Raw genomic sequence first — 226,445 nt, 5'->3', positions numbered from 1 at the left:
CGCGGCAACGTCCTCTACCGCGCCGGGCGTTACGCCGAGGCGCGGGAGCTGTACGAGCTGGCGCTCACGGAGTTCCGCGCGATGAGCGAGCCGCGCGGCGAGGCGCTGGCGCGGCTCGGGCTGGCCAAGTCGCTGGCCCGGCTGGGCCGGGACCGCACCGAGACGGCGGCCGAACTCGCCGACCTCGCGGGCCTGCTGGAGCGGGCCGGGCTGCGGCACGCCCGGGAGATGGTGGCCCGCGCCCAGGCCGAGTTCGGCGTCGTGGCGGAGGCCGTCCGATGACCGCGCCCGCACCCGTCACCGCTCCCCCGCACGTCCTCGTGCGGTGCCGGGAGCTGGTGCGGCCCGCGCTGGCCGCGGCGGTGGCACGGCTGCATCCCTGGGTCGGCGAGATGGCCGGGTACGCGTTCGGCTGGTGCGAGGTCGGCGGCGCCCCCGCCGCCGGTCCGGGCGGCAAGGGCGTCCGGCAGGCGCTGGCGGTGCTCGGCGCCGAGACGGCGGGCGCGCCCGCCGAAAACGGGGTACCGGCGGCGGTCGCGGTGGAACTGGTGCACGCCTTCTCCCTGATGCACGACGACATCATGGACGGCGACGCCACCCGGCGCCGCCGGCCGGCCGTCTGGCAGGCGTACGGCACCGGTCCTGCCGTGCTGGCCGGCGACGCCCTCTTCGCGCTCGCGGTCGAGACCCTGGCCGCCGCGCCCGGCGGCCCCGGCGCCGTGCGGCTGCTGTCCGCCGCGCTCGCCGAGCTGGTGCACGGCCAGGCCGACGACCTGCTGTTCGCGGCGCGGCCCTGGACCGGCGTGTCCGCGCGGGAGTACCGGACGACGGCCGAGCGGAAGACGGGCGCGCTGCTGGGATGCGCCGTCGCGCTGGGCGCCGCGCTCGGCGGTGCGCCGGAGGCCACGGTGGGCACGCTGGACCTGGCCGGACGCCATCTCGGTGTGGCCTTCCAGCTGGTCGACGACGTACTCGGGATCTGGGGCGACCCGGCCGTCACCGGCAAGCCCGTGCACGGCGATCTGCGGGAGCGCAAGAAGACGTACCCGGTGCTCGCCGCGCTAGGTTCGCCCGCGGCGCCCCGGCTCGCCCGGCTGCTCGACGAACCGGGCCGGGCCGCCGAGGCGGCCGCGCTGATCGACGAGGCCGGCGGGCGGGCCGCCGCGCTCGCCGAGGCCCGCCGGCACACCGCCCGCGCCGAGGCGCTGTTCGCCGGGGTGCCGACGGTCCCGGCCGAGCTGCGCGTGCTGCTGGACTTCCTGGTCCGCCGCGACCTCTGAACCGTGTTGACCTGCGCCGGGTCCTCGGGTCAGGGTGCGGGGGGCGCGGTCTCCACCCCCGCGCCGGAAGGGTGAACCGCCTTGATCGGCATCTCGGACATCGAAGCCGCGGCACAGCGCATCGCCGGGCACGTCGTACGCACGCCCACCGTCCCGAGTCCGGGGCTGACGGAACTGCTCGGCGCCCCGGTCACCGTCAAGCTCGAACTCCTGCAGCGGACGGGTTCGTTCAAGGCGCGCGGTGCCACCGCGAAACTGCTCTCGCTCACCGAGGCGGAACGGGCCGCGGGTGTGGTGGCGGTCAGCGGCGGCAACCACGGCATCGCCCTCGCGGTGATGGCCGCGGCGCTCGACGTGAAGGCCACCGTGGTGATGCCGCGCACGGCGCCCGCGCGGTCGATCGCGCTGGTGGAGGCGGCGGGGGCGTCAGTACGGCTGACCGACGGGATGGGCTCGGCGTTCGAGCTGGTGACGCGGCTGCGGGACGAGGGCCTGACCCTGGTCCACCCCTTCGACGACCCGGTGGTGATCGCCGCCCAGGGCACGGTGGGCCTGGAGTTCGCCGAGGACGCGGACGAACTCACCGACGTGCTCGTGAGCATCGGCGGCGGCGGGCTGATCGCCGGGGTCGCGGCGGCGCTGCGCGCCCGGCGTCCGCACGTCCGGGTGTGGGGGGTGGAGACGGAGGGTTCAGAGACGCTGTCCGCGGCGCTCGCCGCGGGCGGCCCGCTGCCGGTCGCGGTGTCGTCGATCGTCACGACGCTCAGCGCGCCGTCCGCGTCCCGACTGACCTACGACCATGTGGCGGCGCTGGTGGAGGACGTCCTGGTGGTCCCGGACGGGGAGGCCGTGCGCGGCAGCCTGGAACTCGCCGAGCACGCCAAGGTGTGGGCCGAGCCCGCCGCCGGCTGTCTGCTGCCCGCCGCCAGGAAGGTCGTCGAGCGGGTCGGCGACGGGGCCCGGCTCGGCCTGGTGGTGTGCGGGGGCAATGTGACCCATCGCGAGATCGCCGAGTGGAGCGAGCGCTTCGGGCTGCGCTGAACGCCGGACCGCAGCCGGGCCTCTACCGTCGGTTACCCGCAGGTCGAAGCCCGGCGATCGGTTGTCTTCCCCAAGTCGGCCGCAGGAGGCGCCGTTTGAATAAAAGGCAAGAAGGGGCTTCGAGTTGCAGATTCATTGAACACACCCGGGCGGGTCCCGCGTACCTCTGGTCAAGACGAGGCAGGGGTTCCAGCGAGGGATGACGATGGTCAAGGCGCATGTCTCCGCACAGCAGTCGGTCGCCGGCAGGTACCGGCTCCTCGAGGTCGCGGGCCGCGAGCCGAACCGCGTCAGCTGGTACGCGCAGGACGTGCGGGCCGGACGTCCGCGTCTGGTGACCCAGACCGTGCTTCCCGGCGCCCTCACCGACGACGTGGTGCGCCGGACCACCTCCCGCGTGCTGCGCACCTCCGAGGTCATGGGCGCGCTGCGGCCCGGCCGGGTCGCCATGGTGATCGACGCCTTCGAGGAGGCGGGCGCGCTCTGGACGGTCACCGAGCCGGTCGACGGCACGCCGCTCGGTGAACTGCTGCTCCGGCAGAGTCCGCTGGACTTCACCCGGGCCGCCCGGATCACCCTGGAGGTGCTCGACGTGCTGGACGGCGCGCACGGCGAGGGCTACACGCACGGCGAACTCAGCCCCGGCCAGATCTTCGTCCGCGACCGAGGACCGGTCGTGCTCACCGGGTTCGGCCTGGCCGGCGCGACGCTCGCGCCCCGGGTCACCGCGCCCTCGTACGCCTCGCCGGAGCAGGCCAGGGACGAGCGGATCGGACCGGCGGCCGATCTGTGGGCGCTCGGCGCGATCCTGTACACGATGCTGGAGGGACGGCCGCCGTTCCGGGACCGCGGCCGGGCGGACGCCACGCTGAAGGGCGTGGACCGGCTGCCGCTGCGGACGCCGCTGCGGGCCGGGCCGCTGACGCAGGTCGTCCAGGGGCTGCTGCGCAAGAACTCCCGTGAACGGCTGAGCCGTTCCGTGCTCCGGCAGGCGCTGACCCGGGTGCTGGACGACGAAGCCGACGCGTTCGGCCCGCCCGTCCCCGCGCCCCGGCCGCGCGGTGCGTTCGGGGCGGTGCGGGCCTCCGGGTGGAGCAGGACCACGATGATCGGCGGGACCGCGCTGGCCGTGGTGACCGTGTCGGTCGCGGTGCTGGCCGCCACCCAGGGACTCCCGGGCGTCGGCTCCTCGGCCGGGCCGGCCGCGCGGGCCACCTCGGCGGCGCCGGACCCGGGCGACCGCACGGACCGCAACGCGCCCACCGCGCCGCCCTCCTCGGCCTCCCCGCCCTCCGCCACGCGGTCCGTCCCGCCGTCGAGAACCGCCCCGCCCCCGGCTTCGCCGGCCCCGGGCGGCGTCCTCCCCGCCGGATTCCGCCGCTACACCGCCCCGGAGGGGTTCTCCGTGGCGCTCCCGGACGACTGGAAGCGCATCGGCACCGCCCGGGACGACGACGCCTACCGGGTCACCTTCGGACCGGGCGGCGACGACCCGCGGACGCTGGCGGTCACCTACAGCACGAAGGCGGGCCCGGACCCGGTCGCGATCTGGCGGGACGACGTGGAGCCGGGACTGGAGCGGCAGGAGGGCTACCGGCGGATCGGCTCGATCAGGGCCACCTCCTACCAGGGACACCCCGCGGCCGACATGGAGTGGCTGACCGGCGCGGGCGCCGGGCGCGTGCGGACCTTCGGCCGCGGCTTCCTGCTCGGCGGCGGCCGCAGCTTCTCGCTGCGGGTCACGGCCCTCGCGGCCGCCTGGGACGACGCCGCGAACGCCCTGGCGAGGAAGACGTTCCTCGCCACGTTTGCGCCGATATAGGCTGCCCGTCGGTATCCACGCCGTCCGGCAGCCCGAAGGAGCGTCCTCCGTGACCCTGGCGATCGACCCGACCGAGACGTCCAGTGCGTCCCCGGCCCCCCTGTCCGACCTGGTGGCGCGGGACGCCCGGGAGTTCGGGGCGTACGTGCGCACCGGCGGCTGGACGTTCGGGCTGATGGTGGCCCGCAGCGTGCGGCCGGGAGGACAGGGCGCGGACGGGACGCCGAAGGTCTCGGCGAAGGAGTTCGCCGAGCTGGCCGGCTGCTCCCCGGAGCGGGTGATGCGCTACTACAAGGCGTGGGACAGGGCCGCCGACGACGGTGTGGTCCCGCACTTCGAGGCGCTCGCCCCGGGCCAGGAGGTGGAACTCCCGGACTCCGACCTCTGGCTGGACTACTACGTCTCCCGCAACGGCGCGACGTCCGAGCGCGGCACCGCCATCAGCCAGGCCGCCGAGGCCGAGGGCATCCGGCCCACCAAGGCCCTCGAAGTCGCCGAGAACCCGACCGCGTTGCGGGCCGCGATCCTCGCCGACCCCTCCACCGCCCGCGCCGCCCGCTCGGCCCTCCTGGACCGCATCAAGGAGGACCCGGACCTGCAGACGGTGCTCGCCCGTGACGTGGTCCGCACCGCCGACCTCAAGAAGGCGGTCGCCACCGAGAGCCGTTCGGCCGACCGCATCGGGTACGTCCGCCAGATCGCCGAGTCGGGCCAGATCAGGACCCCCGCCGGGCAGACCGTCGACGCCCCCGTCCCCCTGCGCCAGGAGGCCGAGCGCCATCTGTCGCTCCTCGACGAGCTGGACGAGGACGAGGACACCGGCGAGTGGGCGACCGAGGCCTACGACACCATGAAGAACCTGGTGGTCGAGACGGTCGAGGCGGACCCGGAACTCCGCGTCCAGGAGAAGCGCACCCGGTTCTACAGCAGCCTCCAGAAGGCGACCAAGGCGTTCGAGGAGCTGACCTTCGACGACGCCCAGGACTTCTACGAGGACGACATGGTGCAGCGCCTGGAGGAACTCCAGCAGGCCATCGGTTCCTGCCTGGCCGCGCTGCGCGGCGGCAACGGCGAATCCGCGGCGGATTCCGCCGTGGATTGAGCGTTTTCCGTGCGAGAGGGGTACTAGAGGGCACCAAGCCCGATCGTTCTCGGAGGCCTCTCGCGTGAACCCCATCGTGCACAGGACCCTGGTGGTGCAGCTCCGCGCCGACGGGACGGCCCGCTGTCCCGTCCTCGCCCACCTGTCCTACGACCCCGAGGACCCGTTCGCCGTCACCGCGATGTTCACCCTGGACGGCCGGGTGCTCGCCCGGTGGCGGCTGGACCGCGAGATGCTGAACGAGTCCCTGAGAGGACCGGTCGGGGTCGGGGATGTGCGGCTGCGTCCGGTGCGGCAGGGACGCTGGAGGGAAGTGCGGATGGATTTCCTCGGCGATCCGCTGCCCGGCGGCGAACGCCACCACGCGGTGGTGTTCGCCTGGGCACCCGCGCTGGCCTCGTTCCTGAGCGACACCTACATGGCCGTGCCGCCGGGGCGCGAGGAGGTCCGGATGGACGACGTACTCGCGGAGATCCTCGCCACCGGCTGAGTAGGCGTACTCATGCCCGCCCGCGGGCACCGCGGCCACGATGGGGCTCCCACGACGAGGAGACCGCCATGACCGCAGCACACCCCGCACCGCGCCCCGTCCCGCACCGTGTGCCACGCCGGGTCCCGCCCGCTCTGCTCGCCGGTGCGGTGGTGGCCGGCACGGCCGTGTCGGCGTGGGGCGCCCGGGACCGCACGACGTGGCTCCTGGAGACCGTGTGGGTGCTGGTGGGCCTGCCGCTGGTGGTGCTGACCTGGCGGCGCTTCCCGCTGACGGGGCTGCTCGCCGGGCTGCTCACCGCGCACGCCCTGGTGCTGGCCGTCGGCGGCCACTACACCTACGCCGAGGTGCCGGCGGGCGACTGGGTGCGGGACACCTTCGGCCTGGACCGCAACCCGTACGACCGCTTCGGCCACCTCATGCAGGGTTTCGTCCCGGCGGTCCTGGTCCGTGAACTGCTCAGCCGTACCTCACCGCTGCGCGGCAGCCGCTGGCTCGCCCCGCTGACGGTGTGCGCGTGCCTCGCCTTCAGCGCCTGCTTCGAGCTGCTGGAGTGGCTGGCCGCCGAGATCGGCGGCCACGGCGCGGACGCCTTCCTGGCCACCCAGGGCGATGTCTGGGACACCCAGTGGGACATGTTCTGCGCGCTGATCGGGGCGACGGTGTCGGTGCTGCTGCTCAGCCGGCTGCACGACCGGCAGCTGCGTGCGCTGGAGGCGGCTCACGGGGCGGTGTGACGGCGCCGGGACCACAGCGGCAGGCCGTACCAGCACACCAGGTACCAGACGACGACCCCCGCGACGACCCAGGTCACCGGGCTGCCGCCGGTGGCGACGCGGAGGATCAGCACCAGCGCGGAGGCCATCGTGGCCAGCAGCAGGAACAGGCCGATCTGGGTCAGCCCGGAGGCCAGCCGGACCGCCTGCGGCTTCACCTTGCGGCCGGAGACCAGCCGGTGCAGGGAGACCGGGCCGATGAGGGCGCCGGTGGCCGCGGCGCCCAGCACGACGGTGACGACGTAGATCGTGTGGTCCGTGTCGGACAGGTCCGCGTACTTCTGCTGGAAGACCACGGTGAGCAGGAAGCCGAAGAGGATCTGCACCCCGGTCTGGGCGACGCGCACCTCCTGGATGAGGTCGCCCCACATCCGGTCGGCGCGCTCCTCGTCGCTCTCGTCGCGCCCCTGCCGCCGCGCCTGGTCGGTCATGGAGAGCGTGTAACCCCCGGGCTCGTCGTTCAAACGGCCCCGGACGGGAGCCCGCCCCCTGGCGGCGCTCCCGTCCCCGCGGGCGCTACCAGCGGTTCTCTACCTGCTCCTTGATGCGGCGGTCGTACAGGTCGCGGATGGCGGCGACCGTCTCCGCGGGCAGCTCCGGGAGCCTGGCGGCGGCCGCGTTGCCGCGGGCCTGCTCGGCGTTGCGGGCGCCCGGGATCACGGTGGTGACACCCGGCTGCTCGATGATCCAGCGCAGGGCGAGCTGGGCCGGGGTGTATCCCTCGGGGGCGAGCGCGGCGAACTCGGCGGCGGCCTCGACACCCGTCGCCCAGTCCACGCCGGAGAAGGTCTCGCCCTGGTCGAAGGCCTCGCCGTGCCGGTTGTAGGTGCGGTGGTCGTCGGCCGCGAAGACGGTGTCCTTGGTGTACTTGCCGGACAGCAGGCCGGAGGCGAGCGGCACCCGCGCGATGATGCCGACGCCGGCCTCCTGGGCGGCCGGGAGCACCTCGCGCAGCGGCTTCATCCGGAACGGGTTGAGGATGATCTGGACGCTGGCCACGCCCGGACGGGCGATGGCGGTAAGCGCCTCCGCGCAGGTCTCGACGCTGACGCCGTAGGCGGCGATGCGCTCCTCCTCGACGAGGGTGTCGAGGGCGTCGAACACCTCGCCGGAGGAGTAGACCGGGGTGGGCGGGCAGTGCAGCTGCACCAGGTCCAGGCGGTCCACGCCGAGGTTGCGGCGGGACCGGTCGTTCCACGCGCGGAAGTTGTCCAGGACGTAGTTCTCCGGGATCTGGTCAACCCGGCGGCCCATCTTGGTGGCCACCATCACGTGCAGGTCGGGCCTGCCGCTCAGGAAGGCGGCGACGGTCTGCTCGCTGCGCCCGTCGCCGTAGACGTCGGCGGTGTCGAAGAAGGTCACCCCCGACTCGGCCGCGGCCTCCAGCACGGCCAGGGCCTCCTTGTCGTCCACCTCGCCCCAGTCGGCGCCCAGCTGCCATGTGCCGAGCCCGACGACCGACGCCCACTGCTGCGACCTGCCGATTACACGTTCGTCCATGGCGTCAGTCTGTCACCCGCCGCCGACAACGGTGTCAGGGGTGTCCCCGGGCCGGGGCCGGGCGGTGCCCGGCCCCGCCGCCGCGTGGCGGCCGGGATCCGGGTCAGGGTGTCAACTGGGCCTGGACGCAGGGACCGTAGCGGTCGGCGAGGTCGTCCACGGCGGAGTCCCGCAGCCGCGGGCCGCGGGCGATGCCGTACATCACGCCCAGGCCGATGAGCTGGGCGACGGCGAGTTCGGCGCGCAGCGGGGCGTCGGGGCCGGCGAGCCGGGCGGCCACGCGGTCGACGACCTGGGCGCGGAAATTGGCGCGCAGCACGTCCCCGTGGTCGCCGTGCAGCGGGGCGAAGACGATCCGCAGCAGCGGGTCGGCACCCCGGTCGCGCTGCCCCTCCAGGACGTGCCGGACCATGTGCCGGCCGAGGTCGTCCAGGGGTGCGTCCAGCAGGGCGGCGGCGTCGGTGTCGAAGGACATCACGCGGGCGAACAGGCCGTCCTTGTTGCCGAAGTACTTCAGGATCAGCGGTGCGCTGACCCCGGCGCGTTCGGCGACGTCCTTGAGGGTGATGTCGGCGTGCGCGTGCCGGGCGAGGAGGTGGCGGGCGGCCTTCAGGATCGCCGCCCTGGTGGCCTCCGCGTCCCGGCGGGCGGGCGCGTGGGCGGCGCCGGGCTCGGCGTCGGGTCGGGTGTTCACGGCACTCATGCTCCCTCCAGCGCGTCGTCGCGGGCGCCCCGGGTGCCGCCGCGGGCCCGCGGGACGTCGTCCGTGGCCTTGTCGCCGGGTATGGACAGGGCGGCCGCGGCGGCGACGAGCGCGATGACACCGGCCATCGTGAAGGACAGCAGGTAGCCGTGGAGCGTGGGCACCTGGGCGCCGCCGACGAGGCTGGTGTGGTGGGTGAGGATGGCGGCCACGGCGGCGCTGGAGGCGGCCTGGCCGATGGTGCGCATGAGGACGTTCACGCCGTTGGCGGAGGCGGTCTGGCTCGCCGGCACGGCCCGCAGGATCAGCGTGGGCAGCGCCGAGTAGGCCAGGGTGGTGCCGGTGGCGACGACGGTGGCGCCCAGGATGATCAGCCACAGGTCCCGGCTGTCGGCGATGCGCACCACGTATCCGCAGGCGATGACCCCGGCGCCGAGGGCGAGGGTGATGCGCGGGCCGCGGGTGGCGGAGATGCGGGCGGAGAGCGGCGAGAACAGCAGCATGGTCACACCGCCCGGGAGCAGGCACAGGCCGGTGGCGACGATGGACAGGCCCAGGCCGTAGCCGGTGGCCTTCGGTGCCTGCACGAGCTGGGCGGTGACCAGGGAGTTGGCGTAGAAGGCGAAGCCGGTGAGCAGGGCGGCGACGTGGGACAGGCCGACCCGGGGCCGGGTCACCAGGTGCAGGTCGACCAGCGGCTGCTCGGTGCGCAGCTGCTGCCACCACCACAGGGCCAGGACGAGGACGGCGGCGGCGAACAGGCCGAGCACCCGCGGGCTGCCCCAGCCCCACTGGCCGCCCTGGGAGACGCCGAGCAGCAGGCAGGTCAGCCCGACGGCCAGCCCGAGCGCGCCGAGGACGTCGAACCGGCCGGGCGCGCGCACCGGTGACTCGCGGACCGCCCACCACACGCCCGCCACGCCCACCGCTCCGAGGAGGCTGGTCAGCCAGAACATGGTGTGCCAGTCGTAGTACTGCACCACCAGCGCGGCCAGCGGCAGGCCCAGCGCGGCGCCGATGCCGACGGTGGAGCTCATCAGCGCCACCGCCGATCCGCGCCGCTCGGGCGGCAGTTCGTCGCGCAGGATGCTGATCGACAGCGGTACGACGGAGGCGGCGGCGCCCTGCAGGGCGCGGGCGACGATGAGCACCGTGATGTCGGACGACAGGGCGCACATCACGGAGCCCACGGTCATCAGCGCGAGGGCCCCGGTGAGCACCCGGCGCTTGCCGTACATGTCACCGGCCCGGCCGAGCACCGGGGTCAGCACGGCCCCGGCGAGCAGGGTCGCGGTGACCATCCAGGAGACGGCTCCGGCCGAGGAGTGGGTGAGCCGGGGCAGGTCCGGGAGGAGGGGGACGACGACCGTCTGCATGACGGCCATCAGGATCCCGCCGAAGGCCAGGACCGGGATGGTCAGCCGCTGCCGCAGCGCGGGCGGTGCGGCGGGCGAGCCCGAGGGGCCGGCTGTCGGGGCGGGGTGGTCCATCGGCGCTCCTGCGTGCGGCACAGATATGAAGGTGAATACCAATTCACCCTATCGAGTGAATGACCTTTCACCAACTCGTGCCGACACAAAGGGCGCCTACGGCCGGGTGTGCAGGGCGCGCGCCGCGCGCGGCCCGAGCCACCTCTTGAGCCGGCGCAACACCTCCAGCCGCCCGGCCGCCTTGTCGATGCCGTAGTAGAGCTGCGGCGGCACGTACGGCAGCAGGGGCGAGTGGCGCTGGCCGAGCAGGGCGAACATGCGGTGCGCGGGCAGGTCGATGTAGCGGGGCAGGTTCTCGTACCACTGGGCGCTGAGACGGGCCGCGCTCTGGGCGGAGACCAGTTCGGCCCGCCGCTGCCGCTCGTAGGCGGCGAGGGCCCGCGGTACGGCGCCGTGCTCGCGCAGGGCGTCGGCGAGGCACATCGCGTCCTCCAGGGCGAGGGTGGTGCCGGCGCCGATGGAGTAGTGGGTGGTGTGGGCGGCGTCGCCGAGCAGGACGAGGTTGCCGTGGTGCCAGGTGCGGTTGGTGAGGGTGCGGAAGGTGGGCCAGGCGGTGGCCGAGGATCCGCCGATCAGCGGGCTGCCGTCCAGGATGTCGGCGAACAGCTTCTCCAGCAGGGCCAGTTGACCGGCCTCGGGCAGGGTGTCGAGGCCGAGGCCGGTGAGGGTCGCGGGGGCGCACTCGATGACGCAGGTGCTGTGCCCGTCGTCGTACGGGTAGCCGTAGCACCAGACCCAGCCGTGCTCGGTCTCGGCGAAGGCGAACGTGAAGGAGTCGAAGACCTTGGTGGTGCCGAGCCAGACGTAGTGGTTGCGGCCCTCGCTGACCTCTGCTCCGAGGTCGGCGGCGTGCCGGGTGCGCAGGGCGCTGTGGATGCCGTCGGCGGCGACCACCAGGTCGGCCTCGGGGAGGTCGTCGGGCGTGATCTCGCTCTCGAACTCCAGCCGGACGCCGAGCGACCGGGCGCGGTCGGCGAGGATGGCGAGGAGGCGGTGGCGGCCGATGCCGTGGCCCGGGTCGCCGGGCTGCCGGGTGACCTGGTCGCGGACATGGGCGACCCCCTGGTGCCAGCGCACCGAGCCTTCCTCGACGGCGCGCGCCGTCTCCGGGTCGTAGGTGTGCAGCCGGTCCATCAGGGCCCGCCAGTAGGTGACGCCCCAACCGTAGGTCGAGCCCTCCGGGTTGCGTTCGTGGACGGTGATGTCGTGGGACGGATCCTGCCGCTTGAGCAGGATCGCTAGGTACAGACCCGCGGGCCCGCCTCCGACGCAGACGACCTTCACACGCACCCCTGGATGTCACCGAAAGTGGTCGATTGGCCTCGCAGGGTAGCAGCGCGAACGGGCTCGGCCGGGTTTTCGAATCGCGCCAGATTGACGGCGTGAGCCACGCCACCCGGACGGCGGGGCCGCGCGAAAGATCGCCGGAAACACCCCCGCTCCGGCAAGGAATTCCCCGTTCCGGTACCGGCCGGCCCGTGACCACAGCAAGATCATCTTGATTCAATCTTGTATGACATGTAGTCAATTGTCCCGATCGCAGCCAACCCGATCCGGGCGATTTCTCCCGCCGGGAAACCGGCGGATAGGCATACGGAGTCATCACCCGCACCCAGCACAGGAGCATCCGTATGCCCGCACTGACCCGCCGCCGCGCACTCACCGCCGCGGCCGCCCTCGCCGCCGCGGCCGGCGCCACCACCCTCACGGCCGCCGGCGCCTCGGCCGCCGCTCACCCGCGGGAGGGAGCGCTCGAACCCTTCGACGAGGTCTACAAGGGCCGCCGGATACAGGGCCGTCCGTCGAGCACGGACGACATGGGCGGGACGGGAGGCCACGGAGGCATGGCGGGCATGGGCGGTCACCACCACGGCCACGGCACCGGATACGCGGTCTTCGTGGACGGCGTGGAGCTGCACGTCATGCGCAACGCGGACGGCAGCTGGATCAGCGTGGTCAGCCACTACCAGCCGGTGCGCACCCCGCGGGCCGCCGCCCGCGCCGCGGTGGACGAACTGCAGGGCGCCCCGCTGCTGCCGTTCCCCTCCAACTGACCGCCCCCGCACCCGATTCCGGAGCTCCGAAGATCATGACCGTACGCAAGAACCAGGCCGCCCTGTCCACCGACGAGAAGCGGCGGTTCGTCGCCGCCGTCATCGCGCTGAAGCGCAGCGGGCGTTACGACGACTTCGTGCGCACGCACAACGCCTTCATCATGTCCGACACCGACGACGCTGAGCGCACCGGCCACCGTTCGCCGTCGTTCCTGCCCTGGCACCGCAGATTCCTGCTCGACTTCGAGCGGGCGCTCCAGTCGGTGGACTCCACGGTGGCGCTCCCCTACTGGGACTGGAGCACCGACCGCACCGTCCGTGCCGCGCTGTGGGCACCGGACTTCCTCGGCGGCACCGGGCGCGCCTCCGACGGGCGGGTCATGGACGGGCCGTTCGCCGCGGCGGCCGGCAACTGGCCGCTCGACGTCCGGGTGGACGGCCGCACGTTCCTGCGCAGGTCGCTCGGGACCGGGGTGCGCGACCTGCCCACCCGGGCCGAGGTCGATTCGGTGCTCGCCATGGCGACGTACGACATGGCGCCCTGGAACAGCGCCTCGGACGGCTTCCGGAACCATCTGGAGGGCTGGCGCGGGGTCAACCTGCACAACCGGGTCCACGTGTGGGTCGGCGGTCAGATGGCCACCGGGGTCTCCCCCAACGACCCGGTGTTCTGGCTGCACCACGCCTTCATCGACAAGCTGTGGGCCGAGTGGCAGCGCCGGCATCCGCAGGCGGCCTACCTGCCGGGCGGCGGCACACCGGACGTCGTCGACCTGAACGAGACGATGAAGCCGTGGAACGACGTGCGGCCGGCCGACCTGCTCGACCACACGCGGTTCTACACGTTCGACGCCTGACGGCACTCCGGGTGGCCCCAGCTCTGTCCGTTCTTCGCGATCGGCTCGCCCGCCGCGTAGGAGCGGCCGCAGGGGCAGCGGCCGGGGAACTTGGCCTTGATGGTGCGCGACGCGCCACCGCCGGCGGCGCTCTTGCGGGGCGCCGCCTTGCGGCGCGGCGCCCCGGCGGGGGCGGCGGAGACCGGCGACGGCGGCGGCACCGGGGACCCCAGGTCGCTGCCCGCGGCCTCCTGGACCGTCGCCGCCTGACTGGCCGCGCGGTCGGCGAAGTCGTTCAGCGGGTCGCCGTCCACCTGGTGGGCGGGGACGTACCGGAAGTCGACCGAACGCCCGTCGAGGAGTTCGTCGATGCGTACGACCAGGTCCTGGTTGGCGACCGGCTTGCCCGCCGAGGTCTTCCAGCCGTTGCGCTTCCAGCCGGGCAGCCAGATGGTGACCGCCTTCATCGCGTACTGCGAGTCCATCCGCACTTCCAGCGGCACGTCCGGGTCGACGGCCGCCAGCAGCCGCTCCAGCGCGGTCAGTTCAGCCACGTTGTTGGTGGCCTTGCCGAGCGGGCCGGCCTCCCAGCGAGCCGGAGTCGCCGCGTCGTCGGACACCACCCAGGCCCAGCCGGCCGGTCCCGGGTTTCCCTTAGAAGCCCCGTCGCACGCGGCCACCACTCGTTCACGCATGGCCCCGATCATGCCACGGCCGGGCCGGACGCCCGGCCGCGGTCCGGGGTCCGCGCCGGTCAGACGTCCTTGACCGAGGGCTGCTCGCCCTCGGTGGTGGTGACGTCGATCACGGAGAAGTGGGCGCCCTGCGGGTCGGTGAGCGCCGCGAACCTGCCGAAGGGGCTGCTCATCGGGCCGAAGCGCAGCACCGCGCCCTGCCCGACGGCCTTGGCGACCGCCTGGTCGCAGTCGGCGACGGTGAAGTAGACGTTGATGTACGAGGGCACCTCGGGCGGGAAGTCGTCGGTCATCGCCATCCGGCCGAGGACCGTGTTCCCGCCCACGTCGAACATCCGGAAGTCGACGTGGTCGTCCTCGACCTGCCGGGCCGTGTAGGAGAAGAGCGCGGTGAAGAAGGCGTCGGCCTTCTCCGGCTCGCGGGTGAAGACCTCGGCCCAGCAGTAGGCGCCGGGCACCGCCGTGGCCTCGAAGCCCTCGTGGACGCCGCCCTGCCAGATGCCGAACACCGCGCCGCTGGGCTCACGCGCCAGGCACATCGTGCCGAAGTCACCGACCCGCATCGGCTCCATCAGCACCTCGCCGCCGCCGTCCCGGATCCGCTCGGCGAGGGCCGCCGCGTCCGGCGAGGCGAAGTACAGACACCACTGCGACTGGCCCTCCTGACCGGGCATGGGCGGGACGACGGCGGCCACGGCCCTGCCGTCCGCGTAGGCCTGGGTGTAGTTGCCGTACTCCGACGAGGACTCGCCGAACGTCCAGCCGAGGACCTCGCCGTAGAAGTCCTTGGCGCCCTCCAGGTCGCTGAACATCGCGTCGGCCCAGCAGGGGGTTCCTTCAGGTTGTACCGCCATGGCCGCGGCCCTTCCGATCGCACGGATTCTCCCGTTTCCTCACGCTAGCCATCCGCCCGACCGCCCGCGCGCCGAACACCGGACTCCGGCGGACACTGGGAAGGACGACCGGGCGGCTTCGGCGGACGGGACGCGACATGGCGGACGTGATGCGGGCGTGGACGGTGACGCGGCCCGGACCGGTGGAGGAGGATCCGCTCCGCCTCACCGAGCGCCCGGTGCCGGTGGCCGGAGCCGGCGAGCTGCTGGTCAGGGTGGCCGCCTGCGGGGTGTGCCGGACCGATCTGCACGTCACCGAGGGCGACCTGCCGGTGCACAGGACCGGGGTGACGCCGGGGCACGAGGTGGTCGGCGTGGTCACGGGCATGGGCGCCGGGGTGGCGGACTTCTCGGCGGGCGACCGGGTCGGGGTGGCGTGGCTGCGGCGCACCGACGGGACGTGCGCCTACTGCCGGCGCGGCGCCGAGAACCTCTGCCCCCGCTCCGAGTACACCGGCTGGGACGCGGACGGCGGCTACGCGGAGTACACGACGGTCCCGGCGGACTTCGCCTACCGGCTGCCCGGAGCCGTCGACGACGTGGCCCTGGCACCGCTGCTGTGCGCCGGGATCATCGGCTACCGCGCGCTGCGCAGGTCCGCGCCGCCGCCCGGTGCCCGCATCGGCCTGTACGGCTTCGGCGGCAGCGCGCACCTCTGCGCGCAGGTGGCGCTCGCGGAGGGCGCGACCGTGCACGTGCTGACGAGGGGTGCCGAGGCCCGGCGGCTGGCCCTGGAGCTGGGCGCGGCCTCGGCCCGGGACGTCACCGAGGCGCCGCCCGAACCGCTGGACAGCGCCGTCCTGTTCGCCCCGGTCGGCGATCTGGTGCCGGTCGCGCTGCGCGCGCTGGACCGGGGCGGCGTGCTGGCGGTGGCGGGCATCCACCTCAGCGACGTACCGCCGCTGAACTACGAGCGGGAGCTGTTCTACGAGCGGGAGCTGCGCAGTGTCACCTCCAACACCCGTGCCGACGGCCGGGAGTTCCTGGCGCTCGCGGAGCGCCACCAGGTGCGCGCGACCACGCACGTCTACCCGCTGTCCGAGGCTCCGCGAGCCGTGCGGGACCTGAAGGCCGGACGCTTCGACGGTGCCGCGGTGCTGGTCAACGATCTTTCCTGAGTCCAATCCACCCCGGACCCGGGCACCGGAGCGGATCACCGGCGCGCGATCAAGGAACGCGACCTTTTCCGCCCCGGACACCGGGTTTGCGCAACTAAGGCGCGCACCCGCCCCTTTCACGCCGTACCCCTAGATCACCACGGCTGTTTGGCTGGTCCCTGCGCAGCGCCACCTCGCACACCACCGACCCTCCGGGTCACCTCTGTTCGCCTCTCTGCTGGAGGGAATGTGTCCACACCGGACAGCGTCATCGGCTCCGCCGTCGACGAACCCGAGCCGGATCCGGCCGCCGCGGCCGAGCTCACCAGTCTGAGCACCCGCGCCGCGCGGCAGCTCACCACGACCACCAAGTCCGAACCGCAGATGCAGGCCATCACCTCGCGATGGCTGCTCAGGACACTGCCGTGGGTGGACGTCAAGGGCGGCGCCTACCGGGTCAACCGCCGTCTCCAACTGCGCACCGGGCGCGGCCGGGTGAGCTTCGAGCAGAACGGCGGGGACGACATCCGGGTCATCCCGGGGACGCTCACCGAACTGCCGGTCCTGCGCGGCTACGACGACCTGGACGCGCTCACCCAGATCGCCGAGCGGTTCCAGGCCCGCGAAGTGCGCGCCGGACAGGTGCTGTTCGAGGCCGGGCAGCCGGTCACCGAGACCTACCTGGTGGTGCACGGCCGGTTCATCCGGTTCGCGGCCGGCAAGTACGGCGAGGAGGAGGTCGTCGGAGTCGTCACCGACGGCGACCAGATGGGCGACGAGGCGGTCGGCCAGACCGACCCGCTCTGGCTCACCTCGGTCCGGGCGGAGACCGCCGGCGTGGTGCTGGCGCTGCCGTGGACGGTCGTCGAGGAGGTCATGGACCGGGTGCCGTCGCTGGGCGCGCACCTGCGGGCCTACGTGGACCGGCAGCGGCTGCCGATGAACCGCAAGGGCGAGGCCGAGGTGCCGGTACAGGCCGGCCACCGGGGCGAGCCGACCCTGCAGGGCGGCTTCGTGGACTACGACCTGGCGCCGCGCGAGTACGAGCTGTCGCTCACCCAGACCGTGCTGCGGGTGCACTCCCGGGTCGCCGACCTCTACAACGACCCGATGGACCAGACCCAGCAGCAGCTGCGCCTGACGGTCGAGGAGATCCGTGAGCGCCAGGAGTGGGAGCTGGTCAACAACCGCGACTTCGGCCTGCTGCACAACATCGACTACGGGCAGCGGATCAGCTCCTTCACCGGCCCGCCGACCCCGGACGACATGGACGAGCTGATCTCCATGCGCCGCAAGACCAAGGTGATCCTCGCCCATCCCAAGGCGATCGCGGCGTTCTTCCGGCAGTGCAACCGGCGCGGGCTGGTGCCTCCCAGCGCGAGCGTCGACGGCCACGAGATCCCGGCCTGGCGCGGGGTCCCCATCTATCCGTGCAGCAAGATCCCGATCAGTGACGACCACACCACCAGCATCATCGCGCTGCGCACCGGCGAGGCCGACCAAGGGGTCGTCGGCCTCTACCAGACCGGCATCCCGGAGGAGTTCCAGCCCGGCCTGAACGTCCGCTTCATGGGCGTCAACGAGCAGGCCATCGTCAACTACCTGGTCACCGCCTACTACTCGCTGGCCATCCTGGTCCCCGACGCGGCCGGGATCCTGGAGAACGTCCAGCTCGGCCGCACCGCCGACTGAGGGCCTGGAGCACAGTCACCATGACCACACCCACCACCTCCTACGTCCTGCCCGGACCGCCGAGCCTGGCCCGGAGCATGCGTCCGGCCAGGCGCACCGGAGCCGTCCCCGGACTGCACTACCGGCCGGCCGTGCCCGCCGATCCCGCGAAGGCCGCCGAGCTCGACCGTCGTCTGGAGGCCTGGGCCCGCGAGTTCGACCTGTTTCCCGAGGCCTGGAAGGGGGACTTCTCGGGCTTCCAGTTCGGCCGGGCCGTCGCACTCCAGCACCCGGGCGGTCTCGACCTGGACCGGCTCACCGTCGCCGGCAAGCTGCTGCTGGCCGAGAACATCGTCGACTCCTGCTACTGCGAGGAGGACGAGGGGCGCGGCGGCTCCCGGCGCGGTCTCGGCGGTCCGCTGATCATCGCCCAGTCGGCGCTCGACCCCTACCACGGCGTCCCGGAGATGGAGGAGGAGTGGCGCGAGGGCATCGGCGCCGACGGTCCGCTGCGCTCGTACCGCCTCGCCCTCGCCGACTTCGCGGAGTTCGCCACTCCCAGCCAGACCGACCGGTTCGTGCACGACGTCGCCCGGCTGCACCTCGGGTACCTGGGCGAGGCCGCCTGGATGGAGACCGGGTACATGCCGCGGGTCTGGGAGTACCTGGTGATGCGGCAGTTCAACAACTTCCGGCCGTGTCTGTCCATCGTCGACGCGGTGGACGGCTACGAACTGCCGGAGCCGCTGTACGCCCGCCCGGAGATCCAGCGGATCACGGCGCTGGCGTGCAACGCGACCACGATCGTCAACGACCTGTACTCCTTCACCAAGGAGCTGGCGAGCGACCCGGACCACCTCAACCTGCCGCAGGTGGTGGCCGCCAACGACCGGCGGGGGCTGAAGGCGGCCTATCTGAGGTCCGTCGACATCCACAACCGGATCATGGCCGCCTTCGAGGAGGAGTCGGCCGCCCTGTCCGCCGGTTCGCCGCTGGTCGCGCGCTACGCGGAGGGCCTGGCGGCCTGGGTCTCGGGCAACCACGAATGGCACGCCACCAACACCAACCGCTACCACCTGCCCGACTACTGGTAGCGGCGAGCACATCCGAACCACCGTCAGCAACACGTCGAGGAGCAACTGTTGACCACCGCCCCTGTCGCTCGGAAGACCACCACGTCAGCCCCGGTGCCGACCCAGTCCAGGTACCAGAACAGCGTCGCGGAGTACTGGAACGCCGAGGAGAACCCGGTCAACCTCGAACTCGGAAAGATCGACGACCTCTACCACCACCACTACGGCATCGGTGAGGCCGACTGGTCGGTGCTCGACGAGCCCGACCCGGCACTGCGCAAGGAGCGTGTCACCGGCGAGCTGCACCGGCTGGAGCACGCGCAGGCCGAACTGCTGGCCGGTCACCTCGGCCCGCTCACCCCGGACGACCGGGTCTTCGACGCCGGCTGCGGCCGGGGCGGCGGCAGCATCGTGGCGAACCTGCGCTACGGCTGCCACTCCGACGGCGTGACCATCTCCGCCAAGCAGGCCGACTTCGCCAACGGCATGGCCCGCAAGCGGGAGGTCGCCGACAAGGTCCGCTACCACCACCGGAACATGCTGGACACCGGGTTCGAGACCGGCGCCTACGCGGCCTCGTGGAACAACGAGTCCACGATGTACGTCGAGCTGGAGCTGCTCTTCGCCGAGCACGCCCGGCTGCTGCGCCGCGGCGGCCGCTACGTCACGATCACCGGCTGCTACAACAACACCTACGGTCAGGCCTCCCGCGAGGTGTCCCTGATCAACGCCCACTACATCTGCGACATCCACCCGAGGTCGGAGTACTTCCGGGCGATGGCGAACAACCGGCTGGTGCCGGTCCATGTGGAGGACCTCACCGAGGCGGCCATCCCGTACTGGGAGCTGCGCAAGCAGGCCGACCACCTGGTGACGGGCGTCGAGGATCCCTTCCTCACCGCGTACAAGAACGGCAGCTTCCAGTACCTGCTGATCGTGGCCGACCGGGTCTGACCCGGTAGAGCACCCGCGCGGGGCGGTGTCCGAGGACGCCGCCCCGCGCCGGCATGCCCGTCACCCGCCCGCGTGCGCCTTCTTCAGCGCGGCGATGTCCAGCTTGCCCATCGCGTACATGGCCCGCGCGGTGCGGGCCGCCCGCTCGTGGTCGGCGTCGCCGATCAGCTCGACGAGTCCCTCCGGGACCACCTGCCAGGACACGCCGTACCTGTCCTTGAGCCAGCCGCACGGGCCCGGCTCGCCGCCGTCCTCGGTGAGCCTGGCCCAGTAGTGGTCGACCTCCTCCTGGCCCTCGCACCGGACCTGGAAGGAGACCGCCTCGTTGAACGTGAACTCCGGTCCGCCGTTGACGGCGACGAACCTCTGTCCGTTGGCGGTGAACTCGACGGTGACCACCGAACCGGCCGGGCCCGGTCCCGCCTCGGTGTAGTGGGTGATCCGCCCGATGCCGGAGTTCTTGAAGACGGACACGTAGTAGTGGGCGGCCTCCTCGGCCTGGCCGTCGAACCAGAGACACGTGGTGAATCCGTCGGTGGTCATGGACACCTCCTGGAGGGTGGAACAGGGTCATCCGTACCGACCCCCGTTCGGCGGGAAACTCATCGCCGGCCGCTCATCCCGGCACCTAGCATGACCGACCATGATCTCTTCGCCGGCCGTCGAACCGTTCCGCGTCTCGGTCCCCCAGAGTGACCTGGACGACCTCCACGACCGTCTGGACCGCACCCGATGGCCGGCCGAGCTGCCTGGTGCGGGCTGGGAGTACGGCGTCCCGACGGCGTATCTGCGGGACCTCGCGCACTACTGGCGGCACCGCTACGACTGGCGGGCGGCCGAGGCGCGGCTGAACGCCTGGCCGCAGTTCACGACGGTGATCGACGGCGCCCGCGTGCACTTCGCGCACATCCGCTCGCCCGAGCCGGACGCCACCCCGCTGGTGATCACCCACGGCTGGCCCGGGTCGATCGTGGAGTTCCTGGACGTGGTCGGACCGCTCACCGACCCGGCGGCGCACGGCGGGGATCCGGCCGACGCCTTCCACGTGGTGGTGCCCAGCGTCCCCGGTTTCGGCTTCTCCGGTCCGACCACGACGCCCGGCTGGGAGGCGGGCCGGGTCGCGGACGCCTGGGCCGAGCTGATGGGCTGGCTGGGCTACGAGCGGTTCGGCGCGCAGGGCGGTGACTGGGGCGCGGCGATCTCCCGCGAGCTGGGCCGCGCCCATCCCGGGCGGGTGATCGGCGTGCACCTGAACCTGCTGCCGGGCGCGCAGCAGACCACCGAGCCCACCGCCGGGGAGCTGGCCGCGCTCGATCCCGAGGAGCGGGCGCACACCCTCGACTCGTGGCGCCGCTGGGCCGCCTGGTCCCGGGAGAGCACGGGCTACGCGGTCCTGCAGAGCAGCCGCCCGCACACCCCCGGCTACGCGCTCACGGACTCACCGGTGGGCCAGCTCGCCTGGATCGTCGAGAAGTTCCAGGAGTGGACGGACTCCGCGGAGCTGCCGGAGGAGGCGGTGGACCGCGACCGGATGCTCACCGACGTGATGCTGTACTGGCTGACCGGCACGGCCGCCTCGTCGGCCCGTATCTACTACGAACGGGCGCACGCCACCGGCTCCCGCGCCACCGCGCCCACCCGGCCGTCGACGGCGCCGACCGCGCTCGCCGTGTTCCCGGCCGAACCCCAGCGCCCGCTGCGGCACAAGGCCGACCGCACCGAGAACATCGTGCGCTGGACGGAGTTCGACCGGGGCGGGCACTTCCCGGCGATGGAGGTGCCGGACCTGCTGGTGGGCGACGTCCGGGCGTTCTTCCGGCAGCTGCGGGAGCAGGGGGTTGACTGAACCGCCGTCAGGCGGCCAGGCACAGGGCGTTGCGGGGACCGCGCGCGGTCCTGGCCGGGGCGGTGCGACGGGCGAACTCGGAGTGGACCCGGGACAGCAGGCTCCCGAGGTCGAGTCCGAGGGCGTGCGCGGCGGCCGCGAGGACCTCGGAGGAGGCCTCCTTGCGGCCGCGTTCGACCTCCGACAGGTAGGGCATGGAGATCCGGGCGCTCTCCGCGACGTCCTTGAGGGTGCGCTCCTGGTCCAGCCGTTCCCGGCGCAGGACGTCTCCGACCAGGTCGCGCCAGAGGGGTTCCCTGGTCTCCGGGACGGGCTCGCGCGGGCTCGGCGGGACGACGGGCGCGTGGTTCGGCGGTTGGCTGCTCACTCGGACAGCCTAAAAGCAGTGGCCCGCCGCGGGGGCGGATCGGCATGCTGCCGGGCGTGGATGCGATCGAGTTCATGGACACGGGGCCGGAGCTGCGGGACACCTTCGACCAGGACGCGGAACGGTACCTGCGCGCACGGCCCCGTTATCCGTCCTCCCTGATCGAGGAGATGGCCCGGGTGACGGGCGCGGGCCCCGGTGTGCGGGTGCTGGAGATCGCTCCGGGCACCGGGCAGCTCACCGTGGACCTGGCCGCCACCGGCTGTGCCGTGACGGCCGTGGAGCGGGGGCCTTCGCTGGCGGCGGTGGCACGCCGGGAGCTGGCCGCGTTCCCCGCGGTGGACGTCGTGACGGCGGACTTCGAGACGTGGGAGCCGCCGCCGGAGCCGTTCGACGCGGTGGTGTGCGCGACGGCGTTCCACTGGATCGACCCGGCGGTCCGGGTGCCCGCCGCGGCCCGTGCGCTGCGCGCCGGCGGACTGCTCGCCGTCGTCACCACCCACCACGTGGCGGGCGGCACCGAGGACTTCTTCGCCGACGTGCAGGAGTGCTACGAGCGCTGGGACCCGGCGACCCCGCCGGGGCTGCGGCAGACCCCCGAGTCGGAGATCGTCCCGGACACGGCCGAGTTCCGCGACTCCCCGTACTTCACGGACGTCACCGTGCACGGCCACGCGCAGGAGATCACGTACACCACCGACGCCTACCTGGACGTCCTGCTCACCTACTCCAACCACCGGCTGCTGCCCGAGGCCGCCCGTCACGGTCTGCTGGACTGCGTCCGCGGCCTCATCGACGCGCGGTACGGCGGTGTGGTCGTCAAGCGGTACCTGCACGAGCTGATCCGGGCCGTGCGTGTCGGAGAGTGAGGGGCCCTCGACCTGCCGTCACCGAAAAATTTCCGCCGGACGCGTAATCGGGGTGCATGCGGCGCGTCACTGCGGGTACCCGTCCCGTCAAGCACGCATGGGATGTCCGACAGCGGGTACCCGCGCCAGCGCGAACAACTGGACAAGGCCGGCACGACACAGGCCGAAGAGGCACACGCCGTACCGTGACTTTCGTGGGGAGAGGCAATGACAACCGGGATCCGGTCGGAAGCAGTGAGCACCGAGCAGGCCGCCGAGGAGCACGCGGCGGCAGGAGAGCTGCCCGGAATCAAGGACCCCAGGACCGTCGCCCCGCGGGACGCGCGGGAGCTGTCCCGCCAGTTCTTCCAGCGGATCACCGAGCTGGAGGAGGGCACCCCCGAATTCCAGTACGCCCGCAACACCCTCATTGAGATGAACATGTCGCTGGTGCGGTTCGCGGCCGGACGGTTCCGCAACCGCGGCGACGACATGGAGGACATCGTCCAGACCGGGATGATCGGCCTGATCAAGGCCATCGACCGGTTCGAGCTGTCGCGCGAGGTCGAGTTCACCTCCTTCGCGCTGCCGTACATCGTGGGCGAGATCAAGCGGTTCTTCCGTGACACCACCTGGGCCGTGCACGTGCCGCGCCGGCTGCAGGAGCTGCGCGTCGAGCTGGCCAAGGCGCGCGAGGAACTCTCCAGCCGCCTCGACCGGGACCCGACGGTCGCCGAGCTGGCCACGCTCATGAACCTGTCCGAGGCCGAGGTGGTCGAGGGTCAGCTGGCCTCCAACGGCTACAACTCCTCCTCGCTGGACGCGGCGCTCACCGGCGACGGCCCCGAGGACGGCGAGTCCGTGCTCGCCGACTTCATCGGCGTGGAGGAGGACGGGCTGCGGCTCGTCGAGGACTTCCAGTCGCTGGCCCCGCTCATGGCCGAGCTGAGCGAGCGGGACCGGGAGATCATCCACCTCCGGTTCGTGGAGGAGGCCACCCAGGCGGAGATCGGCGAGCGGCTCGGCTGCTCCCAGATGCACGTCTCCCGCCTGATCAAGCGGATCATCGCGCGCCTGCGGCAGGGGATGCTCGGCGAACTCGGCTGCGCCTGACGACGAAGACCACGGGTGCCGCCCCGCACCGGCGCGTGGGGCGGCACCCGTGGTGTTTCGTGGGGTGCGGTGTTCGTGGGGTTCAGCGGACGAGCGGCACCAGCGCGCGGACCCGCTTGCCGACCGGCACCCGCTCCGCGGTGACCTCGGCGGCCAGCGCGTGCACGATCTCCAGGCCGTGCCGGCCGACCCGCTGGGGGTCCCTCGGGAACCGGCGGGGCAGCGCGGCGCTGCTGTCGTAGACCGAGACCAGGACCGCGCTGTCGGTGCCTTCCAGTTCGAGGATGTACGGACCGTTGCTGTGCCGGTCCGCGTTGGTGATCAGCTCGCTCACCACCAGAAGCAACTCGCCGTCGGCGCCGGGGCCGACCGTGGCGCACCACTCGGTCCTGAGCTGTTCCAGGAACCGGGCCGCGAAGTCCCGTGCGTCGGCGATGCAGCCGGGCTCACCGGTGTAGTGCGCCGCGCGTCGCAGCGGCTCCACGGGTACGTCGAAGCCAGTCGGTATCACTGCCCCGCCCAGGTGTTCGATCATGCGTCTCTCCAGGAGGCCGGCGCCCGGCCCGGTCGCTGTTGCAACCATGCTCGTACCCCGAGTGTCGTCCCACAGTCCCCGGTGTGTTCGCCGGATCGGGTGGAAAAGGCGTCATGCTGGTCACATTGCCGGGGAACCGGGGCTTCCGGATTGTGGCGGCGCGGAGGGCGCCGAGCAGGGCGGGGCTGGACCCGCGGTGAGTCCGGGTCGGCCTCCTTCCGCGTCACGGCGGTTTCGTGCCGGCGCCGCGGACCAGGGCGGAGATCAGCAGACCGAGCATCGTCACGGTGAAGGAGAGCACGGCCACGGCGACGGTGAGTTCCGGCAGCGGCGGCACCGGCACTCCCCCGCCGCCGGGCGCGTTCAGGTCGACGCCGGCCAGGCCCACCTGGGTGAGCACGACCGCCTGGAGCACGGTGACGGCACCGAGGACCACGGCCTTCGACATCACGTACGCCGATCCGGGCAGGCCGACGGCTCTCTCGCGTTGATAGAAGGCGCGTTCCGTGAGGGTGTCACGCACCGCGTCGGCCGCGCCGGCCAGCACGGCGCCCACGCACAGGAGGAGCAGCGCGTCGGTCGCGGGGTCGAGGATGAGCCCGGTCCCGGCGACGGCACGGACCGCGGCGCCCATGACGAACGGGAGCCCGATCATGATCGCCAGGAAGGTCCGGTCGGCGAGAAGGGCGGCGCAGTGGCGGCGCACCAGGGTCGAGAACTGGGCTCGCCGGCGGCGCGGCCGCGGCGGCGGGAGCGCGGGGACCGGGGCGGCGCGCGGCAGGACGGGCTGCGCGCCGGCGTTCACGACGTACTTCCGGTGGTACGACGAGACGCGGAACTCCTCGGCCCGGTCCCGGCCGGTGTCCCGCTCGAACGCCTCGAAGGCCTCGGGCCACGCCTCGAAGCCGAGGAAGCCGAGGGCGTCACCGGGCGGTCCGAAGTAGGCGGTCCGGCCGCCCGGCGCCAGGACCAGCAGCCGGTCGAAGACGTCGAGGCCGGGCACGCCGTGGGAGACGACGATGACGGTGCGGCCGTCGTCGGCGAGGCCGCGCAGCATGTCCGTCACCGAGCGGTCCGTGCCGGGGCCCAGGCCCCAGGTCGGTTCGTCGAGGAACAGCAGGGAGGGCTTGGTCAGCAGTTCCAGGGCGACGCCGACCCGTCGGCGCTGCCCGCCGGAGAGGCTGTGCACGGGCTGGTCGGCGTGCTGTCCGAGGCCGAGTTCGCGGATGACCTCCTCGACCCGCTCCCGCCTCTCGGCCTTCGAGGTGTCCTCGGGGAAGCGCAGTTCGGCGGTCCAGGTCAGGACGGCGCGCGTGGTCAGCCGGACGTGCGGGAAGTCGTCCCGCGGGACCAGGCCGATGCGCAGGCGCAGCTCCGCGTGGTCGCGGTAGAGGTCGCGGCCGTCGTAGAGGACGGTGCCGTGATCGGCGGGGCGCCGGCCGGTGAGGGCGCCGAGCAGGGCGGACCTGACGGCTCCGCTCGGCCCGACGACGGCGAGCAGGCACTTCTCGCCCAGCGGGAAGGAGACGTGGTCGAGCAGGATCCGGCGCCCGGCGGCGACGGTGAGGTCCTGGACGTCGAGGGAGACCGCGCCGGTGTCGACGTACTCCTGGAGCCGTCCGCCGACCGGGCAGAAGGAGGAATGGCCGATGCCGACGAGGTCCCGGGGGCCGAGCGGTGCGCGGAAGACGGCCCGGCCGTTGAGGTAGGTGCCGTTGTGGCTGTCGAGGTCGACGACCTCGTGGCTGCCGTCGGGGTGGGCGCGCAGTTCCGCGTGGTGGCGGGAGACGGTCAGGTCGTCGAGGACGACGTCGTTGTCGGGGGCGCGGCCGATGCGGAGGGTGCGGGCGGGCAGCCGGCGTACCGCGGAGGGCTGCCGGAAGGTGCCGGTGAGGCAGGGCATCGAGACGACCGAGGGGCGGTCGGGGGCGGTCGGCGGGCGGCCCACGAGGACGGCGCTCGGGCCGTCGGCGGGGCTGCCGAAGCGGATGACCGTGCCGGGGCCCACCTCCCCTTCCCGGATGCGGCGGCCGTCGGCGTAGGTGCCGTTGGCGCTCTGCTCGTCCTCCAGGGTCCAGTGGCCTTCCTCGGGGCGCAGCACCGCGTGGTGCCAGGAGACCCGGGAGTCGTCGAGGACGATGTCGCTGTACGGGTCACGCCCTACGTGGTAGTCGCGGCCCGGGCTCATCATCGTGGATCCCGTGTCGGTCTCCAGGACGAGTTCGGGCGCCGTCGAGGTGACCGGCCGCTCCGCCATGGCCCAAATTCTACCGATGTGTCATCTTATACGCTGTACGTGTCCGGTCGTGTCGCACGGGATCCGGCGGTGTCGCGGGCGACCGCCCGGCGGCCGTCGCGGCTGTCACGTGTCACGCCACGGGGACGACCAGGGCGGGGATGGTGCGCTGCATGCGCAGGGCGTCGATGGACTCGGCGAGCAGTTCGTACTCGGTGGTGTCGTCCTGGACGGCGATCCGCACCAGCCGTCCGCCGGCCAGTTCGTCGGCGACGAGCTCCTGCCGGACCACGTCGGAACACCAGGCGCGCAGCAGGCCGGGGACGTCCGAGACGCTCTCGCCCACCGGGACGAGCGCGCCCTGCGGAAATCTGGGGTTCTCGGGTAAGGGATCCAGCCGTTCCGCGATCCACGAGGCCCGGTCCCGTAACCACCACAGCGCGAGTGCCAGGGTCGGCGCGCGGTAGGTGCCGAGCGGGACGCCGATGCGCTGCCCGCCGCAGACCCCGTATGCCGTGACATGGCACAGGAATTCGTCGTGCACGATCACTCCCCCGTAGCTCGCCGGTGTGCCGTCGCGGCCGGTTTTCCGTGCGGCTCCTGTGCGGTGAAGTGCCCCTGACATTCGAGTATGTTCACTTTCGAAACACTGTCACCACACCTTTCCGGCCAGTCTCTTGGCATATTCCGCCTACGAATTGGCCGAAATGCGCCAGCTGTACGGCCCCGCGTTCATTACCCGAGGGGTAATCGACCCGTCACCCGGATCCGGGCATGGTGGTGCAAGCGGATCGACGAGAGCCGCGATCCACCCCCTGACCAGCAACGACACCCTCAATGGAGGCTGATTCGCCATGCCCGTGAACACCGACCGTCACCAGGCCGCCGCCGCCCGCTACTTCGAGGCCTGGAACGCCACCGGGCCCGAGGCGCTGCGCAAGGCGGTCGCGGAAGCCTGGGCTCCGGAAGGCACCTACACCGACCCGCTCGCCGACGCAGCCGGACACGCCCAGATCACGGCCGTGATCACCGCCGCGCACGAGCAGTTCCCCGGTTTCGCGTTCCGTCCGCTCGGGACCGTCGACGGCCACCACGACACCGCGCGCTTCGGCTGGGAGCTGGTGAACGAGGCCGACGGGTCGGCACCGGTGGCCGGTTTTGACGTGGTCACGCTGAGCGAGGACGGCCGGATCCGGCAGGTACTGGGCTTCCTGGACCGGGTCCCGACCGGAGCTTGAGCCGACACGGCTGCGGGGGACGCCGTGGGCGTCCCCCGCAGCCGGCGTGTCAGCGGCCGGCGCCGCCGCTCACCGGTTGACGATCGCGTCGATCCGCGCCAGCTCCTCGGCGTCGAAGTCCAGGTTGCCGATCGCGCCGACGCAGTCCTCGACCTGCCGCGGGCTGCTCGCGCCGATCAGCGCGGAGGTCACCCGGCCGCCGCGCAGCACCCAGGACAGGGCCAGCTGCGCCAGCGTCTGGCCGCGCCCCTTGGCGATCTCGTCCAGGTCGCGCAGCTGCGCCACCAGGTCCTCGGTGACCGCGTCGGAGTTCAGGAACGGGCTGTCGCTCGCCGCCCGGGAGCCCTCCGGGATGCCGTCCAGGTAGCGGCCGGTCAGCAGGCCCTGCTCCAGCGGGGAGAAGACGATGGAGCCGACCTGCAGCTCGTCGAGGGCGTCCAGGACTCCCTCGGTCTCCGGGCGGCGGTCGAGCATCGAGTACCGCGGCTGGTGGATGAGCAGCGGGGTGCCCAGCTCGCCGAGGATCCGGGCGGCCTCCCGGGTCTGCTCGGCCGAGTAGTTGGAGACGCCCACGTACAGCGCCTTGCCCTGCTGCACCGCCGAGTGCAGGGCGCCCATCGTCTCCTCCAGCGGAGTCTCCGGGTCGGGGCGGTGCGAGTAGAAGATGTCGACGTAGTCGAGGCCCATCCGGGTCAGGGACTGGTCCAGCGACGACAGCAGGTACTTGCGCGAACCCCACTCGCCGTACGGTCCGGGCCACATCAGGTAGCCGGCCTTGGTGGAGATCACCAGCTCGTCGCGGTACCCGGCGAAGTCCGCCTTCAGCGCCTCGCCGAACGCCGACTCGGCGGAGCCGGGCGGCGGGCCGTAGTTGTTGGCCAGGTCGAAGTGGGTGACCCCGAGGTCGAAGGCGCGGCGCAGGATGGCCCGCTGGGCCGTGACAGGCCGGTCCGGCCCGAAGTTGTGCCACAGGCCGAGCGACAGCGCGGGCAGCTTCAGGCCGCTGCGCCCGCTGCGGCGGTAGGGCATCTCGGCGTAGCGGTCGGGGTGTGCGGTGTACAACGCGGCTCCAGAGGGGTGGGCACAGGATCTACCGGTTCCACTCTTCCCCGCCCCGCGGGCAGCGGTCCAACAGGAGAATGCGATGGAATTGTGCGGCTAGGCTTCTCAATCATGGAACTGCGCCACCTCCAGCACTTCGTCGCCGTCGCCGAGGACCAGCACTTCACCCGGGCCGCTGAACGGCTGCTGGTGTCCCAGTCGGGCCTGTCCGCCTCGATCCGGGCCCTGGAGCGGGAGCTGCGGGCGCCGCTGTTCGTGCGCACCACCCGCCGGGTCACGCTCACCGAGGCCGGCCGTGCGCTGCTCGGCGAGGCGGAGCGCATCCTCGCACAGGTGCGGGCGGCGCACGAGGCGGTGGCCGCGGTGCAGGGCGTGCTGCGCGGGACACTCGCACTGGGCACCGAGCAGTGCATCGCCGGGGTGCACGTGGCGGGACTGCTGGCGGCCTTCCGGCGCCGCCACCCGGACGTCGAGATCCGGCTGCGGCAGGCCGGTTCGGGCGCGCTGGCCGAGGAGGTGGCGGCCGGGCGGCTGGACCTGGCCTTCGCGTACCGCACCCAGGACGACACCGACCAGCTGCGTTCGGTGGCGCTCACCGGCGAGCCGATGACCGTGCTGTGCCATCCCAGCCACCGGCTCGCCACGGCCGGTCCCGCGGTGGTCCCGGCGGACCTCGGCGGGGAGGTGTTCGTCGACTTCCACCCGGACTGGGGTCCGCGCCGTACGACCGACTCGGCCTTCGCGGCGGCCGGTGTGCGGCGCACGGTCGCGCTGGAGGTCAACGACGTGCACAGCCTCCTCGACCTGGTCGACGAGAACCTCGGTATCGCCGTGGTGCCCCGGCACTTCCGGCACAAGCGGCCCTCGCTCACCGCGCTGGCGCTCAAGGACACCGACGAGGACGCCTACGAGACGGTCGCCCTGCTGCCGCCGGAGACGGCCACCAGTCCGGCGGCCAGGGCGCTGGTCACGCTCCTGGAAACAGGGGGTCTGACACCACCCGGGGAGGGTGTCCACCCCTCCTGACCCCGGCTTCCCGTCGGCGCAGACTCGTCAGCGTCCGCAACGACGAACGGGGAGCGAAGGACATGGCGGAACAGACACGGCGTACGGTGCTGCGCGGCGCGGCCGGCCTCGCGGCGGCCACCGCGCTGGCCGGAACGGCGGGAGCCACGACGGCGGGAGCCACGACGGCGTCGGCACGCCCGGCCACGGAACCGGCGGAGCGCCGGTATCCGTTCCTCGAGGGCGCGTTCGCGCCGGTCACCGAGGAACTGACGGCCTTCGACCTGCCGGTCACCGGCCGGATCCCGCGCGAGCTGAACGGCCGTTTCCTGCGCAACGGCCCCAACGTGCTGGGTCTCGAGGACCCGCGCGCCCACCACTGGATGCTCGGCGAGGGCATGGTGCACGGCGTACGGCTGCGCGAGGGCCGGGCCGAGTGGTACCGCAACCGGTGGGTGCGCTCGTCGCAGGTCGCCGCGGAACTCGGGGAGCCGTATCCGGGCCCGGTCCCGCCCGACGACTTCTCCTGCAACACCCACGTCATCCCCTACCGGGGCCGGATCCTCGCGCTCCAGGAGAGCGGCCCGCTGCCGTACGAACTGGACGGCGAACTCAACACGGTGGGCACCCACGACTTCCGGGGCACGCTGGAGGGCGCGTTCACCGCGCACACCAAGTACGACGCGCACGCGGGCGAGCTGCACGCGATCACCTACTACCCGACCTGGGACCACGTCCGGCACCTGGTCGTGGACCCGGCCGGCCGGGTCGCGCGCACCACGCGGATCCCGGTGCGGGACGCGCCGATGATGCACGACTTCGCGCTCACCGCGCGGCACGTGGTGGTCTTCGACGTCCCGGTCACCTTCGACCCGGCTGCGGCCGAGGCCGGTGCTCCGGTGCCGTACGTCTGGAACCGGCGGCACCCGGCGCGGGTCGGGGTGATGCCCCGGTCCGGCGGCACGGTCCGCTGGTTCGGCGTGGACCCCGTCTTCTACTCGCACACCCTCAACGCCTACGACGAGGGTGACTGCGTGGTGATCGACCTGACCACGTATCCGGCGCCCTTCGACGTGGCCGGGGCCGGCACGGACGGGCCGCACGCGGTGGGCACCGCGAGGCTCGAACGGTGGACGGTGGATCTGCGGCACGGCCGGGTCCGCCGGCGGACCGTGGACGACAGGCCGCAGGAGTTTCCGCGGATCAACGAGGAGTTGGTCTCCCGCCGGCACCGCTACGGCTACGCGGCGGCGGCCGCCGAGATGTCCGTGGCCTACCTGGCGGGCGACGGCGGTCCGCCGGACCGTGCCTTCTCCGACGCCCTCCTCAAGCACGACTTCGCGCGCGGCACGGCGCAGGTCCACCGGCTGCCGAGGGGCGCGGCGGCCGGTGAGGCGGTGTTCGTGCCGGGCGAACACGCGGCCCAGGAGGACGACGGGTACACCCTCGCCTACGTCCACGATCCCGACCGCGGCGCCGCCGACCTGCTGATCCTGGCGGCGCAGGACTTCACCGGTGAACCGCTGGCCCGGATCCACCTGCCAGGCCGGGTGCCGCTGGGATTCCACGGAAGCTGGATTCCGGACGCATGACGGGCCGCGATGAGCGATCGTGGTCGCATGCATGCAAGGGACATCCTCATCGACGGCTTCGGCCGCATCCAGGAAGAAGTCCACGCCGTCCTCGACGGCCTCGATCCCGGCCTGCTCAACCGGCCGCCGGCGTCCGGCGCCAACTCCGTCGCCTGGCTGCTCTGGCACCTCACCCGGGTCCAGGACGACCACGTCGCCGACGCCTTCGACCTGGACCAGGTGTGGCTGGCCCAGGGCTGGGAGAAGCGTTTCGGCCTCGGCCTGCCGCCGCGTGACCACGGGTACGGCCACACCCCGGCGAAGGTCGCGAAGGTCACGGTCGACTCCGGCGACCTGCTGAGCGGCTACTACGACGCGGTGCACGAGCAGACCCTCGGGGTGCTGCGCGACCTGCCGGCCAAGGACCTCGAACGGGTCGTGGACACCCGCTGGGATCCGCCGGTCACCCTGGGCGTCCGGCTGGTGAGCGTCCTGTCCGACGATCTCCAGCACGTCGGACAGGCCGCCTATCTGCGGGGGCTGCTTCAGAGCACGGAGGCGTAACCCGGCAGCACGACGTCCTCGATGAGGGCATTGCGCTCGTCGAACGGGATGAAGGCGCTCTTCAGGGCGTTCACCGTGACCGTGCGCAGGTCCTCGGCCGTCCAGCCGGCCTCCTCCACCAGCAGGGACATCTCCCGGGTCATCGTCGTACCGGACACCAGCCGGTTGTCGGTGTTGAGGGTGACCCGGAAGCCCAGCTCCTTGAGCGCCGTGATCGGGTGCTCGGCGATGGAGGTGGCGCACCCGGTCTGGAGGTTGGAGGTGGGGCACATCTCCAGCGCGATACGGCGGTCGCGCACCCAGCTCGCGAGGCGGCCGAGCTTGTCCCCGACGATGTCCTCGGTGATCCGCACGCCGTGCCCGATGCGCTGGGCGCCGCACACCTGGATCGCCTGGTGGATGCTGGGCAGGCCGTGCGCCTCGCCGGCGTGGATGGTGAAGGGCACGCTCTCGCGGCGCAGGTGCTCGAAGGCGGCGAGGTGGTCGGCGGGCGGGAACCCGTCCTCGGCGCCGGCGATGTCGAACCCGACGACACCGGCGTCCCGGTAGGCGACGGCCAGGTCGGCGGCCTCGCCGACCCGGTCGAACATCCGCATCCCGCACAGCAGGGTGCCGACCCGCACGGGCGTGCCCGCGGCTGCGGCCTTCGCCATGCCGGCCGCGAGACCCTCCTGCACGCTCGCCACGACCTCGTCGAGGGTGAGCCCGCCCCTGACGTTCAGCTCTGGGGCGTAGCGCACCTCGCCGTACACCACGCCGTCGGCGGCGAGGTCGAGGACGTACTCCTCGGCGACGCGGCGGAGCCCCTCCTTGGTCTGCAGCACGGCGAGCGTGTGCTCGAAGGTGGCTATGTACCGCACCAGGTCACCGGAGTCGGCGGCCTCGACGTACCAGGCGGCCAGCTCGTCGGGGTCGGTGGCGGGCAGCGGGTGACCGATCTCGGCGGCGAGTTCGACCAGGGTGGCCGGACGCAGGCCGCCGTCGAGGTGGTCGTGCAGGACGGCCTTGGGGAGGCGACGGATCACATCGGCGTCTACGCGCGTAGCATTCATGGCGGGGCTTTCCTCGGCGGGTGGTTCGTGCGGGTCGGTCAGGCGGCGGGCTGGAGCAGGTCCCAGCGGTTTCCGTACAGGTCCTGGAAGACGGCGACGCTGCCGTAGGGCTCGTGCCGGGGCTCTTCCAGGAAGGTCACGCCGGCGGCGGTCATCCGGGCGTGGTCGCGGGCGAAGTCGTCGGTGTGCAGGAAGAACCCGACCCGGCCGCCGGTCTGGTCGCCCACCCGGGCGCGCTGGTCGTCGTCCTTGGCGCGGGCGAGCAGCAGTCCGGTGCCGTGCCCCTCGGTGCCGGGTTCCACGACGACCCAGCGGGAGCCGTCCGGCCGCGGCGCGTCCTCGACGAGCCGGAACCCGAGGGCTTCGGTGTAGAAGCGGATCGCCTCGTCGTAGTCGCGGACGACGAGAGTGACCAGGGCGACGCGTCGCATGGGGGCCTTTCGGTGGAGCGGTTAGCGGGAGAGGTTATACGTAAAACGTATCGGACGCCAGTCGCTTTCTCGGCACTGCAAGGACGGCGACGAGGAGGCCGACGAGGATCATTGGGAGGCGGCCCGGCGGGCAGTCGGGACGGAGCCGCGCCGGGGGGGGACGGCGCTCGGCTAGCGCGCCGCTTCGCCCTGGGCGACCTCGACCCGGTGGTGGAAGTCGATCATTCCGGTGGCGGAGGCGGTGCACGACAGCGCCGCGCACGCCGCGAGCAGGACCGCCACCCCGGTACCGGCGCGGCGCCGGGCGGGAGGTGCCGCCAGCAGAGCCGCGACCCGCCGGGGTACCGGCCCTGTCGTGGCCCCCGGCACGAACGCCGGCCGCTCGGCCGACGCGCCCTGCCCCGCCAGCGCGGCCCGTGCGATCGCACGGGCCGTCAGCCGCCGGTCCCCCACCGCGCCGGCCGCGGCCTCGTCGGCGGCCCGTTCCGCGGCCAGCCGCACCACGTCCCGGACCCGCCGCAGCGCCGGATGGCAGTGCGCGGCGAGTTCGGCGGCGGCCAGGAAGAAGTGGTGCCCTCCGCTGTTGTGGGCCCGTTCGTGCGCGAAGAGGGCTTCGCGTTCGGCGCCGTCGAGGCTGCGCAGCATCCCGGTGGTGATGACGATCCGGTGCGGCCGTCCCGGCAGCGCGTACGCGTCCGGGCCCGGCGCGTCCACGACGCACAGGTCACCGGCGGCGGGGCCCCGTCCGGCCTCGGCGCGGGCCGCGCGGAAGGCGCGCGTCTGCCGGAGCACCCAGCGTGTGACCGTCCAGGCGCAGACCGCGAGCGCGCCCACCCCGAAGGCGGCGAGCGGCAGGGTGTAGCGGTCGGAGAGCGTGTGCAGCGGCCGGACCAGCTCGCCGAGCGCCGCGAAGTACGGCAGCTTGAACAGCCCGGTGAGGACGAACGCGCCGAGCACGGTCAGGACGCAGCCCGCGAGGGCGACGGCGGCGACGGTGACCGTCCAGAGGGCGGCGGCGGGCGCCAGCCGGTCCAGGGCCCGCCGGGCGAGCGCGGGCAGCGCGAACGGCACCAGCAGCGGCAGCACCAGCAGCGCGGTCATGACGCCCCGGACTGCTCGTCGGCGTCCAGCAGGCTGCGCAGGACCCGCTCGTCGTCGGGGCTGAGCTGGGCGACGAAGCGGGCGAGCACGGCCTCCCGGTCGGTGTCGCGGTCCAGCTCGCTGTGCATCCGCTTCGCGGTCAGGCCCTGTGCGTCCTGGACGGGGAAGTAGGCGAAGCCCCGGCCTTCCCGGTGGCGGGCGACCACGCCCTTGTCGTGCAGCCGGGTGAGGATCGTCGTCACGGTGGTGCGGGCCAGGTCGGCCCCGAGGCTCTGCTGCACCTGCCCGGGGGTCTGCGGCGCGCCCGCGGCCCAGAGCGCCGCCATGACGCTCGCCTCCAGCTCACCGGCGGGCCGGCGTTCGTCTTTCGCGTCGGCCATGGAAGGTTCCTCACTCCTTCTTCGTCACCAGTCCTGAGTCCTGCGGCCCTTCCCCGGAAGTGTAGGCGGCCGGACCGCGCCCACCGCCTGCGCGCCCGCCCCGGCCGGCACCGCGGACACCGACGGGAGGCCGCCGCCGGGGCGCGCTGGACGTGGATCCGGGAGGCGAAACCGAGGTGGTCCAGGGGCGCATCCGGGGTGATTCGGGAGGCGCGCCCGGGGCGATCCAAGAGGCGCGTCCGGGGTGCAGGACGGGCGCGGCCGGCGGTCTCGCGCCCCGGGCCCCGGGCTCCGCGCCCCGCGAAGAGCACCGATCCCGACCGCCCCGCCGAGCGGTCCCGCCCCGTGCCGTCCTTGCCGGAGCCGGGCACAGGGTGCGCCGGGGTCGGCGGAACGGGCGGAACCGCGTGCGTCCGGGTCGGCGGAGCGGGCGCGACCGGCGTCAGGCGGGCGGGTCGATGTGCGACGCGTCGAGGCGGGTCAGTTCCGCCTCGGTGAGGCGGAGCGCGCCCGCCGCCACGTTCTCGGCCAGGTGGTCGGGGTTGCCGGTGCCGGGGATGGCGAGGACGTGCCGGCCCTGGTGCAGGGTCCAGGCGAGGCGGACCTGCGCGGGGGTGGCGTCGTGCGCCCGGGCGACGGCGAGGACGGCCTCGTCGTGGTCCGAGGTGGCGCCGCCGCCCGACCCGGCCTCGCCGGCGACGGCGAAGAAGGGCACGAAGGCGATCCCGCGTTCACCGCAGAGGCGGACCAGTTCGTCGGTGTCCGCGTCCCGCCGGTCCAGTCCCCAGCGGTTCTGCACGCAGACGACGGGTGCGATGGCCAGCGCCTCGTCGAGATGGCGCGCCGTGACGTCGGAGATCCCGAGGTGCCGGATCAGCCCCGCCGTACGGAGTTCGGCGAGGGCGCCGAAGTGCTCGGCGATCGAGTCCTGCCGCATCCGGCGCAGGTTGACCACGTCGAGGTGGTCGCGGCCGAGCTGGCGCAGGTTCTCCTCGACGTGTCCGCGCAGCTGGTCGGGGCGGGCGGCGGTGGCCCACGCGCCGGAGTGGTCGCGGTGGGGACCGACCTTGGTGACGATGACCAAGTCGTCCGGGTACGGGGCGAGCGCGGTGTTGATGAGTTCGTTGGCGGAGCGCAGGGCGGAGAAGTAGAAGGCGGCCGTGTCGATGTGGTTCACGCCGAGTTCCCGCGCCCTGTGCAGGACGGCGATCGAGCGGCCGCGGTCGCTCGGCGTGCCCTGGTGGAAGGCGGCGCTGCCCGTCAGCCGCATCGCGCCGAAGCCGAGGCGGTGGACGGGCAGGTCGCCGAGGTGCCAGGTGCCGGACGCGTCCGCGGTGATCGTTTCGGAGGTCATCGGCGGAGTCTGGCACACGGACCCGAGGGATCAGCAGTACAGGTTGCCGCCCGCCGGGACCCCGAGGATCTGGGTGAACTTCTGGTAGGCGCTGACCCGGCTCTGGACCTGGGCCGGATTGCGGCCGTCGCACTCCAGGGAGCCGTTGATGGAGCGGATGGTCTGGCCGAAGCCGGCCTGGTTGACCATGGCGTTGTGGCCGGTCATGGTGCCGGGGCCGCGCTGGGTGTTCCAGTACCACAGGCCGGTCTTCCAGGCGACGGCCGCGTTGTTCTGGACTTGCCAGGGGTTGTTGAGCAGGTCGATGCCGAGTGCGTCCCCGGCCGCCTTGTAGTTGAAGTTCCAGCTGAGCTGGATGGGCCCGCGGCCGTAGTAGGCGGCCTGTCCGGCCGGGCAGCCGTAGGACTGGCTCCGGTCGCAGTACGTGGGGTAGTTGGCGGTGTTCTGCTCGACGACGTAGACCAGTCCGCCGGTCTCGTGGCTGACGTTGGCGAGGAAGGCCGCCGCCTCCTGCTTCTTGACGGTGGCGCTGCCGGTGTTGGCGAACGCCGGGTAGGCGCCGAGTGCGGCGGTGAGACCGCTGTAGGTGTAGAAGGAATTCCGGTTCGGGAACATCTGGTTGAACTGCGCCTCGCTGACGACGAAGCCGGCGGCGGAGGCCGTGGGGGCCGCCTGGAACACCAGGGCGGAGCCGCCTATGGCGAGCGAGGTCAGGAGTGCGGCGATACGGCGCCTCGACACGGATGAACTCCTTCTCGGAGCACGGCCGCACCCCGCAGAGGGGGAGCGGCCGCGGTGGGGGGTGTGAGGCACACTCAACTGCTTTGGTCTGTACCAGTCAAGGGTGTAGACCAGTCATCCGCGAGCCGGCCCCCCGGCCGACGGTGTCCGCAATTGCGCCCGGAAACGGGCGAGTCGGGCCAGGCGGGCGCACTGGTCAGGCCGGGTCAGCTCAGCGGCTTTGCGAGGACCGCCTTGCGGTGGCTGAACGTCTCGATGGAGTAGCGGCCGTGGTAACTGCCCATGCCGCTCTCCCCCACTCCCCCGAACGGCAGGTCGGAGACGGTGAGATGGGCGACCGGAAGGCCCAGTCCGAGTCCGCCGGAGGAGGTCTCGGCGGCGATCCGGTCCCGGGTGCCGGCGGACTCGCTGAAGACGTAGAGCGCGAGCGGCTTGTCGCGGTCGTTGATGAAGCCGATCGCGCCGTCCAGGTCCGGGACGGTGACGATGGGCAGGATGGGGCCGAAGATCTCCTCCCGCATCACCGGGGAGCCGGGGTCGACGTCGGCGAGCACGGTGGGCGCGATGTACTTGGCGGCCCGGTCGGTGTCGCCGCCCAGGGCCACCCGGCCGGAGCCGAGCAGCCCGCTGAGCCGGTCGAAGTGCCGTTCGTTGACGATCCGGCCGTACTCGCCGGACTCCTTGGGCTCCGTGCCGTACAGCTCCCGTACGGCCCTGACCAGTTCGGGCTCCAGGGCGGCGGCCGTCGCGGGGTCGGTCAGGACGTAGTCGGGGGCCACGCAGGTCTGTCCGGCGTTGAGGAACTTGCCGCGCGCCAGCCGGTCGGCGACCACCGCGAGGTCGACGTCCCGGTCGACGAACGCGGGCGACTTGCCGCCGAGTTCGAGGGCGACCGGGGTGAGGTGTTCGGCGGCGGCTCGCATGACGACCCGGCCGACCGTGCCGTTGCCGGTGTAGAAGATGTGGTCGAAGCGTTCGGCGAGCAGGGCCGTGGTCTCCGGGACACCGCCCTCGACCACCGCGACGGCGTCGGTGTCGAGGTACTCGGGCAGCAGCTTGGCGAGTGCCGCGGAGGTCGCCGGGGCCAGTTCGCTGGGCTTGGCGACGACCGCGTTGCCCGCGGCGAGCGCACCGGCCACCGGGGCGAGCAGCAGTTGGGCGGGGTAGTTCCACGGGGCGATGACGAGGACGACGCCGAGCGGGTCGTACTGCGTCCAGGCGCGCGCGTCGGAGCCCAGGTGCGCCGGGACGGGGGCGGACTCGGGGCGCAGCCACTCCGCCAGGTTCTGGAGGCTGTGGTCGATCTCGCGGACGGTGAAGTCGATCTCGGTGCGGTTGGCCTCGACGGCGCTCTTGCCCAGGTCGGAGTGGAGGGCGGCGGCCAGCTCGTCGCGGCGCTCCGTGAGCAGGGCGCGCAGCCGGTGCAGCTGGCCGGTGCGCCACGCGACGGGCTTGGTGCGGCCGGTGCGGAAGGTGGCGCGCAGCCGGGCGACGACGTCGGCGGGCTGCTCGGGGGTGGACTGGTTCACGGATGCCTCGCTGGTGGTGCGTACGGGCCTGACGGCCCTGCTGGGTGTCGGACGATCGGATGCATAATGCAACCTTTCAGGGGCCGAAGTAAATTCCGCCGCCCGGGGACCACCGTGCGCCGCGCCCGGCGCGGCCCGTCGAGGACACGCCGTGCGGCCCTCCCTCCGGTCCCGCCGCGAGGCGGGGACGCCTGCTCGCGCCACCCACCGGCCGGACCGCGCCGGGCAGCCGGTCCACGGGGGCTCCCCGGTCGCCGGGGCCTCCCCGGTCCACGGGGCCTCCCCGGTCGCCGGGGGGACGCACCCGCCCTCCACACGAACGGCCTGCCCCCGGGTTCGGCGCCCGGCTCGCACAGCCGGAAGAATCCCGTCCATGACCATCGCCGCACACCCGCTCGTCACCCGCGCCCGCCGGCTCGCCGACGATCTCCTCTCCCCCGCCGCGGAGCGCGTCGACCAGGAGGGGGTGCCGGTGAGCCACATCGAGGCGATCAGGGAGTCGGGGCTGCTCGGCCTGAACGCGCCGGTGGCGTACGGCGGTTCGGCGGCGCCCGCGGCCGTGGCCCGGGAGACCGCGGAGATCCTGGCCGGCGCGTGCTGCTCGACCTGGTTCGTGCAGACCCAGCACCACACGCCGGTGCTGACCCTGGCCGGTGCCGAACCGCCGGTGCGCGAAAGGCTGCTCGGCGCGCTCGCGCGGGGCGAGCTGCTGTCCGGGGTGGCGTACGCGCACCTGCGGGCCCATCCGCGCGTCCCGGTGCGGGTGCGGCGGGAGGCGGGCGGCCGGCGCTTCCACGGCACCGTTCCCTGGTACACCGGCTGGGGCCTGAACGACGTGCTGCTGCTGGCCGGGGTGACCGAGGACGACGAGGCCCTGTTCGCCTTCGCCGAGGCGCGGGAACAGCCGGGGCTGCGCGCGTCGCCGCCGATGCGGCTGGCCGCGCTCACCGCGTCCCGGACGGTGTCCCTGGACCTGGACGGCCTGTGGGTGCCGGAGGACTCCGTCGCGCTCCGGATGCCGTACGAGGACTGGGCGGCCACGGACCGCCTGCGGACCCGCAACGTCAGCCCGGCCGTCTTCGGGATCACGGAGGCGGCCCTCGCCCTGGTCGACGACGCGTACGCCGCCGAGCTGCGGGCCCGCACCGACCAGGTGCGCCGCCGGGCCTACGCGCTCGCGGACGATCCGCGGCCGCGGGAGCACCTGCGGGAGCGGCTGGCGCTGCGGGCCGAGGCCTTCACGCTGATGCGTACGGCGACCACGGCGGCCGTGGTGACCGGCGGCGGCCGGTCGATGGCCGTCACCGAGCGGGCCCAGCGGCTGGCGCGGGAGGCACTGTTCCTGCTGGTCCAGGGCCAGACCGCAGAGACTCGCACGGCCCATCTGGAGCGGCTCGCGAACCCGCCGGGCTGAGCGATCCGCCGCCGCGCCGGGGCGGCCGGGCCACGCGCGGGGACCGTCCGGCACGTGGCCTGCTCCGAAGGGAAGTTGCCGTCACCCGAGGGCGGCGTCCTCGTCCGGCGGCCTGGCCCGGGCTGCCCGAGCCGCCGCCGTTCGCCTCCGGGCCGAGAGGCGTGGCCGGGCCACGCGCGGGGACCGTCCGGCACGTGGCCTGGCCCGAAGCGGAGTTGCCGTCACCCGCGGGCGCTGACCCCGTCCGGCGGCCTGACCTGAGCTGCCCGAGCCGCCGCCGTTCGCCTCCGGGCCGGGAGGCGCGGCCGGGCCACGCGCGGGGACCGTCCGGCAAGTGGCCTGCTCCGAAGGGGAGTTGCCGTCACCGGCGGACGCTGTCCCCGTCCGGCGGCCTGGCCCGAGCTACCCGAGCCGTCGCCGTTCGCCTCCGGGCCGGGGGGGCGGTCAGGGGGTCAGTCGTCTTCCGCGCCGGGGACCACGACCAGGAACGCGTCCGACCTCAGGTCCATCACGACCGTCGCGGGCTCACCCGCGGCGCGGCACTCCGCCGCGTACTCCTCCGCCGGCCACGACCCCCGCGGAGATCCGGCAGGAAAACGTTCCAACACCTTCGCGCTCATAGCGGCAGACACCTCCAGCGTCCTGGCCTCCGGCCGAGTCCCGTCCTGGGATCCGCCTGCCCGCGATCGACGCGGACATGCCCAGAAGGCGAGCGCTCCGCCGTCCGCCGCCTCCGGTCGACCGCCGTCGCCGACGGGCGGATCATGGAACCCGCCGCATCCGCGACGACGGCACACGTGGAACTGATCTCCAGGGGGGCCGACCCGGAGGAACGCAGAGCTGATGAACGCAGACGACCACGTCCCCGGCCTGCGCTGCCTGGTCACCGGGGCGACGGGATACATCGGCGGCAGGCTGGTCCCGGAGCTGCTCACCGAGGGCCACCGGGTGCGCTGCCTGGCGCGCTCCCCCGAGAAGCTGCGCGACCACCCCTGGGCCGGTCAGGCGGACGTCGTGCGGGGCGATGTCACGGACGCGGCCGACGTCGCCGAGGCCATGCGGGACATCGACGTGGCGTACTACCTCGTGCACGCGCTGGGCAGCGGACACGACTTCGAGGAGACCGACCGTCGGGCGGCACGGATCTTCGGCGACGCGGCCCGGGCCGCGGGCGTCCGGCGGATCGTCTACCTCGGCGGGCTCACCCCGTCCGGCGTCCCCGAGTCCGAGCTGTCCCCGCATCTGCGCTCGCGCGCCGAGGTCGGCCGCATCCTGCTGGACTCCGCAGTGCCCACGACCGTGCTGCGGGCCGCGGTCGTCATCGGTTCCGGTTCCGTCTCCTTCGAGATGCTGCGCTACCTCACCGAGCGCCTGCCGGTCATGGTCACGCCGAGCTGGGTGCGGACCCGCATCCAGCCCGTCGCGGTCCGCGACGTGCTGCGGTACCTCGTCGGCAGCGCCCGGATGCCGGCCGGCGTCAGCCGCGCCTTCGACATCGGCGGGCCGGACGTGCTGACGTACCGCGACATGATGATGCGGTACGCGGCGGTGGCCGGGCTCCCGCGCCGGGTGATCTTCCCGGTGCCGGTGCTGACCCCCGGCCTGTCCAGCCACTGGGTCGGCCTTGTCACCCCGGTCCCCGCGTCGATCGCCCGGCCGCTCACCGAGTCGCTGCGCCACGAGGTCGTCTGCCACGAGCACGACATCGCGCGGTACGTGCCGGACCCGCCCGGCCACCCGTTCGGCTTCGACGAGGCGGTACGGCTGGCCCTGCAACGCATCCAGGACGCGCAGGTCACCACCCGCTGGTCATCGGCGGCGGTGCCCGGCGCGCCCAGCGACCCGCTGCCCACCGACCCGGACTGGGCCGGCGGCAGCCTGTACACGGACCGCCGGGAACTGCCCGTGAACGCCTCCCGGGAGGCCCTGTGGCGGGTGATCGAGGGGATCGGCGGCGACAACGGCTGGTACTCCTGCCCGCTGGCCTGGGCGGTACGGGGCCGCCTCGACCGGCTGGTGGGCGGGGTCGGGCTGCGCCGGGGACGGCGGGACGCGGCGCGGCTGCGGGCCGGTGACTCGCTGGACTTCTGGCGGGTGGAGGAGATCGAGCCAGGCCGGCTGCTGCGGCTGCGCGCCGAGATGCGGCTGCCGGGGCTGGCCTGGCTGGAGATGTACGCCGACACCGACCCCGGCGGCCGTACCCGCTACCGCCAGCGGGCCCTGTTCCATCCGCACGGGCTGCTCGGCCACGCCTACTGGTGGAGCGTCTCCCCCTTCCACGCGATCGTGTTCGGCGGCATGGCCCGCAACATCGCGCTGGCCGCGACCCGCGACCCGGCCGTCCCCGCGCGGGAATTCACGGCCGGTGGGTGACCGGCCGCATCCGCGGCGCCCTCCGGCGCGGAAGTGATTCGCCGGCCGCCCGCCCTTCGATCCCGGAGAAGCCCCATGAACGTCTCGGTCGTCCTGTTCACCGCGGATCTGCGGCTGCACGACCATCCGCCGCTGCGCGCCGCGAACGAGTCCCGCGAGGTGGTGCCGCTGTTCGTCCGCGACCGGGCCGTCATGGACGCCGGGTTCGCCGTGCCCAACCGGCTGGCGTTCCTCGCCGACTGCCTGCACGACCTCGACGGCGGGCTGCGCAAGCGAGGCGGGCGGCTGGTGGTGCGCAGCGGCGACGTGGTCGAGGAGGTGTGCAAGGTGGCCGCCGAGACGGACGCCGACGAGGTCCACATGGCGGGCGACGTCAGTGCCTACGCCCACCTGCGGGAGCGGCGGCTGCGCCGGGCGCTCGAGGCGGAGGGACGGCGGCTGCACGTGCACGACACCGTGACCACCGCCGTGACGCCCGGCGAGGTGACCCCGGCCTCCTCGGACCACTTCGCCGTCTTCACCCCGTACTTCCGCCAGTGGTCGGGCGTGCCGCTGCGTGACGTGCTGGCCGCGCCGCGCACCGTACGGGTCCCGGAGGGCGTCGGTTCCGAGGAACTGCCCTCGCGCACCGGCCTGTCCGGGGTATCCGAGGGCCTGGCGGCCGGCGGGGAGACGGAGGCCCGCAGCCGCATGTGCGCGTGGCTGCGCGGCGGGATCGGTGCGTACGAGGACCGCCACGACGACCTGGCGGGCGACGCCACCTCCCGTTTCTCGCCCCATCTGCACTTCGGCACGCTCTCCCCCGTCGAACTGGTGCAGCGGGCGCGCACGGTGGAGGGACCCGGCGCGGAGGCCTTCGTCCGGCAGCTCGCCTGGCGGGACTTCCACCGCCAGGTGCTCGCCGCCCGGCCCGGGGCCGCGACCGCCGACTACCGCACCAAACGCGACCGCTGGCGCTCCGAGTACGCCGCGCGGGCGGACATCGAGGCCTGGAAGACGGGCCGCACCGGATACCCGGTGGTCGACGCGGCGATGCGCCAGCTGCGCCACGAGGGCTGGATGCACAACCGGGGCCGGCTGCTGGCCGCGAGTTTCCTCGCCAAGACGCTGTACGTCGACTGGCGGGTGGGCGCCCGCCACTTCCTGGACCTCCTGGTCGACGGCGATGTCGCCAACAACCAGCTCAACTGGCAGTGGATGGCGGGCACCGGCACCGACACCCGCCCCAACCGCGTCCTCAACCCCGTGACCCAGGCCAAGCGTTACGACCCCGACGGCGAGTACGTCCGCCGCTGGGTGCCCGAACTCACCTCGCTCCAAGGCCCGGCGATCCACGAACCCTGGAAGCTGCGCGGGCTGGACCGGGCCGCCCTCGACGACTACCCGGACCCGATCGTCGAACTCTCCGAAGGCCTCGCCCGCTTCAAGCAGGCACGCGGCCGCGACTGAAGGAGCCCCGCCCATGGCCACCCCGCACTGGCTCTTCGGCGACCAGCTCGGCCCGCACTTCCTGGCCGCGGGCGAGGGCGGGCCCGAGCACGGCGCGCCGGTGGTGATGATCGAGGCCAGGTCGGTCTTTCGGCGCCGGCGCTTCCACCGGGCCAAGGCCCATCTGGTGCTGTCCGCGATGCGCCACCGCGCGGCCGAACTCGGCGACCGGGTGCGGTACGTGCAGGCCGAGACCTACCGTGAGGGCCTGCGGAAAGCCGTCGGGGACGGCCCCCTGACGGTCCATCACCCCACCTCGCGGGCCGCGCTGCGGCTGGTGTCGGCGCTGCCCGGCGTCACGGTCCTGCCCGCGCGCGGATTCCTCGTCCCGCACGGGGACTTCGGCGCCTGGGCGGACGGCCACGGCGGACAGCGGCTGCTCCAGGAGGACTTCTACCGCTGGGTGCGGCGCGGTCACGGCATCCTCATGGACGGGGACGCCCCGGCCGGCGGCCGGTGGAACCACGACCACGACAACCGCGAGCCGCCGCCGAAGGGCGCGCGGACGCTCGGTGTGCCGGCCCCGTACCGGCCGCGCGAGAGCGAGGTGGACGAGGAGGTCCGCGACGACCTCGACCGCTGGGAGCGCGAGGAGGGCATCCGGTTCGTGGGACGCGACGGGCCGCGCCGGTTCCCGGCCACCCGCCGGGAGGCGCTCGCGGCGCTGCACCGGTTCGTGGAACGGCGCCTGACCGGTTTCGGCCCGTACGAGGACGCCGTGCTCGCCGCCGACCCGGTCATGAGCCACAGCCTGCTGTCCTCGTCCCTCAACCTCGGGCTCCTGGACCCGCTGGAGTGCGTGGCGGCGGCCGAGTCGGCCTGGCGCGCCGGTGCGGCACCGGTGAACAGCGTCGAGGGGTTCGTCCGGCAGATCGCCGGCTGGCGCGAGTACGTGTGGCAGCTGTACTGGTACTTCGGCGAGGACTACCGCGGGCGCAACGCGCTCGGGCACCACGCGCCGCTGCCGGAGTGGTTCCTGGAACTGGACGCCGACGCGGTCACCGCGCACTGCCTGGCCACGACGCTGGCGCAGGTGCGGGACACCGGCTGGACCCACCACATCCCACGGCTGATGCTGCTCGGCAGCCACGCCCTGCAGCGCGGCTGGGACCCGGCCGCGGTGACGGACTGGTTCCACCGCTGCTTCGTCGACGGCTACGACTGGGTGATGCTGCCGAACGTGGTCGGCATGTCCCAGTACGCGGACGGCGGGCGCATGACGACCAAGCCGTACACCTCCGGCGGCGCCTACGTGCACCGCATGAGCGACCTGTGCGGGCCGTGCGCCTACCGCCCCACCGACCGGGTCGGCGACCGGGCCTGCCCGTTCACCGCCGGCTACTGGGCCTTCCTGCACCGCCACCGCGCCCGGCTGTCCGGCAATCCCCGCATGGCGCGGGCGGTCCAGGGCCTTGACCGCCTGAGCGACCTGGACGAGGTCCTGCGCACGGAGAGCCGCCGAGGCGACGGGCCGCCTTAGGGCGTGGCGCGCGGCCGCACGCAGGTGTGGTCCGCGGACCACGGCGGCTTGGACGGAAACGGTGGCCCGGCGGGCTGCGCGGAAGCGCCCGCCGGGGCGTCCCGGACGCGGGGGCGGCCGTCCGGACCTGCCGAGGGGCCGTCAGGACGGTTCGCCGGCCACCGGTTCGTGGTACACGGCGGCCAGGATGTCGACGGCGTTCTGCAGGCTCGACGGCCGGAACATGCCGCGCACGGGCGGCCCGGACCAGCCGGTTCCGCCCAGCACGACGAGGGGACGGCGGCGCGCGCCCTTCACGCCCCACTGGGTGTCGGCGACGTGCCGGGCCAGCGGCAGGCTCGCCGTGGAGCGGGCCTGCGCCCACAGCACCACGGCCGCCGGCCCGAGCCGCCGTACCGCGGCCGTCAGCGCCTCCGCCGGGACGGCGGCGCCGAACATGCGGGTGGGCAGACCGAGTTCGGCCAGCGCCGCGTTGAGCGCCTCGATCGGCAGGGTGTGCTGCTCACCGGGGACGCAGGCCAGGATGACGGGTCCGGCGCCCTGCCGGTCGGGCGGCGGGGTACGGCGGCGCAGGGCGCTGGAGACGTGCCAGGACAGGAGGTGCTCGACCTCGACGTAGCGGTCGCCGGACGAGAACCACTTGCGCCCCACGGCGTGCAGGGTCGGCACCATCACCTCCTGCCAGGCGACCGTGACGCCGTACTGGTCCACGGCGGCGGTGAGCAGTTCCTCGACGGCCGGCGCGTCCAGCCGTACGGCCGCGCGGGCCAGGCCGCGGCACTCCTGGCGCACGCCGGACAGGGGCAGCGCGCCGGCCGCGTGCGACGGGCCGGCGCGCTCCGGTGGCACCTCCGCCACCGTCCCGGCCGGTGCCCCGGCGGTCTGCCGGGCGGCGCGTGCGGCCTCGGCCGGCGGCACTCCCGTCGTGGTCAGCCGGCACATCTCCTCCAGCACCGCGACGTCCTGCGGGGTCCAGCGGCGGTGCCGTCCGTCGGCGCGGACCGCGGGCCCGATGCCGTAACGGCGGTCCCAGGAGCGGAGGGTGGTGGGCGACACGCCGAGCCGGCGGGCCAGTGCACCGGTCGTCAGGGGCACGTCCGCCGCCTGCGCGGACCGTCCCGGCTCGTCCGGCGCCCCGCCGTGCGAGGCGCGCGCCGTGGCGGATGCCTGACTCATGACATCCACTATACGACGCAGAAACGATGCGAGTTGATGGAGCGGTTCCGCTGCTCGGACGATGAACGGGTTCCCTGCAACGTGAGGAGCCGTCGACATGAGCCCGCAGGACAGTGCCGTGGTACCGGCGCCGACGGCGGAGTCGCGCACCGACGAGGAGCTCGCGCGCGGCCTCGTCGCGGGGGACGAGGACTGCCTGGCGGCGGCCTATCGCCGCTGGTCGTCGCTGGTGCACACGCTGGCCTGGCGATCCCTCGGCGACGCCAGGGAGGCGGAGGACGTGACCCAGCAGGTGTTCCTCGGGGTGTGGCGCGGGCGTGGGGGTTTCCGTCCGGAGCGCGGCTCGTTCGGCGGCTGGATCACGGGCATCACCCGGCGGAAGATCGCCGACGCGCTCACCGCGCGCACCCGGCGGCTCGCCGTGATCGCGTCGGCCGGTTCGTCGCTGGCCCTCGCCGATCCCGCGGCCCGGCAGCCCGAGGCGGCCCTGGACCGGGTCATCGTCCTGCACGAGCTGGCCAAGCTGCCCGCCGCCCAACAGCGCGTGCTGCGGCTGGCCTTCTACGAGGACCTGACCCACCTCCAGATCGCGGAGCGCACCGGCTGGCCGCTGGGCACGGTCAAGAGCCACGCCCGGCGCGGCCTGTGCCGCCTGCGCGGCAGTCTCCAGCCGGACATGGGCGGCTGAACGGCACACCCGTTCGCAGGCCACACCTGTTTTCGATGCGAAAACGCTGCACCCGCGGCTCGATGCGCCCTGGACTCCGCTCTACACATAAAGGCGAAATAAGAGCACAATGTCCAATAGCGGCGTATATCGCCCGCATCAGACGCGGTCAGGCTGCACAGTCAAAGGAGACGACTCATGGCCAACGTCTCGCACGGCAGAAGCGACATATCGAGCCACCCCGATGTAGGCGAGATGCGGGAGCGTTACGACCGCATGCTCGGCGGTCGTGATGTGGCCCTCGTGGACGGACCGGTGTTCCTGCTCGGTCTGTACTGCGCGGCGTCCCCGTGGATCCTCCACTACACGGCGAGCCAGCCGGCGCTGATGACCCACAACCTGATCATGGGCATAGCGATAGGCCTCCTGGCACTCGGGTTCACCCGGGCCCCTGAGCGCATGTACGGCCTGAGCTGGGCCATGTGCGCCCTCGGCATCTGGATGATCATCGCGCCTTGGGTGGTCGGCCGCAGCCCGGACACCGGCGTCATCATCAACAACGTGATCATCGGCGCACTGGCGCTCTGCCTCGGGCTGGTGTGCGCCGCCTCGGCGGCCAAGCGGACGCCCGTGCCGTAGTCGCACAGAGCTCCCCCTCAGAAGGGAGGACGCGGGACCGGTCCGGTGACGGCGGACCGGCCCCGCCGCGCTGTTCACCGGCCGGGCACCAGCCAGGGCTCCTGCGGGAGCGGCGCGCCGGTCTCGACGAGGGACTTCAGGTTGGACAGCACGGCCGGCCAGCCGGCCGAGACGGCCCGGAGCTCGTCCTCGCCGTCCAGGTCCTCGTGGGTGACGGTGAGCCGGACAATGTCGGCGTGCGGTTGGATGTCGAAGGTGACCCGCGAGTGCCGGTGCGGCTCGCCCTCCCGCTCCGGCGCGGCCCAGGTGGTCACCAGCCGGGTCGGGCGCTCGCTCTCCACGACGGTGCCGACCGCGTCGGCGATGCCGGAGCCGTCGGTGCGCACGTGTTCCCAGCGGGAGCCGGGCCGCCAGTCGGAGACGTTGGAGTGCCCCCAGTACGCTGCGGTCAGGTCGGCGTCGGTGAGGGCGTCCCAGACCTTCTCCGGAGTACTGGCGATGTAGGTGACGTAGACATAGCTGGGCTTGTCGCTCATGGCTTCCTCGGCTCGTCGCTTCAGCTCGCCGAGCGCGCGCAGCCGCGGGCGCTCGAACTTGTCGATCCACCGCTCCTGGATCTCGTGGAGCGGCACGGGGTTGAGGTAGTGCAGCTTCTCCCGCCCCCGCCGCACCGTGCTGATCAGACGCGCGCCCTCCAGGACGGCCAGGTGCTGGGTCACCGACTGCCGGGTCATCGCGATGCGTTCGCACAGCTCGCCCAGCGTCTGGCCGTTCTGCTCGTGCAGCCGGTCCAGCAGCCGCCTGCGCGTCTCGTCGGCCAGCGCCCTGAAGACCTGGTCCGTCCCGTTGTCGCCCTCTGATCGCACACTCAACGTTATGCAGGCATCTGCCTGCATGTCAAGGCCGGCGGTGTCCGTCACGCGTCCGCTCCCCTGGCGACGAACGAGATCCACACGTCGGCGGGCAGGTCCGGCCGGCCCGGCACCGGGCGGGCCTCCTCCGTCCAGGCCTCGCCCGCGACCTCGGCCGCGACCCGCCGCCAGAAGCAGACGGCACCGGGGTTCTCGTACTGGAAGGCGACCTCCCACCGGCCAGGATGCCGGGCCAGGACCGCGCGCGCGGTCCGCAGACCGAGGCCCGCGCGGCGCGCGCCGCGGACCACGAAGAAGCTGTTGAGCACCCGCACGGGCGCGTCCAGGCCCCGCACGAACGCGAAGCCGGCCGGCTGTCCGTGCGACTCGAACAGGTACGGCGCCCAGCCGGCCGAGGTGAAGGCGTCCTCGACGCGTTCGGCGCGGAACGTCCCGTCGGGGCGGGGCAGAAGCGCGTGGAACTCGGAGAGATCATGACGGAACATCAGCCACAGCCGTTCGACGACCGGGCGGTCCTCGGCGGAGGCGGGGCGGACGACGACGTCGGCGCTCGGGGCGCCGGTCCGGGGATCGGAGAGGGAAGGAGACATGAAAAAAGCCTCACCCGGCGGGAGTCGACCGCCGGATGAGGCTGACAGGTGGTGCGGAGCCTACACCGCGACCGGGTCCTCGGGGGCGAGATACTCCTCGCTGATCTCCTTGCGCCCGAACGGCCACACCTTCTCCAGGCGGGCCCAGACCAGGAACGCCACGCAGCCGAGGGCGAGCCAGGCCAGGGACCATTCGATGGGGTGGCGGCCCGGGGAGTTCTTGTCGGCGTAGCCGTAGATCACGCACCAGCCCGCGAAGGCGACGATGCTCGGCACCGGGTAGAGCCACATGCGGTACGGCCGCTTCAGCGTCGGCTGGCGGCGTCGCAGGACGGTGAGCGCGAGGATCTGCGCGAGCGCCTGCACGATCACCATCACCGTCGTGAGGAGCTGGATCAGCGTGGCCAGGTCGGTGTGGCGGCCGATCAGGAAGCCGATCGCGGTGATCACGCCCATGGTGGCCAGGCCCAGCATCGGGAAGCGGTGCCTGGGGTGGAGCTTCTCGTAGGGCCGGAAGAAGACCCGGTCGCGGGCCGCGTCGTAGGGCACCCGGGAGCCGCCGAGCAGGCCGGTGAAGACCGAGGCGAAGGCCGTGATCAGGATCAGCACGGTGACCGTGTCGGCGGCACCCTTGCCCCAGGTCTTCTCCAGGACCGCGGAGGCCACCGAGGTCGACGCGATGTCACCGGGGTTCGTCATGCGGTGCCAGTCGATGACGCCGAGCGTGCCGATCTGCAGCAGCAGGTAGATCGCCATGATGCCGACGATCGAGAAGAGGATGGAGCGCGGCAGAACACGGCCCGGGTCCTTGATCTCGGCGCCCATGTAGGCGGTGGTGTTGTAGCCGAGGTAGTCGTAGATGCCGATGGTCAGGCCCGCGGCGAAGCCCAGCCAGAAGTGGTCGCTGGTCAGGTCGAAGGCGTGCGCCGGGTAGGTGAAGGCCAGGTGCGGGCTGAAGTCGGAGGCCGCGGCGACGATCACCAGCAGCACCGAGACGATCATCACGGTCCACATCACGGCGGTGATCTTGGCGATGTGCTCGATGCCCCGCCAGAGCAGCAGCACGACCAGGGCGATGATGCCGAGTCCGACGAGGTCGCCGGAGGTCTGGCCGAGGCCGGGGGCGAGATAGCCCAGGTACTGCACGAAGCCGACCACGCCCGTGGACATGATCAGCGGGATGAAGAGCATCGCCGTCCAGACGAACAGAAACGGCATCAGGCGTCCGGTGCGGTACTGGAAGGCCTGGCGCAGGTAGACGTAACTGCCGCCGGAGCCGGGCATCGCGGCACCGAGTTCGGCCCAGACGAGGCCGTCGCAGAGCGCGAGCAGCGCGCCCGCGACGAAGCCGATCACCGCCTGCGGGCCGCCGAACGCGGAGACCATCAGCGGAATGGTCACGAACGGGCCGATGCCGCACATCTGGCTCATGTTGATGGCGGTGGCCTGGAACAGGCCGACCCGCCGGACGAAACCGCCGTCGGACGGCGGGCTACCGGGACCGAGGGGACTACCGGGACTACCGGACATGAGGGCTCCTGAGCGAGGCGCTGACGGGGAGAGCGGGACGCGGACGACGGTCGGCGGCCGAATCGGCGCGATGGCCGATAAAGTTAAGGAGCCTTACTAGATGCGTCAAGTATGTGTCAGGAATCGGTGAGAATGGTGCGATGGCCGCCAGCGACGTCGTAGAGCAGCAGGAACAGCCCTGGAGCCGGCAGCGACTGCGCAGCACCAACGAGCGGCTGCTGCTGGACCGGCTGCGCCGGCTCGGGTCCGCCTCCCGTGCCCAACTCGCCCGCGAGACCGGCCTGTCGAAGCCGACGGTGTCCAGCGCGCTGGCGGCGCTCGCATCGGCGGGCCTGGTCCGCGAGGCGGGCACCCACGCCCCGGAGCGCGGCCGCACCGCCGTGCTCTACGCACCCGACCCGGCCGCCGGGTACGCGCTCGGCGTCGACGTGGGCCGCGGCTGGCTGCGGGTGGCCGTCGCCGACCTGGACGGCACCCTGGTGGCCCGCTCCGACGTGCGCAACCGGGCCCGCGGCTCGGGCGCCATGGCGGACCTGCTGGTCACCACCGCACGCCGGGCCGTCGCCGACTCCGGGGTGGATCCGGCCGAGGTGGTGCACGGCGTGGTCGGCACGCCCGGCGTGTACGACGAGCGGCAGCGGCGGGTCCGGTACGCGATGCACCTGCCGGGCTGGGGGCGGGCCGGGCTGTTCGACCGGATGCACGAGGAGCTGGGCGTCCCGCTGGAGGTGCACAACGACGCCAACCTCGCGGCGCTCGGCGAGTACACCTACGGCGTCGGGGCGGGCAGCCGGCTGTTCGCGTACATCATGATCGGCACCGGTCTGGGCATGGGCGTGGTCAGCGAGGGACGGCTGTTCACGGGGGCGCACGGACTCGCCGGGGAGATCGGCTTCCTGCCCTGGCCAGGGCAGCAGCGCAAACCGGAGCGGCTGGAGGACGCGGTGTCGGGGGAGGCCGTGGTCGAGGCGGCGCGCCGGTTCGGGATGACCGGGCAGCTCACCGCGAAGTCCGTGTTCGACGCGGCCCGCCAAGGCGATCGGGCGGCCGTCGAGGCGGTACGCCTGGAGGGCGAGCGCATCGCGCACACGGTGGCCGCGGCCGCCGCCGTGCTCGACCCCGACCTGGTGGTCCTGGGCGGCGGGGTCGGTCACAGCGTCGACCTCCTGCTGCGTCCGGTACGGGAGCACCTGCGCACCCTCACCCCGCTGCGCCCGAAGCTCGCGCCCGGCCGGCTCGGCGAGGACGCGGTGCTGCTCGGGGCGGTGGCCACGGCCCTCGGCACCGCCCGTGACCTGGTCTTCGAGCGCAGGTCGGCCGCGCCCTGACGGCGCACGCCGAAGCCGCGTCCTGAATCCGCCGCCGCCAACTCGCGCGGCGGCCACGGTGATTGACACCGCCCTTCCGGGACCCTAGCTTGAGCCGAGTTAGTAAAGTTTCCTAACTTTACGAGCCTGGAGACCACCGTGTTCCCTCGCCGTGCCCCCGCACACCGCCTCGCCACGGCCGCCGTGGCCCTGGGCCTGCTCGGTTCACTCAACACGAGCGCCTGGGCCGCGGGCCACGACCCGGCCCACGGGCCCGCCCGGATCACCCGTGTGCCGTCCGCCGCCGGATCGCAGACCCCGCTGTCCGGCTACGCGATCCGCTCGACGGCCGACGTGGGCGACTCCGCGGAGGAGGTCTCCTCCCCCGGCTATCCGGCCCGGGGCTGGTATCCGGCGGGCCCCCGCTCGACGGTGCTGGCCGCGCTCCTCGCCGACGGCGCGTACGACGACCCGTTCGTCTCCACCAACCTGCAGAAGATCCCCAAGTCGCCCTTCCAGGTGCCCTGGTGGTACCGCAGCGACTTCACCGTGACGGACACCTCGCACCGCACCTACCTGGACTTCAGCGGCGTGATCTCGGCGGCGGACGTGTACGTCAACGGCCACCGGGTCGCGACCACCGCCGACGTCACCGGCGCCTACACGCATCACGAGTTGGACGTCACCTCGCTGGTCGGGGCCGGGACCAACACGGTCGCCTTCCGGATCCGGCCCAACGACCCGGACAAGAACCTCACCATGGGCTGGATCGACTGGCTGCAGCCGCCGCCGGACCAGAACATGGGCATCGTCCGGGACGTCCTGGTCCGGCGCGGCGGCCCGGTCGCGCTGCGCGACGCGCACGTGGTGACGAAGCTGGCGGTGCCCTCCCTCGCGGCCGCCGACCTGACGGTGAAGGCCGAGGCCCGCAACGACTCCGACCGGCCGGTCACCGCCGAGGTGTCCGGCACGGTCGCCGGAGTGGCCGTGACCAGGTCGGTCGAGCTCGCCGCCCACCAGAGCAGGACCGTCACGTTCACGCCCGCCGACGTCCCCGGCCTGCGCATCGCCGCACCGAAGGTGTGGTGGCCGGCCGGCATGGGCGGGCAGCCGCTGTACGACCTCGACCTCACCGCCTCCGTCGCCGGCAAGGCGTCGGACACCGCGCACGAGAGCTTCGGCATCCGTGACGTCCGGGCTCCGCTGAACTCCGACGGCGCCCGCCAGTACTCGGTCAACGGCCGCAGGCTGCTGATCAAGGGCGGCGGCTGGTCACCGGACGAGTTCCTGCGCTGGGACCCGGCCTATGTCGAGGACCGCCTGAAGTACGCGCTCGACCTGGGCCTGAACGCGATCCGCCTGGAAGGCCACATCGAGCCCGACGAGTTCTTCGACCTCGCCGACCGGTACGGCATCCTCACCCTGCCCGGCTGGGAGTGCTGCGACAAGTGGGAGGGCCAGGTCAACGGCGACGGTGAGCGGGGCGAGAAGTGGACCGCCGCCGACTACCCGGTCGCCCAGGCCTCGATGGCCGCCGAGGCCGCCCGGCTGCGGGACCACCCGAGTGTCGTCTCCTTCCTGATCGGCAGCGACTTCGCTTCCGACGCGAAGATCGAGAAGATCTACCTGGACGCGCTGCGCGCGGCCGACTGGTCCGTCCCCGTGGTCTCTGCCGCCTCCGACAACTCCACTCCCCAGCTGGGCAGTTCGGGCATGAAGATGACCGGGCCCTACGACTGGGTCCCGCCGAACTACTGGTACGCCAAGCGGGAGGGCGGCGCCACCGGCTTCAACTCCGAGACCAGCGCGGGCCCGGACATCCCCACCCTGGACACCCTGCGCCGCATGATGACCCCGGCGGAGCTGGACACCCTCTGGAAGAACCCGGACCTCAAGCAGTACCACCGCTCCCCCTCACCGGTCTTCGGCACGCTCAAGGTCTACGACACCGCCCTCAGCGGCCGGTACGGAGCCCCGACGAGCCTGACCGACTACGTCCGCAAGGCGCAGCTCGCGCAGTACGAGAACGTCCGCGCCCAGTACGAGGCGTACGGCCGCAACCAGACCGACGCAGACAAGCCGTCGACCGGCGTCGTCTACTGGATGTTCAACAGCGGCTGGACGTCCCTGCACTGGCAGCTGATGGACCGTTACCTCGACCAGGGTGGCGCCTACTTCGGCGCGAAGAAGGCCAACGAGCCGCTGCACGTCCAGTACTCCTACGACGACCGCACGGTGGCCGTCGTCAACAACCGGCACACCGAGGCGTCCGGCCTCACCGCGCGGGTGACGCTCTTCGACCCGGACGGCACGCAGCGGTACGACAGGACGGCCACCGGCCTCTCGGTCAGGGGCGGCGGCGCGCACACCACCGCCCTGACCGTGCCGGCCTCGGTGGGCGGGCTGCCGTCCACCTATCTGGCACGGCTGGTCCTGACCGACGCGAGCGGCCGGGAGGTGAGCCGCAACGTCTACTGGCTCTCCACCAGGCCCGACACCCTCGACTGGGCGAAGACCGACTGGTGGCACACGCCGACGACCGGTTCCGCGGACCTGACGGGACTGTCCTCGATGGCCCGGGTCCCGGTCACGGCGGCGGCGTCCACGACGGAGGCCGGCGGCACGTCCGCCACCACGGTCACGGTCCGCAACACGGGCACCGGGAAGACTCCGGCCCTGCTGACGGACGTCCACCTGGTCGACGCCGACGGGAAGCCCGTGCTGCCGGTCCGCTGGTCGGACAACGAGGTGAGCCTGTGGCCCGGCGAGTCGGCGACCCTGACCGCGACCTACCGGACCGCCGACCTGCACGGCTCTCAGCCCCGGGTGCGGGTCTCCGGCTGGAACGCGGTGGAGCGGACGGTTCCGGCAGGAGCGCCGGAACCGTCCGTCCCGCTCAGCTCACGTTGAGCGCGGTGTCGTCGAGGACGAAGGACGTCTGGAGGGTCGATCCCTCCACGCCGGTGAACTTGACGGTCGCCGTGGTGCCCGCGAGGGAGGAGACGTCGAAGCCCTTGAGGACGTATCCGGAGGCCGCGTTGAGGTTCGAGTACGTGGCCAGGGTGGTGGATCCCGCGGTCACCGTCAGCTTGTCGTAGGCGGTGCTGGTGGTGGTCTCCGCGGTGTCCACGTGCAGGTAGAAGCTGAGGGTCGCGGAGCAGCCGGACGGGATGGTCACCGACTGGGACAGGGTGTCGGTGTGGGCGGATCCGTAGCCGTCGAGCCAGGCCTTGTACGAGCCGGTGCGGGCGGCCTCGCTGCTGGAGTTGGTGATGACGCCGCTGCTGCCGGTCCAGGTCGTGTTGCCGGACTCGAAGCCCGGGTTGCCGAGCAGCTGGGCGGCGGTGCAGGTACCGCCGCCGCCACCGCCTCCGCCCCCGCTGCTGCCGCCGCCGGCGAGCCAGGCGGTGGCGTTCAGGGCGAGGGCCGCGTTGGTGGCGCCGCTGTCGTTCCAGCCGTCGTAGAGCGTGTTGCCGGACTGGCCGGTGCCGTCGTCGATCGGGGAGCTGTCGCCCCAGAAGGCGACCCGGCCGCTGCCGAAGGTGCTGGTGGCGAAGAAGGCGCCGGTGTTGCCCGAGTAGCCGCTGCGGTAGACCAGGCCCTTGACGGCGGAGTTGTCGGACGGCTTCAGGGTCGCGGTGGTGCCGTCGGCGATCAGGCTCTTGGTGACGTTGCCGAAGGAGCCGTGCAGGACCGGGTTGGTGCTGTCGCTGATCGCGGCCGGGTACCCGGAGCTGATGTCGAGGGTGTCGATCGAGAAGCCGAACGGGTCGGTCGAGTCGACGCTGTTGTTCGTCATCAGGTCGTTGAAGATCTCGACGGCGTCGTAGCCGTCGTTGTTGCGGTCCGCGCCGGTGTGGTCGGAGACCATGAACAGGCCGCCGCCGTTCTTCACGAAGGTCATGATGGCCGTCTTCTCGGCACTCGTGAACAGCGTGTTGGGCTCCGGCAGCACGAGCGCGTCGAACTTGGACAGGTCGGTCGTCGACGAACCGCCGTACGTCAGCGCGCTGGTGGCCGTCTTCAGGCTGTAGCTGCCGGTCTTCTGGAGAGCGACGCCCCAGGACGACAGGGCGCCGGTCCAGTCCGTCTCCGAGGACGGGGTGGAGTCCTGGGAGAGCGGGTCGGGCTTGCTGGTGGAGATGATCCAGTCCGCGTTGCCGGCCTCCTCGGCGTGGCCGTCGTCGAACAGGACGCGATAGGGGGTGGCCGCGTGCGCGGGCGCGGCCGCGGTGCCGACCTGGAGGGCGGCACCCGCGGTGAACAGGGCGAACCCGGCCAGGGCGGTGGTGATTCTGTGGCGGGATCTGCTGGATCCGAACATCCGGCGAACCTCCATGAGGGGGTGGGGTAAAAGCGGTGGGGCGCCAATTCTTCGCGCGTAGAACGTGGTTGAGATTTCTACACGCGTCGACTGATTGAAAGGTACATGGCATGTCTGATCGGTGAACAGAAAACCGCTGTAACAACCGGAGGGGACTGCGCGCGAATTGAGCGGGCAGATTGGAGTCAGCAGGACCCGACGAAGAGGGGCGGACATGGAGATCTCGGGCATCATCAGTGCCATCATCATCGGAATCATCATCGGTGTGCTGGGACGCCTGGTCGTCCCCGGCCGCCAGCACATCGGCATCGTGCTGACCATCGTCGTCGGCATCGTGGCGGCGCTGGTGGGCTCGGCGATCGCGGCCGGCTTCGGCGTGGCGGACACCAAGGGCCCCGACTGGATCGAGTGGTTCATCCAGATCGCGCTGGCGGCGCTGGGCATCGCGGCGCTCGACCGCAGCCGCGGCCGCCGCTGAACCGTGGGGGCCGCGCCGCCGGCCGACGGGCCGCGGCGCACACACGTAGATACCTACGCGCATACGCACGCAGAACGCTCCAGGGCGACCGCGGGGAGGCAGTCCCCGCGGTCGCCCTGCGGCCGTCCCGCGGCCAGGTTGGCGGCGAAACTGGGGCCGGACAGCCCGGCCGCGGGCCCGCCCGGTCAGCCGAGTTCGAGCGTCGTCACCCCGAAGACGCGCTCCAGGGCGTAGTCGCGGACCGGCCCGGTGTACATCCGGGCGGTCTCGAACGAGGGGGTGAATCCGGCCTCTTCGGCGAGGGCGACGCCGGCCGTGCTGGTCTCCGGCACGTCGACGGCGACCTGGGCGCCGGCCGCGTGTGCCATGAGGGCGGTGAACAGGGCTCGGGCGTCCTCGGCGGTGTCGGCGAACAGGGGGCCGACGCGCAGGCAGTCGTGGCCGGGGCGGATCACGCCGTACCCGGTGACGCGGTCGCCGTCGTGGCGGACGAAGGCCCGGTGGCCGGCGGCGGTGAGCCAGGCCGCCAGGAACCGCGGGCGGTCGGCCGGGCAGCAGAGGCCGTCGTAGGCGGTGAGCGCCGGCAGGTCGGCGGCGCGCGCGGGGCGGACGCCCGCGGGGATCCCGGCGGCCGGGGCGGCGCCCACGTACCGGGCGGTGCGGTAGGCCGGTTCGAAGCCGGACCTGCGGTAGTTGTCCTGCTGGGCGACCACCCCGTCGAGGCCGACCGTGCGGGTGCCGGCGTGCGCGAGCGCGGTCTTCCAGGTGGTGAGGCCGTGACCGTGGCCGCGCAGGTCGGGGCGGACCAGGTACCAGCCGAGGAAGGCGTAGTCGGCGTCGTAGGTGACGACGGAGATGGCCGAGACCGGTACGCCCTCGACGCGGCCGATGAAGAACCCGTCGGGGTCCTGGGCGAAGAAGGCGGGGAGGTCCGAAAGACCGGGGTTCCAGCCCTCGTCCACGGCCCAGTCGCGGACCACCGGCCAGTCCTCGGGCGTGGCCTGGGTGACGACGAGGTCCTGGGGGGCCGGGGAGGGCATCGGCGGGCTCCGTTCGACTGCGGGGGCGGGCGGGCGCTGCGGTCGGTGCGGCGCCCGCAGCATCCTTCCCGATCACCGGGCCCGGCACCACGCCGGGATCAAGCCGTCCCCGCGCCCGGCGGGGCGTGGGGACGGCCTGCCTGCCGGGGCGGTGCGCCGGGACGCGCGCACGGCGCGGGCCCCACCGGTCGGGGTCCGGTGGGGCCCGCGGGCACGGATCCCGGCGCACCGCCTCGGCGGCGCGCCGCGGGTCAGCGCGTGCGGTCCGGGCGGAAGCGCCGGTGCAGGACGGTGCCGGCGAGCAGCAGTGCCGCACTGCCCGCGGCGGCGGCACCCGTGAGACCCGCCCCGGTGTGGGCGAGCGACGCCGTCGCGGCCGGCGGCTCGACGGCCTCGACCGGCTTGGGGGCGGGGTGCGCCTTGACCGGCGGGGTGCTCGGCGGCTCCGGGGCCGGGGTCTCCGGCGTGCTCGGGTGCTCGCCGGAGGTGTTCACGGAGGTGTTGCCGATGGCCGGATTGAGTGCCCCGACCACGTTCACGCTGTTGCCGCTCACGTTCACCGGGAGGTCGACCGGCAACTGGATGCCGTTGCCGGACAGCAGCCCGGGAGAGTCCTCCTCGGCGCCCCGCGCCGACGCGCCACCGCCCGTGGTGGCCGAGCTGCCGCCGGACGTGCCGCCCGACTTGCCGCCCGACGTGCCGCCGGTTGCGGCGGTGCCGGACGCGGCCGAGGAGCCGGACTTGCCGTCACCGGTGGAGCCGCCCACGTTCGCACAGGTGTTGCCGGCCGAAGGGTTCAGCAGCCCCACCACGTTCACGGTGTTCCCGCACACGCTCACCGGGACGTGCACCGGGAGCTGAATGCCGTTGCCGGAGATCACTCCGGGCGAACCGGCCGCAGTGCCGTCCGCGCCCGAGTCGGCCCAGGACGGGACCGCCATGGCCATCGCACCGGAGGCGGCGGCGACGGCGATCACACCGTTTCGGGTAACCCGTTTCATAGGTTCCCTGCCTTCCAGACATTGTCACGGGCGCTCGCCCGCACCGGATAAACCGGCAATGCGTCGGGCGAGTTATGGCTTATCCACATTTCACCCCATCGAGTGACAGGGATATCGAACTCGGGGCAAACCCGTGTAAGGGGTCCGAAGCCGGTGGCCGTCGCGGGACACGGCGCTCCGGCCGGGTACGCCCGCCCGGAGGCGCCCCCACCGGGACCCGCTTATGGTGATCGAAAGTCCCGTTCCCGGCCCGTCACGGAGTGTCACCGGAGGCCCGATGCCGGCCATGCCCCAGACCCGGCCCGCCGTGCGTCGCTGCGCCGGCGCCGGAGCCGTCGCACTGGCCCTGATCGGCGCGGGGCTGCCCGCGGCCGCGGCGGCGGGCGCCGAGCCCCCGGACCTGACCCGGTTCTACCGGCAGAAGGCCCGCTGGACGGCGTGCCAGGACGTGGCGCTGCCCAAGGACATGCAGTGCGCCAAGGTGACCGTGCCGCTCGACTACGCGAAACCGGCCGAGGGCACCATCGACCTGGCGCTGTCCCGCTACCGGGCCACCGGGCCGTCGCGGGGCTCGGTGCTGCTGAACTTCGGCGGACCCGGCGGCTCGGGCGTCAGCGGGCTCGGGCTGTCCGGCAAGGACTTCATGGGCCTGACCAACGGCTACGACGTGGTCGGCTTCGATCCGCGCGGGGTCGGCCGCTCCTCCCCCGTCACCTGCGGCGACGATCCCGCCGACCCCTCGGGCGACACGGACACCGGCACGATTCCCGACGTCGCCCATCCGCAGGCCCTGATGAAGGTCCTCGAACAGCTGACGGCCCGCTGCACCGCGCACTCCGGGCCGGTCCTCTCCCACATAGGCACCGTGAACGCCTCCCGGGACCTGGACGTCATCCGCCAGTCGCTCGGCGACGAGAAGCTGAACTACCTGGGCTTCTCGTACGGCACCAGGCTCGGCGCGGTGTACGCGGCGCAGTTCCCGGACAAGGTGGGCCGGATGGCTCTGGACGGTGTGGACACCCTGACCGAGTCGCTGGCCGAACAGGGCGTGGCGGGCGCCCAGGGGCAGCAGGCGGCCCTGGACGACTTCCTGGACTGGTGCGTCACCGACCGGGGCTGTCCGTTCGGCCAGGACCGGCGGAAGGCCGGCGAGGCGGTGGTGGACCTGGTGCGCTCGCTGGACCGCGACCCGGTGCCGTCCGACTTCGGCGGCTCCTTCTCCGGCCAGGACCTGGTGGGCGCCATCGGCCAGGGCCTGTACGGCCGGGACCTGTGGTCGCTGCTGGAGCGGGCGCTGGCCTCCCTGATCGAGGACGGCGACACCCGGGGCGTACAGAACGTCGCGTCGGGCGGCTACTCGCTGCCCGCCGGGCCCCGGCCCGGCGGCGGGACGGTGAGCGGCGCCGACATCCCGGTGGACAACCTGTCGGCGGCCCTGATGACGATCAGCTGCGCCGACGACCCCGACCGGCCGAGCGCCCGGCGGCTCACCCAGGACGTCGAGCGGCTCGGCGAGGAGTACCAGCGGACCTCCCCGGTCTTCGGCCGGGTCCGCCTCACCCAGGTGCTGCTGTGCTACGGCCGGCCGCGCGGCACGGACTTCATCCGCGAGCAGGTGAAGGACGTGGCGACACCGCCGATGCTGCTGGTGGGCACCCGCGGCGACCCGGCGACGCCCTACCGCTGGGCGGTCGAGACGGCGAAGCGGCTCGGGCCGTCGGCCGTGGTGCTCGACAACAGGGGTGACGGCCACACCGGGTACACGTCCTCGCGGTGCGTGCACGGCAAGGTCGACGACTTCCTGCTGTACGGCACGCTGCCCGCCGACGGCAGTTCCTGCCCTGCGGACGGCGACGGGCCGGGCGCCGCCGCCGGACCACAGGGCTGATCCCCTCTCAGGACAGCGCGAGTTCGGGGGCGTAGAGGTCGAGCCAGTGGGCCAGGTCGAGGGTGCGTTCCAGGCCGCGCCGGGCGCTCTGGCTGCCGAGTCCGGTCCGGTGGGCGGCGCGGTCCGCCTTCTCGCGGTCGACGAGTTCGAAGACGCGGTGGTCGGGGCGGGCCAGCAGGTCCTTGACCTGGTCCTGGAGCGCCCGGCCGTACTCGGGGTCCTGGGTGGAGGGGTAGGGGCTCTTGACCCGGTCGTACACGGACTGCGGCAGGACGTCCCGGGTGGCCTCACGGAGCAGGGTCTTCTCGCGGCCGTCGAAGGACTTCAGGGCCCAGGGCGCGTTGTAGACGTACTCCACCAGCCGGTGGTCGCAGAACGGCACCCGGACCTCCAGGCCGACGGCCATGCTCATCCGGTCCTTGCGGTCGAGCAGCATGCGGACGAAGCGGGTCAGGTGCAGGTAGCTCATCCGCCGCATCCGGAACTCGAAGTCGCTCTCGCCGTCGAGGCGCTGGACGCCGGTGACGGCGGAGCGGTAGCCGTCGGCGATGTACGACTCCAGGTCGAGGGACTTGGTGAGGTCGGTGCGCAGGACCTCGGTGTCGTCGCCGAAGTGCCGGCCCATCGAGAACAGCCAGGGGAAGGTGTCCGCCTTGCGGGCGTCCTCGTCGAAGAACTGGAGGTAGCCGCCGAACACCTCGTCGGCGGACTCCCCGGACAGCGCGACGGTGGACTGGTCGCGGACCGCCCGGAAGAGCAGCAGGAGCGAGGCGTCCATGTCGCCGAACCCGGCGGGCATGTCGCGGGCCCGGATGACCCGTTCGCGGACGGCGGGGTCGGCGAGGCTGTTCACGTCGAGGACGATGTCCTGGTGGTCGGTGCGGGCGAGCCGGGCCACGTCGTGCACGAAGGGCGTGTCGGGGGTGCCGCGCAGTTCGTCGGCGACGAAGTTGTCGGTCTGGCCCACGAAGTCGACGGCGAAGCTGCGGACCTTCTCGCCCTGCGCGGCGAGTTGCCGGGCGGCCAGGGCGGTCATGGCGGAGGAGTCGAGGCCGCCGGAGAGCAGGGTGCAGCGGGGCACGTCGGCGACCAGCTGGCGGCGCACGATGTCGTCGAGGAGTTCACGGACGGTGGCGACGGTGGTGTCGCGGTCGTCGGTGTGCGGGCGGGTCTCCAGCCGCCAGTAGGTCCGGGTGCGGATGCCGCGGCGGTCGACGGTGACGACGGTGCCGGGTTCCACCTCGCGCATGCCCTCCCACACGGCGTGCCCGGGGGTCTTGACCATGGTGAACAGCTCGCGCAGACCGTCGAGTCCGACCCGGGGGCGGATCAGCGGGTTGGCGAGGATGGCCTTCGGCTCGGAGCCGAACAGGACGCCGTCGGGGGTCGGGTACATGTAGAACGGCTTGATGCCCATGCGGTCGCGGATCATCACGAGCTGGTCGTGGCGGCCGTCCCAGACGGCGAAGGCGTACATGCCGTTCAGCCGCTCGGCGACGGCGTCGCCCCACTCCAGGTAGCCGCGCAGCACCACCTCAGTGTCGGAGTCGGTGAGGAACTCGTGCCCGCGGTCGGCGAGTTCACGGCGCAGCTCGGTGAAGTTGTAGGCCTCGCCGGAGTAGACCATGGCGACGGTGCCGTCCGGGGTGCGGACCGTCATGGGCTGGCGGCCGCCGGGCAGGTCGATGATCGCGAGCCGGCGGTGACCGAGGGCGGCGGGGCCCTCGCTCCAGGTGCCCCGGTCGTCGGGGCCGCGGCAGGCCATGGTCTCCGTCATTGCATCCAATGCGCGGGCCTCGGTGGTGAGGTCACGGTCGAAGGAGACCCAGCCGGTGATGCCACACATGCGTTACCTCCTGCTGCCGGTCGGCCGGGCGACCCGCGCCACCTGCGGTTCCACGGCGGAGCCGATTGCCCAAGCGAACCACTTGTATTCAGCACCTATATAACGAGCGTGCGCCCGGGACCCCGGCCGGTCAACCTGGCCGTAACACGGACGGCCCCCTCGCCCCACCCTTTCGGCCGCGCTTTGCCCGTCCGAGGCCCGCGATGCCGCCCCGCACCGGGCCCCGGCCGCCCGGAACAGGCCAACTGCAAAATGTTCGCCAAACGGAACCGGCGCCCCGGTTTTTCTCCGGGGCGCCGGACACGGGACGCCGTCGTACGCTCCGGCCGGGCGGTCAGGCCGCGGTCGCGAGGAACCGGTCGAGGGCCGCCGTCAGCTGGGCCGGCCGCTCCACGGGCAGCTCGTGGCCCGCGTCGATGATCCGGACCTCGGCGTCCGGGTAGGCCTTGGCCATCCGCAGCATCTGCCCGACCGGCAGCTGGACGTCGTGGTAGCCGTGCACCATCAGCGTGGGCGCGGTGATCTCCGCCGCCCGGTCCAGGACGTCGAAGGCCCGCATGGCGCCGTACAGCGTCATCACGACCTCGCGCGGGGTGCCGGCGGACGCGCGCACGTACTCCCGGATCTCCTCGCGCGGATGACCGGGGGCGAAGGCGCGCTGGATGTTGGCCGCCACGAACAGCTTGAAGGGCACCAGGGTGGAGGCCGCCATCAGCAGGCCGCGGCCGCGGCTGTAGGTCATCCTGCCGATGGAGTTGACCAGCACCATCCGCTCGACCCGCTCCGGGTGGCCGAGCGCGAGCGTCTGGGAGATCATGCCGCCCATGGAGTGGCCGACGGGCACGAAACGGTCCACCTCCAGACGGTCGAGGAGCGCCACGACGTCCTCGGCCAGCTCGGCGATCGTCCGCACCCCGGCCCCGGTGCTCTCGCCGTGACCGCGCAGGTCGAGCCGGATCACGCGGCGGCTCTCGCCGAAGTGCGCCATCTGGTGGTCCCAGCGGTGCCGGTCGGCGGTCCAGCCGTGCAGGAACACCAGGGGCGCGGCGGCGCCGTCCCGGGGGCCCTCGTCGTCGTACGTCAGTGCCGCTCCGTCGACTTCGAGCTGCGGCATGGGGGCCTCCTGGGGCGCGATCCGGTTACTGACGGGTACGGTAGCCGTCCGCCCGGGCGGCCGTCATCGACGGGCCGGCCTCAACACGGTCACGACGTCGGCCCGGTGGCCGCCACGGCCCGTTCGGCGACGGCCCGGAACCGGGCCGCCCCGAGGGTGCCTCCCCGTGGGCCGATTACCCCAAATGCCGTACGTGCGAATCCGCCCTATGGTGCTGATATGGAGCACGCACTCAGTCCTTCGACCCTCGCCGAGCTGCGCCGCCCGCGCCCCTACCCCGCCGTCTCGGTGCTGACGCCGACGCACCGTCGCGAGCCCGACAACGCACAGGATCCCGTCCGGCTGCGCAACGTCGTCGCCGAGGCGAAGAAGCAGCTGGAGACCGATCCCGCGGTCACCCGCGAGCGCCGCAGCGACCTCTTCGACCAACTGGACCGGGCCCTCGCCGAGATCGATCTGGCGCACGCCGAGGACGGCCTGGTGATCTTCGCCGCGCCGGGCGAGCACCAGGTGTGGTCGCTGGCCCGCAGCGTGCCCGAGCGCGTGGTGCTCTCGGACACCTTCCTCACCCGCAACCTGGTCTCCGCCCAGGCCGCCGAACGGCCGTTCTGGGTGCTGTCGATCTCGGCCGACCGCGCCACGCTGTGGGACGGCGGTGTCGACCGGGTCACCGAGAGCGGGGCCGGCGGCTTCCCGATGACCCGCAGCCAGGAGAACTTCGACGCCGAACGCCTGCAGCGCATCGGCGACATGCCGAGCACCTTCCGCGACGAGGACACCAAGCGCTTCCTGCGGGACGCGGACACCGTGATGGCCGCGCTGCTGCGCGAGGAGCCGAGGCGCCTCTACGTCACCGGCGAGCAGGCCGCGCTCTCCCTGTGGGAGGAGTTCGGCAACGTCGCCCGGTACACCATCCCGGTGCAGCACGGCGGCCTCACGCACGCCGGTCCCGAGGCCGTGTGGCAGGTGATCCAGCCGCTGCTGGACGCGGACTCCCGGCGCAACACCGCCTCGGTGACGCGGGAACTGGAATCGGCGCGCGGCCGCCGGACGTTCGCGGCCGGTGTCGACGAGGTCTGGCAGAGCGCCCGCGAGGGCCGCGTCCGGCTGCTCGCCGTCGAGGAGAACTACCGCGCGACCGTCCGTGACGACGGCGACCACCTGGTCCCGGCCGCGAGCGGCGACCTCGACGCCCGCGACGACATCGTGGACGAGATCGTCGAGCAGTGCCTGGAGACCGGTGCCGACGTCCGCTTCGTCCCCGACGGCACCCTGGACGACGAGAACGGCATCGCCGGGGTGCTCCGGTACTGACCGGCCCGCCCGCCCGGCCGGCGTCTAGGCTCTCAGCGTGATCGTCGGCTGACAAGGGAGTGTGGGCGTGGCTGAGCTGCTGGGCGTCGCGGTACTGGGTGCCGGACACATGGGCGCCGACCACATACGACGGCTCGACCAGGTGGTGAGCGGCGCACGGGTGGCCGCCGTCGCCGATCCCGACCTGGACCGCGCCAAGGCGGCCGCGGCCGGCCTGGACGGGGTCACCGTCCACGCCGATCCGCTGGCCGCCCTGGACGCGCCCGGTGTCCAGGCCGTGCTGATCGCCTCGCCCGGCCCGGCGCACGAGGAGCCGCTGCTCGCGGCCTTCGCCCGAGGGCTGCCGGTGCTGTGCGAGAAGCCCATGGTGCCGGACTCCGCGGGAGCGCTCCGCGTCGTGGAGGCCGAGGCCGCGCTCGGCCGCCGGCTGGCGCAGATCGGGTTCATGCGCCGCTACGACGCCGAGTACCGGCGCCTCAAGACGCTGCTGGACGGCGGCAGCCTGGGCCGGCCGCTGATGCTGCACTGCACCCACCGCAACGTGTCCTCGCCGCCCGGCTTCACCAGCGCCATGCTGATCGACAGCTCGGTCTCGCACGAGATCGACGCGGCCCGCTGGCTGCTCGGCCAGGAGCTGACCGCGGTGACCGTGCTGCGGCCCCGGCCCTCCGCGGGCGCCCCCGAGGGGCTGCTGGACCCGCAGCTGGTGCTCTTCGAGACCGCGGGCGGCGCCCTGGTGGACGTCGAGATCTTCGTCAACTGCGGCTTCGGCTACCAGGTGCGCTGCGAGGCGGTCTGCGAGCGGGGCAGCGCCCGGATCGGCGAGGACCACTCCCTGCTGGTCACCACCGCGGGCGCGGCCCGCGAGGAGGTTCCCCAGGACTATCTGGTGCGGTTCGCCGACGCCTACGACCGCGAGGTGCAGGCCTGGGTGGACGCCACCCGCGAGGGCCGGGTCACCGGACCGAGCGCCTGGGACGGGTACGCGTCCTCCGCGGTGGCCGAGGCGGGGGTCCGGGCGCTGGAGTCCGGCGGCCGCACGGCCGTCCGACTCGCTCCGCGCCCGGACCTGTACGCCGGGGACGTCAGCCGCTGACGCTCGCGGCGCCGGTCTCCAGGTGCCCGGTGAACCGGCGCGACCAGGTCGCGTCGGAGTCCACCGTGACCGTGAAGTCGTACCAGCCGTTCTGGTAGGCCACGGCGTTGAAGTAGTCCTCGGCCGAGGCGCCGGCGGCCACCTGGTACGTCCAGGGGCCGTCGGTGCGGTAGTTGTTCGACGTGATGGTGAACTTCACCGGCGCGGAGCCCGAGTTGGTCATCTTGAACCAGACGGCGAGTTTGCCGGTACCGGGCTCCACGGTGTAACGGGTGCTCACCTCGGCCGACTTGCCGGCCTTGGTGGCGTCGCCCTGGAAGCGGCGCAGGAAGCGGTTGGGGCCGGCCATGCTCAGGTCGTACTTGCCCGCGCCGTACCCCGTGCCGATGTTGAAGGAGTCGGAGGCGGTGCCGCCCGCGGCCACGGTGTACTGCCAGGGCGTGGTGTCCCGGTAGGCGTTCGGGTGGATGGAGAGGTGCGCCGCGCGGGTGGCCGGGGCGCCCTGGTTGGCCATGGTGAACCAGGCGAGGATCTTGCCGCCGGTCCCGAACTCCAGGTGGTCCAGGTACCCGTTGGGCTGGTAGGGCAGCGCGCGGGCCGGGCGGGTGCCGGACTCCTGCGCGGGCAGGGCGTTGGTGGTGGGCACCGGGTTGGGCAGCGGACCGCAGGTGGACAGGCCGATGACGCCGGTCGCGGGCAGGGTCACGGCGCCGGGGACCGGGTGGGCGAAGTCGAAGACGCCGGTCAGGTCGCCGCTCACCGAGCGCCGCCAGTCGCTGATGTTGGGGCACTTGGCGGGCTTGCCGAGGGCCGTGGTCCAGGTCTCCAGGAAGCGCAGCACCGAGGTGTGCTCGAAGACCTCGGAGGAGACCCAGCCGCCGCGCGTCCACGGTGAGACGACGATCATCGGAACGCGGAAGCCGAACCCGTAGGGCACCCCGTTCAGGAACTCGCCGGCCGTGCCGGCGGGCGGTGCCGGGGGCGGTACATGGTCGAAGAAACCGTCGTTCTCGTCGTAGTTGAGGAACAGGACCGTCGAGTCGAAGACGTCCGGGTCGGCGGCGAGGGCCTGGTAGACGAGGCTGACGAAGTGGGCGCCGTCACCGGGCGGCGCGTAGGGGTGTTCGGAGAAGGCCTGGTTGGCGACCACCCAGGAGACCTGCGGGAGGGTGCCCGCGAGGACGTCGGCCTTGATGGCGGCGGCGATGTCGTCGGGGGTGGAACCCGTCACCTTCGGGACGGAGGCCATGCCCCGGTCGTACAGCGGGTTGCCGGCCTTGGCGCCGGCGAAGTTCTTGAAGTAGGCGCAGCCGTTGTCGCCGTAGTTGTCCTGGGCGTTCTGGTAGACCTTCCAGGTCACTCCGGCGTTCTGCAGGGCCTCGGCGTAGTTCTGCCAGGTCAGTCCGGACTCGTCGCCGCCGTCGTAGCTCGCGGAGTCGACCTTGCCGCTCCACAGGTAGGTGCGGTTGGGGCCGGTGGCGCTGAGGGTGGAGCAGAAGTAGGCGTCGCAGATGGTGTAGGCGTCGGCGAGCGCGTAGTGGAAGGGGATGTCGGAGCGGTCCAGGTAGCCGAGGGACCGTACGTTGCCGACTCCCGCGACCCAGTTGTCGAGGCGGCCCTTGTTCCACGCGGAGTGCTGGGAGGACCAGGAGTGCGGCAGGTCGCCGTTGCACTGGGCCAGGGTCTCGCCGGTCTGGCCGCCGGCGTCGGGGGTGGCGCTGAGCTTCCACGGGTACTGGCGGCCCGTGCCGCTCGGCTGGTTGAAGACCGGGTAGCCGCCGCTCAGCGTGATGCCGCTGCGGTCGGCGAAGCCGCGGACACCCTTGAGGCGCCCGAAGTAGTGGTCGAAGCTGCGGTTCTCCTGCATCAGGACGACCACGTGCCGTACGTCCGAGATCGTGCCGGTCGCCGCGCCCTGGGCCGCGGCCGCCGTCCGTGGGCCGGCGGCGCCCACCGCCATGCCCGCCGCCACGGAAGCGCCCAGCCCCACGAAGCCTCTTCGGCTGATCGGTGTCATTCGCCCCGTCCTCGTCACGGGTGTGCCCGGGCGGCACACCACGCGCCAGGGTGCACGGGGCATCCGTCAGGCTCAGGTCCGCGGCGGTGAGGCGGGAGTGAACACCATTCAAAGTGCGTGCCGTGCGCGCCCGACCGCGCTCACACGCCCCCGAACAGAGCGCTCAGGCCCCGTTCCACGACCGCGTCGACGTCCTCCTCCCCCGGCGCCACCACCTCGTGCGTGCGCTGCAGGAACCGCACGAGTGCCTGGGTGTCGAACTGGAGCAGGGCGAGCCCGTGCGGCGAGTGGAACTCGACCGCCGTACGGCCGCGCCCGCAGGGCCAGATGTGGACGTCCCCGCGCCCGGCGGGGACGTCGAGCCCCTGGTCGAGCAGCGAGCGGGCGAAGGTCCAGGTGACCTCCTCGCCCCCGAGGGTGACCTCGGCCGGGAAGTCGATGAACACGGCGAGCGGATCACCGGAGGTGTACCGGAGCGTGGCGGGCACCGGGACCTCCTGGTCCTCGGCGGTGATCAGCCGGGCGCGGGCGGGTTGCTCGAAAGTGATGTCCATGCCTGTAGGACTCCACAGGTGCCCTTCGCATGACGCGAAATCCGGACAGAGTTGCCGCGGTTGGCCGAGACCGCGACACTGGGCGCGCAGACGCGTCGAACAGCCGCCCGAGCGCGACACGAAGACTCTTGAAAATAGGTCAAGTCACGTAGTCCGCCTACGTCCTGACCCACCCGGCCGCGTACGCCTTTCAGGGCGGTCCACCTGCCCGAAAAGACTCTGGCATATGCCAGAAGCACCACCGTATCGGGTGTTGCCAAATCCCTTACGACGCGTCGCGGGCTGTGCAACAGTCGTAACCGGTCCCCCGCCCGTCCTGGCCGTACCGTCCCCGCATCGGAGTGCGTCATGCCGTCCCATGTCTCCGCGGACCGCCCCGCCGCCCAGCCGCCCGGGCGCGGCTCGGTCGAGGCGTTGATATCGCAGACACGGCGGCTCAAGGGCGACGTGGACGCCGTACGACGGGACACCCGCGGCGACGGCTCGGACCCCCGGGACCGCTGGCAGCGCGCGCTGTACGACCTGGCACTGCATCAGCTCAACGACCTCGACGAGCACCTGGCGCAGCTGCGGGACGGCCCCGCGCCGCCCGCGCCCGGCCCGGACACCGCACCGACGGGCCGGCCGGCGGCGTCCGGCATCCCGCACGGCTCACTGCTCAGCCGGGTCGGCAGCGCGGAGTGGAACCTCCTGACAGACGAGGCCAGCTGGTCCGGCGAGCTGTACCAGATCCTCGGCCGCGACCCGGCCGTGCCCGCGCTCGGCCTCGACGAACTGCCCGCCCTGGTGGTGGACGAGGACCGGCCGTCGCTGACCGCGATGGTCACCGCCTGCCTGGTCGACGCCAAGCCGATAGACGGCGAGTTCCGCGTCCAGCGGCCGGACGGCACCGTCCGCACCGTGCACATGATGGGCGAGCCCGTGCTCGGCGGCGACGGCAGCACCGCCTCGATGTGGGCCGTCCTGCGGGACGTCAGCGAACTGCGGCGCAGCCAGCGCACCGTGCGCGAGACACGTGACTCGCTGCGCCACCGGCACCGCACGGCGCCGGCCGGACAGCCGCCCGCGCCCGGACCGCGGGAGACCGCGCCGCCGCCGGGGCGGGACGCGCTGCGGCTGCCGCGCGGCGGCCCGGGCACCCTCGACGTCGCCGCCCGCCACCTGCCGTCCGGCACCGACACCCCGCTCGGCGGCGACTGGTACGACGCGCTGGACCTGCCCGACGGCGACACGCTGCTCGGCATCGGCGGCCTCACCGGACACGGGGCCGGCGTCACCTCGGGCATGACGATGCTGCTGGGCGCCGTACGCGGCATGGCGATGGCCGGCTCCCCGCCGGGACAGCTCATGGCCCTGCTGAACCAGCTGCTCGACGCGACCGTGCAGCCCGCCCTGGGCAGCGCCGTCTGCTGCCGCTACCGCCCCGCGACCCGCACCCTGGCCTGGGCGCAGGCTGGGCACCCCGCCCCGCTGCTGTTCCGCGACGGGACGGGGTGCGTACTGAACGCGCCGGACGGCGTCCTGCTCGGTGCCGCCTCGGGAGCCGGTTACGGGCAGGCCGAAGTGACCCTGGAACCGGGCGATCTGCTCCTGCTGCACACCGACGGGCTGTTGCCCGGGCACAGCGCGGCGGACTCCCTGGACCGTCTCCTCGGCCTGTCCCCGCGGTTCGGGGCGGCGTCCACCGCCCAGGACTGTGTCCGGGCCGTGATCGAGGAGTTCGGCGAGACCGAGCGTGAGGACGAGGCCTGCGTGCTCATCGCCAAGGTGAGTGAATAAGGGCGGCTGCCGCCACCCGGATCAACCGGAGTGTGGTGTCGCGCGCAGGCCTTCTACGCCTGGGCGCTGTTGTTCGACCCCCTGTTCCTGGTCTTGGGCAGCGCGAGCTTGATCTCGTCACGGAGATCCTGGATCTTCGGGTAGCTGGAGTACTCGGCGGTGAGCCGGTACATCTGGCGCAGCCGGTCCCAGGTCCGGTGGGACGAGTTCGATCCCATCGACACCAGCGCCAACCGCGCGTAGTGACCGGCCTGTTCGGGGTCGTCCGCGATGAAGCAGGCGGAGGCCATGGAGAGGAAGTCGAAGATCTTCGACCGCTCCTGCTTGCTGTCGGCCCTGAGCGTCAGCGCCTTCTCCGCGTAGTGCCGGGCGTGCGCGGCCGCGCTCGGGTCGTGGTCGGCCAGGGTGCGGTAGGCCAGGGCCTGCATGCCGTACAGATCCGCCTCGTTGAACATCTGCATCCAGCTCGGCGGCGGTACGTCGCTGCGGTCCGAGACGAACAGGGTCTCCGCCTGGCCGAGGGTGCGGCGCATGGCCTGCCCCTTGCCCATGGACGCCTGCGCCCACGCCTCGATGGTGTGGAACATCGCCTGGGTGCGCGGCAGTACCTCCTGTCCCGAGCCGGACTGGGCGAGTTTCATCAGATCGAGTGCCTCGTCGGGCCGGCCGATGTGCACCATCTGGCGAGCCGCTCTGGAGAGCGCCTCCCCGGCACGCGGCCGGTCGCCGCCCTCACGGGCCGCGTGCGCGGCGATGACGAAGTACTTCTGGGCCGTGGGCTCCAGGCCGATGTCGTGCGACATCCAGCCCGCGAGCACGGCCAGGTTGGCGGCGACGCCCCACAGGCGCCGCTGGAGGTGGTCGGGGTGGCGGTAGGCGAGCATGCCGCCCACCTCGTTGAGCTGTCCCACGACGGCCTTGCGCTGCAGCCCGCCTCCGCGGGCCGCGTCCCAGGCACGGAACACCTCGACGGAACGCTCCAGTTCCTCGATCTCCTCGGACCCGATGGGGGCGGCCTCGTAGCGGTCGAACCCGGCGGGGTCGGCGTGCAGAGGGTCGTCGAGGACGGGGGCGTCGGCCTTCAGGGTGGGGTCGGTGTGCAGCCAGTCGTACATGGCGCTGCTGAGTACGGATCCCGCGGTGAGCGCGGCACCCGCGCCCACCAAGCCGCGTCGGTTGAGCATGAGGTCCATTCCCGTGAATTCGGTGAGGACCGCGGCGGTTCGTTCGGGCGCCCACGGCATGCCGTCGGGATGTTCCGCCATCCCGTCGTCCGGCCGTTTTCCCGTACGCCCGTGCCGTACCAGACCGAGGTCCTCGATGGTCACGACACGGCCGAGACGCTCGGTGAACAGGACCGCCAGCACCCGCGGCACCGGATCGCGCGGGATCTCTCCCGTGTCGATCCACCGCCGCACCCGTGAGGTGTCGGTCGACAGCTGGGGGTGGCCCATGGCCGCCGCCTGCCGGTTGACCAGCCTCGCGAGTTCGCCCTTGGACCAGCCGGCCAGGCCGAACAGGTCCGAGAGACGGGTGTTGGATTGTCCGCTCACGTCAAGCCCCCAGGTTCTCGGCTGAGTTGACAGTAGCCCCGTGCAGGTTGCCGGGCGACTATTCGCCACGGTTCGCCAGGGTGCGCCAGATGGTGTGCCACTGGGCGACGGGTGTCAGGTAGGAAAGCGCCACCCCGACCCGGTCGCCACTCGACGGACACACTCCCCAGGGTGTGTCCGGGCGGCCGGGCCGGGTGGGCGCCGAGGACCTCTCGCAGGACTTCTCAGGCAGGCACCGCAGGTACACGAAGGGATCTGTATCGCCCATGTACGCAGCATCGTCCTCCGTGTCCGCTCCGCCCCGGACGCTGCGCCCCCGCCCGGCGGGCAGCGGACCCTATCTCGACCCCGCGCGAACCGGGGCCGCCGTACCGGTCGTGGGCCGGCCGCGGCGCGCCATGGTTCCCGGCACCCAACCGCTCAGCGGGCGACTGGACCTGTCCGGCCCGCAGGGCGCGCAACTGCGCACCGCGATCGCGTCGGTGCACCGGATCTGCCCGGAGTTCGCCCCGGTGCAGGTGCTGCGGCGCTCCGGACGGTCCGTCATCCTCGTCGGGACGACGGGGCGGAGCACGGCCGTGGCCAAGTGTCTTCTGGACCACTCCCCCGCCTGGGCGGAGCGGATCCGCCACGAAATAGCGGCATACCGTTCGTTCGTACGGCAGCGGCCTCCGATCCGGGTGCCGCGGCTGATCGCGGCGGACCCGGACAACTGCACGCTGGTGATCGAGCGGATGCCGGGCCGGGTCGCGGCGGTCCAGCGCCACCCGGCGGAGGCTCCGCCCCGGGCGGACATCCGGGCCGCCCTGGGCGCGATCTGCCGCCTGAACGCCTGGCGCCCCCCGGCCGGCACCTTCGACGCGCCCGTGGACTACGCGGCCCGCATCTCCCGCTACCACGAACTGGGCCTGCTCACCGACCGGGACATGGGTGACCTGCAGAAGCTGCTGCACGGCATCGCCGTCGCGGCGGGCCGGCAGGGGATGGGCCAGTTCTGCCACGGCGACGCGCTGCTGTCGAACATCCTGCTGTCGCCGGCCGGTCCGGTGCTGGTGGACTGGGAGCACGCGGGCTGGTACCTGCCGGGGTACGACCTGGCGACGCTCTGGTCGGTTCTCGGGGACGCCCCGGTGGCGCGCCGTCAGATCAGCCAGATCGCGCAGTCGGCGGGGCCCGCGTCCCGGGACGCCTTCCTGGTGAACCTGATGCTGGTTCTGACCCGGGAGATCCGGACCTACGAGACCGCCGTGCAGCGTTCGATGCACGACGCGACCCCGGCGGCACCGGGTACGGCCCACCCGGGTGCCGTGCCGACCGGCGAGGAACAGCGGCTGCTGCTCCGGCGGCTGCACGACGACTGCCAGATGGCCCGCCGGGCCGTCCGCGCGGCGGTCGGCACTCGCTGACGGGGACGGGAGTCCGCGGTGCGCTCAGGGCAATCGCGCGCCGCGGATTTCCCGGGCTGCCGCTCGGCGTTCAGAGGTGTACGCCACTGACGCCACGCAGGCCGGAAGCCTCCGGCGCGAAACTCCCACGATCATCGTATGACATGGGAATTCTCTGCCTTCTGGGCATGATTGACGGATCGTCGGCAAGCCGGTACCACTGAGCCACGCTCAGCCCCGCACGCCCCGCCGCGCTCGATCGCCCCAGGAGGCCGCATTGCGAGGATCCGTCACCGAGCCAGCGCCCACGCCTGGCGGCAGACACCTGCGGAGGGCGGCGGCCGCCGCCGTCGCCTCCGCGGCGCTGGTGCTGCCGCTGCTGGGTGCCGCTCCGCCGCCCGGCGAGACCACGGCGTCCGCCGCACTGCTCCAGCGCGCGTTCGTCTCCGCCGCCGCCGACTACCACGTGCCGCAGAGCGTCCTGCTGGCCGTCTCCTATCTCCAGTCCCGCTGGGACACCCACGGCGGCGCGCCCAGCGTGACCGGCGGCTACGGCCCGATGCACCTCACCGACGCACGCACCGCGCTGGCCACCACCACCGAGCACTTCGCCGACGGCACCGAGGACGCCCGCGGCGACAGCGCCCGCCCGGCCCTGCACCCCCGCGTCACGGTCCCGGCCGACTCCGCGCTCCCGGCCCGGCTCAAGACCCTCGTCCGGGCAGCCGACCTCACCGGCATCCCGGCGGCCCGGCTGCGCACCGACCCCGCCTCGAACGTGGCCGGAGGCGCCGCCCTGCTCGCCTCCGCCCAGCGGGACCTGCACCAGCCGCTCAGCGCCGACCCGGCCGACTGGTACGGCGCGATCGCCCGGTTCTCCGGCGCCGACGACGCGGCCACCGCCGCGGCCTACGCGAACGACGTGTTCGACGTCCTGCGCACCGGCGAGCAGCGGGTCACGGACGCGGGACAGAATGTCGCCCTCGCCGCCCGGCCGGGCCTCAGAGCCGACACGGCACAGCTGGAGCTGACCGGACTGCGGACCGTGCGGACCGACGACACGGAATGCCCGTCGACGGTGTCGTGCGAGTGGATCCCGGCGCCCTACGCGCAGTTCGGGGACGACGACTACGGCAACCACGACCTCGGTGACCGGCCGGCCGCACAGAGCATCAAGTACATCGTCATCCATGACACCGAAGGCGCCTGGGACGGCACCATCAACCTGGTCCAGGACCCGACCTACGTGTCCTGGAACTACACCATCCGCTCGACCGACGGTCTGATCGCCCAGCACGTCAAGGCGAAGGACGTGGCCTGGCACGCGGGCAACTGGTACATCAACGCCAAGTCGATCGGCATCGAGCACGAGGGCTTCCTCGCAGCGCCGGACGCCTGGTACACGGAGGCGATGTACCGTTCGTCGGCCCGGCTGGTGAAGTACCTGACCGCCGAATACGGCATCCCGCTGGACCGCCAGCACATCCTCGGCCACGACAACGTGCCGGGACCGACCACCTCCACGATCCCCGGGATGCACACCGACCCCGGCCCGTACTGGGACTGGCGGCACTACTTCGAACTGCTCGACCACCCCTTCAAGCGCACCGCGGGCAAGAAGGGCGGTCTGGTGACGATCCTGCCGGACTACGCCGCCAACCAGCCGGCGTACACCGGCTGCGTCACCGGCGGGCAGCCGTGCGCCGCGCACGGGTCCAGCGAGGTCAGGCTCTACTCCGACCACGACGAGAACTCGGCCCTGATCAAGGACATCGGCTTCGGCAGGACGCCGACGACCGACGTGAACGATCTCTCGTCGCGGGTCTCCACCGGCCAGCAGTACGCGGTGGCGGACACCTGGGGCGACTGGACGGCGATCTGGTACCTGGGGCAGAAGGCCTGGTTCAGGAACCCGGCGAAGGCGCCGACGGCGGTGCCCGCCACCGGCCTGGTGGTGACGCCGAAGGCCGGCCTGACCAGCATCCCGGTGTACGGCCGCGCCTATCCGGAGGCGGCGGCGTACCCCTCGGGGGTACCCGCGCAGGCGGTGTCCCCGCTGCCGTACACCATCCCGGCGGGCCAGGAGTACGTGATCGGTGACGTGCTGCGGGGTGAGTACTACTACGCGGTCACCTTCGACACCGACACGCACCGGGTGGTGGTCGGCAAGGACCTGTACTACGAGATCCAGTACGGCCACCGGGTCGAGTTCGTCCGCGCGGCCGACGTGAGCGTGGCGCCGGCCAGCCGGTGGGCGCGGCGCTAGCGGCCTGTCGTCAGCCCTGCTGGAACAGCTCCGCCGGGAGCGGCTTCAGCAGGGCGTACAGGTCGTCCGTGATCGGGCGGTCCCAGGCGGCGATGGTCACGAGGACACCGTCGCTGCGGTCGAACTGGACGCAGGAGATGCGGCTCTCCGAGAGCTTGAGGCGGCGCACGATCAGCAGGTTGTCGCCCTGGAGCACCGGCATGTCCTCGGTGCCGACGACGGTGACGTCCTCGTCGTTCTCCAGCGCGAGCAGGAGCTGGCCGACCTCGAAGGGGACCTCGTCCGCGGCGACCTCGCGGGCCGGGGAGCCTTCGGGGAGGTTGCCGATGATCATCGCGGGGCCGCGGCCGCCGAAGAGGTCGTAGCGCAGGAAGACGCCCTGGCAGGTGCCGTCGGGGGCGGGCAGCAGCCCGGCACCGAGGTTGCCGGGCCAGTCGCCCGGGTCCATGGCCAGGACGTCGAAGTCGGGGCCGGCGGGAGTGGCGCTGCGGCGACGGAGGAACGACATGCGGTCCATGGTACGGGTCGGCGGCGCCGTGCCGGGCCGAAGGCGCCGGGGCGGCCGGCGGTGCGACGAGGAGGGCGGCGCGAGGACGGCCGGCGGCGGGTGCGGCCGGTGCCGCGCCGCCGGGACGGGCCGCGCGGTCACCCGAGCGGGGAGTTCGCGTCCTCCGTCCGTTTCGTGGTCGAGGCCAGGGCCGCGCGTGCCTCGTCGGCCAGGCCGTCCGCGTGGCATCCCTCCGCTGCCTCCAGGCCCCGGCCGAGGAGTGCGGGGTCGCGCAGCTCGGTGCCCAGGGCCACCAGGGCGCGGGCCAGTTCGTAGGCGGCGGGAGAGCGTTCCAGGTGGGCGACGGCCTCCTTCAGGTGGGCCAGGCGGGCCGGGCCCGTCGTGACCTCGGCGGCGGTGCGCAGGGCCTGGCCGATCGCCGACGGGGTGCCGAACTGGCGGGCCCGGCCGACCGCTTCCAGGGCCGTGGCCGAGGCGCGGTCGGGTGCGTCGTGGCTCTCGGCGCGGGCCAGGTGGAGCTGCCACGGGCACCAGGCGGGGTTGCGGATGCCGCGCGGCTCCAGGCGGCGGCCCGCCGCCGACAGCTCGGCCGCCGCCTCCCGGACGAGGCCGCGCGCGAGCAGCAGTTCGCCGTAGACCGTCTGCGCGTCCGGGAAGACCACGGCCGCCGGGAACGGCTCGTGGAAGGAGTGCTGCTCGGCGACGCGGGTGGCCTCGTCGGTGCGGCCGCGGGCCAGCAGGGTCTGGACGAGGGTGCCGACCGCGTACCAGTAGACGGGGGTGCCGGGGCCGACGCGTTCGGCGAGCCGCAGTCCGGAGCGGACCAGATCCTCGGCCTCGGCGAGGCGGCCGCGCCGGTAGCGGACGTATCCGTGGAGGGTGTAGGCGAAGGAGAGGTGCGCGCCGCGCCAGCCCTGGCGTTCGAAGTCGGCGGTGCCGGTGGCGAAGAGCTCCTCGGTGCGGTCGGGCCGGTCGGCGTACATGAAGGCGAGGGCGACCAGGACGGGCACCTCGAAACCGCGGTCCGGCTCGGCCCAGCCGAGGCCGCCGGAGAGGGCGCGCTCGGCGTGGTGGAGCGCGACCTCGGCGGGTTCGCCGCGCTGGACCGCATCCCAGGTGCGCAGGCCGATGATGTACCGCTCGGTGAGGTCGCGGCCCTGGAGCCGGTCGGCGAGCCGGGACAGCCGGCGGGAGCGGGAGGGGTGGTCGGGTTCGTCGGCGCGGAAGGCGTCCCACATGAACTGTTCGGAGAGCATCCGCATCCGGACCCGGGCGTCGCCGGTCACCCGGATCTCCCGGGCCAGGGTCTCGGAGGCCTCGGCCAGCCGGTCGCTGTGCGCGAGGACCTGGGAGAGCCGGTAGACGATGTTCTGGCGCAGCCCGGGTTCGGCGATGGGTTCGGCGAGGGCCGCGCGCAGGTGGTTGACGGTGGTGGCGGGTTCGGTGAGCAGGGAGGCGCTGCCGAGTTCGTAGAGGACGGCGGCGCGGTCCTTGGCGGAGGGGGGTTCGCGCAGGGCGCGGGCGAGGTAGCGGCAGGCGGCGTCGGGGGCGCCGGCCCGCAGGGTCTCGCCGGCGGCGGCCCGCAGCCGCTGGACGACCCAGGGGTCGCCCTCGGGGTGGGTCTCCAGGAGGTGCCGGGCCGCGGTGGCGGCGGCCTGGCCGTCGTCGGTGACGCACCAGGCGGCCTGGCCGTGCAGGGCGACCCGGAAGCCGGGCGGGATGGCCCGGTAGACGGCGGTGGCGATCAGCGGGTGGACGAACTCCAGGGTCTCGGCGCCGGTGAGGACGCGGGCGCGGCGCAGGGCGTCGGCGGCGTCCGCGGCCTCTTCGTGGCCGAGGCCGGCGACGGCGGCGGCGAGCGCGGGGTGGATCTCGGTGCCGAGCACGGCGCAGGCCCAGGCGAACCGGACGGTGGAGGGGCCGAGGCGTTCGAGGCGGGCGATCAGCCCGCTGCCCTTGACGGCGGCGGCGAGGTCGCGCAGCAGCGGGGCGCCGGCCTCGGTGGGGTCGAGGCCGCGGTCGTGGACCTTGGCGGTCAGTTCGACGGTCTCGAAAGGGTTGCCCGCGGTGACGGCCCAGCACTCGTGGCAGAAGGCGTCGTCGGCGTGCGCGCCGAGGCTCTCGCGGACCAGGCCGGCGACGGCGTCGGCGCTGAGCGGTTCCAGGTCGTGCGGGCGGCCGCCCGCACGGCCGGGCAGGCCGCGCAACGACTGGGCGTGGTCGGGGAGTTCGTCGGGCCGGTAGGCGACGACGAAGAGCAGCGGGAGCTGTTCGGCGCGGGGCGCGAACGCGGCGAGCCAGCCGAGGGATTCGGGGTCGGCCCAGTGCGCGTCGTCGAGGACGAGGACCACCGGGGCCTGGCGCACCACGAGGTGGGTGAGCACCCAGTCGAGGCCGTCGCGCAGGCCCTGGAGGTCCGGCGGGGCGCCCTCGGTGGGCGCGCACAGGCCGAGGGCGGGGCCGACGATGTCGTACCAACTGCCGAGCGAGGCGCGGAGTTCGGCCTCCGGTGCGCCGGCGAGGCGGGGCTGCAGGAGCTGGCGGGCCACGTGGAAGGCGACGCGCTGTTCCTGTTCGCCGCCGCGGGCGGAGAGCACGGTGCAGCCCTGGGCGGCGGCGCGGCGGCGGACCTCGGTCAGCAGCGTGGTCTTGCCGATGCCGGCGCGGCCGGCGAAGGCGAGCAGCGCGCCGAGCGACCGGTCGGCCGGTGCGGCGCCGTCCGTGCTCAGGCCGGTGAGTTCCGCCAACGCCTCGTCGACCACGGCGAGTTCGCTCTCACGTTCGAAGAGCGTGCGCCGGTTGCGAAGGACCCGCTGTCCCATGACCACCCCCCGCCACGGTGATGCGCGAGCGCGGGGAGCGGGCGCGGACCGTGGCTTGCAGGCAGCTCAGCGTACGCCTGATGAGCGTGATCCGCTCCCTACTGACGGTTACTCACCCGAAGGGCTTGACAGGACACTTCATGACTCTTCGGGCGGCGGCGGAATGACCGCGACCGGGCTCGCCGCGTGCAGGAGGACGGCCTGGGTGACCGAGCCCATCATGCGGGCCGGGGCCGACAGGCGCCTGCGATGCCGTCCCACGACGACCAGTTCGGCGTCCTGGGAAGCGGAGACGAGGGCGCCGGCCGCGTCGCCGGGCAGCGCGAGGGCCCCGGCGCTCACGTGCGGCTGCTCCTTGACGTACGGGGCGAGGAAGCCCTCGGCCAGCGTGCGGGTCTCCTGCTCGACCTCGCCCTGGTCGACGGTCTGCGGGGCGAGTTCCCCGGCGGTGGCCCAGAACCGGACCGGCCACGGATAGGCGGCGACCGCCTGCAGCCGGGCGCCGCGCCGGGCGGCCTCGGCGAAGGCGAACGCGAGGGCGGCCTCGTCGGGGCTGTCCACGTCGACGCCGACCACGACCCGGGGGCCGGGGGGCACGGACAACGCCTCGGGCACCTCGCGGCCGGGCCTGGGCACGACGACCACCGGGCACCGGGCGTCCCGTGCCGCGGCCACTCCGTTGGAGCCGAGGATGAGGCTGGCGAAGCCGCCGCGGCCCCGGGAGCCGAGCACCAGCAGCTGTGCGTCGGCGCCCAGTTCGGGCAGCAGCGCGGACGGGGCGCCTTCCATGGCGACGTACTCGACGGTCACGTCCGCGGTGTCGGCGGCCAGCCGGTCGCGGACCTCGTCGAGCACCGGGTCGCCGGCCTCCTCATGGTCTCCCGCGACCATGACGTCCGGCTGTCCCCAGGCGGCGTACTGGCGCACGTGCACCACCCGCAGCGGCGCGTCCCGCCGCCGGGCCGCGTCCAGGGCCCAGTCCAGGGCGCGCAGACTGTCGTCCGAACCGTCCACCGCGGCGATGACCGGCGCTGTGCTCATCGTTGCTCACCTCCGGAATACGACCTTCCCCGTCCGGGGCCAGCCTGTCTCAGGCGGCGGCCCCGGACGGGCGCTGCAGGTCACGTGTCCGGAAATCCTCGCGGAACACCCCCCGGTTCACCTCTCTGCCGCGGGGCCGGGGGCGGTGCTCAGGTCAGGTCGAACTCGCCCTCCCGGGCCCCCGAGACGAAGGCGCCCCATTCGGCGGGGGTGAAGATGAGGGAAGGGCTCTGCGGGCTCCCGCTGTTGCGCATCGCGATGAACCCCTCGACAAAGGCGATCTGGACATCCCCCAGGCCACGGCTGCTGGACTGCCACTCGGCCTCGCTGAGGTCCAGCTCCGGCTTGTCCCAGCCCAGTACCGGCTGCTGCTGGATGGTGCTCTCGGCCACGTCCGTGCTCCTCCCGAATTCGTCGTCCGCGGCCAGCCTAGCTTTCGGTCCGGGCACTCGACAGGCCACGTGAGGGGGTCCTTTCAGGAGTCGGGGGCGGCGGCGCCGACCAGCCACATCGCGAAGAACTGGGAGCCGCCGCCGTAGGCGTGCCCGAGCGCCCTGCGGGCGCCGTCCACCTGGTGTTCTCCGGCCAGGCCGCGGACCTGGAGGGCGGCCTCGGCGAAGCGGATCATGCCGGAGGCGCCGATCGGATTGGTGGAGAGCACACCGCCCGACATGTTGACGGGGAGGTCACCGTCGAGTTCGGTGACACCCGATTCGGTGAGTTTCCAGCCCTCGCCCTCGGCGGCGAACCCGAGGTTCTCCAGCCACATGGGCTCGTACCAGGAGAACGGCACGTACATCTCGACGGCGTCGATGTCGCGGCGCGGGTCGGCGATCCCGGCCTGCCGGTAGACGTCGGCCGCGCAGTCCTTGCCGGCCTGCGGCGACACGGCGTCCTTGCCCGCGAACAGGGTGGGTTCACTGCGCATCGCGCCGCCCAGCATCCAGGCGGGCGGCTTCGGCGAGCGCGCCGCTCCGGCGCGGTCGGTGAGGACCATGGCGCAGGCGCCGTCGGAGGAGGGGCAGGTCTCCGAGTAGCGGATGGGGTCCCACAGCATCGGGGACGCCTGGACCTTCTCCAGGGTGATGTCGTGTTCGTGCAGGTGGGCGTAGGGGTTCTTGAGCGCGTTGCGGCGGTCCTTGTAGGCGACCAGCGAGCCGACGGTGTCCGGGGCGCCGCTGCGCCGCATGTAGGCCCGCACGTGCGGGGCGAAGAAGCCGCCGGCGCCCGCCAGCAGCGGCTGCTGGAAGGGGATCGGCAGGGACAGGCCCCACATCGCGTTGGACTCGGACTGCTTTTCGAAGGCGAGGGTGAGCACGGTGGAGTGGACACGGGCGGCGACGAGGTTGGCGGCGACCAGTGCCGTCGAGCCGCCGACCGACCCCGCGGTGTGGACCCGGAGCATGGGCTTGCCGACGGCTCCGAGCGCGTCCGCCAGGTACAGCTCGGGCATCATCACGCCCTCGAAGAAGTCGGGCGCCTTGCCGATGACGACGGCGTCGACGTCGGCCCAGGTCAGCTCGGCGTCGTCGAGGGCGCGCCGGGCGGCCTCCCGGACCAGTCCGGCGATCGACACGTCCCGGCGGGCCGCCACGTGCTTGGTCTGGCCGACCCCTACGACGGCCACGGGCTCCTTGCTCATCGCGGATCCCCTTCCTGGGCGGGACTCGCCGGCGGGTCCCCTTCGAGTACGGCGACCAGGTTCTGCTGCAGGCAGGGCCCGGAGGTGGCGTGGGCGAGGGCGCGGTCGGAGTCGCCGCGGTGGATGCGGGCGGCGGCCTCGCCGATCCGGATCAGCCCGGCGGCCATGACCGGGTTGGCGGCGAGCGCCCCGCCGGACGGGTTCACCCGTACCTCGTCGCCGAGGCGCAGCGCCTTGCGGAGCACGACCTCCTGCGAGCTGAACGGCGCGTGCAGTTCGGCGGTGTCGACGGGCCGTTCGAAGGCGCCGGCCCGCTCGGCGGCGAGCCGGGCCGAGGGCGCGTCGGTCAGGTCGCGGACGCCGAGGCCGTGTGCCTCGATCCGGTGGTCGATGCCCCGGATCCAGGCGGGCCGGGAGCACAGCTCACGGGCCCGCTCCCCGGCCGCGAGGATCACGGCGGCTGCTCCGTCGCCGATGGGCGGGCAGTCCCCGGTGCGCAGCGGCCGGACCAGGTAGTCCCCCTGCGGCAGCGAACCCCGAAGCTGGGCATGGGGGTTGGCGGCGGCGTTCGCCCGGCTGCGGGCGCCGACCGCGGCCAGCGCCGGCTCGTCGGTCTCGCCCGCGTCGAGGAGGGCCTGCGCCTGGAGCGCGGCGAGGGCCACCGAGTCCGGCCACAGCGGCGCCAGGTAGTAGGGGTCGAGCTGGCGGGTGAGGACGTCACGGACCGGGCCGGGCGAGGACTTGCCGTAGGAGTAGACGAGGGCGGTGTCCGCGTCCCCGGTGAGCAGTTTGGTCCAGGCCTCGTACAGCGCCCAGGCGCCGTCCATCTCGACGTGCGACTCGGAGATCGGCGGCCAGGCGCCGACCCCGTCCAGGGCGAGGGTGAAGGAGAAGGCACGGCCGGCCAGGTAGTCGCTGGAGCCGGAGCAGGTGAAGCCGATGTCGGCGGTGCGCAGGCCGGTCTGTGCGAGGACGTCGTGCAGGACCGGCATGAGCATCTCCACCTCGGAGAGCTCCTCGCTGGTGCGCCGGTGGTCGGTCTGCGCGAAGGCGACGACCGCGATGTCCCTCATCGGTGCGGTCACAGCAGCTCCTTGTAGGTGTCGTAGTCGGCGTCGGGTTCGCCGCAGGGCCGGTAGTGGTCCGGGTAGCGGGCCCCCTCGGTCCACACCGGTTCGACCCTGAGGCCCATCCGCACCTGGTCGTAGGGGATGCCGCCGATCCGGCCGTGCAGGGCGAGGCCGGCGCCGTCCAGCGCGATGTGGCCGTAGACGTAGGGCACCTCGATGTCGAGGTTCTTCGCCTTGATGTTGACGATGCAGAACGTGGTGACCGTGCCCCGCGGACCCACCTCGACCTGTTCGGTCGTGGCCACCCCGCAGGTGGGACAGGCGCCCCTCGGCGGGACGTACACCTTCCGGCAGGAGGGGCAGCGCTCGCCGCAGGTCCGCCGGCCGGCCAGGGCCTCGATGTAGGCGGCCTGGGCGCGGCCGGGCGAGTAGGTGTAGTCGAGGCGGGCGTGGGCGACGATGCCGTGCACGGCGTCCTCGAACGCGCCGCTGTGTCGCTGGAGTTCGGCCGTCCCGCCGTCGTACGGCTCGAAGCAGGCGATGTCGGTGATGGCTCCGGACCGCTCCTCGGCCCAGCGCACGCGGACCCGCATGCCGGTGCGGACGGCCTCGGGGCCGGGGGCGTCCAGGGCGTGCAGCAGGGCGGTGTCGGCGCCGTCGAGGCGGACCAGGACCCAGGCGAACGGGGTGTCCAGGGGCTGGCCGCGGCGGGGTTCGTGGTTCCAGGCCCAGGTGGTGACGGTGCCGGTGGGGGCGACCTCGACCAGGTCGCGGATCTCCTCGGCGGTGACGGGGTCGTACTCGACGGGCGGGACGAGGACGCGGCCGTCCCCGGTGCGTACGCCGAGGACGACGCGTTCGCGCAGTCCGGTGAGGAAGGCGCTCTGCACCGGGCCGAGGGAGCGGGTGAAGGGGAACTCGACGACGAGGGGGGCTTTGAGGACTTCGGGCATGCCCGGTCTCCTTCAGTGGCGCTGGTAGAGGGGAGTGCGCTTCTCCGCGAAGGCGCGGGCGCCTTCCTTCGCGTCGGCGGTGTCGAAGACCGGCCAGCCGCGTGCCAGCTCCGCGGCGAGTCCGTCGGTCTCCGTCATCTCCGCGGTCTCGTACACCGACGCCTTGACCGCCTCGACGGCCAGCGGGCCGCACGCGTTGATCTGTCCGGCGATCTCCAGGGCCTTGCCGAGCGCGCCGCCGTCCGGGACCACATGGCCGACCAGTCCGACGGCTGCGGCCTCGCGAGCGGTGTACGGCCGTCCGGTGAGCAGCATCTCCAGGGCGTGGGTGCGGGGGATCTGGCGCTGCAGGCGGACCGTGGAGCCGCCGATCGGGAAGAGCCCGCGCCTGACCTCGAACAGGCCGAAGGTCGCGGACTCGCCCGCGACCCGGATGTCGGTGCCCTGGAGGATCTCGGTGCCGCCGGCGACGCAGTGGCCCTCGACGGCGGCGATCACCGGTTTGCGCGGGCGGTGATGGCGCAGCATCGCCTTCCAGTGCAGGTCCGGGTCGGCCTTCAGCCGGTCGCGGTGCCGCTCGCCCGCCATGCCCTCGCCGGCCAGCGCCTTGAGGTCCATCCCGGCGCAGAAGGCGCCGCCGGCCCCGGTGAGCACGACGGAGCGGACCTCGTCGTCCTCGTCGGCCTCGATCCAGCCGTCGTACAGACCGACGAGCATGGAGATCGAGAGCGCGTTCTTGGCCTCGGGCCTGTTGAGCGTGAGCACCAGTGTGGCGCCCTCGCGCCGTACGGTGAGGTGTTCTGTCCCACCCATGGAACCTCTCCCCTCTGCCGGAACGAGAACAGGTTGCAGGAGGGCGCAAGGCACTTCAAGGGTTTTCTGACAGACAGTCAGATTTCTTCGCGCGAACCCTTCCCACTTGTCGCGCCCTTTGCTCTGATGACCGGCGAACCGACACGTGCGCCTTTTCTTCGCCATGGTCTGCCGGGGTCAGGAGGAGCGGTGGAGTACAACCTTGCCGATCTGTTCGAGTCGGTCGTCGACGTGGCCGCGGACCGCGAGGCGCTGGTCTACCTCGACCACCCCGGCACCGGCGCGGAACGCCGGCTGACCTACGCGGAACTGGACGCGGCCGCCAACCGCATCGGCCACCACCTGGCCGACAGCGGGATCCGTCCGGGCGAGCACCTGGGACTGCACCTCTACAACGGCGTCGAGTACCTCCAGACGGTGCTCGGCTGCCTGAAGGCGCGGGTGGTGCCGGTCAACGTCAACTACCGCTACGTGGAGGACGAACTGGCGTACCTCTACCAGGACGCCGACCTGGTCGCGCTGGTCTTCGACGCGGAGTTCGACGAGCGGGTCGCGGCGGCGCTGCCGCGGGCCCCGAAGCTGCGGCACCTCGTGCGGGTGGGCACACCGGGCGCGGGTCCCGAGGCGGTGCCCTTCGCGGAGGCCGAGGCGTCCGGCTCCCCGGGACGAGGCTTCGCGGCACGCTCGGCGGACGACCAGTTCATCATCTACACCGGCGGCACCACCGGCATGCCCAAGGGCGTGATGTGGCGTCAGGAGGACCTGTTCTTCGCCGGACTGGGCGGCGGCGCACCGACCGGCGAGCCGGTGAAGCGGCCCGAGGAGCTCGCGGAGCGGGTCGCGGCCGGCGGCACCGGCATCACCTTCTTCCCCACTCCCCCGCTGATGCACGGCACCTCCACGCTCACCACCTTCATCGGCTTCAACTTCGGCCAACGGGTCGTGATCCACCGCAAGTTCGTGCCCGAGGAGGTGCTGCGGACCGTCGAGAAGGAGAAGGTCACCAGCATGTCGCTGGTCGGCGACGCGATGCTGCGCCCGCTGATCGACGCGTTGCGGGGGCCGCTGCGGGGCACCGACTGCTCCTCCATGTTCAGCGTCTCCTCCTCCGGCGCGATCCTCTCCGAGACCGTGCGCAGGCAGTTCAGCGAACTCGTCCCGAACTGCCTGCTGCTGAACAACTTCGGGTCCTCGGAGTCCGGCTTCAACGGCACCGCGACCGACGACTCCGGCGCCGGCAGCCGGTTCAGGGTGCGCGTGAACTCCCGTACCCAGGTGGTCGATCCGGTGACCTGCGAGCCGGTGGCGGCGGGCGGGACCGGCCGGGTCGCGCAGTGCGGCCATGTCCCGCTCGGCTACTACAACGACCCGCGCAAGACGGCCGAGACCTTCTTCGAGAAGGACGGCACGCGCTGGGTGCTCCTCGGCGACATGGGCACGGTCGACGAGGACGGCGTGGTCACGGTCCTCGGGCGGGGCTCGCAGTGCATCAACACCGGGGGCGAGAAGGTGTACCCGGAGGAGGTCGAGCAGGCGCTGAAGTCCCATCCGGACGTGTACGACGCGCTGGTGGCCGGAGTGCCGGACGCCCAGTGGGGCAGTCATGTGGCGGCCGTGGTGCAGCTGCGCGAGGGCGCGGGACGGCCCTCTCTCGCGGACATCCAGACCCACTGCCGCACCCAGCTGGCCGGCTACAAGATCCCCCGTCAGCTGGTGATCACCGGGTCCATCCAGCGGTCGCCGAGCGGCAAGGCCGACTACCGCTGGGCGCGGGAGGTCGCGGTGGCCGCCGACCGGTGACGGCGGCCGACCCGGTCGCAGGTGAGGGCGCCGGCGTCCGGCCGGACGGGCGGGTGGGGTTCAGGCGTCCAGGAAGGCGGCCGCGCGGCGGACGAACTCCGCGGGGTCGTCGAGCCAGGGGTAGTGGCCGGCGCCGGGCTGGACGGTCACCTCGGCGTTCGGGAAGGCCTCGGCGGCGCGCCGGACCAGGGCGGGTGCGGGGCCGCCGTCGAGTGCGCCCGCGTACAGCAGCACGGGGGCGGCGAGAGCGCGCAGGGCGGCGCGGGTCGCCTCGGGTGTGAAGGCGCCGTCGGCGAAGTACCGTGCGGCGGCCTCGTCGTTGGTCTGCTCCTCGCCCGCCGCGTCATGGGCGCGGGCGGTGTCGTCCCAGCGGCCGTAGAAGAACGGCATGAACACCTCGTCGAAGTCGCCGGTGCCGTCCAGCCAGGCGGCGAAGGCGGGATACGCGGCACCGAACCAGGGCTCCGCGGCCCGTAGCCGGGCCGCCGCCAGCCGGTCCTCGGGGGTGGTCCGCAGGCCGAGGGCCGAGGGGTTGCCGGTGATCAGCGCGAGCCGCCGTACCCGGTGCGGACGGGCCGCCGCGTACAGGGTCGCCAGGCTCGCGCCCGCCGAGTGCGCCAGCAGGTCCATGCGGTCGAGTCCCAGGTGGGCCCGCACCGTCTCGACGTCCTCGACCTGCCGGTCGCAGCGGTAGGACGCCGGGTCGGCGGGCACGCCGGAGTCGCCGGTCCCGCGCAGGTCGAGCAGGATCAGCCGGCGGTGGGCCGCGAGGCCGCCGAGGTCCCCGAGGTAGGCGGAGGCGCGCATGGGTCCGCCGGGCAGCACGACGAGGGGTTCGCCCTCGCCACGGACGTGGCAGGCGAGGCGGGTGCCGTCCCCGGCGGTGAAGGTGGGCATGGCGTCGATCATCGGGTACGGCGGTGGCGTGCCGCAACGCAGGGCAGCGGACGGCGGCCCGGTCACCCGTGCGCGTGCGGCTTGCTCACCCGGAACGCGAACTGGCCGCAGAAGGTGAGCTTGCGCAGGTTCACCAGGGCGGTGTGGCGCCCGCTCTTGCGTGCCCAGGTGTCGATCTCCGTGTTGAGCGGCGACTCCTGCTGCCAGAACCGGCCGTACTCCTTCTTCCGCGCGGAGTGGTAGGTGCGCATGATCAGGGTCACGCCGTCCAGCGAGGGCCGGATCTCCTCCAGGGCCAGCCCGGCCTCCTCGACCAGCACCCGGAAGCCGTACGGCGTGTAGTTCCAGAGGCTGAAGGAGTGGTAGGGCTCGAACTGGGAGGTGCTGCCGATGAACAGGCCGCCCGGACGCAGCACCCTGCCGACCTCGGCGAGCAGTTCCCTCGGCCGGGCGACGTGCTCGAAGACCTGGTGCGAGTAGATCAGCGGCACGGCGCCGGAGCGGAACGGCATGTTGACGCCGTCGAAGTGGACCACCGGGTCGCCGCCGGGCGTGCGCTGGGCGGCCTCCGGTGACTCGCGGATGTCGACGCCCACCCACCGCACGTGGGGGGCGTGGCGGCGGAAGAGCCCGGCCGAGGTGCCGCGCCCGCAGCCGAGGTCGACCACCCGGTCCGGTGCCCGCGGCGAGCTCATGGCCTCGTCGAGGTAGTAGCGGGAGGTGACCTGACGGGCGTGGTCGTCAGGGATGCAGTCGTGCATGAGGTCCCACAGGGTCGACATGCGGCCACGCTACGGAGGCGGCGTGCCACGGGCCACATCCGGACGGGGGGTCGGCGCGGCCGTCATCCCTTGGGACGAACGGGACGGCGCGGACGGCTGCGTGAGCCGGCCGATGCCGGACAGGTCACGGACGGTCACGCTGTTGCGGTCGGCGACCGTCCGGCCGAGCGCGTGGTGGGGCCACAGTCCTCCGGCCTGCCGCCGGCTGCGCTCGTTCCACTCCAGGGCCTCGGGTGGGCGGGCCCGGAAGAAGTTGAGGGCGTAGCCGCCGGAGTGGATCCGCAGCAGGACGAACCCGCCGGGGTACTCCTTGGCGGCGCCGACCTCCTGGAGGGTCACCTGCGGGGCGTGGGGCACCTGGGACCGTTTGTTGCGGTGGGTGTGTCCGGCGTGGTGGAGGAAGACTCCCGGAGCGGCGGCGTAGGCCCGCAGGATCGCCCGTGCCTGGCTGCGGCCGAGGCGCTGTCCGGGGCCGACCGGGAAGAGGGCGTCCCGGACGGTGAGCGGGTGGTGTCCGAAGACCACCGTGGGCCGGTCCCGGTCGGCCCGCAGGCGGCGGCCGAACCAGGACAGCTGCTCGGGCCCGAGGCCGCCCGCGTCGCCGCCGTTGCCCTGTTTGTCGTAGGTGTCGAGCCCGATGATCCGCAGTCCGCCCACGTCGTGTTCGAAGAAGCCGGGGCCGTCCGGTGCGCCGAAGGCACGGTGGAAGCCGGCGGCTGCTTCGGCGCCGCGGTCGTGGTTGCCGCGGACCACGAAGTAGTCCCGCCGGTGGGTGCCGAAGCCGTCCAGGATCGCCCGGGCCGCCGCCAGGTCGTGCGGCCGGCCGCCGGCCGAGATGTCCCCGGCGGCCAGCAGCAGCTGGGCGCCGCGGCCGCGGGCCTCGTCCACCACGGCGCGGCTCATCAGCTCCGGGTAGGCGGTGAGTCCGGGCTGCTGGGCCACTCCGCCGAGGAAGGGCACGCCGGCCACCAGACCGGCGACGGTCTCGCCGATGTGCAGGTCGTTGCAGAGGGCGACGGAGAGCAGGTGGCGGCCGGGCGGGGGCTGCGGGGTGGTGAAGGAGTAGGGGCCGCCGGGCGTGCCTAGGCCGTGGAGTGAGGTGCCGGCCGCGTTGCCGCGCACCAGGTGCAGTGCGGTGGGCGTGGCGGCCACGCCCCGGGAGCGGGCCTGGTAGTAGTACGTCCGGCCCGGTTCCAGGCCGGTGAGTTCGACGTGGTGGTGGGCGGTGGGACGGTCCTCGCCCGCCGTGCGGTCCAGGCGGCCGGGACGGGTGCCGTAGACGACCTCGCCCTCCGTGACGGCCGGCAGCGGGCGGCCGGTGCCGTCGTCGGTGCCGGGCTGGGCGGTGTGCCAGGTGAGGACGGCGCGGTCCTCGGTGAGGGTGACCAGTTCCAGGTGGACGGCGGCCGGGGAGCGGGCGTGGCGGGGTGCGGGGGCGGTGACTGACCTGAGCAGGGCGGGCGCGAGCAGGAGACCGGAGCGGAGCATCTCGCGGGGGCCTGGGATGCCCGCGAGTGCGCCGAGGGGGACGGGGAGGCAGCAGCGCATGTCTGCTAGGTGCTCACCACCGGTGAACGGCGGAGGTGGCGCCGGAGGCCGCGCGGGGTGGGGAACCGGACGTCTTGGGGCATCAGGTGGCCTCGCCGAACCGCTGCCGCAGTTCCCGTTTGAGGATCTTCCCGCTGGCGTTGCGGGGCAGCGCCTCCACGAACAGCACGCGCTTGGGCGCCTTGAAGGCGGGGATCCGCTCCCGCACGTGGGCGATCAGGTCGGCCTCGGCGATCTCGCCGCGGGCCACGACGACCGCGGTGACGGCCTCGATCCACCGTGCGTCGGGCAGGCCGATCACGGCGGCCTCGGCGACCGACTCGTGGGTGTAGAGGGCGTCCTCGACCTGCCGTGAGGCGACCAGTACGCCACCGGAGTTGATGACGTCCTTCACCCGGTCGACGATGGTGAAGTAGCCGTGGGCGTCGCGCACCGCGAGGTCGCCGGAGTGGAACCAGCCGTCCCGGAAGGCCTCCTGGGTCTCCTCCGGCTTCTCCCAGTACCCCTCGCACAGCTGCGGTGACCGGTAGACGATCTCGCCGGGAGTGCCGTCGGGCACGTCCTCGCCGTCCTCGCCGACCACCCGGGCCTCCACGAACAGCACGGTGCGGCCGCAGGAGTCCAGCCGCCCCTTGTGCTCCTCTGGTGCCAGGACGGTGGCCAGCGGCCCGATCTCGCTCTGCCCGAAGCAGTTGAACAGGGCCAGGTGCGGCAGGCGTTCACGCAGCCGTTCCAGGACCGGCACCGGCATGACCGACGCACCGTAGTAGGCCTTGCGCAGTCCGCCGAGGTCGCGTGAGCCGAAGTCGGGCCGGTTCGCGAGGCCGATCCACACAGTGGGCGGCGCGAAGAGGCTGTCCACGCGTCCGGTCTCGATCAGGTCGAAGAGGGTGTCGCCGTCCGGGCCGTCCAGGACGACGTTGGTGGCGCCGACCGCGAGGTAGGGCAGCAGGAAGACGTGCATCTGGGCGGAGTGGTAGAGGGGCAGCGCGTGGGCGGGCCGGTCGCCCGCGCTCAGGTCGAGGGCGGCGATCGCGCTCAGGTACTCGTGCACCAGGGCCCGGTGGGTCATCATCGCGCCCTTGGGCAGTGCGGTGGTCCCCGAGGTGTAGAGCAGTTGCACCAGGTCCTCGGTGCGGGGTTCGGGGCCGTCGTACGGCGGCGCGTCCGCGAGCCGGTCCAGGAGCGAGCCGTCGGTGTCCCGCAGCGGCAGGACCCGCACCGCGCCGGGGAGCCGGCCGGCGAGGCCGGGGTCGGCGAGCGCCAGGGAACTGCCCGACTGGCCGATGAGGTAGGCGAGGTCGTCGCCGGTCAGGTTCTGGTTGACGGGCACGTGCACGAGGCCGGCCCGGGCGCAGGCGAGGAACGCGATCAGGTAGGCGTCGGAGTTGTGTCCGTAGGCGGCGACCCGGTCGCCCCGGTTCAGGCCCTGGCCGAGCAGGACGTTCGCCGCCCGGGAGACGGCGTCGTCGAGTTCCTGGTAGGTCCACCGGCGGTCGCCGTACTCCAGCGCCACCCGTGCGGGGGTGCGCCGGGCGCTGCGGCGCAGCACCCCGTCGACCGTGCTGCCCTGTCCGTGCGTCATGACCCTTGATCCTCGGTCCGTCGCCGGGAGAGGTCAAGCGCCGCGGCACCGGGTCCGCGCGCGGCCTGATCCGACGGCTTCGTCCCGGTCGGCGTCCCGTGCCACAGAAGTCGTCCGGGCCCGGCGGATTCTGCTTCCGCGTGCTTCCGTGCGCCCCTTTGGAGAAGGGTTTCGGAAGACCACGGAACGAGGAACCTGGGCAGGAGTTGTCTCGGGCGCTCAACCCGAAGCAGGTTCAGTCGCATTCACGTGAGGCACCGGGCAGGAGGTTTTCATGAACCGCGCTGCGCCTGAGCACAAACGGACATGGACAGCAGGTACTGCTCCCGGCATATTCCCTCTCCTCGGTCACGGTATCGCCTTCTACCGTCGACCGCTGGCGTTTTTGAATTCTTTACCGGCACACGGAGATCTGGTCGAGTTACGCCTCGGTCCGCAGCGCGCCTGGATGGTGTGCCACCCGGAACTGACGCACGAGATGCTCATGGATCCGCACACCTTCGACAAAGGCGGCCCGCTCTACGACCGGCTCGGGAAACTGATGGGCGACGGTCTGGTCACCTGCGGCCAGCCGGACCACCGGGACCAGCGCCGGCTGCTGCAACCGGCCTTCCGCTCCTCCCGGATCGCCGCCCACACGGACCTCGTCACCGAGGAGGCGGCGGCGGTGTGCGAGGAATGGCGGCCCGGCGGGACCGTGGCGGTCACCGAGGCGATGACGACCCTCACCACCCGGGTGATCAGCCGGGTCCTGTTCTCCGACTCCCTGGACGACCGGACGACCGCCGAGGTGCGGGACTGCCTCGCGGCCGTCGTCCGCGGCCTGTTCCTGCGCACGGTCGTCCCGATCGACGTCCTCTTCCGCCTCCCGACACCCGCCAACCGCCGCTACCGGCGGGCGCTGGCCCGCCTGCACGCGATCATCGACACGGCGATCGCGCGGCGCGGGCCGCACACCGGACACGACGACGTGCTCGGCACGCTGCTGGCGGCCGCCCGCGACGAGGGGCGGCCGACGCCGGTCACCGCCCAGGAGATCCACGACCACCTGATCACCCTCCTGCTCACCGGCGCCGAGACCTCCGCGCTGGCGCTGGCCGCGGCCTTCGGGCTGCTGGCCCGCAGCCCGCGGGCGGAGCGCCGGCTGCACGCGGAACTCGACGCCGTCCTCCCCGGCGGCCGCCGTCCCGGCCCCGACGACCTGCCGCACCTCGTGTACACCCGGTGCGTCGTCTCCGAGACGCTGCGCCACTCCTCGCCCGGCTGGCTCTTCACCCGGGTCACCACCCGGGAGACGGAACTCGCCGGCCGCCGGCTGCCCGCGGGTGCCACCGTCCTCTACAGCCCCTACCTGCTGCACCACGATCCGTCGTGGTTCCCCGACCCCGAGCGCTTCGACCCGGACCGCTGGCTGCCGGGGCGGCCCACGGCCTCGCAGCGCCGCGCGACCATCCCGTTCTCCGCGGGCAACCGCAAGTGCCTGGGCGACGAGTTCGCCATGGCGGAGATCACCCTGGCCCTCGCCACCATCGCCGGCCGCCGGCGCCTGCGCCATCTGCCCGGCGCCGCCGAACGGGCACCCCGCCCCGCGATCACGCTGGGCCCGCGCTCCCTCGTCATGACCTACGAGGCCCGCTCCCACCGACGGCCGGACACCGCGCCCGGGGCCGGTGCCGCCCCGCGCGTCCCCGACTCCCGAACGGCAGGTGATCACGTTGTCGGCAATCCATGAGGACATCACGGCCGGTGTCCTGGCCGACCCCCCGGCCGCCAATCTCCGGGACCTGATCGACACCCACCTCCACATGCCCTTCCCCTTCGGGCGCAACCCGCACGAGGCCGAGGCCGCGGCCGCCGTGGACACCTGGCTGAGCGCGTGGGGCCTGGCCGGCGAGCCGGGCGTGGCGGCGATGATCGCCCGCACCCGGCCCGCCCAGCTCGCCTCCTACAACGGTCCCGCCATGGACGCCGGGCTGCTGCGGATCGTGGCCCTCCAGATCGCCTACCAGTTCGTCTTCGACGACCGTGCCGAGGAGGTCGGCGGCGGCTCACCGGGCGGGCTGGTGCCCATGCTGTGCGAGAGCGTCGCGGTGCTGCGGGACGACCGGCCGCCCGCCACCCCGCTCGGCGCGGCCCTGGCCGACCTGTACCGGCAGGTCCGGGAGCGGTGCACCCCCGGGCAGGCCGCGCGATGGTCCTGGGCCGGCCGCGAATACGTGCACGGCCTGCTCTACGAAGCGGTGGCGCAGGCTCAGCCCCGTTTCGTGGGGACCGGCGACTGCACCTCCATCCGGTCGCTGACCGCGGGCGTCGAGCCGTTCTACCCGCTGTGCGAGGCGGCACAGCCAAACGAGCTGTCCGCCGCCGAACTCCACCACCCCGCCGTGCAGCGGCTGCGCCGGCTGTCGGCCGACGCGGCGGTGTGGATCCCCGACCTGTTCTCCGCGGTGAAGGAGCAGCGCTCCGGCGGCCTGATCAACCTGGCCCTGGCCCACCAGCGCGCGCACCGCTGCTCCCTGCAGACCGCCGTCCTGCTGGCCGTCCGTCAGATCAACGCGACGATCGAGGAGTTCCAGCGCCTGTACGCCGAGGTGGAGCCGGAGCTGAGCCCCGCGGGCATCGGCTACGTGGAGGGCATGATCGGCTGGATCCGCGGCTGTTACCACTGGTCCAGGACCGTGCCGCGGTACGCGGACACGGTGTCGGTGCCGGCCGTCGCACAGGCACCCTGACGCGCCCGCCGTCGGCGCCGCCGGGGCCCGGCCATCGGAGCCCTATACCCGAAGATCGGACATTATCCCGCCCGCTGCCCATGATTCACCCTAAGGTGCCCAATCCGGTCGGCCCTACCTGCTCTGGGCGTACGCTCGGCTCCCCCGGGCCGAACGACAGAAAGCGATACGGCACATGGCGACGGAGCAGCGCCAACCGATCACCGACAGAGGGAGGTTGATCGAACGCCAGCGGGAACTGGACGCCCTCGATGCCGCGTTCCGCGAGCTCCGGGGCAGTGCGGACGGTGCGCCGCGTGTGCGGCGCAGGGGGATGCTCGCCCTGACCGGCCGGGCGGGGCTCGGCAAGACGGCGCTCGTCACGGAGGCCCGCGCCCGGGCCGCGGCGTCCGGTCTCACCGTGCTGTCGGGCCGGGGCGGCGAGTCGGAACAGGGTTCGGCGTTCCGCGTCGTACGGCAGCTCATGCAGCCCCCGCTGGCGCGGATGGACGAAGCGCAGCTGCACGCGTTCCTCGGCAGCTGGTACGACGTCGTCGCCGCCGTGCTCGGCCTGGAGGCGCGCGGGGCGGTGCCGGCGCCGGACCCGACCGGGGTGCGCGAGGGCCTGGACTGGGTCATGACGCGACTGACGGTGCAGCAGGCGCCCGTCGTCCTGCTGCTGGACGACCTGCACTGGGCGGACACCGAGTCCCTGGCCTGGCTCGCCTCCTTCGCCGCGCGCGTCGAGGACCTGCCGCTGCTGATCGTGGTCGCCTACCGGCCCGACGAACTGCCGCCCGAGGCGCTCGGACTCCGTGCCCTCCTCGCGGACCACGGGGAGCGGCCGCACGGTCTGGCGCCCCTGACCGCCGACGGTGTGGCGCAGATCGTCAGGAACGAGATCGGCGAGACGGCCGAGGACCGGTTCTGCAAGGAGTGCTGGCTGGCCACCGGCGGGAGCCCCTTCGAAGCGGTGGAGCTGGCCATCGGGCTCGCCGAGCGGAACCTCGGCGGCACGGGCGACGACCTGCCGACGATGCGGGAACTCGCCGCGGCGATCAAGGGTCCGGGACTGATCGCACGGCTGGAGCGGCTCGGTACCGCGACCGTGCGCTTCGCGCACACCGCGGCCGTGCTGGGGTCGCCCTTCTCGCCCCGGCTCGCCGCCGCCATCGCGGTGCTCGGCGAGCAGGCCGCCACCGAGGCGGTCCGCAAGCTGCGCGCGGCCCGGATCCTGGCGGAGGGCCACGGCCCCGAGGGCGAGCTGGAGTTCGTGCATCCGCTGATCGCCACGACGATCTACCAGTCGATCGGCACGGACTTCCGGGCCGGACTGCACGACGCCGCCGCGCAGGCGGTCCTGGCGGCCGGGTACGACGCCGCCACCGCGGCCCGCCATCTGCTGGAGGTGCCCTGCGACGGCAGCACCGAGACGGTCGAGTGCCTGCGCGAGGCCGCCCGCGCGTACCTGCGCGCGGGAGCCACCGAGGCGGCCGGGCGGCTGCTGACCCGCGCGCTGCAGGAGCCGCCGCGTCCCCGTGACCGGGCCGCGATCCTGCACGAACTGGCCTGCGCCACCTTCCTGGTCGAGCCCACGGCCACCGTGCGGCATCTGCGGCAGGCGCTGGCGGAACCCGACGTCGATCCCGATCTGCGCGCCTCCGTCGTCTTCCGGCTGACCCAGGCGCTGGCCCACACCGACCAGATGGCGGAGGCGGAGCGGGTCGCCACCGAGGAGGCGCGGCAGGCCCCGAATCCCCGCGTCAAACTGCGCATGCAGGCCGACCAGTTCGTCTGGGGCATGTTCCGCACCGACGACCGGGACTCGCCGTCGCGCTCCCGCACGCTGGCACGGCTGGCCGGGAAACTGCCCGGCCGACGCCTGGAGGAGCGGTACATCCTGGGCCTGCGGGCCTGGGACGCGGTCATGCGGGGCGAACCGCGGCGGACCGCGCTCGGGTACGCCGAGCGGGCCCTGCGCGGCGGCATGAGCTGGACCGACGAGAACCGGGGCTTCGAGGTGCCCGCCTCGGTCGCGCTGGTCTTCATGTACGGCGACCGGCCGCGCCGGGCCGAGGAGTTGTTCGGCACGGGGATCGCCGAGTGCGCGGCCAAGGGGTGGTGCGGCTCCCATCTGGCCCTCGGGCACACCCTCGCCGGCTACATCCGCTACCGGCGCGGCTGCCTCGCCGAGGCCGAGGACCTCGAACTGCGGGGGCTGCGGATCGCGGACCGGGTCGAAGGGGCGGTGCCCGCCCAGTGGTTCGCCGTCGGCATCCTGATCCAGACGCTGCTGGCGCGCGGCCGGGTGGGCGACGCCCGTGCGCTCGCCGACCGGCACCACTTCGGCGATACGGCACCGAACGCCGTCATCTATCCCGACCCGCGCACCGTGTACGCGGAACTGCTGCTGGCGGAGGGACGGCACGCCGAGGCGGCGCCGCTGCTGTCCGCGGTCGGGGAGTGGCTGGACGGGCGGGCCTGGCGCAACCCCTCCTGGTGCCCGTGGCAGCTGCGGCTGGCCTCCGCGCTGGCCCCGGCCGCCCCGCGGGAGGCGGTCGGGCACGCCCGCGAAGCCGTGCGGCGGGCCCGGGAGTTCGGTGCCGCCTCCACCGTCGGCCAGGCCCTGCACACCCTCGCCGAGGTGACCGGCGGTCCCGCGGCCGTCGATCTGTACGCGGAGGCCGTGGCCCACCTGGAGCAGTCGCCCGCCGCCTACGAACTGGCCCGTGCCCAGGTCGGTCACGGTGCCGCGCTGTCCCGTGCCGGGCGCGTGCAGGAGGCCGCGGACCGGCTCTACGAGGGTCTGGAGGGCGCCGTGCACTGCGGTGCCGAGGCGCTCGCCGCCCGCGCCAGGGGTGAGCTGTCGGCGGCCGGGCTGCGTCCGCTGCCGCTGCGCTACCCGCAGGCGGACGCGCTGACCGCCCAGGAGCACAGGACCGCCGAACTGACCGTGCGGGGCCAGCCGGTGGCCGTGGTCGCCAAGGAACTGCACCTGACCGAGCAGGGCGTACGGCAGTTGCTGTCCCGCGTCTACCGCAAGATCGGCACCGACGCCTCCGGTCTCGCCGAGTTCCTGGACGACCGTCCGCACGGAATGGTCTGACACCGCCGCCCGGCGTCACACCTGGCGGGTGCGGCCCTCCCAGTACGGGTCGCGCAGCCGTCGTTTGTACAGCTTGCCGTTGGGGTCGCGGGGCATCTCGGTGATGAAGTCGACGGTCCTGGGCCGCTTGTAGCCGGCGAGGCGTTCCGCGCAGTGGGCGAGCAGGGCGGCGGCGAGGGCGGGACCGGGTTCCTGTCCGGGCGCGGGTTCGACGACGGCCTTGACCTCCTCGCCCCAGTCGTCGTGCGGGATGCCGAAGGCGGCGGCGTCGGCGACGGCGGGGTGGGACAGGAGCGCGGACTCGATCTCGGCGGGGTAGATGTTGACCCCGCCGGAGATGATCATGTCGATCTTGCGGTCGCGCAGGAAGAGGTAGCCGTCCGCGTCGAGGTAGCCGAGGTCGCCGACGGTGAAGAAGTCGCCGATCCGGTTCTTCGCCGTCTTGGCCACGTCCTTGTGGTAGGAGAAGCCGCCGGTGTTCATCTTCATGTAGACGGTGCCGAGTTCACCGGGTGGCAGCCGGTTGCCGTCGTCGTCGAAGACCGCGAGTTCGCTGATCGGCCAGGCCTTGCCGACCGTGCCGGGCTTCTTCAGCCAGTCCTCGGCGGTGGCGAAGGCGCCGCCGCCCTCGCTGGCCGCGTAGTACTCCTCGACGCTGGGCCCCCACCAGTCGAGCATCGCCCGTTTGACGTGGTCCGGGCAGGGCGCGGCGCCGTGGATGGCGTGCCGCATGGAGGAGACGTCGTAGCGGGCGCGCACCGGTGCGGGCAGGGCGAGCAGGCGGTGGAACTGGGTGGGGACCATGTGGGTGTGGGTGCAGTGGTGCGCGTCGATCAGGCGGAGCATTTCCTCGGGCGTCCACTTGTCCATGAGGACCAGGCGGTGGCCGATGTGCAGGGACGCTCCCGCGAACTGCAGGACGGCCGTGTGGTAGAGCGGCGAGCAGACCAGGTGGACGTCGTCGCCGAAGGGCCTGATCCCGAAGATGCCGAGGAAGCCCCCGAGGTAGGCCTCCTCGGGGAGCCTGCCGGGCAGCGGGCGGCGGATGCCGCGGGGGCGGCCCGTGGTGCCGGAGGTGTAGTTCATGACCCAGCCGAGTTCGCGGTCGGCCGGCGCCGACTCGGGCTGCCGGTCGAGGAGTTCGGCGTACGGCCGGAAGCCCTCGATCTCGCCGACCGCGTACCGGTGGGTGGCCGGCAGGCCGGCCTCGTCGGCGGCCTGGCGGACGGCGCCGGCGAAGCGTTCGTGGGCGAGCAGCACCTTGGCGCCGGAGTCGGAGACGATCCAGGCGATCTCGGGGCCGACGAAGTGGTGGTTGACGGGCACGAGGTAGAGACCGGCCTGGCTGGCGGCCAGGTAGGCGGCGAAGAACTCGGGTCCGTTGGGCAGGACGGCCGCGAAGGCGTCGCCGCGTTCCAGGCCCGCGGCGCGCAGTCCGTGGACGAGGCGGTTGGCGGCGGCGTGCAGGCGGCCGGCGGTCCATTCCTCGCCGTCGGGTGCGACGAGCACCGTGCGGTCGGGCTCGGCTGCGGCCTGGGCCCAGAATCCGGCGGGGGGCGTGCTGGTCACGTGGCGCTCCTTCCGGCGATGCGGTTGATGCGGTCGACGGCCCGTTCGAAGCCTCGGGTGAGGTCGTCGAAGACGGCCTGGACGCTGCGTTCGTCGGTCATACGGCCGACGATCTGGCCGACCGGGGTGCCCAGCAGGGGTTCGACCTCGTACTTCTGGATGCGGGAGACGGCCTCGGCGACCAGCAGGCCCTGCAGCGGCATCGGGAGGGTGCCGGGACCGTTCGGGTCGTCCCAGGCGTCGGTCCACTCGGTGCGCAGCTGGCGGGCCGGTTTCCCGGTCAGGGCGCGGGAGCGGACCGTGTCGCCGGAGCCGGCGGCGAGCAGTTTGCGGGTCACGGCGGGCGAGGAGAGGTCGGCCTCGGTGACGGTCAGCCACACGGAACCCAGCCAGACGCCCTGGGCGCCGAGGCTCAGGGCCGCCGCCACCTGCGGGCCGCTGCCGATGCCGCCCGCCGCGAGCACGGGCAGCGGGGCCACGGCGTCCACGACCTCGGGGGTGAGCACCATGGTGGCGATCTCGCCGGTGTGGCCGCCGGCCTCGTAGCCCTGTGCCACGACGACGTCGATGCCGGCGTCCCGGTGCTTGACGGCGTGCCGGGCGCTGCCGGCGAGCGCGGCGACCAGGACGTCCTGGTCGTGGGCGCGTGCGATGACGTCGGCGGGCGGGGAGCCGAGGGCGTTGGCGAGCAGCCGGATCGGATAGTCGAAGGCGACGTCGAGCTGGGTGCGGGCGACCTGTTCCATCCAGCCGGTGATCCGCCATCCGGAGGCCTCGCCCTCGGCCAGCTCGGGCACCCCGTACGCGGCGAGGGTGTCGCGCACGAACTGCCGGTGCCCGTCCGGGATCATCGCCTCGACCTCGGCCTCGGTGACGCCGTCCACCTTCTTGGCCGGCATCACGACGTCGAGCCCGTACGGCGTGCCGCCGGCGTGCTTCTCGATCCAGTCGAGGTCGCGTTTGAGGTCGTCGGGTGCGGTGTAGCGGACCGCGCCGAGCACGCCGAAGCCGCCGGCGCGGCTGATGGCCGCGGCGACGGCCGGGAAGGGCGTGAAGCCGAAGACGGCGTGCTCGACTCCGAGGGTCTTGCTCAGCTCCGTCTGCATGGGCGCAGGATGCCGCAGTCGTCCGGCCGACGGAAGAGCTTTTCTGATGCTCCGTCAGATTTCTGCGGCACCGGTTCGCGCGCGGCCCGCCGACCGCGGCGGGGCGGCCGTCACTCCCCCTTCAGCACCGCCATCGCCGCGTTGTGCCCGGGCACCCCGCTCACCCCTCCGCCGCGCACCGCGCCCGCCCCGCACAGCAGGACGTTGGCGTGCCGGGTCTCCACGCCCCAGCGGCCCGCGCCGTCCTGCGCGTAGGGCCAGGACAGGTCGCGGTGGAAGATGTTGCCGCCGGGCAGGCGCAGGTCGCGTTCGAGGTCCAGGGGGGTCTTGGCCTCGATGCAGGGGCGGCCGTCGGCGTCCAGCGCGAGGCAGTCGACGAGGGGTTCGGCGAGGTGGGCGTCGAGCTGGGCGACGGTGGCCTTGAGGAGTTGCGCGCGCACGGCGTTGTTGTCGGCGTCGAAGAGGCGGGCGGGGGTGTGCAGGCCGAAGAGGGTGAGGGTCTGGTAGCCGCGCTCGACCAGGTCACGGCCGAGGATCGTCGGGTCGGTCAGGGAGTGGCAGTAGATCTCCGAGGGCGGCGCGGACGGGAGGCGGCCGGCCGCGGCCTCGGCGTGGGCGGCGGCCAGCTGTCCGTAGCCCTCGGCGACGTGGAAGGTGCCGGAGAACGCCTCGCGCGGGTCGACGGCGGTGTCGCGCAGCCGGGGCAGCCGCTTCAGCAGCATGTTCACCTTGAGCTGGGCGCCCTCGGCGGGCTCCGGGGCCGGATCGCCGGTCAGCGCGGCGAGTTCCTGGGGGGAGGCGTTGACCAGGACGTTCCGGGCGCCGACGGTGCCTTCGCCGTCGGCGGTGCGGTAGGCGACCTCGGCGGTGCGGCCGTCCGTCTCGATCCGTACCGCCTCGTGCCCGGTGGCGAGCACCGCGCCCGCCGCGCGTGCGGCAGCGGCCAGCGCGTCGGTGAGGGCGCCCATGCCGCCGACCGGCACGTCCCAGGCGCCGGTGCCGCCGCCGATGACGTGGTAGAGGAAGCAGCGGTTCTGCCGCAGGGACGGGTCGTGGGCGTCGGCGAAAGTGCCGATCAGAGCGTCCGTGAGGACGACCCCGCGGACCAGGTCGTCGGTGAAGTTCTCCTCGATGGCGACGCCGATCGGTTCCTCGAACAGAGCGCGCCAGGCCGCCTCGTCGTCGATCCGGCGGCGCAGTTCCTCGCGCGTGGGCAACGGCTCGGTGAGCGTCGGGAAGACGCGCTCGGCGACCCGGCCGGTCATGCCGTAGAACCGCTGCCAGGCCTGGTACTCCTCCTTGCCGCCGGTCAGCCGTTCGAACGCCTCGCGAATACGGCGTTCGCCGCCGCCGACGAGCAGTCCGGTGGGCCGGCCGCCCCGCTCCACGGGCGTGTACGAGGAGATGGTGCGGCCGCGGACCCGGAAGTTCAGGCCCAGATCACGGACGATCTTCCTCGGCAGCAGGCTGACCAGGTAGGAGTAGCGCGACAGCCGTGCGTCGACACCGGCGAAGGGGCGGGTGGAGACGGCCGCGCCCCCGGTGCGGGCCAGCCGCTCCAGCACCAGTACGCTGCGCCCGGCCCGGGCCAGGTAGGCCGCCGCGACCAGGCCGTTGTGGCCACCGCCGACGATGACGGTGTCGTAGGTCCGGGATGTTTCGGAGGCAGGGGGCATGCTTCTTCGTAACACACGATGATCTAGTCAGGTAAGAGGCGTGCCGGATCGCCGCACGGGGAGGGCCGTTCGGACAGCGCCGGTGGTGTGCGGACGGCCGCGCCCGCCCGGCGGAGCGCACACCGGGGGCGCCGCGCGCCGTCGGGGCGGGTCACATCTGTCCGCTCGGAGCCCGCTGTTGCCTCAGGACCGCGACCCTGCGGTACAGCTCCGCGGCCTCCTCGCCCCGGCCCAGCCGCTCCAGGCAGTGCGCCTCGTCGTTCCTGCCGGCGAGGGTGTCCGGATGGTCCGGGCCGAGGGCGTGCTCGCGGGCGCCGGCGACGTACCGGTACTCCGCCAGCGCGTCCGCCCACCGGCCCAGCCAGCCCAGGCCGACGGCGACCTCCCGCCGGCTGACCAGGGTGTCGGGGTGGTCGGGGCCGAGGACCCGGGCGCGGGCGGCGCACACCTCCCGGGACTCCGCGAGGGCCTCCGCCCAGCGGGCGAGGCGGCCCAGGTTGACGCCGAGGCCGTGGCGGGCCCGGAGCGTCTCGGGGTGGTCGGGGCCCTGGACGCGGGTGCGGTCCTCGATCAAGGCCCGGTAGAGGGCGAGCGCGTCGGCGCAGCGCCCCAGGCGGCCGAGGCTGATCCCCACCTCGTAGCGGGCGGCGAAGGTGTCGGGGTGGTCGGGGCCGAGGGTCAGCGCGCGTGCCTCGGCGACCTCGCGGTAGGCCGCCAGGGCTTCCTCCCAGCACTCCAACCGGCCGAGCGCGTAGGCGACTTCGTAGCGGGTGACCAGGGTGTCGGGGTGCTGCGGGCCGAGCACGCGGGCACGGGCGAGCGCCACGTCGTGGGCCATGCGGTACGAGTCCTCGAGTCTGCCCAGCCGGCTGAGGTTGAAGGCGAGGTTGTGCCGGCAGCGCAGGGTGTCGGGATGGTCGGGGCCCATCAGCCGCCGCCGGTCGGCGAGTACGGCGGTGTACGCCTGGTGGGCCTCGACGTGTCGGCCCAACTGGCCGAGCACGTAGGCCGTTTCCTGGCGGGCGGCGAGGGTGTCGGGGTGGTCGGCGCCGAGTGCGCGCTCCCGGGCCCTGGCGACCTCGGTGTACTCGCGCAGGGCGTCGGCCGCGCGGCCGGTGCGGCTCAGGGCGAAGGCGATCTCGTAGCGGCTGGCGAGGGTGTCCGGGTGGCCGGGGCCGAGGAGGCGGGCGCGTGCGGCGGCGACCGCCCGGTGCGCCTGACCGGCCTCGGCCCAGCGGCCGAGCCGTCCGAGGCCGAGTCCGGCCCGGTGGCGGCCGGCCAGGGCGGTGACGGCCCGCGGATCGGGGACGGCGGGCGCGAGGAGGGGTTCGGTGGCGCGGGTGGTCCACTCCTGGGTGAGCCCGGCCGCGGGGTCGGGCGGGGTGGTGCGCGGACCGGTGCCGGTCGCCTTGGGACCGGTGGTCATGGACCGGGTCCAGGACGGCGGCCGGGGCTCGCGCGGCGCCGGGGACCGGAACCGGGGCCGCGCGCCGACGACGGTCGGGACGTACTCGGGCGCCGCCCGCCCCGCGCTGATCCGCCGGCCCAGTTCCCGGGCGTCGAAGGGACGTTGCTCGGGCCGTTTGGCCAGCAGGTCCAGGACCAGTTCCTCGAACCAGCCCGGCAGGTCGGCGCGGTGGGTGCGCGGCGGGGCGGGCGGGGTGTCGCGGTGGCCGATGAGGACCGCCCAGGCGTCGGCGAGGTCGAACGGCGGCGCCCCGGTGGCGATCTCATACAGCACGCAGCCCAGGGAGTACAGGTCGCTGCGCCGGTCGACCTCGGCCCCGCCGATCTGTTCCGGCGACATGTAGTGCGGGGTGCCCATGGCGATGCCGGTGCCGGTCAGCCGGGAGGTGAGCCCGATGTCGTGGCCGAGGCGGGCGATGCCGAAGTCGCACAGCTTCACCGTGCCGTCGGTGAGCATCATGATGTTGGCGGGTTTCAGGTCCCGGTGCACGATGCCCTGCCCGTGGGTGTGGGCGAGGGCGGCGGCGACCTGCTCGGCGATGTCGACGACGTCGCCGACGGGCAGCGGACGGTGCCCGTTGTCCGCCATGAGCCGGCTCAGGTCGCGGCCGTCCAGCAGCTCCATGACGAGGTAGAGGACACCGTCGTACTCACCGAAGTCGTGCACGACGGTCACTCCGCGGTGGGAGAGGGCGGCGGCCACCCGCGCCTCACGGCGGAACCGTTCCCGCAGGACGTCGGCGAAGGCCTGGTCGTGGTGCGGGCCCGGCGGTGTGAGGCACTTGACGGCGACCTGCCGTCCGAGGGACTCGTCGCGGGCCCGCCACACCTCGCCCATCCCGCCCCGGCCGATCAGGTCGAGCAGCCGGTACCGCCCGTGGACCAGCCTGGTGTCAGCCATCGCGCGCCGCCGCCCCCCGTCGTACAGCTCCGCCCTCCCCCGGGGTCGCCGTCACGGTGCGGCCGCGCCGAACCGGCCCGTTCCGTGACCCACTCCCCCGGTCGCCCAGTATGGCGGCCTAACGCCCGATTTTGTACGGTGCCGGGCGCGCGTGCGGGCCGAGCCTCGCCATCGCGCGCAGGATGTGTTTGGGCGGGAGTTGCCAGCGCAGACGTGCGGGAACACAGCGCAGCAGGGTGCCGGTGGCGCGCAGCCGCCGGGTCACGACGGCGGGCTCGGGGGCCGGTCTGCCGTACAGCTCGTGGGCGTACGGCGGCAGGGAGGCGTACGCCAGGTGGGCCACGCGCCGCCACAGCACCTCGCGCGCCGGTATCAGGAGCGGGTGGGCCGGAGGGCGGAGCAGGAAGTCGTCCACCGCGCGTGCGTCCGCTCCGGCGGCGAGCAGCGGCCGCACCTCGCGGAAGTAGGCCGCCATGGACGCCCGGTCGCCGGGTACGGCCGCGGGGTCCAGGCCCACCAGGCGGGCGCTGATCCGGTGCTCGGCGAGGTAGCGGTCGGCCTGGGCGCCGGTGAGCGGGAACCCGGAGCGGCGCAGGACGTGCAGGTACGAGTCGATCTCGGCGCAGTGCACCCACAGCAGCAGGTCCGGGTCGTCCACGCCGTACCGTTCGCCGGTGTCCGGGTCGGTGGCGCCGAGCATGCCGTGGATCCTGCGCACCCGGGCCCCGGCCCGCTCGGCGGCCTCCGTGGTGCCGTAGGTGGTGGTGCCGACGAAGGACGCGGTCCGCATCAGCCGGCCCCAGGCGTCCTTGCGGAAGTCGGAGTTCTCCATCACTCCGCGCACCGCGCGCGGGTGCAGGGCCTGGAGGTAGAGCGCGCGGATCCCGGCGATCCACATCATCGGGTCGCCGTGCGCCTGCCAGGTCACGGAGTCCGGCGTGAACAGCCCGGGATCGCCCGCCATGACCGCAGACTAACGCCGGACCCTCGGCATCCCCAGTCCGATCCACGAGATGATCTCGCGCTGGATCTCGTTGTTGCCGCCGCCGAAGGTGAAGATGACCGCCGAGCGGTAGCCGCGTTCCAGTTCGCCGTGGAGGACCGCGCCGGCCGATCCCTCTTTCAGCGGGCCCGCCGCGGCGGCGATCTCCATCAGCCAGGCGTAGGCGTCGCGGCGGGCCTCGGAGCCGTAGACCTTGACGGCGGAGGCGTCCTGCGGGGTGAGGGTGCCGTCCTGGACGGCGGTCACCATCTGCCAGTTCAGCAGCTTCATGGCGTCCAGGCGGGTGTGGGTGCGGGCGAGGTTGCGGCGCACCCAGGGCAGGTCGACGACGCGGCGGCCGTCGGCGAGCTTGGTCTCCATGGCCCAGCGCTGGACGTCGTGCAGGGCGCGGATGGCCATGGTGCCGTGGGCGGCGAGGGTGACCCGTTCGTGGTTGAGCTGGTTGGTGATCAGCCGCCAGCCCTGGTTCTCCTCGCCGACCCGGCGGGAGACCGGGACCCGGATGTTCTCGTAGTAGCTGGCGGTGGTGTCGTGCGAGGCGAGGGTGTTGATCACGGTGCAGGAGTAGCCGGGGTCGGTGGTCGGCACCAGCAGCATGGTGATGCCCTTGTGCGGCGGCGCGGCGGGGTCGGTACGGGTGGCGAGCCAGACCCAGTCGGCGGTGTCGCCGTTGGTGGTCCAGATCTTCTGGCCGTCGACCACGTACTCGTCGCCGTCCCGCACGGCCCGGGTCTTCAGGGCGGCCAGGTCGGTGCCGGCGTCGGGTTCGCTGTAGCCGATGGCGAAGTCGATCTCGCCGGAGAGGATGCGGGGCAGGAAGTACGCCTTCTGCTCGTCGGTGCCATAGCGCATGATCGTCGGGCCGACGGTGTTCAGCGCCATCAGCGGGAGCGGGACGCCGGCCTGCGCGGCCTCGTCGAAGAAGATGAACTGTTCCATCGCGGTCAGGCCCCGGCCTCCGTACTCCTCCGGCCAGCCGACCCCGAGCCAGCCGTCGGTGCCGAGCCGGCGGACCGTCTCCCGGTAGAAGCGTTTTTGCGCGGCGGGGTCGGCGTAGCGGGCGTAGGCGTTGTCCGGCACCAGGCCGGCGAAGTAGGCGCGCAGTTCGGTGCGCAGCCGCTGCTGCTCGGGCGTGTGGTCGAGGTGCACGGCGCCTCCAGGCTCCCCACGGGCGGTCCTGACGGCGCACACCGTAGAACGTGTTCCAGAAATTGGGAATGGCGACGCGGGTACGGGCGGCGTGGCCGCGGCATGGGGGGAGGGGCGCGCCGGGGCCGGAGGCCCGGGGGGCGAGGGCCGGGGGGCGAGGGCCGGGGGGCCGGGGGCCGGGGGCCGGAGGCCAGGGGCTGGGGGCCGGGGGCCGGGACCGGGAGCCGCGGGCCGCGGCACACGGCACACGGCACACGGGACGGAGGCCCCCGGGGGCGAGGGCCATGGGGACCAGGGGCCGGGGGCCGCGGAACGCGGGACGGAGGCCCGGAGGCCAGGGGCCGGAGGCCGGGGGCCGGGGGCCCCGAGCCGGGCGGCGGTAGCCGCGGGCTTGCCAGAGGCCGGGGGCCGTGGGGCGGAGGCCAGGGGGCCGGAAGCCAGGAGCCAGGGGGCCGCGGGACGCAGGCCGTGGGGCGGAGGCCCGGGCGGCCGGAAGCCAGGAGCCGAGGGCCAGGGGCCGGGGCGGAGGGCCGCGGGACGCAGGCCGAGGGCCCCGAGCCGGGCGGCGGTAGGCCCTGGGCCGCGGGCGGTACGGTAGCGGGTCTTGGGCCGTGGGGCGCGAGTGGTACGGCGCCGGGCGGGATCCGGACCGGGGCCGGGGTCGGGGCGCGCTTCGCGGTAGCCTCTAGCCGTTCGGTCAACTGCGCAGGTCACGCGAGGAATCCCATGAGCCAGCCGGAGTACGGCGCCGACACCGCGGCACCGGCGGATGTGCACATGCCCGATTCGGTCGCGGCCGGGGCACTCAACCACGCGATCTTCCGGGTGGCCCGGCTGCACCGCATGCTGGCCGGTCAGCTGCTGCGCCGGGTGGGGCTGCACCCGGGTCAGGAGCTGGTCATGATGCAGCTGTGGGACCGCGGCCCGCAGCGGCAGACCGATCTGGTCCGGCTGCTCGGCTCCGACGCCGCCACCATGACCCGTACCGTCCGGCGGCTGGAGAACGCGGGCTTCGTGCGCCGCTTCCCCTGCGCCACCGACAAGCGGGTCACCATCATCGAGCCCACGGCGGCGAGCAACGCCCTGCGGGCCGAGGTGGAGCGGGTCTGGCTGGACCTGGAGGCCGGCGCCACCGAGGGCATGACCCCGGAGCGACAGGCGGAGGCCGTCGAGGTCCTCCGCCGCATCGAGGAGAACCTCGCCCGCGCCACGTCGCAGCAGACCTGAGCGGGCGCGGGACCCGCGACCGGGAAGGGGCCGCGCGGTCTCCGGCGTCCGGGCCGGGAGACCGTCGGCCCGTCGGAAGGGCCGTCAGCGCGCCGCCGCGAGGTCCTGGCGGCGGGCGGCGACGCGGTCCAGCAGGTACTGGAGGGCCAGGCAGCCCAGGCCCCACGCGGCGAGGGTCGCGACGGCGCCCGTGAGATGCGCGTCGTGGAAGTAGGCGGCGCCCCGCAGTCCGCGTACCGCCGCGGCCGGTGGCAGGACCGTGGCGAGCGGGGAGAGCCAGGCGGGCAGGAAGGTGGTCGGCAGAATGCCGCCCGAGGTGGCGTTCCCGAGGATCAGCAGCACCACGGAGGCGACCGGCATGCCGAGCGGTCCGAACACCCGCAGCAGCACTCCGGCGGCCGCGGCGGCGGCCCACGCCAGCAGGCCGACCACGAGGGTGACCACCGCGAACGGTGCGGGCAGCGCGCTCAGGCCGGTGTGCGCGATCAGGGCCACCATCAGGCCGGAGGCGGCGGCGAAGACCAGCATCGAGGCGACACGGACGGCCAGCCTGAGGCGTGGCGCGATCTGGTAGGAGGAGACGGCGAAGAGGAACCCGGCGAGGACGACACCGAAGGCCGCGTAGAACACCGACAGTCCGCGGGCGTCTCCCGCCGCCAGGGGCAGGACGTCCTTGACCGGGACCGGCTTGCCGACGGCGGTGGTCACCGCCGTGGCGAGGCTGGACACGGTGGACGGCCCCTCGGCGCCGGCGACCAGCAGGCGCGTGCCGCGGTCGTCCGTGACCAGCGCGGCCGGCACCTGGTCGTGCGCGATGGCCCGGCGGGCGGCCGCGGCGTCCGGGTAGCGGTAGAACGTGTAGCCGTCCGGGGCCGCGTTGTTGAGGGCCAGTTCGGTGCGTGCGGCCACCTTGTCGGAGGCGGCGATGCCGACGGGCTGGTGGCGGGCCGAGGGGGCGTGGAAGGCGGCGAGGTACACGGCGACGAACACGGTGCCGATCGCCAGCGCGGTGAGCACCGGCACGAGGACCGCCTTGCGGGTGCCGGCTGCCGCGGCGAGCACCGGGGCGGGCAGCCCGGGTTCGGAGTCGACCAGTGCGTGCCGGGCGTGCCGCACGTGCTCGGCGGGCTCGATGTCCGGGGCGTACGGGGCTGTCTGGGGCGGGACGCTGACGGAGGGCTGTATGCCGTGGTGCATGGGGCGGGTGCTTTCCGGATCTGAGGGGACGCGGGCGCGCCGTGCGGTCTGCCGCGAAAGGGGTCAGGGGGTTGGGGGGTTCGTCGGCGGAGGTTCCCGGCCGGTGGTCCGGGGCCGGGGTCCGCGTCCGTGGAAGCCCGCCCTGCTAGAACATGCCGCCGTCGAGTCGAAGCGTGCGGCCTGTCATGTAGGACGCGTCGGAGGAGGCGAGGAAGGCGTAGCCGGCGGCGATCTCCGAGGGCTCCGCGAGCCGCCGCAGCGCGACGCCGACCCGGAGCCAGTCGTCCAGGTCCTGCTTCCCGGCCAGGTCGGGGTGCAGATAGCTGGCGCCGTGCTCGCGGGCCATGTCCGTGGCGGTGCCGCCGGGCGCGATGGCGTTGACGGCGATGCCCCTGCGCCCGAGTTCCGCGGACAGGTTCAGGACCATCGACTCGACCGCCGCCTTGCTCGCGGCGTACAGGGTGTGCCCGAAGAACGCCTTCGACGCGCTCACCGACGAGGTCAGCACGATCCTGCCGCCCTCGCCCAGGTGGGCCGCGGCGTGCTGGACCGCGAACAGCTGTCCGCGTGTGTTGACCGCGAAGATCCGGTCGAAGTCGGCCGGGGTGATCCGCTCCAGCGCGTCGAAGTGCTCGACACCGGCGCAGGACGCGAGCACGTCCAGCCGGCCGAACTCGGCGACCGCGCGCTCGACCAGCGCCCGGGTCTGCTCCGGGTCGGCGACGTCGGCCTGGACGGCGAGGGCCCGGCCGCCGCCCTCGGTCAGTTCGGCGACCAGCGCGGCCGCGGCCTCCTCGTTGCCCCGGTAGCCGACGGCCACCGCCGCACCCTCCTGGACCAGCCGCCTGGCGACGGCGGCGCCGATGCCGCGGCTGCCGCCGGTGACGACCGCCGCCTTGCCTTCGAATCGTGCCTGCTGCGCGGATGACACCACTGCTCTTCTCCAAGGAAAGGTGACGGCTGGCTCGGTGGCCGACGGCCGCGGTGTCCGGCTCCGACGGGAGGTCCGCACCGCGCCCGGGGCATGGGCGTCAGGACGCCGCCGGGCTGCGACGGCACGTCCACCGTAACATCAAGCGCAGGAAATCCTTCGTTTAGCGGGTTCGGGATTCCGGCTGACGTAGTCTCGACGCGTCGGCCCGCGACGATCACGACCGGTCGGCGCGATCGGGAAAGGACGGGCTCACGGTGGCTTCCGGCACGGCTGGCGGCAGCGGCGCACCCCGGCTGCGGGCGGACGCGGCCCGGAACCGGGCGCAGATCCTCGCCGCCGCCCGGACCGCCTTCCGCGAGCTGGGCACCGCCGCCCCGCTGGACGAGATCGCCCGCCGCGCCGGCGTGAACATCGCCACGCTCTACCGCCGCTTCCCGGACCGCGAAGCCCTCGTCCAGCAGGTCGTCCTCGACGGGTTCGCCACGGTGGCCGAGGCCGCCCGGCGCGCCCTGGACACCGCTCCGCAGGATCCCCTGGCGGCCGTCGAGGGGTTCCTGCTCCGCCTGGTCGACGCACGGGACACGCTGGTCCTCCCGCTGATCGGCGGCCCGGTCGCCACCAGCCCCGAGGCGATCGAACTCCAGCGCCGCATCGCGCCGCTCCTCGACGAGGTGCTCGCGCAGGCCCGCACGCGGGGCGCGATCCGGTCCGGCGTCACGCACATGGACCTGATCACCACCGGCGCGATGGTCTGCCGCCCCATGCCGTACCTGCCGGCGGAGCAGGCCAAGGCCCTGGCCACCCGCCATGTGCGCATCTTCGTGGACGGCCTGCGCCCGAACGACTCGCGCCCGCTGCCGCCGTCCCCGACGCACGAGGACATCACGGCTCACCTGCTCGACGGCACGGGAACCGACTGACACCGTTCAGGTCGGATGAGAAAGATTGTCCGAGCAGGTATCTCTCCCTCACGCCGGACGCCCCAGACACCCTCAGGGTCTCATTCCGGCGCGTCACCGAAATTGGCAGTTCAGCTGGCACATCTCCGCCACCACGAAGACCCCCCCTTCGACTCAAGTGACCCAGATCACACATCACTCTGGAAGCGAATCCCGAAATTACTTGTTCGGACAGTAAACGGCTCAGGCGGCTCATCGCCCCCCGAGTCCGTCCGCAAGCGGCCGCTTCCGGCGGCCGGTGTTCCACCCGACCAAGGATGATGATCATGTCGAAGGCCTTCGAAGCGACCGAACTCGGCGGCAAGCGCCTCGCCAACCGGATCGTGATGGCACCGATGACCCGCTCCCGCGCCTACGGGGAGGGCAACAGCCCGACCGACCTGATGGCCGAGTACTACGCCCAGCGCGCCGGCGCCGGACTGATCGTCACGGAGGGCACCCAGCCGTCGGCGATCGGCCAGGGCTACCCCGACACGCCGGGCATCCACTCCGCGGCGCAGATCGCCGGCTGGCGCAGGGTCACCGACGCCGTGCACGCCGAAGGCGGTGTCATCTACCTCCAGTTGATGCACACCGGCCGCGTCGGCCACCCCACCTTGATGGGCCGTACACCCGTCGGACCCTCCGCGGTCAGGGCCGCGGGCCAGGTCTACACGCACGCCGGTCCGCAGGACTTCGTCACGCCGAAGGAACTCACCGACGACGGGATCCGGGACACGATCGCGGACTTCGCCGACGCGGCGCGCAACGCCGTCGAGGCCGGCTTCGACGGCGTGGAGCTGCACGGCGCCAACGGCTACCTCATCCACCAGTTCCTCGCGCCGAACTCCAACGTCCGCACGGACGCGTGGGGCGGTGGCCCCGAGGGCCGGATCCGGTTCGCCGTCGAGACCGCCAGGGCCGTCGCCGACGCCATCGGCGCCGACCGGACCGGTTTCCGTCTCTCGCCCGGCAACGCGTACAACGACATCGACGAGAGCGACCGCACCGACCTCGACGCCACGTACGGCGCCTTGGTCGACGCCCTCGCTCCGCTGAACCTCGCCTACCTGCACCAGATGGAGGTCCCCGGCGTCCGTGACCTCACCCTGCGCCTGCGCAAGGCCTGGCCGACCGCGTTCGTCCTCAACCCCGCCAGCGGTACGGAGCCCACAGGACCGGGCGCCCTGGCCCTGATCGAGGACGGCACGGCCGACCTCGTCGCCTACGGCGCCCTCTTCCTCGCCAATCCCGACCTGCCCGCCCGCCTCGCCCGGGGCGGCCCCTACAACACCCCTGACATGTCGACGAGTTTCGGTGGCGACCACACCGGCTACACGGACTACCCGGCCCTCGGCTGACCCGGCCCGGGAGCCGCCCGCGACGCCCCGCGGTCCATGTCCGGGGCGCCGGCGGGCGGCGCATTAGGGTCGGGGCATGACGCCACTTCTCGCCGGCAGTGCCTTCGACTCGCTGAGCCTGGACGCCGTGTCCGATCAGGAGACGCTGCGCCGGGTCTACGAACGCCCCGGCGACGCCGCCGTACGCAAGCAGATGACCGAACTCACCGACCAGACCCGGCGGTTGATCGGCCTCTCCTCGCTGGTGCTGATCGCCAGCGCGGACGCCGACGGCAACTGCGACGTGTCGCCGCGCGGCGGGCCCGCCGGGTTCGTGGCCGTCCTGGACGAACGGACCGTGGCCATACCGGACGCGACCGGCAACAAGCGTCTGGACACCCTGCAGAACGTCGTCGCCACCGGGCGGGCCGGGCTGCTGTTCGTCATCCCCGGGCGGACCACGACGCTCCGGGTGAACGGCCGGGCCTGCGTCTCCACCCGCCCGGACCTGCTGACGCAGCTGACGCCGGTCGGCAAGCCGCCGGCCAGCGCGCTGGTGCTGGGCATCGAGGAGGTCTACCCGCACTGCCCCAAGTCGCTGCTGCGCAGCGGCGCGTGGAAGCCGGAGCAGTGGCTGCCGGCCGACGCCCAGCCGACCTCGGCCGAGGTGACGCTGGCCCAGCTCCGCATGCCTGGGCTGACGATCGCCGACATCGAGCAGACGGAGGCGGACTCGCTGAAGTACCGGTACGAGTAGCGGGCGGGCAGGGCTCGGAATGCCTGCCCCTTTCAGGTCAGTGTCGCCATGAACTCCGTGCAGGCCACGGCGCACGCCCGGCACGCGGCCGCGCTCTTCTCGGCGCCGGGACGGGTGTCGAAGGCCTGCGCGCCCCGGAGGCAGATCGTTCGGCACCACTCCAGCTGGACGCGCAGGCCCGCCTCGTCCTGGTCGTTCTCCTCGGTCAGCGCCCGGCAGGTCGCGTCGCACACCTCGGCGCACATGATGCCGGTACGGCGCACCCGCTCCAGTTCGACCGTCCCCTCCGGGTCGAAGACGCTGGCGCCCAGCGCACAGAGCCGAGCACACTCCGTACAGGCCTGAGCACAGGCGAAGCGGTCCTCCAGGTATCCGTACAGCTCCTGCTGGGAACTCGGCGGCGTCATGGCCCCCGGGTTGCCGCGCCACGGGACGGCAAACCCGGCAGCGGGACGGCAGGCTCCCCGGGACGGCCGGGGGACGGGGAGGCCGCCGCCGGAGCGGTCGTGAGCAGGGTCACGTCATCGAATTCGAGGGGGCCCTCATGTTAGCCTGGGGACATGAGCCACCAGCACGTCCTGCCCGCCTCCAAGGCGCCGGCCAAGGCGCTGCGCCGTGACGCGCAGCGCAACCGGGACGCGATCGTGGCCGCCGCCCGCACGGCTTTCGCCGAGCAGGGGCTGGACGCGTCGCTGGAGGGTGTGGCCCGCGAGGCGGGCGTCGCGATCGGCACGCTCTACCGGCACTTCCCACGCAGACTCGACCTGGTCGAGGAGCTGTTCACCGCGAAGTTCACGGAGCTGCTGGCCACCGCGGAAGAGGCCGCGGCCATGGACGACGCGTGGCAGGGGTTCTGCCACTACCTGGAGAAGCTCTGCCAGCTCCAGGCCTGCGACCGCGCCTTCAACGACCTGGCCTCGGCCCGGCTGCCGGTCCACGCGCTCGGCCGCGGCATGTTCGAGCGCACCCAGGAGCGGGCCGCGCAGATCTTCCGCAACGCCCAGGAGCAGGGCGTCCTGCGCGCGGACGTCACGCCCGAGGACATCGCCTTCGTCATCTGGTCCCAGGCCGGGATCATCCGGGCCACGCGGGCCGTCGCACCCCATGCCTGGCGCCGCCATCTCCACCTGCTGCTCGACGGGTTCCGCGCCCAGTGCGCCCATGACCTGCCCGAGCCTCCGCTGACCACCCGGCAGGTCGACCAGACCCTCACCACGCTGGAGTGCCCCGAGGAGGAGTGCCGCGAGTGCCAGGAGGACGCCTGAGCCACGGCGGGTGAGACCCGCCGGCCGACGCGACGAGACGCCACGCGAGCGGGCCCGGTGCCTACGGTCGGCACCGGGCCCGCTCGCGTCCCGAGGAGGCGGTCAGCTTCCCGCCAGCAGCTGCGCCAGCTCCTCGTCCAGGTCGAACCGGTCGGCTTCGCGCCCCGGCAGCACCAGCGACCACGTCTCGCGCAGGAAGGCCCGCACGTCGTAGGCGGGAAACGCGAGCAGGGCCGATCCCGCGGGCGCGCGCAGGGCGACGTACACGACATCGCGTCCCGCGTCGACGGCCGGCCACATGTGCACGTCCCCGCCCTGTCCGGTCCGCCCGCTCAGCGCCTGGGCGAGCATGTCGCGGCTGAAGAACCACTCGACGGTCACGTCCTGGCCCGGCGGATGGAAGACGGTACGGACGGCGTAGGGGTCGTCCGCCTCGTACCGCAGTGCCGCGTGCATGGGCACCGACACCTCGTGCGACAGGACGAACTCCACGGGAAGCTCGCACGCCACGGTTCTGACCGATCTCACTGTTCCTCACTCCTGCATCCGGCTCCCCCGGCGTTGCGATCGCTCCCCCGGTACGTCGGACCCGGCCCGACGTCGGCCCGGCCGGCGGTCGGTTCGACGCGTCGCAGCGACGGCCCAGGGGCCGGGGCGCTGCGGCCCGTCGAACCGACCGTGTCGGCCCGCGACCGCATCAGTGCTGGTGCAGATCCCAGGCGATCTGGTCCAGGTACCAGCGCTCGCTGCTGACGGCGACCGAGGCGGTGGCCGTCGCCTGCTGCCGGCCGTCCCGGAAGGAGAGGTGCAGGCCTTCGCCGTGACCGCTCCTGGACGCGTCCGCGAAGGCGGCGGACGAAGAGGACTGCGCGTGCGCGGAGGATTCCGGGGCCGACGCCGCCGACGCGGTGCCGACGGCCCCGAGCAGGGCTCCGCCCGCGAGGGCCGTAGAAGTGACAGCGACCGAGACGCGCCTGATCCACCTGTTCATGGTCATTCCTTGCCATTTCCTGTACTGCGGGGCCCTGCCGGTACGGCGGCCGCCGCGATGTCCGTTCCACCGGACCGGAGGATCCTGAGGGACCCCTCATGTTCGGCGTTGCCCAGCGTACTTGAGGGGTGCCTCATGTTTGCGGTGAAGCCCGTCACAGCGGACGGAAAGGGACGTCACACGTCGCCGTCCAGCGCGGACACCAGGCGGATTCGCGGTCGCGACGATCGCAGGGCGGATACGAACGGACACGGAAAGCTGTCCGGTTCATGCCTTTCTGGGCGGGTATCCCCTAGGTATGAGCACGGAATCGACGATGGAGCTGGCCGCTCCCAGCGGCCTCTTGAGCCTCGGGCTGTTCGTGGTCGCCGTGGCCGTCCTGGCGATGCTCGCCGGTGGCTTCTGGCTCGGCAATCGTGTCAAGGAGCGGGAGTCACCCCGCCCGCGCCCCGACGAGCAGCCGAAGCTGCCACCGGAGGGCGCCGTCCACGAGATCCGGGAGAACCGCGAGTCCGAGGAGATCCCGGTGATGCCCAAGGGGGGTCGTCCGCTCACTCCCTACGAACTGAGCAATCAGCAGACCAGACCGAGCACGTCGACGGACCGGCCACGCTGGAGCAAGGGCAGCAGCGGCTCGTTCGGCGGCGGCGGCCTCGGCGCCCACTGACCCCTAGACCGCTCCCCGGCCCACGTCGAGACGTCCGACGTGGGCCACGTTCCCGAGATCCTCGGCGTCCTGGCTCGGCGTCGCCGCGAACCAGGCGTCGAGGATCTCCTTGAGCAGCGGCTGCGAGGTCAGCCGCAGGCTCAGGGCGAGGACGTTGGCGTCGTTCCAGCGGCGGGCGCCGTCGGCGGTGTACGCGTCGGCGCACAGGGCCGCGCGGACGCCCGGCACCTTGTTCGCGGCGATCGAGGCGCCGGTGCCGGTCCAGCAGCACACGACGGCCTGGTCGGCGGTGCCGGCGGCGACGTCACGGGCGGCCGTCTCCGAGCAGACCGCCCACCGCGGGTCGGCCCCCGGTTCGAGCGCGCCGTACGCGCGGACCTCGTGGCCGCGGCGGCGCAGTTCCTCGACGAGGAGGCGCGCCACGGGTTCGTCGATGTCCGAGGAGACGGAGATCCGCATGCCCGCAGCCTAGAGCTTGTCCGGGGCGGTGTCCGTGCGGGCCTCGGTACGGGCCTCGATGGCGGTGAGGACCGAGGACATGTCCAGGCGTGCGTTGCCGAGCCGCACGCTCTCGGCGTAGAGGTCGCTGCTGAGGTCGAGGAGCGGGGTGGCGATGCCGGCGGCGCGGGCCGCGTCGGCGATCAGGCGGGTGCTGGCGTGGGCGTCGGCGGTGGCGGCCTGCACGGTGAAGTCGTGGGCGGCGAGCATCGGGACCTTCACCCGGGTCACGCCGCTGGCCAGCTGGCCGGAGTCCACGACGGCCCGGAAGGTCTCCAGGTCCAGGTCCTGGCGCGCGGCGAAGTGCACGGCCTCCGCGAGGGCCGCGATCGTCGTGTTCAGGTAGAGGTTGACGGCCAGTTTCATCAGCAGGCCGGAGCCGGCCCCGCCGCAGGGGATGGCCTCCCGGCACATGGGGGCGAGCAGGGGCCGTACCTCTTCCACGGTGTCCCGGTCGCCGCCGAGCATCGCGACCAGTTCGCCGGCCTCCGCGGGCTTGCGCGATCCGGAGACCGGGGCCTCGACGAACCGGCCGCCCGCGGCGTGCACGTCGGCGGCGAGCCCGCGCGCGTACTCGGGTGCCGTCGAGCCCATCGACACGACGACACGACCGGCGACGAGTTTCCCGAACGCGGGACCGCCCCGGCCGAGGACCGTGTCGGTCACCGCCTCGTCGAGGAGCATGACGAACACGACACGCGCGCGTGCGAAGACGTCCTCGACGCTCGCCGCGACCCGCGCCCCGGCGGCACGCAGCGGCTCCGCACGGTCGGGCGTCCGGTTCCAGACGATCAGCGGGGTGCCGGCCCTGGCGAGATTGAGCGCCATGGGCTGCCCCATCACGCCGAGCCCCACGAAGCCGTACACGGGGGTGTCGGGGCTGCCGGTCTCTTGCGTCATCGTCGTAACTCCTGCTCGGCGTGCGGAAGGTGAGGACCATCGGCACTGTACGGCGCGCGGGTGCCGGTGCCCGCGACGGGTGAGGCCGATCGGGGTCGGGTGCGGCGCGCCTCGGGTGTGCGGGCGGCTGTCGGTGCAGGATCGGCGGTGCGGCCGCCTCGGGACGGGCCGCACCACCACGCGCAGAGGTCCGGTCATGAACGTCTTCGACATCCTGTGGGTCCGGCGGCCCGGCGGCCGTCCCGGCGGTACCACGGCGGCGGCATGACCACCGCGCCGGGCGGCGGCCGGTACGGCGAGACGGTCTTCCGTCCCGACCGGGCGGGCGAGGGCGAGCGCGTCGACGTCGGCGCCCTCGTCTACGACGACCTCACGATGGCCCGGCTGCGGGCGCTCGGCGCCGGGCCCGGCCGGCGTTGCCTGGACGTGGGCGCCGGGACGGGCACGGTCTCCCGGCGGCTCCTGGACGAGGCCGGGGTGGAGAGCGTGCTCGCCGTCGACCGGGACGTGCGCTTCCTCACCGCGAGACCCGGGCTCGACGTCCTGGAGGCCGACGTCACCACCGCTCTGGACCAGGTCACCGGCCGGTTCGACGTGGTCCACGCCCGTTTCGTGCTGATGCACCTGCCCGAGCACGACCGCGTGATCACCGCGCTGGCCGGTCTGGTGGAGCCGGGCGGGGTGCTGGTGCTCAGTGACGCGGTCGACCTGACGAGCGACCGCACTCCGGACACGCCGTACACGACGGTGATGCAGGCGATGTGGCAGGGGCTGCGGGCGACCATCGGCACCGACGTCTCCTGGGTGCCGTCCTACCCGCAGCTGCTGCGGGGAGCGGGACTCGTGTCCGTCGCCGCCGAGATCCACGTGCCGCCGCTGGTGCCGGACAGCCCCGTCAGCCGGTTCTGGGCGGACACCTGGGAGCGGAGCCGGGCGGCGATGCTCGCCACCGGCCTGGTCGACGACGCGGCCGTCGACGCGGCGGTCCGCTACCTGGCGTCGGACGAGTGCGCCGCGCTGTCCGCCGGGATGCTGACCGCCTGGGGCCGCAGGCCGCGGGAGGGAACCGCCGGCTGACGCCCGCCCCTGGCCGGGTACGTCGGTGACTGCGCGTGCCGGTCCGGTCGACGTGGCGCATCTGCGCAGAAACGGCACACAGACTGCACACTGCCCGGCCAAAGGCTCGCTACCGTTCAGGCCGTTCGATCCCGAGTGATCGAGATCAGGCCACGGCAGAGGACGCCGCTGGCGCAGTCGAGTCAGGAAGACCTCCGATGGACTACTGCTCCTCGTGCCGTCGGCACCTCAACGGTGCCCTGGCGTGCCCTGGTTGCGGCGCCTACACCCCGAACACCGCGCCCCGCGCCGTGGTGACGCCCTGGCGGGCCCCGGCGGCCGGCACCCGGTACGACGACACGCAGGGCGACCCCGCCAACGCGTCCGCCGTGAGCTCCCCCGCCGTCGCCGCCGCCCCTGCGGGCCGGGCGGCCCGGCGCCGTCAGCGGGCCCGCTGGAAGAAGACCCAGCGGCGGGCCCTGGTGGCCACCGCCGTCGCCCTGGTCGGCGGCGGCCTGACCGTCGCCTCGCTGGACCGCCAGTCCACCGACCAGGCACAGGCGGCCAGCGCCCCGGACAACAGGGCCATGGGTGTCGCGGACCAGGAGGCCACGGTGCCCGTGACGCCGGCATCCGCAGCGACCGGCCGTCACCGTGCTCCCGGCCCCTCGGACGCCACTCGGCGGCAGGCGGCCGGCAACGTGCCGCACGAGCAGACCACCGGCACTCCCCGCGCCACCACGACGCCTCGCCGGCTGCCCCTCGTGTCGGCTCCGTCGACGGCGTCCTCCGCCGCCACGTCCCAGGCGGCGGCCGCCACCGCGCCCGCCTCCTCCGGCACCACCACCGCCCCGCAGTCGCAGCCCGCGGCCGCGCCCACCACCGCCGCCCCCACCCCGGCCGCCGACGACAGCACGCCCGCGCCGACGGCGAGCACCGCCCCGGCCCAGACCCGCCCCCCGCAGCTCTGCCTGCTGGTCATCTGCCTCGGCTGACCCGGTGTCTCCGGCCGCGTCGTCGGCCCGCCCGCCCCGTTCCGCTCCCGCCTGCCGGAAGTGCCGACTCCTCGGGTGATCCCCGAGGAGTCGCCGCCGAACGCCCTGGGCACAGTGATGAAGGAGCTACTGCGATGAAGGCGGGCGGGATCCACGATCTGGGTCCCGTCCTCGGAGGACGGAGACCTCTCGTGACGACGAAGCCCGCTACGGACGCGACGGCGGACCGGTCACTCGCCCCGCTCGAACGCCTCGACGAGGAGATCATCGCGCTGCTCGCCCGCCGCCGCGCGATGGCGCGGCAGCTCGTGCCCCCGGCCCGCGACCGCGCCGCCGACCCGGTCTTCGCGGAGACGGTACGCGGCGTCACGGGCCGCTACCGCGAGGAGCTCGGCGGCGCCGGCGAACTCGTCGCCCGCGCGGTCATGGTGCTGTGCGACCCCCGCCGCGCGTCCTGAAGAAAGCTTCCTTCCGGGCGGCTCGGGCTCCTGACCGTTCAAGTGACCGGTCGGCCGGTTGCGCCGGGCGCCGGTGTCCCCGCGGGGCACCGGCGCCCGGTCCGCCTCAGCCGTGGCGTCCTCGGCTCACCAGGCCAGCGGGCCGTTGACGTCGAAGTAGCCGCCGGTCGGTCCGTCCGGCCCGAGCTGTGCCATCCGGACGATGATCTCGGCGCCCTGCGCCACGGTCTGGGTGCCCGTGTTGCCGTTCAGGTCGGTCTTGGTGAAGCCCGGTTCGACGGAGTTGATCCGCATCTTCGGGAAGGCCTTCGCGAACTGCACGGTGAGCATGTTCACCGCGGTCTTGGACGTCGGGTAGGCGATGCCCGGGTAGAAGTGGGCCGGGTGGTCGGGGTCGGAGAGTGCCGTCAGCGAGGCCAGTCCGCTGCTGACGTTGACCACGACCGGCGCCGCCGAGCGCCGCAGCAGCGGCAGGAAGGCGTGCAGGACACGGACCACGCCGAAGACGTTGGTCTCGAAGGTGTTCCGCATCTGGTCGGCGGTGACGGTCTCGGCGGTCGGCACGCTGTTGTCCGCGGTCCGGGACTCGATCCCGGCGTTGTTGATCAGGACGTCCAGTCCGCCGTCCGCCTCGATCGTCTTGGCGGCGGCCTCGACCGAGGCGTCGTCGGTGACGTCGAGGAGGACGAACCGGGCGCCGAGTTCCTCGGCGGCCCGGCGGCCCCGCTCGGCGTTCCTCGCGCCCACGTACACGGTGTGGCCCGCGGCGACGAGCCGGCGGGCGGTCTCGTGGCCGATGCCCTTGTTGGCTCCGGTGATCAGTGTTGTCGTCATGCGTCCAGCCTGCGCCGCGGTCGTACGGTCAGCCAGCACACCCTTCTTCCTGGGACCGGCAGTACCACCGACGCGCCTCCGCGACCCGGGCCGCCCCGGAAGGACGACCGCGGCCGCTACGTCTGGGAGGTGACCGCCGGGCGGTCCGGTGCGGTGGGGTGGTGCCAGGCCCCGGCGGTCAGGCGCAGGGTGCGGGCGCGGCCCTCGGCCGTGATGTCGTAGGGGACCAGCATGATCTCGTCGGCGCCCAGGGCCGTGGCGAGCCGCCGCAGGCCGGCCGCGACGGTGGCGGGGGCGCCGCGGACGAGCTGCATGTCGTCCAGCATCCTGCCGACCAGGTAGCGCTCGCGTGCCTCCGGCAGGACGACGCCCGGCGACGTCGCGGCGTGCTTCTGGCGGAACCGGGCGGTGATCGTCTCCTGGACGAGGCGTTCGGCCTCCTCGTCCGTGTCGGCGCACTGGACGTTGACGGACGCGATGACATGCGGGCTGGTCCCGAGCGGGCCGGGGGTGAAGGCCGACCGGTAGCGGTCCAGGGCCGCCGGGCGGGACTTGGGCCCGAGATGGGCGCCGTAGGCGAACGGCAGCCCGCGCGCGGCGGCGACCCGGGCGCCGTTCTCCGAGGTGCCGAGCACGAAGACGCCCGGCGGCACCGGCAGGGCCGGGGAGAGTTCCAGCTCCTGGAACTCGTGGCCGCCCGGCCAGCGGCCGTAGAGGAAGCCGACCAGTTCGTCGAGGAGTTGGGGGAACTCCGCGCGTGCCTGGGGCGGGCGGCGCAGGGCGCGGTCGAGCAGGGTGCTGCTGTCCGTGCCGCCGGTGGCGCGGCCGACACCCAGGTCGATCCGGTCGTCGTGCAGCGACTGGAGGACGGCGAACTGCTCCGCGACGGTCAGCGGCGCGTGGTTGGTCAGCATGACGCCGCCGGAGCCGACCCGGATGCGGCGGGTCACCGCCGCGATGTGCGAGATCAGTACGGCCGGGGAACTTCCCGCGCAGCGCGGTGAGTTGTGGTGCTCGGCGACCCAGAAGCGGTGGTAGCCGCAGGTGTCGGCGGCCACCGCCGTGGCGACGACGTCGTGGAGTGCCTGCCGGGCGGTGCCGCCGGGCGCGACCAGCGCCACGTCCAGCACGGACAGCGAAACCATGGAACCTCCCTGGAGTGGGGCGGGGCGTGCGGCGCGCGGTGGGTGTCAGGCCGCGGCCGTCTTCGCGTCCGCCGTGACCGGCGGCGACGGCATCAGCAGGGCGAGGGCCGCGAGCAGGGCGAACGCCAGGGCGAACAGCGCGGCGGTGCCCGACAGTGAGAGATACGACAGCAGCAGACCGGCGGCGAGCGGACCGAGCGGCTGGAGGATCTCCGCGACGAACCCGAGGGCCGTCGTGGTGCGGCCGTAGATGTTCTCCGGCACGGTGGTCGCCAGGATGGTCCCGAACACCGCCCCGTTGACGGGGGTCAGCAGGCACAGCGCGGAGTACCCGGCGGCGAAGGCGATGCCGCTGTCCGTGTACCAGGCGACGGCTAGCATGACGCCGGCCAGCGCCGGTCCGGACGCCATCACCGTCTGCATCCGCAGTCTGCGTTGCAGGAACGGCGCGATCAGCGAGCCGGTCAGGCCGGTGATCGCCGCCGCGCTCATCGCGAGGCCCACCGCCGTGGCCCCGTCGTGCTCGCGGCCGATGCCCAGCAACAGGGCGTAGGCGAGGGCCTGGAAGGCGAAGTTCTCGCCCGCGGCCAGCCCGGCGATCGTGCGGAGGAAGGGGTTGCGGACCACGTACCGCAGGCCCGCCGTCAGCCGGGGCAGGAAGCGCTCGCGGGGTTCGGACTTCGCCCCGGTGCCGCTCATGTGCGCCAGCACCGCCTCCTCGCAGTCCTCCGCCTCCCGCGCCGGGTCGGCGCCGCCCGGCGTCCTCTCGCCGGTGCCTCCCGCTCCGTCCCCGGCCCCTGCCCCGGCGTCCCGGTCCGCCCGGCGTGCCGCCTCGGCGCGCCGCAGCGGGCGGTACAGGGCCAGCACGCACAGTGCGGACACCGCGTAGGTCGCCGCGTCGATCGCGAACGGCAGCCACAGCGAGGCCGCGATGAGCAGACCGGCGACGGCCGGGGCGACGATCCCGGCGGCGTAGGCCCGTGCCTGGTTCAGGGAGATGGCCGTGCCCAGCTGGACGGCGGGGACGACCCTGCGGACGGTGGCGTTCTGGCTCGGCCGGAACAGCTCCACACCGACCTGTGCCACGACCACCGTGATCACGGCCATCGCGATCGGCAGCCGGTCCAGATACGTCCAGACGGCGACGGCACCGACCGTGACCAGCCGGGCCAGGTCGGCGACGAGCATGAGCCGCCGGTGGCTGTAGTGGTCGGTCAGGTACCCGGCGGGCATCCGCAGCACCATCGCCGTCACCAGTACGGCCGTACCGATGACGCTGGTCGCCGACGTCGAGTACCCGCTGCGCAGCAGCACCAGCGGCAGCACCAGCGAGGTCATGGCCGTGCCGAAGTCGGACAGGGCCTGTCCCACCCACAGCAGCCGGAACTCGCGGTTGGCCCGCAGCGGTACGACGGCGGGGGCCGCCCCTGAGGCGGCCGGCGTCCCGTCCATCACGCGCCCGTCCGGGCGGCCGCGGGCAGCAGGTCGTCCAGGACGAAGTTGCCGTTGGTGCGGCCGCCGGGGCGGGCCGTGCGCAGCCGGTCCAGGAACAGTGCCACGCCCGCGGACCCGCTCGCGAGGTCGCAGCTCTCCCGCACGGTCTGCTCGCCGGGGAAGACGATCCCCTCGGGACGCTCGATCGCCATGCACAGCACGGACTCGGCCACCCGCTCCGCCTCCGCGAGCAACTCGGTGTCGCCCAGGAACTCGTAGGCGTCGAGCAGGACGTTGCCGAGCCCGCTCGTGCCGTGGAACAGCTGCGGGAAGACGGTGTACTTGCGGCGGACGTCGGGCAGCAGCTCGTCGATCCGCGCCCGCAGCGCGGGATCGGCGGTGACGTGGTGGTAGCGCAGCAGGGTGGTGAGGACGCCCGCGGTGCCGTGGTCCCAGTAGTGCCGCACGACCATGGTCGGCTTGTCGTCCGTCGCCACCGTCGCGGGGAAGGACAGCCGCCCGCCGGCCCCCGCGACCATCTGGGACAGGTCGAAGTCCAGTGCGGCCCGGCCGAGTTCGAGCACCGCCGGATCGCCGGTCGCGCCGTGCAGGCCGAGCAGGAACAGGGCGATGCCGGACGCGCCGTCCGCGTAGCCGATCGGGGTCGGGCGGCTCGCGTCGGGCCACGAGGCCAGACCGTTCTCGCGCCGCGCGGTGCGGGCGAGATGGCCGCCGACGGCGACGGCGCGGTCGAGGAACTCCGCCACCCCCGAGTCCCGCCACAGGCGCAGGCACGCCATGCCGTATCCGGCCGCCCCGGTCAGCACGCCGGGCTCGGTCAGCAACTGCGGGTGGTCGTGGGCCCCTTGGAGCGTCCGTACGGCGATGTCGACGTGGCCGATGGCCGACTGGGCCCAGGCCACGCCCGCCGTGCCGAGATACAGTCCGGCCGGCATCGCGTCGTGGGCGGTGGACTGGCGCAGGGCCCAGGCGTGCAGCTCGTCCGGTACCGACCCGCGCAGCCGGTGCAGGGCGTACAGCGGGCCGTACGCGCCGTGGGCGAGCGAGAGCGGGTTCGTCCGGAACACCGCCACGTCGGCGGGGAACAGCCGGTCCTGCCGGTCCAGGTCCGCGGTCCCGGTCCAGAACTCGGCGACGCCCTGGAGGGTCGCCTCGACACGCTTGTGCAGCTCGACGCGGGCCGCCGCGTCCGTCACCGGGGGCAGTCCCAGCGGCGGCGGCTGCCGCCAGGCGTCCCCGAAGGGCAGGGCCTCGATGCGTGCGCGCAGGGCGTCCGGGTCCGGCAGGTCGGCGTCCTCGTCGTACAGGTCGGTGATCAGCCGCACCAGTTCGGCGGGGAGTGAGAGGTCGGCCGCGACCTCGGCCAGCAGCCGGCGCGGCATCGTGCGGTCGATGAAGTCGGTCTGGTGGCAGAGCATGACGCAGCCGAGGATCAGCCCGCCGAAGGCGTAGTAGTCCGTGCGCCGGTCGCCCTGCGCGGCCAGCCTCGCCCGGCGGGTCACCATGCCGGGCGTGTACAGCCGCGCCCCGCGCGCCGGTCCGGCCGGGGCGTCCTCGTGGAAGGCCGACTCCATGTCGATGAGCAGGACCCGGTCGTCGCCGGTGACCATGATGTTCGTCAGCGACAGGTCGCCCAGCACGATGCCGCGCTCGTGGCAGACCGCGATCGCGTCGGCGACCCGCAGCCACAGCGCGCGGAACCGCTCGTAGTAGTCGGTGAGGCGCTCGGCGCTCAGATCGAGGTTGTACACGGGGTTCTCGACGATGCCGAGGTGTCCCAGGTGGGTGCCCTCGATGAACTCCTCGACGAGGAAGGAGTGTTCCCACTCGGTGAAGAAGGCGACCGGGCGGACGAACAGGCCCGTGTCGGCGAGTTCGGTGAGGATGTCGTACTCGTGGCGCAGCAGCAGGACGGCGTCCGTCCCGTCCGGTCCGATCTGCACGCCCGGCCGCGCCTCGCGGATCAGCACGTCCGCGCCTGTCTCGTTGTCGATGCCGTGGTAGATCCCGCCGCGGTTGCTGAACTTCATCGCGCTGACGACGGTGAAGCGGCCGTCCGCCAGCGTGATGCCGGTGTCCGCGGGGTCGTCCGCGCCGGTCTCGGCGGGCTCGTCCGGCGGGGCGGGCCGCTCCGGTGCCGCCTCGCCGGTGAACGGGTCCCTGACCCAGGCCGGGAGGTGGAAGTACGGGTGGCGGATGTCCACGACCGGCTCCCCGTCCGGGGTGCGGATCAGCAGCTCCTTCATCCCGGAGGGCCTCATCCGGGAGATCGACACGAAGCCGCCGTAGCGGTAGTGGACCACCCGTGAGCCCGGATAGCGCCGGTCGGAGAGGATGTGCGGGCCGTCGAAGGCCGCAAGGGCCGCGGTCAGCGCGTCGCCCACCGCCCGGAACTCCTGCTCGTCCTGCGGGTACACCGTGATGAACTTGCCGCTCGAACCCCGCGGGAAGGACTTGCCGTTGGACTCCAGCATGGCCGCGGGATCCATCAGGAACTTGAAGTGCACGGCGGCGTCGCGCAGCAACGGCAGCGCGGTCCGCAGGACTTCGGCGCTGTTCTCGGAGGTCGCGGACACGTGCAGCTTCCAGCCCTGGGCGACGGCGGGCACCTGCGGCGGCGCGGTCAGCAGCCAGTAGCCCCGGCGCCACAGCAGCCACGACGGCGGCATCGCCGCACGGTACTCGCGCAGATGCTCCCCGCTGGGCGCGCGGCGCTCGAAGTCCTCGAACCAGCGTGGGTGGTGCGTCATGTACGTCTGGATGATCTCCCACTCGAGCTGCATTCCGCCCATCCCCTCTGCCGAGAACCCAAGTCGATGACGCGCCGCACCGCCGGCCCGGGGACACCCGGCCCCGGTCCGGCGGAACGGCGTGACGCGTGAACGCCAGCTGTCAGAAGCAGCTGATGTTGTGGCAGGAGCCCCCGCTGCCGGCGGGGTCGCTGATCATGGAGGCCTCCTTCTCGGGGCTGAGCTTCTGGAGGCCCAGGACGGCGTCCTGGCCGGCCGCGAGGTGCGCCTCGACGGCGTCGTCGGTCTCGGTGGGCTCGACGGGCTCGGCCTCGGCGTCGGGACGGATCTCCTCGGACATGGCGTCACTCCTCACATCGACGGGTTCGGTGCGTGCGGCGGTGCCGTGGTGCTCCGGCTGCCGGGCGGCGTCGGCGGCCCGGCAGCGGTCGTCCGGCTGCTAGAAGCAGCTGATGTTGTGGCAGGAGCCACCGCTGTCGGCCGGCGGCACGTTGCCGCCCGCCGCCTCCTTCTCCGGGTCGAGCCGCTGAAGCTGCAGGACGGCGTCGGCGAGCGAGTGGGCGGCCACCTCTGCCGCGCGGGCCACCTCGGCGGCCTTCTCGACCTTGGTGGAGTCGTCCTCGCCCTGCTCGGGTACCTGGTCCGCATCCGCCATGGGATCTCCCTCCCTCATGGGTCACAGCCGGTCCCTTCCACTCCGGTTCCGGCTGGACCCAGACGGTAGGAACGACCGCCACAAGAGCAGTTGGCGGACGGTGAAAACGCAGCTCGGGACCGGTGCGGAAGACCGCACGGCGCCCCGCCCGGACCCGCCCGGACCGGAACCCTCTCCCATCGCGCGGCTCTGACCTGCGCATATACCGTTTGCGAACCGGTTCGCAGCCGGACGTTCGAGACTCGGGGCGGTCACGTACGACTCGTGCCGGACCACGGCCTGACCGAGAGGGGGCGGGCATGCGGCTGGCCGAGCTGATGTCCCTGCGCCAGACGATCGGGGCGGGTGTCCTGGTCACGCTCACCGACCGCTGCCCGCTGAGCTGCGCCCACTGCTCCACCGCCGCCACCCGCCAGGGCCGCGATCTCGACCGCGCCGCGCTGCTGCGGTTCCTCGGCACCTTCACGGTCCGGGCCCGCCCCGACGTACTCATGCTCACCGGCGGCGAACCGCTGCTCCGCCCCGGACTGGTGGTCGAGGCCGCCGACACCGCACGCGCCCACGGCACCCGGACGGCGGTGCTCTCCGGCGCGTTCTTCGCCGACGGCGGCCCGCTCCCGGCGACGGTGCGCCGCGTGGCCCGCGCCGTCGACCACTTCTCGCTGAGCCTCGACGCGTTCCACGAACGGCAGGTCCCGCGCCCGCACGTGTTCGACGCGCTCGACGGCCTGCTCGCCACCGGTGTGGCGGTGAGCCTGCACGTGCTCGCCGACGGCCCGGCGGACACCTACCCGGACGAGGTCAGCGCACAGGTGCAGCGCCGCTTCGGCACCGAAGTCCCCATGCTGGTGGGCCGGCTGAGCCCGATCGGCCGGGGCGCCGGCCTGCGGCCGCGGCCCCGCCCGCAGGCCCTCCCCGACCCGGGGGCCGCCGCCCCCTGCGACATGGCCGCCTGGCCCGTCGTCACCAGCGACGGCTCCGTCACCGCCTGCTGCAACCAGGACGTCGCCGACCGCCGGGTCCGCCCCGGCCACCTCGGCCTCGGCGACATCCGATCGACCACCTGGCAGACCGTGTGCGAACGCGCGCACGCCGGCCCGATGCTGCGCATGATCCGCACGGTGGGCCCGGTCCACATCGCCGGCCGCGCCGGGCTGCCCCTCGCGGACGGCTACTGCGGGACCTGCCACCGGCTCGACGGCTCCGACGCCGCCCGGGACTGGGCGGACCGCGCCGGCGCCGGCCCCGCCGGGGAACTGCTGCAAGCGGCGGCGGTGCGCAGAGGCGAGGCGGCGGGACCGGCGGCACTCGTCGCCCGGCACGGCCCGGCCCGGCACGCCCATCTGGTCGACCCCGGCCACGGCCCTGCCGTCCGGCCCCGGCAGGAGCACACGCCGTGACGGCGGCGCCCGGACCCCGCGCGCCCGAAGCCCGGCCCGCCGAGGCCCCCCTGGGTGCCGAACTGCGCGCCGTCCTCGGCCTCGTGACCCCCGTCCTGCACCGCAGCGCCGCCCGCCTGTGGCAGCCGCGGGACCTCCGCGCCCGCTACCTGCGCTACCTCGTCACCATGCACACGGTGATCCGGGCCTCCGTCCCCCTGATGGAACGAGCCCTGGCCCACTGCCGCGACGCACCCGGCCGCGACCCGGCCGGCGAGCCGCTCCGCCGCTACCTCGCCGCGCACATCCCGCGCGAACGGCACCATGACACCTGGCTGCTGCGGGACATGGAGGCCGCCGGCCTCCGTCCCGGTCGCGAACTCGCCCGGCCGCCCTCGCCCGAGGTCGCCCGCCTGGTGGGCGCTCAGTACTACTGGATCGACCACTTCCACCCGCTGTGCCTGCTCGGCTACGTGGCCGTGCTCGAACTCAACGCGCCCGCCGTGTCGTTGGTCCCCCTGCTGGCCGAACGCACCGGACTTCCCCCGGCCGCGTTCGACACCCTGCGGCTGCACGCGGAGATCGACGGCGGGCACAGCGCGGCGGTGCTGACCGCCCTCGACGAGAGCGCGGCGCCCCCGCAGGTGCGGGCGGCGGTCAGGCTGAGCGCGCTCCACACCGTCCAGGCTCTCGCCGACGTACTGAACGCCCTGAGCGACGCGACGGACCGGACCGGCCGTCCTCCCGACCGAGAGGATCACTGACATGACGCCAGACACCGGTGCGGACGGTTCCGTCGACGGCACGGAGCGGCACGGCACCGAGGCCGCGCTGCGGGCCCTGGAGCAGGCGGGCTTCCCGGTCGGGGCGTTCACCGACGAGCAGCGTGCCGTGTTCGCCTCGCTCACCCCGCAGGAGCTCGAACTGATCCTCGACCTGAAGACCCGGCTCGACGCCGTGGAGCCGGAAGTGCAGGCACACACCGTCGTCGCGGGTGCGGCGCTGTTCTGAGACAGCGAGGGGACCGCTCATGCAGCAACGCAAGGTCATCACCGCACTCTTCTGCGATCTGGTCGGATCCACCGAGCTGGCGGGAGCCCTGGAACCCGAGACACTGCGCTCCGTCGTGCTGCGCTACTTCGAGGCGATGCGGAGCGGCATCGAGTCGCACGGCGGGACGGTGGAGAAGTTCATCGGCGACGCCGTGATGGCGGTGTTCGGCGTGCCCCATGTGCACGAGGACGACGCGCACCGGGCCGCCGCGGCGGCCCTGGACATGATCGCGGCCCTGGACGCGCTCAACGCCGAACTCGACCGGGACTTCGGCAGCACCCTCGCGGTCCGTATCGGCCTCAACAGCGGCGAGATCGTCACCTCTCCGGACCTCAAGGACGGCACGGTCGTGTCCGGCGAGGTGGTCAACGTCGCCGCCCGGCTCGAACAGGCCGCGCGGCCGGGACAGATCCTCGTCGGACCCGCCACGCGTGTGCTGCTGGGCGCGGCGGCGGTCGTCGAGTCCGTGGGTCCGCTGACCCTGAAGGGCAAGCGCGAGCCCGTCGAGGCGTTCCGGCTGCTCGGGCTGACCGCCGAGGGCGGACCGCCGGGAGTGTCGCGGCCCGGCGCGCCCTTCGTGGGACACACCCGGGAGTACGACCGGCTCGCGACGGCCTGGACGGAGATCGCACGGGACGGCACCGGGCGGCTGGTGCGGCTCACCGGCGACGCCGGGATCGGCAAGACGCGCCTGCTCCGGGAGTGGCTCGCGGCCAGGACCGCCGAGGGGGCGCTGGTCGGCACCGGCCGCTGCCGCTCGTACCGCGACGAGGCCAGCCTCGCGCCTCTCGCGGACGCCATCCGGGAGGTGCTGCGCATCGCGGAGACAGAGGGGACGGCGTCCGCCGCGGAGGGACCGGCCGAGGAAGCGCCGCTGAGCGAGGACGCCGTTCGGGGGGCTCCGGTCCCTGCCGACGCGGAGGCCGAGGGCGGTCCTCGGACGGAGGCGGAGGCCGAGGTGCGGGCCCATCTGCGAGCAGGTCCGCTGGTCCGGCTGCCCGCCGGAACCCGGAGCCGGTCGGTGTCGGTGCCGGACGACGAGGCGGCCTACGAGGTGCTGCACGGCGGGCTGCTGGCCGACGGCACCCCCAGCCCGTCCGCCGAGACCACCTGGACCGCGGCCGCGGCGGTGCTGCGGGGCCTGGCCGCCGCCCGGCCGGTCGCCCTCGCACTGGACGAACTCCAGTGGGCCCGCCCCCAACTCCTGGAAGGCGTGGCCAGGTTGACGGAGATGCTGGCGGGGTCGCCGGTCCTGCTGGTCTGCTCGCAGCGCACCGGCGAGGACGAGCCGCCGGTCACCGCCGACGAGATCCGGCTGCTCCCGCTGTCCCGGGCCGAATCCCTGAGCCTGGCCGCCGCCCTGACGACCGGACACCCCGACGTCGACGCGCTGGAGGCGGTGGTGGAGCGCGCCGAGGGCAACCCGCTCCATCTGGAGCAGCTGCTGACCATGGTCGAGGACGGCGCCGACCCCGGCGAGCTGCCGGTGACCGTGACCGCCGTCCTCGCCGCCCGCATCGACGTGCTGCCCGGCCCGCAGCGGGCGATGCTGGACGCGGGCGCCGTGATCGGCCGCCGGTTCGGCGCCGCGGAGGTCCGCCTGCTCCTCGACGCGCCCGCCGACGGAGCCCCGTACCCGCGCTGGGAGCAGGCACCCCTGGAATCGGCGGTCCAGGAGCTCGTACGACGCGGACTCGTCGAACCGGCGCCCGGTGCCCCGGCGACCTACCAGTTCAGCTCCGGGCTGCTGCGCGACGTCACCTACCGGGCCCTGAGCAAGAGCCAACGAGCCTCCTGGCACGAGCAGTTGGCCGCGAGTTCGGAGACCGGCCCGGCGCTGGCCGCACACCATCTGGAGGCGGCCTACCTGCACCGCCGGGACCTCGGGCTGCGGGGCGAGCGCGTCGAGACCCTGCGCGGCCGGGCCGCCGACGCGCTCAGCAGCGCCGGCCGGCACGCGCTCGCCCGCGCCGACCTGTCCTGGTCGGCGGAGCTGCACGCCCGCGCCCTCGGCCACTGTGCCCCCGACGAGGCCAGGTGGCGGCATGCCGCGCAGGGCCTGGGCGAGACCTGGCTGGCGCTCGGCCGCAGCGACGAGGGCGGTGACCTGCTCCGGGAGGTGCGCGACGCGGCGTCCACGGCAGGCGACCGGCTCGCCCGCGCCCACGCCGGACTGCAACTGGCCTCCCTGGACCCCGACGCCTCGCCGGGCACGGCCGCCGACGCGGCCCGCTCCGGGCTCGCGGTGTTCACGGAGCACCAGGACCGGCTGGGCCTCGCCCGCGCCCATGTGCGGCTCGCCCAGGAGCAGCAGTACGCCGGACGGCACGGCGCCGCCCTCGATCTGCTGGCCGTGGCGCTCCGTCACGCGGTGGCAGCCGGGGCCGCCCCGGAACGGGCCATGGCGCTCGGCGCGCTCGGCATCTCCCTGTGGCACGGGCCCACCCCGGCCGGTGAGGCGATCGAGCGCTGCCGTGCCCTGCTCGCCGAGCACGGGCCCGGCAACCCGGTCGTGGTGGTCGCGCTGGACTTCCCGCTGGCCAACCTGCTCGCCCTGTCCGGCGCGGTCGACGAGGCACGCGGCCGGCTGGCTGAGGCGGAACGGTTCGCCGCCGGACTCGGCTACGCCGAAGTGGCCGCGTTCGGGCCGCTGTTCGCCGCCGGGGTGGAGGTCCTGGCGGGTTCGTTGGAGGAGGCGGAGCGGCTGCTGCGGCGGGCCGAGGAGACCTTCCGCACGGTGGGCGGGCCGATCCTGCATGCCGCCGCCCGGCGCGACCTGGCACGGGTGCTGATCGCCCGGGGGCTGCCACCGGAGGCGGTGCGGTCCGGCGCCGCCGGTGCCTCGGCGGGTCCCGGCTCCACGGGCGCCGGAGGACGGCGCCCCGAGGCGCTCGCCACGGACCTGACGCTGTCGCCCGCCGACGCCGCCGACGACTTCGGCGTGCGCGCCCTGGCCGCCGTGGCGTCCGGGGACGAGGTGAACGCGCTGCGGCTGGCGCGCCGTGCGGTGGCGGTGGCGGACACCACCGACTCGCCGGTCGGCCGTGCCACCGCCCGGCTCGACATGGCGCAGGTGCTGGGCGGGACGGGCCGGCCGACCGCCGCCGCACGGCGCGCCGAACAGGCGGCCCGGCTGTTCCGGGCCAAGGGACACGCCGTGGGAGTGGCAGCGGCGGCACAGGTGATCGCGAGCACGGCTCGGACGGCCCGTGACGAGACGCGGGGCGGCATCGCGACGAACGGAGGCGACCGGTGACGAGCGCGTTGAGCTGGGGCCTCGGGGACCGGCGGCCCGACGACATCCGGGTGGCCGCGGCCGCTCCGGGCGGCGCCGAGGTCACCCCGGCCTGGGCCTGGGGCGGCTCCACGGGTCGCGGCGTACGGGTGTGCGTCGTCGACAGCGGGGTGGAGCGCGACCACGTGATGATCGGGCGGGTGGCGTCGGCGCACGTGGTCGTCGAGGGCGACGACGGCCGCCCGCGTGTCGTGCCCACCGACAGCGGCGACGCCTGCGGCCACGGCACCGCCTGCGCGGGCATCGTCCGCGAGGTGGCCCCCGACTGCGAGCTGCACAGCGTGCAGGTGATCGGGGAACGGTTCACCGGCACGGGGGACTTCCTGCTGGCCGGTCTGAGGTGGGCGGTGGAACAGGGCTTCGACGTCATCAACATGAGCCTGTCGACCACGCACGAACGATTCGTACGAGAGCTGCACGAGCTGGCCGACGAGGCGTACTTCCGCCGCTCCGTCATCGTCGCGTCGGCGCACAACAGCCCCGTGGTCAGCTTCCCCTGGCGGTTCAGCTCGGTGGTCTCGGTCGGCAGCCACCGGGAGGACGACACCGGGCTGCACCTGTACAACCCGAGTCCCCCCGTGGAGTTCTACGCCAAGGGCCAGGACGTCCGCGTCGCGTGGCTGGACAACTGCGTCACCCGCACGACGGGCAACAGCTTCGCCACGCCGCGCGTCGCGGGACTGTGCGCGCGGATCCTGGCCAAGCACCCGGAGCTGACCGTCTTCCAGCTCAAGACGGTGCTCTACCTGACGGCGGCCAACGTGAGGACGACCACGGCCCCGGACGACCCCGTCGCCGCGACCCCGCCCGCCGCCGCCCGGCCCGCCGCCGTTCGGCCCGCGCCCGGCCCGGCCCCCGCCCCCGGTGCCGACCCGGCCGACGGCCTCGTCACCGCGCACGGCGCCGGTCGCCCCACGACCCCACCGTCCCCGATCGCGCCACCGTCCCCGATCGCCCCGTCGTCCCCGGCCGCCCCCGCGGACGACGGGCGGCCCTCCACCGGACGGCCCGGCTCGCCCCAGCTTCCCGATACCCAACCGGACAAGTGAGGTACGAGGTGCCCCCAACTCTTCCGTCAGACGACACCCGCGCACTGCTCCAGTCCGTGGTCGACGTGGCACGGGCCATCTTCGTGGCCGCCGCCAGCTCGGTGTTCCTGCTGGACGACGAGGCCGGCGAACTGGTCTTCCAGGCCGTCTCCGGCGAAGGCGAGGACATGCTCGTCGGCACGCGCTTCCCGGCCCACCGCGGCATCGCCGGCTGGGTGGCCTCCTCGGGCCAGGCCATGATCGCCGACGACCTGACCCTGACCCGGGCCTTCGCCCGTGACCTCGCCGAGTCGACGGGCTACGTGCCCAGCGCCCTGATGGCCGCGCCGCTCCTCTCCGAAGGACGGGTCCTCGGCGTCCTGGAGGTCCTCGATCCCTCGCCCCGCCCGCGCGGCGGCCTCCAGGACCTCGACCTGCTCGCCCTGTTCGCCGGACAGGCGGCCATCGCGCTGCGGGTCGCGGGCCGGGCCGCGCCCGGCGCGGGCTCACCGTCCTGGGGCACCACCGACGAGCAGATGATGGACGCCTTCCGCGACTTCCTGCGCCACCGGGCCCATTGACCGCGACGCTCGCGACAAAACGGGCGTGACCATGTCAAATCTGGCCGTATGTGAGGCCGGGTCCGCTCACGGGCCCGGCACCGGCGGCGCGTCCACGGCCGCGTGGCCGGTGACCCGGCGGCCGAACTCGTGGGTGAACCCCGACATGCCGTACGAGGCCATGTGCGCGCTCACCTCACCGGCGGGCGGCATCAGCAGGTTGCACTCGTGCAACTCCTCGACCTCGGAGAACACCTGGTCGTACCGGAACGGCGGGGTGAGGGAGGCGAGGCGCCGGTAGGCGAGCCGCTGCTGCTGCGGCAGGTCCCGCCAGAACGCCTCGTAGCGCTCCCGCAGCACGAGTTCGCCCACCGCCATCTCGTCCAGCAGCGAGGACGCGCCGCTCAGCCGGTCCGCGTAGTCCGCCAGCCGCACATGGCGCAGCGATTCGAGCTTCGCGGCGATGATGCGGACGGCCAGCGGAAGCCCCTCGCAGGAGTGCACTATCCGCCGCGCGGACGCCCGGTCGCTCATCACCCGGCCGAACCCGATGATCCGGCCCAGCAGTTCGGTCGCCTCGGCCTCCTGCAACGCGGGCAGCTCCACCCGGCCCACGGCGTCCAGCCCGCTGAGCCGGTACCGGCTGGTCACCAGCGTGCAACTGGCCCCGGACCCCGGCAGCAGCGGCAGCACGGTCTGCTGCCCCACGGCGTCGTCCAGCACGAGCAGGATCCGCCGGCCCGCCACCCAGGTCCGCCAACGGGCCAGGGCCTGCGCGACGTTCTGCGTGCCGGGCAGCCCCACGCTGTCCAGCAGCGCCCGCAGGACCGAGCCCAGTGAGCGGTTGCCGAGTTCGGTCATGACCAGCCCGTCCGGAAAGGCGTCCGCGAGCAGATGCGCCACGTGCACGGCCAGCGCGGACTTGCCCACCCCGACCGGTCCGGACACCACCATCACCCCGCCCTCACGGCGGCCCCGGAAGTAGCCGAGCGCCCGCTGCACCTCATCGGCCCGTCCTACGAAGTCCGGCAAGGTGCGCGGGAGTTGGTTGCCCGGACCCGGGCGCCGGGCGGACGCGGAGGGCTCCAGCAGGCGGCGGTGCAGCACCGCCAGCGCCGGTCCCGGCGCCACCCCCAACTCCCGCGCCAGGGCCCGTCGTACGGTGTCGAAGTGGGCCGCGGCTTCGCTTCGCCGGCCGGTCGCCGCGAGGGCCGTGATCCAGGCGGCGGCCAGCCGTTCGCGCAGCGGGTGGGAGACGACGTGCTCCTGGAGCCGGTCGAGCACGAGGGGGTGGCCGGCCCGCTCGTTCTCCAGTTCGGCCCACTCCTCCAGGGCCGCCACGTGCATCTCCTGGAGCCGGTCGACGGCCGCGGTCAGATACGGCACGTCACCGAACTCCACCAGGGGTCTGCCCTGCCAGAGGTCGAGCGCCTCGGCGAGCGCGCCGCACGCCGGTTCCGTCTCTCCGTCCCTGGCGTGCCGCCTGCCGGCCCGGGCCCGTTCCTCGAACCGGAGCAGGTCGCACTCCGAAGGATCGAGCCGCAGGAGATAGCCGCCCGGGGTGTGCGTCAGCCGGCCGCCCAGCACGCGCCGCAGCCGGGAGACGTACACCTGAAGGTTCTTGCGCGCGGTCCGCGGCGGCCGGCCGACCCACAGGGCGTCGATCAGGCCGTCGACCGGTAAGACATTGTTGGCCTGGCTGACGAGTAAGGCCAATAACAGACGTGGTTTCGGGCCGCCGAGATCGGCCGCACCTCTCCCGTCGTCGCGCACACACAATTCCCCGAACGCTGTGACCAACCGACTCATGTGTCGACATTGCCACAGCCGAATCTTCTTGGCAGGAGGGTCCGACCAGCAAGTTCCTGCTGTTTAAAGGGGCGAAGTACGCTGTGTCCCGGCGCGGTCGGGCCGCAGCGCGCGGGCGGCGGGTTTGCGATGATGCGAAAGCGGATCAGCGAAGGGCGGCGCCGGGTGCCGGCCGCTCGGACATCCGCCGGGAACTATATGTGTCCCACACCTTTTATCTGCGCCGGATTGCCGCATTCCCGCATCCGGGCCCGCATCGACGGGCGTGTGGTGCGCCGGTGATTTCCGCGGGCAACGGCGCCCCGAAGGAATGCGATGTCACCGGTGCGCACAGGCGGCGTCGGACATGTCCCGTCACTCGCGCACGCCGCACGGCGCCCTGCCGACGGCGGCGGGCCGCGCGAGAAGCACGGGACGACATCCCGCGGGCGATCTCCTCGCCCGCACCGGCACGGCGTCCCGGCCGGGCCGGTGGGCACGTCGTGCCGGTCCGCGCCGCTCCCCGCGGCCACCGCCGGGCGACGCCGTCACCGCGGGGCAGGCCGGCACTGGTACTGGTGGTACCAGGCACATCGGCGACCGGCGGTGTTCACTGGGAGCCATGACGGCGACGGAACTGGGACGGTCCCTGCGGCGCTGGCGCGACCGGGTGGCCCCGGACGCGGCGGGCCTGCCGACAGGCGGTCAGCGGCGGGCGGCCGGGCTTCGGCGCGAGGAGCTGGCGCTGCTGGCCGGGATCTCGGTCGACTACGTCACACGCCTCGAACAGGGCCGGGCCGCCCATCCGTCCGTGCCGGTCGTCGAGGCACTGGCGCGGGCGCTGCGGCTCACCGCGGACGAACGCACCTACCTGTTCGGGCTGGCGGGCCTGGTGCCGCCGGGTCCGGACGTGGTGCCCGGGTATCTGACGCCCAGCGTGCAGCGGCTGCTGGACCGGCTCTCCGGTACTCCGGTCGCCGTCTCCGACGCCGCCATGACGCTCCTGGTGACCAACCCGATGTACGGGGCGCTGATGGGCGACCCGTCCGGCCTGCGCGGCTTCGAACGCAACGGCGTCTGGCGGAACTTCCTCGGCCGGCCGAGCAGGGTGCGGCACACTCCTCCGGAGCGGCGCGCCTTCGAGACCGGCATGGTCGCCGAGCTGCGCTCGACGGCCGCCCGCTATCCGGCCGACCGTCAGCTGCACCGCATGATCGCCGAGCTGCGCGCCGGGAGCGAGCGGTTCGCGGAGCTGTGGGACGCGGGGGTCGTCGGGCGGCTGGAGGCGTCGCACAAGACGATCGAGCATCCGCACGTGGGTCTGCTCACCCTGGACTGCGACCAGCTCCGGGTCGAGCAGCACGACCTGCGCATCCTCGTGTACTCGGCCGAGCCGGGCACCGAGGCCGCCGAGAAACTGGAGCTGATCTCGGTGCTCGGCACCCAGAGCCTGGCCGGGCGGCACTGACCCCCGGCACCCCAGACCCACGGTCCGGCCCCGGCCGCCCGCCCGCACCCCGCCCCTACGCCTCGCCCGGGCGCGGCTCAGGAGTCCGCCGGGTCCGCGGCGACCGCGGAGGCCCCGGCGTTGTAGCGGGTGAGAAGTCCGCGCAGGGCCCGGACCTCGCCGGCGGCCCAGCCGTCGGTGCGGGCGTCGACCTCCCGGTACATCAGGGCGTCGGCGCGGGCGAGAAGCTCCCGGCCGAGGTCGCTGGGCCGGAGCAGCCGGGCCCGGTGGTCCTGCGGATCGGCCTCCCGCACCACGAGGCCGGCGCGTTGCAGCGCGGTGACCTGGCGGCTGATCGTCGACTTGTTGAGGCCGTAGAGCCCGACCAGGTCCGTCGCGCGGGCCCCGTCGCGGGCGTCCATCTCGGACAGCAGGGAGTAGTCGACGAAGCTCAGGTCCGGGTGGAGCCGTTCGGCGTTGCCCCGGAAGCGCCGGGAGAGGGTCACCAGCTCCCGGACCAGTCCGCGGATCTCCGTGTCGTCGTCGGCCACGCGCGTGTCCCTTCGTAACGTCCCGGGCTGCCGCCTCGGAGTTTCATTTTGCAACAGAGGACCGGCCGACTTACAGTAGTCCTGTTGCATTATGCAACTGAGCATCGAGACCGCACCCGCCGGTCGGGCGTCCCGGAACGCCGAGCCGAGGGCAGGTGCGCGGCATTCAGTCCCCTTAGTGTCGTTATGTCCGACATGGGGACGCGAGAGGCAGGCAAGGGTCATGCGCATCGAGGACGTCGTCCGCACACCGAGCACACCACTGGACGCCCCGGCCTTTCCGGTGGGCCCGTACCGGTTCACCGACCGCGAGTATCTGAACATCACCTACCGCACGGATCCCGACGCCCTGCGGCGGGTCGTCCCGGAACCGCTGCGGGTGACGGAGCCGCTGGTCCGCTTCGAGGTCATGCGGATGCCGGACGTCACCGGGCTGGGCGACTACACGGAGTCGGGCCAGCTCGCCGTCGTGGAGTTCGAGGGCGAGACGGGCGAGTACAGCCTGTCCATGTACGTGGACAACTTCCCCGCGATCGCCAGCGGACGGGAGATCGGCGCCTTCCCGAAGAAGCTCGGCCGCCCGCGGCTCTACGTCGACCAGGACACCCTGGTCGGCACCCTGGACTACGGTTCGCTGCCCGTCGCCCGCGCGACGATGGGCTACAAGCACCGGCCGCTGGACGCGGAGCAGGCCCGCGAGGAGCTGACGCAGCCGACGTTCATGCTCAAGAAGCTCCCGCACTACGACGGCACGCCCCGCATCTGCGAGCTGGTCCGGACCCGGATCGACGACCTCACCGTCAAGGGCGCCTGGAGCGGACCCGCCCGGCTGCAGCTGCTCGCCCACGCCCTGGCCCCGCTCGCCGACCTGCCGGTCCTGGAGATCGTCTCCGCCTCGCACCTCCTCACCGACCTGACCCTGGGCCGCGCGCGGGTCGTCCACGACTACCTGGCCTGACCCGCTCCCCCGCCCTCACCCCCACGCACCGGCACCCCGCGCCCTCGCGCTCGCGCGCCGATCAGAAGACAAGCAGCCGATCAGAAGAGAAGCAGGAGTTCCGCATGTCCCAGAACGACAGCATCGCCGGGATCCGCAACGCCACCGTGGTCGGCGGAGGCGTCATCGGCGCCTCCTGGACCGCGCTGTTCCTGGCCCGCGGTCTGTCCGTCACCGTGAGCGACCCGCAGCCCGGCGTCGACGAGGCCGTACGCACCTACGTCGCGCAGGCCACGCCCGCGCTGAAGGCGCTCGGACTGGACACCTCGTCGCTCACCGCGCGGCTGTCCTTCGAACCGGATCTGGCCACCGCGGTCCGCGACGCGGATCTGGTGCAGGAGAACGGCCCCGAGCGGCTGGAACTCAAGCACGAGATCTGGCAGACCATCGAGGGCAGCGCACCGGCCGGTGCCCTGTTCGCCACCTCCACCTCGGGCATTCCCGCCACCGAGATCGCCACCGCTCTCAAGGACCCGGCCCGGCTCGTCGTCGGGCACCCCTTCAACCCGCCGCACCTGGTGCCGCTGGTGGAGGTCGTGCCGGGCGCGCGGACCTCGCAGGAGACGGTCGAGCGCGCCCGCGCCTTCTACCGCGACCTCGGCAAGCGACCGCAGGTGGTGCGCAAGGAGGTGCCCGGCTTCGTCGCCAACCGGCTGCAGGCGGCGATCTTCCGCGAGTGCGTGCACCTGGTGACCGAGGGCGTCGTCACCATGGCGGAACTGGACGACATCGTCACCTCGTCCATCGGCCAGCGCTGGGCCGTCGCGGGCCCCTTCCGCTCCTTCCACCTCGGCGGCGGGGAGGGCGGGCTGCCGCACTTCATGAGCCACCTCGGCGTCGGCATGGAGCGGCGCTGGGCCGACATGGTCAAGGAGAAGGTGGCCTTCGACGAGGCCACCCGGCAGTTGCTCACCGAGCAGGCCGAGGAGTTCGGCGGCACCGTCGACGAACTCGCCGCCGAACGCGACCGCCGGCAGATCGCCGTGATGCGGGCGCTCGGCGAGACCTTCGACGCCTGACCCGCCGCCGTCCCGGCACCTGGCGACCAGCACCCGCACCCGCACCCGCACCCGCGACACCACGGAGATCACGGATTCCATGAGCGCCGAAGAACTCACCGAACGCATCCAGAAGACCCTCGCCTCCCCGGCCACCTCGGACGACGGTTTCGACATCCACGAGGCCCTGCGCGAGGTCCTCGCCTCGGTGGGCCTGCACCCCGGGGACAGCGGCGGCCGGATCACCTTCGTCGGTGCCGACCCGGTCGTCCCCAGCATCATGCGGCTGGGCGCCGTACCGGCCCTCGGCATGACCGCCAAGTCGGTCGCCCTGGCCGCCCTGTGGCAGCGCCGGACCGGCGAGGGCCAGGACATCACCATGGACCTGCGCAAGGCCCCGCACCGGCTGTGCCCCTTCTACGACAAGAAGTGGGAGCTGCTCAACGGCTACCCCGGCGGCACGCCCTCGGACCCGGTCAACCCGCTCGGTTTCGACTTCTACCAGACCCGCGACGGCCGCTGGGTCATGCCGCTGAACCCCTATCCGAAGATCAAGAACGCCGTCTACAAGCTGCTCCGCACCTGGCCCGAGAAGCAGGCGGTGGCGGACGCCGTCTCCAAGTGGAACGCCGCCGACCTGGAGCAGGCGGGCGAGGAGATCGGCGTGGTGATGCCCATGCTGCGCACCACCGAGGAGTTCCTGCGCGAGCCCGCGTACGAGTACATCGCCGGGCAGCCGCTGATCAAGGTCGAGAAGATCGGCGACAGCGAGCCCGAACCGCTCTCCGCGTCGGCCGCCCAGCCGCTGTCCGGCGTACGGGCCCTCGGCATGGGCCACATCATCGCCGGTGCCGGAGTCGGCCGGGACCTGGCGCAGCACGGCGCGGACGTGCTGAACATCTGGCGGCCCAACGAGCTGGAGCACGAGTCCACCTACAACACCGCCAACGTCGGCGTGCGCTCCACCACCATCGACCCGTACGGCGTCGAAGGTCAGGCCAGGATCCGCGAACTCCTGCGCGGTGCCGACATCTTCTACGCCAACCGCCGTCCCGGCTACCTGGAGAAGATCGGCCTCACCGCCGAGGAGGCGGCGGCCGTCCGGCCCGGCATCATCCACATCAGCATCTACCTCGCCGGCGAGACCGGCCCCTGGGCCCACCGCGTCGGCTTCGACCAGACCGCGGGCGCGCTCAGCGGCATCATGCTCATGGAGGGCGAGGACGGCGTCGGGGCCGGGCCGACGAGTACGCCGGCCCTGCCGTACATCAGCGTCGTCAACGACTACGTCCTGTCCTGGCTGGCGACGACCGGTGCGCTCGCCGCGCTGATGCGCCGCGCCACCGAGGGCGGCAGCTACCGGGTCACCCTCAACCTGACCCGCATCGCCACCTGGATCCTCAGCCTCGGCGTCTTCGACCGCGACTACGCGCACGCGACCGCGCTCGACCCCGACCCCGCCTCCCCGCACGCCTACCTGGACCCCGACACCTTCACCGCCGACACGCCCTGCGGCCACTACCAGGGCGTCACCGACCAGGTCGTCATGTCCCGCACCCCCGGCCGCTTCCGCGACGTCCTCCTCCCCCGCGGCGGCAGCGCCCCGCTGTGGCTCCCCCAGCCCAACTGACCGTCACGCACCGGCAATCCGCTCTCCCCCGTCGAACAGCCGCCAGTGCCCCTCGGAGACGACCTCGACACCGTCGTCGGTCACCTTCAGGGCGGTCCGGGCATCGATGGCGTACGCCGGGCCACCTGCCGTGGCGGCCCAGCGTTCCGCCTCGGCCATGCTGTTCTCCGGGGAGTCCGGGCTGTCGAGGTGCGGGAAGAGGCAGAAATCGACGAGCCCCAGGGCGCCGTCGTCACCGGAGAGCGGCCAGCCCAGCAGCTCGACCAGTGCCGCCATGATGCTCGCATTGGTGACACCGGAGTCCGTGAGCAGAAGTCGCATGACATCTCCCTTGATCGAAGGGCCCGTTGGCACCGGACGTGCCGTGTTCCGTGGGCGCGGGCGGGACCGCGGAGTGCAGCCTGGCAGATCGGGCTCACCGGACCTACCCGCGTCCGTCGGGCACTCCCTCGCCCGGTAGCGTGCGGCAGCATGATGCGTGTCTGGGTGCTGCCTCTGCTGCTGGTGTTCTGTGGTGCGGGTGTCGCGGCCGGATGGTGGTCCGGAGGGAGTCCGGGCGCGGCCGTGGTGGGGCTGGTGGTGTTTGTGGGGCTCGCGTGGGTCTGCTCGCCTCTGGTCTTCCCGAGGTCGGTCGGTGCGCAGGAGGCGCGGCGGCTCAGCGCGCTCGACGGCAGGCCCGTCGTCTTCTGGCGGCCGGGCTGCACGTACTGCATGCGCCTGCGGATCAGGCTCGGCCGCCGGGCCCGCCACCTGCACTGGGTCGACATCTGGCGCGACCCGGCGGGAGCCGCGGCCGTGCGCGCGGTCAACGAGGGCAACGAGACCGTGCCGACCGTGTTCGTGGACGGCCGGCCGCACACCAACCCCGATCCTGCCTGGGTGCGCGAGCTGCTCTCCCGTTCCGCGTGAGCGCACCCGCACCCGGTGGGCGAGAGGGACCGGGACGGTTCAGGTGCCCGGCGGGCTTCGCTGGGTCACACTGGTCACAGGGCCGGGAGCCGGCGGGCCGTGCCGCAGTCCCGCTCTCGGCGCGCGGTACGAGCGTCACCCGGCAACCGTTCCGCGGAGCCGGACGGCGTACCGCTCGGCTGAGAGAAGCGTGTCATGGTCGACGAGGACCGGCCTTCCGGAGTGGTGCACAGCGTGTTCGCGCTCGTCCGTGTGCTGGGCGAGGCGCCGGGCCCCCTCGGGGTCACCGAGCTGGCCTCTGCCGTGGGCATGCCGAAGACGACGGCGCACCGGCTGCTGGAGCAGCTGGCCCGCGAGGACGTCGTCACGCGCCGCGACCACAAGTGGGCGCTCGCACCCGGCTTCGGAACGCTGATGCCGGCCGGGCCGCCGCTCTCACCGCTGGCGGCCGCCGCCCGCCCCCGGCTGAACGCGCTGGCCCGGGCCACGGGCGCGAGCGTCTTCCTGCACCGCATGTCGGACGGTGTCCTGGACACCGTGTACTGCGCGCACGGCTCCCTGATGGCCCCGCTCTTCCCCGCGTCGGAACAGCGCCTGGCCGCGGTGCACCCGGCCGCCTCCCTCTGGCGCGCCCTGCGGTCCGGGCAGGTGGCGGCCGAGTACCAGGAGGTCCGACCGGACTGCCTGTGCATCGCCGCGCCCGCCCTCCTGCCCTCGGGCGAAACGGTCGTCGCCTCACTCGCTCGGCCGGACGACCATGAGGTGGAGTCCCTGAAGCGTCCTCTGGAGCGGGTCGTCGCGCTGATCCTGTCGGACGAGCGCCGCACGGAACGCTGAGCCGCGGGTCCTTCACCACGCCGGGCGGGTCCCGGCGAGCGCCGCCCGGTAGGCCTTCTCCAGCAGGCCGACCATGGTCCGGATCTCCTCGCCGGTGCTGACGAGCGGCGGTGCCACGATGACGGTGTCGCCGACGGCCCGTACCAGCAGCCCGTGCTCGACCGCCTCGGCCATGACCCGGGCGCCCCACTCGCCCTCGGGCAGGCCTCCGGCACCCGTGACGAAGGTGACCGCGGCCAGGAATCCGTATCCCCTGACGTCCCTGACGCACGCCTCGCCGCGGAACGCGTCGGCGAGGGCGGTCATCAGCGTGGGCGCCGTCTCCCGTACGTGCCCGGGAATGTCCTCCTCCACGACGATGGCGAGCGCCTCACGGGCGACGGCCGCCGCCACCGGATGTCCCGAATAGGTGAAGCCGTGGCCGAACGCGCCGACATCCGGCGACCGGTCGGCGATGGTGTCCATGACGCGCTGTCCGACCATCACGGCGGAGATCGGCGCGTACGCGGAGGACAGCCCTTTCGCCAGGGTGATCAGGTCGGGGGCGAGGCCGAATTCGGTGGTGGCGAACATCGATCCGGTGCGTCCGAAGCCGGTCACGACCTCGTCGAGGACGAACAGGATGTCGTGGCGGGCGAGGACCTCCTGGACGCGCGGGTAGTAGCTGGGCGGCGGAATGATCAGCCCGCCCGCGCCGAGGATCGGTTCGGCGATGAACGCGGCGATGGTGTCGGGGCCCTCGTGTTCGATGAGCCGTTCCAGGCGGCCGACGAGCCGGTCGACGAAACGGTCCTCCGACAGGCCCTCGCGGAGGGGCCCGTGCGGATCGGGGCAGGCCACCGTGACGAAGGACGGCAGCGGGAGGCCGAATCCCCGGTGGACGAAGTCCAGACCGGTCGCGGAACCGGCGGCCACGGTCGTGCCGTGGTACCCCCGCTCCTGGGAGATGACCGTGGACCGTCCGTAACGGCCGAGGCACCGGTGGTAGTACCACGCCAGTTTGAAGGCGCTGTCGTTGGCCTCCGCACCCGAGTTCGCGAAGAAGGTACGGCCCATGGGCAGCGGTGCCAGCCGGGCGAGATCGTCGGCGAGGGCCAGGGCGACGTCGGCGGTGCGGTGCGCGAAGGACGCGAAGAACGGCAGCCGCGCCATCTGCCGCTCGGCCGCCCGCACCAGCCGGGGCTGGCTGTATCCCAGGTTGGTGCAGAGCATTCCGGAGGTGGCGTCGAGATAGGAACGCCCTTCGCGGTCCCACACGGTGAGGCCTTCGCCCCGGACGATCACGTGCGGTTCGGTGGTCAGCGCGGGCGGTGTGTGCGGTTCCAGCAGGGTGGTCGGGTGGAAAGCCATGGCGATTCTCCTCGTACGCGCGGAGGAAGGAGGAACGGGCAACGTGCGCGGGCTCCGGAAAGCGGGAACCGCGAGCCGTTTCCTCGATGAGAATCCGCGGGGCGCTCCGGTTCAAAGGGTGTTCCGGCCAGCGGAACAGGCGCCCGGCATTCCCTCACGGCGTGGCTCCCGCCGCCGGTTCCGCTGACCGGAACGCGCATGGTCCGGCGGCCGGTACGGCTGTCCCCTGAGGTATGGAAAAGAACACCGAGGAATTCGCATTCATCGTCGTGGGCGGCGGGACCGCCGGGAGTGTGATCGCCGCCCGGCTCTCCGAGGACCCGGGCACCCGGGTGCTGCTGCTCGAAGCGGGCTCGGCGCACACCGCGGCCGCGACGGCGCTGCCGTCGCAGTGGCCGACGCTCCTTCAGACGGACGCCGTCTGGGGCGATCTGACGGTCCCGCAGCGGGCGAACGGCCGCCGCGTGCCGCTCCCCCGCGGGCGCGCGCTGGGCGGTGGCTCGGCCGTCAACGGGATGAACCACGTGCGCGGCCACCGCTCCGGCTACGACGTGTGGGCGCAGGCGGCCGGGGCGGACTGGTCGTTCGAGGGTCTGCTGCCGTGCTTCCGACGCAGTGAGAGCACCGTCGGAAAGGACCCGGCGCTGCGCGGGACCGACGGCCCCCTCTCCGTTGGACCGGCCGACCCTCCGCATCCGCTCGTCGCGGCCCTGCTCGACGGAGCGGCCGAGTGCGGGCACCGGCGCGCCGCCGACATCAGCGGCGGTACGGAGGAGGGGTTCGGCTGGTCGGACCTGAACATCGTCGGCGGCAGGCGGCAGAGCGCGGCCGACGCCTACCTGACGCCCGCCGTGCGGCGCACCAACCTGACGGTGGTGACAGGCGCCCAGGCGCACCGGCTGCTCATCAGCCGCGGGCGCTGCACGGGAGTGGAGTACCGCACCGCGGCCGGCCCGGTGTCGGTGCGCTGTTCCGGCGAGGTGGTCCTCACCGCGGGCACCATCGGGTCGGCGCACCTGCTGCTGCTCTCCGGCATCGGTCCCGGGCGGCACCTGCGCCGTACGGGCGTGGAGGTCGTGGCAGACCTGCCCGGTGTGGGAGAGAACCTGCACGACCATCCGCTCGCCTACCTCGCCTACCGGTCACGTCGGCCGGTCCCGCCGGGCGCGAACAACCACGGTGAGGCGTTCGGTCTGGTCCGCAGCCGGCCGGGACTCGACGGCCCCGACCTCCAGATCCTCTTCATCGACGTGGCGCGGGGCGATCCGGCCGCGGCCCGGACCGGGACGGAAGGCGGGTACAGCGTCGCCGTGTCCGCGATCACGCCCCGCAGCCGCGGGACCATCCGTCTCGCGAGCGCGGATCCGGGCGTTCCGCCTCTGGTGGATCCCGACTACTACGGCGACGGGACGGACGTCGACACCGCGGTACGGGGGCTGCGTCTGGCCCGGGACATCGGTGAGTCCGGCGCGCTCGACGCGTGGCGCGCGGGCGAGGCCGTGCCGGGGCCGGCGACGACGGGCACGGCCGCACTGCGGGCCTACGTGCTCGGCACCCCGGCGTCGTACTACCACCCCGTCGGCACCTGCCGCATGGGCGCGGACCCGTCGGCCGTCGTCGACGGCGAACTGCGTCTGCGCGGTGTCGGCGGGCTGCGGGTGGCCGACGCCTCCGTCATCCCGTCCATTCCCTCGGCCAACACCAACGCCACCGTCTGCGCCGTCGCCGAGCGGGCCGCCGAGCTGCTCCGGTACGGCGGCCGCCGGGATCCGGGCCGGACCAGCCCGTAGCCGGCGCCCGGCCGGAGTCCCGCGCGCGGTCGTGCGATGCGCACGCGGCCGTGGTCAACGCGCCCTGCGGGGCGGGGTGAAGACGTACAGGTCGAGGATGTCGGGGCACGGGGCGACGCCGGGGCCGCCCGCCCGTACCCAGCGGGCGACGTCCTCGGTGGCGTCGGGGTCGTTGACGAGGCCGAGCCAGACCGGGCGGGCGCCGGTGGCGCGGGCGGCGGCGGAGGGCTGGACGACGATCACGTTGGCGTGCTCGCAGACGTCGAGGCAGTCCGAGACGCGCAGCGGGACCTGCCCGGCCAGGTCGGCGACCTGTCGCGCGTGGTCCACCCCGGGCACCTTGGACGTGCCGCAGCAGCAGTCCCGGCAGACGACGACGCGGCTCGGCGCCGGTCCCGCGTGGGTCTGCTCCGTACGGTCCCCGGCGGGGCGCTGGTCGGACGTCACGGGTCGTGCTCCTCTTCCGGAAGAATCATTCCGCCGTACGGTCACCTGGTGCCCTCGGTGACCGGGTACGGCACGAACATGCTGGTGTCCTGGTCGATGCGCAGCGGCCGGCCGAGCGGCGGCGCGGCCCGCTGGGGGCAGTCGAGGCGTTCGCAGACGCGGCAGCCCATGCCGATGGGTGTGGCGGCGGCGGTGCCGCTCAGGTCCAGGCCGTCGGAGTAGACGAGGCGGTGGGCGTGGCGGATCTCGCAGCCGAGGCCGACGGCGAAGGTCTTGCCGGGCTCGCCCCAGCCGCCGCGGTGCCGGGTGACCGCGCGGGCGGTCCACAAGTAGCGCTGTCCGTCGGGCATCTCGGCGATCTGGACGTGGATGCGGCCGGGTGCGGCGAACGCCTCGTAGACGTTCCACAGCGGGCAGGTGCCGCCGGCCCGCGAGAAGTGGAAGCCGGTCGCCGACTGGCGCTTGGAGAGGTTGCCCGCCCGGTCGACGCGGACGAAGGAGAAGGGAACGCCGCGCAGCCTGGGCCGTTGGAGGGTGCTGAGGCGGTGGCAGACCGTCTCGTAGCCGAGGCCGTACCGGTCGGTGAGGCGTTCGATGTCGTAGCGCGCTTCCTCGGCGGCCGCGTGGAAGGCGGCGTACGGCAGGATCAACGCGGCGGCGAAGTAGTTGGCGATGCCGATGCGTGCCAGGGCGTGGGTGGGTGAGCCGCGCTCGAAGTCCTCGTCGGCCAACTGGTCGAGGCCGTCGGCGTGTTCCAGCAGGGCCAGCTGGGTCGCCATGCGGAAGGCGCGCTGGCCGGGCCGCAGCCGGTGGGACAGGTGGAGGGTGCGGGTCTTCGCGTCGTAGCGGTGCAGCCGGTCCCCGGTCTCCGTGGCGAGCCGGATGCCGTGGGAGGCGGCGAGTCTGGCGGTCAGCGCGCCGACGACCTCGCCGGGACGGATGCCGATCTCGGCGGCGAGACGTTCGGCCGCGAGGTCGGTGTCGTGCAGGTAGTTCTGGCGGCGGTAGAAGAAGTCCCGGATCTCCTCGTGCGGCGAGGCGGCCGATCCGCGGTCCACGTCCCGGCCGTCCGCCGCGCCGGCCAGCCGCTCGGAGAGCCGCTGGTTGCGGCGGCCGAGGTCGACCAGGACCTGGGCGACGGCGGGCAACCGCCCGGCGAGGTCGGCGAGTTCGGCCGCGGAGACCCGGGCGTCGGCGATCTCCCCGGCGAGCGCCTCGCGCAGGTCGGCCACCAGCCGGGTGGCGTCGCGCTCGGAGAAGAACCCCGGGTCGACCCCGAAGGCCTCCGTCAGGCGCAGCAGGACGGGGACGGTGAGCGGGCGGGAGTCGTGCTCCATCTGGTTCAGGTAGCTCGGCGAGATGCCCAGCAGCCGCGCGAGTTCGGCCTGGCTCATCCGGCGCTCCTCGCGCAGCCGCCGCAGCCGCGCGCCCGCAAACGTCTTGCCCACCGACCACTCCTCCGCACCGAGCACTGGATCCGGCCAGCTTACGGGACAGCGACCTTCGGCAACTCTTCGCAAGATTGGCAAAACGCGGCGCGAAGATTCGCAGAAGTTGGCATTGGTCCACGGTTGCTGGCACTCAGTGCCAGTGCCAGAGTCGTAGTGCGGCCCGCCGGACCCGGCAGCCACCGCCCGGAACCGGGGTCCGATTCTCCGCCCTGACGTCGGAGATCCCGGCCTCCACGGCGGTTCACGTCGACAGCATTGCTCGGCTTCGCCCTCCGGGGCGACGGCGGGCCGCACCTCAATGAAACGACACGCAGTGCCACCCCCGTGGTGTTCCGACGGCGGGATTGGCAACCGGCACAGACCGAGGAGACGGTGACAGTCATGGCAGAAGCGAGGACGCAGGCGGCCGAGGATCTGGCGCGGCGCTGGGCCACCGACCCGCGCTGGCAGGGCATCGAGCGCACCTACCGTGCCGAGGACGTCGTACGGCTCTCCGGCTCCGTCCGCGAGGAGGCCACCCTGGCCCGGCGCGGCGCCGAGCGGCTGTGGCGCCAGCTGCACGAGCAGGACTACGTCCACGCCCTCGGCGCGCTCACCGGCGGCCAGGCCGTGCAGCAGGTCAAGGCCGGTCTGCAGGCCATCTACCTGTCCGGCTGGCAGGTCGCCGCCGACGCCAACCAGGCCGGGCACACCTACCCCGACCAGAGCCTCTACCCCGCCAACTCCGTTCCGCAGGTGGTCCGTCGGATCAACAACGCGCTGCTGCGCGCCGACCAGATCGCCACCGCCGAGAACGCGGGCGACACCACCGACTGGCTGGCGCCGATCGTCGCCGACGCGGAGGCCGGCTTCGGCGGTCCGCTGAACGCGTTCGAGCTGACCAAGGCGATGATCGCGGCGGGCGCGGCCGGCATCCACTACGAGGACCAGCTCGCCTCCGAGAAGAAGTGCGGCCACCTCGGCGGCAAGGTCCTGGTGCCGACCTCGCAGCACATCCGCACCCTCAACGCGGCCCGCCTCGCCGCCGACATCGCCGACGTGCCGACCCTGGTCATCGCCCGCACCGACGCCCTGGCCGCCACGCTCCTGACCACCGACGTGGACGAGCGCGACGCCGAGTTCGTCACCGGCGAGCGCACCTCCGAAGGCTTCTACCGGGTCCGCAACGGCATGGCGCCGGTCATCGCGCGCGGCCTCGCCTACGCCCCGTACGCGGACCTGATCTGGGTCGAGACCGGCACGCCCGACCTGGCGCAGGCCCGCGAGTTCGCCGAGGCGATCCACGCCCGGTACCCGGACCAGATGCTCGCCTACAACTGCTCGCCGTCCTTCAACTGGAAGGCCGCCCTGGACGACGACCAGATCGCCAAGTTCCAGCGCGAGCTGGGCGCGATGGGCTACCGCTTCCAGTTCATCACCCTGGCCGGGTTCCACTCCCTGAACCACGGCATGTTCGACCTGGCCCGCGGCTACGCCGAACACGGCATGACCGCCTACGTCGACCTCCAGGAGAGGGAGTTCGCCGCGCAGGCTCAGGGCTTCACCGCGGTCAAGCACCAGCGCGAGGTCGGCACCGGTTACTTCGACCTCGTCTCCACCGCCGTCAACCCCGCCTCCTCCACGACCGCGCTGGCCGGGTCCACGGAGGAGGAGCAGTTCCACTAGGCAGCACCTGAGCCCGGCCCCGGCCATGACCGGGGCCGGGCGGCAACCCCCGTAAGCCCGCTCCCCGTTCAGGAGTTGCGATGTCCACCACCCTCGCGCAGAACGTCCGTGTCCTGGCCGCGCCGGGCACCCGGCACGACGAGATCCTCACCCCCGCCGCCCTGGACTTCGTCGGCCGGCTCGCCGCCGAGTTCGGTGAACGCCGCGAGGGTCTGCTGAAGGAACGCCGGCGGCAGGCAATCCGGCTCGCGGCCGGCTCCCCGCTCGACTTCCCCATGGTCACGGCCGCCGTCCGCGCCGACCGCGGCTGGCGGGTGGCCCCGCCCGCGCCCGGTCTGGCCGACCGCCGTGTCGAGATCACCGGCCCGCCCGAGCGGCGCATGGCCGTCAACGCCCTCAACTCCGGCGCGAGCGTGTGGATGGCGGACTTCGAGGACGCCACGGCGCCGACCTGGGACAACCTCGTCTCCGGGCAGCTCGTCCTGCTGGACGCGATCGAGCGGCGCATCGACTTCACGACCGAGGAGGGCAAGGAGTACCGCCTGGGCGACAGCGACCGGCCGGCCACCATCATGGTCCGGCCGCGGGGCTGGCACCTGGACGAGGAGCACCTGGAGTACGATGGCCGGCCCGTGCCCGCCGCCCTCGTCGACTTCGGCCTGTACTTCTTCCACTGCGCGCAGCGGCAGATCGACGCCGGGTACGGCCCGTACTTCTACCTCCCCAAGCTGGAGAACCGCTACGAGGCCCGGCTGTGGAACGACGTCTTCGTCCTCGCCCAGGAGCTTCTCGGAATCCCGCGGGGTACGGTCCGCGCCACCGTCCTGATCGAGACGATCACCGCCGCCTTCGAGATGGAGGAGATCCTCCACGAACTGCGCGAGCACAGCGCCGGCCTCAACGCGGGCCGCTGGGACTACCTGTTCAGCGTCATCAAGACCTTCGGCCACCGCACCGACTTCCTCCTCCCCGACCGCGCCAAGGTCACGATGACCGCCCCCTTCATGCGGGCCTACACCGAACTCCTCGTCCGCACCTGCCACCGCCGCGGCGCCCACGCCATCGGCGGCATGGCCGCCCAGGTCCCCGCCAAGGACCCCGCCGCGAACGAGGCCGTCCTGGCCGCCGTACGCCTGGACAAGGAACGCGAGGCCGAGGACGGCTTCGACGGCTCCTGGGTCGCCCACCCCGGACTGGTCCAGGTCTGCCGCACGGCCTTCGACGGCGTCCTCGGCGACCGGCCCGACCAGCGCGACCGCACCCGCGAGGACGTCGACGTCACCCCCGCCGACCTGCTGTCCGTGCGCCGGATCAGCGGCCCTCCCAGCCCCGAGGGCGTCCGCACCAACGTCTCCGTGGCGCTGCGGTACTACGCCGCCTGGCTGCGGGGGCAGGGTGCCGTGGCACTGGACGGGCTGATGGAGGACGCCGCGACCGCGGAGATCGCCCGGGTGCAGATCTGGCAGTGGCTGCGCCACCGGGTCGTCGACCGCCGGACCGTGGAGCAGATCCTCGACGACGAGATCGCCGCGCTCGGAGCCGACTATCCGTGGGCACCGGTCGACGACATCCGCGGCCTCTTCGAACGGACGGCGATGACCGGCGAGTTGCCGCTCTTCTTCACCCCGGACGCCTACTCCCGGCACCTCGTGCGCCGGCCGGAGGTCCGGGCATGAGCGCGGGCCTCACCCGTATCGGCGTGGTCGGCGGCGGCCAGATGGGCGCCGGGATCGCCGAGGTGTGCGCACGGGCCGGGCTCGACACCGTCGTCTGCGAGGTCGACGCGATCGCCGCCCGCGCGGCCCGCGACCGGATCACCGCATCGCTCGACCGGGCGGTCGGCCGCGGGAAACTGGAGCGGGACGCGGCACGGGACGCGCTCGCCCGGACGGCGTTCACCGGCAGCCTGGACGACCTCGCCGACCGGCAGCTCGTCATCGAGGCCGTCATCGAGAACCCCGCGGCCAAGACGGAGGTCTTCGCCGCCCTCGACAAGACCGTCGAGGACCCCGAGGCCGTCCTGGCCACCAACACCTCCTCGCTGCCGGTCATGCGCCTGGGCATGGCGACCGGCCGGGCGGACCGGGTGGTGGGCCTGCACTTCTTCAACCCGGTCCCGGTCCTGCCCCTCGTCGAGGTGGTCACCTCCCTGCACACGTCGGCCGGGACGACCGCCCTGGTCGAGGACTTCGCGGCCCGCTCGCTCGGCAAGACGGTCATCAGGTCCCAGGACCGGGCGGGCTTCGTCGTCAACGCACTGCTCGTCCCCTACCTCCTCTCGGCCGTCCGAATGGCCGAATCCGGCTTCGCCACCGCGGCCGACATCGACGCCGGGATGGAACTGGGCTGCGCCCACCCCATGGGGCCGCTCAGACTCGCCGACCTGATCGGCCTGGACACCGTCGCCTCGATCGCGGAGTCCCTGTACGACGAGTTCCGCGAACCCCTGTACGCCCCGCCGCCGCTGCTCCAGCGGATGGTCGAGGCAGGACTCCTCGGCCGGAAGACAGGCCGCGGATTCCACACCTACGGCCAGGACTGAGGGCCTGGTCCGACGCGGGCCGAGGGGCCCGCACCGCCGTACGGGGATGAGGGTCCCCGCACGGTGCGACTGGAAAAGGGCGGGAAGCGCGAGGGTGGCGCTTCCCGCCCTCCGGCCATTCCACTCGTGTCCTGTGTCACCTTCCGCATCGTGGACGGCGCGCTTCACCGCCGGGCGATACCCCCTAGGGTGGTCCCAGCAGCTGGTTCGCCCTGTCAGCCGGACAGGGCGTCGTAAGAGGGAACCCGGTGGGAATCCGGGACTGCCCCGCAGCGGTGAGTGGGAACGAACGCCGTCATACGCACTGGGTCCGACGTACCGGACCTGGGAAGCGACGGCCGGTAGGTGTCCGCCGGGAGACCGGAGGGCGTGCCCGCGAGTCCGAAGACCTGCCGACTGCCCGCGCGCGGACCGTTCCGTGCGCGGATACCCCCGGTGACCTCGTGGGCGGGTCGGCGTGCATACCAGACGGGACGACCGTGCCCTTGCCGCGCGGGGTCGCCGCCGTCCGGTGCGTCATACCCTTCGCGCTCCCCCGGTCCCCGGGATCTCAGGGATTCATCTCGCGAAGGAGATCTCCGTGACATCGAAGTCCGCAGCCGCGGCAGCACGGGCCACCGTGTACGGCTACCCCCGCCAGGGCCACAACCGTGAGCTGAAGAAGGCGATCGAGGGCTACTGGAAGGGCCGCGTCACCGCCGACGCCCTCCGGAGCACCGCCGCCGAACTCCGCCGGAACACCTGGCGGCAGCTCGCCGACGCCGGCGTCCACGAGGTGCCCACCGGCGACTTCTCGTACTACGACCACGTCCTGGACACCACCGTCATGGTCGGCGCGATCCCGGAGCGCCACCGGGACGCCGTGGACGCCGACGCGCTCGACGGCTACTTCGCCATGGCCCGCGGCACCCAGGACGTCGCGCCGCTCGAAATGACCAAGTGGTTCGACACGAACTACCACTACCTGGTGCCCGAGCTGGGCCCGGACACGGTCTTCACCGCGAACACGGCGAAGCAGGTCGCCGAGCTGACGGAGGCCCTGGGCCTCGGCCTGACCGCCCGCCCCGTCCTGGTCGGCCCGGTCACCTATCTCCTCCTCGCCAAGCCCGCCCCGGGCGCCCCCGCCGACTTCGAGCCGCTCACCCTGCTGGACCGGCTCCTCCCGGTGTACGCCGAGGTCCTCGCGGACCTGCGGGCGGCCGGTGCCGAGTGGGCGCAGCTGGACGAGCCGGCCCTGGTCCAGGACCGCACGCCTGCCGAACTGAACGCCGCCGAGCGCGCCTACCGCGACCTCGGTGCGCTCACCGACCGGCCGAAGCTGCTGGTCGCCTCCTACTTCGACCGTCTCGGCGACGCCCTCCCCGTGCTGGCCAAGGCCCCGGTGGAAGGACTCGCGCTGGACTTCACCGAGGCCGCCGCCGCCAACCTGGAGGCGCTGGCCGCCGCCGGCGGACTGCCCGGCAAGCGGCTGGTCGCCGGCGTCGTCAACGGCCGCAACATCTGGATCAACGACCTGCAGAAGTCGCTGTCCACGCTCGGCACCCTGCTGGGCCTCGCCGACCGCGTCGACGTGGCCGCGTCCTGCTCCCTGCTCCACGTGCCGCTCGACGCGGCCGCCGAACGGGACATCGACCCGCAGATTCTGCGCTGGCTCGCCTTCGCGAAGCAGAAGACCGCCGAGATCGTGACCCTCGCCAAGGGCCTCGCCCAGGGCACGGACGCCGTCACCGGCGAACTCTCGGCGAACCGCGCCGACCTCGCCTCCCGCGCCGGCTCGCCCATCACCAACGACCCGGCCGTCCGCGCGCGGGCCGCCGCCGTCACCGACGCCGACGCCCGCCGCTCCCAGCCCTACGCCGAACGGGCCGCCGCCCAGCGCGCCGGCCTCGGACTGCCGCTGCTGCCGACCACCACCATCGGCTCCTTCCCGCAGACCGCCGAACTCCGCGTCGCCCGCGCCGACCTGCGCACCGGACGCATCGACACCGCCGGCTACGAGGAGCGCATCAGGACCGAGATCCAGGAGGTCATCTCCTTCCAGGAGAAGACCGGGATCGACGTCCTCGTGCACGGCGAACCCGAACGCAACGACATGGTGCAGTACTTCGCCGAACAGCTCACCGGATACCTGGCCACCCAGCACGGCTGGGTCCAGTCCTACGGCACCCGCTACGTGCGGCCGCCGGTCCTGGCCGGCGACATCTCCCGGCCCGAGCCGATGACCGTGCGCTGGACGACGTACGCGCAGTCCCTCACCGACCGCCCGGTCAAGGGCATGCTGACCGGCCCGGTCACCATGCTCGCCTGGTCCTTCGTCCGCGACGACCAGCCGCTCGGCGACACCGCCCGCCAGGTCGCCCTCGCCCTGCGCGACGAGGTGAACGACCTGGAGACGGCGGGCACCTCGGTCATCCAGGTGGACGAGCCCGCGCTGCGCGAAACCCTTCCGCTGCGCGCCGCCGACCGGCCCGCCTACCTCGCCTGGGCCACCGAGGCGTTCCGGCTCAGCACCTCCGGCGTCCGTCCGGACACCCAGATCCACACCCACATGTGCTATGCCGAGTTCGGTGACATCGTCCAGGCCATCGACGACCTCGACGCGGACGTCATCAGCCTGGAGGCGGCCCGCTCGCACATGCAGGTGGCCCGCGAACTCGCCTCGCACGGCTACCCGCGTGAGGCCGGTCCCGGTGTCTACGACATCCACTCCCCGCGCGTCCCGAGCGCCGAGGAGGCGGCCGGCCTGCTCCGCACCGGCCTCAAGGCCATCCCCGCGGAACGGCTCTGGGTCAACCCCGACTGCGGCCTGAAGACCCGCGGCTGGCCCGAGACCCGGGCCTCCCTGGAGAACCTGGTCGCCGCGGCCCGCACGGTCCGGGGCGAGCTGCCCGCCACCTGACCGAAAGACCGGAGGTTCCACTGGGCCGGGACGTCGCCGACGTCCCGGCCCCGCCCAGCGCTACCCGCACGACCGAGGTAGGAAGGGGGGCCCTGTCCGTATACGCCGACCGGCGCACCGGGTACGCGCCATCGCCGGCTCGGGGCGCACCGGACGCGGAGGCAACTCATCCGGACAAGGGTCGACTTAGGTATCCCTAACTCTTGCCGCCAACACAATATCTGGGGTGCATGCGCTCGCCTCTTTCTAGATGTAGTGTTGCTGGTGCTGGTGGTTCGCCGGGCACGGCTGTGTCCGACGAGGCAAGAGGGAACCCGGTGGGAATCCGGGGCTGCCCCGCAGCGGTGAGTGGGAACGACCGCCGTCATACGCACTGGGTCCGACGCAAAGGGCCTGGGAAGCGACGGCCAGTAGATGTCCTCCGGCCGGAGGACGCGCCCGCGAGTCCGAAGACCTGCCACCGGCGCGCATGCCGGACAGCGGTGTGCGCGCTCCGAGGCCCCGAGGGAGGGCCGCGTGGCAGACGCACGGACCCGGGTCAGGACAGGCACACCGTTTCGCCGCCTCCGCCCCGGTGTTCGCCCGTACCCGCCGCCGCGCTCCTCTCCTCCCGGTCCTCGGACGGACGACGGGAACGAGCGAGAGGGAGGCGGCGGCCGATGAGCGGTCTCGTGTATTTCTCCAGCGTCTCGGAGAACACCAGACGCTTCGTGGACAAGCTGGGCCTGCCCGCCACACGCATCCCCCTGCACCCGCGCCGCGAAGGCATGCCGCAGGTCAGCGAGCCGTACGTACTGATCGTGCCGACGTACGGCGGTGGCGAACGCGCCGGTGCGGTTCCGAGGCAGGTGGTGCGCTTTCTGAACGTCGAGGCCAACCGCACGCTCCTGCGCGGCGTGATCGCCTCCGGCAACACCAACTTCGGGGCGGACTACTGCCTGGCCGGCCGCGTGATCTCCGCGAAGTGCCGGGTCCCGGAGCTGTACCGATTCGAACTGCTGGGCACGGACCGCGACGTCCGCGCCGTGAAGGAAGGACTGCAGAGGTTTTGGACACGACACTCGTCGACGGCGGCGTGATCGCCGCTCAGCGTGAATCGGTCGGTACCCGCAGGGACTACCACGCGCTCAACGCGATGCTGAACATGTACGACTGCGACGGCAACATCCAGTTCGGCCAGGACCGCGAAGCCGTCCGCCAGTACTTCCTCCAGCACGTCAACCCGAACACCGTGGAGTTCGGGTCCCTGAAGGAGAAGATCGACTACCTGATCGAGAACGACTACTACGAGGAGGCGCCCATCCGCGCCTACACCTGGGAGTTCGTCGAGGGACTGTACCGGCGGGCGTACGCCCATGAGCACCGGTTCCGCACCTTCCTGGGTGCCTTCAAGTACTACACGTCGTACACCCTGAAGACCTTCGACGGCTCCCGCTACCTGGAGCGGTACGAGGACCGGGTGGTCTCCACCGCGATGTATCTCGGTGCCGGCGACGAGCAGTTGGCCTCCCGGCTCGTCGACGAGATGATGACGGGCCGCTTCCAGCCCGCCACGCCCACCTTCCTCAACGCGGGCAAGGCCCAGCGGGGCGAGCTGGTCTCCTGCTTCCTCCTGCGGATGGAGGACAACCTGGAGTCCATCGGGCGCGGCATCAACTCCGCGCTCCAGCTCAGCAAGCGCGGCGGCGGTGTGGCCCTCCTCCTCACCAACCTGCGGGAACAGGGCGCTCCGATCAAGAAGATCGAGAACCAGTCCTCCGGCGTGGTCCCCGTGATGAAGCTCCTGGAGGACTCCTTCTCCTACGCCAACCAGCTCGGCGCGCGGCAGGGCGCGGGCGCGGTGTACCTGCACGCCCATCACCCGGACATCATGCGGTTCCTGGACACCAAGCGGGAGAACGCGGACGAGAAGATCCGCATCAAGACCCTCTCCCTCGGTGTGGTCGTCCCGGACATCACCTTCGAACTCGCCAAGCGCAACGAGGACATGCACCTGTTCTCGCCCTACGACGTCGAGCGCGAGTACGGCACCCCGCTGTCGGACCTCTCCGTCAGCGAGCACTACGACGACCTGGTCGCCAACCCGCGCATCCGCAGGACCACGCTCAGCGCCCGCGAGTTCTTCAAGACGATCGCGGAGCTGCAGTTCGAATCCGGTTACCCGTACCTGCTGTTCGAGGACACCGTGAACCGGGCCAACCCGATCTCGGGCTGGATCAACATGTCCAACCTGTGCTCGGAGATCCTCCAGGTCAACACGCCCAGCACGTACGACGTCGCGCTCGGCTACGAGACGGTCGGCAAGGACATCTCCTGCAACCTGGGCTCGCTGAACATCGCGCAGGCCATGGCCTCCCCGGACTTCGGCGCGACCGTGGAGACCGCGGTACGCGGCCTGACCTCCGTCTCCGACCAGTCCGACATCGACGCCGTCCCCTCCGTGGCGCACGGCAACCGCCTCACCCACTCCGTCGGCCTCGGCCAGATGAACCTGCACGGCTACCTCGCCTCGCAGCGCATCCACTACGGCAGCGAGGAGGGCGTCGACTTCACGAACATGTACTTCTACGCCGTCGCCTATCACGCGCTGCGCGCCTCGAACCGGATCGCGACCGAGCGCGCCACCGCCTTCGACGGGTTCGCGGACTCGGCGTACGCGGACGGGTCGTACTTCGACAAGTACACGGAGCGGGTGTGGACGCCGGCCACCGAGCGCGTCCGCGGCCTGTTCGCGACCGCCGGGATCCGCCTCCCCACCCAGGACGACTGGCGTGAACTCCGGAAGTCCGTACGCGAGCACGGCATCTACAACCAGTACCTCCAGGCCGTCCCGCCCACCGGCTCCATCAGCTACATCAACGACTCCACCGCGTCCATCCACCCCATCGCCTCCAAGGTGGAGATCCGCAAGGAGGGCAAGCTCGGCCGCGTCTACTACCCGGCGCCCCACATGGACAACGACAACCTGGAGTACTTCCAGGACGCGTACGAGATCGGCTACGAGAAGATCATCGACACCTACGCGGCCGCCACCCAGCACGTCGACCAGGGCCTGAGCTGCACCCTCTTCTTCCGCGACACCGCCACCACCCGCGACCTGAACAGGGCGCAGATCCACGCCTGGCGCAAGGGCGTCAAGACCCTCTACTACATCCGGCTGCGCCAGGAGGCCATGGCCGGCACCGAGATCGAGAACTGCCTGTCCTGCGCGCTGTGAGGAACACACCCGTCATGACCACCGTCCCGCTGACCGAGCTCTCGGTCACCCCGCCGTCCTACCGCCACGACCCCGCCGCGCGCCTGCGCCCGGTCAACTGGAACCGCGTCACCGACGAGAAGGACCTGGAGGTGTGGAACCGGCTCACCGCCAACTTCTGGCTGCCCGAGAAGGTCCCGCTCTCCAACGACGTGACCGCCTGGCAGCAGAAGCTCTCCGCCGACGAACGCACCCTGACCATGCGGGTGTTCACCGGCCTGACCATGCTCGACACCGTGCAGGCGACCGTCGGCGAGATCGCCCAGATCCAGGACGCGCGCACCGAGCACGAGGAAGCCGTCTACACCAACATCGCCTTCATGCAGGCCGTCCACGCCCGAAGCTACTCGTCCGTCTTCTCCACCCTCGCCGGCACCCCCGAGATCGACGACGCCTACCGGTGGGCCGTGGACAACGACGTCCTCCAGCAGCGCTGCAAGACCGTCCTGGCGTACTACTACGGCGACGACCCGCTCAAGCGGAAGGTCGCCTCCACCCTCCTGTCCTCCCTGCTGCTGTACGCCGGCTTCTACCTCCCCCTGCACTTCTCCACCCACGCCCTGCTCACCAACACCGCCGACATGATCCGGCTGATCCTGCGCGACAAGGCCGTGCACGGCTACTACTCCGGCTACAAGTACCAGCGTGGCCTGGAGAAGCTGACTCCGGCCGGGCAGCAGGAGATGCGCGACTTCACGTACGCACTCCTCGAAGAGCTCTACCAGCTGGAACTCCGGTACTCGGGCGAGCTGTACGAGCCGCTCGGGCTGATGGACGACGTCGCCGTGTTCGTCCGCTACAACGCCGACAAGGCGCTGATGAACCTCGGTTACCCGGCGCGCTTCGACGCGGACGAGACCGAGGTCAATCCGGAGATCCTGGCCGCGCTCTCCCCGGGCGCGGACGAGAACCACGACTTCTTCTCCGGCTCCGGCTCCTCCTACGTCATGGGCAAGGCGGAGGACACCGCCGACGACGACTGGGACTTCTGAGAAGCCGCTCGCATCACCCCCTGGCTCAAGACCGCCCAGAACATCACCGTCCTGGGCGGTCAGGTCCCGTAGAAAGCGATGGAGGACTGTTCGTATGGCTCTCGGTATCCCCAGCAAGCGGGGGGACAGCGCCGTGTCCATCCGCGACCTGCTCGCGCGAGGAGGCCGCTCCTACTCCTTCGAGTTCATGCCGCCGCGCACGGCGGCGGCCGAAGCCGGGCTCTGGACGGCGATCCGCCGGCTGGAGGGCCTGTCCCCCACCTTCGTCTCGGTGACCTACGGCGCCGGCGGTTCGACACGCGGCCGTACCGTCAACATCACGGGGCGGATCGCCGCGGAGACCACGCTCACCCCGGTCGCCCACCTCACCGCGGTCGGTCACAGCGTCGCCGAGCTGCGCAACATCCTCGGTCACTATGCCGACCAGGGGGTACGCAACATCCTCGCCCTGCGCGGCGACCCGCCCGGTGACCCGCTCGGCCCCTGGACCAGGCATCCGCAGGGCGTCCGGTACGCCGCCGAGCTGGTCAGCCTGATCAGGGAGTCCGGGGACTTCTGCGTCGGCGTCGCCGCGTTCCCCGAGATGCACCCGCGCTCCCCCGACCGGGACAGCGACATCCGCCACTTCGTCGGCAAGTGCCGGGCCGGAGCCGACTACGCCATCACCCAGATGTTCTTCGACGTCGAGAGCTATCTCCGCTTCCGCGACCAGGTGGCCGCGGCCGGCTGCCGCACACCGATCATCCCCGAGATCATGCCGGTCACCACCGTCCGCTCCCTGCGGCGCATCCCCACCCTCTCCACCGCCGCGTTCCCCGACCGGCTGGCCGAGAGGATGCTCGCCGCCGAGGCGGACCCGAAAGCGGTCAGGGCGCTCGGCATCGACCACGCCACCGAGATGTGCCGCCGGCTGCTCGCCGAAGGGGCTCCCGGACTGCACTTCATGACGATGAACTTCTCCACGGTGACGACCGAGATCTACCGAAACCTCGAACTCCCCATCTGAGACCCCCCCCCAGCAACCCGGGAGGCACCGCCATGGCCCAGCATTCACACACCTCACCGGTAGGCATTCATCGGCCGCGACTGGTCGGGATCGTCAACATCACCACGGACTCCTTCTCGGACGGGAACAGGTTCCTGACCGCACGGGACGCCGTGTCACACGCGCACCGGCTGCGCTCGGAGGGCGCCGACGTGATCGAACTCGGCCCTGCCGCCAGTCATCCCGGAGCCGAGAAGGTCTCGGCGGAGGAGGAAGTCGGACGGCTGGCCGACGTCTTGGACCAGCTGGTCGCCGAAGGGGTGCCGGTGTCGGTCGACTCGTACCAGCCGACCACACAGCTGTTCGCCGCGGCACGCGGCGCCGCGTATCTCAACGACATCCAGGGCTTCGCCGATCCCGAGCGGTACGTGGAGCTCGCCGGGACCGGATGCCGGCTCGTCGTCATGCACTCCGTGCAGCGGCGCGGCCCGGCCACCGAGGTACGGACCGATCCGGCGCGGGTGTGCCGGGGGATAGAGGAGTTCTTCGCCGAACGTCTGACCGCGCTGGAGGCCGCCGGTATCGGACGCGACAGGCTGGTCATCGATCCGGGACTGGGTCACTTCCTGGGCAGCGGTCCCGAACCGTCGTTGCGGACCCTGGCCGGACTGGAGCGGCTCAAGGCCCGCTTCGACGTACCGGTGCTGGTGTCCCCGTCCCGGAAGTCGTTCCTGCGGACGCTCACCGGGAGCGCGGTTTCCGGTATCGGTCCGGCCACGCTGGCCGCGGAACTGTACGCCGCGCGCAGTGGGGCGGACTACATCCGCACCCACGACGTCGCCGCTCTCCGTGACGCGCTGACGGTGTTCGAGGCCCTGGAGTCGGCCAAGGAGAGCGGCTGGTGATCACCGGGCGGCCGGCACCGACCGCTGCTCCGGGCCGTCGTAGGAGGCGAGGGGCCGGATCAGGGAGTTGTGGGCGAGCTGCTCGGTGATGTGGGCCGTCCAGCCGGTGATGCGGCTCATCACGAAGATCGGGGTGAAAGCGGGGATGTCGAAGCCCATCAGGTGGTAGGCGAGCCCGGCGGGGTAGTCCAGGTTCGGGTGGATGCCCTTGCGCTGGATCATGGCGTGCCGCAGGGCCGCGTGCAGGGTGGCCTGGCGGGTGACCTCGGGGTCGGCGGCGCGGGCGACCAGGCGGTCCAGGGCCTCCTGCATGATCGGGACACGGGAGTCGCCGTGCTTGTAGACGCGGTGGCCGAAGCCCATGATCTTCCGCTTGTCGGCGAGTGCCTGGTCCAGCCACTGCTCCGCGCGCTGCGGGTCGCCGATCTCGTTGAGCATGTGCATCACGGCTTCGTTGGCGCCGCCGTGCAGCGGGCCCTTCAGCGCGCCGATCGCGGCCGTGACCGCGCTGTAGAGGTCGGAGAGGGTGGAGGTGACCACGCGCGCGGTGAACGTCGAGGCGTTGAAGCTGTGTTCGGCGTACAGGGTCAGGGAGATCTCGAAGCAGCGGACCACCTCGGGGGCGGGGACGCTGCCGAAGCACATGTGGAAGAAGTTCTCCGCGTAGCCGAGGTCGGGGTTCGGCGGGATCGCGTCCAGTCCCTTGCGCCGCCGCTGGTCGGCGGCGACGACCGTCGGCAGTTTCGCCAGCAGGGTGAGGGACTTGGCCCGGTTGGCGGCGGGGCTGCCGTCGTCCTCGGTGGGGTCCTCGGCACCGAAGAAGCTGACGGCGGTGCGCAGGACGTCCATGGGGTGGCAGGTCTCGGGCAGCCGGGTGAGGAGTTCGGCGGTGGTGCGGTCCAGCGGGCGCAGGGCGCGCTCCCGGGCCTGGAACTCCGCCAGCTGGCGGTCGTCGGGGAGTTCGCCGTACCACAGGAGGTACGCGACCTCTTCGAAGGAGCGGCGGGCGGCCAGGTCCTGCACCGGATAGCCGCGGTAGGTGAGGGAGTTGGTCTCCTGGATGACGGTGGAGATCTCGGTGGTGTCGACGACGACACCGGCGAGGCCGCGGTGGATCTCGGGTGCGCTGGTGGTCATGGCGAAGCCTTCCGGTGCGTGCGTCAGGTGCCGGGCGGGAGGGTGAAGTCGAAGACGGCCGAGTCGAAGGCCGAGTACTCCTCGTAGCCGAGGAGTTCGTAGAGCCGGGAGCGGGTCTGCATGGCCGGCAGCAGGGACTTCTGGGTGCCCTCGGCGGCGATCGTGCGCAGGCCGTCCTCCACCGCTCCCATGGCGATCCGCAGCAGCGTGACCGGGTAGAGGGCGATGTTGTAGCCGAGGTTCTCCAAGGTGCGGGTGTCCAGGAGCGGGGTCTTGCCGAACTCGGTCAGGTTGGCGAGGAGTGGCACGTCGACGGCCTTGCGGAACGCCTCGTACTCCGCCTCGTCGGCGAGCGCCTCGGGGAAGATCGCGTCGGCGCCCGCGTCGACGTACGCCTTCGCCCGCTCGATCGCCGCGTCGAGGCCCTCGACGGAGCGGGCGTCGGTGCGGGCCATCAGGAGAAAGTCAGGGTCCCGGCGGGCGTCGACGGCGCCCCGGATCCGGCGGACCATCTCCTCGCGCGGTGTGACGGTCTTGCCGTCGAGGTGGCCGCAGCGCTTGGGGTTGACCTGGTCTTCCAGGTGCAGTCCGGCCAGTCCCGCGTCCTCCAGGAGCTGGACCGTGCGGGCCGCGTTCATGGGTTCGCCGAAGCCGGTGTCCGCGTCGATGAGGACGGGCAGGTCGGTGACCCGGGTCGTCTGCTGCGCTCGGGCGGCGATCTCGCTGGACGTGGTGAGGCCGATGTCGGGCAGCCCCAGGTCTGCCGCGAGAACGGCGCCCGAGAGGTAGACGGCGTCGAACCCGGTGTCCTGGATGAGACGGGCGGAGAGCGGGTTGATCGCGCCGGGCATGCGCAACAGCCGTCCGGAGGCGAGCTGTTCGCGGAAGGCGCGGCGGCGTTCGGCTGGGGTGGTGCGGGTGTGGAGCAGCATCAGAACAGGCCCTTCGGGAGCCGTGCGTCGTACGCGGCGACAGCGTCGGTGTCGACCACCGGGAACAGCCCGTCCAGGTCCGCGGTCCCCAGCTCGCCGAGGTGCTCGGCAGCGTCCAGGAACGCGTCCTGCGCGGCCGGGGCGACGATCCCCTCGGCCAGCGTGCGGAACTTGGCCATGTAGGCGGGGCGGTCGAAGGGGCGGGCACCGGCCGGATGGGCGTCGGCCACGGCCAGTTCGTCCTCGATCACCGAGCCGTCGTCGAAGGTGATCACCGCACGGCCGCCGAAGGCGCGGCGGTCCGGGTCGGGGTCGTGGTAGCGGCGGGTCCACTCCGGGTCCTCGACCGTGGTGATCTTCCGCCACAGCTCCACCGTCCCGGGGCGCTGGGCACGCTCGGGGGCGTAGGAGCGCTCGTGGTGCCAGGCGCCGTCCTCCAGGGCGACCGCGAAGATGTACGGCACCGAGTGGTCGAGGGTCTCGCGGCTGGCCGTCGGGTCGTACTTCTGCGGATCGTTCGCACCGGAGCCGATCACGTGGTGGGTGTGGTGGCTGGTGTGCAGGACGACCGAGCGCACCCGCTCCAGCGGTCCGGCCTTCTCCCGCAGCCGCCGGGCCAGGTCGATGATCGCCTGGGCCTGGTACTCGGCGGAGTGCTCCTTGGTGTAGGTGTCGAGGATCGCGCGGCGCGGCTCGCCCGGCTCGGGCAGCAGCACCGTGTAGTCCGACTCCGGGCCGTCGAGCATCCAGGCGAGGAAGCCGTCCTCGCCCTCGTAGATCGGCGACGGGGAGGTCTCGCCGCGCATTGCCCGGTCGACGGCCTCGATCGCGGCCTTGCCGGCGAACGCGGGCGCGTACGCCTTCCAGCTGGAGATCTCGCCCTTGCGGGACTGACGGGTGGCCGTCGTGGTGTGCACGGCCTGCTGGACCGCCTGACAGACGGTCTCCGTCGGCAGCCGCAGCAGGGCGCCCAGACCGCCGGCGGTGGCGGCGCTGAGGTGGGCCACGTGGTCGATGCGGTGGGCGTGCAGGCAGATGCCCTTCACCAGAGCCACGTGGATCTCGTACGCGGCGACGATCCCGCGCAGCAGGTCGGCGCCCGTGCGGCCGGTGTGCTGGGCGACCGCGAGCAGGGGCGGGATGTTGTCGCCGGGGTGCGAGTAGTCGGCGGCCAGGTAGGTGTCGTGGAAGTCCAGCTCGCGCACGGCCGTGCCGTTCGCCCAGGCGGCCCACTCCGGGGAGACTCGCGCACGGCTGCCGAAGACGGCGGCGCCGGGGGCGGTGGCGCCGTGCGCCGTGGCTTGGGCACGAGCGACCGCGACCGGGCGGCGCAGCAGCGAGGCCACGGCGACCGAGGCGTTGTCGATCACCCGGTTGACGGCCATCGCGGCGCTGTCGGTGTCCAGTTCCTCGGTGGCCGTCGCCACGGCGGCGAGTTTCCAGGCGAGCTGCTCCTCCCGGGGCAACCGGTCGGCGCTGGGATGGACACGGACGTGGTGCTCGATCACGAGACTCCTCCTCAAGGTGCTGACACCGTCGAGCCTGCCCGTGCGGGGATCTCCGGGCCACCGCTCCAATCTGCGGAATCCGTACAGTGCCGGGCTGCGAATCTGCGAATTCTGCGAAATCTGCGAATGCTATGTTCGCAAGCAGGGGCAGGTGCGCAGGGGACCGTCCGGTTTCCGTGGAGGAGGTGTGACATGGCCCGACGTCCGGCGGACCGCAAGGTCTACGCCCATGCCAAGCTGCGGCGGCTGCGGCGCGAGCACGGCATGAACCAGGTCGACATGGCCCACGCTCTCGGTATCTCCACCAGCTACGCGAACCAGATCGAGCAGAGTCAGCGCCCGTTGACCGCGCCGGTGCTGCTGCGGATCGCCGAGGTCTTCGGGGTCGACGCGGAGTTCTTCTCCGAGGCGGCGGAGGACCGGCTCGCCGCCGATCTGCGGACCGCGCTGGCGGACGAGGCGTGCGGAGTCGAGCTGCCCGCGGGCGAGGAGATCTCCGAGGCCGCCCGCGACCATCCGGAGGTGGCGCGTGCCCTGGTCGCGCTGCACCGACGCTACCGGGACGCGGCGGAGCAGGCGGCCGTCCTCTCGTCAGGGGAGGCTCCTCCGGTTCCGGGGGAACCGCACGACGAGGTGCGGGACTTCTTCTACGCCCACCACAACCACTTCGAGCCCCTCGACACCGAGGCCGAACGCACGGCAGCCGCCCTGAAGCTGCGGCCGGGCCGGGCCGCCGATCCGCTGGCCACCCATCTCGCCGAACGGCACGGTGTCCGGGTCGTCCAGGCCGCACCGGACCGCTCCCCCGACGCCCGGCGCTTCGACCCCGACACCGGGCTGCTGTTCCTGTCCCCCTGGCTCAGCGACGGCCAGCGCGCGTTCCAGCTCGCCACCCAGCTCGCACTGCTGGAGCACGGCCCGCTGCTGGACCAACTCGTCGACACCGGTTCGGAATTGACTTCACCTCAGTCCCCGGCCCTTGCTCACATCGGCCTGGCGAACTACTTCGCGGGCGCGCTCCTCATGCCGTACACGCGCTTCCACGCCGCCGCCGAAGAGGTGGGGTACGACGTCGAGTTGCTGTCCGCGCGCTTCGGTGTCGGCTTCGAGACCGTCTGCCACCGCCTGAGCACCCTGCAACGCGCCGGCCGCCGCGGAGTCCCCTTCTCCTTCCTCCGTGTCGACCGGGCCGGGAACATCTCCAAACGGCAGTCGGCGACCGACTTCCACTTCTCGCGGCTCGGCGGCACCTGCCCGCTGTGGACGGTGTACGAGGCGTTCTCCGCGCCGGGCCGGATACTGACCCAGGTCGCCGAAATGCCCGACGGCAAGCGGTACTTCTGGATCGCGCGGACCATCACGCGAGGCGGCTTCGGCCATCACGCCCCGCGCGCGGAGTTCGCCGTCGCGCTCGGCTGCGAACTGCGGCACGCGCACCGGCTCGTCTACGCCGAGGGCATCGCCCTGGACGACTCCCGAGCCGCCACCCCGATCGGCCTCGGCTGCCGGATCTGCGAACGCCGCGACTGCGCCCAGCGGGCCAGGCCCCCGGCCGGCGGACGGCTCGCCGTCGACCCCGACCGGCGCACCTACGTCCCGTATCCGGTGGAGACCCGCGGCCTCTGACCGCGGGGGACGGCAGCAGGGCCGTGCTCTGTGCGAGCGGCACGGCCCTCTGCAGCATCCGTGGCATCCGTCACGCCGCGGAGACCGGCTCCGGCTGTCCGCCCGGGGCGGGCGCGGTGGCGGTCCGGGTCGCGGGGTCGAGGAGGCGTTCGGCCATGGGGCCGAAGGCCAGACCCACGGTGGCCCACAGCAGGGCCTGGGCGGCGACGGAGTAGAAGCGGAAGGAGAACAGGACGTCCGCCGGGAAGCCGGGGTAGACGATGGCGCCCTTGGGGTCGGTCAGGGGCAGCGGTGTCTCGGTGGCGTGGTGGCCGTACTGCTGGACATTGACGGAGAGTTCACCGAGGGACGGCAGCAGTGCCATCACGATGCCGATCGCGACGACGTAGGCGCCGCCGGCCAGGAGGGTGGCGTTCCAGTTGCCGAACCGATCCTGGAGGCGTTTGCCGAGCCAGACCGCTCCGACGAGGAAGAGGACCGAGCACAGGACCATGAGGAGATAGAGGTTGCCCCGGTCCTTGATGGTGTCCGGGTGACCGATCGACGGCGGATTGGCCGGGTACTTCACGAACGGCACGAAGTACATCCCGAGGAACCCGCCCAGCGCGACGAGGAGGGCCAGGTTCCGGGCGCGGAGCTTGCCGACCCGGCCGAGGCAGATGACGTAGGCGACGGCGAACAGGGCGCCCATGGCCATGCCGAAGAACACCATGCCCACGCCGATGCCGACGTTGGCCTGGATGGTCCGGCTGAAGATGTCCGGGCCCGCCGCCTCCGGGGTCAGACCGGCGGCCTTGTCGAGGGCCGCCTGTGCGGCATCGCGGCCGCTCTCGTAGTCGATGGCCTTGGCGATCTGCGGCTCGGCGAAAATGCGCGCGAAGACGAACGCGAGCAGACCCGCTACTGCGCCGGCCAGAATGCCGCGCAGGATGAGTTTCTTTTCCATGTTCAGGTGTCCGGGCCGGTTCTCGTCAGTGGCAGGGGAAGCCGAGGAAGTGACGGGCGTCGTGCACGAACTCGTGGACGTGCATGTCCTTGCCGAACACCGAGTAGGCGCCCTGGTCGACGCCGATGAAGTAGTAGACGGCCAGCGCGATCAACGCCGTTCCGACCAGCCAGAGCACGGCCTTGGACGCCGGCAGGACCACCGGTGTGGGAATTGCGGTGGGCGCGGACATGCTGCTCATCGACGAGCCTCCTTCAGGGATCGTGCGTCCCTCGGTTCAGTGGAGCGTCGTGATGGCCCAGTGTCTGACTCCAGCCCCCGCCCTCCGGCGGTGCTGTCACAGTGGCGCGACCGTGCTGGATTTCCACCAGCTTCCTCAGGCCATCACTACATGCGGAGCGTACGAATATCTCGGATAATCGGTCAATCAAGCCCTTACCAAGGGAAGGTATTCCTCGTCTCTCGCGACCGCCGCGGAACCGGTCCCCGGAGTCGGAGCGGATAGGCTTACGAGACCCGGCGGGCCCACCCGGGCGATCAATCGCCGCGTCCCGGCGGGACGTTCCGGTCACGATCGGAACCGTTCAGGACAGCCGCGCGGCCGCGAGGAACCATCCGGATATCTCTCGGCGTTTCCCGGAGACAAAGGGCATCGGACCACCCGCCACCGTCATCCGGCGGTCGACATCACGCACCCACCCCGGAGACGATCGGAGGAACCCAGTGGCCAAACGGCTCAATCCACGCCGGATCACTCTCGGTGGCCACGAGGCGGTCGCCCTCACCCCTCAGGAGTACGAGCAGCTCGTCGCCACTCGACGTCAGATCGGCGGCCAGAGCGCGCGCGTGCGCGTGCTCGCCCTCCAGGCGAAGCAGACCGAACAGCTGCTAAGGGAGTTGGAGACGCTCGTGACGGAACCCTGGCAGGGGTGCCCCGAGCGTTCCGGGACGGCACCGGCGGCATCCTCGGTGCCCTGTTCCGACAGCGCGGAGTCAGACCGGGACGCCCACGCAGGCTGTCTGCGGTGTGCGCTGGCCGCGCTGCTGCGGCGCCACAGGCCGCTGCCCACCTGAGCCACCGCCACACGCACGAAGGGCTGGGCGGGGAAGTACGCGGGTACTTCCCACACCCAGCCCGATCCGTCTCAGCGATGCCGGAACTCGGGCGGCCTCTTCTCGGCGAACGCCCCCATGCCCTCTTTCTGGTCGGCGGTCGCGAACACCGCGTGGAACAGGCGCCGCTCGAACCGGACGCCCTCCGCCAGTGTGGTCTCGAAGGCGCGGTTGACCGCTTCCTTCGCCATCATCGCCACCGGCAGCGACATTCCCGCGACGGTCTCGGCGACGGCCAGCGCCTCGCCGAGCAGTTCGTCGGCGGGGACCACGCGGGAGACGAGCCCGGCGCGTTCGGCCTCGACCGCGTCCATGGTGCGCCCGGTCAGGCACATCTCCATGGCCTTGGCCTTGCCGACGGCCCGGGTCAGCCGCTGGGAGCCGCCGATGCCGGGGATCACGCCCAGCTTGATCTCGGGCTGGCCGAAGACGGCCGTGTCGGCGGCGAGCAGGATGTCGCAGAGCATGGCGAGTTCGCAGCCGCCGCCGAGGGCGTACCCGGCGACGGCGGCGACGGTCGGCGTGCGCAGCTGCCCGAGCCGGTCCCAGGCGCTGAACCAGTCGGCGAGGTACATGTCCATGTATCCCTGCGGCTGCATCTCCTTGATGTCGGCGCCGGCCGCGAATCCCCTCTCCGACCCGGTGATCACGATGCAGCCGCAGTCCGGGTCCCGGTCCAGGGCCTCGGTGGCGGCCACGACCTCGTTCATGACCAGGAGGTTCAGCGCGTTGAGGGCCTTGGGCCGGTTGAGGGTGAGCAGGGCGGTTCGGCCCTTGCGCTCGACGAGGATCGTCTCGTGTTCCAGGGTCATGCCGGATCTCCGCTCTGGTCCCTGATGGTGCGTACGATGCCGGAGAAGTCCTCGTCGGATCCGACCCGTTCCGCGTAATCGGCGTACAAGTCGGCCGCGCGAAGGCCCAGTTCGGCGCGGACGCCGCCGGCACGCAGCGCGTTGGCGGCGAGGCCCAGGTCCTTGGCCATGAGGGAGGCGGCGAATCCCGGCCGGTAGTCGCGGTTGGCGGGGCTGGCCGGAACGGGGCCGGGGACGGGGCAGTTGACGCTGAGCGCCCAGCACTGGCCGGAGGCGGTCGAGGCCACGTCGTACAGCGCCTGGTGCGACAGGCCGAGGCTCTCGGCGAGGACGAACGCCTCGCTGACGGCGATCATCGAGACGCCGAGGATCATGTTGTTGCAGATCTTCGCCGCCTGTCCGGCGCCCGGACCGCCGCAGTGGACGGCCTTCTTGCCCATGGCCTCCAGCAGTGGCCGGGCCTCGGCGAACTCCGTGTCTCCGCCGCCGACCATGAAGGTGAGCGTGGCGGCCTCGGCGCCCACGACTCCGCCGGAGACGGGTGCGTCCAGCGCCCGCATCCCGGCCGCGACGGCACGCTCGTGGGCGGTGCGGGCGTCGGCGACGTCGATGGTGGAGCAGTCGACGAAGAGGGTGCCGGGGCGGGCGGCGTTGAGGATGTCGTCGTAGAGGCCGAGGACGTGGCGGCCGGCGGGCAGCATGCTGATGACCACGTCGGCGTCCGCCACGGCCTCGGAGGCGGAGTCGGCGGGCTCCACGCCGGGGCCGGGCATGGCCACGAGGTCGTATCCGCGCACCCGGTGTCCGGCCTTGACCAGGTTGGCGGCCATCGGCGCACCCATGTGGCCGAGTCCGATGAAGGCAAGGGTCGTGCTCACCAGGGCACCTCCGTGGCGGAGTCGGATGCGGCGAGCCCCAGTTCGCGGTCGCCGAGCGGGGCGAAGAAGCGGTCGACGTCGGCGTCGGTGACCTCGGCGAGGGTGGCCGGGGACCAGTGCGGGTCGCGGTCCTTGTCGATGACCTGGGCGCGGATGCCCTCCACCAGGTCGGGGGCGGTCAGAGCCCGGCAGGAGACGCGGTACTCCTGGTCCAGGACCCGCTCCAGCGGGCCGAGATGCCGGGCGCTGCGCAGCGCGGCCAGGGTGACCTTGAGGGCGGTGGGCGACTTGGCGAGCAGGGTCTGGGCTGCGGACTTGGCCGCCGCGTCGCCGTGGTCGAGCAGTCTGCCGACGATCTCCTCCACCGTATCGGCCGCGTAGCAGGTGTCGATCCAGTCCCGGTGGCGGGCCAGCTCTCCCTCCGGGGCCGGGCGGACGTGCCAGGTGAGCGCCTCGTGCACGGGCAGGTCGGCGAGGTCGCCGATCAGCCCCGGGATTGCCGCCGACGGTACGTGGTGATCCGCGAGGCCGCACAGCAGGGCGTCGGCAGCACCGATCTGGGCGCCGGTCAGGGCGAGATGGGTGCCCAGTTCACCCGGCGCGAGGGCGAGCAGGTACGTGCCGCCGACGTCGGGGACGAAGCCGATACCGGTCTCCGGCATGGCGATCCGCGACCGTTCGGTGACGATACGCACGCTGCCGTGCGCGGAGACGCCGACCCCGCCGCCCATGACGAGGCCGTCCATGACGGCGACGTAGGGCTTGGGATAGCGGGCGATGCGGGCGTTGAGCCGGTATTCGTCGCGCCAGAAGGCGGCCGAGGCGGTTCCGTCGCCGTCGCGGGCGTCGTCGTGGATGGCCCGGATGTCACCGCCCGCGCACAGACCGCGTGCTCCGGCGCCGGTGAGGACGACGGTGGCGACGGCCGGATCATGCTCCCACCGGGTGAGGGCGTCGGCGATGTCGAGCACCATCGCGTGGGTGAGGGCGTTGAGGGCCTTGGGGCGGTCGAGGGTGATGTGGGCGGCCCGGCCCGCGGTGCGGAACAGGACGTCGGTCATCCGAACGCCTCCGTCAGGCCGCGGGCCACGATGACGCGCATGATCTCGTTGGTTCCTTCCAGGATCCGGTGGACCCTGAGGTCCCGGACGATCTTCTCGATGCCGTACTCGCTGAGGTAGCCGTAGCCGCCGTGGAGCTGGAGCGCCTGGTCGGCGACGGCGTAGCCGGTGTCGGTGGCGAAGCGCTTGGCCATGGCGCACAGGTAGGGTGCGCCGGCGTCGCCGCGGTCGAGGGCCTGGGCGGCCTGCTGGACCAGGGCGCGGGCGGCGGCCAGTTCGGTGGCCATGTCGGCGAGGCGGTGGCGCAGCGCCGGCTCGTCGAGGAGCCGGCCGCCGAACGCCTCCCGGTCGGCGAGGTGGGCCAGGCTGCGGTCCAGGGCGCTGCGGGCGCCGCCGAGCGAGCAGGCGGCGATGCCGAGCCGGCCGCCGTTCAGGCCGTTCATCGCGATGCGGAAGCCCTCGCCCTCCCGGCCGAGGAGCCGGTCGGCGGGGAGCCGGACGCCGTCCAGGACGACCTGGCGGGTCGGCTGCGCGTTCCAGCCCATCTTGCGTTCGTTCGGGCCGAAGCCGACGCCCGGGTCGTCCTTGTCGACGACGAACGCGGAGATCCCGTCGGGTCCCGAGCCGCCGGTCCGGGCCATCACCACGTACAACTGCGCGGCGCCCGCGCCGGAGATGAACTGCTTGGCCCCGGTGAGGATCCACCCGTCGCCGTCGCGGACGGCCCGGGTGGTGAGGGACGCCGCGTCGGAGCCCGCGCCGGGTTCGGTCAGGCAGTAGCCGGCCAGGTCCTCCATGGCGCACAGGCGGGGCAGCCACCGCTCGCGCTGGGTGGCGTCGCCGTAGCGGTCGATCATCCAGGCGACCATGTTGTGGATGGAGAGGTACCCGGCGATGGACGGGCAGCCGGAGGCGAGGGTCTCGAAGACGAGGACGCCGTCGGAGCGCGTCAGGCCCGAACCGCCGTACTCCTCACGGACGTAGACGCCGCCGAGGCCGAGTCCGGCCGCCTTGCGCAGGACGTCGACCGGGAAGTGCTTGTCCCGGTCCCAGTCCAGGGCGTGCGGGGCCAGATGGTCCTGGGCGAAGTCGAGAGTGGTTTCCACGAGGGCCTGCTGGTCCTCGGTGAGCGGGAGGGTGGTCATCGCCGGTCAGCCCATCGTGGGGATCGTGAAGCTGGCGCCCTCGCGCAGACCGGCGGGCCAGCGCGAGGTGACCGTCTTCGTCCGGGTGTAGAAGCGGATCGCGTCCGGACCGTGCTGGTTCAGGTCGCCGAAGCCGGACCGCTTCCAGCCGCCGAAGGTGTGGTAGGCGACCGGGACCGGGATGGGCACGTTGACGCCGACCATGCCGGTGTTCACGCGCCGGGTGAAGTCCCGCGCGGTGTCGCCGTCCCGGGTGAAGATCGCGACGCCGTTGCCGTAGAGGTGCTCGCTGGGCAGGCGCAGGGCCTCCTCGTAGTCCGCGGCACGCACCACCGAGAGCACCGGGCCGAAGATCTCCTCCTGGTGGATCCGCATGGAGGGCGTCACCCGGTCGAACAGGGAGGCCCCGGCGAAGAAGCCGCCCTCATGTCCCTCCAGGACGAAGTCCCTGCCGTCCACAACGAGTTCGGCCCCCTCCTCGACGCCGAGATCGACGTACGAGCGGACCCGGTCGAGGGCGTCCCGGCCGACGAGCGGGCCGAAGTCGGCCTCGGGATCGTCGCTGCGGCCGATCCGCAGCGTCCCGATCCGCTCCTTCAGGCGGGCCACGAGCGCGTCGGCGGTCTCCTCGCCGACCGGTACGGCGACCGAGATCGCCATGCACCGCTCGCCCGCCGAGCCGTACCCGGCACCGATCAGGGCGTCCACGGCCTGATCGAGGTCGGCGTCCGGCATCACGATCATGTGGTTCTTGGCGCCGCCGAAGCACTGGGCGCGCTTGCCGTGGGCGGCCGCGGTCGCGTAGACGTGCGCGGCGACCGCCGTGGAGCCGACGAAGCCGAGGGCGGCGACACGCGGGTCTTCCAGGAGGGTGTCGACGGCCTCACGGGCGCCGTTGACGACGTTGAGCACGCCCGCCGGCAGTCCCGCCTCCAGGAACAGTTCGGCGAGCCGGAGCGGCACGGACGGGTCGCGTTCGGACGGCTTGAGGATGAACGCGTTGCCGCAGGCCAGAGCCGGGGCCGCCTTCCACAGCGGGATCATCGCGGGGAAGTTGAAGGGGGTGATGCCGGCGACCACGCCGAGGGGCGAGCGCAGCGAGTGCACGTCGATGCCCGTGCCGGCGTTGTCCGTGAACTCGCCCTTGAGCAGGTGCGGGATGCCCGCGGCGAACTCCACCACCTCCAGGCCGCGTTGGATGTCGCCGTGCGCGTCGGCGATCGTCTTGCCGTGCTCGGAGGACAGGAGCCGGGCGAGGGAGTCCTTCTCCTGCTCGACGAGCTGAAGGAAGCGCAGCAGGACGCGGGCGCGGCGCTGCGGGTTCCACTCGCCCCACTCGCGTTGCGCCTCGGCGGCATCGGCGATGACCGCCTCCGTCTCGGCACGGTTCGCGAGGGGCACCCGGGCCTGGACCTCACCGGTGTTGGGGTCGTACACCTCGCCGTGGAGGCCCGAGGTGCCCGGGGTGTGCTTACCGCCGACGAAGTGGGTCAACTCGCGTACGTTATTGCGGTCGTTCGGACGGATCATGAGGGCCTGCTCTCGTCAGGTGAGGGTGATCCGGGGATGGCGCACCGGACCGGCACGCGTGGACGCGGGGCGTCGAGAGCGTGCGCGGGCGGCGCGGGAACGCGAATGGCCCGTAATCAGGCGGCGACGACGGGAGTGCGGCGAGCGTGACGGCGGCGGAGTCCGCCGGGATCGTGAATGCGCACCGGTGCCATGCGTGTCAGCTCCATCCTCGTGGAAAACACGGAACATCCCACGGCCGGTATCCTGACTCCCGGATCAGCGCGCGCCGTCCGCCTTCCCGACATCCAGCTCGTCAGTGGCGTACTTCTCGACGGCGTACTCCCCGGTCACAGTGGCGGGACCGTGCCGGAATCACACCGGCTTCCCTGCACCGCGGGCCTACCCCACGAATATATAGTTGGACGTCCTAGTAAATCCAGTGAGGCGCGCCGGATGGCGCGATCCGTGGCCTACCGGCGTTCCGCGAAGCGCACCGGCGCCCGGAACCGGGCCCGGCGGGCGGCCCGCCGGAAGGTCGTCAGCACGGCCGGCCCGGCCACCAGCACGCACACGAAGTTGGTGACGGCCCGCCCGGTGTCCCAGCCCAGCGAGGTGGCCAGGTCGAAGGCGACGTACCGGTGCCACTGCTCGGTGAAGGGCAGGCCCGGCAGGTAGGCGATGGAACTGTTCGGGTCGAGGGAGAACGGCCAGAAGGACAGGTTGAGGAGGAAGCCGAAGAGGTAGCCGGAGAGCGAGCCGTATCCGGCCAGCATCAGCACCTCCCACCGGCCCTTGGCACGTGGCAGGAACCCGGCGAGCATCCCGACGAACGCGCAGCCGAACATCTGGTACGGCATCCAGGGCCCGACACCTCCCGTGATGAGGGCGGACGCGAACAGTGACGTGCAGCCGAGGACGAAGCCGAAGCCGGGGCCGTAGACGCGTCCGGCGAGCACGAGGACGAAGAAGACGGTCTCGATGCCGGCCGTTCCGGCGCCGAGCGGGCGCAGCGCGGCGTTGACGGCGGACAGCACGCCCAGCATGGCGAGGGCCTTGGAGTCGATGCCGCCCTCCGCGATCTCCGAGAGGACCACGCACAGGACGAGCACCAGCAGGACCCCGAAGATCAGCGGGGGCGCGTAGTTGGAGCCGAACGTCCCCGGGGCGACGACGAACGGCCAGAAGAACGCGACCAGCCCGAGGAGGGCGGCCAGAGCCACCACCACGCCGACACGGGGGGTGAGGCGGATGGCTGACGCCACGGGCGAGGTCATGCGGTTCCCTCTTCGCCGTCGCCTTCGCCGCCTTCTGTGGCAGCGAGGGCGCCGACGACCTGGTCGACGGTCAGATAGGGCAGCGGGGAGAGGATCTTCGCCGTCTGAGGGGCGAAGGTCGGCGAGGAGACGATGACTTCGGTGGCCGGTCCTTCGGCCACCACGTCTCCTTCGGCCATGACGACCACGCGGTCGGCGGCACGAGCCGCGAACTCGACGTCGTGGGTGGAGATGACGACGGCCCGGCCCTCGGCCGCCAGAGCGTCGACGATGCCGATGAGAGCGGTCTTGGCCCGGTAGTCCAGGCCGCGGGTCGGTTCGTCCAGGAGGACGACTCGGGGCGCGGCGCAGAGTTGGATGGCGAGGACGAGTGCCAGTTTCTGCCCTTCCGACAGGTCTCTCGGATGGGTGGCGTCATCGATACCGGGGGCGAGCCGGTCCAGGAGCGCTCGGGCCGCGGTCTGCGTCCCGGATTCGGTGTCCGCCTGATCGAGTTCCTGTTTGACACTCTCCAGGTAGAGCAGGTCGGCGGGGGTCTGCGGGACCAGACCGACCAGGCGGCGGGCCTCGGCGGCCGGCACCGAGTGCGGATCCGTCCCGCCGTGCCCGCCGGTCACCTTCACCGTTCCGGCACGGCGCGGTCCGGAGCCCTGCAGGGCCCACAGGAGGGAGGACTTGCCGGAGCCGTTGCGGCCCATCAGGGCGGTGACCTCGCCCGCGTGCAGATCGAGGTCGACCTCGCGCACGGCGGGTACGCCACCGTAAGCGACCGTGATACCGCGTCCCGTCAGGAGCCGCGTCCGCTCGCCGTCGGGCACGAGCGGCCGCACCGGCCGCGGCGAACGGTCCGCTATCCGGGCCCGGAGGGAGAGCGCTGCGCGTCGCGCGTCGCGGACGGACAGGGGAAGCGGTGACCAGCCCGCGACGCGGCCCAGCTCGACGATCGGTGGCGCGATGGCGGACGTACGGAGGATCTCGGACGGCGTGCCGATACGGGCGCGGCCGTCGCCCGGGAGATGGATGATGCTGTCGGCGTACTGGACGACGCGCTCCAGCCGGTGTTCGGCCATCAGGACGGTGACGCCCAGGTCGTGGACGAGACGGGTGACGGCGGCGAGGACCTCCTCCGCGGCCGTGGGGTCCAGGGCGGAGGTGGGTTCGTCCAGGACCAGGACGCGAGGGTGGGCGGTGAGGACGGACCCGATCGCGACGCGCTGCTGCTGGCCGCCGGACAGCTCGTGCAGCGCGCGGTGGCGCAGGTCCGCGAGGCCGAGCAGGTCCAGGGTCTCCTCGACACGCTTGCGCATGGTGGCGCCGGGGATCGCCAACTGCTCCATCGCGTAGGCGAGTTCCTCCTCCACGGTGTCGGTGACGAAGCCGTCGATCGGGTCCTGTCCCACCACGCCGACGACGTCGGCGAGTTCACGCGGCGGATGGTCGGCGGTGTCGCGGCCGTCGACGGTCACCCGGCCGTACAGCGTGCCACCGGTGAAGTGCGGCACCAGCCCGTTCACGGCGCCGAGAAGGGTGGATTTCCCCACGCCGGTGTGTCCGACGACGAGGCACAGTTCGCCCTCCGCCACCGTGAGGTCGACATCGCGCAGGGCGGGCTCGGGAGTCTCGTCGTACTGGACCGTGACCTGGTCGAAGGTGATCATGACGCGTCGGTTCTCCGGACGGGGCCGGGCGGGGGCGCCACGAATCCGGCCGTGCCCGCGAGAAGTATCGCGACGGTCGGGACCAGCGGCAGACCGGGCCACGTCAAGGGGTAGAAGGTGGGGTTGAGTTGGGCTGGGTCGTAGCCGAGATTCCCGAAGAGGAGAACCGCGGACAGCACCCCGCTGCCGGCGACGGCCCACTCCGGTGGTCGCCATGGATCGGGGCGGTAGGTGGTGCGGGTGACGCGCCGGCCGCCCAGCCGCAGCCCCGCCACGCACAGCGCGGCCCCGCACGCCATCGCCGGCAGGCCCAGGAGAGCGGGCGCGGTCGCGTCCAGAAGTCCGTAGGCCCCGGCGCACAGGCCGCACATACCGAGCAGCATCAGCGCGCCGGTGATACGCCGTGAGCGGCGGGTCGCCGTGCCCGCCCGGCCGTAGCCCCGTGAGTCCATCGCGGCGGCCAGCCGCAGCGAGCGCTCCAGGGCGTCCTCCAGGACCGGGACCACGATCGTACGCAGCGCCTTCATCCCCGTGGCCCGTCCTGCCCGCAGCCTCTTCGCCCTGGAGACACGCTGCACGCTCTGCACGAGCTGCGGTGCCACGCTGATCGCGACGGTGACGGCGACCCCGAGTTCGTACAGGGCGCCGGGCAGGACCCGCAGCGCGCGCTTGGGGTTGGCGAGGGTGTTGGCCGCGCCGATGCAGCACAGCATGCAGGCCAGCCGCAGTCCGTCGGTGGCCGCGGAGAGCAGCGCTTCGAGGGAGACGGGACCGCCGATCCGGATGCCCGCGTACCAGTCGGGGGTGGGGATGTGCGGGAGGGAGAAGAGGAAGTGGTCGTGTGGGGTGATGCCGGTGGCGAACACGGCCCGGAAGACGACCCGGATCGCCACCACCGTCAGGGCGAGCCAGAGGTAGTACTTGAAGCCCCGCGCCCACGGCGCTTCCGTCCGTCGCGCCGTGACGACGTATCCGAGGACGGCGAGCACCAGGAACAGCAGCAGCGGGTTGTTCGTACGGCTGACGGCGGTGGCCAGGGTGAGCGCCCACACCCACCAGGCCACCGGGTGCAGGATGCGGGGCAGGCGCCGGCCCCTCTGGTCGGGCGCCGAGTCGGCGGTGGTCGCCTCCATGGTCGTACGGGTCACCGCCGTCACCCGGTACGACGGCGGCGACGCGCCACGAACACCGCCGCGCCGCCGATCAGTACGACGAGCCCGGTGGCCGTGACCACGGGCAGGACCGAACCGGAGTCGTGCCGGGCATCGGCGGCCGGAGCGGCGTCCACCACTCTGGTGCCGGAGTTCGCCGCGGCGGCTGAGCGGCTCGCGGCGACACTGGGCGTCGGGGACGGCGTCGTACTCGCGCTGTGGCGCGACTCCGGTGCGGACCGGGCCTTCTGCTTCGGCTTGTCCGCGTGCTTCTCGGGGGCGGCCGAGGCATGGGAAGACGGTGGGGCCGAGTGATTTACGGGAGCGGGCCCGGTGTCCACGTCCGGCGGCAGTGACGGCGCCTTCCGAGTCGACTCGGGCTTGCCCGCATCACCCTGCGGCTCGGTGTTCCGGGCACGCAGCTGGTCCGGGGTGATCGTCGGACGGCCTTCGGTGCCCTCGATGTTCGTGGCGCCGAAGATCCACAGGTCCACGCTGCCCGGCTTGGGCTTGTAGAGCATGGCGCCCAGCTGGCTGTACGTCCAGGTCCTCGCCCCCGGATCGGCGTGCCAGTACGACCAGTAGGCGGACGCGGGTGGAGTGAGCACGCAGGGGTCCTGCGCGGGTGTGGGGTACTGCTTGCCGCCCCGGTAGCCGCTGTAGCCGATCCGGCAGATGAACGCGGGCCCGTCGTGTCCGGTACCGGTGGTGCTCCAGCCACCCTGGTTCAGCAGTTCGTAGCCGGTGGTCGGGGTCGTGCCGCAGGAGCGCAGAACCGGCCCGCCCCAGTGGCTGAAGTCGACGGCGAGCACGGCTCCGGAGGTGGTGGTGCAGCGGCCCATGGGCTGTGGGTCGGCGGCGGCCGGCCCGGCGGTAGCGCCCAGCGAGAGCACGGCCAGTGCGAGGGCCGCGACCGCTCCGGGCAGGCGTCGGAGCCAAGTCATCGGCCGCCTCCCGAGTCCGCACGACGGCGGGCCACGACGGCCGTGCGCCACCCGGCCAGGACCAGCAGCGCTGCGATCGTGGTCAGCGCACCGATCTGCACACCCGTGGCGGCCAGTGAGCCACCGCCGCCGTCGGCGATCGATCCGCCTCCGGTGCCCGTGTCTCCCGGGGTGACGATGTCCGGAGTGCTGGCGCTCGGACTCGGACTCGGGGTCGGCTGCGCGCTGGTGCCGCTGAGGTCGCGGTTCAGCGCACCGAAGGAGATACCGGTGGCGCCGCCGACCGCCTGGGTGGAGGCCCGCAGGTCGGAGCCGGACTGGCCGTTCTTCGCGACGTTGAAGCCGCCGTCGGAGTTCTGCTGGGAGGCGAGGAACTTTCTTGCCTTGGCGATCTCGTCGGCGTAGGCCGTCCCGTCGAGTGAGAGGCCCTGGATCGCGAGGGCCGCCGAGTTGACCGAGTTGCCGGCCGTGCCGGGGAATCCGCCGTCGGACAGCTGCTTGGAGGCGAGCCAGGCCGTCGCCTTGTGCACGGCCCGGTCCGCGGTGGCGCCGCCCGCCAGATCCAGGGCCATGGCGGCGATGGCGGTGGAGTCCACGTCGGAGTCGTTCGTGGAGGGGATCAGGCTGGGCCAGGCGCCGCTGTCCTGCTGAAGGCTTTCGAGGTACGCGATCGGCTGCTGGGCGGCCGGCTTCTCTCCCGCCCTCAGCTGCGCCATGACGGCGAGGGACTGGGAGAAGACGGAAGGCGCGTAGGTGTACGCGCCCTTCGCCGCGCAGGAGAGGTCGGGGGCGGTACTCGGCTTCGCGCACACCCCCTTGTCGAGCGCGTCGATGAGGTCGTGCCCGGCGAAGTCGCGGGGATCGCGGCCGACGGCCTCGGCGAGCAGGGCGGTCTTGCCGATCGCGCCGCCGGCCGGGTAGGGAGTGCCCACGCCGGTCCAGTCGTTGACGGTCCGGCCGTCACCGTCCTTGCCGGCGAGGTCGAGGAAGTCCACGATCCCGCGCAGCTTGGCGTTGTTCAGGCCGGTGGCGGCGAGCGCGTAGGCGCCGTCGACGGTGAGGCCGAAGTCGGCGTGGGTGGCGTCGTCGGGTCCGCTCGTGTAGTACCGGCCCTGCCTGAGGTTGGCGGCGCTGGTGAGGTAGGCGACGCCCTTCTTCAGGTCGGGGCCCGCGCCGGTCGGAGGGGTCGGGGTGCCGGAGGGACTGCTCGGCGGGTCGGTGGGCTCGGTCGGCTTCGTGGTCAGGTTGACCAGGCTGGTGCCGGTGCCGGCGAGGACCGCCGCCGGGGTCGGGTAGACGGCCGGGTCGGTGGCGCCCTCGTCGAACCCGAAGCCGCCGCCGACGAGTTGCTGCCGGGACAGCCAGCCGACGGCGGGGCCGGCACGGACGGTGTCACCGAGGGCGTGCAGGGCTTGGGCGGCGTAAGCGGTGGCGGTGATCGAACCGGTCGGGGAGCCCGTGTAGCCGGGGAAGGCCCCGTCGGCGCGCTGGGCCTTGGCGAGGTAGGTGTGCGCCTTGGCCACCGCGTCCTGGTGGCCGCCCGCCTTCTTGAGGACCAGGGCGACCAGTGCGGTGGTGGCCGGGTCGCCGTCGCAGTACTCGCCGGGACGGATCAGGATGCTGGTGACTCCCCCGTCCTCGCACTGGAGTTGGGTGAGCCGGTCGACCGCGGCGGCCGCGGGGGTGACCCCGGCGCGCAGCAGGGCGAGCACGGACAGGGCCTGGCCCTCGGCGTAGGCCGCGTTGCGGAAGTCGCCCTTGGCGGTGCAGCCGGGGGTGGGTTCGCCCGACTCGGGGCCCGCCGGGCACACGTTGTCGGTGAGGTCGCCGATCAGGTCGTGGCCGCCGACGGCGTGCGGGTCGCCTTCGGTGATCTCGGCGAGAAGGGCGAGGCGGGCGGCCGCGGCGGCGTCGGGTGCCTGGTCGGTGCCGTTCGGGTAGGCGTAGTCGACGGTGTGCGCGGTGAGGAAGGCGGTGACCTTGTCGAGGGTGGTACTCCTGCCACCCGCGGCGGCGAGGGCGTATGCGGTCTCGGCGGTCAGCAGGTAGTTCGGGGTGGCGGGGTCGTCGACGATGCGTTCTCCGTCGGCCAGTTGGCTCTTGAGCCACTTCGCGGCGGCCTTCGTGTCGATGGTGCCGGGGGCGCCGGTGGGTGTGCCTCCCGGGTCGGGAGTGCCGCCGCCGTCACCGGCGCGTACGTCGTCGGGGGTGAAGCCGGGGCCGCCCGTGGTGCCGCCGGTGTCCGTGCCGCCGTACACCCAGGCGTCGACGTCACCGTCCTTGACCTTGCGGTCCATCGCCCCGTACTGGCTGTACGTCCACTTGTGGTCGCCGGGAGAGGCGGTCCAGTAGGACCAGTACGCCGTCGCGGGCGGGGTCAGGACGCAGGACTCCTTGTCCGGCTTCGGGTACTGCGTCCCGGAGTCGAAGGAGCCGTGACCGATGCGGCAGATGAACGCGGGGCCGTCGTGCTGAGTACCGACAGTGGTGAAACCGGCGTCGTGGAGCAGGTCGTAGCCGTTGGTCGGGGTGGGGTCGCAGCCACGCTGGACAGGGCCGCCGAAAGCTCCGAAGTCGACGGCGACGACCGCGCCTTCGGTGGCGGTGCAGTCACCGACACCGTCTGCGGCGGCCGATGCCGTCGTGAGGAAGGTCATGCAGGCCGCGAGCACGGCGAGAAGCGCGGCCGCCCCTGCCGTCAGGCGGAGCGGAATCGTGCCCGCCTGTCCGTCTCTTTCTCTGACGATGCTCACCGCGGCCCCCTCGTCGACTGCCCGACGTGGGCAGGGACGTGGCAGGGGCCTTCGTCCCGCAGGGTCGTCCCGGCGGGCGAAAGCTGCTCGCACCACGCCGTAGTCCGCGACGGCGTCCGTTGCTGATGAACGCTCCAGGCATTCCGGCTCGCCCGGCGCGGAGCTGGGCCTACGGTTGCGGGTCAGCGCCGGATTTCGACCGGCTTCCCCTGGAACTTGTTGCGTATCAGCCGGATTTGAACATGGTTCACAGGGAGCGTCAAGACGGACCACAGCCAAGCTCCCGTGACCGGTCGGGCAGCTCTGGCATCCCCGGTGGTCCTCGGGTACCGTCCCGAACTGCCGAGTGGGGGAACCCGGTGGGATTCCGGGGCTGACGCGCAGCGGTGTGGGACGGCAGGGGGCCGGACCGAGCCCGAATGCCCAGGCGGCGAAGCTTTGTTGCCAGCCGAGTCCACGCGTTCCGGACGGCGGCCACGTACCGCTGCTCCGTGCACCGCCACGGCCCGGCACCGGGTGCGGCCGGCGTCCCGCATCAAAGGAGCAGGCCATGTCCCGTCGTACCGCTCTTCCCGTCCTCGCCGCACTGGGCGCCCTCGCCCTGACGGCCACGCCCGCCGTGGCGACCACCACGCCGGCACAGATCGCCACGTCGAAGACGAACGGCGTCGCCTACCTCAAGACCCTCCAGGCAGCGGACGGTTCGTACGCCGGGTCGGGTCTGTCCAACGAGTGGGCGTTCAGCGCGTTCGCCGCGGCGGGGACCGCCGCCGTGGACGTGACGCCCGGCGGCGACACCAGCAAGAACGCGAGAACCGTCTACCGGAACCTGCTCGCGACCACGAGCTGGCCGTCCGCCTCCCCCGTCGTCACCGACTACGAGCGCGCGACCCTCAACGCGTACGCCGCGGGAATCGACCCGTCACGGGTGTCCGCCTCCCGCAATCTGATCGCGGACATCTACGGCTACTGGCAGACCGCCGAGACCGGCTACTTCGGGCCCTCCGCCAACTTCAACGGAACCGTCTTCGCCGCGCTCGCCCTGAACGGCGCCAAGACCCAGTCCGGTCAGGTCCGCGTCCCGCAGGCGCTGCGCGACGCGATCGTCACCCGGATCCGCGCGAACCAGCACAACGACGGCGGCTGGAACTACAGCAAGGCCGAGGGCAACCCCACCCAGCAGGCCGCGACCAGCGACATCGACATGACCGGTGCCGCCATGGCGGCCCTGTGCGTGTCCGGCGTGCCCAACACCGACACCGACATCGTGCAGGGCAAGGCATTCCTCAAGAGCAAGCTGGTGGCGAGCAGCGGCGCGTTCAACGCCATGTTCGGCGTCAACACGGACTCCAACGGCTGGGCCGTGTCCGGCCTCAACGCCTGCGGCATCAACCCGCAGACCGGCGACTTCCTCACCGCCCAGGGCAAGACCCCGGTCGACTTCCTGATCGCCCAGCAGTTCAACCCCGGCGGCGGCTTCAAGTACCTGCCCGGTGACACCAGCCCCTCGGCCTACGCCTCCATCGACGGCCTGCGCGCGGTCGCGGGCGCCGGATTCACCGCCACCCCGCCCACCCCGGTCACCTCGGGCGCCCCGCAGTGGGTCGCGCAGGGCTCCCTCACCTCCGGTACGGCCACGAAACTGGCGCTGACCGTGGACGACGGCGCCGGGAACCTCAAGGTCTGCTCGGTCGCGCTGACCCCGACCGGCTCAACGACCACGCTGGGCGCCGTCCTGGACGCGGCCGTGGGCTCGGCCACCCCCGCCGGCTGCGTCACCTCCGTGACGCCGTCCTCCGGCACCGGCACGGTCACCGCTCTCAACGGCAAGGCCAACAGCGGCTCGAACACCTGGAAGGTCAGCGTCGACGGCGGGTCCTTCGCCACCGCCACGAGGGGGACGACGGTGGGTGTCGGCGACACGGTCGCGGTGCGCTGGGGCGCTTAGCCGGTCGCCGTCCGTCGTAGCACTCTCGACTCACGGCGGACGGCGGCATCACGCTCCTGGCCGCGCCCGGCGAACGCACCGAGCCGATCACCTGGGAGACGGTGCTGATCCTGCCATGCGGCTTCCCGCCCGAACGATTTCTGCGCGAGGTTGAGTGGTGCGCGGGACGGAGGCGCCGGCCCAGGTCCCGCACAGGGTGCGGGCCGGGGAGCCGGTCACGGCGTCCGAGGCCCGCACCCCGCAGAAGCCCTGTCCTCAGAAGGCCGTCCAGGTGAACGCCACCTTGTCCCCGGCGTTCAGCTTGAACTGGCAGCCGCCGACCGGCGTGGACGCGCCGTTGACGGAGATGTTCCAGTAGGCGGAGCTGCCGCCGCTGACGCCCTTGATGGCGTCGACGGAGTAGTCGTCGAACGACGCGTACCAGGTGCCGTCCCAGGTGAAGTGCCGTTTGTGGGCTGCGTCGTCGAGGGCGGCCGTGGGCGTCGGAACGGGCGACGGGTTGGCGGCGCCGTTGGTGCCGTCGCAGTGGTGCGTACCCCCGGCCACGGTCGTGACATCGTGTCCCCGGGTTCTGATCTTCCCCTGGTAGAGCACCCCGTCCGGTCCCTGCACGGTGAGGGTCACGCGAACACGACGGTTGGTGTCCGCCGCGCTCTGGGTGTGGGCGACCGCCGGGGCGGACACGGCGAGCGCGAGACCGAGGGCGGTCGCGGTGATCAGGGTGCGGTGTGCGGATGTACGGCGCAAGGCTGAGCCCTCCTGTAGACCATGACAGCGAGCAGCGGTTCACTGCGCACGCCGGGCATCCCGACTCACGGCCGCTTGCGGGCCGTACACGGTTGCAGGTCAGCGCCGGACTCCCACCGGCTTCCCCCGGTCGTGCGCATTTGCACGAAGTGCCCGCATCCTATGGGCCGTCGAGGACGCGGCACCAGACCTCGTGGAAGGGCTCCCGCAGGCAACGGGCCTGCGGGAGCCCTCCGTTGTCCCGCCCGCCGTCGCGAAGGGTGGGAGGACGATCACGGGGCGGGGCGCTCGCCGAACTCCGCCGGCACTCCCCCGCCGACGCCTCCGGATACGCCCTCGTCGGGGGCGAGTCGACACCGGCCACGGAGGGCCGCAGGCAAGGAACGGCGGCCCTGGAGGCCCGCATTGCTCCCTGGCGCAAGAAGCCGCTCTGTCACCAGGACGACTTGGTGACCCCTGGCAAGAAGCCTGCGTGGGCCTGCTCCCTGACTCGGATACGAGAGAGCCCGAACGTGCGCAGATACCCCCGCGGTCGGCCGTCGACGCTGTCGCGGTTGCGGACGCGGGTGGCGCTGGCGTCGCGGGGCTGACGGCGCAGTTCGGCGAGCGCGGCACCGCGCTCGGCCTCCGTCGAGGAGGGACGTCGAATGATCTCCTTGAGTTCGGCCCGCCGGCCGGCGAAGCGCTCGACGACCGCCTTGCGGTTCTCGTTCTTCGCGATCTTGCTTCGCCTGGCCATCAGACCTTCCCTCCCCGGGCGCGGATGCGTGCGACCGCCGCTTCGACGCCGATCGTGTCGACGGTCTTGATCCCGCGGGCGCTCAGCGTCAACCGGACGTACCGGCTCTCGCTGGGCAGCCAGTACCGCTTGCGCTGGATGTTCGGGTCGAAACGGCGGGTGGTGCGCCGGTGCGAGTGGGAGATGCGGTTGCCGAATCCCGGCCGGGCGCCGGTCAGTTGGCAGTGGGCGGACACAGGATGACCTGCCTCTCGTCGAAGGACAGAGTGTCGAAGGACAGAGTATTGATAATGGAAATCGTTCCCATATAGTAGCGCCCATGGCTCGCAACGAACTACGCCCGGTCATCAAGCTCCGCTCCACCGCCGGCACCGGCTACACCTACGTGACCCGCAAGAACCGCCGCAACGACCCGGACCGCCTGGTCCTGCGCAAGTACGACCCTGGCGCCGGCAGGCACGTCGACTTCCGCGAAGAGCGCTGACCCGACCGCCCACACACACTCAAGGGAGCCCGCCATGAAACCCGGTATCCACCCCGCCTACGCCCCCGTCGTCTTCCGCGACAAGGCCGCCGACTTCGCCTTCCTGACCCGTTCGACGCTCACCAGCGACAAGACCGTCCAGTGGGAGGACGGCAACACCTACCCGGTCGTGGACGTCGAGATCTCCTCGGCGAGCCACCCCTTCTACACCGGCACCGCCCGCGTCCTCGACACCGCAGGCCGCGTCGAGCGCTTCGAACGCCGCTACGGCCGTGCCGGGGACCGGTGATGCGCGAGGACGGCCGGCTCCCGGTGGTCATCGTCGCCGGTCTGCACGCCGACGCCCGCCGCCACGTGGTCGACCGTCTCCTGCGGGCGGTACCGGGCAGCATCGCCCTGCATCACGACCTCGCCACCGCCGGCGAGGGAACCGTACGACGGCTGGTGCGCGACGCGTCCGGCGTGCTCGGCTCGGGTCAGACGCCGCTGGTCAACGACTGCGCATGCTGCGCACTGCGCGAGGACCTCGTACCGGAGCTGGAGCTCCTGGCGAGCCACGGTCCGACCCGGCTGGCCGTCGTCGAACTGTGGGACTCGGTCGAGCCCAAGACGATGGCGGAGGTCGTCGCGGCGCACAGCGGAGATCTCCTCACCCTGGGCAACGTGATCACCGCGGTGGACCCGGCCCTGGCCCTGCCCTACCTCTCCAACGGCGACGACCTGGCCGAGGCGGGACTCGCGGCGGCCACGAAGGACCAGCGCACCGTCGGCGACACCTGGGCCCGGCAACTGGAGTACGCCCCCGTCCTCGCCCTCGTGAACAGCCCTGACGCGGACCGGGACGACCATGCGCTGCTGAGCCAACTTCACCCCACCGCCCGCCGGGTGGACGCGGACTCGGGAGAACTCGCCCAACTGGCCTTCGCCGGTTTCGACGTGGAGGCGGCGGCCGCGGCCCAGCACCCGGCCTGCGCACTGCTGCCCCAGGAGGCCGACGAAGCGGGCGTCACCACACTCGTCTGGCACCGCACCCGCCCCTTCCATCCCGAGCGTCTCTACCAGGCCCTTGAGGACCTGTGCTGCGCTGCCGCCCGCAGCAGGGGCCGCTTCTGGCTCGCCGACCGGCCCGACACCCTGCTCTCCTGGGAGGCGGCGGGCGGCGCACTGTGCGTCGAAGGCGCGGGACCGTGGCTCGCCTCCCTGCCCGACGCGGCGTGGGAACTGGTCCCCCCGGTACGGCGGGCGGCCGCCGCGCTGGACTGGCACCCGGACCACGGCGACCGCTGCCAGCACCTCGTCTTCACCTCACCCGGACTCGACCGCTCAGGCATCGAGCGGCTCCTCGACTCCTGCCTGCTCACCGACGCCGAGTACGCGACCGGGCCCGAAGGGTGGCGGCGCCTGCCGGCAGCCTTCGACCCCCTGCTCGACGCCGCATGACCCAGCACCGCCCTGTCGGCCCATCGCCCGTCACCGTCCCCTCCCGGGAAAGCTCACGCCCTCCCGGGAAACCTCACGGAAAAGGAATCCGCATGCCCCGACGCGTCAACACCCGCACGCCCCTGAAGCCCCGGTCCAATCCGCTGGTCACGGCCGGCATCACCTACATCGACTACAAGGACACGGACCTGCTGCGCAGGTTCATCTCCGACCGCGGGAAGATCCGCAGCCGGCGCGTCACCCACGTCACCGCCCAGCAGCAGCGCCAACTCGCCGCGGCCGTCAAGACCGCCCGCGAAATGGCCCTCCTCCCCTACTCCGGCAAGTGACGGGGCGCCACGGAGAGCGGTGACCACGAACCGGACCAGGAGCTCCCTCACGTGCTGGTGAGTGACGACCTTGCGGTGCGGGACGGCTACCGTCCACTCGACGACCGGCAAGCGGGCTCGTCTGCTTCGATCCGCAGGGAGAATGCCTCAGGCCCTGATCTGCCCGCAACTATCGGGGCCCCAAGGATGAGCCGAAGGGCTCCGGATGGCGGGAGATCCACTACCTGGGCGTCCGCGCTAGCCACGGCCGACCGGGCTCCGGCACCGGGCCGGCGGTGACGCCGCAGCCAGAGCCACCGCCGTGGGGGTCGGGGACACGATCACCGTGCGCTGGGGCGCGTAGCCTGCGGCAGCCCGTCGTAGGGTCGTGGTGTGCGCATCGTCTCCCTGCTGCCCGCCGCGACCGACATCGTCGCCGAACTCGGGCTGTCCGCGCGGCTGGTCGGCCGTACGCACGAATGCGACTGGCCGCCGCGCGAGGTGGCCCGGGTTCCCGTGGTGACCGGCGCCGATCTCGACCAGGACCGGCTGACCAGCCGGGAGATCTCGGACGCGGTGGGCGGCTCGGCGCACTCCGGCTCCTCCCTCTACACCCTCGACGGCGAGGCACTGGCGGCGCTGCGCCCGGACGTGGTGCTGACCCAGGACCTGTGCGACGTGTGCGCGGTGTCGTACCGGAGGGTCAGCGAGACGGTACGGCTGCTCGACGCGGACACCCGGGTGCTGAGCCTGGAACCGCGGACCCTGGACGATGTCCTCGACTGCCTGGTCACGGTGGGTGAGCTGCTCGGCGTGCGGGAGCGGGCGGAGCGGCGCCGGGCCGAGCTGCGGGCCCGGCTCGACCGCGTCCGCGCCGCGGTGGCCGGACGGGACCGGCCCCGGGTGGTCGCGATCGAATGGCTCGACCCGTTGTGGCCGGCCGGGCACTGGGTGCCCGAGCAGATCACGGCGGCCGGCGGCATCCCGCTGCTGGCGGCGCCCGGCGAGCACACGAAGCCGATGACCTGGGAGGCGGTCCGGGCCGCGCGGCCGGACGCGGTGCTGGTCCTGCCGTGCGGGTTCTCCCCCGAACGGACTCTGCGGGAGGCCGCGTCGCTGACCGGCCTGCCGGGCTGGGCGGAACTGCCGGCCGTGCGCGCCGGGCGGGTGCGGGTCCTGGACGGGCCGTCGTACTTCAACCGGCCGGGACCCCGGGTGGTGCGGGGCGCGGAGATCCTGGCGCGGGTCCTGCACGGGGTGGAGGCCGGTGAGCCGGTCACGCCGTCCGAGGTCCGGGCCCTGTGACCGGCACGCCGGGGCGTTAGACTCACAGCTGTAATAAGTGAATCGTCAACGGTCATGTTGCCATGACGGTGTCATCGAGGGAGTTCCCCATGCCCTGGACCGCGACGACCCGTTACGGCCTGGAGCCGGCCCCGGGCGGGCTGGCCTTCGTGCACGACTTGCTCAACACCCGGCCCGCGGGCAAACCGCGCACACCCGATCTCCTGGAGACCTTCGAGGACGCGCAGTCCTGGCTCGACCAGGCTCTCGCGAGCTGGAGCGCCGCGACCGGGCGGCCGGCGCCCGCCGTCGACCTGACGGCCGAGGACGCGCGGAGCCTGCGCGACTTCCGTCACGACCTCCAGCGCAGTCTGCGCGCCCGGCACGGCGACCCGGCCGCGGAGCCCGGCACCGCTGCGTCACTGCTGACCCTCCCCACCGCGCTGCGGCTCGACGACCACGGGGTCGTCCGCGTCGAGCCGCGCGGCACCGGCTGGCGGCGGGCGGCGTCGCTCGCGCTGATCGAGGCGTACGACGCACAGGGCGCCGACACCCTGCGCCGCCTCAAGGAGTGCAGGAACACCCGGTGCCAGGTCGCCTTCTACGACCGCTCCCGCAACAGCAGCGGCGTCTGGCACGACGTCCACGTCTGCGGCAACGCGGCCAACCTGCGCTCCTACCGGGCGCGCAAGCGGGCCGGCGCCGACCGGGCCTGACGGGGCCGCCCGGCACTCCGGACGTCTTCGAGAGCGGTTCAGGATTCGAGAGCGGTTCAGGAATAGCGACATAAGTAATCGCATTACGCTTATGTCGATCCCCCCTCTCAGCCATGGAGACCCGGAGTGCATGCCCCGTCCCACCCACCTCACCGCCTGCGCCGCCCTCCGGTCCGTGTCTGGCTGCAACCGTTCGTGATCGGCCTGATCGTCGTCTCGGCGTTCGTCAGCTGCTACATCGGCCTGATGCGCGACCCCCAGCCCCACCGGATCCCGGTGGCGGTCACCGGCGCCCGGCTGGCCGGCCAGGTCCAGGAAGCTCTCGGAGACTCGGTCGACGTCCACCGCGCCGCGTCCGCGAGCGCGGCGCACGACGCGCTGCTCCACCGCGACGTCGTGGCCGTGCTCCGCACCGGCCCGCACGCCGAGGGCCTGGCGCTCGACACGGCCGGCGCGAACGGTCTGTCCACGACCGCGGCGGTCACCCGTCTCGTCACCGGATACGCCCACAGTGCGGGCCGCCACCTGACGGTCTCCGACACCGTCCCGCTCGACCGGTACGACGCGAGGGGCCTGGCCGGGTTCTACCTGTCCTTCGGAGTGACGCTCTCCGGTTTCGCGCTCGCGCAGAGCGTGGTGGGGCTCGCCAACCTGCTGCACCTGAGGCACCGCTTCACCCTGATGGCCGCGTTCGCCGCCGCGTCGGGACTGGTCGCCGCGGCCATCGCCGGGCCCGTGCTCGGCGCCGTGCCCGCGCCCTACCTTCCGCTCGCGTTCGTCCTGGCGCTGCTGGCCGCCGCCGCGGCCTTCACGACGAAGATGCTGGCCACCTACTTCGGCCCGCTCGGCATCCCCGTGGCCACCCTGCTCCTGCTGACCGTCGGGAACTCCACGAGCGGCGCCACCATCGGCACCGACCTGCTGCCGCGCGGTGCGCGGATCCTGTCGGAGCTGATGCCGCCGGGTGCCGCCGTCCGCGCCATCGGCGACATCTCCTACTTCCAGGGCTCCCACGTCCTCGCCCCGCTCGCCACACTCGTCCTGTGGGCCGCGGGCTCCGCGATCCTGCTGGCCCTGCGCACCTCCGGGCAGACCACTCCGGCACCCACCCCGCCCCAGCCCGCCCCGGTCCCCCACGCGTCCGACGAGGACCGGGCCGCCCCGGTCCCGCACACCTACTCGTACTCGTACGGCGAGGACCGGCCCGTACCGGACCGCGGCACAGCCGGTGCGGCCGTGACCGTCTGGTCCGGCGGCGACACCGGACGCTTCACCCCGGACCCGGGCCCCGCACGGCACCACGCATGACCGGCAGGACCACTCACCCGCCGTTGTCCCGTACGGCCGCCAGGAGAGGGCGAGCCGCCGCAGGCCGCGCGGGCAGGTTTCACCGGCGTCGCCCGCTCTGAAAGCGCCCTGAAGTCGCGCTGAGCGCGGGACCCGCCACGCTCCACGGGACGACGACGCCGGCCCGGTCGGGGCCGGTCGCACGGGAGGGGGATCACCATGGACGGCCTGGGACGGATGCGCCGACACGCGGCGGCCTTCGGGCGCTTCGCCGGGCTGGGCACCGCGGTCACCCTCGGGGCCTCGGCGGCCCTGGTGCTGCTGTCCCGGTGGATGCCGTGGCCGGCGGCGAACGCGCTGACCACCGTGGTCTCCACGGTCGTCGCGACCGAGCTGCACGCCCGTGTCGCGTTCGGTCACGGACGGCCCGGTCTCACCGGCCATCTGAAGAGCGCGGCCACCACCGCCGTGGGCTGGCTGGTCACGTCCGCCGCGGTCGGCGCGCTCGCCGCGCTGCGCCCGGGTTCGGGGATCGTCGTACAGCAGATGGTGTATCTGTCGGCGACCGCGCTCGTCGGGATCGGCCGCTATCTGGTGCTGCGCCTCGGTGTGTTCGCCCGGCGTCCTCGTGCCGACCGGCGGACGTGGGCCGCGGCGCGGGAGGCTCAGGCGGTCGCGGCGTAGCTCCAGAAGTCGCGCATCCAGGAGGGGAAGGCAGGTCCGGACAGGCCGCGGGCGGTGAGGAGAACGGTCACCGTGTTGGTGTCCGGGACGATGTGGGCGGCCGTGCCGGTGCCGCCCACCCACCCGTACCGGCCGGGGATGTTCCAGGGTTCCGTGGCCGTGACGTCGACCGCGCCGCCGTAGCCCCAGCCCTCGCCCTGCAGGAAGACGGACCCCTCCTCGCGCTGGGCCGGGTTGAGGTGATTCGTCGTCATGAGGCGGACGGACTCCGGGGAGAGCACGGTGCCGCCGCCGGCCAGCAGCATGCGGCCGAAGGCCAGCCAGTCGGCAGCGGTGGACACCAGACCGCCCGCGCCCGAGGGGAATACGGGCTCGGTGGACCATGCGCCGTCCGGGGCGTCGGCGACGGTCAGGGTGCCGTCGGCGTCCGCCCGGTAATAAGGGGTGAGACGGTGCAGGTCCGCTGCCGGTACGGCGAACCCGGTGTCGGCCATCCCGAGCGGCTCGAAGATCCGCTCGGTCAGGAACTCCGGCAGCGAACGCCGCGCCGCCCGTGCGACGAGGACGCCTTGCAGGTCGGAACTGGCGTTGTAGAGGAACGCCTCGCCGGGCTGGCGCAGCATCGGGATGCCGGCCAGTCCTGCGGCCCACTCGTCCGGCGTCGCCGTGGGCCTCGGGCCGCCGTTGTACACGGCCACGTCCGCGAACAGCGGCTGCACGGCCGACGCCGCGAAGTCCGCGCCGAAGCCCCAGCCCGAACGCGACGACAGGACGTCCTCCACGGTGACGGGACGGGCGGCCGGCACCAGGTCGTCCAGTCCGCTCGCGGGCGTACGGACGACGACCGGGGACGCCAGCTCGGGCAGCCAGCGCGCGATCGGCGCGTCCAGGGTGAGGACGCCGTCGTCGACCAGCGCCAGCACGGCCGCGGCGGTCACCGGCTTGGTGACCGAGGAGAGCCGGAACAGGGCGTCGGCCCGCAACGGCGCAGGGTCCGCGGGCCCGGCCGATCCCACGGCCACGGTCTCCACGCCTCCGGCGCGGTCCACCACGGCCACCGCCCCGGGGAAGGCACCCTCGGCGACGTACTTCTCCAACAGCGCGGTCAGCTGGCTCATCGGACTCGGCCTCTCGTGGTCGGCACGGGGTACGGCTCTAGGACCGTACGTCCGCGGGGAACTCATCGGCGTCGGCGGCGGGGCCGGGTGTGTCGTCGCCGAAGTCGGGGGTGTCGGTCGTCAACAGGTGCTCGGCGCCGCCTTCGAGGGTCCGGGCGGTCTCGGTGGAGCGGGGCAGCATGATCTTCTCGTAGGCGCGGACGGCGTCCTCGACGGTCGCCGCGTTCGCCAGGGAGAGGGCGAGGTCGCTCGCGTCGAGCATGGCGAGGTTGACGCCGACGCCCAGCGGCGGCATGAGGTGGGCCGCGTCGCCGAGCAGGGTCACGGTCGGGTCGGGCTCCCAGGTGTGCGGCACGGGCAGGGCGAAGATCGGGCGGTCCACGTAAGGTCCGTCGTTGTCGGTGATCAGCCGGCGCAGGCGGGGCGACCAGTGGGCGTAGCTCTCCAGGAGCCGGGCGCGGACGGCGTCGGTGTCCCCGGCCGCCAGGCCGCTCGCGGTGATCCAGTCGGAGGGTACGCGCTGGATCAGGTAGACGCGGATGTGGTCGCCGCCGTTGCGCTGGGCGAAGACGGCGCGCTCGCCGTCGGCGGCGTGCGCGCCGCCCTGGCCGACGAGTCCGGCGATCTCGGGGTGCCGGGCCTCGACGTCGGAGAACCACGCCTCCAGGAAGCTGACCCCGCTGTACCGCGGGACGGCGGGCGAGACGGCCGGGCGTACGCGGGAGAAGGCGCCGTCGGCGCCGATGACCAGGTCGGCCTCGACGGTGGTGCCGTCGGTGAAGTGCAGCAGGCGCGGGCCGCGGGCGGGTCCGCCGACGTGGTCGAGGCGTCGGCCCCAGCGCACCGTGCCGGGTCGCAGGGAGTCGAGCAGCAGGTCGCGCAGGCGGCCTCGGTCGATCTCCGGCTTGAACATGTCGTCGGGTCCGGGGATCCGGTGGGAGGTGATCAGGCCCGCTGGGTTCAGCCGGCGCATCTCCTGGCCCTCGGGACGGGCCAGTGCGAAGAACTCGGCGAGCAGGCCCGCCTCGCGCAGGGCGATCTGGCCGTTGTCGGCGTGCAGGTCCAGGGTGCCGCCCTGGTCGCGGGCGTCGGGGCCCTCGTCGCGGTCGTGGACGGTGACCTCGATGCCGTGCTTCTGGAGGATGCGGGCGCAGGTCAGTCCGCCGGGGCCGGCTCCGACGATGCTGATCCGGGCGTGAGTGGGGTGCGGTGAGGTCATGGGTGTCTCCTCGCGGTGGGTGGGGTGGGGGCGCGGCGGCCGGAAGGGCGTCGCCGGGGTCGGGCCGCGGTGTCACATCCGTACGGCCAACGGGGGCCGCGGACGGCATCTGCCCGCCAGCTTCTAAAAGTAGAGTACGCAGAAAAGTAGAATGTGACAACTCTTATTCGGGTGGCACCTTCGGATAGGCTCACGGCATGACCGAGCCCGTTGTCAGCCGCCGGGAACGCAAGAAGGCCGCCACCCGGCAGGCGATCGCCGACGCCGCACTCCGACTCTTCCTGGAGCGCGGCTACGACCACGTGAGCATCAAGGAGATCGCCGAGACCGCGGACGTGTCGACCGCCACGGTGTTCAAGCACTTCACCGGCAAGGAGGCGCTCGTCTTCGACCAGGAGGAGAGCACGGACGCGCACCTGGCCGCGGCGGTGCGGGAGCGGCCCGCGGGCGTGAGCGTCCTCGACGCGCTGCGCGAGCACGTGCTCGCCACCTGGCTGCCGATCGCCGGGCATCCCCAGCGGGTGGAGTTCACCCGCCTGGTCAACACCACCCCGGCGCTGCGCGCCTACGCCGAACGCATGTGGACGCGGCACACCGACACGCTCGCCGCGGCCATCGCCGACGAGTACGGCGTGGCCCACGACCACCTCGCCTGCGCCGCCCTGGCCCGCTTCGTCCTGGAGGTCCCCACCCTGGCCCAGCGCCAGCGGGACCACAGGGCCGCCGTCGAGGAGGTCTTCGACATCCTCACCCATGGCTGGCGGCCACCCGCCGCGGCCGACGGCGCGTGAGACGGGCGGCCTCGGCCCTGTCGAGGGGGGCTCCGGCGCCTGCCCGCTTTTCCCGCCGCGCGCCGTCGACGGCGTTGACCGAGCGGCCGCCCCTGCCGGGCACGGGTCCGCGGCCACGGGCCGCATCTGCCGCCGGACGCACGCCGGCCGGGCCCCCTCTCGCGGGGGACCCGGCCGACGTGTGTGCGCTCGGTCAGAGGGCCACGGGGCCGTGCTCGTCGCGCTGTCCGGGAGCGCCGCGCCGGTAGAGGAGAGCGGTGAGGACGAGTCCCACGGCGAAGAAGAGCGCGGACCACCGGTAGGCGGTCGAGAAGCTGTGGATCTGCGCCTCGGCCAGCACCTGCGGGGTGGGCCTGCGGTCGGTGAGGTAGTGGGCGGCCGCGGTGGTGGCCAGCGTGTTCAGCAGTGACGTGCCGACCGAACCGCCGATCTGCTGGCTGGTGTTGACCATGGCCGAGGCGACACCGGCGTCGTCGGCGCCGACTCCGTACGCCGCGAAGTTCATCGAGGGCGAGATCACCATGCCGAGGCCCAGGCCGCTGACGAGCAGCATGGGCAGCACCTGGGCGGCGTAGCCGCTGCCGGTGTCCAGGGTGGTCATCCACAGCATCGCCGCACCGGCCAGCGCCATGCCGACGGGCACGACGGGCTTGCCGCCGAGCCGCGGTATGAGCCGGTTGCTGGTGACCACGGACGTCACCACCATCACGGCGACCATGGGAAGGAACGCGCATCCGGTGGTGACGGGGCTGTAGCCGAGGATCTCCTGGAGGTAGTAGGTCAGGAAAAGGAACACTCCGAACATGCCGGCTCCGGCCACGAGCATGCCGGTGTACGCGCCCGCGCGGTTCCCGTCCAGGACGATCCGCAACGGCAGCAGCGGGTGGGCCGACCTGGACTGCCACAGGACGAACAGGGCCAGCACGATGCCGCCGGCGGCCAGGAAGCCCCAGGTCATCGGCGAACCCCAGGCGTGGGACTCGGCGTTGGAGAAGCCGTAGACGATGCAGAAGAGCCCCGAGGAGGCCAGCAGGGCGCCGGGCAGGTCGAGTTGCGGGCGCCGGGCGGGGCGTCCGCCGCCGAGGAACCTGGCTCCCCCGAGCAGGGCCAGGGCCGCGAAGGCCACGTTGACGTAGAGGCACCAGCGCCAGCCCAGATATTCGGTGAGGATGCCGCCGAGCAGCAGGCCCACCGCGCCGCCGGTCCCGGCGATGGCGCCGAAGATGCCGAACGCCTTGGCGCGTTCCCTGGGTTCGGTGAAGGCCGTGGTCAGCAGGGAGAGCGCGGCGGGGGCCAGCAGCGCGCCGAACAGGCCCTGAGCGGCGCGGGCGGTCACCAGCATGGCGAAGGTGCCGGCGGCGCCGCCGACCGCGGAGGCCGCCGCGAACCCGGCGAGGCCCACCAGGAACACGCTCTTGCGGCCGGCCAGGTCTGCGATGCGGCCGCCGAGCAGCAGCAGGCTGCCGAAGGCCAGGGAGTAGGCGGTGACGATCCACTGCCGGTTGCCGTTGGAGAAGCCGAGGTCGTGCTGTGCGGACGGCAGCGCGATGTTGACGATGGTGGCGTCGAGAACGACCATCAGCTGCGCGGTGCCGACGACGGCGAGGGTCCACCAGCGGTTGCGGGGACCGGAGGAGTCGGGCCGGGTCTCGACGCCGCTCTCCTCGGTGGTGCGGGACATGGGTGACTCCATGGAGGTCGTCTGGTCGGACGGTCGGGTGGTTCAGCCGTGCAGCAGCGCCGGCATGACGAGGTCGTCGATCAGCCTGGTCAGGTAGGCGGCGTCGACCGCCGTGGCGTCGAAGAGTCCGCCGGCGGTGGTGACGCTGAAGGCCAGCCGCACGAGATGGTCAGCGGCGGCGGGCCTGCGGGGCAGTTCTCCGCGTTCGACGGCCCTGGCCAGGAACTCCTCGACCTGCGCGGCGTCCGGAGCGATCACCGACTCCCGTACGGCGGCGGCGAGTTCCGGATCGCGCAGTGCCGCGTGCGAGACCGCCGTCACCAACGGGGTGACCTCGGCGACGTCGTCGGCGATCCGGTGTACGAGGGCCACCAGGTCGTCGCGGAGCGAGCCGGTGTCGATCGGGTCGTGGTGCGTCGGCCGCGCTCCGCGCATGGCCTTCGCGATCATCTTCGGCTTGGTGCCGAACTGCCGGTAGAGGGTCGCCTTGCTGCAATGGCCGCGGGCGGCGACGGCGTCCATCGTGAGCGCCTCGTAGCCGGTGAGTCTGAGGACGTCGCGCGCCGCTTCGAGGAGGTCGGCCTCCCGGCCGGCCGTCATTCGGGGGCGGCGGACGACGTCCGGACGTTCACTGGCGGTCATGCGACACCTCTTTAGTACGGAACCGTTCCGTACCAAAGTTAGCGACCAGCCCGGGAGAAACGCAAGCGTTCTATATCGGCACCACCCGGCCGCAGCCATGCTGACCAGCTCTTTTACGGCGGTGACCGTCCCCGGCGCGGGCGGCTTTTGCCCGTCTTGCCCGTAATGCACCCCCACTCGACCGTTGCCGCCTTCCTTCCGAGGCTGTACAAATAAAAATGAAACTTCGTTATAGAGAGGCCATCCGATGAGCGTCACCCGTGTCCACCATCTGAACTGTGCGTCTATCCAGGGGCTGTCGATCCTGGGTCAGCACCTCATCTGCCACGTGCTCCTGCTGGAGACCGCGGACTCGGGCCTGGTCCTGGTCGACACCGGCCTGGGGACCGCCGACTACGCCGACCCGACCTCGCGGCTGGGCGCGGAGTTCGTCCGCGGCTATGCCCGGCCGAGGATCGACGGCTCCCTCGCCGCCGTGCACCAGATCCGCGCCCTCGGCTTCGACCCGAAGGACGTCCGGCACATCGTGCAGACCCACCTCGACCTCGACCACGTCGGCGGGCTCTCCGACTTCCCGCAGGCCGCCGTCCATGTGCACGCGACCGAGCTGGAGATGGCCATGCGCCGCCCGTCCCTCAAGGCACGGCGCAGGTACCGGCCGCGCATGTGGGAGCACAACCCTGACTGGCGGACGTACCGGCACGGCGGGCAGCAGTGGTTCGGCTTCGAGGCGGTGCGCGGGCTGGAGGGCCTGCCCGAGGACATCCTCCTGGTTCCCCTGTTCGGACATACGCACGGACACTGCGGGGTGGCGGTGAACAGCGGCGGTCAGTGGCTGCTCGCGGCCGGAGACGCCTACTTCGACGCCCGCGAGATCAAGCTGCCGCGGCGCGCGTGCGCGCCGGGTCCCGCTCTGTTCCAGATGGTGGTCACGACGGAGTTCAAGGACCGGCGGCTCAACCAGGACCGGCTGCGCGCGCTGCACGCGGAACACCCGGAGATCGAGATCTTCGCGGCCCACAACCCCTTCGAGTATCTGGACCTCCTCGACGGCGACGGCGGCTCGGCCCACGGTGTCCACCCGGCGAAGCGCTTCAAGCCGCGGAACCGGGCCGTCGGCGCCGCCCGTGCGCCTCGTCCGCACGCCGCCTCGGGACGGTGAGCGGCGATGGACCACGGCGGGACCACCGCGGTCGTCACCGGCGCCAGCTCCGGTCTCGGCGCCGAGTTCGCCCGGCAGCTCGCCCGGCGGGGCGCCGGCGTCGTCCTGGTGGCACGGCGCGCCGAGCGGCTCGCGGCCCTGGCGGACCGGCTGCGCGAACGGTACGGCGTGACCACGCACGTCCTGGGCTTCGACCTGGCCGGCCACGACGCCGCACGCCAGCTGGCGGCCGAGCTGAGGGCCCGGGGCATCCCCGTGGACACCCTCGTCAACTGCGCCGGAGTAGCCACGCACGGCGGGTTCGCCACCGAGGACGCGGCGGCCATCGGCAGGGAACTCCAGCTGAACGTGACCGCGCTGGTCGAACTGACCCGCGCGCTGCTCCCCCAGATGCTCGCGTCCGGCCGGGGCGCACTGGTCAACGTGGCGAGCACGGCGGCGTACCAGCCCACGCCGTCCATGGCGGTCTACGGGGCGAGCAAGGCCTTCGTCCTCAGCTTCACGGAGGCGCTGGCCTACGAGACCCGGGCGAACGGGCTGCGGGTGCTGGCCCTCTCGCCCGGTCCGACGAAGACGGAGTTCTTCGACGCCCTGGGCACCGACCGACCCGCGGTCGGCCTGATGAGCCGGCCCGAACAGGTGGTGCACACCGCCCTCGCCGCCCTGGACCGGCGCACCACCCCGCCCAGTGTGATCACCGGCCTGGCCAACGCCCTTCCGGTGGCCGCCGCCCGGCTGGCGTCCCGACGGATCGCCCTGCGGGTCTCCGGGCGGCTGCTGGGCGCCTGATCCCGGAGTGCCGGTCCGGCTCCGGCCGGACCGGCACTCCTCGACGAGGCCGCGCCCACCCGTGGGCGCGCGGGGACGGCGGCGCCGTTCAGGGCTCCGTCGGCCCCGTGGGATCGGCGGAGGACATGGGCACGGTCGTGGCGGTGCGCTCGGCGGGGTTCCCGAATCGGAGCACGCCGTCCTCGATCCGGCCGTGCCGGAGTTCGCGGACGTCCTCGGAGACCGCGGCCGGCGCCGCGACGCAGGAGCGGGAAGCGCCCGCGATCACCGGCGCCCGGCCCCCGCGGAACGGTTGCCAGAATCCCTCACTCCCGCCAAACTATAATGTATGTTCATTTTTAATGTGAGCACCGACGCTCTCTTCGAGGAGCGCAGCCGCCAGTTCACCGCCTGGGGCATCCCTCCCGCCCTCGTGGAGCGGGCCCGGAGCAGGATCCGGGTCATGTGGGGCACCGGCCCCGGTACCTGGGTCGACGAGTGGGGTCTCCTCGCACGGGAGGCCGAGGCGGACGGCGACTTCCTGCGGGCGGCGCAGCTCTGGGGCGCGACCCGTTTCCCCTCGCTCGCCGCCCCGGAACGCGTGGCCGCCCAGCACGAGCAACTGCGCTGCTACCTGCGGGCGTGGCCGGGCTTCCCGGCCGGATTCCGGCGCCGCACCATCCCGTTGCGCACCCCGGAAGGAGAACACGAGCTGCCGGTCCACGAGTTCACCCGGCGCGGACGGCGGCGCCCGGGTGTGCTCGTGATGTCGGGCGGGGTGGACACCTGGAAGATCGAGATCCACCGGATGGCGATGACGACGGCGAGGGCGACGGGCCTGAAGGTGATCGCCGTCGACATGGCGGGAACGGGCGAGAACCCGCTGCCGCTCACCCCGCACAGCGATCGCCAGCTCCACGCGCTCATCGCGCACGTGAGAGAGGAGCATCCCGGGGAACCGGTGCTCTACTTCGGTCTCAGCTTCGGCGGCCACTGGGCGGTCAAACTGGCGCTGCAGGGCGCGGTGGACGCGGCCGTGGACATCGGGGGCCCCACCGGCGCCGCCAACGCGCGCACCGACCCGCTCGCCATGCCGTACGGCATGGCCGGCATCGTCGGGAACGCCATGGGGCTGGACGCCCTGCCCAGCACTCAGGAGGCCTCGGACCTGCTGGACGGCTTCTCACTGCGCCGCCAGGGTCTGCTGGCGGCCGACGGCGGCGCACCCCTGCTCGCCGCCAACGGGGACCACGACCAGTACGTGCCGCTCGGTGACACCACCGCGCTGGCCGCCAGGAAACACGCCACGGTGTGGATCGTGCGCGACGCGACCCACTGCGCCACGGAGCGCTTCCGTCCCCTCCTGGTCGGCAGCTGGGGCTGGTTGCGGGCGCGGACCGGGGGCTCGCGGCTGGCCGGCTCCGCGCTCCGGCTGCCGTCACGGCGCTTCGTGACCGTGCACGGCTGACCGCACCCCCGCTCCCCCGCTCCGCCACCGCCCCTCTTCCCCGAGGCCCCGCGGTCCTTCCGTCAGGACCGCGCTCCCTCCGCCAGGATCGCGCTCCCTCCGTCAGGACCGCGCTCCCTCCGCCAGGGCCGCACGCGCCGGACACCCGCCGACGATGTACGTTCGCGGGGGGCGTCCGGCGAGAGGGCCGAGGACACCCATGGCGCAGAGACCGACCCGGCGCGGTCCGCTGAGCAGGCAGGAGATCGCCCTGCGGGCTCTGGAACGCTCCCGCCGGACTCCCGCTGTTCGAGGCGGCGTTGAGGGTGCTCCGGCGGGCCGGACCGGAGCCGCCGGCCGCAGTGCACGTCCTGCGGAGCTTCATCGCCTTCCTGATCGGCACCCTGTCACGGGAGGTGGGCACGGCGCCGTCGTACGCGGCGGTGATCCCGGAAGTGGTCACGTCCCGCGCGGCCGATCTCGCCACCAGTGGTTACCCGGCGGTCGCGGCCGCGGCCGCCGAACTGTCGGTCTGCGACCACGAGGCCGAGCTGCGCTTCGGCCTCGACCTGCTCATCGAGGCCGTCCGCCGCAGGACGGAACCCGCGGCCTGACCGACGCCGGGGGCACGGCCCTCCGGGCGGGCCCGAAGGGGCCGTCCGCCCTGAAGTCAGACAGCCCCGGCGGCCGAGCCCCCGGCCAGGAGCGCGGCGAATCCCCGGCTCTGCTGGGCGGCCGAGGTGTCGCCGAGGATCGCCTGCTGGGCGGCGAACCCCATGAGCAGTGACAGCAGGGAGGCGGCCACGTCGTCGGGGTCGGCGTCGGGGCGCAGCTCTCCGCCGGCCTGCCAGGTGGCGGCCGCGTCGCGCAGCAGGTCACGGAAGGACCGGTACGGCGGAGCCGTGCGGTCGAGCAGCGCGGGGCTGCTGAGGGCCGCGCTCCAGCCGTGCATGGCCACCCGGAGGAGGGAGTACTTCTCGTGCCGTGCGAACTTCTCCACGATGGCGGTCAACTGGCCCACGACGACCGCAGGGGCGGGCAGCGGATCGGCGGTCAGCAACGGGAACAGCTCCGCGGTCAGGCCGTCGAGAGCACCGGCCATCGCCGCTTCGACGCCTTCCTCCTTGCTCCGGATGTACTTGTAGACGGTGCCGGTGGACAGGCCGCTCAGCCCGATGATGCCCTCCATCGTGGCGCCTTGGAGGCCGTCCCGGTCCACGCACGCGCGTACCGCGTCGAGGACCTGGTTGCGGCGGGCTGCGAGGTAGGCATCGGTCACGCGGGGCATGTCGAAAAAGTAGAGAAGATCCTCTTGTTTGGCAAGCAGGACCGGTTCGGGAACGTCTGCCCGCAACCCAGCGCGCGTGACCGCCGGATGCCGGGCCCTCACGCCTCCGTCGTCTCCTGGAGGAGAAGCAGCGCGGCGTCGTCGCGCAGCTCGCCTCCGACATGGCGCAGCAGCCGCTGTTGCAGGCAGTCGAGCGTGGCGGCCGGAGTCGGCCGCAGGCTCTCCGCGAGCTGGGGGACGAGCGGGAAGAAGTCGCCGGCGCCGTTCCTGGCTTCGCTGATGCCGTCCGTGTAGAGGAACAGCAGGTCGCCGGGGTGGAAGGGGACCGTCTGCAGGACGGGTGCGCTGCCGCTGAAGCCGAGCAGTCCCAGCGGCGGCACGGTCACGACGGGCGACAGCCGGGTCACCGCGTCGTCCCGCACGAGCAGCGGCGGTTCATGGCCGCAGTTGGCGAGCTGGAGGCGGCCGGGCTCGGGGAAGCCGATCAGGACGGCCGTGACGAAGTCGTCGTCGTCGAAAAGGTCCCGGCGGATGCTGCGCTCCAGCCGGCCGGCCACGTCCAGCAGGCAGGCCTCCTCGTGGGCGGCCTCCCGGAACACCGCGAGCGTGAGGGCGGCGGCACCTACGGCGGCCAGACCCTTGCCGCGTACGTCGGCCATCAGGGCGCGGGTGCCGAAGCGGGTCGCGACGGCTCCGTAGACGTCGCCGCCGACGCTGGCCTCGGCCGCCGCGGCGTTGTAGTGCGCCGCGGTGCGCAGGGTGCCGACCCTCTCGGGCACCGGTGCCAGGACGGCACGCTGGGCGGCCTCGGCGACAGACCGCACCGCGATGAGCCGTCGTTCGTGGTGCAGACGCAACCGGCTCAGGACGGCACTCGCCGCCGTGACGGCCACGAGTTCGGCGATCACGGCAGCCGCGTCGTCACCGCCCGGCGATCCGGGGCGCAGTCCCAGCAGAACGCAGGCGGCAGTGGCGACCGCACCGCAGACCAGGACCCCGCGGGGGCCGAACCGTGCGGCCGTGAGCGCGGGCGCGACGGCCAGCATGGACACCCAGCGCAGTCCCGGCGTCACCAGCGCCACCACGACGTCCACGAGCATGAACGCCGCCGGCGGACCCGCGGTGAGCAGCCGCGCCGCGACCAGGTGTCCCCCACGGCCTCGCCGCCCCCGCCGACTTCGGAAAAAAGACTGCTGCCACACCACACGTATCGCTTTCGAAGCTGCCGAGGACCACCGGCCCCGGCATCGAGCCGCAAAATATCATGATGGTTCATTTCATTTTAGGAACCACGACCCGATCGTCAAGAGCTGCCGGAAAAGCCGCATTCCACCCACGGCGCACATCGAGCGCCGGGACCCGGGGCCCGCGGCAGTGCGGGGACCGGCCGCCGGGTGAACCCGGCCGTCCCGGTCCCCGCGCACAAGGAACCGTCAGCCGAGCAGCGCGTCGACGGCGTCGAGGATCTGCTGCGGTTCGGTGCGGGTGGTGTAGTTGGGGTGGACGTCGATCCAGCGGATCGTGCCGTCGGCGTCGACGAGAACCGTCGTGGGCATGGGGACGTCGGCGGTGCCGTCGCCGTTGCCCTCAGCCACGTCGACACCGAGCGCCGCCTGGGCCTCCCGGGCGCCGTCGGTGGGGCGGGTGAGGATGCCCAGGGCACCGGCGAGCTGGTTGCCCGGGTCGGACAGCACGGCGAAGGTCAGCTCGTGGGCCTCCTTGACGGACAGGGAGCCGTCCGGCTTCTGCGGGCTGACCGCGACCAGCTCGACGCCGCGCTCGGCCAGTGCGGGGACGATCTGTTCCTGGTAGGAGCGCAGCGCGATGTTGCAGTACGGGCACCAGGCGCCGCGGTAGAAGACCACCACGGCGGGCTTGCCGTTCCGGGTCCTGGCGAGGCCGGTCGGGGCGCCCAGGGCGTCGAGCAGGTCGCCGTCGGGCATCGCGGCTCCGGGCCGGGCGATGCCGGCGGGGACGCCGGCCGCGTCCAGATCCGCCTGCTCCTCGGCGAAGCGGCCCAGGATCTCGGCGGGCGCCCGGGAGGCCATGGTCTCGTTGAGCGTCTCTACTTGCTCGGCGATCGTCCGGGAGGTGGTCACGGAGAGGACCTTTCGTGTCGGGAGGTGCTCGGGGAGTGCGAGAAGTCGGTGCGCGGGGAGATCGACGAATGGAGTGAACACTCCATTCTCTGGTCGCGCCGCGGCCCTTGTGGAGCGGATGCTCCAAACGTCGGCGTGCCGGGCAGGGTTCAGGCGGCGGTGCGGCCGCCGTCGACCGGGAGCACGGCTCCGTGGACGAAGGAGGCGCCGTCGCCGGCCAGATAGATCACGGCCGAGGCGATCTCCTCGGCCGAGGCGGGCCGTCCGGCGGGCGCGAGCGAAGCGAGCCGGTCGAGCTGCTCGCCCATGACGGCCGTGCCCTCGGTACGGGTGGGACCGGGGTTGACCGCGTTGACCCGGACACCGCGCGGTCCGTACTCGGCGGCCCAGGCCTTGGTCAGCAGATTGACCGCGGCCTTGCTGGAGCCGTAGAGGGCCATCCCCGCGGCCCCGAACTCGGCGACCATCGTCCCCACGTTGACGATCGCACCCCTGCCGCGCTCCGCCATGGCCGGGGCCAGCTCGGCCACCAGGAAGAACGGCGCCTTCACGTTGACGGCATAGACGGCGTCGAAGTCGCCCTCGCCGTGGGACTCGGTCGGGCCGAACGGGAAGATGCCGGCCGCGTTGACCAGGACGTCGATCGGCCCGGCCAGGGCGACGGCCTCCCGGGCCAGGTTCCGCGCCGAGGGCTCGTCCCGCAGGTCGGCCGGGAGGAAGTCCGCCTTGCCGCCGGCTTCCCGGATGCTCCGGACGGCCGCCTCGCCTCGCTCACTGTCGCGGCCGGTCAGCAGGACGCGGGCACCGCTGCGGGCCAGGCCTACGGCGACGGCGCGCCCGATCCCGCTGGTGCCGCCGGTGACGAGTGCCGTGGTGCCGGTCATGTCGGGGGTGGAGGGGGCAGAGGGGGCAGAGGGGGTAGAGGGGGTAGAGGGGGTAGACATGGTGAGGGTCCCTTCACTTCTGGAGTGCATGCTCCAACCGTACACAAGTTTTTGGAGTGCGCACTCTAAAACTGAGTCGCGGAAGACCCTGGGCGACGTTTGTAATGTTTACTCCAGAACGCCTACTCTTTCCGGCATGCCGACCGAGAAGGCCGATACCTCCGCCCCGCGCCTGACCCGCAAGGGCCAGGCGACACGCGACCGGATCACGTCCGCCGCCGCGGCCCTGATGTTCGAGCGCGGCGTGGCCGGAACCAGCCTGGAGGACGTGCAGGCCGCCGCCGAGGTGAGTCCGTCGCAGATCTACCACTACTTCAAGGACAAGAGGTCACTGGTCAAGGCGGTGATCGGCGTGCAGACGGCACAGGTGGTGGGCGCCTTCGGAGCCGTCCAGCCCCAGTTCGGCCGCCTCGACAGCATGGAGGCGCTGCGGGCCTGGCGGGACTTCGCCGTGACCCTGGAGAGGTCGCTCGACTACGCCGGAGGCTGCCCGATCGGCACGCTGGGCAGCCAGTTGGCGGAGACGGATCCGGACGCCCGCAAGGACGTGGCGGCCGGGTTCGCCCTGTGGGAGAAGTCCGTCGTAGACGGGCTGCAGGCCATGCGGGACCGGGGCGAACTGCGGTCCGACGCCGACCCGAAGCGTCTGGGACTGGCGCTGCTGACCGCGTTGCAGGGCGGCCTGCTGCTCACCCAGATCCGCCGGGACACCTGGGCGCTGGAGGTCACGCTGGACGCCATGCTCGACCACGTCGAGTCGTTCGTCGTACCGGTCTGACGGTCCGGACGGTCCGGCGGAGCGCCGCCCGGCGGGACCGGGCCGTCCGCCGAAATCCCTTGCGGGCGGCGGAGGTTCAGGGGGCCGGGGGGAGGTCGGCGCGGGGGGTGGCGCGCTATCGTGGGGGTTCGGCCGGTGGGTGCGCAGGGTGGGACGGGCGATCCACACCTCACCCCGGCCGGGTCACGCGCTCCCGGGCGGCCGGGTCGTCGAACGGTCGTGGCCGTGTGCCATGCCGTGCCCCCGACACGCCCGCGCCCCGCGCGGGCGGTCCTCCCAGGTTTCGGCATGACGTGCGTCCACGGGCATCCCGCCGCACGTCATGCCCGACGACCAGAGGAAGGCCCTCCCGTGCACGTGTCCGCCCCCGAGGAGACCGCCGCCCCCACGACCCCGCCGGCCGGTCTCTCCCGTGCCCTGTCCTTGATCCCCGGCCTGCTGCGCGACACCGCGTTCCGCCGCTACTGGACCGCGCAGACCGTGTCCTACCTCGGCGACCAGGTGTCCGCCCTCGCCATCCCCCTCATCGCCGTCACCGTGGTGCACGCGGGCGCGGCCCAGATGGGCTACCTCGGCGCCGCCGTCTGGCTGCCGCACCTGCTGTTCGGGCCGTACGCCGGACTGTGGGCGGACCGCCGCAGGCACCGCCGCCGTGTCATGATCGCCGCCGACCTGGGGCGCTTCGCGCTGCTGCTCGCCCTGCCTGTCGTGTACGCCTTCGGCACGCTGACGTTCACCGTCCTGTTCACGGTGGCGTTCGGCGTCGGGCTGCTGTCGGTCCTGTTCGAGGTGTGCAACCCCCCGCTGTTCAAGGCGCTGGTGCCGCCCGAGGACTACGTCGCCGGGAACTCGCTGAGCAGCGGGAGCCGGGCCATGGCGAAGGTCGTCGGTCCCAGTGCCGGCGGCTTCCTGGTGCAGCTGTTCTCCGCGCCCGTCGCGCTGTTGGTGGACGCGGTGTCCTACCTCGTCTCGGCCGTGCAGCTGGCGCGGATCGCGCCCCAGGAGGCACCGCCGTCAAAGGAGCGGGCCCGGCTGCGGGCGGCCGGCCGGTTCATCCTCCGCTCCCGGACCATCCGGGCGGCGCTGGCCGCCACCGCCACCGTCAACTTCTTCTGCTTCGTGACCACCACCCTCTTCGTGCTGTACGCCACCACCACGCTCGGCCTCGGCGCGGGCCTGCTGGGCACGGTGCTGGGCGCCGGAGCCGTCGGTGCGGTGCTGGGCGCCGTCTCCGCGACCCCGCTCACCCGGCGGCTGGGGGTGGGGCGGACCTTCCTGCTCGGCTGCCTGGCGACCCCCGTCCCGCTGCTGCTGATCCCCGCGGCCCACGGGTCCGGGGGCGCGGTCCTGCCGATGCTGGTCGGCGCCCAGTTCGGCTCGGCGATGGGCGTCATCTGGATCGACATCACCGCCGCGACCCTGCTGACCTCGCAGGTCCCGGACGCCATGCGGTCCAGCGTGTTCGGCGCCTACCAGGGGGTGAACCTCGGCATGCGGCCGCTCGCCGCGCTGCTCGCGGGTGCCGTCGCCGGACCGCTGGGGCTGCGGACGACGCTGTGGATCGCCGCGGCCGGGGCCCTCACCGCCTGCCTGTGGATCCTGCCCTCGCCGCTGTCCCGCAGGACCCCGCCCGAGGCCGTCCAGGAGACCTGAGCGGCACAACCGGCAGCCGGAAGTGCCGCCCAGACTGCCTGTGACAGTGCCGTTCCGGCCGTCGTGGCGCGGTTAGCGTTCTTGTACCGATCGATGATCGCCGTCGCAGCACAGCGCACGCAGCTCGCACGCACCCCCCCTTCCCTTCTTTTCCCTTCCCTTCCCGGACGTCCGCCCGCGTCTGCCCGCAACCGCCGAAGCAGGGCGACCGGGACGGGGGGCGTTCCGCGGCCGGCCCCCGGGCCGGCCACGGAACGCCCCCTGTCCCCCGGTCCTCGCCCGTCCGTCACCGCCCCTCATGGAGACTTCCGTGACACCAGCAGATTCCGGACACTTCCTCGACAAGTTCCTCCGGCAAGCAGCAGCAACCCCCGACCGCCCCGCGGCAGAGCTCGGCGACCGGCACCTGACGTACGCCGAACTCGACGCCCGCGCCCGCACCCTGGCCGCCCGGCTGCGCTCCCTCGGCGTGGGCCAGGGCGCGACGGTCGGCGTGTTCCTGGAGCCGTCCCTCGACCTCGTGGCCTCGGTCCTCGCCGTCGCCCACGCCGGCGCCGCCTGGCTGCCGCTGGACCCCTCGTACCCGGCCGACCGGCTGTCGTACATGATCGGCGACTCGGGCGCCGCGCTGGTGATCGCCGACGCCGACGCGCCCGAGTGGCTGCGCTCCCTCGACGTGCCGCTCGCGGACCCCGCCGACGGCACCGCGCCGGCCGAGCCCCTTCCGCTGCCCCGGCTGCGCCCGGAGTCCGCGGCCTACGTCATCTACACCTCCGGTTCCACCGGCCGCCCCAAGGGCGTGGTGCTCACCCAGCGCGGGCTCGCCAACCTGGCCGACGCCCAGCGCTCCACGTTCACCGTCGAACCGGGCCACCGGGTGCTGCAGTTCGCCTCGCCGAGCTTCGACGCGTCCGTCTTCGAGCTGGCCATGGCGCTGTGCTCGGGCGCCACCCTGGTCCTGCCGCCGCGCCGCGACGTCCTGTACGGGCCCGGCCTCGGCGACTTCCTCGCCGACGCGCGGATCACCCACATCACCCTGCCGCCGAGCGTGCTCGCGATGGTGCCGGAGCGCGAACTGCCGCACCTGGAGACGATCGTGTGCGCCGGTGAGGCGCTCTCCCAGCAGCTGGTCGACCGGTGGGCGCCGGGCCGGGCCATGTTCAACGCGTACGGTCCGACCGAGACCACCGTGTGGGCCTCGGTGTCCCGGACCGTGCCGGGCGGCGGCAAGCCGGTCATCGGCCGGGCCATCGACGGCGTGCGCCTCTACGTCCTGGACGAGTCGCTGCACCCGGTGGCGCCCGGCGAGCCCGGTGAACTGGTCGTCGGCGGCGAGGGCGTGGCCCGCGGCTACATCGGCCGGTCGGCCCTGACCACCGACCGTTTCGTGCCGGACCCGGACGCACCCGGCGAGCGGGCCTACCGCACCGGCGACCTGGTCCGGATGACGCCCGACGGCGAGCTGGACTTCCTCGGCCGCATCGACCAGCAGGTCAAGCTGAACGGCTTCCGGATCGAGCCCGACGAGATCGCCGGCGTGCTGCGCGAACACCCCGCCGTCCAGGATGTCGCGGTGGTCGTCGGCCGGGTCGGCGACGAGGACCGGCTGGTGGCCTACGCCGTGGCGCCGTCGGCCGAGCCGCTGGAGCTTCGCGAGTTCGCCGCCGGCCGGCTGCCGCACTTCATGGTGCCGTCGGTCGCGCTGATCGACCGGCTGCCGCTGCTGCCCAACGGCAAGCTGGACCGGTCCGCCCTGCCCGCCCTGGACCGCGCGTCGCTGGGGCTGGGCGGCGGCGGGGCCGAGGCCCGCACCGAGACCGAGCGCCGACTGGCGGAGATCGCCGCCGAGTTCCTCGGCATCGACGGGGTCGGTGTCGACGACGACTTCTTCCTGCTGGGCGGCCACTCGCTGCTCGCCGGGCGCCTCGCGGCGCGGGTCCGTTCGGAGTTCGGCACCGAGCTGCCGATATCGAGCATCTACGAGGAGCGCACGGTGGCCCGGATGGCCGCCGAGCTGGACCGGCTGGGCCGCAGCGCGCCGCCGCTGCCGCCGGTGGTCCGGGTGCCCCGGGACCGCCCGCTGCCGCTGTCCTTCCCCCAGGAGCGGATCTGGTTCCTGGAGCAGCTCTCCCCCGGCAACCTCGCCTACAACGCCCAGGCCACCATCCGGCTGCGCGGCCCGCTCGACGCCGAGGCGCTGGGCGCGACGATCACCGAGGTGGTCCGCCGCCACGAGATCTTCCGTACGGCCTTCTCCACGGTCGACGGCGCGCCGATGCAGGAGGTCCGTCCGCCGATGGCGGTCCGGCTGCCCGTGGTCGACCTCCAGGACGTGCCGGAGGCGGACCGGGAGAGCCGTACCGAGGAGGTCGTACGGGACACCATCCGCCGTCCCTTCGAGCTCACCGACCCGCCGCTGGCCCGCTGGCTGCTGATCCGGCACGCGGCCGACGACCACACCCTCGTCCAGGTGGAGCACCACTTCGTGCACGACGGCTGGTCGTTCGGCGTGCTCCTCGACGAGATCCGGGCGATCTACCCCGAGCTGGCGGCCGGCCGCCCGTCGCCGCTGCCCGAACCGCCCATCCAGTACGCCGACTTCGCCGCCTGGCAGCGCGCCTGGATGCGTGACGAGGTGCTGGACCGTCACCTGGACTACTGGAAGGGGCACTTGGCGGACGCCCCGCTCGTCCTGGACCTGCCCACCGACCGGCCGCGGCCCCGTGTCCCGTCCTTCCACGGCTCGGCCCTGCGGATCGAGCTGCCGGCCGAACTCAGCCGCGCGCTGCGGGAGTCAAGCGAGCGCTCCGGGGTGACGCTGTTCGCCTCGATGCTGTCCGGCTTCGCGGCCCTGCTGAGCCGCTACTCGGGCCAGAGCGACCTGGTGGTCGGCACGGGTGCCGCCAACCGCAGGCTCGCGGAGACCGAGCGCATGCTGGGCATGGTGGTGAACACCCTGCCGCTGCGGCTGGACACCTCGGGCTCCCCGGGCTTCGAGAACCTGCGGCGCCGGGTCAACGACGTGCTGGTGGAGACCTCGGACTGGCAGGACGTGCCGCTGGACCGGCTGGTGGAGGCCGTGGCCCCGCCGCGGGTGCCGTCCATCAACCCGCTGTTCCAGGTGATGTTCAGCTTCCACAACGCCATCGTCCCGGACCTGGAGTTCGGGGGTGTGCGGGGCACCGTCCTGGAGCGGCACAACGGCTCGTCCAAGATGGACATGAACATCGTGGTGGTGCCGCGGGCCCAGCAGCGGGCCGGCCGTGAGGACCACCCGGACCGCGACCGGATCACCCTGATCTGGGAGTACGCCTCGTCGCTGTTCGACGAGGACACCATCCGGCGGATGGTGGACCACTACATCACGCTGCTGCGGTCGGCGGTCGCCGACCCGGAGCGGCCGATGGACCGCATCGGGCTGGAGTCCGGCACCGCGGAGCGCGAACTGCCGCCGCTCGGCGGCGGGCTGGGCGAGCGCGTCGAGTACCCGGGCGGTCTGCTGACGGATCTGGTGGACGCGGTGGCGGCGGCGACCCCGCACGCCCCGGCGGTCACCGACTCCGAGACCACCCTCTCCTACGCCGAACTCATCGGCCGCGCCAACCACTTGGCCGCCCGGCTCCGCGAGGCCGGGGTCGTCGCCGACACCCCCGTCGGCCTCTGGATGGACCGCTCCGCCGAGATGGCCGTCACCCTGCTGGCCATCGTGAAGGCGGGCGGCGCGTTCCTGCCGCTCGACCCGGACCTGCCGGTGGGCCGGGTGGTGACCCTGCTGACGGACGCGGGCGCCCCGCTGATCTGTGTGGACGGGCAGCGCGCCGAGTCGCTGGCGGCCGGTGCGGCCGGGTCGCTCACGGTCCTGGACTGCGGGCCGGGCACGCTGACCGGGTCGTCGCCCACGGCCGTGGACAACGGTGTCACCGGGGAGAACCTGATCTCGGTGTACTACACCTCCGGGTCCACCGGCACCCCGAAGGGTGTCGCCTCCACCCACGCCGGCTGGACCAACCGCATGCAATGGATGCAGGCCCAGTACCCCCTCCACCCCGGCGACACCGTCCTGCACAAAACCGTCCTCAGCTTCGACGACTCCGCCGTCGAGATCTTCTGGCCCCTCATCGCCGGCGCCACCGTCGTCATGCTCCCCCCCGGCCTCCACCGCGACCCCCGCGCCATCGCCGACTGGAGCAGCGACCACCACATCGCCGCCCTCCACTTCGTCCCCTCCATGCTCACCCTCTTCCTCGACGAGATCACCCCCACCCGACAACCCCTCACCCACCTCCGCCACGTCATCTCCAGCGGCGAAGCCCTCCGCCCCGACCTCGTCGCCAAATTCCACGACCGACTCGCCCACACCCCCGCCCACCTCCACAACCAATGGGGCGCCACCGAAGTCTCCATCGACTCCACCAGCCACACCTGTGTCCCGGAGGACGAGTGGGCCGGTGACGTGTCCCTCGGCGAGGCGATCGCCAACAACCAGGTCGTGATCCTGGACCAGCACCTCAACCCGGTGCCCGACGGTGTCCCCGGGGAGCTGTACCTGGGCGGCGTGGGCCTGGCCCGCGGCTACCTGGGTGACGCCCGCAAGACCGCCGCGGCCTTCGTCCCGCACCCGTACGCGGACGGCGAGCGGCTGTACCGTACCGGCGACCGGGGCGTGCGGCGCCCGGACGGCAGGCTGTCGTTCCTCGGGCGCGCGGACAGCCAGGTCAAGATCCGCGGCATCCGCATCGAACCCGCCGAGATCGAGCACACCCTGCGCCGCCACCCCGGCGTCAACGACGCCGTCGTCACCAAGTGGGAACCCGTCCCCGGCGACCAGCGCCTCGCCGCGTACATCACCGCCGAGCAGAACGGTCCCGAGGGCGAGCTGCCGGCCGGGCTCACCACGCACCTCAGCGATCTGCTGCCCCTCTACATGATCCCTTCCAGCATCACCGTGCTGGACCGCATCCCGGTCAACGCCAACGGCAAGACGGACTACCGGGCGCTGCCCCGGCCGCGCTTCGAGGCGGACGCGGTCGCGGTGCGGCCGGCCACCGAGGCCGAGCAGCTCATCGACGGCATCTGGTCGGAGGTGCTGGACCGCAGCGACCTGGACATCCACGCCAACTTCTTCGCCCTGGGCGGGCATTCGCTGCTCGCCACCCGGATCGTCTCGCGGCTGCGTTCGGCGCTTTCCGTGGACGTCCCGCTGGCGCTGATCTTCGACAACCCGACGATCCACACCATGGCCACCGCCCTGGAGAACCTGCTGCTGGACGCGGTCGGCGACCCGGAGACGGACCGGGCCGAGGACACGACCGCCGAGAGGACCCGCTCATGACCACGAGCAGGACACCCCAGGCGGACCCGCAGGAGGCGCGGCGCGCGCAGGTCAGGTCGCTGCTCCAGGGCGCCCGTACCGCCCGGCGGGCCGACGCGGCGGCGACGGCCATCCCGGTGGCCGGGCCGGACGCCCGGGTGGCGTCGTACTCGCAGGAGCGGATGTGGCTCCTGGAGCAGATGATGCCGGGCTACAACACGTCCACCGTGATCCGGGTCCGGGGCGCGCTCGACGCCGAGGTGCTGGCCCGGAGCTTCACGGTGGTGGCCGGCCGGCACGAGGTGCTGCGGACGGTCTTCGACGAGCGGGACGGCGCTCCCGTCCCCCGGGTGCTGCCGGCCGCGCCGGTCCCGGTGCCGGTCCACGACGTCGTCGGGGACAGCGCCGGTGAACGGTACGCGGCGGGCGTGGAGTTGGCCCGTACGCTGATGCGCGAGCCGTTCTCGCTGGCGGCCGGGCCCGTCTTCCGGGTCGCGGTGGTGCGGCTGGCCGAGGACGACGCGCTGCTGGTGCTGGTGGTCCACCACATCGCGATCGACGGCACGTCGATGCGGGTGCTGTGGTCGGAGCTGTCCCGGGTCTACACGGCCCTGGCGGCCGGCCGCGACCCGGAACTGCCGCCGCTGCCCGTCCAGTACGGGGACTACGCGGCGTGGAGCCGGGAGCACCAGACGCCGGAGCGGCTGGGGCACCAGCTGGAGCACTGGCGGCAGCGGCTGGCCGGCGCGAGCACCGACGAACTGCCGACGGACCAGCCCCGGCCGGCCGTGCGCTCCGGGAACGGCGCCCAGTTCTCGTTCACCGTGGACGGCGAGCTGGGGGCGGCGGTCAACCGCTTCTCACGGGAGCACAACGCGACCGCGTTCATGACGCTGACGGCCGCGTTCAGCGTGGTCCTCGCCCGGCACTCGGCGACCCGGGACGTCACCCTGGGCACGCCGATCGCCGGCCGGGTGCGTCCCGAACTCGACGAAATGATCGGCTACTTCGTCAACACCCTGCTGATCCGCACCGAGCTGGCCGACGACCCGTCGTTCGAAGAGCTGCTGGCCCGCACCCGGGCGACCACCCTGTCCTCCTACGAGCATCAGGAACTCCCCTTCGAGGCCGTGCTGGAGGAGCTCCAGCCGGAGCGGGACCCGAGCCGCAACCCGCTGTTCCAGGTGCTGTTCGCGCTGGGCGACGAGGAGACCGACGACCTGGTCCTGCCCGGTCTGGCGACCGAGCGGGTGGAGCTGGTCGACGGCAAGTCGCGGTTCGACCTGAGCGTGGCCCTCACCCGCTCCGGCGACACGTTCTCCGGGATCGCCTACTACGAAGCGGATCTGTTCGAGCCGGCCACGATCAGCCGGCTGATGCGGCACTTCGTGACGTTCCTGCGCAACGCGCTGGCCGAGCCGGGCCGTCCCGTCTCCGGTGTCGGCATGGTCGACACGGCCGAGCGCGAGCGGCTGCTCGCCACGGGGCTGGGCGAGGCCACGGTGTTCCCGGAGGGTCTGCTGACGGATCTGGTGGACGCGGTGGCGGCGGCGACCCCGCACGCCCCGGCGGTCACCGACTCCGAGACCACCCTCTCCTACGCCGAACTCACCGGCCGTGCCAACCACTTGGCCGCCCGGCTCCGCGAGGCCGGAGTCGTCGCCGACACCCCCGTCGGCCTCTGGATGGACCGCTCCGCCGAGATGGCCGTCACCCTCCTGGCCGTCCTCAAGGCGGGCGGGGCCTTCGTCCCGCTCGACCCGGACCTGCCCCTCGGTCGCGCCGTCCAGGTGCTCACCGACGCGGGCGCCCCGGTGGTCTGCGCGGACGCCGAGCGGGCGGCCCTGCTCGCCGGGGCCCACGACGGCGCCGGTGCCGGATGCGCGGTGCTGGACTGCGGTCCCGGAACGCTCACCGCGTCGTCCCCGGCCGCCCCCGGCAGCGGTGTCACCGGGGAGAACCTGATCTCGGTGTACTACACCTCCGGGTCGACCGGCACCCCGAAGGGCGTCGCCTCCACCCACGCCGGCTGGACCAACCGCATGCAATGGATGCAGGCCCAATACCCCCTCCACCCCGGCGACACCGTCCTGCACAAAACCGTCCTCAGCTTCGACGACTCCGCCGTCGAGATCTTCTGGCCCCTCATCGCCGGCGCCACCGTCGTCATGCTCCCCCCCGGCCTCCACCGCGACCCCCGCGCCATCGCCGACTGGAGCAGCGACCACCACATCGCCGCCCTCCACTTCGTCCCCTCCATGCTCACCCTCTTCCTCGACGAGATCACCCCCACCCGACAACCCCTCACCCACCTCCGCCACGTCATCTCCAGCGGCGAAGCCCTCCGCCCCGACCTCGTCGCCACATTCCACGACCGACTCGCCCACACCCCCGCCCACCTCCACAACCAATGGGGCGCCACCGAAGTCTCCATCGACTCCACCAGCCACACCTGCACCACCGACGACCACGACGCGGACGTCCCGCTGGGCCGTGCCATCGCCAACAACGAGGTGCTGCTGCTGGACGAGCACCTCAACCCCGTCCCGGACGGCATCCCCGGGGAGCTGTACCTGGCCGGCGTGGGCCTGGCCCGCGGCTATCTCGGCGACGCCCGCAAGACCGCCGCGGCCTTCCTGCCGCACCCCGAGGTGCCCGGCACCCGGCTGTACCGCACGGGCGACCGGGGCATCCGGCGCGCCGACGGCTCCCTGGTCTTCCTGGGGCGCGCGGACAGCCAGGTCAAGATCCGCGGCATCCGCATCGAACCCGCCGAGATCGAGCACACCCTGCGCCGCCACCCCGGCGTCAACGACGCCGTCGTCACCAAGTGGGAACCCGTCCCCGGCGACCAGCGCCTCGCCGCCTACATCACCGTCCGGCAGCCCGCGGCCCTGGGCGACGACGACCTCGTCGCCGACCTCACCGCCCATCTCGGTGACCGGCTGCCCCTCTACATGATCCCCTCCAGCATCACCGTGCTGGACCGCATCCCCGTCAACGCCAACGGCAAGACCGACCACCGGGCGCTGCCCGAACCGAAGGCCGCCGCCGAGGAGACGGCCACCCGGGCGAGCGGGGCGGCCGAGGAACTGGTCGCGGGGATCTGGTCGGAGGTGCTGGGCCGGCCGGAGCTGGACGTGCACGCCAACTTCTTCGCCCTGGGCGGGCATTCGCTGCTCGCCACCCGGATCGTCTCCCGGCTGCGGACCGCCCTCTCCCCCGACATCCCGCTCGCGCTGATCTTCGACAACCCCACCATCCGCACCATGGCGGAAGCGGTCGGACACCTGCTGCCCGCGTCCGGTCCGGCCGACGGGAGGACGTCCCGATGACGACAAGTCCGATCGTGGAACGCGCGGTGGAGACCGCGCGGCGCGGGACCGGCTCCGGTCCCGCCGTGGACGCGCCGCTGTCGGCGGCGCAACGACGGGTGTGGCTCCTGGAGCACCTCCGTCCCGAACTCGTCGAGTACAACATGGCGCAGGTCTTCGAACTGGCCGGGCTGCTCGACGTGGACGCCCTGGCCGCCGCCCTGCGGCTGGTCGTGGAGCGGCACACCATCCTGCGCTCCCGGGTGGTGCAGGACGCCGCCGGCGGACCGCGGCTGCGGGTGGGACCGGCGTCGGCGGTACGGCTGCAGCGCACCGACCTGCGCTATCTGGCGGTCGGACCGGCGTACGAGGAGGCGTACCGGCTGCGGGACGCGGACATCAGCGGCCGGTTCGACCTCGCCACCGGTCCCTGGCTGCGCGCCCGGCTGACCGAACTCCCCGAGCAGCGCTACCTGTTCACGGTGGTCGTGCACCACATCGCCGTGGACGCGGCGTCCATGCAGATCCTCTGGCAGGAACTCTCCAAGGCCTACGCGGCGTTCACCGCGGGCGGCCGTCCCGAGCTGCCCGAGCTGCCGATCCAGTACGAGGACTACGCGGAGCTGGCGGCCCGGCAGCTGGAGAGCCCCGAGGCGGCCGCCGAGGTCGAGTTCTGGAAGCGGACCATGGCCGGGGCGACCCCGACGGAGCTGCGCGGCGACCGGCCCCGGCCCGCGGTGCGCGGCGGCGCGGGCGCCCGGGTCTCGCACGTGATCGACCCGGCCGTCGCCGACGGGGTGCGGGAACTCGCCCAGAAGTACCACGTGTCGCCGTTCATGGTGCTGTTCGCGGCGTTCGCCGCGCTGGTGTCGCGGCACTCCGGCAGCCGGGACGTGACCGTGGGCGTGCCGATGTCCGGCCGTACGCTCCAGGAGACCGAGGGCCTGATCGGGTTCTTCGTCAACACGGTGCTGCTCCGCACCGACCTGGACGGCAACCCGACCTTCGCCGAGCTGCTGTCCCGGGTCCGGGGCACCACCCTGGAGGCGTACGAGCACCAGGGCGTGCCGTTCGACGTGCTGGTGGACGAGTTGCGGCCGGAGCGCGACCTGAGCCGCAACCCGCTGTTCCAGCTGCTGTTCAACCTGGTCGAGGAGCAGGCCTCGCAGCTGCGGCTGCCCCGCGTGTCGGCCAGGTCGCTGCCGGTCGAGGCGGACACCGCCCGCTTCGACCTGGACGTCACCGTGGTGACCCGGGGCCGGCGCATGGAGGTGCTGATCTCCTACGCGACCGAGCTGTTCGAGGCCGGCACCGTCGCCCGGTTCGCCGAGCACTACCGGCGGATCCTGGCGGACGCGGTGCGGCGGCCCGAGACCCGGATCGGCGACCTCGATCTGCTGGCGCCCGAGGAGGAGCGGCTGCTGCTCTCGGACTGGAACGACACGGCCGGCCCCGAGTCGCCGCTGCTCGTGCCGGACCTGGTGGACCGGCAGGCGGCCCGCACCCCGGACGCGGTCGCCGTGGAGGGACTCGACGGCGAGCGGCTCACCTACGCCGAACTGGTGCGGCGGGCCTCGGCGCTGGCCGCGGTGCTGCGCGCGGAGGGGGCCGGCCAGGACGCCCCGGTGGGCGTGATGGTCGAGCGGTCCCCGGACCTGCTGGTGGCGCTGTTGGCCGTGCTCAAGTCCGGCGCGGCCTATCTGCCCCTGGAGTCCGACTATCCGCCGGAGCGGCTGGCGTACGTGCTGGCCGACAGCGGGGCCCGGCTGCTGCTCGGCCGCCCGGAGCTGGTGGCCCGGCTGGACCCGGCCCCGGACGTGCGGGTCATCGACGTGGGGCGGCCCCCGCGGGTGTCCGTGGAGAGCGGGCCTGCGGCGCCGGTGGGCCCGGACGACCTGGCGTACGTGATCTACACCTCGGGTTCGACCGGCCGCCCCAAGGGCGTGATGGTCCCGCACCGCGGTCTGGTGAACTTCGTCGCGGACATCGGCGCCACCCTCGGTCTGTCCGGTGACGACGTGCTGTGCGCGGTGACCACCGTGGCGTTCGACGCGTCGGTGCTGGAGCTGTTCGTGCCGCTCGCCCACGGCACCCGGGTGGTGCTGGTGGACCGGGAGACGTCCGCGGACGGCGCGGCCCTGGCCCGGATCGTGGCGGAGTCGGGGACGACGGTCATGGCGGCGACGCCGGCCACCTGGCATCTGCTGCTGCTCAGCGGCTGGCAGGGCGGCGACCTCCAGGCGGTCTCCGGCGGCGAGGCGCTCTCCGCGCAGCTCGCCCAGGAGCTGGCGCCGCGGGTGTCCCGGCTGTGGAACGTGTACGGGCCCACCGAGACCAGCGTCTACTCGACCGTGCAGCTGATCGCGCCCCCGGCTCCCGGGGAGCCGGTGTCGATCGGTCTGCCGATCGCCAACACCACGGTGCACGTGGTGGACGACCGGATGCGGCTGGTGCCGATCGGCGCCGTCGGCGAACTGGTCATCGGCGGCGCGGGCGTCACCCGCGGCTACGCCGGGCGGCCCGCCCTGACGGCGGAGCGGTTCGTGCCGGACCCGTTCGGGGCCGGCGGCCGCCTCTACCGCACCGGTGACCTGGCCCGCAGGCGGCCCGACGGCACGCTGGAGTTCATCGGCCGGGAGGACACCCAGGTCAAGATCCGCGGCCACCGCATCGAACTCGGCGAGATCGAGTCGGTCCTCCAGCGGTACCCCTCGGTGGACCGGGCCGCGGTGATCACGGCGGGCGAGGACATGGCCCGGCGGATCGTCGGCTACGTCTCCTGGCGGGACGAGCCCGACGAGCCCGGACTCCGCGCCCACCTGCGGGAGCACCTGCCGCAGTACATGGTCCCGGCCGTGCTGGTCGGCCTGGAGCGGATGCCGCTGACGCCGAACGGCAAGGTGGACCGCAAGCAGCTGCCCGAGGCGGCCGCCGAGGCGGGTGCCGAGCCGGTCGCGCCCCGCGACTCGCTGGAGCTGCGGGTGACCTCGATCTGCGAGCGGGTCCTCGGCCGGTCCCCGGTGGGGGTACGGGACGACTTCTTCGCCGCAGGCGGCAACTCGCTCAGCGCCTTCGAACTGGTCGAGGCGGTACGGCGGGAGCTCGGTGTGAGCGTGCCGCTCAGCACCTTCTTCCGGTCGCCCACCATCGAGGCGCTGTGCGGCGCGCTCCCCGGGCTGTCCGCGGTCTCCGAGCGGCTGCTGGTCCCGCTGTCGGCGGCCTCGCCCGCGACCCGCTCGCCGCTGTTCCTGGTCCATCCGCACGGCGGCGGCGTCAGCTCCTACATGGGCCTGGCGCGGGAGCTGGAGGGCGCTGTCGACCTGTACGGCGTCGAGGCGGTCGGCTACAACACGGACGCGGCGCCGCTGCGCACCGTCGAGGAGATCGCCGAGCGCTATCTCGCCGAGATGGCGGAGCAGGCCCCCGAGGGTCCGGTGCTGCTGGGCGGCTGGTCGTTCGGCGGGGTGGTGGCCTTCGAGATGGCGGTGCGGCTGGAGCGGGCGGGCCGCGAGGTCGGCGCGCTGGTGCTGCTGGACTCGCCGGTGCCGGGCTCGGCGGACCTCGTCGGCGACGAGGACGTGCTGTCCCGGTTCGGGGCCGACGCCGGGCTGTCGTCCGACGAGATGGACGACCTCGACGACAACGCGCTCATCGCCGCCCTGGTCCGCCAGTCCCACCAGGACGGCCGGCTGCCCGACCGGATCGAGTCGACGGCCGTGCGCCGCATGGTCGAGGTCGCCCGCGCCAACGGGGAGGCCGCAGGCCGCTACCGGCCCGGTGCGGTCGTCCACGCGGACGTCCACCTGCTCACCGTCTCCGAGTCCCACCCGACCCTCAAGAGCCCCGACGTCGACCCGGACGCCTGGCAGGCGCTGACCCGCGGCCGGGTCCGCACCGTCCCGGTGCCGGGCAACCACCACGACATGGTGCACCCTCCGCACGTCGCCGAACTGGCCGCGCGGATCGCGGAGATCGTCGGCCCGCACCAGACCGCCGGCCGCCCCGCCGGTCCCCCGGACGCCTGACCCGGAACGGACGCCCGACAAGGAACGAAGCCGGGCGGACGCGGGGCCCGATCGGCCCCGCTCCCCCGGCCCCCGCCGCCCGCGCGGCACAACGCGTGACCTCCATTACCCGAACGTCCGAGGAGGCGTAGGTGAAGATCGGCGTGCAGAGCCAGGACGTGCTGTCCGCACAGGACACGCACGGCCAGGCAGAGAGGGAGCCGGAGCCCCCGCACCTGGAGCACGGCGTGCTCATGGGCACCGGAACCGCCCCCAGCCACCACGGTGAACTGCTCCAGGGGGTGTTCGAGGACGACGGCAGGCTCCGCCGCGGTCTGGTGACGCTGCCCTGCCCGCTGTTCGCCAGCAACGCGACGGTGCGGCTGAGCCGTTGGGAGCCGGAGCTGACGGTCACCCCGTCGTGGAAGACGAAGGCGCTCGCCGCCGCCCGCACCACCCTTGAGGTGCTCGGCATGGGTGCCTACGGCGGGGAGCTGGAGTTGCGGGGCGACGTCGCGGTCGGCCGCGGCCTCGGCTCGTCGACCAGTGACGTGACCTCGGCGATCCTGGCGGTGCTGGCCGCGGTCGGTCGCAACCTCGCGCCGGAGCGGATCGCCAGGATCGCGGTCGCCGCCGAGGCGGCCACCGACCCCCTGATCTACTTCGACCGGATGCTGCTGTTCGCGCACCGCGAGGGCGCGGTCATCGAGGACTTCCACCGGCCGGTGCCACCGCTCGCGGTGGTCGGTTTCTCCTCGACGCAGCAGGAGGTGGACACCCTGGCGCTGCCGCGGGCGCGGTACAACGCCTGGGAGATCGAGTGCTTCCGCGCGCTGCGCGGCCTCATGCGCCGGGCCGTGGCCCGGGGTGACCACCGGGAGATCGGCCGGATCTCCACCGCGAGCGCGCGGATCAACCAGCGGTTCCTGCCGGTGCCGCGCTTCGACCGGTTGCTGGAGATCGCCGAGGAGACCGAGGCGCTGGGCGTGCAGGTGGCCCACAGCGGTTCGGTCGCCGCCCTTCTCTTCGCGCCGCAGCGGCCGGGGCTGGAGCAGCGCACCGCGCTGGCCGCCCGCCGGCTCGCGGAACTGCGCATCACCGACCATTGGCGCTATACAGCCGGGAGCGAGACTCATGTCCCGTACGCACACCAGTCGTAGGGCCTTCACGAGCGTGGTCGACGGCCACGTCCTGCCCAAGGTCATCCAGGTCGGGCCCAACGTGTACGGGGCCGCCTTCCATCTGATGAAGCTGCTGCCCGCCCAGTTCATCCTCACCAGTGCCATCGAGACCGGCGAGCTCGCCGAGGGCACCACGGTCGTGGAGACCACGTCCGGCACCTTCGGGCTCGGGCTGGCGATGGTGTGCCGGCTCAAGGGCATTCCGCTGGTCCTCGTCGGGGACCCGGCGATCGAACCGCCGCTGCGCCGCCGGCTGGAGGCGCTCGGCGCCCGGGTGAGCATCGTGTCCGGTCCCGAACTGCGCACCCGCGGGGTGCAGCAGGCCCGCCTGGACCGGGTGGCCCGCATCCAGGCCCGGCTCGGCTCCTACTACACCCCCGGCCAGTACGACAATCCGCTGAACCCGGTGTCGTACGGCGCGGTCGCCGAACTCCTGCTGGAGAGCATGGGCACGTTCGACGCGCTGGTCTGCCCGGTCGGTTCGGGCGGTTCGTCGTCCGGGATCGGCTCGTTCCTGCGGGCGCTGAACCCGCAGCTGAAGCTGATCGGCGTGGACACCCCCGGCAGCGTGCTGTTCGGCGCCCCCGCCGGGCCCCGGCAGCTGCGCGGTCTCGGCAACGGCCTGGTGCCGCCGGTCCTGGAGCACACGCTGTTCGACGAGATCCACTGGCTGGACGCGGGGACCGCGTTCACCGCGACCCGGCGGCTGCACGCGGAGCACGCCCTGTACATGGGGCCGACCAGCGGCGCCGCGCACCACGTGGCGAGCTGGTACGCCGAACAGCACCCTGAACTGCGGGTGATGGCGCTCTTCCCGGACGAGGGCCACCGCTACACCAACACCGTGCACAACGACGTGTGGCTGCGCCGCAACGGCTTCCTGACCCCGCCGCCCTCGGGACCGAGCACCCTGGACCACCCCGTCCAGGCCGCCGGCAGCTGGTCCCGGTACGCCTGGCAGCGGCGCACCCGCGACGAGGTCGTCGCTCTCGCGGAAGGAGCGGTCGTATGACCCGGGACGTGTTCGTCCTCGTCGAGAGCAACACCACCGGTACCGGACGGCTGTTCCCCGCGGCGGCCCGCGCGCTCGGCCTGCACCCGGTGCTGCTGGCCGCGGACCCGTCCCGGTACGCGTCGGTCGGCGGGGCCGAGGTGGTCCGCACCGACACCGACAGCGTGCCCGCGGTGATCGACGCCTGCCGCCGGCCGGCCGTCGGTCGGCGCGTCGTGGGGGTCGCCACCAGCTCCGACTACTACGTGGAGACCGCCGCGGCGGCGGCCGTCGCGCTCGGCCTGCCGGCCAACTCACCCGCCGATCTGGCCGCGGTCCGCGACAAGGGCACGCAGCGGGCCCGGCTCGCCGCGGCCGGGGTGCGGGTGCCGCGGTTCACGGTGGCCGGCACGGTCGAGGAGGTCCTGGCCGCGGCGGCGCGCACCGGCTACCCGGTGGTCGTCAAGCCGGTCACCGGCAGCGGCAGCCTCGGCGTGCGGCTGTGCGCGGACCCGGAGCAGGCGGCGGGGCACGCCCGCGCCCTGCTCTCCCGCGAGTCCGACGAGCGCGGCAGGCCGGTGCCGCGCCGGGTCACGGTCGAGGAGTTCGTGAGCGGCCCGGAGTACTCGGCCGAGGTCCTCGACGGAACCGTGGCCGGGATCACCGCCAAGCACCTCGGCGCACCTCCCCTGTTCGTCGAGACCGGGCACGACTTCCCCGCCGCCCTGGCCCCGGCCGCACGGGAGGCGATCACCGAGGCGGCCGAGGCGGCCGTACGGGCGCTGGGCATCGCCTTCGGCCCGGCCCACGTGGAGCTGCGTCTCGGCCCGGCCGGTCCGGTCCTGATCGAGGTCAACCCGCGGCTGGCGGGCGGCTGGATCCCCCGGCTGGTACGGGAGGCGACCGGCGCCGACCTGATCCTGGGCACGGTCGCCGCGTTCGCCGGACTTCCGTCCCCGGTGGCCGTGACCGCGGCAGGGGGCGCGGCGATCCGGTTCGTGGTCCCGGCCGAGAGCGGCCGGCTGCGCGGCATCGACGGGGTGGCACGGGCCTGCGCCGTTCCTGGCGTGGTCGACGTGGAGACCTACCGGGAGCCGGGCGCGGAGATCACCGTGGGCGGCGACTTCCGCGACCGGATCGGGCACGTGCTGGCCCGGGGCGCGACCGCCGCCGAGGCGGCCGCGGCCGCCGAGGAGGGCGTGGGCCGCGTCACCGTTTCCCTGGCGGTCCGTCAGGAGGTACGGGCATGACAGACTCCGGACGCCTGCGCAGCGCCGCGTCGCCCGAGATCCGCCGCATGCTCCTGGAGCGGCGGGACCCGCCGCGGCCCTCCTGGAAGACCGAGCTCGACCGGATCACCCACGTCGACCTCGCCCACGTCGTGATGCTCGCCGAGCGCCGGATCGTCGGCGCCGAGACCGCCTCCACCCTGCTCGCGGCCATCACGAGACTGCGCGAGCAGGACTACCGGGCCCTGGAGACCGTGCCCGCCCCGCGCGGCCTCTACCTGGCCTACGAGTCCCACCTGATCGAGACCCTCGGCGACGAGACGGGCGGCGTCCTGCAGACCGGCCGCTCCCGCAACGACCTCGGCGTCACCTGCCTCCAGCTGGCCCTGCGCGAACCGTACCGGCGGCTGTCGGAGGAACTGGCCGAGCTGGGCCGGGTGCTGCTGGAACGCGCCCACGAGCACCGCGAGGTGCTGATGCCCGCCTACACCCACTTCCAGGCGGCGGTGCCGGTCACCTACGGCCACTACCTGCTCGGGCTGGCGCAGGCCTTCGAGCGGGACGCCCGCGCCCTGGCCCAGGCCGGCGAACTGCTGGAGCGGTGCCCGCTGGGCGCCGGGTCGATCGGCGGGACGACCGTGCCGATCAACCCGGGGCGCACGGCCGAACTCCTCGGTTTCGGCGAGGCGGTGCGCAACTCGGTGGACGCCATCGCCACCCGGGACACCGCGCTGCGGCTGCTGTCGGCGGCCGTGGTCCTCGGCGTCACCCTCGACCGGGCCGCCCTCGACCTGCTGATGTGGTCGAGCGCGGAATTCGGGCTGGTGACGATCCCCGACGGGCTGGTCGGGTCGAGTTCGATGATGCCGCAGAAGCGCAACGCGTTCGTCCTGGAGCACGTGCAGGGCAAGTCGGCCGCCGCCCTCGGCGGGCTGACGGCCGCGGTGAGCTCGATGCGGGGTACTCCGTTCACCAATTCCATCGCGGTCGGCACCGAGGCGATGACCCATGTGATGCCGGCGCTGGACGCGACGATCGACGCGGTGAAGATCCTGCGGATGGCCTACGACGGGGCCCGGCCGGTGCCCCGGGCCATGGCGGACCGGGCGACGGCGGGGCTGACCCACGCGACCGCGACCGCGGAGTGGCTGGTACGCCGGGGGGTGCCGTTCCGGCGGGCCCACCACCAGGTCGGGGAGGCCGCGCTCGCCGTCGCGGAGGGACGGGCCGGCTCGCTCGGCGCGGCCCTGGAGGCGAACGGGCACCTGCCGGCCGGCGACTCCGCCGACCTGCGGCCGGAGAGCGTGTGGTGGGCGGCGGAGTTCGGCGGCGGCCCCGGCCCGGCCTCGTTCCGCCGCTGCCACGAACCGCTCGCCCAGAGCTGGGAGGACCACCGCGCCCGGCTGGCCAAGGAGACCGCCCGCTGGCGCGACGCCGACGAGCGCCTGCGGGACGCCGTGGCCCTGGTGCACGGCAGGACGCGGGACACCGCCGCGGCCGCCCGCCCCGATTCCGAGGAGGACACCCATGACGAGCACTGACCGCGGCGCCGCCCCGGCGCACGTCGTCGAACTGCGCAGCGACACCTTCACCCTGCCCACCCCCCGCATGCTGGCGGAGATGACCAGGGCGCCGCTCGGCGACGACGTCTACGGCGAGGACCCCACCGCCCGTGAGCTGGAGGAGCTGGCCGCCGGGCTGCTGGGCATGGAGGACGCCTGCTTCATGCCCAGCGGCACCATGGGCAACCTGGCGGCCCTGCTGGCCCATTGCCCGCGCGGCACCAAGGCCCTCGCGGGCGCCGAGTCCGACATCTACGTCTACGAGGCCGGCGGCGCCTCCTACTGCGGCGGGGTGATCGTCGAGCCGGTGGCCAACCGGGCCGACGGCACCATGGCGCTCGCCGACATCGAGGCCGCCTTCCCGGAGGACCCCGAGGACCCGCAGTTCGCGCTGCCCGCCCTGCTGTGCGTGGAGAACCCGCAGAACCGCTGCGGCGGGCGGGTGCTGCCGCTGGAGTACCTGGCGGAGGTCCGGGCGCTGGCCCGCTCCCGCGGGGTGGCGGTCCACCTGGACGGGGCCCGCCTCTTCAACGCCGCGCTCGTCCTCGGCGTGCCGGTGCGCGTCATCGCCGGTTACGCGGACTCGGTGCAGTTCTGTCTGTCGAAGGGGCTGTCCGCGCCGGTCGGCTCGATGGTCGCGGGCAGTGCCGAGTTCATCCGGTCGGTGCGGCGGATCCGCAAGATGCTCGGCGGCGGCATGCGGCAGGCCGGAGTGCTGGCCGCGGCCGGGCTGGTCGCGCTGCGGGAGATGACGCTGCGGCTCGGCGACGACCACGCCACGGCGCGCCGGCTGGCCGAGGGGCTGGCCGCGCTGCCCGGGGTGGTGGTGGAGCCGGTCGAGACCAACATGGTCTTCTTCCGGGTCGACGCCCCCGGTCTGACCCAGGCCCGGTTCATGGAGCGGGCCTGGGAGGAGGGCGTGCGCCTCGCCGAGCTGGGTCGCGGCCGGATCCGGGCCGTCACCCACGCGGGGGTGGACGACGCCGACGTCGACCGCGCCCTGGAGGTCTTCCAGCAGCTCCTGCTGCCCCGGACCGCCGCCGTCTGACCCCTGCCACGACACCGGCCGCCGTCCGGCGACGGCCTTCTTTCCCCCTTGACCACTGCCACGCCTCATCCGCACCACGGCAACCACCCGCACCACCGCTCCACCCGTTCGAACCCTTCCTTGAAACAGCTCCACCACACGATCGGAGAACCGTCATGCAGCAGAACTCCCAGCAGTGGCTCGTCGTCGTCAACGACGAGGAGCAGTACTCGGTCTGGGCCGCCGACCGGGGCATCCCGCAGGGCTGGCGCGCGGTCGGCGTCAGCGGTCCGAAGGAGGACTGCCTCGACCACATCGAGCGCACCTGGACCGACATGCGCCCGCTGAGCCTGCGCTCCGCCTCGGCCGCCTGACCGCGGGACGGGGGTGGGGGGGGGCCCCCGGGCCCCGGCCCCCCCCCCCCCCCCCCCCCCCCCCCCCCCCCGCCCCCCCCCCCCGCCGGCCCGAGGTTGGGCCCCCCCCCCACCCGCGCGCCCCCGGGCCCGCCCGGCCCCCCGCGGGCCCGCGCCCCCCCCCCGCCCCCCCGCCGGGGGGGGGGGGGGCCGGGGGCCCCGGGGCCCGCCGCCACCCCCGTCCCGCACCCGACCACCAGGACAGGGCACACGCCCGGAGAGGACTTCGCGGATGACCACGGCCCAGCCGCTCACGCCCCGCACGGCCGACGCGTGGGGACAGCTCCTGCTCGACTGCCACACCGCGGGGCTGCCGCGGGACGCCTATTTCGAGATCTGTGAACGCGACGACGGATACATCAGCGGCTACGACGCCGTGGGCTTCTTCACGGGCCCCGACGCCTGGCCGGCGCTGGACCGCTGGGCCTTCTCGCGGTTCCGCGGCCGGGTCCTGGACATCGGGGTCGGGGCCGGGCGGTTCGCGGTCCCCTTCCAGGACCGCGGCGGCGAGATCGTGGGCCTCGACGTGTCGGCCGACGCGCTCGACGTGTGCCGGCGCCGCGGGCTCACGGAGACGTTCCTCGGCACCGTCGACGACCTGCCGGAGAGCGCCCGCTTCGACACCTTCCTGCTGCTGGGCCGCAACCTCGGCCTGCTGGAGAGCCGTGAGCGCGCCCCGCGGCTGCTCAGCGCGCTGGCCCGGCTGGCGCGGCCCGGGGCCCGGATCGTCGGGACCGGGATGGACCCCTATCTGCTCGACGGGGCGCAGCACGCCGAGTACCTCGCGGCGAACCGGCTCCAGGGCCGGATGAGCGGCCAGATGCGGCTGCGGCTGCGGCACCGGCTGCTGGTGACGGACTGGTTCGACTACCTGTTCGCCTCGCTGCCGGAGCTCGAAGCGCTGGCCGAAGGCACCGGCTGGCAGCTGGCCGAGGCCGAACGGCACGGACCGGACTACGGTGTCGTCCTCACCCTGGCCTGACGCCGTGCCGAGCAGCGGCCCCCGGCCCCGGCCCCCCCGGGGGCCCCCCCGGGGGGGGGGGGGGGGGCCGCGGGGCGGGCCCCCCCCCCCCCCCCCGCCGGGCCCCCCCCCCGGGGCCCCGGGGGGGGCCCCCCCCCGGGACCCCCCC

The 226,445-nt window shown here is 72.9% G+C and carries 192 protein-coding genes, 2 pseudogenes and 7 riboswitches (1 of these 201 only partly in view); of the genes and pseudogenes, 98 read left to right on the top strand and 96 right to left on the bottom strand.

The annotated features are described in order from the left end of the window. From ACIQOE_RS23050 to ACIQOE_RS23020, 7 genes are all read left to right on the top strand, one after another. Positions 1-282 carry the 3' end of a tetratricopeptide repeat protein gene (locus tag ACIQOE_RS23050; RefSeq protein ID WP_401413345.1) on the top strand. It extends 759 nt beyond the left edge of the window, so the window shows 282 of its 1,041 coding nt (coding positions 760-1,041); the start codon falls outside the window, past its left edge; the stop codon is at positions 280-282. Continuing rightward, entirely contained in the window at positions 279-1,280 is a 1,002-nt protein-coding gene (locus ACIQOE_RS23045; protein WP_401413343.1) for a polyprenyl synthetase family protein, read from the top strand. The genes ACIQOE_RS23050 and ACIQOE_RS23045 overlap by 4 nt, the downstream gene beginning before the upstream one ends. A gap of 81 nt (positions 1,281-1,361) precedes the next feature. Then, complete coding sequence (locus ACIQOE_RS23040) at positions 1,362-2,321, top strand: threonine/serine dehydratase (protein WP_365560138.1); 960 nt, start codon at positions 1,362-1,364, stop codon at positions 2,319-2,321. A gap of 199 nt (positions 2,322-2,520) precedes the next feature. Next, complete coding sequence (locus ACIQOE_RS23035) at positions 2,521-4,143, top strand: serine/threonine-protein kinase (RefSeq protein ID WP_365560136.1); 1,623 nt, start codon at positions 2,521-2,523, stop codon at positions 4,141-4,143. Positions 4,144-4,192: 49 nt separating this feature from the next. Further along, positions 4,193-5,245 (top strand): hypothetical protein, encoded by a 1,053-nt coding sequence (locus tag ACIQOE_RS23030; RefSeq protein WP_401413340.1) that lies wholly within the window; start codon positions 4,193-4,195, stop codon positions 5,243-5,245. A gap of 64 nt (positions 5,246-5,309) precedes the next feature. Continuing rightward, positions 5,310-5,735, top strand: coding sequence for an SsgA family sporulation/cell division regulator (locus ACIQOE_RS23025; RefSeq protein WP_351324265.1), 426 nt, complete (start codon positions 5,310-5,312; stop codon positions 5,733-5,735). A 68-nt stretch (positions 5,736-5,803) separates the two neighbouring features. Further along, positions 5,804-6,472 (top strand): DUF2238 domain-containing protein, encoded by a 669-nt coding sequence (locus tag ACIQOE_RS23020; protein ID WP_351324263.1) that lies wholly within the window; start codon positions 5,804-5,806, stop codon positions 6,470-6,472. Here the strand turns inward: ACIQOE_RS23020 and ACIQOE_RS23015 are convergent. The 5 genes from ACIQOE_RS23015 to ACIQOE_RS22995 all read right to left on the bottom strand — a co-directional run bounded on the left by ACIQOE_RS23015 (position 6,457) and on the right by ACIQOE_RS22995 (position 11,494). Beyond that, complete coding sequence (locus tag ACIQOE_RS23015) at positions 6,457-6,942, bottom strand: DUF6328 family protein (protein WP_365560128.1); 486 nt, start codon at positions 6,940-6,942, stop codon at positions 6,457-6,459. The genes ACIQOE_RS23020 and ACIQOE_RS23015 overlap by 16 nt on opposite strands. Positions 6,943-7,027: 85 nt before the next feature. Then, positions 7,028-8,011, bottom strand: coding sequence for an aldo/keto reductase (locus ACIQOE_RS23010; protein ID WP_351324259.1), 984 nt, complete (start codon positions 8,009-8,011; stop codon positions 7,028-7,030). A gap of 103 nt (positions 8,012-8,114) precedes the next feature. After that, positions 8,115-8,714 carry a TetR family transcriptional regulator gene (locus ACIQOE_RS23005; protein ID WP_351324258.1) on the bottom strand — a complete coding sequence of 200 codons (600 nt, stop codon included), beginning with the start codon at positions 8,712-8,714 and terminating at the stop codon, positions 8,115-8,117. Then, a complete protein-coding gene (locus tag ACIQOE_RS23000; RefSeq protein WP_365575944.1) occupies positions 8,711-10,204 on the bottom strand; it encodes an MFS transporter in 1,494 nt (497 codons plus the stop codon). Before ACIQOE_RS23000 ends, ACIQOE_RS23005 begins: the two co-directional genes overlap by 4 nt. A 96-nt stretch (positions 10,205-10,300) precedes the next feature. Next, a complete protein-coding gene (locus ACIQOE_RS22995) occupies positions 10,301-11,494 on the bottom strand; it encodes an FAD-dependent monooxygenase (protein WP_401413336.1) in 1,194 nt (397 codons plus the stop codon). 341 nt (positions 11,495-11,835) lie between these two features. On the opposite strand from ACIQOE_RS22995, the gene ACIQOE_RS22990 reads away from it, so the two are divergent. Both ACIQOE_RS22990 and ACIQOE_RS22985 read left to right on the top strand, forming a co-directional pair. Continuing rightward, positions 11,836-12,258: a tyrosinase cofactor gene (locus ACIQOE_RS22990; RefSeq protein WP_401413335.1), complete on the top strand. Its 423-nt coding sequence runs from the start codon at positions 11,836-11,838 to the stop codon at positions 12,256-12,258. 35 nt (positions 12,259-12,293) lie between these two features. Further along, positions 12,294-13,115 (top strand): tyrosinase family protein, encoded by an 822-nt coding sequence (locus tag ACIQOE_RS22985; protein ID WP_401413333.1) that lies wholly within the window; start codon positions 12,294-12,296, stop codon positions 13,113-13,115. Here the strand turns inward: ACIQOE_RS22985 and ACIQOE_RS22980 are convergent. Next, entirely contained in the window at positions 13,097-13,801 is a 705-nt protein-coding gene (locus ACIQOE_RS22980) for a ribonuclease H (protein ID WP_401413331.1), read from the bottom strand. The two genes, ACIQOE_RS22985 and ACIQOE_RS22980, sit on opposite strands and share 19 nt — an antisense overlap. 47 nt (positions 13,802-13,848) lie before the next feature. Further along, positions 13,849-14,643 (bottom strand): VOC family protein, encoded by a 795-nt coding sequence (locus tag ACIQOE_RS22975; RefSeq protein ID WP_351324247.1) that lies wholly within the window; start codon positions 14,641-14,643, stop codon positions 13,849-13,851. Between the two features lie 149 nt (positions 14,644-14,792). Between ACIQOE_RS22975 and ACIQOE_RS22970 the strand changes: the two genes are divergently transcribed. From ACIQOE_RS22970 to ACIQOE_RS22955, 4 genes are all read left to right on the top strand, one after another. Further along, positions 14,793-15,800 carry a zinc-binding alcohol dehydrogenase family protein gene (locus tag ACIQOE_RS22970; RefSeq protein ID WP_401413414.1) on the top strand — a complete coding sequence of 336 codons (1,008 nt, stop codon included), beginning with the start codon at positions 14,793-14,795 and terminating at the stop codon, positions 15,798-15,800. A gap of 228 nt (positions 15,801-16,028) precedes the next feature. Next, a complete protein-coding gene (locus tag ACIQOE_RS22965) occupies positions 16,029-17,471 on the top strand; it encodes a family 2B encapsulin nanocompartment shell protein (RefSeq protein WP_351324245.1) in 1,443 nt (480 codons plus the stop codon). Positions 17,472-17,491: 20 nt separating this feature from the next. Further along, positions 17,492-18,544 carry a family 2 encapsulin nanocompartment cargo protein terpene cyclase gene (locus ACIQOE_RS22960; RefSeq protein WP_401413328.1) on the top strand — a complete coding sequence of 351 codons (1,053 nt, stop codon included), beginning with the start codon at positions 17,492-17,494 and terminating at the stop codon, positions 18,542-18,544. Between the two features lie 48 nt (positions 18,545-18,592). Next, a complete protein-coding gene (locus ACIQOE_RS22955) occupies positions 18,593-19,477 on the top strand; it encodes a geranyl diphosphate 2-C-methyltransferase (protein WP_351324242.1) in 885 nt (294 codons plus the stop codon). 60 nt (positions 19,478-19,537) lie between these two features. On the opposite strand, the gene ACIQOE_RS22950 is transcribed toward ACIQOE_RS22955, so the two are convergent. Then, the gene (locus ACIQOE_RS22950; protein WP_351324241.1) at positions 19,538-20,020 is read right to left on the bottom strand and encodes a VOC family protein; all 483 of its coding nucleotides are present in this window, start codon (positions 20,018-20,020) and stop codon (positions 19,538-19,540) included. 100 nt (positions 20,021-20,120) lie between these two features. Here ACIQOE_RS22950 and ACIQOE_RS22945 point away from each other — a divergent pair, with 100 nt between their 5' ends. Then, on the top strand, positions 20,121-21,323 hold the full coding sequence (locus tag ACIQOE_RS22945; RefSeq protein ID WP_401413325.1) for an epoxide hydrolase family protein: 1,203 nt from the start codon (positions 20,121-20,123) through the stop codon (positions 21,321-21,323). A gap of 7 nt (positions 21,324-21,330) precedes the next feature. On the opposite strand, the gene ACIQOE_RS22940 is transcribed toward ACIQOE_RS22945, so the two are convergent. Next, on the bottom strand, positions 21,331-21,690 hold the full coding sequence (locus tag ACIQOE_RS22940; RefSeq protein WP_362648017.1) for a helix-turn-helix transcriptional regulator: 360 nt from the start codon (positions 21,688-21,690) through the stop codon (positions 21,331-21,333). A gap of 44 nt (positions 21,691-21,734) precedes the next feature. Between ACIQOE_RS22940 and ACIQOE_RS22935 the strand changes: the two genes are divergently transcribed. Both ACIQOE_RS22935 and ACIQOE_RS22930 read left to right on the top strand, forming a co-directional pair. Then, positions 21,735-22,559, top strand: coding sequence for a class I SAM-dependent methyltransferase (locus tag ACIQOE_RS22935; protein ID WP_399010732.1), 825 nt, complete (start codon positions 21,735-21,737; stop codon positions 22,557-22,559). Between the two features lie 207 nt (positions 22,560-22,766). Continuing rightward, a complete protein-coding gene (locus ACIQOE_RS22930; RefSeq protein ID WP_351324235.1) occupies positions 22,767-23,651 on the top strand; it encodes an RNA polymerase sigma factor SigF in 885 nt (294 codons plus the stop codon). A gap of 82 nt (positions 23,652-23,733) precedes the next feature. On the opposite strand, the gene ACIQOE_RS22925 is transcribed toward ACIQOE_RS22930, so the two are convergent. From ACIQOE_RS22925 to ACIQOE_RS22915, 3 genes are all read right to left on the bottom strand, one after another. Further along, positions 23,734-24,186 (bottom strand): ATP-binding protein, encoded by a 453-nt coding sequence (locus ACIQOE_RS22925; RefSeq protein ID WP_351324233.1) that lies wholly within the window; start codon positions 24,184-24,186, stop codon positions 23,734-23,736. A 223-nt stretch (positions 24,187-24,409) separates the two neighbouring features. Further along, the gene (locus ACIQOE_RS22920) at positions 24,410-26,443 is read right to left on the bottom strand and encodes an FHA domain-containing protein (RefSeq protein WP_401413322.1); all 2,034 of its coding nucleotides are present in this window, start codon (positions 26,441-26,443) and stop codon (positions 24,410-24,412) included. A 112-nt stretch (positions 26,444-26,555) separates the two neighbouring features. Further along, positions 26,556-26,966, bottom strand: a complete 411-nt coding sequence (locus ACIQOE_RS22915; RefSeq protein ID WP_351936232.1) for a hypothetical protein — start codon at positions 26,964-26,966, stop codon at positions 26,556-26,558. Positions 26,967-27,276: 310 nt separating this feature from the next. Here ACIQOE_RS22915 and ACIQOE_RS22910 point away from each other — a divergent pair, with 310 nt between their 5' ends. Beyond that, a complete protein-coding gene (locus tag ACIQOE_RS22910; protein ID WP_401413320.1) occupies positions 27,277-27,660 on the top strand; it encodes a nuclear transport factor 2 family protein in 384 nt (127 codons plus the stop codon). Between the two features lie 69 nt (positions 27,661-27,729). On the opposite strand, the gene mgrA is transcribed toward ACIQOE_RS22910, so the two are convergent. Beyond that, positions 27,730-28,722 (bottom strand): L-glyceraldehyde 3-phosphate reductase, encoded by a 993-nt coding sequence (mgrA, locus tag ACIQOE_RS22905; RefSeq protein ID WP_351324225.1) that lies wholly within the window; start codon positions 28,720-28,722, stop codon positions 27,730-27,732. Positions 28,723-28,833: 111 nt separating this feature from the next. Here mgrA and ACIQOE_RS22900 point away from each other — a divergent pair, with 111 nt between their 5' ends. The 3 genes from ACIQOE_RS22900 to ACIQOE_RS22890 all read left to right on the top strand — a co-directional run bounded on the left by ACIQOE_RS22900 (position 28,834) and on the right by ACIQOE_RS22890 (position 31,862). After that, positions 28,834-29,748 carry a LysR substrate-binding domain-containing protein gene (locus tag ACIQOE_RS22900; protein WP_351324224.1) on the top strand — a complete coding sequence of 305 codons (915 nt, stop codon included), beginning with the start codon at positions 28,834-28,836 and terminating at the stop codon, positions 29,746-29,748. Positions 29,749-29,810: 62 nt separating this feature from the next. Next, complete coding sequence (locus ACIQOE_RS22895) at positions 29,811-31,319, top strand: carotenoid oxygenase family protein (RefSeq protein WP_401413317.1); 1,509 nt, start codon at positions 29,811-29,813, stop codon at positions 31,317-31,319. 27 nt (positions 31,320-31,346) lie between these two features. Further along, on the top strand, positions 31,347-31,862 hold the full coding sequence (locus ACIQOE_RS22890) for a DinB family protein (protein WP_365575963.1): 516 nt from the start codon (positions 31,347-31,349) through the stop codon (positions 31,860-31,862). Here ACIQOE_RS22890 and ACIQOE_RS22885 read toward each other — a convergent pair. From ACIQOE_RS22885 to ACIQOE_RS22855, 7 genes are all read right to left on the bottom strand, one after another. Beyond that, positions 31,844-32,914 carry an adenosine deaminase gene (locus tag ACIQOE_RS22885; RefSeq protein WP_351324220.1) on the bottom strand — a complete coding sequence of 357 codons (1,071 nt, stop codon included), beginning with the start codon at positions 32,912-32,914 and terminating at the stop codon, positions 31,844-31,846. The genes ACIQOE_RS22890 and ACIQOE_RS22885 overlap by 19 nt on opposite strands. 38 nt (positions 32,915-32,952) lie before the next feature. Continuing rightward, positions 32,953-33,345 carry a VOC family protein gene (locus ACIQOE_RS22880; RefSeq protein WP_401413314.1) on the bottom strand — a complete coding sequence of 131 codons (393 nt, stop codon included), beginning with the start codon at positions 33,343-33,345 and terminating at the stop codon, positions 32,953-32,955. 171 nt (positions 33,346-33,516) lie between these two features. Next, entirely contained in the window at positions 33,517-34,446 is a 930-nt protein-coding gene (locus ACIQOE_RS22875) for a M48 family metalloprotease (RefSeq protein WP_401413312.1), read from the bottom strand. Beyond that, positions 34,443-34,826, bottom strand: coding sequence for a BlaI/MecI/CopY family transcriptional regulator (locus ACIQOE_RS22870; RefSeq protein ID WP_351936223.1), 384 nt, complete (start codon positions 34,824-34,826; stop codon positions 34,443-34,445). Before ACIQOE_RS22870 ends, ACIQOE_RS22875 begins: the two co-directional genes overlap by 4 nt. Before the next feature lie 442 nt (positions 34,827-35,268). Continuing rightward, positions 35,269-36,180 carry an oxidoreductase gene (locus ACIQOE_RS22865; RefSeq protein ID WP_401413309.1) on the bottom strand — a complete coding sequence of 304 codons (912 nt, stop codon included), beginning with the start codon at positions 36,178-36,180 and terminating at the stop codon, positions 35,269-35,271. A 30-nt stretch (positions 36,181-36,210) separates the two neighbouring features. Continuing rightward, positions 36,211-36,921 (bottom strand): chitinase, encoded by a 711-nt coding sequence (locus ACIQOE_RS22860; RefSeq protein ID WP_351324212.1) that lies wholly within the window; start codon positions 36,919-36,921, stop codon positions 36,211-36,213. A gap of 206 nt (positions 36,922-37,127) precedes the next feature. Continuing rightward, positions 37,128-38,825, bottom strand: a complete 1,698-nt coding sequence (locus ACIQOE_RS22855) for an aldehyde dehydrogenase family protein (RefSeq protein WP_401413412.1) — start codon at positions 38,823-38,825, stop codon at positions 37,128-37,130. Here ACIQOE_RS22855 and ACIQOE_RS22850 point away from each other — a divergent pair. From ACIQOE_RS22850 to ACIQOE_RS22835, 4 genes are all read left to right on the top strand, one after another. Beyond that, the gene (locus ACIQOE_RS22850; RefSeq protein WP_401413307.1) at positions 38,824-39,864 is read left to right on the top strand and encodes an acyl-CoA dehydrogenase family protein; all 1,041 of its coding nucleotides are present in this window, start codon (positions 38,824-38,826) and stop codon (positions 39,862-39,864) included. The genes ACIQOE_RS22855 and ACIQOE_RS22850 overlap by 2 nt on opposite strands. An 843-nt stretch (positions 39,865-40,707) precedes the next feature. Next, on the top strand, positions 40,708-42,237 hold the full coding sequence (locus ACIQOE_RS22845; protein ID WP_365575975.1) for an SDR family oxidoreductase: 1,530 nt from the start codon (positions 40,708-40,710) through the stop codon (positions 42,235-42,237). Between the two features lie 75 nt (positions 42,238-42,312). Further along, positions 42,313-43,686, top strand: a complete 1,374-nt coding sequence (locus ACIQOE_RS22840) for a deoxyribodipyrimidine photo-lyase (RefSeq protein WP_365560074.1) — start codon at positions 42,313-42,315, stop codon at positions 43,684-43,686. Between the two features lie 13 nt (positions 43,687-43,699). Then, positions 43,700-45,205: a cryptochrome/photolyase family protein gene (locus tag ACIQOE_RS22835; protein WP_401413304.1), complete on the top strand. Its 1,506-nt coding sequence runs from the start codon at positions 43,700-43,702 to the stop codon at positions 45,203-45,205. A 141-nt stretch (positions 45,206-45,346) separates the two neighbouring features. On the opposite strand, the gene ACIQOE_RS22830 is transcribed toward ACIQOE_RS22835, so the two are convergent. Beyond that, the gene (locus ACIQOE_RS22830) at positions 45,347-46,381 is read right to left on the bottom strand and encodes a MerR family transcriptional regulator (protein WP_399010752.1); all 1,035 of its coding nucleotides are present in this window, start codon (positions 46,379-46,381) and stop codon (positions 45,347-45,349) included. A gap of 97 nt (positions 46,382-46,478) precedes the next feature. Here ACIQOE_RS22830 and ACIQOE_RS22825 point away from each other — a divergent pair, with 97 nt between their 5' ends. Together ACIQOE_RS22825 and ACIQOE_RS22820 are read left to right on the top strand one after the other, a co-directional pair. Beyond that, entirely contained in the window at positions 46,479-47,069 is a 591-nt protein-coding gene (locus ACIQOE_RS22825; protein ID WP_401413302.1) for a sigma-70 family RNA polymerase sigma factor, read from the top strand. 177 nt (positions 47,070-47,246) lie between these two features. Further along, on the top strand, positions 47,247-47,687 hold the full coding sequence (locus ACIQOE_RS22820; RefSeq protein ID WP_351324199.1) for an SPW repeat protein: 441 nt from the start codon (positions 47,247-47,249) through the stop codon (positions 47,685-47,687). A 74-nt stretch (positions 47,688-47,761) separates the two neighbouring features. Here ACIQOE_RS22820 and ACIQOE_RS22815 read toward each other — a convergent pair whose 3' ends face one another. From ACIQOE_RS22815 to ACIQOE_RS22805, 3 genes are read right to left on the bottom strand one after another with little or no spacing between them, the layout of a single operon-like run. Then, a complete protein-coding gene (locus ACIQOE_RS22815) occupies positions 47,762-48,553 on the bottom strand; it encodes a metalloregulator ArsR/SmtB family transcription factor (RefSeq protein WP_365560066.1) in 792 nt (263 codons plus the stop codon). Between the two features lie 50 nt (positions 48,554-48,603). After that, complete coding sequence (locus ACIQOE_RS22810) at positions 48,604-49,149, bottom strand: GNAT family N-acetyltransferase (RefSeq protein WP_401413299.1); 546 nt, start codon at positions 49,147-49,149, stop codon at positions 48,604-48,606. 60 nt (positions 49,150-49,209) lie between these two features. Next, positions 49,210-50,679, bottom strand: a complete 1,470-nt coding sequence (locus tag ACIQOE_RS22805) for an APC family permease (protein WP_363019973.1) — start codon at positions 50,677-50,679, stop codon at positions 49,210-49,212. 140 nt (positions 50,680-50,819) lie between these two features. Between ACIQOE_RS22805 and ACIQOE_RS22800 the strand changes: the two genes are divergently transcribed. Both ACIQOE_RS22800 and ACIQOE_RS22795 read left to right on the top strand, forming a co-directional pair. Beyond that, entirely contained in the window at positions 50,820-52,007 is a 1,188-nt protein-coding gene (locus ACIQOE_RS22800; RefSeq protein WP_365575985.1) for an ROK family protein, read from the top strand. Positions 52,008-52,145: 138 nt separating this feature from the next. Further along, positions 52,146-54,896 (top strand): glycosyl hydrolase 2 galactose-binding domain-containing protein, encoded by a 2,751-nt coding sequence (locus ACIQOE_RS22795; RefSeq protein WP_401413296.1) that lies wholly within the window; start codon positions 52,146-52,148, stop codon positions 54,894-54,896. Here ACIQOE_RS22795 and ACIQOE_RS22790 read toward each other — a convergent pair. After that, positions 54,883-56,310: a hydrolase gene (locus ACIQOE_RS22790; protein WP_401413294.1), complete on the bottom strand. Its 1,428-nt coding sequence runs from the start codon at positions 56,308-56,310 to the stop codon at positions 54,883-54,885. The genes ACIQOE_RS22795 and ACIQOE_RS22790 overlap by 14 nt on opposite strands. Before the next feature lie 214 nt (positions 56,311-56,524). Between ACIQOE_RS22790 and ACIQOE_RS22785 the strand changes: the two genes are divergently transcribed. After that, positions 56,525-56,788, top strand: a complete 264-nt coding sequence (locus tag ACIQOE_RS22785) for a GlsB/YeaQ/YmgE family stress response membrane protein (RefSeq protein ID WP_351324188.1) — start codon at positions 56,525-56,527, stop codon at positions 56,786-56,788. 185 nt (positions 56,789-56,973) lie between these two features. Here the strand turns inward: ACIQOE_RS22785 and ACIQOE_RS22780 are convergent, their stop codons facing one another. Both ACIQOE_RS22780 and ACIQOE_RS22775 read right to left on the bottom strand, forming a co-directional pair. Beyond that, positions 56,974-57,828: a GNAT family N-acetyltransferase gene (locus tag ACIQOE_RS22780; RefSeq protein ID WP_401413292.1), complete on the bottom strand. Its 855-nt coding sequence runs from the start codon at positions 57,826-57,828 to the stop codon at positions 56,974-56,976. 251 nt (positions 57,829-58,079) lie between these two features. Beyond that, positions 58,080-58,829 (bottom strand): chaplin, encoded by a 750-nt coding sequence (locus ACIQOE_RS22775; RefSeq protein WP_399010763.1) that lies wholly within the window; start codon positions 58,827-58,829, stop codon positions 58,080-58,082. 277 nt (positions 58,830-59,106) lie between these two features. Here ACIQOE_RS22775 and ACIQOE_RS22770 point away from each other — a divergent pair, with 277 nt between their 5' ends. Next, entirely contained in the window at positions 59,107-60,717 is a 1,611-nt protein-coding gene (locus ACIQOE_RS22770; protein ID WP_401413289.1) for an alpha/beta hydrolase, read from the top strand. 7 nt (positions 60,718-60,724) lie between these two features. On the opposite strand, the gene asnB is transcribed toward ACIQOE_RS22770, so the two are convergent. Continuing rightward, complete coding sequence (gene asnB / locus ACIQOE_RS22765) at positions 60,725-62,563, bottom strand: asparagine synthase (glutamine-hydrolyzing) (RefSeq protein ID WP_351324176.1); 1,839 nt, start codon at positions 62,561-62,563, stop codon at positions 60,725-60,727. A 334-nt stretch (positions 62,564-62,897) separates the two neighbouring features. Next, positions 62,898-63,677, bottom strand: coding sequence for an alpha/beta hydrolase (locus ACIQOE_RS22760; RefSeq protein ID WP_362176966.1), 780 nt, complete (start codon positions 63,675-63,677; stop codon positions 62,898-62,900). A 219-nt stretch (positions 63,678-63,896) separates the two neighbouring features. On the opposite strand from ACIQOE_RS22760, the gene ACIQOE_RS22755 reads away from it, so the two are divergent. Together ACIQOE_RS22755 and ACIQOE_RS22750 are read left to right on the top strand one after the other, a co-directional pair. Beyond that, positions 63,897-64,991 carry a chemotaxis protein gene (locus tag ACIQOE_RS22755; RefSeq protein ID WP_351324172.1) on the top strand — a complete coding sequence of 365 codons (1,095 nt, stop codon included), beginning with the start codon at positions 63,897-63,899 and terminating at the stop codon, positions 64,989-64,991. A 67-nt stretch (positions 64,992-65,058) separates the two neighbouring features. Continuing rightward, positions 65,059-66,087, top strand: a complete 1,029-nt coding sequence (locus ACIQOE_RS22750) for a Gfo/Idh/MocA family oxidoreductase (RefSeq protein ID WP_365560040.1) — start codon at positions 65,059-65,061, stop codon at positions 66,085-66,087. Here the strand turns inward: ACIQOE_RS22750 and ACIQOE_RS22745 are convergent. Next, entirely contained in the window at positions 66,077-68,104 is a 2,028-nt protein-coding gene (locus ACIQOE_RS22745; protein WP_401413286.1) for a phosphocholine-specific phospholipase C, read from the bottom strand. The two genes, ACIQOE_RS22750 and ACIQOE_RS22745, sit on opposite strands and share 11 nt — an antisense overlap. 140 nt (positions 68,105-68,244) lie before the next feature. Then, a complete protein-coding gene (locus ACIQOE_RS22740; protein WP_351324166.1) occupies positions 68,245-68,658 on the bottom strand; it encodes an SsgA family sporulation/cell division regulator in 414 nt (137 codons plus the stop codon). A 348-nt stretch (positions 68,659-69,006) separates the two neighbouring features. On the opposite strand from ACIQOE_RS22740, the gene ACIQOE_RS22735 reads away from it, so the two are divergent. Beyond that, entirely contained in the window at positions 69,007-70,437 is a 1,431-nt protein-coding gene (locus tag ACIQOE_RS22735; protein ID WP_365560035.1) for a SpoIIE family protein phosphatase, read from the top strand. Between the two features lie 53 nt (positions 70,438-70,490). On the opposite strand, the gene ACIQOE_RS22730 is transcribed toward ACIQOE_RS22735, so the two are convergent. Continuing rightward, entirely contained in the window at positions 70,491-71,990 is a 1,500-nt protein-coding gene (locus ACIQOE_RS22730; RefSeq protein WP_351324164.1) for a hypothetical protein, read from the bottom strand. 266 nt (positions 71,991-72,256) lie between these two features. Between ACIQOE_RS22730 and ACIQOE_RS22725 the strand changes: the two genes are divergently transcribed. Together ACIQOE_RS22725 and ACIQOE_RS22720 are read left to right on the top strand one after the other, a co-directional pair. Continuing rightward, positions 72,257-73,396 (top strand): aminoglycoside phosphotransferase family protein, encoded by a 1,140-nt coding sequence (locus ACIQOE_RS22725; RefSeq protein ID WP_351324162.1) that lies wholly within the window; start codon positions 72,257-72,259, stop codon positions 73,394-73,396. 256 nt (positions 73,397-73,652) lie between these two features. Then, positions 73,653-75,641 carry an N-acetylmuramoyl-L-alanine amidase gene (locus tag ACIQOE_RS22720; protein WP_401413282.1) on the top strand — a complete coding sequence of 663 codons (1,989 nt, stop codon included), beginning with the start codon at positions 73,653-73,655 and terminating at the stop codon, positions 75,639-75,641. 10 nt (positions 75,642-75,651) lie between these two features. On the opposite strand, the gene ACIQOE_RS22715 is transcribed toward ACIQOE_RS22720, so the two are convergent. The 8 genes from ACIQOE_RS22715 to ACIQOE_RS22680 all read right to left on the bottom strand — a co-directional run bounded on the left by ACIQOE_RS22715 (position 75,652) and on the right by ACIQOE_RS22680 (position 84,490). Further along, positions 75,652-76,149 carry a hypothetical protein gene (locus ACIQOE_RS22715; protein WP_351936193.1) on the bottom strand — a complete coding sequence of 166 codons (498 nt, stop codon included), beginning with the start codon at positions 76,147-76,149 and terminating at the stop codon, positions 75,652-75,654. Positions 76,150-76,286: 137 nt separating this feature from the next. Next, positions 76,287-78,971, bottom strand: coding sequence for an ATP-binding protein (locus tag ACIQOE_RS22710; RefSeq protein ID WP_401413280.1), 2,685 nt, complete (start codon positions 78,969-78,971; stop codon positions 76,287-76,289). A gap of 138 nt (positions 78,972-79,109) precedes the next feature. After that, on the bottom strand, positions 79,110-80,012 hold the full coding sequence (locus ACIQOE_RS22705; protein WP_365560029.1) for a universal stress protein: 903 nt from the start codon (positions 80,010-80,012) through the stop codon (positions 79,110-79,112). 149 nt (positions 80,013-80,161) lie between these two features. Further along, positions 80,162-80,404, bottom strand: coding sequence for a DUF397 domain-containing protein (locus ACIQOE_RS22700; RefSeq protein ID WP_351324154.1), 243 nt, complete (start codon positions 80,402-80,404; stop codon positions 80,162-80,164). Between the two features lie 83 nt (positions 80,405-80,487). Further along, the gene (locus tag ACIQOE_RS22695) at positions 80,488-81,654 is read right to left on the bottom strand and encodes a thiolase domain-containing protein (RefSeq protein WP_365560027.1); all 1,167 of its coding nucleotides are present in this window, start codon (positions 81,652-81,654) and stop codon (positions 80,488-80,490) included. After that, entirely contained in the window at positions 81,651-82,727 is a 1,077-nt protein-coding gene (locus ACIQOE_RS22690) for a thiolase domain-containing protein (RefSeq protein WP_401413410.1), read from the bottom strand. The genes ACIQOE_RS22695 and ACIQOE_RS22690 overlap by 4 nt, the downstream gene beginning before the upstream one ends. An 8-nt stretch (positions 82,728-82,735) precedes the next feature. Continuing rightward, the gene (locus ACIQOE_RS22685) at positions 82,736-83,677 is read right to left on the bottom strand and encodes a Zn-ribbon domain-containing OB-fold protein (RefSeq protein ID WP_401413277.1); all 942 of its coding nucleotides are present in this window, start codon (positions 83,675-83,677) and stop codon (positions 82,736-82,738) included. Positions 83,678-83,689: 12 nt separating this feature from the next. Beyond that, a complete protein-coding gene (locus ACIQOE_RS22680) occupies positions 83,690-84,490 on the bottom strand; it encodes a crotonase/enoyl-CoA hydratase family protein (RefSeq protein WP_362645609.1) in 801 nt (266 codons plus the stop codon). 189 nt (positions 84,491-84,679) lie between these two features. On the opposite strand from ACIQOE_RS22680, the gene ACIQOE_RS22675 reads away from it, so the two are divergent. Further along, positions 84,680-86,290: an acyl-CoA synthetase gene (locus tag ACIQOE_RS22675; protein ID WP_401413275.1), complete on the top strand. Its 1,611-nt coding sequence runs from the start codon at positions 84,680-84,682 to the stop codon at positions 86,288-86,290. Between the two features lie 60 nt (positions 86,291-86,350). On the opposite strand, the gene ACIQOE_RS22670 is transcribed toward ACIQOE_RS22675, so the two are convergent. The 4 genes from ACIQOE_RS22670 to ACIQOE_RS22655 all read right to left on the bottom strand — a co-directional run bounded on the left by ACIQOE_RS22670 (position 86,351) and on the right by ACIQOE_RS22655 (position 91,102). Continuing rightward, a complete protein-coding gene (locus tag ACIQOE_RS22670; RefSeq protein ID WP_399010775.1) occupies positions 86,351-87,187 on the bottom strand; it encodes an alpha/beta fold hydrolase in 837 nt (278 codons plus the stop codon). Positions 87,188-87,249: 62 nt separating this feature from the next. Next, complete coding sequence (locus tag ACIQOE_RS22665; protein WP_351324146.1) at positions 87,250-87,969, bottom strand: class I SAM-dependent methyltransferase; 720 nt, start codon at positions 87,967-87,969, stop codon at positions 87,250-87,252. Positions 87,970-87,978: 9 nt separating this feature from the next. After that, complete coding sequence (locus ACIQOE_RS22660; protein WP_401413272.1) at positions 87,979-89,517, bottom strand: metallophosphoesterase; 1,539 nt, start codon at positions 89,515-89,517, stop codon at positions 87,979-87,981. Between the two features lie 82 nt (positions 89,518-89,599). Further along, positions 89,600-91,102: an acyl-CoA synthetase gene (locus ACIQOE_RS22655; RefSeq protein WP_351324142.1), complete on the bottom strand. Its 1,503-nt coding sequence runs from the start codon at positions 91,100-91,102 to the stop codon at positions 89,600-89,602. Between the two features lie 274 nt (positions 91,103-91,376). On the opposite strand from ACIQOE_RS22655, the gene ACIQOE_RS22650 reads away from it, so the two are divergent. From ACIQOE_RS22650 to ACIQOE_RS22640, 3 genes are all read left to right on the top strand, one after another. Continuing rightward, complete coding sequence (locus ACIQOE_RS22650; protein ID WP_401413270.1) at positions 91,377-92,834, top strand: cytochrome P450; 1,458 nt, start codon at positions 91,377-91,379, stop codon at positions 92,832-92,834. Continuing rightward, positions 92,818-93,834, top strand: a complete 1,017-nt coding sequence (locus tag ACIQOE_RS22645) for a (-)-alpha-amorphene synthase (protein WP_401413269.1) — start codon at positions 92,818-92,820, stop codon at positions 93,832-93,834. The genes ACIQOE_RS22650 and ACIQOE_RS22645 overlap by 17 nt, the downstream gene beginning before the upstream one ends. 175 nt (positions 93,835-94,009) lie before the next feature. After that, a complete protein-coding gene (locus tag ACIQOE_RS22640; RefSeq protein ID WP_365576020.1) occupies positions 94,010-96,919 on the top strand; it encodes an AAA family ATPase in 2,910 nt (969 codons plus the stop codon). A 15-nt stretch (positions 96,920-96,934) separates the two neighbouring features. Here the strand turns inward: ACIQOE_RS22640 and ACIQOE_RS22635 are convergent, their stop codons facing one another. From ACIQOE_RS22635 to ACIQOE_RS22610, 6 genes are all read right to left on the bottom strand, one after another. Beyond that, the gene (locus tag ACIQOE_RS22635; RefSeq protein ID WP_401413266.1) at positions 96,935-98,488 is read right to left on the bottom strand and encodes an acyl-CoA synthetase; all 1,554 of its coding nucleotides are present in this window, start codon (positions 98,486-98,488) and stop codon (positions 96,935-96,937) included. Then, entirely contained in the window at positions 98,485-99,594 is a 1,110-nt protein-coding gene (locus ACIQOE_RS22630) for a nitronate monooxygenase family protein (RefSeq protein WP_351324135.1), read from the bottom strand. The genes ACIQOE_RS22635 and ACIQOE_RS22630 overlap by 4 nt, the downstream gene beginning before the upstream one ends. Before the next feature lie 110 nt (positions 99,595-99,704). Continuing rightward, on the bottom strand, positions 99,705-101,270 hold the full coding sequence (locus tag ACIQOE_RS22625) for a phytoene desaturase family protein (RefSeq protein WP_401413264.1): 1,566 nt from the start codon (positions 101,268-101,270) through the stop codon (positions 99,705-99,707). 151 nt (positions 101,271-101,421) lie between these two features. Next, the gene (locus ACIQOE_RS22620; RefSeq protein ID WP_401413262.1) at positions 101,422-103,638 is read right to left on the bottom strand and encodes a tetratricopeptide repeat protein; all 2,217 of its coding nucleotides are present in this window, start codon (positions 103,636-103,638) and stop codon (positions 101,422-101,424) included. 118 nt (positions 103,639-103,756) lie between these two features. Beyond that, the gene (locus ACIQOE_RS22615) at positions 103,757-104,602 is read right to left on the bottom strand and encodes an oxygenase MpaB family protein (RefSeq protein ID WP_365576028.1); all 846 of its coding nucleotides are present in this window, start codon (positions 104,600-104,602) and stop codon (positions 103,757-103,759) included. A gap of 9 nt (positions 104,603-104,611) precedes the next feature. Beyond that, entirely contained in the window at positions 104,612-105,790 is a 1,179-nt protein-coding gene (locus ACIQOE_RS22610) for an acyl-CoA dehydrogenase family protein (protein ID WP_362645575.1), read from the bottom strand. 726 nt (positions 105,791-106,516) lie between these two features. Here ACIQOE_RS22610 and ACIQOE_RS22605 point away from each other — a divergent pair. Next, on the top strand, positions 106,517-107,017 hold the full coding sequence (locus tag ACIQOE_RS22605; RefSeq protein ID WP_401413259.1) for a MarR family winged helix-turn-helix transcriptional regulator: 501 nt from the start codon (positions 106,517-106,519) through the stop codon (positions 107,015-107,017). Between the two features lie 84 nt (positions 107,018-107,101). Here the strand turns inward: ACIQOE_RS22605 and ACIQOE_RS22600 are convergent, their stop codons facing one another. Both ACIQOE_RS22600 and ACIQOE_RS22595 read right to left on the bottom strand, forming a co-directional pair. After that, complete coding sequence (locus ACIQOE_RS22600) at positions 107,102-108,214, bottom strand: ABC transporter permease (RefSeq protein ID WP_365576030.1); 1,113 nt, start codon at positions 108,212-108,214, stop codon at positions 107,102-107,104. 145 nt (positions 108,215-108,359) lie between these two features. Continuing rightward, the gene (locus tag ACIQOE_RS22595; protein WP_401413257.1) at positions 108,360-109,145 is read right to left on the bottom strand and encodes an SDR family NAD(P)-dependent oxidoreductase; all 786 of its coding nucleotides are present in this window, start codon (positions 109,143-109,145) and stop codon (positions 108,360-108,362) included. A gap of 257 nt (positions 109,146-109,402) precedes the next feature. Here ACIQOE_RS22595 and ACIQOE_RS22590 point away from each other — a divergent pair, with 257 nt between their 5' ends. From ACIQOE_RS22590 to ACIQOE_RS22580, 3 genes are all read left to right on the top strand, one after another. Beyond that, a complete protein-coding gene (locus ACIQOE_RS22590) occupies positions 109,403-110,068 on the top strand; it encodes a TetR/AcrR family transcriptional regulator (protein ID WP_399010792.1) in 666 nt (221 codons plus the stop codon). Positions 110,069-110,373: 305 nt separating this feature from the next. After that, positions 110,374-111,447: an alkene reductase gene (locus tag ACIQOE_RS22585; protein ID WP_401413256.1), complete on the top strand. Its 1,074-nt coding sequence runs from the start codon at positions 110,374-110,376 to the stop codon at positions 111,445-111,447. Between the two features lie 76 nt (positions 111,448-111,523). Beyond that, positions 111,524-112,183 carry an MSMEG_1061 family FMN-dependent PPOX-type flavoprotein gene (locus ACIQOE_RS22580; protein ID WP_401413255.1) on the top strand — a complete coding sequence of 220 codons (660 nt, stop codon included), beginning with the start codon at positions 111,524-111,526 and terminating at the stop codon, positions 112,181-112,183. A 32-nt stretch (positions 112,184-112,215) separates the two neighbouring features. Here ACIQOE_RS22580 and ACIQOE_RS22575 read toward each other — a convergent pair whose 3' ends face one another. Beyond that, entirely contained in the window at positions 112,216-112,590 is a 375-nt protein-coding gene (locus ACIQOE_RS22575) for a ferredoxin (RefSeq protein WP_365559998.1), read from the bottom strand. 153 nt (positions 112,591-112,743) lie between these two features. On the opposite strand from ACIQOE_RS22575, the gene ACIQOE_RS22570 reads away from it, so the two are divergent. Beyond that, positions 112,744-113,448, top strand: coding sequence for a helix-turn-helix domain-containing protein (locus ACIQOE_RS22570; protein WP_351324115.1), 705 nt, complete (start codon positions 112,744-112,746; stop codon positions 113,446-113,448). Between the two features lie 102 nt (positions 113,449-113,550). Here ACIQOE_RS22570 and ACIQOE_RS22565 read toward each other — a convergent pair whose 3' ends face one another. Both ACIQOE_RS22565 and ACIQOE_RS22560 read right to left on the bottom strand, forming a co-directional pair. Next, positions 113,551-113,976 carry an SsgA family sporulation/cell division regulator gene (locus ACIQOE_RS22565; protein WP_401413252.1) on the bottom strand — a complete coding sequence of 142 codons (426 nt, stop codon included), beginning with the start codon at positions 113,974-113,976 and terminating at the stop codon, positions 113,551-113,553. Positions 113,977-114,145: 169 nt separating this feature from the next. Continuing rightward, complete coding sequence (locus tag ACIQOE_RS22560; RefSeq protein ID WP_401413250.1) at positions 114,146-114,439, bottom strand: hypothetical protein; 294 nt, start codon at positions 114,437-114,439, stop codon at positions 114,146-114,148. Between the two features lie 298 nt (positions 114,440-114,737). On the opposite strand from ACIQOE_RS22560, the gene ACIQOE_RS22555 reads away from it, so the two are divergent. Continuing rightward, positions 114,738-115,106, top strand: a complete 369-nt coding sequence (locus ACIQOE_RS22555) for a DUF6479 family protein (protein WP_351324110.1) — start codon at positions 114,738-114,740, stop codon at positions 115,104-115,106. 3 nt (positions 115,107-115,109) lie between these two features. Here the strand turns inward: ACIQOE_RS22555 and ACIQOE_RS22550 are convergent, their stop codons facing one another. Both ACIQOE_RS22550 and ACIQOE_RS22545 read right to left on the bottom strand, forming a co-directional pair. After that, the gene (locus ACIQOE_RS22550) at positions 115,110-115,565 is read right to left on the bottom strand and encodes an RpiB/LacA/LacB family sugar-phosphate isomerase (protein WP_401413248.1); all 456 of its coding nucleotides are present in this window, start codon (positions 115,563-115,565) and stop codon (positions 115,110-115,112) included. A gap of 9 nt (positions 115,566-115,574) precedes the next feature. Beyond that, positions 115,575-116,504, bottom strand: coding sequence for an NAD(P)-dependent oxidoreductase (locus tag ACIQOE_RS22545; RefSeq protein WP_401413246.1), 930 nt, complete (start codon positions 116,502-116,504; stop codon positions 115,575-115,577). A 264-nt stretch (positions 116,505-116,768) separates the two neighbouring features. Here ACIQOE_RS22545 and ACIQOE_RS22540 point away from each other — a divergent pair, with 264 nt between their 5' ends. From ACIQOE_RS22540 to ACIQOE_RS22530, 3 genes are all read left to right on the top strand, one after another. Continuing rightward, on the top strand, positions 116,769-117,581 hold the full coding sequence (locus ACIQOE_RS22540; RefSeq protein ID WP_401413244.1) for a class I SAM-dependent methyltransferase: 813 nt from the start codon (positions 116,769-116,771) through the stop codon (positions 117,579-117,581). 197 nt (positions 117,582-117,778) lie between these two features. Next, positions 117,779-118,555 carry a hypothetical protein gene (locus ACIQOE_RS22535; RefSeq protein WP_401413242.1) on the top strand — a complete coding sequence of 259 codons (777 nt, stop codon included), beginning with the start codon at positions 117,779-117,781 and terminating at the stop codon, positions 118,553-118,555. A 191-nt stretch (positions 118,556-118,746) separates the two neighbouring features. Then, a complete protein-coding gene (locus ACIQOE_RS22530; RefSeq protein ID WP_351324103.1) occupies positions 118,747-119,013 on the top strand; it encodes a hypothetical protein in 267 nt (88 codons plus the stop codon). 126 nt (positions 119,014-119,139) lie between these two features. On the opposite strand, the gene ACIQOE_RS22525 is transcribed toward ACIQOE_RS22530, so the two are convergent. From ACIQOE_RS22525 to ACIQOE_RS22500, 6 genes are all read right to left on the bottom strand, one after another. Beyond that, on the bottom strand, positions 119,140-119,847 hold the full coding sequence (locus ACIQOE_RS22525) for an SDR family oxidoreductase (protein WP_365559987.1): 708 nt from the start codon (positions 119,845-119,847) through the stop codon (positions 119,140-119,142). Positions 119,848-119,963: 116 nt separating this feature from the next. After that, positions 119,964-120,992 carry an LLM class flavin-dependent oxidoreductase gene (locus tag ACIQOE_RS22520; protein WP_401413239.1) on the bottom strand — a complete coding sequence of 343 codons (1,029 nt, stop codon included), beginning with the start codon at positions 120,990-120,992 and terminating at the stop codon, positions 119,964-119,966. Positions 120,993-121,037: 45 nt separating this feature from the next. Continuing rightward, complete coding sequence (locus tag ACIQOE_RS22515) at positions 121,038-122,444, bottom strand: MFS transporter (RefSeq protein WP_401413235.1); 1,407 nt, start codon at positions 122,442-122,444, stop codon at positions 121,038-121,040. Further along, the gene (gene lanKC / locus ACIQOE_RS22510; protein ID WP_401413233.1) at positions 122,444-125,230 is read right to left on the bottom strand and encodes a class III lanthionine synthetase LanKC; all 2,787 of its coding nucleotides are present in this window, start codon (positions 125,228-125,230) and stop codon (positions 122,444-122,446) included. Before lanKC ends, ACIQOE_RS22515 begins: the two co-directional genes overlap by 1 nt. A gap of 109 nt (positions 125,231-125,339) precedes the next feature. After that, positions 125,340-125,537, bottom strand: a complete 198-nt coding sequence (locus tag ACIQOE_RS22505; protein WP_351324095.1) for a hypothetical protein — start codon at positions 125,535-125,537, stop codon at positions 125,340-125,342. Between the two features lie 99 nt (positions 125,538-125,636). Continuing rightward, entirely contained in the window at positions 125,637-125,852 is a 216-nt protein-coding gene (locus ACIQOE_RS22500) for a hypothetical protein (protein ID WP_351324093.1), read from the bottom strand. A 299-nt stretch (positions 125,853-126,151) separates the two neighbouring features. Between ACIQOE_RS22500 and ACIQOE_RS22495 the strand changes: the two genes are divergently transcribed. The 6 genes and pseudogenes from ACIQOE_RS22495 (at position 126,152) to ACIQOE_RS22470 (ending at position 133,188) form a co-directional block, all read left to right on the top strand. Beyond that, on the top strand, positions 126,152-127,252 hold the full coding sequence (locus tag ACIQOE_RS22495) for a radical SAM protein (protein WP_365559981.1): 1,101 nt from the start codon (positions 126,152-126,154) through the stop codon (positions 127,250-127,252). Then, positions 127,249-127,995, top strand: a complete 747-nt coding sequence (locus tag ACIQOE_RS22490; RefSeq protein ID WP_351324089.1) for an iron-containing redox enzyme family protein — start codon at positions 127,249-127,251, stop codon at positions 127,993-127,995. Before ACIQOE_RS22495 ends, ACIQOE_RS22490 begins: the two co-directional genes overlap by 4 nt. A 1-nt stretch (position 127,996) precedes the next feature. Next, positions 127,997-128,242, top strand: a complete 246-nt coding sequence (locus ACIQOE_RS22485) for an aroma-sacti cluster domain-containing protein (RefSeq protein ID WP_362176827.1) — start codon at positions 127,997-127,999, stop codon at positions 128,240-128,242. Positions 128,243-128,261: 19 nt separating this feature from the next. Continuing rightward, on the top strand, positions 128,262-131,540 hold the full coding sequence (locus ACIQOE_RS22480) for an adenylate/guanylate cyclase domain-containing protein (protein WP_401413229.1): 3,279 nt from the start codon (positions 128,262-128,264) through the stop codon (positions 131,538-131,540). 8 nt (positions 131,541-131,548) lie between these two features. After that, positions 131,549-132,361 (top strand): annotated as a pseudogene (locus ACIQOE_RS22475) (S8 family peptidase); the annotation flags it as partial. 275 nt (positions 132,362-132,636) lie between these two features. After that, entirely contained in the window at positions 132,637-133,188 is a 552-nt protein-coding gene (locus ACIQOE_RS22470) for a GAF domain-containing protein (protein WP_401413227.1), read from the top strand. Between the two features lie 66 nt (positions 133,189-133,254). Here ACIQOE_RS22470 and ACIQOE_RS22465 read toward each other — a convergent pair whose 3' ends face one another. After that, positions 133,255-134,976, bottom strand: a complete 1,722-nt coding sequence (locus tag ACIQOE_RS22465) for a BTAD domain-containing putative transcriptional regulator (protein ID WP_351324081.1) — start codon at positions 134,974-134,976, stop codon at positions 133,255-133,257. Positions 134,977-135,577: 601 nt separating this feature from the next. On the opposite strand from ACIQOE_RS22465, the gene ACIQOE_RS22460 reads away from it, so the two are divergent. Beyond that, the gene (locus ACIQOE_RS22460) at positions 135,578-136,423 is read left to right on the top strand and encodes a helix-turn-helix transcriptional regulator (protein WP_351324079.1); all 846 of its coding nucleotides are present in this window, start codon (positions 135,578-135,580) and stop codon (positions 136,421-136,423) included. 77 nt (positions 136,424-136,500) lie between these two features. On the opposite strand, the gene ACIQOE_RS22455 is transcribed toward ACIQOE_RS22460, so the two are convergent. After that, positions 136,501-136,953: a MarR family winged helix-turn-helix transcriptional regulator gene (locus tag ACIQOE_RS22455; protein WP_401413225.1), complete on the bottom strand. Its 453-nt coding sequence runs from the start codon at positions 136,951-136,953 to the stop codon at positions 136,501-136,503. Positions 136,954-137,176: 223 nt separating this feature from the next. On the opposite strand from ACIQOE_RS22455, the gene ACIQOE_RS22450 reads away from it, so the two are divergent. The 3 genes from ACIQOE_RS22450 to ACIQOE_RS22440 all read left to right on the top strand — a co-directional run bounded on the left by ACIQOE_RS22450 (position 137,177) and on the right by ACIQOE_RS22440 (position 140,578). Next, the gene (locus tag ACIQOE_RS22450; RefSeq protein ID WP_351324075.1) at positions 137,177-137,911 is read left to right on the top strand and encodes an acetoacetate decarboxylase; all 735 of its coding nucleotides are present in this window, start codon (positions 137,177-137,179) and stop codon (positions 137,909-137,911) included. A 104-nt stretch (positions 137,912-138,015) separates the two neighbouring features. Next, the gene (locus ACIQOE_RS22445; RefSeq protein ID WP_401413222.1) at positions 138,016-138,969 is read left to right on the top strand and encodes a 3-hydroxyacyl-CoA dehydrogenase NAD-binding domain-containing protein; all 954 of its coding nucleotides are present in this window, start codon (positions 138,016-138,018) and stop codon (positions 138,967-138,969) included. A 79-nt stretch (positions 138,970-139,048) separates the two neighbouring features. Then, positions 139,049-140,578, top strand: a complete 1,530-nt coding sequence (locus ACIQOE_RS22440; RefSeq protein ID WP_351324072.1) for a CoA transferase — start codon at positions 139,049-139,051, stop codon at positions 140,576-140,578. Between the two features lie 3 nt (positions 140,579-140,581). On the opposite strand, the gene ACIQOE_RS22435 is transcribed toward ACIQOE_RS22440, so the two are convergent. Next, the gene (locus ACIQOE_RS22435; protein ID WP_401413220.1) at positions 140,582-140,899 is read right to left on the bottom strand and encodes a hypothetical protein; all 318 of its coding nucleotides are present in this window, start codon (positions 140,897-140,899) and stop codon (positions 140,582-140,584) included. Positions 140,900-141,049: 150 nt separating this feature from the next. Between ACIQOE_RS22435 and ACIQOE_RS22430 the strand changes: the two genes are divergently transcribed. Together ACIQOE_RS22430 and ACIQOE_RS22425 are read left to right on the top strand one after the other, a co-directional pair. Then, positions 141,050-141,487: a glutaredoxin domain-containing protein gene (locus ACIQOE_RS22430; protein WP_365559971.1), complete on the top strand. Its 438-nt coding sequence runs from the start codon at positions 141,050-141,052 to the stop codon at positions 141,485-141,487. A gap of 195 nt (positions 141,488-141,682) precedes the next feature. Continuing rightward, the gene (locus ACIQOE_RS22425; protein ID WP_351324066.1) at positions 141,683-142,324 is read left to right on the top strand and encodes a helix-turn-helix domain-containing protein; all 642 of its coding nucleotides are present in this window, start codon (positions 141,683-141,685) and stop codon (positions 142,322-142,324) included. 12 nt (positions 142,325-142,336) lie between these two features. Here ACIQOE_RS22425 and ACIQOE_RS22420 read toward each other — a convergent pair whose 3' ends face one another. After that, on the bottom strand, positions 142,337-143,674 hold the full coding sequence (locus ACIQOE_RS22420; RefSeq protein WP_401413215.1) for an aminotransferase class III-fold pyridoxal phosphate-dependent enzyme: 1,338 nt from the start codon (positions 143,672-143,674) through the stop codon (positions 142,337-142,339). A gap of 233 nt (positions 143,675-143,907) precedes the next feature. Between ACIQOE_RS22420 and ACIQOE_RS22415 the strand changes: the two genes are divergently transcribed. After that, positions 143,908-145,464: a GMC family oxidoreductase N-terminal domain-containing protein gene (locus ACIQOE_RS22415; RefSeq protein ID WP_365559967.1), complete on the top strand. Its 1,557-nt coding sequence runs from the start codon at positions 143,908-143,910 to the stop codon at positions 145,462-145,464. 54 nt (positions 145,465-145,518) lie between these two features. Here ACIQOE_RS22415 and ACIQOE_RS22410 read toward each other — a convergent pair whose 3' ends face one another. Both ACIQOE_RS22410 and ACIQOE_RS22405 read right to left on the bottom strand, forming a co-directional pair. After that, positions 145,519-145,911 carry a (2Fe-2S) ferredoxin domain-containing protein gene (locus tag ACIQOE_RS22410; RefSeq protein ID WP_351324062.1) on the bottom strand — a complete coding sequence of 131 codons (393 nt, stop codon included), beginning with the start codon at positions 145,909-145,911 and terminating at the stop codon, positions 145,519-145,521. Between the two features lie 41 nt (positions 145,912-145,952). After that, the gene (locus ACIQOE_RS22405; RefSeq protein WP_365559965.1) at positions 145,953-147,359 is read right to left on the bottom strand and encodes a short-chain fatty acyl-CoA regulator family protein; all 1,407 of its coding nucleotides are present in this window, start codon (positions 147,357-147,359) and stop codon (positions 145,953-145,955) included. Positions 147,360-147,743: 384 nt separating this feature from the next. Between ACIQOE_RS22405 and aceA the strand changes: the two genes are divergently transcribed. The 9 genes from aceA to folP all read left to right on the top strand — a co-directional run bounded on the left by aceA (position 147,744) and on the right by folP (position 160,606). Continuing rightward, positions 147,744-149,027: an isocitrate lyase gene (gene aceA, locus ACIQOE_RS22400; protein ID WP_401413211.1), complete on the top strand. Its 1,284-nt coding sequence runs from the start codon at positions 147,744-147,746 to the stop codon at positions 149,025-149,027. 80 nt (positions 149,028-149,107) lie between these two features. Further along, entirely contained in the window at positions 149,108-150,703 is a 1,596-nt protein-coding gene (gene aceB, locus ACIQOE_RS22395) for a malate synthase A (RefSeq protein WP_401413209.1), read from the top strand. Beyond that, positions 150,700-151,569 carry a 3-hydroxybutyryl-CoA dehydrogenase gene (locus ACIQOE_RS22390; protein WP_351324057.1) on the top strand — a complete coding sequence of 290 codons (870 nt, stop codon included), beginning with the start codon at positions 150,700-150,702 and terminating at the stop codon, positions 151,567-151,569. The genes aceB and ACIQOE_RS22390 overlap by 4 nt, the downstream gene beginning before the upstream one ends. 199 nt (positions 151,570-151,768) lie before the next feature. Continuing rightward, a riboswitch (cobalamin riboswitch) is annotated at positions 151,769-151,981 on the top strand. A 168-nt stretch (positions 151,982-152,149) separates the two neighbouring features. After that, the gene (metE, locus tag ACIQOE_RS22385) at positions 152,150-154,468 is read left to right on the top strand and encodes a 5-methyltetrahydropteroyltriglutamate--homocysteine S-methyltransferase (protein WP_401413207.1); all 2,319 of its coding nucleotides are present in this window, start codon (positions 152,150-152,152) and stop codon (positions 154,466-154,468) included. Positions 154,469-154,722: 254 nt separating this feature from the next. Continuing rightward, positions 154,723-154,945: riboswitch (cobalamin riboswitch) on the top strand. Between the two features lie 182 nt (positions 154,946-155,127). Continuing rightward, positions 155,128-155,547, top strand: coding sequence for a class Ib ribonucleoside-diphosphate reductase assembly flavoprotein NrdI (nrdI, locus tag ACIQOE_RS22380; RefSeq protein ID WP_401413205.1), 420 nt, complete (start codon positions 155,128-155,130; stop codon positions 155,545-155,547). Next, positions 155,517-157,685: a class 1b ribonucleoside-diphosphate reductase subunit alpha gene (gene nrdE, locus ACIQOE_RS22375; protein ID WP_401413203.1), complete on the top strand. Its 2,169-nt coding sequence runs from the start codon at positions 155,517-155,519 to the stop codon at positions 157,683-157,685. Before nrdI ends, nrdE begins: the two co-directional genes overlap by 31 nt. Positions 157,686-157,699: 14 nt before the next feature. After that, positions 157,700-158,716, top strand: coding sequence for a class 1b ribonucleoside-diphosphate reductase subunit beta (gene nrdF / locus ACIQOE_RS22370; protein WP_365559955.1), 1,017 nt, complete (start codon positions 157,700-157,702; stop codon positions 158,714-158,716). A gap of 94 nt (positions 158,717-158,810) precedes the next feature. After that, complete coding sequence (gene metF, locus ACIQOE_RS22365) at positions 158,811-159,722, top strand: methylenetetrahydrofolate reductase [NAD(P)H] (protein WP_401413201.1); 912 nt, start codon at positions 158,811-158,813, stop codon at positions 159,720-159,722. Positions 159,723-159,754: 32 nt separating this feature from the next. Then, positions 159,755-160,606: a dihydropteroate synthase gene (folP, locus tag ACIQOE_RS22360; protein ID WP_401413199.1), complete on the top strand. Its 852-nt coding sequence runs from the start codon at positions 159,755-159,757 to the stop codon at positions 160,604-160,606. Here folP and ACIQOE_RS22355 read toward each other — a convergent pair whose 3' ends face one another. Genes ACIQOE_RS22355 through ACIQOE_RS22345 form a run of 3 tightly spaced genes read right to left on the bottom strand, consistent with a single transcriptional unit; the run spans position 160,607 to position 164,183 of the window. After that, on the bottom strand, positions 160,607-161,743 hold the full coding sequence (locus tag ACIQOE_RS22355; RefSeq protein ID WP_401413197.1) for a bifunctional 2-methylcitrate synthase/citrate synthase: 1,137 nt from the start codon (positions 161,741-161,743) through the stop codon (positions 160,607-160,609). Between the two features lie 23 nt (positions 161,744-161,766). Next, complete coding sequence (gene prpB, locus ACIQOE_RS22350; RefSeq protein WP_401413195.1) at positions 161,767-162,675, bottom strand: methylisocitrate lyase; 909 nt, start codon at positions 162,673-162,675, stop codon at positions 161,767-161,769. After that, a complete protein-coding gene (locus ACIQOE_RS22345) occupies positions 162,675-164,183 on the bottom strand; it encodes an MmgE/PrpD family protein (RefSeq protein ID WP_365576075.1) in 1,509 nt (502 codons plus the stop codon). Before ACIQOE_RS22345 ends, prpB begins: the two co-directional genes overlap by 1 nt. Before the next feature lie 192 nt (positions 164,184-164,375). On the opposite strand from ACIQOE_RS22345, the gene ACIQOE_RS22340 reads away from it, so the two are divergent. After that, positions 164,376-165,809 (top strand): short-chain fatty acyl-CoA regulator family protein, encoded by a 1,434-nt coding sequence (locus ACIQOE_RS22340; RefSeq protein WP_365559950.1) that lies wholly within the window; start codon positions 164,376-164,378, stop codon positions 165,807-165,809. Positions 165,810-165,879: 70 nt separating this feature from the next. Here the strand turns inward: ACIQOE_RS22340 and ACIQOE_RS22335 are convergent, their stop codons facing one another. Both ACIQOE_RS22335 and ACIQOE_RS22330 read right to left on the bottom strand, forming a co-directional pair. Then, positions 165,880-166,755 (bottom strand): CbtA family protein, encoded by an 876-nt coding sequence (locus tag ACIQOE_RS22335; protein ID WP_351324041.1) that lies wholly within the window; start codon positions 166,753-166,755, stop codon positions 165,880-165,882. 25 nt (positions 166,756-166,780) lie between these two features. Beyond that, a complete protein-coding gene (locus tag ACIQOE_RS22330; RefSeq protein WP_351324040.1) occupies positions 166,781-166,996 on the bottom strand; it encodes a CbtB-domain containing protein in 216 nt (71 codons plus the stop codon). 60 nt (positions 166,997-167,056) lie between these two features. Beyond that, positions 167,057-167,131: riboswitch (cobalamin riboswitch) on the bottom strand. A gap of 347 nt (positions 167,132-167,478) precedes the next feature. Here ACIQOE_RS22330 and ACIQOE_RS22325 point away from each other — a divergent pair. Then, positions 167,479-167,829, top strand: coding sequence for a hypothetical protein (locus ACIQOE_RS22325; protein WP_365559947.1), 351 nt, complete (start codon positions 167,479-167,481; stop codon positions 167,827-167,829). Positions 167,830-167,900: 71 nt separating this feature from the next. Here the strand turns inward: ACIQOE_RS22325 and ACIQOE_RS22320 are convergent, their stop codons facing one another. From ACIQOE_RS22320 to ACIQOE_RS22275, 10 genes are all read right to left on the bottom strand, one after another. Further along, entirely contained in the window at positions 167,901-168,680 is a 780-nt protein-coding gene (locus ACIQOE_RS22320; RefSeq protein WP_401413192.1) for an enoyl-CoA hydratase, read from the bottom strand. Next, the gene (mmsB, locus tag ACIQOE_RS22315; protein ID WP_401413190.1) at positions 168,677-169,558 is read right to left on the bottom strand and encodes a 3-hydroxyisobutyrate dehydrogenase; all 882 of its coding nucleotides are present in this window, start codon (positions 169,556-169,558) and stop codon (positions 168,677-168,679) included. Before mmsB ends, ACIQOE_RS22320 begins: the two co-directional genes overlap by 4 nt. Next, entirely contained in the window at positions 169,555-170,619 is a 1,065-nt protein-coding gene (locus ACIQOE_RS22310; protein WP_401413188.1) for an enoyl-CoA hydratase/isomerase family protein, read from the bottom strand. The genes mmsB and ACIQOE_RS22310 overlap by 4 nt, the downstream gene beginning before the upstream one ends. After that, positions 170,616-171,764: an acyl-CoA dehydrogenase family protein gene (locus ACIQOE_RS22305; RefSeq protein ID WP_399010853.1), complete on the bottom strand. Its 1,149-nt coding sequence runs from the start codon at positions 171,762-171,764 to the stop codon at positions 170,616-170,618. Before ACIQOE_RS22305 ends, ACIQOE_RS22310 begins: the two co-directional genes overlap by 4 nt. A gap of 6 nt (positions 171,765-171,770) precedes the next feature. Then, on the bottom strand, positions 171,771-173,294 hold the full coding sequence (locus ACIQOE_RS22300; protein ID WP_401413185.1) for a CoA-acylating methylmalonate-semialdehyde dehydrogenase: 1,524 nt from the start codon (positions 173,292-173,294) through the stop codon (positions 171,771-171,773). A 218-nt stretch (positions 173,295-173,512) separates the two neighbouring features. Then, positions 173,513-173,698: riboswitch (cobalamin riboswitch) on the bottom strand. A gap of 48 nt (positions 173,699-173,746) precedes the next feature. After that, positions 173,747-174,550 carry an ECF transporter S component gene (locus ACIQOE_RS22295; RefSeq protein WP_365577642.1) on the bottom strand — a complete coding sequence of 268 codons (804 nt, stop codon included), beginning with the start codon at positions 174,548-174,550 and terminating at the stop codon, positions 173,747-173,749. Next, a complete protein-coding gene (locus ACIQOE_RS22290) occupies positions 174,547-176,208 on the bottom strand; it encodes an ABC transporter ATP-binding protein (RefSeq protein WP_401413183.1) in 1,662 nt (553 codons plus the stop codon). The genes ACIQOE_RS22295 and ACIQOE_RS22290 overlap by 4 nt, the downstream gene beginning before the upstream one ends. Continuing rightward, complete coding sequence (locus tag ACIQOE_RS22285) at positions 176,205-177,341, bottom strand: energy-coupling factor transporter transmembrane component T (protein ID WP_399010942.1); 1,137 nt, start codon at positions 177,339-177,341, stop codon at positions 176,205-176,207. Before ACIQOE_RS22285 ends, ACIQOE_RS22290 begins: the two co-directional genes overlap by 4 nt. A gap of 20 nt (positions 177,342-177,361) precedes the next feature. After that, positions 177,362-178,303, bottom strand: a complete 942-nt coding sequence (locus tag ACIQOE_RS22280) for a hypothetical protein (protein WP_401413181.1) — start codon at positions 178,301-178,303, stop codon at positions 177,362-177,364. Next, on the bottom strand, positions 178,300-180,960 hold the full coding sequence (locus ACIQOE_RS22275) for a prenyltransferase/squalene oxidase repeat-containing protein (RefSeq protein WP_401413408.1): 2,661 nt from the start codon (positions 180,958-180,960) through the stop codon (positions 178,300-178,302). The genes ACIQOE_RS22280 and ACIQOE_RS22275 overlap by 4 nt, the downstream gene beginning before the upstream one ends. Before the next feature lie 233 nt (positions 180,961-181,193). Continuing rightward, a riboswitch (cobalamin riboswitch) is annotated at positions 181,194-181,265 on the bottom strand. A gap of 140 nt (positions 181,266-181,405) precedes the next feature. Then, a riboswitch (cobalamin riboswitch) is annotated at positions 181,406-181,481 on the top strand. A gap of 125 nt (positions 181,482-181,606) precedes the next feature. Here ACIQOE_RS22275 and ACIQOE_RS22270 point away from each other — a divergent pair. Continuing rightward, positions 181,607-183,004: a hypothetical protein gene (locus ACIQOE_RS22270; RefSeq protein WP_401413179.1), complete on the top strand. Its 1,398-nt coding sequence runs from the start codon at positions 181,607-181,609 to the stop codon at positions 183,002-183,004. A 255-nt stretch (positions 183,005-183,259) separates the two neighbouring features. Here ACIQOE_RS22270 and ACIQOE_RS22265 read toward each other — a convergent pair whose 3' ends face one another. The 3 genes from ACIQOE_RS22265 to rpmB all read right to left on the bottom strand — a co-directional run bounded on the left by ACIQOE_RS22265 (position 183,260) and on the right by rpmB (position 184,726). Beyond that, positions 183,260-183,751 (bottom strand): DUF4430 domain-containing protein, encoded by a 492-nt coding sequence (locus ACIQOE_RS22265; RefSeq protein ID WP_401413177.1) that lies wholly within the window; start codon positions 183,749-183,751, stop codon positions 183,260-183,262. A 32-nt stretch (positions 183,752-183,783) separates the two neighbouring features. After that, a riboswitch (cobalamin riboswitch) is annotated at positions 183,784-183,918 on the bottom strand. 266 nt (positions 183,919-184,184) lie between these two features. Then, on the bottom strand, positions 184,185-184,490 hold the full coding sequence (rpsN, locus tag ACIQOE_RS22260; protein WP_351324020.1) for a 30S ribosomal protein S14: 306 nt from the start codon (positions 184,488-184,490) through the stop codon (positions 184,185-184,187). After that, complete coding sequence (gene rpmB / locus ACIQOE_RS22255) at positions 184,490-184,726, bottom strand: 50S ribosomal protein L28 (protein ID WP_362176734.1); 237 nt, start codon at positions 184,724-184,726, stop codon at positions 184,490-184,492. Before rpmB ends, rpsN begins: the two co-directional genes overlap by 1 nt. A gap of 83 nt (positions 184,727-184,809) precedes the next feature. On the opposite strand from rpmB, the gene rpmG reads away from it, so the two are divergent. From rpmG to ACIQOE_RS22215, 8 genes are all read left to right on the top strand, one after another. Continuing rightward, positions 184,810-184,974: a 50S ribosomal protein L33 gene (gene rpmG / locus ACIQOE_RS22250; RefSeq protein ID WP_401413175.1), complete on the top strand. Its 165-nt coding sequence runs from the start codon at positions 184,810-184,812 to the stop codon at positions 184,972-184,974. A 34-nt stretch (positions 184,975-185,008) separates the two neighbouring features. Continuing rightward, on the top strand, positions 185,009-185,263 hold the full coding sequence (locus tag ACIQOE_RS22245; protein WP_399010865.1) for a type B 50S ribosomal protein L31: 255 nt from the start codon (positions 185,009-185,011) through the stop codon (positions 185,261-185,263). Beyond that, the gene (locus ACIQOE_RS22240; RefSeq protein ID WP_351324014.1) at positions 185,263-186,414 is read left to right on the top strand and encodes a GTP-binding protein; all 1,152 of its coding nucleotides are present in this window, start codon (positions 185,263-185,265) and stop codon (positions 186,412-186,414) included. Before ACIQOE_RS22245 ends, ACIQOE_RS22240 begins: the two co-directional genes overlap by 1 nt. Positions 186,415-186,506: 92 nt before the next feature. After that, positions 186,507-186,743 (top strand): 30S ribosomal protein S18, encoded by a 237-nt coding sequence (gene rpsR, locus ACIQOE_RS22235; RefSeq protein ID WP_351324012.1) that lies wholly within the window; start codon positions 186,507-186,509, stop codon positions 186,741-186,743. 372 nt (positions 186,744-187,115) lie between these two features. Beyond that, on the top strand, positions 187,116-188,027 hold the full coding sequence (locus tag ACIQOE_RS22230; protein ID WP_365577441.1) for a cobalamin-binding protein: 912 nt from the start codon (positions 187,116-187,118) through the stop codon (positions 188,025-188,027). Positions 188,028-188,116: 89 nt separating this feature from the next. Further along, complete coding sequence (locus ACIQOE_RS22225) at positions 188,117-188,722, top strand: CGNR zinc finger domain-containing protein (RefSeq protein ID WP_401413171.1); 606 nt, start codon at positions 188,117-188,119, stop codon at positions 188,720-188,722. Positions 188,723-188,917: 195 nt separating this feature from the next. Then, positions 188,918-190,030 (top strand): hypothetical protein, encoded by a 1,113-nt coding sequence (locus ACIQOE_RS22220; RefSeq protein ID WP_401413169.1) that lies wholly within the window; start codon positions 188,918-188,920, stop codon positions 190,028-190,030. Positions 190,031-190,228: 198 nt separating this feature from the next. After that, positions 190,229-190,693 (top strand): hypothetical protein, encoded by a 465-nt coding sequence (locus ACIQOE_RS22215; RefSeq protein ID WP_365559920.1) that lies wholly within the window; start codon positions 190,229-190,231, stop codon positions 190,691-190,693. On the opposite strand, the gene ACIQOE_RS22210 is transcribed toward ACIQOE_RS22215, so the two are convergent. Together ACIQOE_RS22210 and ACIQOE_RS22205 are read right to left on the bottom strand one after the other, a co-directional pair. Continuing rightward, positions 190,675-191,811 carry a serine hydrolase domain-containing protein gene (locus ACIQOE_RS22210; RefSeq protein WP_401413167.1) on the bottom strand — a complete coding sequence of 379 codons (1,137 nt, stop codon included), beginning with the start codon at positions 191,809-191,811 and terminating at the stop codon, positions 190,675-190,677. The two genes, ACIQOE_RS22215 and ACIQOE_RS22210, sit on opposite strands and share 19 nt — an antisense overlap. 37 nt (positions 191,812-191,848) lie before the next feature. Continuing rightward, entirely contained in the window at positions 191,849-193,030 is a 1,182-nt protein-coding gene (locus ACIQOE_RS22205) for an FAD-dependent oxidoreductase (RefSeq protein WP_401413165.1), read from the bottom strand. A gap of 197 nt (positions 193,031-193,227) precedes the next feature. On the opposite strand from ACIQOE_RS22205, the gene ACIQOE_RS22200 reads away from it, so the two are divergent. Continuing rightward, positions 193,228-193,821: a TetR/AcrR family transcriptional regulator gene (locus ACIQOE_RS22200; protein WP_401413163.1), complete on the top strand. Its 594-nt coding sequence runs from the start codon at positions 193,228-193,230 to the stop codon at positions 193,819-193,821. 193 nt (positions 193,822-194,014) lie between these two features. Here the strand turns inward: ACIQOE_RS22200 and ACIQOE_RS22195 are convergent, their stop codons facing one another. Continuing rightward, a complete protein-coding gene (locus ACIQOE_RS22195) occupies positions 194,015-195,502 on the bottom strand; it encodes an MFS transporter (protein ID WP_401413161.1) in 1,488 nt (495 codons plus the stop codon). Positions 195,503-195,544: 42 nt separating this feature from the next. Further along, positions 195,545-196,144: a TetR/AcrR family transcriptional regulator gene (locus ACIQOE_RS22190; RefSeq protein ID WP_401413159.1), complete on the bottom strand. Its 600-nt coding sequence runs from the start codon at positions 196,142-196,144 to the stop codon at positions 195,545-195,547. A 247-nt stretch (positions 196,145-196,391) separates the two neighbouring features. Here ACIQOE_RS22190 and ACIQOE_RS22185 point away from each other — a divergent pair, with 247 nt between their 5' ends. Both ACIQOE_RS22185 and ACIQOE_RS22180 read left to right on the top strand, forming a co-directional pair. Next, entirely contained in the window at positions 196,392-197,306 is a 915-nt protein-coding gene (locus tag ACIQOE_RS22185) for an MBL fold metallo-hydrolase (RefSeq protein WP_401413157.1), read from the top strand. 6 nt (positions 197,307-197,312) lie between these two features. Next, entirely contained in the window at positions 197,313-198,095 is a 783-nt protein-coding gene (locus ACIQOE_RS22180) for an SDR family oxidoreductase (RefSeq protein ID WP_365577423.1), read from the top strand. Positions 198,096-198,183: 88 nt separating this feature from the next. Here ACIQOE_RS22180 and ACIQOE_RS22175 read toward each other — a convergent pair whose 3' ends face one another. Further along, the gene (locus ACIQOE_RS22175) at positions 198,184-198,363 is read right to left on the bottom strand and encodes a hypothetical protein (RefSeq protein WP_401413155.1); all 180 of its coding nucleotides are present in this window, start codon (positions 198,361-198,363) and stop codon (positions 198,184-198,186) included. Between the two features lie 75 nt (positions 198,364-198,438). Here ACIQOE_RS22175 and ACIQOE_RS22170 point away from each other — a divergent pair, with 75 nt between their 5' ends. Beyond that, on the top strand, positions 198,439-199,542 hold the full coding sequence (locus ACIQOE_RS22170) for an alpha/beta hydrolase (protein ID WP_401413153.1): 1,104 nt from the start codon (positions 198,439-198,441) through the stop codon (positions 199,540-199,542). 281 nt (positions 199,543-199,823) lie between these two features. Then, positions 199,824-200,135: pseudogene (locus ACIQOE_RS22165) on the top strand (TetR/AcrR family transcriptional regulator C-terminal domain-containing protein); the annotation flags it as partial. A gap of 56 nt (positions 200,136-200,191) precedes the next feature. Here ACIQOE_RS22165 and ACIQOE_RS22160 read toward each other — a convergent pair. From ACIQOE_RS22160 to ACIQOE_RS22145, 4 genes are all read right to left on the bottom strand, one after another. Beyond that, the gene (locus ACIQOE_RS22160) at positions 200,192-200,809 is read right to left on the bottom strand and encodes a TetR/AcrR family transcriptional regulator (protein ID WP_401413151.1); all 618 of its coding nucleotides are present in this window, start codon (positions 200,807-200,809) and stop codon (positions 200,192-200,194) included. A 98-nt stretch (positions 200,810-200,907) separates the two neighbouring features. Beyond that, positions 200,908-201,909: a PP2C family protein-serine/threonine phosphatase gene (locus ACIQOE_RS22155; protein WP_401413149.1), complete on the bottom strand. Its 1,002-nt coding sequence runs from the start codon at positions 201,907-201,909 to the stop codon at positions 200,908-200,910. A 333-nt stretch (positions 201,910-202,242) separates the two neighbouring features. After that, the gene (locus ACIQOE_RS22150; protein ID WP_401413147.1) at positions 202,243-202,908 is read right to left on the bottom strand and encodes a peroxiredoxin-like family protein; all 666 of its coding nucleotides are present in this window, start codon (positions 202,906-202,908) and stop codon (positions 202,243-202,245) included. A 149-nt stretch (positions 202,909-203,057) separates the two neighbouring features. Then, positions 203,058-203,792 carry an SDR family NAD(P)-dependent oxidoreductase gene (locus tag ACIQOE_RS22145; RefSeq protein ID WP_401413146.1) on the bottom strand — a complete coding sequence of 245 codons (735 nt, stop codon included), beginning with the start codon at positions 203,790-203,792 and terminating at the stop codon, positions 203,058-203,060. 196 nt (positions 203,793-203,988) lie between these two features. Here ACIQOE_RS22145 and ACIQOE_RS22140 point away from each other — a divergent pair, with 196 nt between their 5' ends. The 12 genes from ACIQOE_RS22140 to ACIQOE_RS22085 all read left to right on the top strand — a co-directional run bounded on the left by ACIQOE_RS22140 (position 203,989) and on the right by ACIQOE_RS22085 (position 226,297). Beyond that, positions 203,989-204,630 carry a TetR/AcrR family transcriptional regulator gene (locus ACIQOE_RS22140; RefSeq protein ID WP_401413144.1) on the top strand — a complete coding sequence of 214 codons (642 nt, stop codon included), beginning with the start codon at positions 203,989-203,991 and terminating at the stop codon, positions 204,628-204,630. 351 nt (positions 204,631-204,981) lie between these two features. Next, entirely contained in the window at positions 204,982-206,283 is a 1,302-nt protein-coding gene (locus ACIQOE_RS22135; RefSeq protein ID WP_401413142.1) for an MFS transporter, read from the top strand. Positions 206,284-206,593: 310 nt separating this feature from the next. Next, positions 206,594-211,615 (top strand): amino acid adenylation domain-containing protein, encoded by a 5,022-nt coding sequence (locus ACIQOE_RS22130; RefSeq protein ID WP_401413140.1) that lies wholly within the window; start codon positions 206,594-206,596, stop codon positions 211,613-211,615. Further along, positions 211,612-214,929, top strand: a complete 3,318-nt coding sequence (locus tag ACIQOE_RS22125; protein WP_401413138.1) for an amino acid adenylation domain-containing protein — start codon at positions 211,612-211,614, stop codon at positions 214,927-214,929. Before ACIQOE_RS22130 ends, ACIQOE_RS22125 begins: the two co-directional genes overlap by 4 nt. Continuing rightward, a complete protein-coding gene (locus tag ACIQOE_RS22120; RefSeq protein WP_365554472.1) occupies positions 214,926-218,933 on the top strand; it encodes an amino acid adenylation domain-containing protein in 4,008 nt (1,335 codons plus the stop codon). Before ACIQOE_RS22125 ends, ACIQOE_RS22120 begins: the two co-directional genes overlap by 4 nt. Before the next feature lie 131 nt (positions 218,934-219,064). Further along, positions 219,065-220,072: a GHMP kinase gene (locus ACIQOE_RS22115; protein WP_351322836.1), complete on the top strand. Its 1,008-nt coding sequence runs from the start codon at positions 219,065-219,067 to the stop codon at positions 220,070-220,072. After that, positions 220,047-221,105, top strand: a complete 1,059-nt coding sequence (locus tag ACIQOE_RS22110) for a pyridoxal-phosphate dependent enzyme (RefSeq protein ID WP_351322835.1) — start codon at positions 220,047-220,049, stop codon at positions 221,103-221,105. The genes ACIQOE_RS22115 and ACIQOE_RS22110 overlap by 26 nt, the downstream gene beginning before the upstream one ends. Beyond that, positions 221,102-222,334 carry an ATP-grasp domain-containing protein gene (locus ACIQOE_RS22105; RefSeq protein WP_401413135.1) on the top strand — a complete coding sequence of 411 codons (1,233 nt, stop codon included), beginning with the start codon at positions 221,102-221,104 and terminating at the stop codon, positions 222,332-222,334. The genes ACIQOE_RS22110 and ACIQOE_RS22105 overlap by 4 nt, the downstream gene beginning before the upstream one ends. Beyond that, the gene (argH, locus tag ACIQOE_RS22100; RefSeq protein WP_351322833.1) at positions 222,331-223,854 is read left to right on the top strand and encodes an argininosuccinate lyase; all 1,524 of its coding nucleotides are present in this window, start codon (positions 222,331-222,333) and stop codon (positions 223,852-223,854) included. The genes ACIQOE_RS22105 and argH overlap by 4 nt, the downstream gene beginning before the upstream one ends. Then, positions 223,841-224,923, top strand: coding sequence for a GntG family PLP-dependent aldolase (locus ACIQOE_RS22095; protein WP_362651335.1), 1,083 nt, complete (start codon positions 223,841-223,843; stop codon positions 224,921-224,923). Before argH ends, ACIQOE_RS22095 begins: the two co-directional genes overlap by 14 nt. Positions 224,924-225,078: 155 nt before the next feature. Further along, positions 225,079-225,276 carry an MbtH family NRPS accessory protein gene (locus ACIQOE_RS22090; RefSeq protein ID WP_351322831.1) on the top strand — a complete coding sequence of 66 codons (198 nt, stop codon included), beginning with the start codon at positions 225,079-225,081 and terminating at the stop codon, positions 225,274-225,276. Between the two features lie 271 nt (positions 225,277-225,547). After that, positions 225,548-226,297, top strand: coding sequence for a class I SAM-dependent methyltransferase (locus ACIQOE_RS22085; protein WP_399010896.1), 750 nt, complete (start codon positions 225,548-225,550; stop codon positions 226,295-226,297). Positions 226,298-226,445: the final 148 nt, after the last annotated feature.

Origin of the sequence: Streptomyces sp. NPDC091282, from assembly GCF_044757385.1 — a bacterium.
Lineage (GTDB): Bacteria > Actinomycetota > Actinomycetes > Streptomycetales > Streptomycetaceae > Streptomyces > Streptomyces gramineus.
Note: the sequence above shows the minus strand (reverse complement) of the source record. Positions and strands in the feature narration are given on the sequence as shown.

What these genes read in the sequence shown, in the direction of transcription:
- ACIQOE_RS23045 (WP_401413343.1), top strand. Translation starts at nt 279, where the DNA reads ATGACCGCGCCCGCACCCGTCACCGCTCCCCCGCACGTCCTCGTGCGG.
- ACIQOE_RS23035 (WP_365560136.1), top strand. Translation starts at nt 2,521, where the DNA reads ATGACGATGGTCAAGGCGCATGTCTCCGCACAGCAGTCGGTCGCCGGC.
- ACIQOE_RS23020 (WP_351324263.1), top strand. Translation starts at nt 5,804, where the DNA reads ATGACCGCAGCACACCCCGCACCGCGCCCCGTCCCGCACCGTGTGCCA.
- ACIQOE_RS23015 (WP_365560128.1), bottom strand. Translation starts at nt 6,942, where the DNA reads ATGACCGACCAGGCGCGGCGGCAGGGGCGCGACGAGAGCGACGAGGAG.
- ACIQOE_RS23010 (WP_351324259.1), bottom strand. Translation starts at nt 8,011, where the DNA reads ATGGACGAACGTGTAATCGGCAGGTCGCAGCAGTGGGCGTCGGTCGTC.
- ACIQOE_RS23005 (WP_351324258.1), bottom strand. Translation starts at nt 8,714, where the DNA reads ATGAGTGCCGTGAACACCCGACCCGACGCCGAGCCCGGCGCCGCCCAC.
- ACIQOE_RS23000 (WP_365575944.1), bottom strand. Translation starts at nt 10,204, where the DNA reads ATGGACCACCCCGCCCCGACAGCCGGCCCCTCGGGCTCGCCCGCCGCA.
- ACIQOE_RS22990 (WP_401413335.1), top strand. Translation starts at nt 11,836, where the DNA reads ATGCCCGCACTGACCCGCCGCCGCGCACTCACCGCCGCGGCCGCCCTC.
- ACIQOE_RS22985 (WP_401413333.1), top strand. Translation starts at nt 12,294, where the DNA reads ATGACCGTACGCAAGAACCAGGCCGCCCTGTCCACCGACGAGAAGCGG.
- ACIQOE_RS22980 (WP_401413331.1), bottom strand. Translation starts at nt 13,801, where the DNA reads ATGATCGGGGCCATGCGTGAACGAGTGGTGGCCGCGTGCGACGGGGCT.
- ACIQOE_RS22975 (WP_351324247.1), bottom strand. Translation starts at nt 14,643, where the DNA reads ATGGCGGTACAACCTGAAGGAACCCCCTGCTGGGCCGACGCGATGTTC.
- ACIQOE_RS22970 (WP_401413414.1), top strand. Translation starts at nt 14,793, where the DNA reads ATGCGGGCGTGGACGGTGACGCGGCCCGGACCGGTGGAGGAGGATCCG.
- ACIQOE_RS22960 (WP_401413328.1), top strand. Translation starts at nt 17,492, where the DNA reads ATGACCACACCCACCACCTCCTACGTCCTGCCCGGACCGCCGAGCCTG.
- ACIQOE_RS22950 (WP_351324241.1), bottom strand. Translation starts at nt 20,020, where the DNA reads ATGACCACCGACGGATTCACCACGTGTCTCTGGTTCGACGGCCAGGCC.
- ACIQOE_RS22945 (WP_401413325.1), top strand. Translation starts at nt 20,121, where the DNA reads ATGATCTCTTCGCCGGCCGTCGAACCGTTCCGCGTCTCGGTCCCCCAG.
- ACIQOE_RS22935 (WP_399010732.1), top strand. Translation starts at nt 21,735, where the DNA reads ATGCTGCCGGGCGTGGATGCGATCGAGTTCATGGACACGGGGCCGGAG.
- ACIQOE_RS22930 (WP_351324235.1), top strand. Translation starts at nt 22,767, where the DNA reads ATGACAACCGGGATCCGGTCGGAAGCAGTGAGCACCGAGCAGGCCGCC.
- ACIQOE_RS22925 (WP_351324233.1), bottom strand. Translation starts at nt 24,186, where the DNA reads ATGATCGAACACCTGGGCGGGGCAGTGATACCGACTGGCTTCGACGTA.
- ACIQOE_RS22920 (WP_401413322.1), bottom strand. Translation starts at nt 26,443, where the DNA reads ATGGCGGAGCGGCCGGTCACCTCGACGGCGCCCGAACTCGTCCTGGAG.
- ACIQOE_RS22910 (WP_401413320.1), top strand. Translation starts at nt 27,277, where the DNA reads ATGCCCGTGAACACCGACCGTCACCAGGCCGCCGCCGCCCGCTACTTC.
- ACIQOE_RS22900 (WP_351324224.1), top strand. Translation starts at nt 28,834, where the DNA reads ATGGAACTGCGCCACCTCCAGCACTTCGTCGCCGTCGCCGAGGACCAG.
- ACIQOE_RS22895 (WP_401413317.1), top strand. Translation starts at nt 29,811, where the DNA reads ATGGCGGAACAGACACGGCGTACGGTGCTGCGCGGCGCGGCCGGCCTC.
- ACIQOE_RS22890 (WP_365575963.1), top strand. Translation starts at nt 31,347, where the DNA reads ATGCATGCAAGGGACATCCTCATCGACGGCTTCGGCCGCATCCAGGAA.
- ACIQOE_RS22885 (WP_351324220.1), bottom strand. Translation starts at nt 32,914, where the DNA reads ATGAATGCTACGCGCGTAGACGCCGATGTGATCCGTCGCCTCCCCAAG.
- ACIQOE_RS22880 (WP_401413314.1), bottom strand. Translation starts at nt 33,345, where the DNA reads ATGCGACGCGTCGCCCTGGTCACTCTCGTCGTCCGCGACTACGACGAG.
- ACIQOE_RS22875 (WP_401413312.1), bottom strand. Translation starts at nt 34,446, where the DNA reads ATGACCGCGCTGCTGGTGCTGCCGCTGCTGGTGCCGTTCGCGCTGCCC.
- ACIQOE_RS22870 (WP_351936223.1), bottom strand. Translation starts at nt 34,826, where the DNA reads ATGGCCGACGCGAAAGACGAACGCCGGCCCGCCGGTGAGCTGGAGGCG.
- ACIQOE_RS22865 (WP_401413309.1), bottom strand. Translation starts at nt 36,180, where the DNA reads ATGACCTCCGAAACGATCACCGCGGACGCGTCCGGCACCTGGCACCTC.
- ACIQOE_RS22850 (WP_401413307.1), top strand. Translation starts at nt 38,824, where the DNA reads ATGACCATCGCCGCACACCCGCTCGTCACCCGCGCCCGCCGGCTCGCC.
- ACIQOE_RS22855 (WP_401413412.1), bottom strand. Translation starts at nt 38,825, where the DNA reads ATGGACGGGATTCTTCCGGCTGTGCGAGCCGGGCGCCGAACCCGGGGG.
- ACIQOE_RS22845 (WP_365575975.1), top strand. Translation starts at nt 40,708, where the DNA reads ATGAACGCAGACGACCACGTCCCCGGCCTGCGCTGCCTGGTCACCGGG.
- ACIQOE_RS22840 (WP_365560074.1), top strand. Translation starts at nt 42,313, where the DNA reads ATGAACGTCTCGGTCGTCCTGTTCACCGCGGATCTGCGGCTGCACGAC.
- ACIQOE_RS22835 (WP_401413304.1), top strand. Translation starts at nt 43,700, where the DNA reads ATGGCCACCCCGCACTGGCTCTTCGGCGACCAGCTCGGCCCGCACTTC.
- ACIQOE_RS22830 (WP_399010752.1), bottom strand. Translation starts at nt 46,381, where the DNA reads ATGAGTCAGGCATCCGCCACGGCGCGCGCCTCGCACGGCGGGGCGCCG.
- ACIQOE_RS22825 (WP_401413302.1), top strand. Translation starts at nt 46,479, where the DNA reads ATGAGCCCGCAGGACAGTGCCGTGGTACCGGCGCCGACGGCGGAGTCG.
- ACIQOE_RS22820 (WP_351324199.1), top strand. Translation starts at nt 47,247, where the DNA reads ATGGCCAACGTCTCGCACGGCAGAAGCGACATATCGAGCCACCCCGAT.
- ACIQOE_RS22810 (WP_401413299.1), bottom strand. Translation starts at nt 49,149, where the DNA reads ATGTCTCCTTCCCTCTCCGATCCCCGGACCGGCGCCCCGAGCGCCGAC.
- ACIQOE_RS22805 (WP_363019973.1), bottom strand. Translation starts at nt 50,679, where the DNA reads ATGTCCGGTAGTCCCGGTAGTCCCCTCGGTCCCGGTAGCCCGCCGTCC.
- ACIQOE_RS22800 (WP_365575985.1), top strand. Translation starts at nt 50,820, where the DNA reads ATGGCCGCCAGCGACGTCGTAGAGCAGCAGGAACAGCCCTGGAGCCGG.
- ACIQOE_RS22790 (WP_401413294.1), bottom strand. Translation starts at nt 56,310, where the DNA reads ATGTTCGGATCCAGCAGATCCCGCCACAGAATCACCACCGCCCTGGCC.
- ACIQOE_RS22785 (WP_351324188.1), top strand. Translation starts at nt 56,525, where the DNA reads ATGGAGATCTCGGGCATCATCAGTGCCATCATCATCGGAATCATCATC.
- ACIQOE_RS22780 (WP_401413292.1), bottom strand. Translation starts at nt 57,828, where the DNA reads ATGCCCTCCCCGGCCCCCCAGGACCTCGTCGTCACCCAGGCCACGCCC.
- ACIQOE_RS22775 (WP_399010763.1), bottom strand. Translation starts at nt 58,829, where the DNA reads ATGAAACGGGTTACCCGAAACGGTGTGATCGCCGTCGCCGCCGCCTCC.
- ACIQOE_RS22770 (WP_401413289.1), top strand. Translation starts at nt 59,107, where the DNA reads ATGCCGGCCATGCCCCAGACCCGGCCCGCCGTGCGTCGCTGCGCCGGC.
- asnB (WP_351324176.1), bottom strand. Translation starts at nt 62,563, where the DNA reads ATGTGTGGCATCACCGGCTGGGTCTCCTTCGACCGTGACCTCACCACC.
- ACIQOE_RS22760 (WP_362176966.1), bottom strand. Translation starts at nt 63,677, where the DNA reads ATGCCGCAGCTCGAAGTCGACGGAGCGGCACTGACGTACGACGACGAG.
- ACIQOE_RS22755 (WP_351324172.1), top strand. Translation starts at nt 63,897, where the DNA reads ATGGAGCACGCACTCAGTCCTTCGACCCTCGCCGAGCTGCGCCGCCCG.
- ACIQOE_RS22745 (WP_401413286.1), bottom strand. Translation starts at nt 68,104, where the DNA reads ATGACACCGATCAGCCGAAGAGGCTTCGTGGGGCTGGGCGCTTCCGTG.
- ACIQOE_RS22740 (WP_351324166.1), bottom strand. Translation starts at nt 68,658, where the DNA reads ATGGACATCACTTTCGAGCAACCCGCCCGCGCCCGGCTGATCACCGCC.
- ACIQOE_RS22735 (WP_365560035.1), top strand. Translation starts at nt 69,007, where the DNA reads ATGCCGTCCCATGTCTCCGCGGACCGCCCCGCCGCCCAGCCGCCCGGG.
- ACIQOE_RS22725 (WP_351324162.1), top strand. Translation starts at nt 72,257, where the DNA reads ATGTACGCAGCATCGTCCTCCGTGTCCGCTCCGCCCCGGACGCTGCGC.
- ACIQOE_RS22715 (WP_351936193.1), bottom strand. Translation starts at nt 76,149, where the DNA reads ATGTCGTTCCTCCGTCGCCGCAGCGCCACTCCCGCCGGCCCCGACTTC.
- ACIQOE_RS22710 (WP_401413280.1), bottom strand. Translation starts at nt 78,971, where the DNA reads ATGGGACAGCGGGTCCTTCGCAACCGGCGCACGCTCTTCGAACGTGAG.
- ACIQOE_RS22705 (WP_365560029.1), bottom strand. Translation starts at nt 80,012, where the DNA reads ATGAGCACAGCGCCGGTCATCGCCGCGGTGGACGGTTCGGACGACAGT.
- ACIQOE_RS22695 (WP_365560027.1), bottom strand. Translation starts at nt 81,654, where the DNA reads ATGAGCAAGGAGCCCGTGGCCGTCGTAGGGGTCGGCCAGACCAAGCAC.
- ACIQOE_RS22690 (WP_401413410.1), bottom strand. Translation starts at nt 82,727, where the DNA reads ATGAGGGACATCGCGGTCGTCGCCTTCGCGCAGACCGACCACCGGCGC.
- ACIQOE_RS22685 (WP_401413277.1), bottom strand. Translation starts at nt 83,677, where the DNA reads ATGCCCGAAGTCCTCAAAGCCCCCCTCGTCGTCGAGTTCCCCTTCACC.
- ACIQOE_RS22680 (WP_362645609.1), bottom strand. Translation starts at nt 84,490, where the DNA reads ATGGGTGGGACAGAACACCTCACCGTACGGCGCGAGGGCGCCACACTG.
- ACIQOE_RS22670 (WP_399010775.1), bottom strand. Translation starts at nt 87,187, where the DNA reads ATGCCCACCTTCACCGCCGGGGACGGCACCCGCCTCGCCTGCCACGTC.
- ACIQOE_RS22665 (WP_351324146.1), bottom strand. Translation starts at nt 87,969, where the DNA reads ATGTCGACCCTGTGGGACCTCATGCACGACTGCATCCCTGACGACCAC.
- ACIQOE_RS22660 (WP_401413272.1), bottom strand. Translation starts at nt 89,517, where the DNA reads ATGCGCTGCTGCCTCCCCGTCCCCCTCGGCGCACTCGCGGGCATCCCA.
- ACIQOE_RS22655 (WP_351324142.1), bottom strand. Translation starts at nt 91,102, where the DNA reads ATGACGCACGGACAGGGCAGCACGGTCGACGGGGTGCTGCGCCGCAGC.
- ACIQOE_RS22650 (WP_401413270.1), top strand. Translation starts at nt 91,377, where the DNA reads ATGAACCGCGCTGCGCCTGAGCACAAACGGACATGGACAGCAGGTACT.
- ACIQOE_RS22640 (WP_365576020.1), top strand. Translation starts at nt 94,010, where the DNA reads ATGGCGACGGAGCAGCGCCAACCGATCACCGACAGAGGGAGGTTGATC.
- ACIQOE_RS22630 (WP_351324135.1), bottom strand. Translation starts at nt 99,594, where the DNA reads ATGCAGACGGAGCTGAGCAAGACCCTCGGAGTCGAGCACGCCGTCTTC.
- ACIQOE_RS22625 (WP_401413264.1), bottom strand. Translation starts at nt 101,270, where the DNA reads ATGCCCCCTGCCTCCGAAACATCCCGGACCTACGACACCGTCATCGTC.
- ACIQOE_RS22620 (WP_401413262.1), bottom strand. Translation starts at nt 103,638, where the DNA reads ATGGCTGACACCAGGCTGGTCCACGGGCGGTACCGGCTGCTCGACCTG.
- ACIQOE_RS22615 (WP_365576028.1), bottom strand. Translation starts at nt 104,602, where the DNA reads ATGGCGGGCGATCCCGGGCTGTTCACGCCGGACTCCGTGACCTGGCAG.
- ACIQOE_RS22605 (WP_401413259.1), top strand. Translation starts at nt 106,517, where the DNA reads ATGAGCCAGCCGGAGTACGGCGCCGACACCGCGGCACCGGCGGATGTG.
- ACIQOE_RS22600 (WP_365576030.1), bottom strand. Translation starts at nt 108,214, where the DNA reads ATGCACCACGGCATACAGCCCTCCGTCAGCGTCCCGCCCCAGACAGCC.
- ACIQOE_RS22585 (WP_401413256.1), top strand. Translation starts at nt 110,374, where the DNA reads ATGTCGAAGGCCTTCGAAGCGACCGAACTCGGCGGCAAGCGCCTCGCC.
- ACIQOE_RS22580 (WP_401413255.1), top strand. Translation starts at nt 111,524, where the DNA reads ATGACGCCACTTCTCGCCGGCAGTGCCTTCGACTCGCTGAGCCTGGAC.
- ACIQOE_RS22575 (WP_365559998.1), bottom strand. Translation starts at nt 112,590, where the DNA reads ATGACGCCGCCGAGTTCCCAGCAGGAGCTGTACGGATACCTGGAGGAC.
- ACIQOE_RS22570 (WP_351324115.1), top strand. Translation starts at nt 112,744, where the DNA reads ATGAGCCACCAGCACGTCCTGCCCGCCTCCAAGGCGCCGGCCAAGGCG.
- ACIQOE_RS22560 (WP_401413250.1), bottom strand. Translation starts at nt 114,439, where the DNA reads ATGAACAGGTGGATCAGGCGCGTCTCGGTCGCTGTCACTTCTACGGCC.
- ACIQOE_RS22555 (WP_351324110.1), top strand. Translation starts at nt 114,738, where the DNA reads ATGAGCACGGAATCGACGATGGAGCTGGCCGCTCCCAGCGGCCTCTTG.
- ACIQOE_RS22550 (WP_401413248.1), bottom strand. Translation starts at nt 115,565, where the DNA reads ATGCGGATCTCCGTCTCCTCGGACATCGACGAACCCGTGGCGCGCCTC.
- ACIQOE_RS22545 (WP_401413246.1), bottom strand. Translation starts at nt 116,504, where the DNA reads ATGACGCAAGAGACCGGCAGCCCCGACACCCCCGTGTACGGCTTCGTG.
- ACIQOE_RS22540 (WP_401413244.1), top strand. Translation starts at nt 116,769, where the DNA reads ATGACCACCGCGCCGGGCGGCGGCCGGTACGGCGAGACGGTCTTCCGT.
- ACIQOE_RS22535 (WP_401413242.1), top strand. Translation starts at nt 117,779, where the DNA reads ATGGACTACTGCTCCTCGTGCCGTCGGCACCTCAACGGTGCCCTGGCG.
- ACIQOE_RS22525 (WP_365559987.1), bottom strand. Translation starts at nt 119,847, where the DNA reads ATGACGACAACACTGATCACCGGAGCCAACAAGGGCATCGGCCACGAG.
- ACIQOE_RS22520 (WP_401413239.1), bottom strand. Translation starts at nt 120,992, where the DNA reads ATGGTTTCGCTGTCCGTGCTGGACGTGGCGCTGGTCGCGCCCGGCGGC.
- ACIQOE_RS22515 (WP_401413235.1), bottom strand. Translation starts at nt 122,444, where the DNA reads ATGGACGGGACGCCGGCCGCCTCAGGGGCGGCCCCCGCCGTCGTACCG.
- lanKC (WP_401413233.1), bottom strand. Translation starts at nt 125,230, where the DNA reads ATGCAGCTCGAGTGGGAGATCATCCAGACGTACATGACGCACCACCCA.
- ACIQOE_RS22505 (WP_351324095.1), bottom strand. Translation starts at nt 125,537, where the DNA reads ATGTCCGAGGAGATCCGTCCCGACGCCGAGGCCGAGCCCGTCGAGCCC.
- ACIQOE_RS22500 (WP_351324093.1), bottom strand. Translation starts at nt 125,852, where the DNA reads ATGGCGGATGCGGACCAGGTACCCGAGCAGGGCGAGGACGACTCCACC.
- ACIQOE_RS22495 (WP_365559981.1), top strand. Translation starts at nt 126,152, where the DNA reads ATGCGGCTGGCCGAGCTGATGTCCCTGCGCCAGACGATCGGGGCGGGT.
- ACIQOE_RS22485 (WP_362176827.1), top strand. Translation starts at nt 127,997, where the DNA reads ATGACGCCAGACACCGGTGCGGACGGTTCCGTCGACGGCACGGAGCGG.
- ACIQOE_RS22480 (WP_401413229.1), top strand. Translation starts at nt 128,262, where the DNA reads ATGCAGCAACGCAAGGTCATCACCGCACTCTTCTGCGATCTGGTCGGA.
- ACIQOE_RS22465 (WP_351324081.1), bottom strand. Translation starts at nt 134,976, where the DNA reads ATGAGTCGGTTGGTCACAGCGTTCGGGGAATTGTGTGTGCGCGACGAC.
- ACIQOE_RS22460 (WP_351324079.1), top strand. Translation starts at nt 135,578, where the DNA reads ATGACGGCGACGGAACTGGGACGGTCCCTGCGGCGCTGGCGCGACCGG.
- ACIQOE_RS22450 (WP_351324075.1), top strand. Translation starts at nt 137,177, where the DNA reads ATGCGCATCGAGGACGTCGTCCGCACACCGAGCACACCACTGGACGCC.
- ACIQOE_RS22445 (WP_401413222.1), top strand. Translation starts at nt 138,016, where the DNA reads ATGTCCCAGAACGACAGCATCGCCGGGATCCGCAACGCCACCGTGGTC.
- ACIQOE_RS22440 (WP_351324072.1), top strand. Translation starts at nt 139,049, where the DNA reads ATGAGCGCCGAAGAACTCACCGAACGCATCCAGAAGACCCTCGCCTCC.
- ACIQOE_RS22435 (WP_401413220.1), bottom strand. Translation starts at nt 140,899, where the DNA reads ATGCGACTTCTGCTCACGGACTCCGGTGTCACCAATGCGAGCATCATG.
- ACIQOE_RS22430 (WP_365559971.1), top strand. Translation starts at nt 141,050, where the DNA reads ATGATGCGTGTCTGGGTGCTGCCTCTGCTGCTGGTGTTCTGTGGTGCG.
- ACIQOE_RS22425 (WP_351324066.1), top strand. Translation starts at nt 141,683, where the DNA reads ATGGTCGACGAGGACCGGCCTTCCGGAGTGGTGCACAGCGTGTTCGCG.
- ACIQOE_RS22420 (WP_401413215.1), bottom strand. Translation starts at nt 143,674, where the DNA reads ATGGCTTTCCACCCGACCACCCTGCTGGAACCGCACACACCGCCCGCG.
- ACIQOE_RS22415 (WP_365559967.1), top strand. Translation starts at nt 143,908, where the DNA reads ATGGAAAAGAACACCGAGGAATTCGCATTCATCGTCGTGGGCGGCGGG.
- aceA (WP_401413211.1), top strand. Translation starts at nt 147,744, where the DNA reads ATGGCAGAAGCGAGGACGCAGGCGGCCGAGGATCTGGCGCGGCGCTGG.
- aceB (WP_401413209.1), top strand. Translation starts at nt 149,108, where the DNA reads ATGTCCACCACCCTCGCGCAGAACGTCCGTGTCCTGGCCGCGCCGGGC.
- ACIQOE_RS22390 (WP_351324057.1), top strand. Translation starts at nt 150,700, where the DNA reads ATGAGCGCGGGCCTCACCCGTATCGGCGTGGTCGGCGGCGGCCAGATG.
- nrdI (WP_401413205.1), top strand. Translation starts at nt 155,128, where the DNA reads ATGAGCGGTCTCGTGTATTTCTCCAGCGTCTCGGAGAACACCAGACGC.
- nrdF (WP_365559955.1), top strand. Translation starts at nt 157,700, where the DNA reads ATGACCACCGTCCCGCTGACCGAGCTCTCGGTCACCCCGCCGTCCTAC.
- metF (WP_401413201.1), top strand. Translation starts at nt 158,811, where the DNA reads ATGGCTCTCGGTATCCCCAGCAAGCGGGGGGACAGCGCCGTGTCCATC.
- folP (WP_401413199.1), top strand. Translation starts at nt 159,755, where the DNA reads ATGGCCCAGCATTCACACACCTCACCGGTAGGCATTCATCGGCCGCGA.
- ACIQOE_RS22355 (WP_401413197.1), bottom strand. Translation starts at nt 161,743, where the DNA reads ATGACCACCAGCGCACCCGAGATCCACCGCGGCCTCGCCGGTGTCGTC.
- prpB (WP_401413195.1), bottom strand. Translation starts at nt 162,675, where the DNA reads ATGCTGCTCCACACCCGCACCACCCCAGCCGAACGCCGCCGCGCCTTC.
- ACIQOE_RS22340 (WP_365559950.1), top strand. Translation starts at nt 164,376, where the DNA reads ATGGCCCGACGTCCGGCGGACCGCAAGGTCTACGCCCATGCCAAGCTG.
- ACIQOE_RS22335 (WP_351324041.1), bottom strand. Translation starts at nt 166,755, where the DNA reads ATGGAAAAGAAACTCATCCTGCGCGGCATTCTGGCCGGCGCAGTAGCG.
- ACIQOE_RS22330 (WP_351324040.1), bottom strand. Translation starts at nt 166,996, where the DNA reads ATGAGCAGCATGTCCGCGCCCACCGCAATTCCCACACCGGTGGTCCTG.
- ACIQOE_RS22320 (WP_401413192.1), bottom strand. Translation starts at nt 168,680, where the DNA reads ATGACCCTGGAACACGAGACGATCCTCGTCGAGCGCAAGGGCCGAACC.
- ACIQOE_RS22310 (WP_401413188.1), bottom strand. Translation starts at nt 170,619, where the DNA reads ATGACCGACGTCCTGTTCCGCACCGCGGGCCGGGCCGCCCACATCACC.
- ACIQOE_RS22305 (WP_399010853.1), bottom strand. Translation starts at nt 171,764, where the DNA reads ATGACCACCCTCCCGCTCACCGAGGACCAGCAGGCCCTCGTGGAAACC.
- ACIQOE_RS22300 (WP_401413185.1), bottom strand. Translation starts at nt 173,294, where the DNA reads ATGATCCGTCCGAACGACCGCAATAACGTACGCGAGTTGACCCACTTC.
- ACIQOE_RS22295 (WP_365577642.1), bottom strand. Translation starts at nt 174,550, where the DNA reads ATGACCTCGCCCGTGGCGTCAGCCATCCGCCTCACCCCCCGTGTCGGC.
- ACIQOE_RS22290 (WP_401413183.1), bottom strand. Translation starts at nt 176,208, where the DNA reads ATGATCACCTTCGACCAGGTCACGGTCCAGTACGACGAGACTCCCGAG.
- ACIQOE_RS22285 (WP_399010942.1), bottom strand. Translation starts at nt 177,341, where the DNA reads ATGGAGGCGACCACCGCCGACTCGGCGCCCGACCAGAGGGGCCGGCGC.
- ACIQOE_RS22280 (WP_401413181.1), bottom strand. Translation starts at nt 178,303, where the DNA reads ATGACTTGGCTCCGACGCCTGCCCGGAGCGGTCGCGGCCCTCGCACTG.
- ACIQOE_RS22275 (WP_401413408.1), bottom strand. Translation starts at nt 180,960, where the DNA reads ATGACCTTCCTCACGACGGCATCGGCCGCCGCAGACGGTGTCGGTGAC.
- ACIQOE_RS22270 (WP_401413179.1), top strand. Translation starts at nt 181,607, where the DNA reads ATGTCCCGTCGTACCGCTCTTCCCGTCCTCGCCGCACTGGGCGCCCTC.
- rpsN (WP_351324020.1), bottom strand. Translation starts at nt 184,490, where the DNA reads ATGGCCAGGCGAAGCAAGATCGCGAAGAACGAGAACCGCAAGGCGGTC.
- rpmG (WP_401413175.1), top strand. Translation starts at nt 184,810, where the DNA reads ATGGCTCGCAACGAACTACGCCCGGTCATCAAGCTCCGCTCCACCGCC.
- ACIQOE_RS22245 (WP_399010865.1), top strand. Translation starts at nt 185,009, where the DNA reads ATGAAACCCGGTATCCACCCCGCCTACGCCCCCGTCGTCTTCCGCGAC.
- ACIQOE_RS22240 (WP_351324014.1), top strand. Translation starts at nt 185,263, where the DNA reads ATGCGCGAGGACGGCCGGCTCCCGGTGGTCATCGTCGCCGGTCTGCAC.
- rpsR (WP_351324012.1), top strand. Translation starts at nt 186,507, where the DNA reads ATGCCCCGACGCGTCAACACCCGCACGCCCCTGAAGCCCCGGTCCAAT.
- ACIQOE_RS22225 (WP_401413171.1), top strand. Translation starts at nt 188,117, where the DNA reads ATGCCCTGGACCGCGACGACCCGTTACGGCCTGGAGCCGGCCCCGGGC.
- ACIQOE_RS22215 (WP_365559920.1), top strand. Translation starts at nt 190,229, where the DNA reads ATGGACGGCCTGGGACGGATGCGCCGACACGCGGCGGCCTTCGGGCGC.
- ACIQOE_RS22210 (WP_401413167.1), bottom strand. Translation starts at nt 191,811, where the DNA reads ATGAGCCAGCTGACCGCGCTGTTGGAGAAGTACGTCGCCGAGGGTGCC.
- ACIQOE_RS22205 (WP_401413165.1), bottom strand. Translation starts at nt 193,030, where the DNA reads ATGACCTCACCGCACCCCACTCACGCCCGGATCAGCATCGTCGGAGCC.
- ACIQOE_RS22200 (WP_401413163.1), top strand. Translation starts at nt 193,228, where the DNA reads ATGACCGAGCCCGTTGTCAGCCGCCGGGAACGCAAGAAGGCCGCCACC.
- ACIQOE_RS22195 (WP_401413161.1), bottom strand. Translation starts at nt 195,502, where the DNA reads ATGTCCCGCACCACCGAGGAGAGCGGCGTCGAGACCCGGCCCGACTCC.
- ACIQOE_RS22190 (WP_401413159.1), bottom strand. Translation starts at nt 196,144, where the DNA reads ATGACCGCCAGTGAACGTCCGGACGTCGTCCGCCGCCCCCGAATGACG.
- ACIQOE_RS22185 (WP_401413157.1), top strand. Translation starts at nt 196,392, where the DNA reads ATGAGCGTCACCCGTGTCCACCATCTGAACTGTGCGTCTATCCAGGGG.
- ACIQOE_RS22180 (WP_365577423.1), top strand. Translation starts at nt 197,313, where the DNA reads ATGGACCACGGCGGGACCACCGCGGTCGTCACCGGCGCCAGCTCCGGT.
- ACIQOE_RS22160 (WP_401413151.1), bottom strand. Translation starts at nt 200,809, where the DNA reads ATGCCCCGCGTGACCGATGCCTACCTCGCAGCCCGCCGCAACCAGGTC.
- ACIQOE_RS22155 (WP_401413149.1), bottom strand. Translation starts at nt 201,909, where the DNA reads ATGCTCGTGGACGTCGTGGTGGCGCTGGTGACGCCGGGACTGCGCTGG.
- ACIQOE_RS22145 (WP_401413146.1), bottom strand. Translation starts at nt 203,792, where the DNA reads ATGACCGGCACCACGGCACTCGTCACCGGCGGCACCAGCGGGATCGGG.
- ACIQOE_RS22140 (WP_401413144.1), top strand. Translation starts at nt 203,989, where the DNA reads ATGCCGACCGAGAAGGCCGATACCTCCGCCCCGCGCCTGACCCGCAAG.
- ACIQOE_RS22125 (WP_401413138.1), top strand. Translation starts at nt 211,612, where the DNA reads ATGACCACGAGCAGGACACCCCAGGCGGACCCGCAGGAGGCGCGGCGC.
- ACIQOE_RS22120 (WP_365554472.1), top strand. Translation starts at nt 214,926, where the DNA reads ATGACGACAAGTCCGATCGTGGAACGCGCGGTGGAGACCGCGCGGCGC.
- ACIQOE_RS22110 (WP_351322835.1), top strand. Translation starts at nt 220,047, where the DNA reads ATGTCCCGTACGCACACCAGTCGTAGGGCCTTCACGAGCGTGGTCGAC.
- ACIQOE_RS22105 (WP_401413135.1), top strand. Translation starts at nt 221,102, where the DNA reads ATGACCCGGGACGTGTTCGTCCTCGTCGAGAGCAACACCACCGGTACC.
- argH (WP_351322833.1), top strand. Translation starts at nt 222,331, where the DNA reads ATGACAGACTCCGGACGCCTGCGCAGCGCCGCGTCGCCCGAGATCCGC.
- ACIQOE_RS22095 (WP_362651335.1), top strand. Translation starts at nt 223,841, where the DNA reads ATGACGAGCACTGACCGCGGCGCCGCCCCGGCGCACGTCGTCGAACTG.
- ACIQOE_RS22090 (WP_351322831.1), top strand. Translation starts at nt 225,079, where the DNA reads ATGCAGCAGAACTCCCAGCAGTGGCTCGTCGTCGTCAACGACGAGGAG.
- ACIQOE_RS22085 (WP_399010896.1), top strand. Translation starts at nt 225,548, where the DNA reads ATGACCACGGCCCAGCCGCTCACGCCCCGCACGGCCGACGCGTGGGGA.